At 66.7% G+C, this 230,686-nt stretch carries 182 protein-coding genes and 4 pseudogenes (1 of these 186 cut by a window edge); 89 read left to right on the top strand and 97 right to left on the bottom strand.

Annotation, left to right across the window (positions count from 1 at the left end):
- A protein-coding gene (locus HWX31_RS18245; protein WP_244143771.1) for a hypothetical protein crosses the window boundary here: on the top strand, positions 1-1,209 show its 3' portion. It extends 171 nt beyond the left edge of the window; the window shows 1,209 of its 1,380 coding nt (coding positions 172-1,380); the start codon falls outside the window, past its left edge; its stop codon occupies positions 1,207-1,209.
- 63 nt (positions 1,210-1,272) lie between these two features.
- On the opposite strand, the gene HWX31_RS18240 is transcribed toward HWX31_RS18245, so the two are convergent.
- Positions 1,273-2,550: a virulence factor family protein gene (locus tag HWX31_RS18240; protein ID WP_174963079.1), complete on the bottom strand. Its 1,278-nt coding sequence runs from the start codon at positions 2,548-2,550 to the stop codon at positions 1,273-1,275.
- Positions 2,547-5,141, bottom strand: coding sequence for a bifunctional lysylphosphatidylglycerol flippase/synthetase MprF (gene mprF, locus HWX31_RS18235; RefSeq protein WP_174963081.1), 2,595 nt, complete (start codon positions 5,139-5,141; stop codon positions 2,547-2,549). Before mprF ends, HWX31_RS18240 begins: the two co-directional genes overlap by 4 nt.
- Positions 5,142-5,662: 521 nt before the next feature.
- Here mprF and HWX31_RS18230 point away from each other — a divergent pair.
- From HWX31_RS18230 to HWX31_RS18205, 6 genes are all read left to right on the top strand, one after another.
- Positions 5,663-6,169, top strand: coding sequence for a hypothetical protein (locus HWX31_RS18230; RefSeq protein WP_059590155.1), 507 nt, complete (start codon positions 5,663-5,665; stop codon positions 6,167-6,169).
- 243 nt (positions 6,170-6,412) lie between these two features.
- The gene (locus HWX31_RS18225; RefSeq protein WP_174963083.1) at positions 6,413-7,558 is read left to right on the top strand and encodes a cytochrome c oxidase subunit II; all 1,146 of its coding nucleotides are present in this window, start codon (positions 6,413-6,415) and stop codon (positions 7,556-7,558) included.
- A 13-nt stretch (positions 7,559-7,571) separates the two neighbouring features.
- Positions 7,572-9,335 (top strand): cytochrome c oxidase subunit I, encoded by a 1,764-nt coding sequence (ctaD, locus tag HWX31_RS18220; protein WP_174963085.1) that lies wholly within the window; start codon positions 7,572-7,574, stop codon positions 9,333-9,335.
- The gene (locus HWX31_RS18215) at positions 9,332-9,943 is read left to right on the top strand and encodes a cytochrome c oxidase subunit 3 (protein ID WP_174963087.1); all 612 of its coding nucleotides are present in this window, start codon (positions 9,332-9,334) and stop codon (positions 9,941-9,943) included. The genes ctaD and HWX31_RS18215 overlap by 4 nt, the downstream gene beginning before the upstream one ends.
- Positions 9,940-10,656: a heme-copper oxidase subunit III family protein gene (locus tag HWX31_RS18210; protein WP_059637834.1), complete on the top strand. Its 717-nt coding sequence runs from the start codon at positions 9,940-9,942 to the stop codon at positions 10,654-10,656. Before HWX31_RS18215 ends, HWX31_RS18210 begins: the two co-directional genes overlap by 4 nt.
- Before the next feature lie 8 nt (positions 10,657-10,664).
- Complete coding sequence (locus tag HWX31_RS18205; protein ID WP_010098756.1) at positions 10,665-11,006, top strand: cytochrome C oxidase subunit IV family protein; 342 nt, start codon at positions 10,665-10,667, stop codon at positions 11,004-11,006.
- Positions 11,007-11,037: 31 nt separating this feature from the next.
- Here HWX31_RS18205 and HWX31_RS18200 read toward each other — a convergent pair whose 3' ends face one another.
- Genes HWX31_RS18200 through HWX31_RS18185 form a run of 4 tightly spaced genes read right to left on the bottom strand, consistent with a single transcriptional unit; the run spans position 11,038 to position 19,533 of the window.
- Positions 11,038-15,234, bottom strand: coding sequence for a bifunctional nitrate reductase/sulfite reductase flavoprotein subunit alpha (locus tag HWX31_RS18200; RefSeq protein ID WP_175933946.1), 4,197 nt, complete (start codon positions 15,232-15,234; stop codon positions 11,038-11,040).
- A 16-nt stretch (positions 15,235-15,250) separates the two neighbouring features.
- Positions 15,251-15,598 (bottom strand): nitrite reductase small subunit NirD, encoded by a 348-nt coding sequence (nirD, locus tag HWX31_RS18195; protein ID WP_042588849.1) that lies wholly within the window; start codon positions 15,596-15,598, stop codon positions 15,251-15,253.
- Between the two features lie 30 nt (positions 15,599-15,628).
- Entirely contained in the window at positions 15,629-18,181 is a 2,553-nt protein-coding gene (gene nirB / locus HWX31_RS18190) for a nitrite reductase large subunit NirB (RefSeq protein WP_174959605.1), read from the bottom strand.
- 26 nt (positions 18,182-18,207) lie between these two features.
- Positions 18,208-19,533: an MFS transporter gene (locus HWX31_RS18185; RefSeq protein WP_174959607.1), complete on the bottom strand. Its 1,326-nt coding sequence runs from the start codon at positions 19,531-19,533 to the stop codon at positions 18,208-18,210.
- 666 nt (positions 19,534-20,199) lie between these two features.
- On the opposite strand from HWX31_RS18185, the gene cobA reads away from it, so the two are divergent.
- The 7 genes from cobA to HWX31_RS18150 all read left to right on the top strand — a co-directional run bounded on the left by cobA (position 20,200) and on the right by HWX31_RS18150 (position 26,121).
- A complete protein-coding gene (gene cobA / locus HWX31_RS18180; RefSeq protein WP_174959610.1) occupies positions 20,200-20,967 on the top strand; it encodes a uroporphyrinogen-III C-methyltransferase in 768 nt (255 codons plus the stop codon).
- 117 nt (positions 20,968-21,084) lie between these two features.
- Positions 21,085-21,681 carry an ANTAR domain-containing response regulator gene (locus HWX31_RS18175; RefSeq protein WP_174959612.1) on the top strand — a complete coding sequence of 199 codons (597 nt, stop codon included), beginning with the start codon at positions 21,085-21,087 and terminating at the stop codon, positions 21,679-21,681.
- An 11-nt stretch (positions 21,682-21,692) separates the two neighbouring features.
- The gene (locus tag HWX31_RS18170; RefSeq protein ID WP_174959614.1) at positions 21,693-22,742 is read left to right on the top strand and encodes a CmpA/NrtA family ABC transporter substrate-binding protein; all 1,050 of its coding nucleotides are present in this window, start codon (positions 21,693-21,695) and stop codon (positions 22,740-22,742) included.
- Positions 22,743-22,866: 124 nt separating this feature from the next.
- Positions 22,867-23,466 carry a uracil-DNA glycosylase family protein gene (locus HWX31_RS18165; RefSeq protein WP_174959616.1) on the top strand — a complete coding sequence of 200 codons (600 nt, stop codon included), beginning with the start codon at positions 22,867-22,869 and terminating at the stop codon, positions 23,464-23,466.
- Between the two features lie 31 nt (positions 23,467-23,497).
- Positions 23,498-24,289, top strand: a complete 792-nt coding sequence (locus HWX31_RS18160) for a YkgJ family cysteine cluster protein (protein ID WP_174959618.1) — start codon at positions 23,498-23,500, stop codon at positions 24,287-24,289.
- Between the two features lie 88 nt (positions 24,290-24,377).
- Positions 24,378-25,298, top strand: coding sequence for a helix-turn-helix transcriptional regulator (locus HWX31_RS18155; RefSeq protein WP_059637818.1), 921 nt, complete (start codon positions 24,378-24,380; stop codon positions 25,296-25,298).
- Positions 25,299-25,422: 124 nt separating this feature from the next.
- Positions 25,423-26,121, top strand: coding sequence for a fumarylacetoacetate hydrolase family protein (locus tag HWX31_RS18150; RefSeq protein ID WP_060088935.1), 699 nt, complete (start codon positions 25,423-25,425; stop codon positions 26,119-26,121).
- Positions 26,122-26,199: 78 nt separating this feature from the next.
- Here the strand turns inward: HWX31_RS18150 and HWX31_RS18145 are convergent, their stop codons facing one another.
- The 5 genes from HWX31_RS18145 to HWX31_RS18125 form a co-directional block, all read right to left on the bottom strand.
- Positions 26,200-27,399: a multidrug effflux MFS transporter gene (locus HWX31_RS18145; protein WP_174959620.1), complete on the bottom strand. Its 1,200-nt coding sequence runs from the start codon at positions 27,397-27,399 to the stop codon at positions 26,200-26,202.
- A 215-nt stretch (positions 27,400-27,614) separates the two neighbouring features.
- Positions 27,615-28,784, bottom strand: a complete 1,170-nt coding sequence (locus HWX31_RS18140; RefSeq protein WP_174959622.1) for a WD40/YVTN/BNR-like repeat-containing protein — start codon at positions 28,782-28,784, stop codon at positions 27,615-27,617.
- A gap of 38 nt (positions 28,785-28,822) precedes the next feature.
- Positions 28,823-29,092, bottom strand: a complete 270-nt coding sequence (locus HWX31_RS18135) for a ubiquitin family protein (RefSeq protein ID WP_174959624.1) — start codon at positions 29,090-29,092, stop codon at positions 28,823-28,825.
- Positions 29,093-29,434: 342 nt separating this feature from the next.
- Positions 29,435-31,330 (bottom strand): UvrD-helicase domain-containing protein, encoded by a 1,896-nt coding sequence (locus HWX31_RS18130; RefSeq protein WP_174959626.1) that lies wholly within the window; start codon positions 31,328-31,330, stop codon positions 29,435-29,437.
- A complete protein-coding gene (locus HWX31_RS18125; protein ID WP_174959628.1) occupies positions 31,327-33,654 on the bottom strand; it encodes an AAA family ATPase in 2,328 nt (775 codons plus the stop codon). Before HWX31_RS18125 ends, HWX31_RS18130 begins: the two co-directional genes overlap by 4 nt.
- A 574-nt stretch (positions 33,655-34,228) precedes the next feature.
- On the opposite strand from HWX31_RS18125, the gene HWX31_RS18120 reads away from it, so the two are divergent.
- On the top strand, positions 34,229-35,359 hold the full coding sequence (locus tag HWX31_RS18120) for a PIN domain-containing protein (RefSeq protein WP_174959630.1): 1,131 nt from the start codon (positions 34,229-34,231) through the stop codon (positions 35,357-35,359).
- A gap of 65 nt (positions 35,360-35,424) precedes the next feature.
- Here HWX31_RS18120 and HWX31_RS18115 read toward each other — a convergent pair whose 3' ends face one another.
- The 5 genes from HWX31_RS18115 to HWX31_RS18095 form a co-directional block, all read right to left on the bottom strand.
- Positions 35,425-36,021, bottom strand: coding sequence for a hypothetical protein (locus tag HWX31_RS18115; RefSeq protein ID WP_174959631.1), 597 nt, complete (start codon positions 36,019-36,021; stop codon positions 35,425-35,427).
- Positions 36,022-36,470: 449 nt separating this feature from the next.
- Positions 36,471-38,078, bottom strand: a complete 1,608-nt coding sequence (locus tag HWX31_RS18110; protein ID WP_174959634.1) for a flavin monoamine oxidase family protein — start codon at positions 38,076-38,078, stop codon at positions 36,471-36,473.
- Positions 38,079-38,180: 102 nt separating this feature from the next.
- Complete coding sequence (locus HWX31_RS18105; protein WP_174959636.1) at positions 38,181-40,115, bottom strand: thiamine pyrophosphate-binding protein; 1,935 nt, start codon at positions 40,113-40,115, stop codon at positions 38,181-38,183.
- Between the two features lie 673 nt (positions 40,116-40,788).
- Positions 40,789-41,478: an NUDIX hydrolase gene (locus tag HWX31_RS18100; protein ID WP_174959638.1), complete on the bottom strand. Its 690-nt coding sequence runs from the start codon at positions 41,476-41,478 to the stop codon at positions 40,789-40,791.
- 483 nt (positions 41,479-41,961) lie between these two features.
- Entirely contained in the window at positions 41,962-42,861 is a 900-nt protein-coding gene (locus HWX31_RS18095) for a DMT family transporter (protein ID WP_174959640.1), read from the bottom strand.
- Positions 42,862-42,918: 57 nt separating this feature from the next.
- Between HWX31_RS18095 and HWX31_RS18090 the strand changes: the two genes are divergently transcribed.
- The 6 genes from HWX31_RS18090 (at position 42,919) to HWX31_RS18065 (ending at position 50,805) form a co-directional block, all read left to right on the top strand.
- Entirely contained in the window at positions 42,919-43,932 is a 1,014-nt protein-coding gene (locus tag HWX31_RS18090; protein WP_415493712.1) for a LysR substrate-binding domain-containing protein, read from the top strand.
- Positions 43,933-44,140: 208 nt separating this feature from the next.
- Positions 44,141-46,000 carry a dihydroxy-acid dehydratase gene (ilvD, locus tag HWX31_RS18085; protein WP_174959644.1) on the top strand — a complete coding sequence of 620 codons (1,860 nt, stop codon included), beginning with the start codon at positions 44,141-44,143 and terminating at the stop codon, positions 45,998-46,000.
- Between the two features lie 223 nt (positions 46,001-46,223).
- Entirely contained in the window at positions 46,224-47,630 is a 1,407-nt protein-coding gene (locus HWX31_RS18080) for a 3-deoxy-D-arabino-heptulosonate 7-phosphate synthase (RefSeq protein ID WP_174959646.1), read from the top strand.
- Between the two features lie 632 nt (positions 47,631-48,262).
- Entirely contained in the window at positions 48,263-48,916 is a 654-nt protein-coding gene (locus HWX31_RS18075) for a cysteine hydrolase family protein (RefSeq protein WP_174959884.1), read from the top strand.
- Positions 48,904-49,347, top strand: a complete 444-nt coding sequence (locus HWX31_RS18070) for a MarR family winged helix-turn-helix transcriptional regulator (protein WP_174959648.1) — start codon at positions 48,904-48,906, stop codon at positions 49,345-49,347. Before HWX31_RS18075 ends, HWX31_RS18070 begins: the two co-directional genes overlap by 13 nt.
- A 102-nt stretch (positions 49,348-49,449) precedes the next feature.
- Positions 49,450-50,805, top strand: a complete 1,356-nt coding sequence (locus HWX31_RS18065) for a protein kinase (protein ID WP_174959886.1) — start codon at positions 49,450-49,452, stop codon at positions 50,803-50,805.
- A gap of 55 nt (positions 50,806-50,860) precedes the next feature.
- Here the strand turns inward: HWX31_RS18065 and HWX31_RS18060 are convergent, their stop codons facing one another.
- Together HWX31_RS18060 and pdxR are read right to left on the bottom strand one after the other, a co-directional pair.
- The gene (locus tag HWX31_RS18060; protein ID WP_174959650.1) at positions 50,861-52,369 is read right to left on the bottom strand and encodes a trypsin-like peptidase domain-containing protein; all 1,509 of its coding nucleotides are present in this window, start codon (positions 52,367-52,369) and stop codon (positions 50,861-50,863) included.
- Between the two features lie 251 nt (positions 52,370-52,620).
- Positions 52,621-54,093 carry a MocR-like pyridoxine biosynthesis transcription factor PdxR gene (pdxR, locus tag HWX31_RS18055; protein WP_174959652.1) on the bottom strand — a complete coding sequence of 491 codons (1,473 nt, stop codon included), beginning with the start codon at positions 54,091-54,093 and terminating at the stop codon, positions 52,621-52,623.
- 117 nt (positions 54,094-54,210) lie between these two features.
- Between pdxR and HWX31_RS18050 the strand changes: the two genes are divergently transcribed.
- The 3 genes from HWX31_RS18050 to HWX31_RS18040 all read left to right on the top strand — a co-directional run bounded on the left by HWX31_RS18050 (position 54,211) and on the right by HWX31_RS18040 (position 57,223).
- Complete coding sequence (locus HWX31_RS18050; RefSeq protein WP_174959654.1) at positions 54,211-55,407, top strand: GNAT family N-acetyltransferase; 1,197 nt, start codon at positions 54,211-54,213, stop codon at positions 55,405-55,407.
- A 168-nt stretch (positions 55,408-55,575) separates the two neighbouring features.
- Positions 55,576-56,232, top strand: coding sequence for a VC0807 family protein (locus HWX31_RS18045; protein WP_174959656.1), 657 nt, complete (start codon positions 55,576-55,578; stop codon positions 56,230-56,232).
- 124 nt (positions 56,233-56,356) lie between these two features.
- Positions 56,357-57,223, top strand: a complete 867-nt coding sequence (locus tag HWX31_RS18040) for a CPBP family intramembrane glutamic endopeptidase (protein WP_174959658.1) — start codon at positions 56,357-56,359, stop codon at positions 57,221-57,223.
- A 36-nt stretch (positions 57,224-57,259) separates the two neighbouring features.
- Here the strand turns inward: HWX31_RS18040 and HWX31_RS18035 are convergent, their stop codons facing one another.
- The 5 genes from HWX31_RS18035 to HWX31_RS18015 form a co-directional block, all read right to left on the bottom strand.
- Positions 57,260-57,931, bottom strand: a complete 672-nt coding sequence (locus tag HWX31_RS18035; protein ID WP_174959660.1) for a MarC family protein — start codon at positions 57,929-57,931, stop codon at positions 57,260-57,262.
- Positions 57,932-58,055: 124 nt separating this feature from the next.
- Positions 58,056-58,856 (bottom strand): enoyl-CoA hydratase-related protein, encoded by an 801-nt coding sequence (locus HWX31_RS18030; RefSeq protein ID WP_174959662.1) that lies wholly within the window; start codon positions 58,854-58,856, stop codon positions 58,056-58,058.
- A 38-nt stretch (positions 58,857-58,894) separates the two neighbouring features.
- The gene (paaK, locus tag HWX31_RS18025; RefSeq protein WP_174959665.1) at positions 58,895-60,217 is read right to left on the bottom strand and encodes a phenylacetate--CoA ligase PaaK; all 1,323 of its coding nucleotides are present in this window, start codon (positions 60,215-60,217) and stop codon (positions 58,895-58,897) included.
- A gap of 56 nt (positions 60,218-60,273) precedes the next feature.
- On the bottom strand, positions 60,274-61,830 hold the full coding sequence (locus HWX31_RS18020) for a 3-hydroxyacyl-CoA dehydrogenase (RefSeq protein ID WP_174959667.1): 1,557 nt from the start codon (positions 61,828-61,830) through the stop codon (positions 60,274-60,276).
- A gap of 160 nt (positions 61,831-61,990) precedes the next feature.
- Positions 61,991-62,302 (bottom strand): hypothetical protein, encoded by a 312-nt coding sequence (locus HWX31_RS18015; protein ID WP_155122961.1) that lies wholly within the window; start codon positions 62,300-62,302, stop codon positions 61,991-61,993.
- 87 nt (positions 62,303-62,389) lie between these two features.
- On the opposite strand from HWX31_RS18015, the gene HWX31_RS18010 reads away from it, so the two are divergent.
- Both HWX31_RS18010 and HWX31_RS18005 read left to right on the top strand, forming a co-directional pair.
- Positions 62,390-63,478, top strand: coding sequence for a calcium:cation antiporter (locus HWX31_RS18010; RefSeq protein ID WP_059615054.1), 1,089 nt, complete (start codon positions 62,390-62,392; stop codon positions 63,476-63,478).
- Positions 63,479-63,487: 9 nt separating this feature from the next.
- Entirely contained in the window at positions 63,488-63,967 is a 480-nt protein-coding gene (locus HWX31_RS18005) for a hypothetical protein (RefSeq protein ID WP_174959669.1), read from the top strand.
- A gap of 19 nt (positions 63,968-63,986) precedes the next feature.
- Here the strand turns inward: HWX31_RS18005 and HWX31_RS18000 are convergent, their stop codons facing one another.
- The 7 genes from HWX31_RS18000 to HWX31_RS17970 all read right to left on the bottom strand — a co-directional run bounded on the left by HWX31_RS18000 (position 63,987) and on the right by HWX31_RS17970 (position 70,693).
- Positions 63,987-65,273 carry a hypothetical protein gene (locus HWX31_RS18000; protein WP_174959671.1) on the bottom strand — a complete coding sequence of 429 codons (1,287 nt, stop codon included), beginning with the start codon at positions 65,271-65,273 and terminating at the stop codon, positions 63,987-63,989.
- Positions 65,254-65,922 carry a hypothetical protein gene (locus HWX31_RS17995; protein ID WP_174959673.1) on the bottom strand — a complete coding sequence of 223 codons (669 nt, stop codon included), beginning with the start codon at positions 65,920-65,922 and terminating at the stop codon, positions 65,254-65,256. The genes HWX31_RS18000 and HWX31_RS17995 overlap by 20 nt, the downstream gene beginning before the upstream one ends.
- Before the next feature lie 155 nt (positions 65,923-66,077).
- Positions 66,078-67,613: a WG repeat-containing protein gene (locus tag HWX31_RS17990; RefSeq protein WP_174959675.1), complete on the bottom strand. Its 1,536-nt coding sequence runs from the start codon at positions 67,611-67,613 to the stop codon at positions 66,078-66,080.
- 41 nt (positions 67,614-67,654) lie between these two features.
- Entirely contained in the window at positions 67,655-68,311 is a 657-nt protein-coding gene (locus HWX31_RS17985) for a hypothetical protein (RefSeq protein WP_174959677.1), read from the bottom strand.
- Positions 68,312-68,332: 21 nt separating this feature from the next.
- On the bottom strand, positions 68,333-68,680 hold the full coding sequence (locus HWX31_RS17980) for a hypothetical protein (RefSeq protein WP_174959679.1): 348 nt from the start codon (positions 68,678-68,680) through the stop codon (positions 68,333-68,335).
- Between the two features lie 66 nt (positions 68,681-68,746).
- Positions 68,747-69,655 carry a LysR family transcriptional regulator gene (locus HWX31_RS17975; protein ID WP_174959681.1) on the bottom strand — a complete coding sequence of 303 codons (909 nt, stop codon included), beginning with the start codon at positions 69,653-69,655 and terminating at the stop codon, positions 68,747-68,749.
- 69 nt (positions 69,656-69,724) lie between these two features.
- Entirely contained in the window at positions 69,725-70,693 is a 969-nt protein-coding gene (locus tag HWX31_RS17970; RefSeq protein WP_059610353.1) for a LysR family transcriptional regulator, read from the bottom strand.
- Between the two features lie 366 nt (positions 70,694-71,059).
- Here HWX31_RS17970 and HWX31_RS17965 point away from each other — a divergent pair, with 366 nt between their 5' ends.
- The 4 genes from HWX31_RS17965 to HWX31_RS17950 all read left to right on the top strand — a co-directional run bounded on the left by HWX31_RS17965 (position 71,060) and on the right by HWX31_RS17950 (position 75,234).
- Positions 71,060-72,247, top strand: a complete 1,188-nt coding sequence (locus tag HWX31_RS17965; protein ID WP_174959682.1) for an HPP family protein — start codon at positions 71,060-71,062, stop codon at positions 72,245-72,247.
- 112 nt (positions 72,248-72,359) lie between these two features.
- Positions 72,360-72,773, top strand: coding sequence for a MarR family winged helix-turn-helix transcriptional regulator (locus tag HWX31_RS17960; protein WP_059730414.1), 414 nt, complete (start codon positions 72,360-72,362; stop codon positions 72,771-72,773).
- A 25-nt stretch (positions 72,774-72,798) separates the two neighbouring features.
- Positions 72,799-74,571, top strand: a complete 1,773-nt coding sequence (locus HWX31_RS17955) for a chloride channel protein (RefSeq protein ID WP_174959684.1) — start codon at positions 72,799-72,801, stop codon at positions 74,569-74,571.
- A 318-nt stretch (positions 74,572-74,889) separates the two neighbouring features.
- Entirely contained in the window at positions 74,890-75,234 is a 345-nt protein-coding gene (locus tag HWX31_RS17950) for a hypothetical protein (RefSeq protein WP_029226202.1), read from the top strand.
- 108 nt (positions 75,235-75,342) lie between these two features.
- Here HWX31_RS17950 and ppnP read toward each other — a convergent pair whose 3' ends face one another.
- Positions 75,343-75,663, bottom strand: coding sequence for a pyrimidine/purine nucleoside phosphorylase (gene ppnP / locus HWX31_RS17945; protein WP_010089719.1), 321 nt, complete (start codon positions 75,661-75,663; stop codon positions 75,343-75,345).
- A gap of 177 nt (positions 75,664-75,840) precedes the next feature.
- On the bottom strand, positions 75,841-76,743 hold the full coding sequence (locus HWX31_RS17940; protein WP_010089720.1) for a LysR substrate-binding domain-containing protein: 903 nt from the start codon (positions 76,741-76,743) through the stop codon (positions 75,841-75,843).
- A gap of 171 nt (positions 76,744-76,914) precedes the next feature.
- Here HWX31_RS17940 and HWX31_RS17935 point away from each other — a divergent pair, with 171 nt between their 5' ends.
- From HWX31_RS17935 to HWX31_RS17925, 3 genes are all read left to right on the top strand, one after another.
- The gene (locus HWX31_RS17935) at positions 76,915-78,096 is read left to right on the top strand and encodes a M20 aminoacylase family protein (RefSeq protein ID WP_174959686.1); all 1,182 of its coding nucleotides are present in this window, start codon (positions 76,915-76,917) and stop codon (positions 78,094-78,096) included.
- A gap of 41 nt (positions 78,097-78,137) precedes the next feature.
- Positions 78,138-79,451, top strand: coding sequence for an MFS transporter (locus tag HWX31_RS17930; RefSeq protein ID WP_174959688.1), 1,314 nt, complete (start codon positions 78,138-78,140; stop codon positions 79,449-79,451).
- A 681-nt stretch (positions 79,452-80,132) separates the two neighbouring features.
- Positions 80,133-81,512, top strand: a complete 1,380-nt coding sequence (locus HWX31_RS17925) for an MFS transporter (RefSeq protein ID WP_174959690.1) — start codon at positions 80,133-80,135, stop codon at positions 81,510-81,512.
- A 65-nt stretch (positions 81,513-81,577) separates the two neighbouring features.
- Here the strand turns inward: HWX31_RS17925 and HWX31_RS17920 are convergent, their stop codons facing one another.
- Both HWX31_RS17920 and HWX31_RS17915 read right to left on the bottom strand, forming a co-directional pair.
- Entirely contained in the window at positions 81,578-82,654 is a 1,077-nt protein-coding gene (locus HWX31_RS17920) for a porin (protein WP_415493717.1), read from the bottom strand.
- Between the two features lie 83 nt (positions 82,655-82,737).
- A complete protein-coding gene (locus HWX31_RS17915; RefSeq protein WP_174959695.1) occupies positions 82,738-83,157 on the bottom strand; it encodes a DoxX family protein in 420 nt (139 codons plus the stop codon).
- On the opposite strand from HWX31_RS17915, the gene HWX31_RS17910 reads away from it, so the two are divergent.
- A complete protein-coding gene (locus HWX31_RS17910; RefSeq protein WP_174959697.1) occupies positions 83,156-83,314 on the top strand; it encodes a hypothetical protein in 159 nt (52 codons plus the stop codon). The genes HWX31_RS17915 and HWX31_RS17910 overlap by 2 nt on opposite strands.
- Positions 83,315-83,339: 25 nt before the next feature.
- Here the strand turns inward: HWX31_RS17910 and HWX31_RS17905 are convergent, their stop codons facing one another.
- From HWX31_RS17905 to HWX31_RS17895, 3 genes are read right to left on the bottom strand one after another with little or no spacing between them, the layout of a single operon-like run.
- Complete coding sequence (locus tag HWX31_RS17905; protein WP_174959699.1) at positions 83,340-84,617, bottom strand: c-type cytochrome; 1,278 nt, start codon at positions 84,615-84,617, stop codon at positions 83,340-83,342.
- Between the two features lie 2 nt (positions 84,618-84,619).
- Complete coding sequence (locus tag HWX31_RS17900) at positions 84,620-86,233, bottom strand: GMC family oxidoreductase (protein ID WP_174959702.1); 1,614 nt, start codon at positions 86,231-86,233, stop codon at positions 84,620-84,622.
- On the bottom strand, positions 86,233-86,736 hold the full coding sequence (locus tag HWX31_RS17895; RefSeq protein ID WP_174959704.1) for a sugar dehydrogenase complex small subunit: 504 nt from the start codon (positions 86,734-86,736) through the stop codon (positions 86,233-86,235). Before HWX31_RS17895 ends, HWX31_RS17900 begins: the two co-directional genes overlap by 1 nt.
- A gap of 303 nt (positions 86,737-87,039) precedes the next feature.
- On the opposite strand from HWX31_RS17895, the gene HWX31_RS17890 reads away from it, so the two are divergent.
- Positions 87,040-93,093, top strand: a complete 6,054-nt coding sequence (locus HWX31_RS17890; RefSeq protein WP_174959706.1) for an alpha-2-macroglobulin family protein — start codon at positions 87,040-87,042, stop codon at positions 93,091-93,093.
- A 7-nt stretch (positions 93,094-93,100) separates the two neighbouring features.
- Positions 93,101-95,347 carry a penicillin-binding protein 1C gene (pbpC, locus tag HWX31_RS17885; protein WP_174959708.1) on the top strand — a complete coding sequence of 749 codons (2,247 nt, stop codon included), beginning with the start codon at positions 93,101-93,103 and terminating at the stop codon, positions 95,345-95,347.
- 21 nt (positions 95,348-95,368) lie between these two features.
- Here pbpC and HWX31_RS17880 read toward each other — a convergent pair whose 3' ends face one another.
- The 3 genes from HWX31_RS17880 to HWX31_RS17870 form a co-directional block, all read right to left on the bottom strand.
- Positions 95,369-95,950 (bottom strand): hemerythrin domain-containing protein, encoded by a 582-nt coding sequence (locus HWX31_RS17880; RefSeq protein WP_174959712.1) that lies wholly within the window; start codon positions 95,948-95,950, stop codon positions 95,369-95,371.
- Between the two features lie 174 nt (positions 95,951-96,124).
- On the bottom strand, positions 96,125-97,987 hold the full coding sequence (locus HWX31_RS17875) for a methyl-accepting chemotaxis protein (RefSeq protein WP_174959713.1): 1,863 nt from the start codon (positions 97,985-97,987) through the stop codon (positions 96,125-96,127).
- A gap of 169 nt (positions 97,988-98,156) precedes the next feature.
- Entirely contained in the window at positions 98,157-99,053 is an 897-nt protein-coding gene (locus HWX31_RS17870) for a glutamate/aspartate ABC transporter substrate-binding protein (protein WP_174959715.1), read from the bottom strand.
- Between the two features lie 506 nt (positions 99,054-99,559).
- On the opposite strand from HWX31_RS17870, the gene HWX31_RS17865 reads away from it, so the two are divergent.
- The 5 genes from HWX31_RS17865 to HWX31_RS17845 all read left to right on the top strand — a co-directional run bounded on the left by HWX31_RS17865 (position 99,560) and on the right by HWX31_RS17845 (position 105,969).
- Positions 99,560-101,179, top strand: a complete 1,620-nt coding sequence (locus HWX31_RS17865) for a S8 family peptidase (protein WP_174959718.1) — start codon at positions 99,560-99,562, stop codon at positions 101,177-101,179.
- Positions 101,180-101,362: 183 nt separating this feature from the next.
- Positions 101,363-101,779 carry a cupin domain-containing protein gene (locus HWX31_RS17860; protein WP_174959720.1) on the top strand — a complete coding sequence of 139 codons (417 nt, stop codon included), beginning with the start codon at positions 101,363-101,365 and terminating at the stop codon, positions 101,777-101,779.
- Between the two features lie 406 nt (positions 101,780-102,185).
- Complete coding sequence (locus HWX31_RS17855; RefSeq protein WP_174959722.1) at positions 102,186-102,344, top strand: hypothetical protein; 159 nt, start codon at positions 102,186-102,188, stop codon at positions 102,342-102,344.
- A gap of 42 nt (positions 102,345-102,386) precedes the next feature.
- Positions 102,387-105,149 carry a magnesium-translocating P-type ATPase gene (mgtA, locus tag HWX31_RS17850; RefSeq protein ID WP_174959724.1) on the top strand — a complete coding sequence of 921 codons (2,763 nt, stop codon included), beginning with the start codon at positions 102,387-102,389 and terminating at the stop codon, positions 105,147-105,149.
- A gap of 76 nt (positions 105,150-105,225) precedes the next feature.
- Positions 105,226-105,969 carry a transporter gene (locus HWX31_RS17845; protein WP_174959726.1) on the top strand — a complete coding sequence of 248 codons (744 nt, stop codon included), beginning with the start codon at positions 105,226-105,228 and terminating at the stop codon, positions 105,967-105,969.
- Between the two features lie 54 nt (positions 105,970-106,023).
- Here the strand turns inward: HWX31_RS17845 and HWX31_RS17840 are convergent, their stop codons facing one another.
- Both HWX31_RS17840 and HWX31_RS17835 read right to left on the bottom strand, forming a co-directional pair.
- A complete protein-coding gene (locus HWX31_RS17840; protein WP_174959728.1) occupies positions 106,024-106,299 on the bottom strand; it encodes a helix-turn-helix domain-containing protein in 276 nt (91 codons plus the stop codon).
- 152 nt (positions 106,300-106,451) lie between these two features.
- The gene (locus HWX31_RS17835; RefSeq protein WP_174959730.1) at positions 106,452-106,715 is read right to left on the bottom strand and encodes a hypothetical protein; all 264 of its coding nucleotides are present in this window, start codon (positions 106,713-106,715) and stop codon (positions 106,452-106,454) included.
- 69 nt (positions 106,716-106,784) lie between these two features.
- On the opposite strand from HWX31_RS17835, the gene HWX31_RS17830 reads away from it, so the two are divergent.
- The 5 genes from HWX31_RS17830 (at position 106,785) to HWX31_RS17810 (ending at position 111,507) form a co-directional block, all read left to right on the top strand.
- Positions 106,785-107,660 (top strand): LysR family transcriptional regulator, encoded by an 876-nt coding sequence (locus tag HWX31_RS17830; protein ID WP_174959732.1) that lies wholly within the window; start codon positions 106,785-106,787, stop codon positions 107,658-107,660.
- Positions 107,661-107,789: 129 nt separating this feature from the next.
- Positions 107,790-108,860 carry a serine hydrolase gene (locus HWX31_RS17825; RefSeq protein WP_174959734.1) on the top strand — a complete coding sequence of 357 codons (1,071 nt, stop codon included), beginning with the start codon at positions 107,790-107,792 and terminating at the stop codon, positions 108,858-108,860.
- A 118-nt stretch (positions 108,861-108,978) separates the two neighbouring features.
- Positions 108,979-109,422 (top strand): MarR family winged helix-turn-helix transcriptional regulator, encoded by a 444-nt coding sequence (locus HWX31_RS17820; protein ID WP_244143770.1) that lies wholly within the window; start codon positions 108,979-108,981, stop codon positions 109,420-109,422.
- A 68-nt stretch (positions 109,423-109,490) separates the two neighbouring features.
- On the top strand, positions 109,491-110,054 hold the full coding sequence (locus HWX31_RS17815; protein WP_174959736.1) for an isochorismatase family protein: 564 nt from the start codon (positions 109,491-109,493) through the stop codon (positions 110,052-110,054).
- Positions 110,047-111,507, top strand: coding sequence for a DHA2 family efflux MFS transporter permease subunit (locus HWX31_RS17810; RefSeq protein WP_174959738.1), 1,461 nt, complete (start codon positions 110,047-110,049; stop codon positions 111,505-111,507). The genes HWX31_RS17815 and HWX31_RS17810 overlap by 8 nt, the downstream gene beginning before the upstream one ends.
- Positions 111,508-111,552: 45 nt before the next feature.
- On the opposite strand, the gene HWX31_RS17805 is transcribed toward HWX31_RS17810, so the two are convergent.
- Together HWX31_RS17805 and HWX31_RS17800 are read right to left on the bottom strand one after the other, a co-directional pair.
- Complete coding sequence (locus HWX31_RS17805; protein ID WP_059483886.1) at positions 111,553-111,858, bottom strand: hypothetical protein; 306 nt, start codon at positions 111,856-111,858, stop codon at positions 111,553-111,555.
- An 81-nt stretch (positions 111,859-111,939) separates the two neighbouring features.
- A complete protein-coding gene (locus HWX31_RS17800; RefSeq protein WP_174959740.1) occupies positions 111,940-113,310 on the bottom strand; it encodes an MFS transporter in 1,371 nt (456 codons plus the stop codon).
- Between the two features lie 639 nt (positions 113,311-113,949).
- Here HWX31_RS17800 and HWX31_RS17795 point away from each other — a divergent pair.
- On the top strand, positions 113,950-114,273 hold the full coding sequence (locus HWX31_RS17795) for a hypothetical protein (protein ID WP_059637732.1): 324 nt from the start codon (positions 113,950-113,952) through the stop codon (positions 114,271-114,273).
- Between the two features lie 15 nt (positions 114,274-114,288).
- On the opposite strand, the gene HWX31_RS17790 is transcribed toward HWX31_RS17795, so the two are convergent.
- On the bottom strand, positions 114,289-116,007 hold the full coding sequence (locus tag HWX31_RS17790) for a SulP family inorganic anion transporter (RefSeq protein WP_174959742.1): 1,719 nt from the start codon (positions 116,005-116,007) through the stop codon (positions 114,289-114,291).
- A 201-nt stretch (positions 116,008-116,208) separates the two neighbouring features.
- Here HWX31_RS17790 and HWX31_RS17785 point away from each other — a divergent pair, with 201 nt between their 5' ends.
- Positions 116,209-117,468 carry a mechanosensitive ion channel family protein gene (locus HWX31_RS17785; RefSeq protein ID WP_174959744.1) on the top strand — a complete coding sequence of 420 codons (1,260 nt, stop codon included), beginning with the start codon at positions 116,209-116,211 and terminating at the stop codon, positions 117,466-117,468.
- A 38-nt stretch (positions 117,469-117,506) separates the two neighbouring features.
- Here HWX31_RS17785 and HWX31_RS17780 read toward each other — a convergent pair whose 3' ends face one another.
- Complete coding sequence (locus HWX31_RS17780; RefSeq protein ID WP_174959746.1) at positions 117,507-118,928, bottom strand: aminotransferase-like domain-containing protein; 1,422 nt, start codon at positions 118,926-118,928, stop codon at positions 117,507-117,509.
- A gap of 159 nt (positions 118,929-119,087) precedes the next feature.
- Between HWX31_RS17780 and HWX31_RS17775 the strand changes: the two genes are divergently transcribed.
- From HWX31_RS17775 to HWX31_RS17755, 5 genes are all read left to right on the top strand, one after another.
- The gene (locus tag HWX31_RS17775; protein ID WP_174959748.1) at positions 119,088-121,412 is read left to right on the top strand and encodes an FdhF/YdeP family oxidoreductase; all 2,325 of its coding nucleotides are present in this window, start codon (positions 119,088-119,090) and stop codon (positions 121,410-121,412) included.
- Positions 121,413-121,425: 13 nt separating this feature from the next.
- Positions 121,426-122,343 (top strand): bestrophin family protein, encoded by a 918-nt coding sequence (locus HWX31_RS17770; RefSeq protein ID WP_059650990.1) that lies wholly within the window; start codon positions 121,426-121,428, stop codon positions 122,341-122,343.
- A 117-nt stretch (positions 122,344-122,460) separates the two neighbouring features.
- Complete coding sequence (locus tag HWX31_RS17765) at positions 122,461-122,790, top strand: hypothetical protein (RefSeq protein ID WP_174959749.1); 330 nt, start codon at positions 122,461-122,463, stop codon at positions 122,788-122,790.
- Positions 122,791-123,024: 234 nt separating this feature from the next.
- Complete coding sequence (locus HWX31_RS17760; RefSeq protein WP_059637721.1) at positions 123,025-123,369, top strand: hypothetical protein; 345 nt, start codon at positions 123,025-123,027, stop codon at positions 123,367-123,369.
- 109 nt (positions 123,370-123,478) lie between these two features.
- Positions 123,479-125,077 carry an ABC transporter substrate-binding protein gene (locus HWX31_RS17755; RefSeq protein ID WP_059650987.1) on the top strand — a complete coding sequence of 533 codons (1,599 nt, stop codon included), beginning with the start codon at positions 123,479-123,481 and terminating at the stop codon, positions 125,075-125,077.
- A 44-nt stretch (positions 125,078-125,121) separates the two neighbouring features.
- On the opposite strand, the gene HWX31_RS17750 is transcribed toward HWX31_RS17755, so the two are convergent.
- The 6 genes from HWX31_RS17750 to HWX31_RS17725 form a co-directional block, all read right to left on the bottom strand.
- Positions 125,122-126,429 (bottom strand): Nramp family divalent metal transporter, encoded by a 1,308-nt coding sequence (locus HWX31_RS17750; RefSeq protein WP_174959751.1) that lies wholly within the window; start codon positions 126,427-126,429, stop codon positions 125,122-125,124.
- A gap of 75 nt (positions 126,430-126,504) precedes the next feature.
- On the bottom strand, positions 126,505-127,761 hold the full coding sequence (locus HWX31_RS17745; protein ID WP_174959753.1) for an oxalate decarboxylase family bicupin: 1,257 nt from the start codon (positions 127,759-127,761) through the stop codon (positions 126,505-126,507).
- Between the two features lie 307 nt (positions 127,762-128,068).
- Positions 128,069-129,403, bottom strand: coding sequence for a type II toxin-antitoxin system HipA family toxin (locus HWX31_RS17740; protein ID WP_174959755.1), 1,335 nt, complete (start codon positions 129,401-129,403; stop codon positions 128,069-128,071).
- A 2-nt stretch (positions 129,404-129,405) separates the two neighbouring features.
- Positions 129,406-129,654 carry a helix-turn-helix transcriptional regulator gene (locus HWX31_RS17735; RefSeq protein ID WP_174959761.1) on the bottom strand — a complete coding sequence of 83 codons (249 nt, stop codon included), beginning with the start codon at positions 129,652-129,654 and terminating at the stop codon, positions 129,406-129,408.
- A 230-nt stretch (positions 129,655-129,884) separates the two neighbouring features.
- Positions 129,885-131,246 carry a lytic polysaccharide monooxygenase gene (locus HWX31_RS17730; protein WP_174959763.1) on the bottom strand — a complete coding sequence of 454 codons (1,362 nt, stop codon included), beginning with the start codon at positions 131,244-131,246 and terminating at the stop codon, positions 129,885-129,887.
- Between the two features lie 47 nt (positions 131,247-131,293).
- The gene (locus HWX31_RS17725) at positions 131,294-132,739 is read right to left on the bottom strand and encodes a glycosyl hydrolase family 18 protein (protein ID WP_174959766.1); all 1,446 of its coding nucleotides are present in this window, start codon (positions 132,737-132,739) and stop codon (positions 131,294-131,296) included.
- Positions 132,740-133,169: 430 nt separating this feature from the next.
- Between HWX31_RS17725 and HWX31_RS17720 the strand changes: the two genes are divergently transcribed.
- Positions 133,170-134,780: an ABC transporter substrate-binding protein gene (locus tag HWX31_RS17720; protein WP_174959768.1), complete on the top strand. Its 1,611-nt coding sequence runs from the start codon at positions 133,170-133,172 to the stop codon at positions 134,778-134,780.
- Between the two features lie 87 nt (positions 134,781-134,867).
- Here HWX31_RS17720 and tssJ read toward each other — a convergent pair whose 3' ends face one another.
- From tssJ to HWX31_RS17670, 10 genes are all read right to left on the bottom strand, one after another.
- Entirely contained in the window at positions 134,868-135,380 is a 513-nt protein-coding gene (gene tssJ / locus HWX31_RS17715; protein WP_059776028.1) for a type VI secretion system lipoprotein TssJ, read from the bottom strand.
- Positions 135,380-137,242, bottom strand: coding sequence for a type VI secretion system baseplate subunit TssF (gene tssF, locus HWX31_RS17710; protein WP_174959770.1), 1,863 nt, complete (start codon positions 137,240-137,242; stop codon positions 135,380-135,382). The genes tssJ and tssF overlap by 1 nt, the downstream gene beginning before the upstream one ends.
- Complete coding sequence (locus tag HWX31_RS17705; protein WP_244143769.1) at positions 137,239-140,847, bottom strand: ImcF-related family protein; 3,609 nt, start codon at positions 140,845-140,847, stop codon at positions 137,239-137,241. The genes tssF and HWX31_RS17705 overlap by 4 nt, the downstream gene beginning before the upstream one ends.
- Entirely contained in the window at positions 140,795-142,072 is a 1,278-nt protein-coding gene (locus HWX31_RS17700) for a hypothetical protein (RefSeq protein ID WP_174959773.1), read from the bottom strand. Before HWX31_RS17700 ends, HWX31_RS17705 begins: the two co-directional genes overlap by 53 nt.
- A complete protein-coding gene (locus HWX31_RS17695) occupies positions 142,072-142,332 on the bottom strand; it encodes a PAAR domain-containing protein (protein ID WP_059615136.1) in 261 nt (86 codons plus the stop codon). Before HWX31_RS17695 ends, HWX31_RS17700 begins: the two co-directional genes overlap by 1 nt.
- 144 nt (positions 142,333-142,476) lie before the next feature.
- Positions 142,477-143,859 carry an XAC2610-related protein gene (locus HWX31_RS17690; RefSeq protein ID WP_174959775.1) on the bottom strand — a complete coding sequence of 461 codons (1,383 nt, stop codon included), beginning with the start codon at positions 143,857-143,859 and terminating at the stop codon, positions 142,477-142,479.
- Positions 143,860-144,071: 212 nt separating this feature from the next.
- A complete protein-coding gene (locus tag HWX31_RS17685; RefSeq protein ID WP_174959776.1) occupies positions 144,072-144,806 on the bottom strand; it encodes a hypothetical protein in 735 nt (244 codons plus the stop codon).
- A complete protein-coding gene (locus HWX31_RS17680; protein WP_244143768.1) occupies positions 144,803-147,199 on the bottom strand; it encodes a M23 family metallopeptidase in 2,397 nt (798 codons plus the stop codon). Before HWX31_RS17680 ends, HWX31_RS17685 begins: the two co-directional genes overlap by 4 nt.
- A 76-nt stretch (positions 147,200-147,275) precedes the next feature.
- A complete protein-coding gene (locus HWX31_RS17675; protein WP_174959780.1) occupies positions 147,276-149,648 on the bottom strand; it encodes a type VI secretion system Vgr family protein in 2,373 nt (790 codons plus the stop codon).
- Positions 149,649-149,716: 68 nt separating this feature from the next.
- Complete coding sequence (locus tag HWX31_RS17670; protein ID WP_157378069.1) at positions 149,717-149,926, bottom strand: hypothetical protein; 210 nt, start codon at positions 149,924-149,926, stop codon at positions 149,717-149,719.
- Between the two features lie 105 nt (positions 149,927-150,031).
- On the opposite strand from HWX31_RS17670, the gene HWX31_RS17665 reads away from it, so the two are divergent.
- From HWX31_RS17665 to HWX31_RS17640, 6 genes are all read left to right on the top strand, one after another.
- Complete coding sequence (locus HWX31_RS17665) at positions 150,032-151,102, top strand: ABC transporter permease (protein WP_174959782.1); 1,071 nt, start codon at positions 150,032-150,034, stop codon at positions 151,100-151,102.
- 87 nt (positions 151,103-151,189) lie between these two features.
- A complete protein-coding gene (nikC, locus tag HWX31_RS17660) occupies positions 151,190-152,104 on the top strand; it encodes a nickel transporter permease (protein ID WP_174959784.1) in 915 nt (304 codons plus the stop codon).
- The gene (locus HWX31_RS17655; RefSeq protein ID WP_174959786.1) at positions 152,094-152,978 is read left to right on the top strand and encodes an ABC transporter ATP-binding protein; all 885 of its coding nucleotides are present in this window, start codon (positions 152,094-152,096) and stop codon (positions 152,976-152,978) included. The genes nikC and HWX31_RS17655 overlap by 11 nt, the downstream gene beginning before the upstream one ends.
- Positions 152,975-153,751 carry an ABC transporter ATP-binding protein gene (locus tag HWX31_RS17650; RefSeq protein ID WP_059615149.1) on the top strand — a complete coding sequence of 259 codons (777 nt, stop codon included), beginning with the start codon at positions 152,975-152,977 and terminating at the stop codon, positions 153,749-153,751. Before HWX31_RS17655 ends, HWX31_RS17650 begins: the two co-directional genes overlap by 4 nt.
- Positions 153,752-153,842: 91 nt before the next feature.
- Positions 153,843-154,097 carry a GlsB/YeaQ/YmgE family stress response membrane protein gene (locus tag HWX31_RS17645; RefSeq protein WP_059610395.1) on the top strand — a complete coding sequence of 85 codons (255 nt, stop codon included), beginning with the start codon at positions 153,843-153,845 and terminating at the stop codon, positions 154,095-154,097.
- 322 nt (positions 154,098-154,419) lie between these two features.
- Entirely contained in the window at positions 154,420-154,755 is a 336-nt protein-coding gene (locus tag HWX31_RS17640; protein WP_174959788.1) for a type 1 fimbrial protein, read from the top strand.
- 57 nt (positions 154,756-154,812) lie between these two features.
- Here HWX31_RS17640 and HWX31_RS17635 read toward each other — a convergent pair whose 3' ends face one another.
- The 3 genes from HWX31_RS17635 to HWX31_RS17625 all read right to left on the bottom strand — a co-directional run bounded on the left by HWX31_RS17635 (position 154,813) and on the right by HWX31_RS17625 (position 157,718).
- Complete coding sequence (locus HWX31_RS17635) at positions 154,813-155,685, bottom strand: LysR substrate-binding domain-containing protein (protein ID WP_010089606.1); 873 nt, start codon at positions 155,683-155,685, stop codon at positions 154,813-154,815.
- Between the two features lie 144 nt (positions 155,686-155,829).
- Positions 155,830-156,726: a class A beta-lactamase gene (gene bla / locus HWX31_RS17630; RefSeq protein WP_174959790.1), complete on the bottom strand. Its 897-nt coding sequence runs from the start codon at positions 156,724-156,726 to the stop codon at positions 155,830-155,832.
- Between the two features lie 146 nt (positions 156,727-156,872).
- Positions 156,873-157,718 (bottom strand): peptidoglycan DD-metalloendopeptidase family protein, encoded by an 846-nt coding sequence (locus tag HWX31_RS17625; protein WP_174959792.1) that lies wholly within the window; start codon positions 157,716-157,718, stop codon positions 156,873-156,875.
- 454 nt (positions 157,719-158,172) lie between these two features.
- Between HWX31_RS17625 and HWX31_RS17620 the strand changes: the two genes are divergently transcribed.
- The 3 genes from HWX31_RS17620 to HWX31_RS17610 all read left to right on the top strand — a co-directional run bounded on the left by HWX31_RS17620 (position 158,173) and on the right by HWX31_RS17610 (position 160,077).
- On the top strand, positions 158,173-159,069 hold the full coding sequence (locus HWX31_RS17620; RefSeq protein ID WP_174959794.1) for a LysR substrate-binding domain-containing protein: 897 nt from the start codon (positions 158,173-158,175) through the stop codon (positions 159,067-159,069).
- A 151-nt stretch (positions 159,070-159,220) separates the two neighbouring features.
- A complete protein-coding gene (locus tag HWX31_RS17615; RefSeq protein ID WP_174959796.1) occupies positions 159,221-159,664 on the top strand; it encodes a hypothetical protein in 444 nt (147 codons plus the stop codon).
- Between the two features lie 71 nt (positions 159,665-159,735).
- Positions 159,736-160,077, top strand: a complete 342-nt coding sequence (locus HWX31_RS17610; protein ID WP_059750455.1) for a DHCW motif cupin fold protein — start codon at positions 159,736-159,738, stop codon at positions 160,075-160,077.
- 94 nt (positions 160,078-160,171) lie between these two features.
- Here HWX31_RS17610 and HWX31_RS34980 read toward each other — a convergent pair whose 3' ends face one another.
- Both HWX31_RS34980 and HWX31_RS17600 read right to left on the bottom strand, forming a co-directional pair.
- Positions 160,172-160,339, bottom strand: coding sequence for a hypothetical protein (locus HWX31_RS34980; protein ID WP_244143766.1), 168 nt, complete (start codon positions 160,337-160,339; stop codon positions 160,172-160,174).
- A gap of 73 nt (positions 160,340-160,412) precedes the next feature.
- The gene (locus HWX31_RS17600; protein WP_174959798.1) at positions 160,413-161,429 is read right to left on the bottom strand and encodes an aldo/keto reductase; all 1,017 of its coding nucleotides are present in this window, start codon (positions 161,427-161,429) and stop codon (positions 160,413-160,415) included.
- A 141-nt stretch (positions 161,430-161,570) separates the two neighbouring features.
- Here HWX31_RS17600 and HWX31_RS17595 point away from each other — a divergent pair, with 141 nt between their 5' ends.
- A complete protein-coding gene (locus HWX31_RS17595) occupies positions 161,571-162,482 on the top strand; it encodes a LysR family transcriptional regulator (protein ID WP_174959800.1) in 912 nt (303 codons plus the stop codon).
- 62 nt (positions 162,483-162,544) lie between these two features.
- Here HWX31_RS17595 and HWX31_RS17590 read toward each other — a convergent pair whose 3' ends face one another.
- A complete protein-coding gene (locus tag HWX31_RS17590; RefSeq protein ID WP_174959802.1) occupies positions 162,545-163,708 on the bottom strand; it encodes a porin in 1,164 nt (387 codons plus the stop codon).
- 381 nt (positions 163,709-164,089) lie between these two features.
- Here HWX31_RS17590 and HWX31_RS17585 point away from each other — a divergent pair, with 381 nt between their 5' ends.
- Complete coding sequence (locus HWX31_RS17585; protein WP_174959804.1) at positions 164,090-165,187, top strand: OpgC domain-containing protein; 1,098 nt, start codon at positions 164,090-164,092, stop codon at positions 165,185-165,187.
- A 136-nt stretch (positions 165,188-165,323) separates the two neighbouring features.
- The gene (locus tag HWX31_RS17580; RefSeq protein ID WP_174959806.1) at positions 165,324-166,205 is read left to right on the top strand and encodes an alpha/beta hydrolase; all 882 of its coding nucleotides are present in this window, start codon (positions 165,324-165,326) and stop codon (positions 166,203-166,205) included.
- A 117-nt stretch (positions 166,206-166,322) separates the two neighbouring features.
- Here HWX31_RS17580 and HWX31_RS17575 read toward each other — a convergent pair whose 3' ends face one another.
- Positions 166,323-166,856, bottom strand: a complete 534-nt coding sequence (locus tag HWX31_RS17575; protein ID WP_060969578.1) for a gamma carbonic anhydrase family protein — start codon at positions 166,854-166,856, stop codon at positions 166,323-166,325.
- Positions 166,857-166,871: 15 nt separating this feature from the next.
- On the bottom strand, positions 166,872-168,482 hold the full coding sequence (locus tag HWX31_RS17570; RefSeq protein WP_174959808.1) for a 3-keto-5-aminohexanoate cleavage protein: 1,611 nt from the start codon (positions 168,480-168,482) through the stop codon (positions 166,872-166,874).
- 415 nt (positions 168,483-168,897) lie between these two features.
- Here HWX31_RS17570 and HWX31_RS17565 point away from each other — a divergent pair, with 415 nt between their 5' ends.
- Entirely contained in the window at positions 168,898-170,376 is a 1,479-nt protein-coding gene (locus HWX31_RS17565; protein ID WP_174959810.1) for an aminotransferase class V-fold PLP-dependent enzyme, read from the top strand.
- Between the two features lie 332 nt (positions 170,377-170,708).
- Complete coding sequence (rpoD, locus tag HWX31_RS17560) at positions 170,709-172,700, top strand: RNA polymerase sigma factor RpoD (RefSeq protein WP_415493678.1); 1,992 nt, start codon at positions 170,709-170,711, stop codon at positions 172,698-172,700.
- 108 nt (positions 172,701-172,808) lie between these two features.
- Here the strand turns inward: rpoD and HWX31_RS17555 are convergent, their stop codons facing one another.
- From HWX31_RS17555 to HWX31_RS17545, 3 genes are all read right to left on the bottom strand, one after another.
- On the bottom strand, positions 172,809-173,012 hold the full coding sequence (locus HWX31_RS17555) for a cold-shock protein (RefSeq protein WP_059610410.1): 204 nt from the start codon (positions 173,010-173,012) through the stop codon (positions 172,809-172,811).
- A 4-nt stretch (positions 173,013-173,016) separates the two neighbouring features.
- Positions 173,017-173,823: a hypothetical protein gene (locus HWX31_RS17550; RefSeq protein ID WP_174959812.1), complete on the bottom strand. Its 807-nt coding sequence runs from the start codon at positions 173,821-173,823 to the stop codon at positions 173,017-173,019.
- A gap of 257 nt (positions 173,824-174,080) precedes the next feature.
- Positions 174,081-174,659 (bottom strand): DUF4337 domain-containing protein, encoded by a 579-nt coding sequence (locus tag HWX31_RS17545; RefSeq protein WP_174959814.1) that lies wholly within the window; start codon positions 174,657-174,659, stop codon positions 174,081-174,083.
- Between the two features lie 532 nt (positions 174,660-175,191).
- Between HWX31_RS17545 and HWX31_RS17540 the strand changes: the two genes are divergently transcribed.
- Positions 175,192-175,464: a hypothetical protein gene (locus HWX31_RS17540; protein ID WP_174959816.1), complete on the top strand. Its 273-nt coding sequence runs from the start codon at positions 175,192-175,194 to the stop codon at positions 175,462-175,464.
- Between the two features lie 177 nt (positions 175,465-175,641).
- Here the strand turns inward: HWX31_RS17540 and HWX31_RS17535 are convergent, their stop codons facing one another.
- The 8 genes and pseudogenes from HWX31_RS17535 to HWX31_RS17500 all read right to left on the bottom strand — a co-directional run bounded on the left by HWX31_RS17535 (position 175,642) and on the right by HWX31_RS17500 (position 186,028).
- Complete coding sequence (locus HWX31_RS17535) at positions 175,642-175,893, bottom strand: PAAR domain-containing protein (RefSeq protein ID WP_174959818.1); 252 nt, start codon at positions 175,891-175,893, stop codon at positions 175,642-175,644.
- Positions 175,894-175,926: 33 nt separating this feature from the next.
- Complete coding sequence (locus tag HWX31_RS17530; RefSeq protein WP_174959820.1) at positions 175,927-176,502, bottom strand: lysozyme inhibitor LprI family protein; 576 nt, start codon at positions 176,500-176,502, stop codon at positions 175,927-175,929.
- A gap of 3 nt (positions 176,503-176,505) precedes the next feature.
- The gene (locus HWX31_RS35195) at positions 176,506-179,469 is read right to left on the bottom strand and encodes a lysozyme family protein (protein WP_174959822.1); all 2,964 of its coding nucleotides are present in this window, start codon (positions 179,467-179,469) and stop codon (positions 176,506-176,508) included.
- Between the two features lie 53 nt (positions 179,470-179,522).
- Positions 179,523-182,029: pseudogene (locus HWX31_RS17520) on the bottom strand (type VI secretion system Vgr family protein).
- Between the two features lie 291 nt (positions 182,030-182,320).
- Positions 182,321-183,038: pseudogene (locus HWX31_RS17515) on the bottom strand (phage integrase family protein); the annotation flags it as partial.
- Positions 183,039-183,153: 115 nt separating this feature from the next.
- Complete coding sequence (locus HWX31_RS17510) at positions 183,154-184,248, bottom strand: potassium channel family protein (RefSeq protein WP_174959824.1); 1,095 nt, start codon at positions 184,246-184,248, stop codon at positions 183,154-183,156.
- A gap of 80 nt (positions 184,249-184,328) precedes the next feature.
- A complete protein-coding gene (locus tag HWX31_RS17505) occupies positions 184,329-185,657 on the bottom strand; it encodes an NAD(P)/FAD-dependent oxidoreductase (RefSeq protein WP_174959826.1) in 1,329 nt (442 codons plus the stop codon).
- A 125-nt stretch (positions 185,658-185,782) separates the two neighbouring features.
- The gene (locus tag HWX31_RS17500) at positions 185,783-186,028 is read right to left on the bottom strand and encodes a hypothetical protein (protein WP_063800927.1); all 246 of its coding nucleotides are present in this window, start codon (positions 186,026-186,028) and stop codon (positions 185,783-185,785) included.
- Positions 186,029-186,392: 364 nt separating this feature from the next.
- Here HWX31_RS17500 and HWX31_RS17495 point away from each other — a divergent pair, with 364 nt between their 5' ends.
- Positions 186,393-187,247 (top strand): helix-turn-helix domain-containing protein, encoded by an 855-nt coding sequence (locus HWX31_RS17495; RefSeq protein WP_010096915.1) that lies wholly within the window; start codon positions 186,393-186,395, stop codon positions 187,245-187,247.
- Positions 187,248-187,372: 125 nt separating this feature from the next.
- Positions 187,373-189,040: an ATP-binding domain-containing protein gene (locus tag HWX31_RS17490; RefSeq protein ID WP_174959828.1), complete on the top strand. Its 1,668-nt coding sequence runs from the start codon at positions 187,373-187,375 to the stop codon at positions 189,038-189,040.
- A gap of 34 nt (positions 189,041-189,074) precedes the next feature.
- Here the strand turns inward: HWX31_RS17490 and HWX31_RS17485 are convergent, their stop codons facing one another.
- Positions 189,075-190,634, bottom strand: a complete 1,560-nt coding sequence (locus tag HWX31_RS17485) for a methyl-accepting chemotaxis protein (protein ID WP_174959830.1) — start codon at positions 190,632-190,634, stop codon at positions 189,075-189,077.
- Between the two features lie 238 nt (positions 190,635-190,872).
- On the opposite strand from HWX31_RS17485, the gene HWX31_RS17480 reads away from it, so the two are divergent.
- Positions 190,873-192,387 (top strand): MDR family MFS transporter, encoded by a 1,515-nt coding sequence (locus HWX31_RS17480; protein WP_174959832.1) that lies wholly within the window; start codon positions 190,873-190,875, stop codon positions 192,385-192,387.
- A 36-nt stretch (positions 192,388-192,423) separates the two neighbouring features.
- On the opposite strand, the gene HWX31_RS17475 is transcribed toward HWX31_RS17480, so the two are convergent.
- The gene (locus tag HWX31_RS17475; protein WP_244143765.1) at positions 192,424-193,425 is read right to left on the bottom strand and encodes a quinone oxidoreductase family protein; all 1,002 of its coding nucleotides are present in this window, start codon (positions 193,423-193,425) and stop codon (positions 192,424-192,426) included.
- 125 nt (positions 193,426-193,550) lie between these two features.
- Between HWX31_RS17475 and HWX31_RS17470 the strand changes: the two genes are divergently transcribed.
- A complete protein-coding gene (locus tag HWX31_RS17470) occupies positions 193,551-194,426 on the top strand; it encodes a LysR family transcriptional regulator (protein WP_174959836.1) in 876 nt (291 codons plus the stop codon).
- 13 nt (positions 194,427-194,439) lie between these two features.
- On the opposite strand, the gene HWX31_RS17465 is transcribed toward HWX31_RS17470, so the two are convergent.
- Positions 194,440-195,531: a porin gene (locus HWX31_RS17465; RefSeq protein WP_174959894.1), complete on the bottom strand. Its 1,092-nt coding sequence runs from the start codon at positions 195,529-195,531 to the stop codon at positions 194,440-194,442.
- Between the two features lie 124 nt (positions 195,532-195,655).
- Entirely contained in the window at positions 195,656-197,014 is a 1,359-nt protein-coding gene (locus HWX31_RS17460; protein ID WP_174959838.1) for an MFS transporter, read from the bottom strand.
- Between the two features lie 414 nt (positions 197,015-197,428).
- Between HWX31_RS17460 and HWX31_RS17455 the strand changes: the two genes are divergently transcribed.
- The 5 genes and pseudogenes from HWX31_RS17455 (at position 197,429) to HWX31_RS17435 (ending at position 202,074) form a co-directional block, all read left to right on the top strand.
- A complete protein-coding gene (locus HWX31_RS17455) occupies positions 197,429-198,448 on the top strand; it encodes an AraC family transcriptional regulator (RefSeq protein ID WP_174959840.1) in 1,020 nt (339 codons plus the stop codon).
- Between the two features lie 98 nt (positions 198,449-198,546).
- A pseudogene (locus HWX31_RS17450) lies at positions 198,547-198,893 on the top strand (N-acetyltransferase family protein).
- A gap of 9 nt (positions 198,894-198,902) precedes the next feature.
- Positions 198,903-199,742: a MerR family transcriptional regulator gene (locus HWX31_RS17445; RefSeq protein ID WP_059612418.1), complete on the top strand. Its 840-nt coding sequence runs from the start codon at positions 198,903-198,905 to the stop codon at positions 199,740-199,742.
- A 126-nt stretch (positions 199,743-199,868) separates the two neighbouring features.
- Positions 199,869-200,849: a sulfonate ABC transporter substrate-binding protein gene (locus HWX31_RS17440; RefSeq protein WP_059615188.1), complete on the top strand. Its 981-nt coding sequence runs from the start codon at positions 199,869-199,871 to the stop codon at positions 200,847-200,849.
- 202 nt (positions 200,850-201,051) lie between these two features.
- Positions 201,052-202,074, top strand: coding sequence for a hypothetical protein (locus tag HWX31_RS17435; protein WP_174959842.1), 1,023 nt, complete (start codon positions 201,052-201,054; stop codon positions 202,072-202,074).
- 84 nt (positions 202,075-202,158) lie between these two features.
- Here HWX31_RS17435 and HWX31_RS17430 read toward each other — a convergent pair whose 3' ends face one another.
- Entirely contained in the window at positions 202,159-203,004 is an 846-nt protein-coding gene (locus tag HWX31_RS17430) for a GNAT family N-acetyltransferase (protein ID WP_174959844.1), read from the bottom strand.
- Positions 203,005-203,288: 284 nt separating this feature from the next.
- Between HWX31_RS17430 and HWX31_RS17425 the strand changes: the two genes are divergently transcribed.
- From HWX31_RS17425 to HWX31_RS17405, 5 genes are all read left to right on the top strand, one after another.
- Positions 203,289-203,960 carry a lysoplasmalogenase gene (locus HWX31_RS17425; protein ID WP_174959846.1) on the top strand — a complete coding sequence of 224 codons (672 nt, stop codon included), beginning with the start codon at positions 203,289-203,291 and terminating at the stop codon, positions 203,958-203,960.
- A gap of 247 nt (positions 203,961-204,207) precedes the next feature.
- On the top strand, positions 204,208-205,791 hold the full coding sequence (locus tag HWX31_RS17420; protein ID WP_174959849.1) for a flavin-containing monooxygenase: 1,584 nt from the start codon (positions 204,208-204,210) through the stop codon (positions 205,789-205,791).
- A gap of 23 nt (positions 205,792-205,814) precedes the next feature.
- On the top strand, positions 205,815-206,744 hold the full coding sequence (locus tag HWX31_RS17415) for an SDR family NAD(P)-dependent oxidoreductase (protein WP_174959851.1): 930 nt from the start codon (positions 205,815-205,817) through the stop codon (positions 206,742-206,744).
- A complete protein-coding gene (locus HWX31_RS17410; protein WP_095401851.1) occupies positions 206,741-207,646 on the top strand; it encodes a metal-dependent hydrolase in 906 nt (301 codons plus the stop codon). The genes HWX31_RS17415 and HWX31_RS17410 overlap by 4 nt, the downstream gene beginning before the upstream one ends.
- A 4-nt stretch (positions 207,647-207,650) precedes the next feature.
- Entirely contained in the window at positions 207,651-208,550 is a 900-nt protein-coding gene (locus HWX31_RS17405; RefSeq protein ID WP_174959853.1) for an alpha/beta fold hydrolase, read from the top strand.
- On the opposite strand, the gene HWX31_RS17400 is transcribed toward HWX31_RS17405, so the two are convergent.
- Positions 208,511-209,065, bottom strand: coding sequence for a putative glycolipid-binding domain-containing protein (locus tag HWX31_RS17400; RefSeq protein WP_059615203.1), 555 nt, complete (start codon positions 209,063-209,065; stop codon positions 208,511-208,513). The two genes, HWX31_RS17405 and HWX31_RS17400, sit on opposite strands and share 40 nt — an antisense overlap.
- 261 nt (positions 209,066-209,326) lie before the next feature.
- Positions 209,327-210,544 (bottom strand): MDR family MFS transporter, encoded by a 1,218-nt coding sequence (locus tag HWX31_RS17395; RefSeq protein WP_174959855.1) that lies wholly within the window; start codon positions 210,542-210,544, stop codon positions 209,327-209,329.
- 327 nt (positions 210,545-210,871) lie between these two features.
- On the opposite strand from HWX31_RS17395, the gene HWX31_RS17390 reads away from it, so the two are divergent.
- The 5 genes from HWX31_RS17390 to HWX31_RS17370 all read left to right on the top strand — a co-directional run bounded on the left by HWX31_RS17390 (position 210,872) and on the right by HWX31_RS17370 (position 219,267).
- Entirely contained in the window at positions 210,872-211,765 is an 894-nt protein-coding gene (locus HWX31_RS17390; protein ID WP_174959857.1) for an urea transporter, read from the top strand.
- A complete protein-coding gene (locus HWX31_RS17385) occupies positions 211,740-212,516 on the top strand; it encodes a class II aldolase/adducin family protein (RefSeq protein WP_174959859.1) in 777 nt (258 codons plus the stop codon). Before HWX31_RS17390 ends, HWX31_RS17385 begins: the two co-directional genes overlap by 26 nt.
- 45 nt (positions 212,517-212,561) lie before the next feature.
- Positions 212,562-212,750 carry a 4-oxalocrotonate tautomerase gene (locus tag HWX31_RS17380; RefSeq protein ID WP_059637632.1) on the top strand — a complete coding sequence of 63 codons (189 nt, stop codon included), beginning with the start codon at positions 212,562-212,564 and terminating at the stop codon, positions 212,748-212,750.
- A 181-nt stretch (positions 212,751-212,931) separates the two neighbouring features.
- Positions 212,932-217,773, top strand: coding sequence for an NAD-glutamate dehydrogenase (locus HWX31_RS17375; RefSeq protein ID WP_174959861.1), 4,842 nt, complete (start codon positions 212,932-212,934; stop codon positions 217,771-217,773).
- A gap of 231 nt (positions 217,774-218,004) precedes the next feature.
- Positions 218,005-219,267, top strand: coding sequence for a multidrug effflux MFS transporter (locus tag HWX31_RS17370; RefSeq protein ID WP_174959863.1), 1,263 nt, complete (start codon positions 218,005-218,007; stop codon positions 219,265-219,267).
- Positions 219,268-219,282: 15 nt separating this feature from the next.
- Here HWX31_RS17370 and HWX31_RS17365 read toward each other — a convergent pair whose 3' ends face one another.
- The 9 genes from HWX31_RS17365 to HWX31_RS17325 form a co-directional block, all read right to left on the bottom strand.
- A complete protein-coding gene (locus HWX31_RS17365; RefSeq protein WP_174959865.1) occupies positions 219,283-220,317 on the bottom strand; it encodes a GlxA family transcriptional regulator in 1,035 nt (344 codons plus the stop codon).
- A 27-nt stretch (positions 220,318-220,344) separates the two neighbouring features.
- Positions 220,345-221,367 (bottom strand): LysR substrate-binding domain-containing protein, encoded by a 1,023-nt coding sequence (locus HWX31_RS17360; protein WP_174959867.1) that lies wholly within the window; start codon positions 221,365-221,367, stop codon positions 220,345-220,347.
- Positions 221,368-221,495: 128 nt separating this feature from the next.
- Entirely contained in the window at positions 221,496-222,989 is a 1,494-nt protein-coding gene (locus tag HWX31_RS17355) for an aldehyde dehydrogenase (RefSeq protein WP_174959869.1), read from the bottom strand.
- A gap of 16 nt (positions 222,990-223,005) precedes the next feature.
- Complete coding sequence (locus HWX31_RS17350) at positions 223,006-224,337, bottom strand: NAD(P)/FAD-dependent oxidoreductase (protein ID WP_174959872.1); 1,332 nt, start codon at positions 224,335-224,337, stop codon at positions 223,006-223,008.
- A gap of 14 nt (positions 224,338-224,351) precedes the next feature.
- Positions 224,352-225,239, bottom strand: coding sequence for a dihydrodipicolinate synthase family protein (locus tag HWX31_RS17345; protein ID WP_174959874.1), 888 nt, complete (start codon positions 225,237-225,239; stop codon positions 224,352-224,354).
- Between the two features lie 136 nt (positions 225,240-225,375).
- A complete protein-coding gene (gene glyA, locus HWX31_RS17340) occupies positions 225,376-226,671 on the bottom strand; it encodes a serine hydroxymethyltransferase (protein WP_174959876.1) in 1,296 nt (431 codons plus the stop codon).
- A 62-nt stretch (positions 226,672-226,733) separates the two neighbouring features.
- On the bottom strand, positions 226,734-227,615 hold the full coding sequence (locus tag HWX31_RS17335) for a glycine betaine ABC transporter substrate-binding protein (protein ID WP_174959878.1): 882 nt from the start codon (positions 227,613-227,615) through the stop codon (positions 226,734-226,736).
- A gap of 63 nt (positions 227,616-227,678) precedes the next feature.
- Positions 227,679-228,560 (bottom strand): ABC transporter permease, encoded by an 882-nt coding sequence (locus tag HWX31_RS17330; protein ID WP_174959880.1) that lies wholly within the window; start codon positions 228,558-228,560, stop codon positions 227,679-227,681.
- Entirely contained in the window at positions 228,557-229,846 is a 1,290-nt protein-coding gene (locus HWX31_RS17325) for a quaternary amine ABC transporter ATP-binding protein (protein ID WP_174959882.1), read from the bottom strand. The genes HWX31_RS17330 and HWX31_RS17325 overlap by 4 nt, the downstream gene beginning before the upstream one ends.
- A gap of 555 nt (positions 229,847-230,401) precedes the next feature.
- Here HWX31_RS17325 and glyA (HWX31_RS17320) point away from each other — a divergent pair.
- A pseudogene (gene glyA / locus HWX31_RS17320) lies at positions 230,402-230,686 on the top strand (serine hydroxymethyltransferase); the annotation flags it as partial.

The following is a 230,686-nucleotide window of genomic DNA, read 5'->3' as shown; positions in this document are numbered from 1 at the left end:
AGCGGAATCGCCACCGTGCTCGCGGGCGCACCGCTCATCGCCTTCCTGTGCCTCGGCTGGTATGCGCGATACGACGAGTTCCAGAACAGCCTCAAGAACGACGCGCTCGACAACTACCTGAAGCGTTTCTGGTCGAAATGGCTGCTGCAGACCATCCAGTTCGCCGAACATCACGGCGGCCCGATGTTGGACAGCGACGCGAAGCGTCTGGACACGTTCTCGGAACATTGGCCGACACTGGGCGATCGCCTGTTCGCGAACATCTATCACGAGCAATACGGTCTGCGGGCGTTCGTGCCGCCGTTCCTCATTCTGCTCGTGGTGACGTATGCGATCACGGCGATCGCGACGTGGCTCTGTACGAAGAGCGCTTGCGCTTCGTCGAACACGGCGACATGCGTTTTCGGGCTCAGCTGCCCGCTGATCGTCTCGGTGGTTGCCGGCGCGATGATGTACGTCGTCAGCGATGCTGTGCTGGGCATCCGGCGGCGTGCACTCAACGTGTCCGACGTGCACTGGTATTCGCTCCGTCTTTTCCTCGCGATACCGCTCGCGCTCGTCGCGGCCAATGCGCCGGCGTCCGGCAGCACACCGCACGTCGTGATCGCGTTCACGCTGGCGATCCTGCCGGTCGATGAAATCATCAAGGTGATTCGCCGGATCGGGGCGCTCAACCTGACCCAATTCGAAGCGAAGCAGGACGCGCCGGACGAACTGCTCAACCTGAACGGCGTCACGAAGTCCGTGACCGCGTCGCTGCATGCGGAAGGCATCACGTCGATCGAGCAGATGGCCGCGGCCGATCCCGTCACGCTGTCGATCCGCACCGGATTTCCGTTTCGCTTCACGCTGCGGCTGGGCTCGCAAGCGATCGTGCGCCGGCATTTCGGCCCCAAAGCGTCGAACTTGCTGCCGATCGGCCTGGCGGACGTCGTGCCGATCTATCTGCTCGTGCTGGTGCTCGACGGCAAATCGCAGTCCGGAAAACAGCCCATACCGCCGCCGAACGTGCCCGCCAAAACGCCACGGCTCGATGACCCCGATAAGGTCGTGTCAGCGGCCGCCGCCCTCCTGTTCGCCAATGCGAAAGCCGATCCTGCGTTGCCGCAGGACCAGGCGGAAGCCGTCGTAAAAATGAAATTCCGCCAGATCGCGGCGGAAGAATATACGTTGATGCTGGCCCAGATCACGCCGCTCGAGGCGCTCTAGCGTGCCCCGATCCCGAACGACGTCCGGCGAGACGCGCACGCGTCCCGCCGGCATCGCAAGCGCTTAGTTGCCCGCCACCTGCTTCTTGAACGCCGCGAGAATCTGCTTCTCGAGCGCGACATAATCGCGGCCGAAATGATGCTCGCCCTGCGTCTTGATCACCTGGATGCCGGTGTTCGCGAGCACCGGGCACATCGTCTCCTTCTCCTGCTCGCCGTAGAAGCACTGCACGATGCCCGGCGGCACTTTCGCGATCTCCGGCGCGACCTTCAACGCCTTGTCGCTCGCCGGCATCCCGAGCCAGCCCGTCACGCGAATCTGGAAATCGGCGGCCGGCGCGAAGCCGAGCAGCGACATCACCGACACCTTGTCACGCAGCGCGGCCGGCAGCCGGTTGTACGCGAACGGCATCACGTCCGCGCCGAACGAGTAGCCGACCAGCGCGACGCTCGTCGCGTTCCAGCGCGCCATGTAGGTGCGCATCACGCGCGCGAGATCGCGGCTCGTCTGCGCGGGCGGCTTCTCGCTCCAGAAATAGCGCAGCGCGTCGATGCCGACGACCGACACGCCGTCGCGCTGCAGCGCCTCGGCGATCGTCTTGTCGAGATCGCGCCAGCCGCCGTCGCCGGAAATCACGATCGCGAGCCGGTTGCTGCCGCCCTTGGCCGGCAGCTCGATCAGCGGCAGGTCCGACACGTCGAGCTCGTCGGCCGTGCCGTCGCGCAGATGCGGCTTCACGAGCGCGACGAGCTTCGCGGCATCGCCCGCCGCCGCGGTTTCGACGAAGCCCGGCATCGCGCGGCGCACGATCGTCGGATCGGGCGGGCACGGCTTGAAGCGCGGATCGAGCTTCGGCGCCGGCTCGACCGACACCATGCCGGCGATCGTGTTCTCCGGCGCCATCGACAGGATCTGCTTCGCGATCGCGCCGCCCTGCCCGACACCCGCGACGATCGGCGCGTAATACCGCGACGACTGCGCGAGCCGTTCAAGCTGGTGGCTGACGGCCTCGGCGTCGCCGTCGAGATGGTGGCAAGTCTCCTGCGTCGCGGCCAGGTTCGCCGCGTACCGCTCGGCATCCACGCCGACCGTCATCGCGCCGGCCTTCGCGAGCGCGTCGGCGGCCTGCTGGTCGGCCGCGCTCCAGCCGCTGCCTTGCGAGAACATCACGACGAAGCCGCGCATCGCGCCATTCGGCTTCGTCACCGTGACGGGGCCATAGCGTCCGCCGGACACGGTCTGCACTTTCACCGCCGCCGGCTGCGTGGCGAACGCGCCGCCGGCCAGCATCATTCCCGCGCAGGCGACCACCGCCCGCGCGATTCCCTTCTTCAGCATCATGAACGCCGACCTCCAGCCAGCAAAGACAGATCCGCCAGCGTGACGAACACGCCGACCGAGCCCGAAGCCGCGAGATAACGCGGCTCCCAATGCGGCTCGAACTTGCTCTTGAACGCGCGCAAGCCGCGGAAATTGTAGAAACGGCCGCCGAAGCGCCACACCATCAGCCCGACCCGGTGCCACGGCGACGGCATCTTCGCCGCGCCCATTCCCGAGAACGGCGCGATGCCAAGGCTCAGCTTGCGGAAGCCCGCTTCCTTCAGGTGCAGCGCGAGCTGCGTGAACAGGTATTCCATCGCGTACGGCGACGCTTCCGGCAGATGGCGCATCACGCCGACCGTCGCCTCGGTGTTGAGGTCGGTCGTCATGAACGTGACGAACGCGATCGGCTTGTCGGCCTGGCGCACCAGCATCACCGACTGCGTCGCGAGATAGCCGTCGTGGAACGCCGCGACCGAGAAGCTCTTCTCGCGCGCGTCGCGGCTGTCGAGCCAGCCGTCGGAAATCCCGCGCAGCGCGGGCAGCGCGGCCGGCACCTCGTTCGGCGCGATCACTTCGACGGTGAGCGCATCCTTGTCGCCGCGGCGCAGCGCATAGCGCAGGTGCGAGCGGTGCGAACCCTTCAGGTCGAATTCGTCGAGCGCGACGTGCGCTTCCTCGCCGAGCTTCATCAGCGTGAGCCCCGCGTCGAGATACAGCGGCAGCGCGTTCGCGCGCACCTGGTAGAACGCCGCGCGGCCGCCGTGCTTGTGCGCGAGCGCGATGAACTTGCCGATCAGCGCCGGCCATTCGCTGCGCGGGCCGACCGGGTCGTGCAGCGCGGCCCACGTGCGGCCGTGCTTCGCGTACATCAGGAACGCCTCGCGCGACTCCGAGAACAGGAAGCTCTTGTCGCCCATCAGCGCAAGGCCGGCATCGCTGCATTCCTGCGCGCGGATGATCCGCTCGGCGTCGAGCAGGTCCTGCGGCGCCGGCTTCACGAAACGGCCCGCCGCCGGCCGCAGCATCTGCCACAGCGCGAACATCGCGACGAACACGCCCGCGGCGAGCGTCGCGCGCAGCGCCCGCGGCGCGCGCGCGTCGAACGAGAAATGCGACCACAGCTCGCGCGTGTACGGCACGTCGCGGAACGCGAAGCACAGCACCCACACCGCGAGCATCAGCACCATCGCGACCGACACGAACCAGCCGATCGTGAAGCGCTCCGCGAACAGCGACGAATGGCGCTTGAAGCGCCGGCGGCTGACGAGCAGCAGCACCAGCAGCGTGCCGAGCACGCCGGCCTCGACGAACGCGAGCCCCTTCGCGAGCGACAGCGCGAGGCTCGCGAGCGTCAGCGCGAAGGTCATCCACCATGCGGCGTCGAGCCGGCGCAGCAGCCCGCGCGCGACGAACAGCAGCGCGACGCCGAGCACGCTGCAGATCACCTGCGAGCCTTCGAGCACCCACAGCGGCACGATGCCGCGCAGGATCGCGATCCGGTGCCAGAACGCCGGCGTCGCGCCCGAGATCACGAGCATCGTGCCGGTGGCGAACGTCACGAGGCTGAGGAACAGCGGCGCGAGCTGCGACACGCGCGCGGCCTGCCGCGTCACGAGGCGCCGGCGCAGCGCGCGGCCCTCGAAGCCGGCGAGCAGGCCGGCCGACAGCACGAACGGCACGCCGAAGTAGATTGCGCGATACGCGATCAGCGCGGCCACCATCTCGTGTGCGGGCACGTCGTGGCCGAGCGTGAAGACCATCGCCGCCTCGAACACGCCGATCCCGCCCGGCGTATGGCCGATCATGCCGAGCAGCAGCGCGGCCGCGTAAATCGTGATGAAGCTCGCGAAGCCGACCGGCGCGGCGGGCAGCAGCACCCACAGCGTCAGGCCGGCCGCGACCACGTCGAGCACTGCGTAGACGACCTGCGCGACGAGATCGCGCCGCGCCGGGACGTCGAACGCGAGCCACTTGAAGCGGGTCTGGACCGGACGCGCGACGCGCCCGCACGCGGCGACCATTGCCGCCATCACCGCGAGCAGCGCGGCGCCGCCCCAGGTGAGCACGCCGGGTGCGACGTGCAGCATCGCGGCCAGCGTCTGCGGCTCGCAGACCATGCCGACCGCGGTCATCAGCACCAGCGCGAGCGCGAGCGTGCCGCTCGTGAACACCGTCATGCGGCCGATCTGGGCGGGCGTGACGCCGGACGCGCCATAGACGCGCGCGCGCACCGCGCCGCCCGTCAGCGCGCCGAAGCCGGTCGCGTTGCCGAGCGCCGAGCCGGCGATCGCGGCGGTCCACAGCGCCGCGCGCGGCACCTTGGCCGCGATGTAGCGCAGGCCGACCGCGTCGCGGGCGACGAGCGCGAGATAGCTGAGGGCCGTCGCGCCGAGCGACGCGCCCCATTCGGCGGCCGACATGTGGCGCAGCTGGCGGATCACCGACCGGTAATCGACGGACGCCGACAGGTGCTGGAAGACCACGATCAACAGCAGCCCGATGCCGAGCGCAAGCAGCGGCGACAGCACGCGCTCGTTGCGCAGCAGTGCCGAGACGCGGCCGAACATTGCCGCGGCACGGCTGGGTGAGCCAGGGTGGCGGGAAGACATAAGTTATTGGCGGTGGTGCGTAGCGTGCCGCGGCGCCGGGTGGACCGGACGGCGGCGAATCTGGTTGTTCTGCGTGGGCGGCCCGACGATGTGCCGATCGGCGGCGCCTGATTCAGAAATTACAAGTATACAGAATCATTATTACAAATTCTTTCGCATCGGATGGAGCCGCGCCGGACAGGCCGTTCGTCGGAACGCGATATCAAAATCAGGCGACCGGCAGGTGCGAGATGCGCATCATACCGGGAACCGGCGCGATTTTTTCGTCGGATGAATGACCGGCGATGCAATTGGGGGAAATCTTCCGGGCCGGCCCGCTTCCCTGAAGCATTTCGCCTTTTCGCCCAATGAGGAAACGCGATGGCGCCATGCAGTGCGCAGGGTTTTTGTTCCTTGCGTTGGCACGCATATCTGCCATTCTGAATCGGACAACGGACACAATTTTGACGCGGTCGGCTAGACGCGGTCGGCTAGACGCGAGCACTTGGGTGTTGAAGTTGAACCGCCAGCAAGGAGGTCGTATGGAACTGCACATTCAATCACACCATTGGGAACGGCGCGTGCCCGACTGGCTCGCCGCCGCCGTGGCCGGTCTTGCCGGCGGCGCCCTGGTGATCGTGCTGGAATTCTTCTGGTCGACCATGGTGCTGTATGAAAGCCCGTGGCAACCGACCCACAAGATCGCTGCGATGGTGATGGGCCGGAGTGCGCTCGAACAGATGTCCACCTTCAGCTTTGGCATCGTGGCGACGGCGCTGGTGCTGCACTACGTGCTCGGTGCCGTGATGGGGATGATTCTCGCGGCGATCATCGCGCCGTTCCGCTTCGATTCGAGTGTGGGCATGGAGGCCGTCGTCGGCGTGGCCTTCGGGATCGTCGCGTATGTGTGGAACTTCTATGTGATGACGGCGGTGTTCCCGTGGTTCGTCTCGGAGCGAGGTTCCGGCCCCTTGCTGGCGAACCTGCTGTTCGGCGTGGTCACCGCCATCGTCTACGGCATGCTGGAGCGGCGCAGGTCGCGCACGTGAACCGACCCTGAACACCCGGTTCCCTCGGGGCATGGCGGCCACGGCAACCGTGCCGGAGGCTGCCGTCCTGCATTGCGTCGCAGCAAGCAGCGGCTCCTGCGCGCGATCCGTATATGGGGCGCGCATCCCCCGTGGGCTTCCTTGCACGATGCGGGGGAGCAGACTACCTTTCCTCTAGAGCCGCTTACAACACGCAACACGCAGCGAAGCGGCTCCAGCGAATGACTCGCAGCGAGGCGACCTATGGCGCTTGCGATTGTCCTGTTCCTGATCATCGTATTGGCGGTGGGGTTCCACTTTGCCAGTCCGTGGTGGATCACGCCGATCGCGTCGAACTGGGTGCGCATGGACGACATGCTGACGATCACGCTCGTCATTACCGGCGCGTTCTTCATCGCGATCAACCTGTTCATCGTGATCGCACTGGTGCGCTACCGCCACCGCGGCGGGCATCGCGCAGCCTACGAGCCGCACAACAGGCGGCTGGAATGGTGGCTGATCGGCCTGACCGCCGTCGGCGTGGCGGCGTTGCTGGCGCCGGGGCTGTTCGTCTACGCCGACTACATCCGGCCGCCGCGCAACGTGCTGCAGATGGAGGTGCTCGGCCAGCAATGGCAATGGCGCTTCCGCTTTGCCGGCCCCGGCGGCAAGCTGGGCACGACGGACGTGCGCTACATCAGCGACGACAACCCCTTCGGCCTGAACCCCGGCGACCCGAACGGCCGCGACAACTACCTGATCGAGACGCCCGAGGTGCACCTGCCGCTCAACCGGCCGATCCAGGTCCTGACGCGCTCGCGCGACGTGCTGCACGACTTCTACGTGCCGCCGTTCCGCGCGCGCATGAACATGGTGCCGGGCATGGTGACGACCTTCTGGTTCACGCCGACCAAGGCCGGGCGCTACGACATCCTGTGCGCGCAGCTTTGCGGCATCGGGCACTCCAACATGCGCGGGGTGGTGGTGGTGGAAGACGAGGCATCGTTCTCGCGGTGGCTCGCGCAGCAGACCACGTTCGCGCAGCGGCAGCAGGCCAAGGTGCAGGCCGCGGCAGGCACCGCAGGCGGCAGCGCGCAGGCGCTTGCCGACCAGGGCAGGACGCTCGCAACGGCCAAGGGCTGCGTCGCCTGCCATACCGTGGACGGCAGTCCGCGCGTGGGTCCCACCTGGAAGGGCCTGTACGGCAAGACCGAAACGATGGCCGACGGCAGCACCGCGAAGGTGGACGAAGCCTATCTGCGCGCATTCATTCGCGACCCGACGGCCCGCGTCGTGAAGGGCTTCGCGCCCATCATGCCGCACTTCGACCTGAGCGAGCAGGAGCTGACCGCGCTGGTGGCCTACATCGAATCGCAAGGCGGCCCGGCCGCCGGCAGCGCAGCCAACTAGCGGAGCAGACGCAATGCCCTACGCACACACCGACCACGTCCCGCAAAGCTTCTGGACCCGCTACGTCTGGAGCCAGGACCACAAGGTCATCGCGGTGCAGTATGCGCTGACGGCCATCGCCATCGGCCTGGTCGGCCTGGTGCTGTCGGACCTGATGCGCTTGCAGCTCGGCTTTCCGGGCAAGTTCAGCTTCATCGACGCGAACCACTACTACCAGTTCGTCACGATGCACGGGATGATCATGGTGATCTACCTGCTGACGGCGCTGTTCCTGGGCGGCTTCGGCAACTACCTGATCCCGCTGATGCTGGGCGCGCGCGACATGGTGTTCCCGTTCCTCAACATGCTGAGCTACTGGGTCTACCTGCTGGCCGTGCTGGTGCTGACGGCAAGCTTCTTCGTGCCGGGCGGGCCGACCGGCGCGGGCTGGACGCTGTATCCGCCGCAGGCTATCCTGCCGGGCACGCCGGGCGTGCAATGGGGCATCGTGCTGATGCTGGTGTCGCTCGCGATCTTCATCATCGCGGCGACGATGGGCGGCCTGAACTACGTCACCACCACGCTGCAGGCGCGCACGCGCGGCATGACGCTCATGCGCATGCCGCTCACGGTGTGGGGCATCTTCATCGCGACCATCATGGCGCTGCTGGCGTTCCCGGCGCTGTTCGTGTCGGCGGTGATGATGCTGCTCGACAAGACGCTCGGCACCAGCTTCTTCATGCCGGCCGTGGTGTCGATGGGGCAGACGCTCAAGCAGGCCGGCGGCAGCCCGCTGCTGTTTCAGCACCTGTTCTGGTTCTTCGGGCATCCGGAGGTTTACATCGTCGCGCTGCCGGCCTTCGGCATCGTGTCGGACCTCATCAGCACGCACGCGCGCAAGAACATCTTCGGCTACCGGATGATGGTGTGGGCCATCATCATCATCGGCGTGCTGAGCTTCGTGGTCTGGGCGCACCACATGTTCATCGCCGGCATGAATCCGTACTTCGGCTTCTTCTTTGCCACCACCACGCTCGTCATCGCCGTCCCGACCGCCCTCAAGGTCTACAACTGGGTGCTGACGCTGTGGCGCGGCGACATCCACCTGACCGTGCCGATGCTGTTCGCCATCGGCTTCGTCAGCACCTTCGTGCTGGGCGGGCTGACCGGGCTCTACCTCGGCAACGTGAGCGTGGACATTCCGCTGTCGAACACGTACTTCGTGGTCGCGCACTTCCATATGGTGATGGCCGTGTCGCCGATCCTGGTGGTGTTCGGCGGCATCTACCACTGGTATCCGAAGGTGACGGGCCGCATGCTCAATGACACGCTCGGGCGCGCGCACTTCTGGATCACCTTCGTCGGCACTTACGCAATCTACTTCCCGATGCACTATCTCGGCATCCTGGGCATGCCGCGGCGGTATTACGCGTACGAGGGCTACAGCTTCATTCCGGCTTCGGCGCAGACGCTCAACACGTTCATCACCATCGTCGCGCTGATCGTCGGGGTGGCGCAGTTGCTGTTCCTGTACAACCTGGCGTGGAGCCTGGTACGCGGCAAGCGCGCCGACGGCAACCCGTGGCGGGCCACCACGCTGGAATGGCAGACGCCGCAAACGCCGCCCGTGCACGGCAACTGGGGCGCCGCGCCGCCCGTCGTCTACCGCTGGGCGTACGAATACAGCCCGCCGGGGCACGACGAAGACTTCGTCCCGCAAAACCAGCCGCCTGCGACGGCGCCCGAACCCGCGCACCCGGCGCACCCGACGCTTCAACCCGGCGAGGCACGCGAATGACCACCCTGCCCCGCCCCTTCGCCCCTGACGCGCCGCCGGTCCTGCCGAATGCGAGCCGGGTCGGCCTGATCGTCTTCATGGCGGTCGCCGCGACCTTGTTTTCACTGCTGCTGCTCGCCTATGGCATGCGCATGCGCGAGCCCGACTGGCAGCCGATCCCGCATCCGGCGCTGCTGTGGTGGAACACCGGCGCGCTGGCGCTGGCAAGCGTTGCGATGCAGCGCGCGCGGCAGTTGACCTTGCACCGCGCGGCGTGGCTGGTGTGCGGCGGCATGCTGGCGGCCGTGTTCGTGATCGGGCAGCTGGCCGCCTGGCGCATGCTGTCGGCGGCCGGCCAGACCGTCGCCGTCAATCCTTCCAACAGCTTCCTCTACCTGCTCACCGGCCTGCACGGCTTGCACGTGCTGGGCGGGCTGGCGGCCTGGGCCTTGACGATCGCGCACCTGCGGCGCGCGGACCCGTTCCGGTCCCAGCGCGCGATCGCACTGTGCGCGATCTACTGGCATTTCCTGCTGGCTGTCTGGCTCGTGCTGCTGGCGGCGATGTGGTGGATCACCCCCGAGATCGTCGCCGCCATCTGCGGGCCGCTGTATGGAGCCGCGCCATGACCTCGCCCACGCTCCCCACCGAACCTGCTGCCGCCACGCCCGCCACACCCGCCGACGCCGGCCCTGACGGCTGGCGCGGCATCGTCACGGACTGGTCCGCCGACCGCGAAGCCTTCAAGGTGCCGTGGGGCAAGGCGATGATGTGGATCTTCCTGCTGTCGGACACCTTCATCTTCAGCAGCTTCCTGATCGGCTACATGACGGTGCGCATCTCGACCACGGTGCCGTGGCCCGACCCTTCCAAGGTGTTCGGGCTCACGGTGGGCGGCGTGGACGTGCCGTTGCTGCTGATCGCCATCATGACGTTCATCCTGATCACCAGCAGCGGCACCATGGCGATGGCCGTCAACTTCGGCTACCGGCGCAACGCACGGCGCGCCGCCGCGCTGTTGCTGGCGACCGCGCTGCTGGGCGCGAGCTTCGTGTCGATGCAGGCCCTCGAATGGACCAAGCTGATCGTCCATGAAGGCATCCGCCCGTGGGGCAACCCCTTGGGCGCGGCGCAGTTCGGCGCGAGCTTCTTCATGATCACCGGGTTCCACGGCTTTCACGTGACCTGCGGCGTGATCTACCTGCTGCTGATCGCACGCAAGATCCTGCGCCCGGGGTTCACCGAGCACGGCAACTTCCAGATCGTCGAGATCGCCGGCCTGTACTGGCACTTCGTCGACCTGGTGTGGGTGTTCATCTTTGCGCTGTTCTACTTGTGGTGAGGCACGCCATGGACCACACCGATCCCGCCGATCGCCCGGACGCCGCGCACGGCCAGCAGCATCCGATCGGCATCTACCTGAAGATCTGGGGCCTGCTGTTCGTACTGAGCACGATGTCGTACCTGGTGGACTACTTCCGCGTGCAGGGCCTGATGCGCTGGACGCTGATCGTCGTGCTCATGCTCGCCAAGGCCGGGCTGATCGTGTCGATCTTCATGCACATGATGTGGGAGCGGCTGGCGCTGGTGTACGCGATCCTGATACCGCCCCTGTGCCTGCTGGTGCTGATGGTGCTGATGGCCGCCGAAGCGCATCACACCTTCGGCATGCGGGAACTCTTCTTCCATTGACCCGTTCGGCGCAGTCCGGCGCAATCCGCAATCAGTACACGTCCCGCACGTAGCGCCGCTCCTTCGCGAGCCGCGCGACATACTCGCCCGCCTTGTCGTCCGACATCCCGCCGTGCGCGGCGACCACCGCCTTCAGCTCTGCGTCGACGTCCTTCGCCATCCGCGCGGCGTCGCCGCACACGTAGAAGTGCGCGCCCTCCTCCAGCCACGCGAACAGTTCGGCGCCGTGTTCGCGCATCCGGTCCTGCACGTAAACCTTCTCCGCCTGGTCGCGCGAGAACGCGAGATCGAGCCGCGTCAGGAAGCCGCTGTCGCGCATCGCGATCAGCTCGTCGCGGTAATAGAAATCGGTCTGCGCGTGCTGCTCGCCGAAGAACAGCCAGTTGCGGCCGCGCGCGCCGCGCGCCTGGCGCTCGTGCAGGAAGCCGCGGAACGGCGCGATGCCGGTGCCGGGGCCGACCATCACGATCGGCGCGTCGCCGCTCGCCGGCGGCCGGAAATGCGCGGACTTCTGCACGAACACCGGCACGCGGCCGTCGTCCGCGCGATCCGCGAGGAACGTCGACGCGACGCCCTTGCGCGCGCGCCGGCCGTTGTGGAAGCGCACCGCGGACACCGTCAGGTGGATCTCGTCGCGATGCGCCTTCGGGCTCGACGCGATCGAGTACAGGCGCGGCTGCATGCGCTTGAGCATGCCGACGAGCTCCGCGCCCGACAGCTCGACCGGGTATTCGTGCAGCACGTCGGCAAGCTGCTGCCCCCACAGCCAGTGCTTCAGGTCGGCCTTGCGCTCGTCGGCGAGCAGCGCGTTGAGCGCACCGTTCGCGCTGCGCGCGGCGATGAACGCGAGCGTGTCCGGATGCGGGCGCGTAATGTCGAAGTGACGCGCGAGCGCGTCGCCGAGCCGCACTTCGCCGACGCCGCCGACCGTTACCGGCGTGTCGGCCTTCAGCGCGGTGAGGTCGAGCAGCTCGTCCACCAGCGCCGGGCAGTTGGTCGGCCACACGCCGAGCGCGTCGCCCGCTTCGTATTCGAGGTTCGCGCCCCCGGTCGACAGCGACACGTAGCGCGTGTCCTTCGCCGCGCCCGCGTGATTCAGCCGCAGGTTCGCGACGAGCCGCGACGACGCCGGATGCGCCTTGGTCGGCAGCGCGCCCGACGGAATCATGCCTTCCGCCGGCACCGCGTGCAGCACCGCGTCCTCCTCCTTGATGCGCGCGACGACGCGCTCGAGCCAGCGGTCGGCGTCGGCCTGGAATTCGACGTCGCAGTCGACGCGCGGCGACAGCCGCTTCGCGCCCAGCTCGGCGAACCGAGCGTCGAGCCGGCGGCCGTGGCCGCAGAACCGGTCGTAGTTGCGGTCGCCGAACGCGAGCACCGCGAAGTGCACGCCGTCGAGGCGCGCAGCTCCCTCGGCGCGCAGCGCGTCCCAGAACTCGCTGCCGTTGTCGGGCGGATCGCCGTCGCCGAAGGTGCTCGTCATCAGCAGCACGTATTGCGCCTTCGCCAGCGACGCGAGCGGGTAGTCGGACATGCAGGTCGTGCGGATCTCGAAGCCCGCGTTCATCAGCTGCGTCGCGTAATCCTCGGTCAGCGATTCGATGTTGCCGGTCTGCGACGCCCACAGCAGCACGACCTTCGGCCGCGTGCGCACGATCCGCACGCCGCCCTGCGCGGCCGCATCGGCGTCGGCGCGTGCGCCCGCGAGCGCCGCGGCCGGCTCGCCCTGTGCGGGCAGCGCGCGGCTGAACAACCCGGCGAGCATCCCGTCGAGCCAGCGGCGCGTCGGCGCGGCGAGCGGCGCGCTCGCCGGCAGCACGGGCACGCCGCCCGCGCGGCGGCCCGCGTCGCTGCGCATGCCGCTGACGAAGCCCGCGACGTACTGGCGCTCCGCATCGGAGAGCGCCGGCGGCGCCGTGTCGGCAATGCCGAGCGCGGCGGCGAAAGTATCGATGTCAGCCATGTCGAGTTCCTCGAACGCAGGGGCGCCGTGCGCGTCGGCCGGCTCGGGCCGGGCGGGCGCATCGGCCGTGCCGCGCTGCGGGGTGTCGTCGTCCGCGTGCGCGGCGCTCGCCGCGGCGACCCGGCTCAGCGCGACCGCGCAGTATTTCAGTTCGGGTTGCTGCGAAACCGGGTCGATCGCGTCGCTCGTGACCGCATTGATGCACAGGTCGTCGCCGTACACGTCGTTCCAGTGCATCGGCGCGAAGCAGTTGCCGGGCTGCACGCGGTCCGTGACGACCGCCGGCAGCACCGCGCGACCGCGCCGGGAGCGGATCTCGACGCTGTCTTGCGCGGCAATCCCGAGGGTGCGCGCATCGTCCGGATGAATCTCGACGAACGGGCGCGGGTTCAGCTTGTTGAGCATCGCGACCTTGCCCGTCTTCGTCATCGTGTGCCACTGGTGCTGCAGCCGCCCGGTGTTCAGCACGATCGGGAATTCGCGGCCGGGCAGCTCGGCCGGCGCGGCGTGCGGCCGCGCGAAGAACTGCGCCTTGCCCGACGCGGTCGGAAACGCGAGGCGCGGCACGCCGCCGTCCGCCGCCGTGCGCAGCGTCTGGCTCACGCCGTCGTTCAGGTAGCGCACCGGATTGCGGTCCTGCGCCGCTCCGGGCGCGCACGGCCACTGCAGCGGCGCATCGGCGAGCGCCGCGTGGCTCGCGCCGCGCAGGTCGTAGCCGGTCGCCGGATTCGAGAAGCCGACGATCTCGTCGAACACGTTGGCGGCCGATGCGTAGTCGAACGCGTCGCCGAAACCCATCGCGCGCGCGACCCCGGCGACGATCCGCCAGTCCGGCAGCGCCTCGCCGGGCGGCTCGATCGCCTGCCGCATCAGCGTCAGGCTGCGCTCGGAGTTGACCATCACCCCTTCGCCCTCGGCCCACAGCGCGCCCGGCAGCAGGATGTCCGCGTAGCGGTTGGTTTCGGTGTCGAGGAACGCGTCCTGCGCGATCACGAGCTCGGCCGCCTGCAGGCCGGCGATCGCGTTGCGCCGGTTCGGCACCGTCGCGACGGGGTTCGTGCAGATGATCCAGCACGCCTTGACGTCGCCGGCCGCCATCCGCTCGAACAGGTCGACGGTGCCGTGGCCGGTCTCGGTGCGCAGCGTGCCGCGCGGCACCTGCCACCGGTCCTCGACGAACTGCCGGTCCGCGTCCGACAGCACCGAGCGCTGACCCGGCAGCCCCGGGCCCATGTAGCCCATCTCGCGCCCGCCCATCGCGTTCGGCTGGCCGGTCAGCGAGAACGGCCCGCTGCCGGGCCGGCACAGCTTGCCGGTCGCGAGGTGCAGGTTGCAGATCGCATTGGTGTTCCACACGCCGTGGGTGCTCTGGTTGAGCCCCATCGTCCAGCAGCTCATCCACTCCGGCGCGTCGCCGATCCACTGCGCGGCGAGCCGGATGTCGGCTTCGGCCAGCCCGGTGATCTCCGCGACCTTCTCCGGCGTGTAGTCGGCGAGAAACGCCGGCATCGCGTCCCATCCTTCGGTGAACTCGGCGATGAACGCGGCGTCGGTCTTGCCGTTCGCGTGCAGCAGATGCAGCAGGCCGTTCATCAGCGCGAGATCGGTGCCGGCGCGGATCGGCAGGTACAGGTCCGCCTTGTCGGCGGTGCCGGTGCGGCGCGGATCGACGACGATCAGCTTCGCGCCGGCCTTCACGCGGTCCATCATCCGCAGGAACAGGATCGGATGGCAATCCGCCATGTTCGCGCCGATCACGAAGAACAGGTTCGCGCGATCGAAATCGTCGTACGACCCGGGCGGGCCGTCCGCGCCGAGCGACAGCTTGTAGCCGCTGCTCGCGCTCGCCATGCACAGCCGCGAGTTCGACTCGATCTGGTTGGTGCCGACGAAGCCCTTCGCGAGCTTGTTGATCAGGTACTGCGCCTCGATCGACATCTGGCCGGACACGTAGAACGACAGCGCGTCCGGGCCGTGCGCATCGAGCACCGCGCGCAGGCGGCGCCCGGTTTCGCCGATCGCGTCGCGCGCCGGCAGCGGCACGAGGTCGTCCCCGCGCGCGCGGCGCACGAACGCGCCTTCGAGCCGCCCGGACTGGCGCAGCGCGACGTGCGCCGACGAACCCTTCGTGCAGAGCCGCCCGAAGTTGGTCGGGTGGTCGGGGTCGCCGGACACCTTGACGACCTCGCCGTCCTCGACGTGCAGCACCATCCCGCAGCCGACGCCGCAGTACGGGCACACGCTTTTCACGTTCGTGGCGGTCATGTTCGCTCCGGGTCCGTCAGCCCGCGACCCACACGAAGCCGTCCTCGACGCGCGACGGATAGGTGCTGACCGACTGCTCCGGCACTTCGAGGCACTCGCCGGTGCGCAGGTCGAAGTGATGCTTGTACAGCGGCGACGCGACGACGATCCGCTCGCCGAGATTGCCGATCAGCCCGCGCGACATCACCGCCGCGTGCGACGCCGGATCGACGTTGCCGATCGCGAACACGCCGCCGTCCGCATGCGCGACGTGGAACACGGCAACCTGTTCGCCGTTGACGAGAGCGCACACGCCGGTGTTCGGCACGATCTCGTCGAGCGCGCACACGGGGGTCCAGGACACGGGAATACGATCGTTGCTCATGGCGTTCTCCTTGCTGACGATGAACACGGCTCAAACGGTTTCGGTATCGACCACCACCGGAATCTCGACGGGCTTGCCGCGCATGCGCTCGTCGGGCGTCGCGGGGCGGATCTGGCCGCGCGTCTCGACGAAGGCGATGTTCGCGTCCGGCGCGTCGCTGTTCACGAAGTGACGGAAGCGCCTGCGCGTATCCGGATCGGTGACGGCCTTCTTCCATTCGCATTCGTAGGTGTCGACCACGTGCTGCATGTCGGCCTCGAGTTCGGCCGCGAGCCCGAGCTTGTCGTTGACGACGACGTCGATCAAGTAGTCGAGCCCGCCTTCGAGGTTGTCGCGCCACACGCTCGTGCGCTGCAGCCGGTCCGCGGTGCGGATGTAGAACATCAGGAAGCGGTCGACGTAGCGCACCAGCGTCGCGCGGTCGAGGTCGGCCGCGAGCAGTTCCGCGTGGCGCGGCTTCATCCCGCCGTTGCCGCACACGTACAGGTTCCAGCCCTTCTCGGTCGCGATGATGCCGACGTCCTTGCCCTGCGCCTCCGCGCATTCGCGGGTGCAGCCCGACACGCCGAACTTCAGCTTGTGCGGCGCGCGCAGGCCCTTGTAGCGGTTCTCGATCTCGATCGCGAGGCCGACCGAATCGTCGACGCCGTAGCGGCACCACGTCGAGCCGACGCACGACTTCACGGTGCGCAGCGACTTGCCGTACGCATGCCCCGACTCGAAGCCCGCGGCGATCAGCTCCTCCCAGATCGGCGGCAGCTGCTCGACGCGCGCGCCGAACAGGTCGACCCGCTGGCCGCCCGTGATCTTCGTGTAGAGGCCGTATTTCTTCGCGACCTGGCCGACCGCGATCAGCCCTTCCGGCGTCACCTCGCCGCCCGGCATGCGCGGCACGACGGAGTACGTGCCGTCGCGCTGGATGTTCGCGAGGTAGTAGTCGTTCGAATCCTGCAGCGCCGCGTGCTCCTTCTTCAGCACGAACTCGTTGAAGCACGACGCGAGGATGCCCGCGACCGCCGGCTTGCAGATGTCGCAGCCGAGGCCGTGGCCGTGCTTCGCGAGCAGTTCGCCGAAGGTCTGGATGCGCTCGACGCGGATCAGGTGGAACAGCTCCTGGCGCGAATACGGGAAGTGCTCGCAGATGTGGTTGTTGACCGCGAGGCCGTTCTTCTTCATCTCGGCCTTCATGATCTGCGTGACGAGCGGCACGCAGCCGCCGCACGACGTGCCCGCGCCGGTGCACGACTTCATCGCGGCGATGCTCGTCGCGCCGTCGCCGACCGCCGCGCAGATCTGCGACTTCGACACGTTGTTGCACGAGCAGATCTGCGCGAGCGCCGGCAGCGCGTCGACGCCGAGCGCCGGCTTCGCCGCGCCGTCCGACGACGGCAGGATCAGGAATTCGGGCGACTCGGGCAGCTCGATGCGGTTCAGCATCATCTGCAGCAGCGTGCCGTATTCGGCCGCGTCGCCCACCATCACCGCGCCTTGCAGGAACTTGCCGCAGTCGGACACGACGAGCTTCTTGTACACCTGCTTGCGCTCGTCGGCGTACTGGTAGGTGCGGCTGCCGGCCGTCGCGCCGTGCGCGTCGCCGATGCTCGCGACGTCGACGCCCATCAGCTTCAGCTTCGTGCTCATGTCCGCGCCGGCGAACGCCGCGGCTTCACCGCTCAATTGCTTCGCGACCACGCGCGCCATGTCGTAGCCCGGCGCGACGAGGCCGTACACCATGCCGTTCCACGCCGCGCATTCGCCGATCGCGTAGATGTCCGGGTCGCTCGTGCGGCAGCCGTCGTCGATCGCGACGCCGCCACGGGGGCCGAGGTCGAGCCCGCACGCGCGCGCCAGCTCGTCGCGCGCACGGATGCCGGCCGAGAACACGATCATGTCGGTGTCGAGGTGCGAGCCGTCGGCGAACTTCATCCGGTGCGCGCCGTCTTCGCCGTCGACGATCTCGAGCGTGTTCTTGCCGGTGTGCACCGTCACGCCGAGCGCCTCGATCTTCGCGCGCAGCATCCGGCCGCCGCCGTCGTCGACCTGCACGGCCATCAGGCGCGGCGCGAATTCGACGACGTGCGTATCGAGCCCCAGGTCGCGCAGCGCCTTCGCGCATTCGAGGCCGAGCAGCCCGCCGCCGACCACCACGCCGCGCTTCGCGTGCGCGCCGCAGGCCTGCATCGCTTCGAGGTCCTCGATCGTGCGGTACACGAAGCAGTCCGCGCGCTCGCGCCCCGGCACCGGCGGCACGAACGGCCGCGAGCCGGTCGCCAGCACGAGCTTGTCGTAGGCGAGCGTTTCGCCCGACGCCAGCGTGACCGTATGCGCGTCGCGGTCGATCGACGCGACCTGCGCGTTCAGGCGCAGGTCGAACTGCGGGTGCTGCTCGAAGAAGCCCGGCGCGACGAGCGACAGGTCGTCCGCCGACTTGCCCGCGAAGAATTCCGACAGGTGCACGCGATCGTACGCGGGGCGCGGCTCCTCGCCGAGCACGGTCACCTGCAGCGCGCCGGCGGATTGCGCCGCGACGCACTCGAGCAGCTTGTGACCGACCATGCCGTGACCGATGACGATGAGTTTCATGATGGTTTTCCTCCTCGGACGATCAATCAGTTCGCGACGCCGCTCGCGGCCAGCGCGCGTTCGCGCAGCGCCGCCTCGCGGGCCTTGTGTTCTTCGCTGAAGCGCACCGCCATCGCGCATAGCGCCGACGCGGTGACGACGAGCCCGAGCAGGCTCAGCGTGTGCTGCACGTCGCCGACGCCCTTCAGCAGGAAGCCCGCCGCGACCGCGCCCACGTTGCCGCCCGCGCCGACGATGCCCGCGACGCCGCCGAGCGCCTTGCGGTCGATGAACGGCACGAGCGCGTAGGTCGCGCCGCACGCCATGTGCGTGAAGAGGCCGAAGGTCAGCATCGCGACCAGCGCGATGCCGACGCCGTCCGCATGCGAGAACCAGACCAGGCCGAGCCCTTCGCCGACGATCAGCGCGCACAGCAGCGTCGCGCGCACGTCGAGGCTGCGGCGCGCGGCGACCTTGTCCGACAGCCAGCCGCCGAGCGCGCGGGCGAACAGCGCGAGCAGGCCGAACAGCCCGGCGGCGAGCCCCGCGTCCTTCAGCGACAGGTGGAAGTGATCGACGTAGTACAGCGCGGCGATGTTGTGGATGAACACCTCGACGCCGAAGCACGCGCCGTACGTGACGAACAGCATCCACACGCGATAGTTCGCGCACGCCGCGATGAAACTCGCCCAGCCGCCCTTCTTGCCGCTGTCGATCGTCACGCCTTCCTTGCGCAGTGCGATGAAGTCGCCTTGCGGGCAGTCCTGCGTGTAGCGCCCGTACACCCACGCCATCACGAGCATCGCGAGGCCCGGCACGACGAGCGCGGCGCGCCATGCGGATGCGTCGCCGAAGCCGAGCAGCATCGCGGCCGCGACGAGCAGCGGCAGGCACGCCTGCGCCGCGCCCGCGCCGGCGTTGCCCCAGCCGGCCGACGTCGCGTTCGCGGTGCCGACGACGTTCGGCGCGAACATCACCGACGTGTGGTACTGCGTAATGACGAAGCTCGCGCCCACCGCGCCGATGCCGAGCCGGCAGATCAGGAACGTCAGGTAGTCATGGCTGAACGCGACCGCGATCACCGGAAGCGCGCCGATCGCGAGCAGCCCCGCATAGACGCGGCGCGGGCCGAAGCGGTCGCACAACGGGCCGACGACCAGCCGCACGACGATCGTCGCGGCGACCGCGGCGATGTTGATGTTCGCGACCTGCGTGGCGCTCAGGTGGAATTCGCGCGCGATCAGCGGCATCAGCGGCGCACACGCGAACCATGCGAAGAAGCAGACGAAAAACGCCATCCACGTCAGATGGAACGCGCGCATCGGCGCGCTGCCGAAACTGAAGAGATCGATGCGGGTAGCCTTGTCGGACATATCTCATTCACCAAACGAAAACGGCGTCCTGCGAACCCGGTCTCGTGTCGAGACCCGATGCGAAGGACGCCGTTGCCCAGGGAGCCCGTTGCCGGGCATGTCGGTAATCGGTGCTGCAAGCCAATCGTCGTTGATCGACTCGATCGAGATAACGCAAGGCCCGTGCCATGTCGGGCTGAATCCCATCGTATGGCGCTTTGCGGCGTGTTCAAGCGGATCGACGCCCCGCTTTGCGCCAGATCAGCGACGCGTCACGATGCAGCGAGGCACAGTTGTGGTGCGATGCAGCACTGTCGCCGTGCGGCGACACGGTGCACGCTTCTGGTGAATGGCGCACACGCTTGCGGCATCGCACCGGCGCGCATCCGTGCGGCCGGCATGCGCGTCCGGCGGCCATGCGCGGCGGGGTGCGATGCGCCACACGCCGCGCTCAAAAGCTGGCCCGGATATTGCTGAAAGCTCAGGAGACATCGGCAACGGCGCCGATGTGCGGTACTCGCAATACGCGCGCCCGCCGTCACTGACGGGGACGCACCGGACAACGGCGTCCCTCCGTGCCGAACGCACGGGCGGATGCCGTTGTCGCTTCGGCGCGCGCCTGCGGCCAACCGCACCGGGACCCGCATCGCAATCGACCGCCACGCACGCGTGGCAATGGAATTCATCATGACGACTGGCAAGGTCACCCTGCTCGGCGCCGGCCCCGGCGATCTCGATTTGCTCACACTGAAGGCCGTGAAGGCGCTCGCCGCCGCCGACGTGCTACTGCTCGACGATCTCGTCAACCCGGAAATCGTCACGCTCGCGCCCCGGGCGCGCGTCGTGCGCGTCGGCAAGCGCGGCGGCTGCCGCTCGACGCCGCAGGCGTTCATCGAGCGGCTGATGCGCCGCTACGCGCTGCGCGGCGCGCACGTCGTGCGCGTCAAGGGCGGCGAGGCGCTGCTGTTCGGCCGCGCCGGCGAGGAGCTGAAGACGCTGCGCGACGCGGCGATTCCGGTCGAGATCGTCAACGGCATCTCGTCCGGCTTCGCGGCGGCCGCGAGCCTCGGCGTGTCACTCACGCATCGCGATCACTGCCAGGGCGTCACGTTCGTCACCGCGCACCTGCAGGACCACGGCGAACCCGACTGGCCGCGCCTTGCGGCAACCGGCACCACGCTCGCGATCTATATGGGCATGACGCGCATCGAGCGCATCGCCGCCGGCCTGCTCACCGCGCTGCCCGCTTCGACGCCGGCCGCTGCCGTGCAATGGGCCGGCACGCCCGCCGAGCGCCGCTGGACCGGCACGCTCGGCGCGCTGGCCCAAGGCGTCGCGCAGGCCGGGCTCGGCAGCCCGGCGGTGATCCTGGTCGGCGCAGCGATCGGCGAAGCCGCGGCATTGACCGGCGCGAGCGACGTCGATGCCGACCCCGCCACCCGGCGCGCGGCGTAGGATGCGGCGCGCAATGCGGCGCATGCCGCCGATCTATATTGAAAGCGTCGGCCGCCTGCACGGCGGCCGGCGGAAGTCCCGCCGGGACGCCGCTCACCTGTTTCATCGGCTTGCATCATGAGTGCGTCCGCTACACCCGTCAGGCTGCGCGTGCTGCTCGTCACCGATACGCAGAAACCGATCGGCGACCTGCGCGACGCGCTCGCGCGCCTCGGCTACGAGATGCTGAACGAAGTCGCGACGCCCGCGCGGCTGCCGGCCGCCGTCGAGGCGCAGCGGCCCGACGTCGTGATCATCGACACCGAATCGCCGTCGCGCGACACGCTCGAACAGCTCGCGGTAATGAACGCGACCGCGCCCCGCCCGGTGCTGATGTTCAGCCACGACGCCAACCAGACGCTGATCCGCGCGGCGGTCGGCGCGGGGGTCAGCGCGTATCTCGTCGAAGGGCTGTCCGCCGAGCGGCTCGCGCCGATCCTCGAAGTCGCGCTCGCCCGCTTCTCGCACGACGAAGCGCTGCGCCAGCGGCTCGCCGACGTCGAGCGCGAACTCGCCGACCGCAAAGTGATCGATCGCGCGAAACGCCTGCTGATGGACCGCCGCCAGCTGTCCGAGCACGATGCGTACGCGATGCTGCGCAAGCGCGCGATGGACCAGGGCATCCGCATCGTCGACGCCGCGCGCCAGGTGCTCGCGGCCGATCCGCAACCATGACCGTCACCGCCATGAACTCTTCGACCGCCGCCGCGCCGGAACGCGCGCATCTCCGTCTCGGCTTCGTCGCGCTGAGCGACGCCGCCCCGCTGATCGTCGCGCAGCGCCTCGGCCTCGGCGCGCGCCACGGCCTCACGCTCGAACTGAGCCGCCAGCCGTCGTGGGCCGCGGTGCGCGACAAGCTGCTGTCCGGCGAGCTCGACGCCGCGCATGCGCTGTACGGCCTCGTCTGCGGGATGCAGCTCGGCATCGGCAGCCCGCAGGCCGACATGGCCGTGCTGATGGTGCTGAACCGCAACGGCCAGGCGATCACGTTCTCCCGGCCGCTCGCCGACGCGTTCCGCGCGCGCGGCAACCTGCGCGACGCGCTCGCGACGCTCGGCCGCCCGCCCGTGTTCGCGCAGACCTTCCCGACCGGCACGCACGCGATGTGGCTCTACCACTGGCTCGCGTCGCACGGCGTCGATCCGCTGCGCGAGATCCGCAGCGTCGTGATTCCGCCGCCCGAGATGGTCGCCGCGCTCGCGCAAGGCGAGCTCGACGGCTTTTGCGCGGGCGAGCCGTGGCATGCGGTTGCCGAGGCGTGCCGCGCGGGCCGCACCGTCGCCGTAACGAGCGAGGTCTGGCCCGATCATCCGGAAAAGGCGCTCGCGTGCCGGCGCGATTTCACCGAGCTGTATCCGAATACCGCGCGCGCGCTGATCCGCACGCTCGTCGACGCGTGCGCGTGGCTCGACAGCCCCGCGCACCGCCGCGAGGCCGCGGACTGGCTCGCGTCGCCGGACGCGATCGGCGTGCCGGCCGCGCTGATCGCGCCGCGCCTGCTCGGCGACTACGGCGCGGGGCCGTTCGCCGCGCCGCCGCTGCCGGTCGCGTTTCATGCAAACGGCGCGGTGAACCGGCCTTGCGCCGACGACGGCCTGTGGTTCCTGTCGCAGTACCGGCGCTGGGGCATGCGCGACGACTCGCAGGACGACGACCGCGCGCGCATTGCTGCGGTCGCGCAAACCGCGATGTATGATGCTGCCGTCGCCGAAATGGGCGCGACGCGCGCCGACTGAGCCATGCGTTCGGGGTAGGTCCCCCGAATGGGTTCCATGAACGGCGTGCGTGCCCCGGCTCCCCATTGAAATCCGATCCGCGCGCGACTCGCCGCGAAACCGCACCCCGCAACGCATACCCCCGATGCCCAACCGACCGCACGCGCCGCTCGACGCGCTGCTTGCCGAAATCCGCGCGTGCCGCGTGTGCGAAGCCGAGCTGCCGCTCGGCCCGCGCCCCGTGCTGCGCGCGCACCGCGACGCCCGCATCCTGATCGTCGGGCAGGCGCCCGGCGCGCGCGTGCACGCGAGCGGCATCCCGTGGGACGACGCGAGCGGCAAGCGATTGCGCGACTGGCTCGGCGTCGACGCCGACACGTTCTACGACGCATCGCGCTTCGCGATCGTGCCGATGGGCTTCTGCTATCCGGGCCGCGGCGCGAGCGGCGACAACCCGCCGCGCCCCGAATGCGCGCCGCTGTGGCTCGACCGCCTGCTCGCGGAACTGCCGGCGATCCGCCTGACGCTGCTGGTCGGCCAGTACGCGCAGCGGCATTTCCTGCGCGACACCCGCAAGGCGACGCTGACGGACACCGTGCACGCGTGGCGCGACTACGGCCCGGCGGTGCTGCCGCTGCCGCATCCGTCGCCGCGCAACACGGGATGGTTCAAGCACCATCCGTGGTTCGACGCCGACGTCGTGCCGGAACTGCGCCGCCGGGTTGCCGCGCTCGTCGAGCCTTGACCCCAACCCCGAATCCGACCAGGAACCCTGAGTGAACGACATCGATTTCGCGTGCACGGCCTGCGGCAAGTGCTGCCATGACCTGCGGCTCCCGCTGACGGTCGACGAAGCGATCGCGTGGCTGCATCGCGGCGGCCGCGTGGAGCTGCTGTGCGACGCGATCCCGTGGCCCGTCGAACCCGAACCGGACAACGCGTTCGCCGCACACAAGCGGGCCCGCTCGACGCCCGCGCTCAGCGGCGCGCTGCCGGTGCGCGTGACGACCGTGCTCACCGCGTCCTACGCGGGACCCTGCCCGAACCTGCGCGCCGACATGCGCTGCGGGATCTACGACGAACGGCCGCTCGTGTGCCGGATCTATCCGGCGGAAATCAATCCGTTCGTCGAGTTGTCGCCCGAAGGCAAAGCCTGTCCGCCCGACGCGTGGCACACGACGCCGCTGCTGCGCGGCGGCGCGATCGTCGACGACGACACGCGCCGCAACATCGAGCGCTCGCGCGCGGCGAACGTGGCCGAGGCGCCGCTGCGCGCGCAGGTGTGCGCGGCGCTCGGCGTCGCTACGGCGGCGGTGGCCAACGAAGGCTTCGTGATCCATGCGCCGCCGCCGGACGCACTGCTCGCCGCGCTGAACGGCGTGCGCGCCGCGCCGGCCATGGTCGAGGCGGACGACGGGGGCGCGCAATGGACGCTGCTGTCCAATCGCGCGGCGACGGTGGACGCGCTCGCATCGACGGGCGCCGCGGCCGGGCTGACGGCAAGCGCGGCCGACGACGCCCGGACGTTCCGCTACCTCGGGTTCTTCCCGGACGCGGCCGCGGCGTGACGGGCCACGCCGGCGCGGCCCGTTCCGGCCGCGCCGTGTTCGCTGTACCATCGCGGCTTCATTTGCGTCACGAATCGCCGAATCCGTCATGTCCTCCTCCGCCCCGCCGCGCCTGTACGGGATGCCCGAACGCAGCGACCGGCTCGATTTCTACATCCGCGACCAGGCGTCGCGCCAGGCGATCACCGAGCCGCACCGGCACGCGTACTTCCAGATCCAGTTCAACCTCGGCGGCGACACCGAGCAGCGCATCGGCGGCGTCACGCGGCCGTTTCCGCGCGGCGCGCTCGCGTTCGTGCTGCCGTACCGCGAGCACCTGATTCCGCATCCGGAAGGCGCGCACTTCATCGTGATCAATTTCAGCCAGGCGTTCCTGCGCGCCGATCTCGACGTCGATCCGCTCGACCTCGAGGACGTGCCCGCGCACCGTTTTCCCGAGCTGACGCCGTTCCGCTTCCAGGAGCATCTGGATTTCATCCTCACCGGCGACGCGTTCGACGAGGCGCGCCGTCTCGCGCTGTGCATGATCGACGCCGATCGCGCCCGCACGTTCGGCTCGACGACGCTCTTGCGCGGCTACCTGCTGCAGCTGATCGGGATCGTCTGCACGCAGTACGCCGGCGCGCTCGACAAGCTCGCGCAGCGCGGCGCGCACCGCGCGGGCCGGCGCGACGCGCTCGCCCGCGTGCTGCGCCACGTGCGCGCGAACCTGACCCGCGAAGACCTGACACTCGCCGCCACCGCCGAGGCCGCGTTCCTGTCGCCGAACTATCTCGCGCACCTGATCCGCAAGGAGACCGGCAGCACGTTCACCGATCTCGTGACCGAGCGCCGCATCGCGCTCGCGCAGTCGCTGCTCGCGCATACCAGCCGGCGCATCGCCGAGATCGCGCGCGCGGTCGGTTTTCGCGACGAGGGGTATTTCGCGCGGCGGTTCCGCGCGCGGGTCGGCGTGTCGCCGAAGGCGTATCGCGACGCGAACGCCGCGCTGCCGGACGCCGACGCGTAGTTTTGTCCCGGAAAAACGCAGTTGCGTCGCATCCGGCGTGGTGCGCGTCGGGTATCGTTCACGCATGCCGGACGCCGCGCGACGCGCGCGCCGGCTCCGTCTTCAACCCGAACGAGGCCATCCGATGTCCGAATACGTCATCGACGCTCCCGAGCGTCCTTCCGTCGCAGTCGACCAGTCGTCCGCACGCTTTCCGGTGCGCCGCGTGTTCTGCGTCGGCCGCAACTACGCCGAGCATGCGCGCGAGATGGGCGCCGATCCGACCCGCGAGCCGCCGTTCTTCTTCACGAAGCCCGCCGATGCGATCGTGCCCGCGGCCGGCGCCGTCCCGTATCCGCCGCTGACGAACGACCTGCACCATGAAATCGAGCTCGTGGTCGCGATCGGCCGCGGCGGACGCGCGATCGCCCCCGCCGACGCGCTGTCGCACGTGTGGGGCTACGGCGTCGGCGTCGACCTGACGCGCCGCGACCTGCAGGCCGAAGCGAAGAAGCTGAGCCGGCCGTGGGACTGGGCGAAGGGCTTCGACGCGTCGGGGCCGGTGACCGCGCTGCGGCCGGCCGCCGCCACCGGCCATCCGGCGGCGGGCCGCATCTGGCTCGCGGTCAACGGCGAAACCCGGCAGCAAGGCGACCTCGCCGACATGATCTGGCCGGTGCCGGACATCATCGCGGCGGTGTCGCGCTCGGTCGAGCTGAAGGCTGGCGACCTGATCTTCACCGGCACGCCGGCGGGCGTCGGCGCGCTGCAGCCGGGGGACCGCGTGACCGGCGGGGTCGATGGGGTTGCGCAGTTCGAGTTCGTGGTGGGGGCGAAGGCGTAGGCGCAATGGGCGCCGATGCGCCCGCTCGAATCCGGGCCGAAACCGGCCGACCCGAGCGGGCGCGCGAATCGGCATGAATCACCGAGGGCCATCGCGCGCGTCCAGTGAACGCGCATACGCCGCCGCCAGCAACGCGAGCGAGGACGACGCCAGCATCATGCCGAGCGACGCACCAGCCGCATTGCCGTCGGTCAGCACCGCGCCCGTCATCGACGACAGCGCGGCGCCGCCCGCGATGGTCATCGCGCCGGCGAGGCCGGAAGCACTTCCCGCGAGGTCGGACCGCACCGACAGCACGCCGGCATGCGCGCACGGATTCGACAGACCGTTGCCCACGCCGACCAGCATGCACGGTCCGAACAACGCGAAGACGTGCCGGACGCCGCAGAAGTACAGCGCGAGACCAATCAGCGGGCCGGCGCACGCGATGATGCGCCCCGTGAAGATGATCGTCGCGCTCGAGTAGCGCCCCGCGTACCGGCCGGATACAAAACTGCCGAACATGAATCCGGCCGTGACGCTCCCCATGTAGAAGCCGATCGTTGCCGGCGGGATGCCGAATACCGCTTTCGCGGCCAGCGGCGCACCGGCCAGGAACGCATAGAAGGTGCCCGTCGAGAACGCCATGCACGACGCATAGGCCCAGAAGCGACGTGCGCGGAGCAGCGCCGGATACGCACGGATTTGCCGCCTCAACGTGTCCGACGGATTCAGGTTGGTCTCACGGAGGTCGCGCCGGCACCACGCGAACAGCGCGGCGCCGGCCACCGCGAGAAACCAGAAGCTCGCGCGCCAGCCGCACGCTTCGTCCAGCGCGCCGCCCACCATCGGACCGAGCATCGGCGCGATCGCCGCCGCCATCGCCGCATAGCCGATCCGGCTCGCCGCCCGCGCCTTGCCCGCCGTATCCCGGATCACGGCCATCGAGATCGGATAGCCCGACGTAATGCCCGCCTGAAGCACCCGGCAAGCCAGGAAGATCCGGATGTCGGAGGCCAGCGCGCAGCCGACCGAACCGACGACGAAGACCGCGAGGCCGGCCAGCACGATCGGCCGCCGTCCGAAGCGGTCCGACAGCGGCCCCATGATTAGCTCGAGCGTGGCGGCAACAACCGCGTATCCCGCGAGCGACAGGCTGACGAGTGCGTAGTCGGTCGCGAACGTGCGCGCGATGTTCGGCAGCGACGGCAGGAACAGGCTCACGGGCAGCACCGATACCGCGCACAGCAGGATCAGGGTGGCGAGCTTCGGTGGCGAGGATTCGGGAGTCGTCGGCATCGTCGATCGTAAGCAAGGTTGCTTCGGGCAAAAAAAACCCCCGACCGAGTCGGGGGCGCACGGGGTACCGGCCTGGTGCCGCTACCGGACCATGCGCCGACTGCCTACTACGATGACAAGGGCCGCTCTCATGTTCGTATGCTCCTGATCGTTTCGTGTGATGTTAGGTGGGGGACGGCAACGGCGTCAACGCGCTCATCCGCCCTCACCCGCCCTCATCCGAACCGGACGCAATAAACCGGCGGCAAATGCGCGGAAATCAACTGCCAGCTTTCGCCGCCGTCGCCGGATGTCCAAAGCGCGCCGGTCGTCGATCCCATCGCGAGTCGCGTGCCCGAGTCGTCCACCGCGAGCCCGTGCCGATACACGAGGTCATACGCTGGCGCCGGAGGCAATCCGTTCGAGAAACGCTCGAACGTGCGACCGCCGTCGCGCGTGCGCGTGACGACGAGCTGGCCGTTCACCGGAATCCGGCACGCGTCTTTCACGGCGGGCACGAACCATGCGGTGTCCGGCTCGCGCGGGTGCACGGCGACCGCGAAGCCGAAGCTCGACGGCTGCGCCTCGATGCGCTGCCAGTGCGCTGCGCCGTCGGTCGAGCGGAAGATCGCGCAATGATGCTGCGTCCATAGCACGTCGGGGTTGGCCGCGCATTGCACGACGCGGTGCGGGTCCTGCACGTTGGCGTCGCCGCGCCGTTCCGGCGGCATGTAGTCGGCTTCCATGCCATCGGCACTCACGCGCCAGGTTGCGCCGCCGTCTTCGGTCTGCCAGACGCCGCCGCACGACACGCCGATCGACACGTGCCGGCTGTCGCGCGGATCGACCATCACGGAATGGATGCCCGGCGCGTCGTAGCCGCCGCCGAACCATTCGCGGCGTTCCGGGCGATCCCAGAGCGCGCGGTTGAGCGTCCACGTGTCGCCGCCGTCGTCGGAACGGAACAGCCCGCCGGGGATCGTGCCGGCCCATAGAACGCCCGGTTCGTCCGAGCCGCCGGGTTCGAGCGACCAGATTTGCTGGAGCGTCCATGGGGGGGATGGGGGGACGGGGGCAGGGTCGCCTGTTGCGTTGTCCGGGTCCGCATTTGCGCTCGTGCTTACGTTCGCATTGCCATCGGTGCGCGTTTCGTCGGGAGGCTGTGGCGGGTATACGGGGACTGCGCACTCCTCCCAATCTGCATCGCCCGCGCGCCGGCGATGCAGCTTCACGCCGAAGTGGCCGAGGTTGAGCGCGGCGTACAGCGTTCCGTCGCGCGGATCAGCCAGCACCATGCTCACCGGCTCGCCGACGAAATGCGGCTCGCCGAGCGTCCAGCCGCCCTTGCCGTCAGCCTGTAGAACGAACAGCCCCTTGCGGGTCGCGACTAGCAATCGATCGTTCATTTGTGCGCCTCTTCGTCTTCGGGTAACGATGGCTCCCCTTATCCGCCTGACAGAGCCTGTACGACGTAGATCCGGCTTTCCTGGCCGAGCGCGTCGGATAAACGTTGTCGATCATGGATCCGCTGGCCGTCGACAAACACGGCGAGATGCGCGCGCAACGCGCCCTGGTCGTCGAGGATGTAGCCGCGCAGTCGAGGTTGTTCGGCGAAGACGGCTTCGAACGCTGCGCCGAGCGTGCGCGCGTCGATCTCGCGCTCGGGCGTTGCGATGTGTCGTTGGATCGAGGCAGCGAAGAAGATGTGCGCCATGATGGGGGAGCTGACGGGGTGGCCGTTTGGGCGTGGCCGGGCCGTTGGTTCTGTAGTTTAGGTGATTCGGTGGGGCTGCACCGTACAAGCAATGCTGCGGGAGCATCTGTCCGAGTTCGGTCAAAAGTCGACATCCGCAGTCAAGAAGCCCTTGCGCCGACAGCCGCTTTGCCTCGAAAGCGGTCATTACGACCCCGTGCAACAACGGCAGCAACAGTTGCCGACCTGAGGGTGCTAGATGCGACCATTTGGAAAAGACACCTATCGACGTGGATCTCTTTCGATAGAAATAATCGCCAGCGGAGAACGCACGGGATTATGCCCAGCTTAGTCAGGGGGCCATCAAGGCAACTCGGATAGAACCTCGTCAGCTGCGAACCACTCATTTTCGATGACGTGCGCCCGCACTGCAGCGGGTTCGGGAGAATAGACCACGAGCGCTAAACTCGATCGAGCGCGACTGCAGGTTACATAGAACAGGCGTCGTGTGCGATCGACAGAGGTTTCCTTGCCCTCTTGGGCATTCTTGAGGTCGACGGCCGTGGGTGCTTTGGCGCCTAGTAGCTTGTCATAACCGAACAGGAAGCCTCGGGCCTCTCCGTCGTCCATGAGGACCATGACACGCTCGAACTCCAACCCTTTCACCCCCTGATGAGTATCGAATGGAGCCTCGTGCGCGACATAGGCGGCATACGGTGCGATTTCCGAAAACGCGCAGTCGAGAAACGTAACGAGCGCCGCTATATGATCGCCTAGAGGGTCTGCCTCCTCATCGTCGGGCGTTTCCGCTGGCCTGGTTTGCTCGGCCGCCAAAGCGGCTTTGAGACCGTCAGGGATCACGAAGAGATTGGTTTCGGCAATGTTTGCGACGATCGCAGCACAGGTGGGTTCGCCATTGCCCCAGAGGGCCATCAGGCTGTCAATGGCTGCCTGGGCGGCGCGGAGTTGTGCTATCGGCTTATCGTTCCCCTTCAACGTTTCCTTACTTAGCAATGGGGAGCTTTCCCGTACTAGCTTGGTCGCCGCGAATTTATCCCCTTTCTGCTGTGCCGTGACAAGCGGCAGGACGTAGTGCGTGAAGAACCGCGTCGGCGCAAAGCTACCATCGAGAAAGCTTGTCCGATAATCGTCCACGGACGCCAGCGCCTCGAACATCTGCAGGAAACCCATTCGCCGGGCTGCCATATGATGCTCCAAGGTCAATATTTTGCATTTGCTGGCGTCGGCCCAATCCTGGTCACCCGTGAGCGCCGCCATATAGTCTTGGACTCTCCGCTCCAAGGCGGGTTTTTCCGGCGTACCGACCGGAAAAACAAAGAGCCGCACCCAGCCCTCCGGCCGGTCATCACGTGGCTCCTGTTTGTGATTGTCGGCGCCCCCGCGAATATGATTTATGAGCCGCACAATGCGCTGGGGGCAGCGGTGGTTTAGTTTCTTCTCCGGCGTCGCCCAGTTCTGGGGTATCTCGCTTTCAATCCGCTCTTTGCCGTCCGGGTAGATGCGTTGCATCGTGTCACCGATGAGGCCTAGGCAAAAACGATCGGCATGCGCTTTCTGCACTACGAGCAGGGCGTCAATGAGCGCGCGGCTAGTGTCCTGACTCTCATCGATCAACAAAAACGGGAACTTCTCGACGAAGATGCGCTGCATGAGCGGCTTCTCGAGTAGGAACGTTGAGAATATCTTGACGACCTCGCTGTGATTCAGCGCGTTGCGCTCCCGATTGTCTCCATTGGGGTTGTAGGTGAAGGTTTTAATGTCGGCAAGCCGGTCTAACCGGCGCTGCTTGGACTCGATCTGGGTCTGGCGCGCGGCCGACGCCTTAGTGCCTGCCCGGCCCTTCTTTTCTTCCGCTTGAAGATCGGCGATCTCGCGCCGTAGATTGTCTTTCAGCCACGCGCGGATGTCATTGTTTAATCCCTGTATGCGCGACCACGCAAAGCTGTGAATGGTACTCACGACGAATAGCGGATCGTACTCGGTGCGCCGCGTTATCTCGTCGCATGCTGCATTTGTGTACGTGATAACTGCGACCTGCCGTCCGCGCAGACGGAGTGTATCGCGGTAGGTCTTAGCCAAATAGTTCAGCGCGTTCACAAGTGAGCGAGTTTTGCCCGAACCGGCACCGGCAAACAGGAAGAAGCTCGTGGGTTTTTCTAGGCTCAGGAACCTAGCCAACTCATCTTCTACATGATCGTCAAGCGTAACGTTCGACGGTGCAGTGGCGACGTTGCTCATGCCGCTATCTCCTGAGGTGCGGTGGGCGCCTCGATACCTTCTTCGCCTGCCACCTGAGTAAGCCCCAACTCGATCTGTTTGTGCTCAAGTCGGGTTGTCAACCACAGCAAGCCATCGCGGATGTAAGCGGGAGGTTTCAGCGAAAGCGGGTCTTCGATCTCAAGCAGGTCCAGTGCGAATTCAGCCTTTCCGCCTCCTTCAAGCGCGATCTTGAGTGCCTCACTCAGAGCATTTAGGTCGGCGCTGCCAGTGATGGCAGTGCGGAATTTGGCGATGAGTCCGGTTCCCGGCAATGTCTCAAACAGGTCGAGATTCGCCATCACTATCGCGTCTTCAAGAGTGTAGGAAAGTGCCTCGGCGGTGGTGCCTTTAAACGTCGCTTGGATGGGCGACTGATAGGCAACTCGTACCGAGAAGTTCTCCTCTACATAGACTTTCACCTTCTCATTCTCGGGCTTGTCGAGCAGCGGGTCCAGTTCATTGATGACGGGCCACCACGTCCGCAGAGTTGTGTTGCGGGTCGTGCAACCCGCGCCACGTACCGGCGGCGCACTGGCGCCCGCCGCATTGCAGGAATCGATGTCGGTGATGACCAGTGTGGTAAGACCGATTTTCTCGATCAGGCTGCGTAGCTTGTGGGCATGGCTGCCACCGATTTCAAGCCAGGTGATGTAGCTCTCCGAAAGCTTCTCGAACTCCGGGAGGCAATTTACAAAATTGGGCACGAGGATACGTTCGGCAGGCCCCTCGATCAAAACCGCCGCATCGGCAAAGAACAGGTCGCAATGAGTAACACGCAGGTAACGGGTCACGAAGCGCTTCGTGTCCGAATCCGCACCGAACGCGTTTTCCAGGTTGACGACACACGAGGTCGGAATCGCCTTTTCGCCGCCCGGTAAGCGGCGGAAATAGCGCAGGGAGTCAAACTCACACTCGTGGGCTATATGACTCGAATGAGTGCTGACCACCATCTGTGTCACGAAATTCTGGCTCTCACCGAGATCGGCATGGTTGCGCAAAATCTTGTGCGCCTGGCGGATGAAAACCTGCTGGACCTGGGTGTGAAGATGCACCTCGGGCTCTTCAATCAGCACTAAATGCAAAGGCGGAATAATAGTGTCGTCGGCAGCCTTGTGCTTGGCCTTACCGACACGCATCCAACTGTCTCGGAAAGACATAAGACGGAAGACCATGGAGATGAGGTTCTGGTAGCCCAGCCCGTTGGAGTCCTCTGGCAAATATAAGTCGATGGCGTTTACACCGTCATGGATCGGCACGACGAACTGTACGGCAGCGTCGTGGTTCAGACCCTCAACGGGACGCAATCGCGTCGAAATGTTCAGCTTAGGATCCGTGACACCCGGGTAACCAAGCTTGTGCATTTCCCTGAGCGGGCTCTTGAAGCCGTCGCTAAGTCGCAGGTTAAAGGCTCTCTGAGCTTCCTCGATCGCCTTGAGTGCAAGGAGGTCTTGCGCATCCGGATTCTCATAAGGATCGAGATGGCGGGTATAGTACTGGCGAAGCTGGGTTGACAGTTTCCGCGACCCACTGATGGTGACGGCTGCCTCATCATCATTATTTTCGCCTGCCACACCGAAGCCGCGCTGGGCACTGATCTCGTCGATACGAATGAGACCGCGAAACGGATCACCGTCGATTGGCTCGCTTCCATTGAGCGCCTGCGGCTTAGCTACGCCGTACTCCGGATCGACACAACCGGTCGGATCAAGCACGTAGGCCCTGACCGTGAAAAACATAGCCAGCCGGCGCTGCAGGAACTCGACAAGGTTTTGCGGCCAAATTGCGACCTGAAAATCGGCTGCCGCCGTGCCTTCCGTCTCGGCCAAGGCGGCGCCGGCTGCCCGTAGCGCCAACGCCTGGGACCGTGCAGTTATATATTCGTGCTGCAGTTGCGCGGCATCCTTCGGTTCGAGGCGCATGCGCACACCTAACCGCCCACCATCCCAATCGAGGGTGGGCAGTATCTTCTGGACGTAGTGAACTTCGTTGTCGGCAACTTGAAGCCAAACATCGAGGAACGGCAACACCCGACCCCATTCAGGCTCTGGCAACGGCTGGTTCGCGATATGCTCCGCCTCCCAAGCAGCGCCCATCGCGTTGATCGCCGGCCAATGGGAGAGCGTGAAGTCGTTAAAGCAAAAGTTTGATCGCTCTCGATCGACGAGGAAATAACGGAGTGCCGTAATGGCGGACGTCTTTCCGCTATTGTTGGCCCCAACGAAAACGGTCCTTTCGGAGGATAATCCTACTCGGGTTGATAATAGTTTTCTAAAGTTGGCGATCTCAATGAATTCAATGCGCATAGCTCGTTCTCCGGCCCCGGTTAGCTACGTCGCTCATGGTAACCGATAGCGAACATCGCCACGTGTCAACCACCGACATGACAGCGTACGTCCGTTTGTAGCTGAAAGCCGCCGTGAGGGCAGTCTTTGGGCGAACGGCGGCTCAGCGTCGAGTACGGCCGACCACGGCGGCAACAGTCGGCCATGAAGGGACGTACGTTCGATACATTGCTAGGACATTCAGTCGGCAGCTCGACTTCGTGAACGGTCACATGAACGCCGAGACTCCCCGTCGCGTCGGCGGCCATCGCCGGCGGTAATGGATCGTCACCTGCAATGGGACCAGAACCATTCCTTCGGTCTTACCGGGTGGCAGAATCGATCCTCGATCGTCAGGTCGAGCTAGGCTGCTCATGCGAACAACATCACTGTGAATTGAACAATATCTCAGTTCCCCCCTGACCGGTTTAGTCGACTCAGCTAGCTGCACTGCATAAAAGCGTTCAAAGATATCGCGCTCGATGCCAAGACATCTTAGAATTCCACTTCCCTTTCACTATATCGCACAAGGCCAACGCTGCCGCAAGAGGACAAAGTGATCCACGTAATTCTCGACACCAATATTTACCGCGACGATCCAAAACGCCAAAAGCTGCCTTTCAAAGCCTTGGAACGTCTTCTTGTCGAGAAAGTCGTCACGTTGCATGTGCCGTACATCATCGAGCGGGAATTCCAGACGCAGCAGAGAAAGAAATACGGCGATGCTTTGCGTGACGTTCTCGCGGGATTCAAGGAACTATCCAATTTCCCGACCGGCGCAATCCCCGTAGTGCTGCAAAAAATTCCGGCTTGGGCCAAGGAGCTCGATGATGCACAGGCAGCGGTATTGGCTGATGCCGAAGGAGAAATTGTTGAGTGGTTTAAGAAAGTCGGGGCGCAACGCCTTTCTCTATCCGCCGACCAGGCGATCTCGGCATTCGAAGCCTATTTCAAAGGTACGGCACCATTCAAGGATGCGAAGGTTCGGAACGACATTCCTGACAGCTTCATCGCGCGCGCCGTCGAACGAGTGGCTGCAATAGCCAAAGAGGTACATTTCGTCGCGCATGACAAGAAGCTCCGGGAGGCGTTCAAACAGAAATCTATCGTCACATACGAAGACCTCAGCCAGTTCATCGAATCCCCGCTGATCCAGGCAAAACTACTCGATCTCGACGTGCTGGATAATTCGGCACAAATTCAGACGGCCATCCAAAAATTCGAAGAAGAGACGGGCGTTATAAGCCATGTGGTCGAAAGCACGGTCGGCGAGAACATCATGTGGAAGAAGATCGACCGGGCGGCACCACTCGATGATGAAGGCCATGCAACCATCAATGGCTATGGCGATGTTACAGATCTTGAGCTGGAGTGGTCTGATTTCGCCTTTTTCGGCGACGGCGAATTTGGGATTCCGTTCACACTCGAAATGACCGTACAGGCCTACTACTACATCTTTAAGGCCGATTATTACGCACACTTCGGCAATAGAAGGGGTCCGTCGATTACCGATCACAACGATCACTATTACGAGGCCGAGGATGAGTTCTTGATCGTCGTAAAGGGGACCGTTGGAATCTCGGTTATCAAAAACAAACTGAAGGATCTCGAAAACTTCGATTTCATCGACGAGGCATCGATAGATATCGTCGATATTGACAGTGTCGAACTAAAAGATCACGACTGAAGGATTCATTGCGGCAACGATTGGGGACCAGTGCGCGCCCGGACTGGGCGCCGCGCATATTCGCTTCAGAGTGTGAGGTCGGCCCTGTTCTGCCAGGCGACCTGGGTGACAAGCGTGCCGGCTCGGCGCTGGCTCAGGTAGGCGTCGACGTCGAGCTTGCTAGCACCGATCGGCAACCCCACCCACGTCCGCACACGCATGCCGGGTGGGACGATCACCGCAGTCGCCTCCTTGGTCCAGTCGTTGTTGCGAAAGCCTTTTGGCCCTTCCACCTGCCAGACATGCTCCGATGTGGTGCTTACATGAAGGTCCGCGTTCTTCCAAGTTGTCTCCGGACCAATGACCAACGCCTGCGCCGCGGAGTTCAGGAACGTCAGGTAGACCTTGCGCTTGTAATGGATCTGCTCACGATCATCCACCACAAATTCATGGCTCACTAGAGTCAGCGCACTCTGCGGTGTCGGTGCCGCAGATGCCACCGATGGTGAACGGGTGCCGAGCAACGCCCAGACGGCACCGACGCCCAAGCCGACCAGCCCACCTGTCAGCCAGCCCGGTGCCTTGGCCAAGGCCGTACCGATCGAAGCTACGAGCGATACGCCTGCCGAGGCCGTCTGAATGATCTGGCCTTTATTTGCAAACCACAGAGCTGGTAGTGCCATCCTGTATGCCTTCCCGTGTTAGATCGGGCCAAAGTGTACAACGCGATGATTAGTGGACGGGGATTGCACACAGGATTCCGTCGGCTCGCATAATTTTGTTCCAATGGACGGCCGTCCCTATATGTAGATGTCTGGATTCAGTTGGTGAGCGACGGTTCACTACCCGCCTAAAAGAAGGGGCGTTGTACCTTGCAAGCGGTCACCGCTACTGCACAACGATGACCGGCAGTGGGTCGGTTTGAGCCGCCCGGAAATCATCAGAGAGACTCCTCTCCGTCTCCGGCCAACGCGGATCGCCCCATCGCAACCACTCGCCTGCTGGCTTGCGCAAGGCTACTCCCGCGCCGGTCACGCGGCGCTGTGGCTCATCCATCCACGGCGAGCGTCGATCCAAACGCGGCATACACGCGACGGGGCGCGTCCGCCCCGCCGCACCGCTCACCCAGCCCTCACAGCCCCCCAACCCCCAACCTCTCCAACACAAAATCCGCAGTCTGCAACGCCCCCTCCACCCACCCCTGCGCATCCGAATACGCTTCCCCGCAGATGAACAGCGGCCTGCCGTCGATCGGCTGGACGATCTTGTGCTTCACCTCCCAGCTCTTCACGCCGATATTCCAGCTGTTCCATCCACCGCCGTACGGATCATCGCCCCAGTCCCGGAACGCCGCGTTCCTGACTTCCGGCGTATGCGCCAGCCCGTGAACCGTCGCGAGTTGCCGGGCCACCTCGGCCACCATCCGCCGCGGCGCGTGATACCGGAACCACGGCAATTCGTCGGCCTGGTCGGCATCCGCGCCGATGAACGGATCCGTCACCTCCGCCACTTCGCGGCCGCCTTGCCGTGCTTGCCGGCGCTGCGGCCGCAAGCCGTCCCAGAACCCGACGTTGGTGCCGTCGTCATAGCTAGCGAGCAGCATCGACGGCCCGCCGGTCGCGGCCGTTCCATCCGATTTCGGCCAGTAGTACACCTGCCGCACCGGCAAATCCGTCACCGACCTGCCCAGCTCCACGGGCACGAACTCCGACTCGCCGGTCGCCGTCGTCCGCGTATAACCCGACGCGCGCCACCACGGATTCGCATACGTCGTGAACAGCTTGAACAGCGGGCGCGGCGTGACGCTCGACGTCAATCCGCTGATTTCCCCGAGCATCGCGCTGCTTTGCGCGAGCAGGTCGATCGCCCGCCGCGGCATCGCCAGAATCACCTGGCGGGCGCGGATCCGCTTGCCCTGCGCGTGGAACTCGAACGCGCCGTCGACCCATTCGAGGCCGGCTACCGTCGCCCCGAACCGCACGTCCCCACCGGCTTGCATGAAGAGCCCCGCGACCGACTTCGGCACCTCCTGGAAACCCTTCTTGAAGCCCATGTACGACGCACCGACACCGAAGTCCGACAGGAACCACGGAATCGCGTCTGCCGCGTTCCAGTTGGTCAGGGTCGTGTTGTAGCCGCCGGCGTCGACGCCGAGCTGGTACGCCTCGCCGTCGATCACGCGCAACAGCACGTTCCAGAAGCCCTGCTTGTAAAGCGGTACGCCGCCGAAGCTGGCCTGCTGGGCCATCTGCCGGCGCTGGTCCTCGTTCAGCCCCTTCGCGGTGATGCCGGGCACGATCTGCTCGATCGCATTGATGATGATGGCGCCCGCCGTCTCCCCGCGCTCGAGGAACGACAACTTGTACGGCACCTTCGCCGGCTCCTGCGTGAAATCCGACAGCCGCAAATGGACGCCGCGCAGATACGCGAGGTTGACCGGCTCGTCGACCGGAAACTTGTAGAGATCGATATGCTGGCTCGGCGGCAGGATCGGATTGATCGTGTCGATCAGCTTCGCGATAAGCGGCTGCACCTTCGGCAGGATGCGCATCCCCCCGAGCTCCGCCACCATATTGTCGATGCCCGGCGGCTTGACCGACAGCAGCCGGCCGCCGATGCGATCGCTGCCTTCGAATACGACGATCTTGCGCCGCGAATCGGCCTGCTGAAGGCGCCATGCGCTATATACGCCCGATATCCCTGCGCCCACGATCGCAATGTCGATCAGTTCGTCAGCCATGATCTCCTTCCTCCTGTTGTCTGATACGGGTGGATGGTTCTCCGCGCGGAATGCGCTTGCTTCGATGCAAATCCGGCCGCCGTCGGACGGCGGCCGCGTCGGTCAGAAGATCACGCGCAGGTTCGGCGTCGGCGCGCCCTCGCCGTTCGCGCCGAGCGCGCTCACCGCCTCCTCGTGGAACACGTCGAGCGGCGGCTGTTCGAGGTAGCGCTGCATCGCTTTCGCGCGGGCCGCTGCGGCAGTGGGCGGCGTCGGCGGCGGGTCGCCGGCGGTGCGCACGTCGAGGACGTACGGCTGGCGCTTCAGCAGCACATGGTCGATGCCGCGCTTCACGGCGGCGCGCACGTTCTCCGGCAGCCGCACGATTTCGCCCTCGGCGCCGCCCAGCGCCTTCGCGATCGACACGAAATCGGGCGCGGGCCGGTGAATGCGCAGGTAGTCGGGATCGTCCGTCTTCGGCTTCCAGCCGTAGCCGGGCGACGAACCGTACGCCTGGATCACCTGCTGCAGCCCCAGCTGCAGCGTGTGGTACTCGTGGTTGTTGGTGACGATGTAGAGCACCCCGAGGTCGTGATGGCCGGCGGTCCACCAGGTCTGCGGATAGAACAGCGACGAGCCGTCGCCGACCGCGTTGACGACGAGGCTCGTCTCGACGCTCTGCCAGCCGTCCCGCTCGAGCTTGATGCCGAGCGAGGCCGGCATCGACCAGCCGAGCGAGCCGCCGCCGACGCAGTAGTAGCTGATCGGCGCCGCGCTCTCGGTGCCGAGCGGCAGCAGGTACTGGAACGGCGCGGAATCGGACACGGCCTCGTGCACGTAGACGAACTTCCTGCCGAGGCCGCGCGCCTGGATTTCGCGGCGCAGCGCGTCGGCGACGACCACCGCCCAGATCTCGTCCTGCGTCATCGCCTTCGCGAGATACTGATCCCACGCGACGCGCCGGCTGGCGTCGAGCACGCGCAGCCGGTCGTTGCGCGCGTCCGCGCCGGCGGGACGGTGCTGGCGCACGATGTCGCTGACGAGCGGCAAGGTCGCCTTGATGTCGCCGAACAGGGCCGACTCGCCATAGAAATTCTTGCCGATGTCCCAGGTGTTGTTGCTCAGGTAGACCTGCCTGACGCCCGGCGGAATCAGCGGACCGTCCGAATACTTGAAGACGGCGACCTGCGCCTGGTTGCTGAAGCCGACCAGAAACGCGACGTCGTGCGCGCCGAAGGTCCGCTGGACGTCCTGCTGCTTGCCCGGCAACTCGCCCTGCCAGTGATAGTCGTCGTTCGGGAAATTGGCGAGGCTGCTGAACGATTGCAGCAGCACCGGCGCGCCGATCAGCTCCGCCAGTTGCTGCAGCTCGTGCCACGCGCCGGCGTAGCCGACCGCGTCGCCGCCGACGATGATCGGATTCCGTGCCTGGGCCAGCAGCATCGCCGCTTCGCGAATCGCATCGGCGTCGGCGGTGAAGTGCGGCGAGATCCGCGTGATGCCGGGCAGGCGGTCCTCGTCGCCGATGCGGCGCATCGTGAATTCCCACGGAATCGACACGAACACGGGCCCGTTGGGCGGCGACATCGCCTCCTTGAACGCGCGCTGCAGCACGAGCGGCAGCTCTTCGGCCGTGCGCACCTCATGCGCCCACTTCGTGAATTGCCGCGCGATCTCGACCAGGTTGGACGCGAGCAGCGGCTCCTGGGTCACCAGCTCGTTCTGCTGCTGGCAGCACAGGATCACGAGCGGCACTTGCGAGCGCGCAGCATTGAACAGGTTGCCGACCGCATGCGCGATGCCCGGCGTCACATGCACCACCGCGACGCCCGGCTTGTTGGTCATCCGCGCCGCGCCCATCGCGGCGCCGATCGCGATGTTCTCGTGCAGGCACTCGATGTACTCGACCTGGTTCTCCGGGTAGGACGTCCCGTCGATGATCGGAATCTCGTTGGTGCCCGGCACGCCGAAGATGTAATGGATGCCGATGTCGCGCATCGCGTCGAATACGTAATCGCGCGCCCAGCGCTGCTGGACAGCTTGGGTTCCGGTGGTCATGGTTTCTCCTGGAAAGAAAATCCCGCTTCGCGCGGGCGACGAATGCGCTTCAACCGTCGTGCGGCGCCCGGCTGCCGCCTTCGACGTCTGGATCTTCCCGAGCGTGGCCACCGAGACATGCGGCCATCTCAGCCTGCCATTCGCTTCGTTAACCTAATTATTTCAATGGCTTGTCCCTTACGCCCTCGCCACGCCCCGGCACCGGCCGCAGTCGCTGCGAAGCAACCGGCCCGCCGCTGATGCGGCTGATGCGGCTGATGCGGCTGATGCGGCTGATGCGGCTGATGCGGCTGATGCGGCTGATGCGGCTGATGCGGCTGATGCGGCTGAACAGGATGCTGAATGGCTAGCTGGAATCGGCTGTGCTCGACATGCGTCCCCCGTGACCCTTCCGGATTGGCGCGAGAAGCGGAACAATGCGTTCCGGCGCCGACTAAATCATTCTTTTCAAGCCGAGCGAATGGTTATTTTTCTATCCTCGATCATTCGCGTCATCCAGGAATAATTCGCTCGCGAGCGCTTATTCTGATTCGTCATTTTTTATAAAATTAGACCACGGATCATCCGGCGTCACCCTGATTTTTCATACAGGTCGAACGCCCAAAACGGGCATGCGGCATCGTTGCGCGATGATTTTTAAATACACATTTATTTACGCATCAAATGCGTGAATCTAGCCGTGACGTAAACGCTCGCTGCGCGTAGAGTCAAGCGCCAAACCAGCCAGCGACTTCAGGATGACCGCTGTGACTCCCCAGATGTCATGCCTTTGATCGGCCCAGTACCAGGAGCCAGCGCGCTCTCCGTTGATGTACTGCCGTGGCAGATCCGGATTCAGCAGCGAGGCAAACGGAAACTCGAATATCTCGTCAACTTCGGCAGGCGCCGCCTCCCAGTCGGCCGTATCCGACACGATGCCGACAACCGGGAAAATGGCATGATTGCGCTTTCTTGTTTTGTGAAGCGGCAAGCACCCGACAAGTTGGACCGCGCCGGGCTCGAGGCGGATTTCTTCGAAAGCTTCGCGCAGTGCGGTCGCCCCGACATCGTGGTCGGACTCCGCCGGACGTCCGCCCGGGAAACTGACGTGCGACGAATATTCACTTAGCCCCGACGAACGCTTGGTAAGCAAGATCGTCGGCTCGCTCCGCGCCACGATCGCCACCAGGACGGCAGAGAATTTCCACTGCCCATTGTTGTCCGCAAGGGATAGCTTCGCCGTGGGCCAATCCGTCGAGGCGGGGATCTGAATGCCCTCCACGCCGCGCACTATCGTTTCCAGGGCGACTTGCCACGAGCCAGTCTCCGGGGGCATGTTCGCGAGTCCGCCATTCGTATCCGAGACACTTCTTTCGGTTTCCATGTCTTCTTCCGTATGCGATCCGTTAACGACGCCTCGCGCAGGCCGTCAGTGACGTATATTTCCGAGGCCGGTCCTGCTGCTGAACAGATGCACAGCATATGCGCATATACGCGGTCCGAGTAAATTGGACGGCCCCTTCATCAATTTCCCATTAACTGCCTGCGAGCCCCGCCAGACAGGATCGAATACCGACCGCGAAATAATGACGACGACCATTCAATTTCATAATCCAGACGGCATCGCCGCGCCGTTCTCCCGTTACAGTCACGGCGTCTCGGCTTCGACTGCGGCGCGCTGGCTATACATTCCGGCCATGCCCCCGCGTCGACCCTGGTGATCGTTGCCGGCCTGGTGGCACCAAATCTTCAGGTCGAGATTCAGGCTATCGCGGCCAGGTAGCCCGGAAGACGGAAAGAAGCGCGCTCGCACCGATCCATTGACGATCGGCGCGAGTCGAAATGCATCGCGAGTTTCGAATCGACCTTACGTGCGCCCCCGCAACGCCACGACCACCACACCGGCAATCGCCATCAGGCCGCCGCACAACGTCGCGATGCCAGGACGCTCCCCGGTCAGCACCGCCGACAATACGGTCGCCACCGCGGGCGTCAGATAGAGGAAATTCGACGCGCGCGCCGCACCGAAGTAACCGAGCGCGAAGGTCCACGTCGCGTAACCGAGAGCCGCGGGAAACACGCCGAGCACCACCACCGCCGTCAACGTCGCGCTCGACGCGCTGCCGAGTGATCCCAGCGCGCCGGGCAACCATGGACTGAGCCACAGCGCGCCCGCCAGCAGCGTGTACGCGGTACATGTCAGCGCGCCGTACAACGGAATCAGCCGCCGCTGCAACACGAAGTAGCTCGCCGAACACCACGCTGCGCCGAGTATCAGCGTGCTGCCCGCGCCAAGCGTCAGGCCGCCCGGCTGACCACGCGCAATCACGGCAATGCCGGCAAGACTGATCAGCGAACCGAACCATCCCCAGCGGCTGAAGCGCTCTCCGAGAAACACGGACGCCAGCAGCGCCGTAAAAATCGGCAACGTATTGACGATGAAACTGGCCGCGCCCGGCGCCACGGTTGTCTCGCCGGTGTTGAGCAGCGCGTTGTAAAGCGCAATGCCCAGAAAACCGCACAGCAGGAACCGCAGCGCATCGCGCCATGCCGGCAAGCGTGGCCGGCGCCAGGCGAGCCAGACGATCACCAGCACGGCAGCGGTGGCAAAACGTGCCGCCGCGAGCTGTATCGGCGGCAAGCCCTGCAGGCCGATCCGGATGAACGGGAAAGCGGATGCCCACGACAGAATCGTGAACGCAACCGCGCCTGCGGCGACGAGCGGCAGCCGGGCGTCGCGCGATGGGGTCGATGACAGTGTGTTCATGCAGCGATGGTGCCGTGTCGCGAGATGCTAAGCTAGCGCATAGATGAACGTCGTGATGTGAAAATGGCTCACACCTCCGCCCGCCGGCCGACACGCGGGCCGCGCGAACCCGCGGCGGCCGGGTCGTCTTCCGGCACCGCGTCCGCCCCGCCCCCTGCTTCTTTGCCTGCGCCCGGCGCGCGGCCGCCGCTCGCCAGCCTCGAGACGGTTTGCACGGTCGCGCGTGAAGGCTCCTTCCTGGCGGCCGCCGAGGTCGCCGGACTCACGCACGGCGCGATCAGCCGGCGCGTTGCGGCGGTGGAAAACTGGCTCGGCATGACATTGTTCGAACGCCATGCGCGAGGCGTGCGGCTGACGCCCGACGGGCAACGCTTCGTCGGCCGGATCGAGCAGGCGTTCGCGATCATCGACGGCGCCGCGGATCAGTGGCGCTCGCCGCGCAGCCCGCAACTGGTCAAGCTGAGCGTGGTGCCCGCATTCGCCAAGCTGTGGTTCTTCGAGCGCCAGACCGCTTTCGAGCGCGAAGCGCCGCCCCTGCGCATCGAGCTGGATATCGGGCATCGCAACGCGGATATCGCCCGCGGCGACGCGGATCTGGGGATTCGCTACGGACGCGGCAGCTGGCGCGAACTCGACGTCAGGCCGTTCATGCAGGAGACGCTGTATCCGGTCGCGAATCGCGCGCTCGCCGCGCAGTTGACGAAGCAGCGCCAGCGACGCGGCGACGCCGCGCTACTCGACGTGCCGCTGCTGCACGACGGCGATGCGACCGGCTGGCGCGCGTGGTTCGGTGCGCTGGACATCCCGCTCAAGCCGCGCGCCCAGGATCGCCGTTTCGAGGACTATACGGTGGTGCTGGCCGCCGCGGAGGCCGGGCTCGGCGTGGCGCTGGCGCGCAGGCCGCTCGCCGCGGCCTATCTCGAGCGTAGCGGCCTCGTCCGCGTAAGCCGCCACGAGGTCGCCTCGCCGCTCAGCTATTACTTCGTGCATGCGAAGGGAGAGAGCCGGCCGCACGTGCTGGCGTTGATCGAACGGATGCAGAGGGTTCCGGCGGCGGCGCCGTCGACGTAGATCGCGCCGCACCGGGTGGCCGCACTTGCTCGTGCGGCCTGCCGACAATCACCGGAATGCCCCGCGCCGCCCCCACTCGACCGGCTATGGGATAATCTCCCGGTTTGCCCACAGCGCAGCTCAAGAGGTTGTTCGCACGGGCGCGAGTGGCCCTTACCCGCAAGGCCCGCTTCCTTTCTGCGATCGATTTTTCTCTACAGCAACCACAATGCCCGCATACCGTTCCAAAACCTCCACCGCCGGCCGCAACATGGCGGGCGCGCGTTCCCTGTGGCGCGCCACCGGCATGAAAGACGACGATTTCTCGAAGCCGATCATCGCGGTGGTCAACTCGTTCACCCAGTTCGTGCCCGGGCACGTGCACCTGAAGGACCTCGGCCAGCTCGTCGCGCGCGAGATCGAGGCCGCGGGCGGCGTCGCCAAGGAATTCAACACCATCGCAGTCGACGACGGCATCGCGATGGGCCACGACGGCATGCTGTATTCGCTGCCCAGCCGCGACATCATCGCGGATTCGGTCGAATACATGGTCAACGCGCACTGCGCCGACGCGATGGTGTGCATCTCCAACTGCGACAAGATCACCCCCGGCATGCTGATGGCCGCGATGCGCCTCAACATCCCGGTGATCTTCGTGTCCGGCGGCCCGATGGAAGCCGGCAAGACGCGCCTCGCCAATCCCGTCACCAAGACCGTCGAGCTCAAGAAGCTCGACCTGGTCGACGCGATGGTGATCGCGGCCGACCAGGCCTATTCCGACGCCGACGTCGCCGAGGTCGAGCGCTCCGCCTGCCCCACCTGCGGCTCGTGCTCGGGCATGTTCACGGCCAACTCGATGAACTGCCTGACCGAGGCGCTCGGCCTGTCGCTGCCGGGCAACGGCACGGTCGTAGCCACGCACGCGGACCGCGAGCAGCTGTTCAAGCGCGCCGGCCGCCGCATCGTCGAGCTGACCCGCGAATACTACGAACAGGAAAACGAACGCATCCTGCCACGCTCGGTGGGCTTCAAGGCGTTCGAGAACGCGATGACGCTCGACATCGCGATGGGCGGCTCGACCAACACGATCCTGCACCTGCTGGCGATCGCGCGCGAAGCGGGCATCGAATTCACGATGACCGACATCGACCGCCTGTCGCGCGTCGTGCCGCAGCTGTGCAAGGTCGCGCCCAACACCAACAAGTACCACATCGAGGACGTGCACCGCGCGGGCGGCATCATGGCGATCCTCGGCGAGCTCGATCGCGCCGGCAAGCTGCACACCGACGTGCCCACGGTGCACGCCGCGTCGCTCAAGGACGCGCTGGATCAGTGGGACATCACCCGCACCCGGGACGAAGCCGTCAAGACCTTCTACCTGGCCGGCCCGGCCGGCATTCCGACGCAGGTCGCGTTCAGCCAGGACACGCGCTGGCCGAGCCTGGACCTGGACCGCGCCGAAGGCTGCATCCGCTCGTACGAGCACGCGTTCTCGAAGGAAGGCGGCCTCGCGGTGCTGACGGGCAACATCGCGCTCGACGGCTGCGTGGTGAAGACCGCCGGCGTCGACGAGAGCATTCTCGTGTTCGAGGGCACGGCCCACGTCACCGAGTCGCAGGACGAGGCGGTCGAGAACATCCTCAACGACAAGGTCAAGGCCGGCGACGTGGTGATCGTGCGCTACGAAGGCCCGAAGGGCGGCCCCGGCATGCAGGAAATGCTCTACCCGACCAGCTACATCAAGTCCAAGGGCCTCGGCAAAGCCTGCGCGCTGCTGACGGACGGCCGTTTCTCGGGCGGCACGTCGGGCCTGTCGATCGGCCACTGCTCGCCCGAAGCGGCGGCCGGCGGCGCGATCGGCCTCGTGCGCGACGGCGACCGGATCCGCATCGACATCCCGAACCGCACGATCGACGTGCTGCTGTCCGACGAGGAACTGGCGCGCCGTCGCGAGGAACAGAACGCCAGCGGGTGGAAGCCGGCCAAGCCGCGTCCGCGCAAGGTGTCCGCGGCGCTCAAGGCGTACGCGAAGCTGGTGATGTCGGCCGACAAGGGCGCGGTGCGCGATCTGTCGCTGCTGGACGATTAAGCTCGGGGCGGGCCTCGGGCCCGTCCGTCCGTTCGCCAAGCCGCTCTCCGGAGCGGCTTTTTAGTTTATGCGGCGGCAGGACGGGATGGGTGATTGACGCATCAGCATGCGGACAGGTTAGTCCGGGCCTGCATGATAACGTTGCACCTCGCACCGATCCAATGCACTCAGCGCAGCCTCGCATGGCTCGAGTGCGTGAAACGTTTTCACTCCAATACGTTCCATGTCGCCGACACCGTTTCCTGCATTGCTCGACGAAGTACTGCGCACCGTCGATCGCCGTTACCGGCTGCCGCCGCTCGTTCCCGCATCGTCGCTGTCCGACGCCACGGGTCCGGCCACCACACTTGCGATCGTGATCGAAGAGGCCCGCAAGACGCTGGTCGGCGGCCAGTCTCCCGGCGCGGAGCTGCGATGCCGCTTCATCGACGCACTCGCACGCATGATCCGCGACGCGATGAGCCCTCAATCCGGAGATCCCGCGTTTCAGGCCGTGGTGCTTCGGCACAATGCGGCGAGCGTGCGCGAATACGCATCGTTGTCCGCGCGCGCCGAACAGGACCGACGGACGCTGCGTTCAGCCGTCAACGCGATCGCCCATCCGGCCAAGCGCGAACGTCACGCGCACGCGTGGCGACGCGAGGCGCTCGCCCAGTTGCATGCTGCTGCGGACACCGCCTCGTGGGCCGAGCTTCACGCCACGTTGCAGCGCCTGCTCGTGCTGCCGGAGACGGCGACCGACGCCGCCTTCGAGTGCGACATCGCCAAATTGACGGACAACCCCGCGCTCGAACGCTTGCTGCGTCTCGACGCACTGGCATCGGATGAGCACGTATGTCAGTACCAGGCGCTCTGGAAACGCCACGGTCCGCACTCGGGCAGCTCGCTCGCCGCGGCGCAGGGCGTCAGTTCGCAACAACGGGGCGCGGCCGTCGAAGCATCGGCCGCGCATGCGCTCGAAGCACTGGCCGCGCGGCTCAATGCCGCGGATGAGCAGCGCATGTACCGCGTGGTCACCTCCATGCGTGTGCCGTCGTCGATACCCGGCCGGCACGACCGCGCGAAAACCGAATGGGATGCGGTCCTGCTCGAACGCGTGCGGGGCGATGAGCCCGCGCCTGCCTGGAACGTTCGCTTCCTCGTGGAAGCGAAGGCCTCCGCGGACGCCGCGACCACCGATTTGCCGAGGTTGCTGCGTGGCTTGAGTCTGCTCGCCCAAAGCGACAGGAACACGATTTATTCGTTCGAGACGCGCCAGGGCGCGGTGCGCCTGCACGGCGCGTCGCTCTGCGCGCTGACGACCGACGACGCGACCTTGCAACGAGAAGTGCTCTACTGCTGCGATGCGTCCGCGGACGCGACACCCCGTCTGTTGAGCGCTGCGAGCCGGATGCAGTTGCTCTCCGCGCAGGCCAGCATCGACTATGCGAGTGAGTTGGAACAACGGACGGATGCCGACCCGCGCGGCCTCGGCGCGATATGGGATGCGCTACTGGAGCAATCGCAATGGCGCGCCATGCTGCATCAGTACCCTATGCTGCGGCAGGTCCGCGAGTTGATGGTTCGGAACGACGATCTGCTGGCTGCGATCGACGGTGCGACGGGCAGCGGTACTGCAATCGGCGCGTGACGCGTGGTATCGCGCCGGCAGTCAACGCCTGTGCGACAAGCGAGTGGCCTCGTTCGAAGCACTTCTTGTTGGTTGCATGTACAACACGCTTTGCCCCTGGCCGCGTTCGGCCAGAAACCGACGTTAATGGGAAAATACGATGGAGTATCAATTTCACGTGGCTTCGGATGTCCTCCGTGATGGTTTGGGGGTCGAGTTGACGGACACAGATGGGAATGTGCTCGCCGAGGTGTTTAGATGTGACGCTGACAACTCGCTAACGGTTTCATTGTTTTCTGACGGGTTGCCGTTTCCACTGGTAGAAAAGTTAGTGCAACTCGCGCGGGAAGAGCTGGGTTCGTTTGAAGACGGAACACCGTTACCAAGTCGCATTTCACGTAACGGCGGATAGTCCAACCATCCTCTTCAGGTCTCAAACAACCGATTTGAGAGCCTTCGCGATCGAAGAGACAGAAACACGGATAGTCGAGTCCGACGCCGCCCGGTCGTTCGTCGCGACCACTTGGCAGCAGTAGCACCACTCGATCTCGTCCAGGAACACATCCCGCCTTCGCTTTCCGTCCGCCGATATGCCTTGCATTAATTCATCGGCATCCATATAGTTACCATGGCAATCATATTGAGAGAAACGTATCGTAGCGAATCCGGTTTCCATCGACAAACATCGGGCAGCACTCGTCTTTATCGAATTCCAGAACGAATGGCTCGGCGAGGATGGCGTCCTCTTTCAGCATCTGGTCCAGGACAAGGCGCCGTTCCGGAAAGCCGTCTCGAACGCGGAGCAAATCCTGACGACCGCGCGCGAGGAAGGCTGGACCATTGCCCATGCCGGGCTGGATCTTCGGCATGACCCGCACTATCGTCTGTTCGCCGGCGGCAGCAACGTACTCGGGCTGCGCTCGGCGATTCCTCGCGCCGGCACCTGGATCGGGCAAGGTGCCGAGTTTTCGCCGCCCTTCGTGCCCCGGCAAGATGAATTCGTCACGCAGGGCCGATCCGGCGCGAGCGTGCTGAAGCATTCGACGCTGGATCCGTTCCTGCGAAACAATCGCATCGACACCCTCGTGCTGATGGGTTTCGCGACGCATATCTGCGTGGAATCCACACTTCGTGAGGCTCATGACCTGGGCGTCGACTGCTGGATCGTGACAGATGCGTGTGCCGCGTTCACCGAAGCGCTGCACGATCATGTCGTGGAGCACGTGCTCCATCATTTCGGCGCCGGAATCGACACCGCGACGCTGACGCGCCATCTGAAAGGAGAAATTCCCGCGTGTTCTTCCTGAAGGAATTGCCCAGCCTGAAAGTACTGGAGACCTACCGCGAGCGGTTTCCAGCCATGAACGTGGACAAGGTCCACGCCGCACTGCATATGCTGCGCCGTGCGAGCCAGCTGATGCGGGAACTCGACAACTACTTCGCGGAGCACGAACTCTCGACCCTCCGATATCTGATTCTCGTCGTGCTCGATCGCGAAGACGGTCCGGATGGTTTGAAAGCAAGCGAACTGGCCGATCGCATCGACGTATCGCGCCCGCTCATGACGCGCACGATTCAGGGCATGGTGGACGACGGCATGCTTGCCTATCAGTCATGTGAAGAAGACGCTCGCGCGAAACTCGTCAGCCTGACCCGCTCTGGGCGAAACAAGTTGAACCGCGTATTGCCGGGATACTATCAACTGATCGATCGGTTCATGTCGAACAGCGAGGAATAGCCGGTAGGATTGCACGTTCCGCTGGGGAACCGAACTCGATCCAGCCAGACCCAACGCGGTTCCCCGTACAATCCCCGGCAAGCAAATTGCCCCTCGACCCGCGTGACGACCACCCTCGCCCAACTGCGCGCCGGCCAACTCGCCGGCGCCCGCCACCTCAAGCTCGCCTGCGGCCTGACCGAATTCCCCCGCGAGATATTCGATCTGGCCGACACGCTGGAAACCCTCGACCTGACCGGCAATGCGCTGTCGACGCTGCCGGACGACCTGCCGCGCCTGAGCAGACTGCGCATCCTGTTCGCGTCGGAAAACCGCTTCACCGAATTGCCCGAAGTACTCGGTGCGTGCCCGCAGTTGAGCATGATCGGCTTCAAGGCGAACCGCATCCGCACGGTCAGCGGCAAATCGCTTCCGCCGCTGCTTCGCTGGCTGATCCTGACCGACAACGAAGTCGACGCGCTGCCGCCGGAAATCGGCAACTGCGCCCATCTGCAGAAACTGATGCTCGCGGGCAACCGCCTGCGCACGCTGCCGGAATCGATGTCCGCGTGCTCGCGGCTCGAACTCGTGCGCTTGTCCGCGAATCAGTTGCGCGCGTTGCCCGATTGGCTGCTGCGCTTGCCGCGGCTGGCATGGCTCGCCTATGCCGGCAACCCGCTCGGCGCGGCGCTGGAAGCAGCGGCATCGGCCGATTCGACCCTCCCCGAGGTGCCGTGGGAAATGCTGGCGCTGGAGCAAAAGCTCGGCGAAGGCGCGTCCGGCGTCATCCATCGGGCACGCCACCTTCCCGATGCAGCCGACGCGTCGCGGCACGTCGCCGTCAAGCTGTTCAAGGGCGCGATGACGAGCGACGGGCTGCCGGACTGCGAGATGGCGGCCTGCATCCACGCCGGACAGCACCCGAACCTGATCCCGGTGATCGGCAAGGTTAAAGACCATCCGGCAGACGCGCACGGTCTCGTGATGGAACTGATCGACCCCGCATTCGTGAACCTCGCCGCGCCGCCCAGCCTCGCGTCCTGCACTCGCGACGTCTATGCGGACGACGCGCGATTCGATCCCGCATCGGCATTGCGTATCGCGCACGGCATCGCTTCGGCGGCGCATCATCTGCATGAGCGCGGCATCCTGCATGGCGATCTGTACGCGCACAACATCCTGCATCGCGGCGCGGGGCAAGCGCTATTGGGCGATTTCGGCGCGGCGTCCTTTTACGACGCCAACGACACGGCACTCGGCGCGGCGCTGCAGCGGCTCGAAGTCCGCGCATTCGGTTGCCTGCTCGACGAACTGATCGAGCGCTGCGACGCCGCCAGGCTGCCCGCCCGTCGCGAGCTCGAAGCGCTCGCGGCGGCCTGCCTGAATGACGACGTCGAGAGCCGGCCTTCGTTCGAGACGATCGCGTCCGGCCTGCAGGCTTGGGCGAACCTCGCGTCGACGGACCCGCGATCGTCCTGAAACGGTCCGGCTCGCGACGACGCATCCGCCGCCTCGCATCCCTTCGCAACAACCGCTACCGCATTCGCACCGATACGAACTTGCGCGCGTTGTTGCGCTGGATCAGCACCGCGATCACCTTGCCGCCCTTCGCTTCGAGCGCCACGACATCGTCCGGCGTTTCGAGCAGCGTGTCGTTGAGCTCCAGCACGACGTCGCCCGGCTGGATGCCGGCGGCGGCCGCCGGGCCGCGCACGCCGTCCACCATCATCCCGACCGCGAGCCCTGTCGACCGGCGCTCTTCGTCGGACAGCGGGTGCATCGTCAGGCCGAGACGATCGCCGCCGCCTTCGGCCGATCGCGCGCCGCCGCCCATGTCGGCGCCCGCTTCGGCCGCGCCGGCGGCCCCCGCCGAGCCGCCCGCGCCGGCCGTCACCGTCAGCGTGATCGCCTTGCGGTTGCGGATCAGCCTGAGCGGCGCCTTCGCACCCTGCGGCAGCGCGGCCGCATAGTCGCTCAGTTCGGCCGAGTGACCGATCGGCCGGTTGCCGATCTGCACGATCACGTCGCCGGGCTTCACGCCGACCGCGGCGGCCGGCGACCCGGGCTCGACCGCGTTGACAAGCGCGCCTGCCGGCCGCGGCAGGCCGAACGCGGCCGCGAGCCCCGCGCCGACGTCCTGCACGTCGACGCCGAGCGCATTCTCCGACGGATTGCGCTGCGCCTGCATCTGCGTCTGCAGTTGCGCGCGCACCTTGGCCGCCAGGCCGATCGGAATCGCGAAGGTCAGGCTCGAATAGCGGTCCGCACCCGTATAGACCTGCACCGCGATGCCGATCACCTCGCCGGCGCGATTGAACACCGGCCCGCCCGAGTTGTCGGGATTGACCGCGATGTCGGTCTGGAAGAACGGGAAGGCGCTGCCGTCCGGCAGCGTATGCGCGGTCGCGCTGACGATGCCGGCGGTGACCGTGTTCCCCGTGCCGTCGGGCGAGCCGACCGCGATCACCGTCTCGCCGACGCGCACCTTCGACGAATCGCCGAGCCGCACCATCGGCAGCTTGGTCGCGTCGATCCGCAGCACCGCGACGTCGCTCTGCGCGTCGACGGTCAGGACCGTCGCCTTGAACTCGCGATGGTCGGTCAGCCGCACCGTCACGTCGGTGGCCTGGTCGACGACGTGCGCGGAGGTCAGGATCATGCCGTCGGCGCTGACGATGAACCCGGAGCCGCTGCCGGACAGCGTGCGCGGCGCGGTCTCCGGCGTCGGCGGCGGCTGCGGCACGCCGCGCCGGAAGAAGGCGGCGAGCGGATCGTCGAGATCGAGCGCCGCGACGCCCGGCGCGGCAGGCGCAGACGCAGGCGCTTGCGGCTCCGCCGAAGCCGCACTGATGTACACGACGGCCGGGCCGTAGCGTTCGACGATCGCAGGAAGATCGGCGGGCGACGCGGCGGGCGGCGCCGCGCGTCGTTCCTTCGCGGGGCTCGCCGCGTCGGCCACGGGCTGCAGGCCCAGGCAGACGGCAAACACGCCCCCGATCAGCGCGGCGCGAAGCACGGCGCGGACAAGCGTCAGGCGAACCACGGTGCACCTCCCCCGGCCAATCGCCGCGCCGCGCGATGCGCGAAACGCGCAGGCGGCCGGCAAGCACCAGTACACGACTCCATTTATAGTCCACGCCGCGCACCAGAGCATACGAATCGACGACGGCTCGAACGGCCCCGCATCGGCCGCGAAACGGCGGCGGCATTCGTTCCGGTCAAACCGGCCGCTTCGTCAATCCGCACAACTCCGACGGTCCGCAAACACCGCCAGCGCCGCCGGCGGCGGCCGGATCAGCGCCCGCCGATCCGTTTCGCCAGCGCGGACAGCGTGCGCAACAGCGGCTCGAACGCATCCGCCGACGTGTTGCCGAAGCCGAGCACGAGCCCGTTGAGCGCCGTCTCCGCGCGCATCGAGAAACCCGACAGCGGATACGGCACGATGCCGTGCGCGCGCGCCGCATCGACGAGCGCGCGATCCGGGTAGCGCGTCGGCAGGCGCAGCGTCAGATGCAGGCCGCACGGCCCGCCCTCGACGTGATGCGGGATGCTCAGCGCGCTGTCGAGCGCGGCCAGCAGCGCGAGGCGGCGATCGCGGTACAGCCGGCGCATGCGCCCAAGGTGCCGCCCGTACTCGCCGCTCTCGATGAAGTCGGCCAGCGCGAGCTGCACATGGCGCGCCCCGCCGCGCAGCAGCTCCGGCAGCACGGCCCGCACCGCGGGCAGCAGCGCTTCCGGCAGCACCAGGAAGCCGATGCGCAGCGCCGGAAACATCGTCTTGCTGAACGAGCCGACATACAGGACCGGCGAATCCTGCGCGAGCCCCTGCATCGCGCCGATCGGCTCGCCGGTGTGGCGGAATTCGCTGTCGTAGTCGTCCTCGATGATCCACGCGCGATGCCGGCGCGCGGCGTCGAGCAACGCGAGCCGGCGCGAGATCGACAGCACCGCGCCGGTCGGAAACTGGTTCGACGGCGTCGTGTAGACGAGGCGCGGCGTCCGGTCGCGCCAGTCGTCGGCCTCCCCGCGCAAGCCTTCCGCGTCGACCGGCATCGGCGCCACGTCGAGGTCGCCCGCCGTCATCGCGGTGCGCGCGCCGCGGTAGCCGGGCTCCTCGACCCACACGGTGTCGCCGGGGTTGGTCAGCAGTTGCACGCACAGCGCGATCGCGGCTTGCGCGCCCTCGGTCATCACGATCTGCCCGGGATCGCAGCGCACGCCCCGCGTCACCGCCAGATGCCGCGAGATCGCTTCGCGCAGCGCGGGCTCGCCGAGCGGATCGCCGTAGCCGAGCTGCTCGCGCCCCGCGCGGCGCAGCGCGCGGTCGATCGCGTGGCGCCACGCATCGACCGGAAAATGCGACAGCGCGGGCACGCCCGGACGGAAGCCGTCGAATTCGCCGCCCCCGTCGATGCGGGTCGGGCGGATGCGGCCGAGCCGCTGCGCGACGGCCGGCGGCGCCGTGCGCCGGCGCGGCTCGGCCCGGCGCGCCAGGCCGACGACGCGCGTGCCGCGACGGTCCGATTGCAGGAAGCCTTCGGCGACGAGCTGCTCGTAGACGGCCGTCACCGTGTTGCGCGAGATGCCGAGCGTGTCGGCCAGCGCGCGTGTGCCGGGCAGCCGCGCGCCGGCCGGCATCGCGCCGTCGAGGATCGCGTCGCGCAAGCGGCGCAGCAGTTGCCGCTGCAACGAAGGCGCGCCCGGCGCACGCGACAGCGGCGCATCGAGCTGCGGGAGGACGTCGTCGGAAGGCAAGGCGAGAGTCATGAAAGGCGTGGCACCATAAATTGTGGAGTCGCTGGCGCTTTTCATGGTACCTCGCCAGCACTACGATCGTCTTCAGGCCGGTACGTCGCCGGCCGTGTCCACGAAGCGAGATCGACCTTGTCCACGACCAACGCCTACCAACAGCCAGTCGGGCAGCCGCTGCCCGACTGGTCCGCCCGCCCCCGCCCGCAGCCCGTCACGCTCCACGGGCGTCATTGCCGCATCGAGCCGCTCGACGCCGAGCGTCACGCGGCGGATCTGTACGCCGCGTACGCCTCTGCCCCCGACGGCCGCAACTGGACCTATCTGGCGCACGGGCCGTATGCGGACGAAGCCAGCTATCGCGCGTATGCGCACACCGCCGCCGCCAGCACCGACCCGATGCATTTCGCGGTGATCGACGTCGCGAGCGGCCGCGCGGTCGGCACGCTCGCGCTGATGCGGATCGATCCGGCCAACGGCGTGATCGAGGTCGGCTCGGTCACGTTCTCGCCGGCCCTGCAGCGCACGCCGATTTCGACCGAGGCGCAGTACCTGCTGATGCGGCACGTGTTCGACACGCTCGGCTACCGGCGCTACGAATGGAAATGCGACAGCCTGAACGCGCCGTCCCGCAAGGCGGCCGAGCGGCTCGGCTTCCGCTACGAAGGCACTTTCCGGCAGGCGCTCGTCTACAAGGGCCGCAATCGCGACACCGCGTGGTACTCGATCGTCGACGGCGAATGGCCCGCGCTCGCGGCGGCGTTCGACGCGTGGCTGTCGCCCGCCAACTTCGACGGGGAAGGCGCGCAGCGCGCGTCGCTCGCCGCGATCCGCCATGCGCAGGCGAACGCGCGCGACGCCGCCCGCCGCGCGGACAGCGCGACGCGCATCGCGGTCCGGCCGCTCGAAGCCGCCGACGAAGCCGCATGGCGGCCGCTGTGGTGCGCGTATCGGCGGTTCTACGACACCGCGTCGAGCAACGCCGTGCTCGCGATGACCTGGGCGCGCCTGATGGATCCCGCCGAACCGATGTTCGTGCTCGGCGCGTTCGACGACGCGGGCGCGCTGGTCGGCATCGTGCACGCGCTGTTCCACCGCTCGTGCTGGACGGAGGGGCCGTACTGCTATCTGCAGGACCTCTACACGGCCGCCGACGCGCGCGGGCGCGGCGCGGGCGGCGCGCTGATCGAGGCCGTGTATGCGCGGGCGCGCGACGCCGGCGCGAGCCGTGTGTACTGGCTCACGCACGAGACCAATACGACGGCGCGCGCGCTGTACGACCGGCTCGCGACCAACGCGGGCTTCATCCAGTACCGGAAGGACCTGGCGTAACGCGAGCGCGGCGGCCGCCCGGCGAAACGCGCACCCGGGCGGCAACGCGTCGCGCACCGGGAGGAACCTCCCTATCCGGTCCCGCCCCACCTGCAGACGGCGCGTGAATCTCGATATACTGGATTCCATCCGGTTCGGGCATCCGAACCCATCATCTGGAATCCCACCGTGAAAGCGCGCGCCGGCCTGGCCCTCGAACTCGTCGTCAACTTGTTGTTGCCTTGGGTCGCCTACCACTTCGCACATCCCCATTTCGGCGAAACCGGCGCGCTTTATGCGTCGGCCATCCCGCCCGTCGTCTGGTCGATCGTCGAATTCGTCCGCGCGCGCCGCGTCGACGCAGTCAGCGCCGTCGTGCTGTTCGGCATCGCGCTGTCGATCGTCGCGATGGCGCTCGGCGGCAGCCCGCGCGCGCTGCTGATGCGCGAATCGTTCGCGTCGGGGGCGATCGGCATCATCTTCCTGCTGTCGCTCGCGCGCGAGCGGCCGCTGATCTTCTATCTCACGCGCGCCACCGTAGCCCGCCAGATGGCGGGCGGCGCCGCGCGCTTCGAGGCGGTCTGGGACGAGCAGCCGGTGCTGCGGCAAACGCTGCGCCTGATGACCTTCGCGTGGGGCGCCGGGCTCAGCATCGAGATGCTGCTGCGCTGCTGGATGGTCGTGAACTGGCCGGTCGAGCGCGTGCTGGTCGTGTCGCCGATCGCCGGCTATTCGATCTTCGGCGGCCTGCTGATGTGGACCTTCTGGTACCGGCGGCGCATGCGCACGCGCAGCAGCGTCGACATCCCGACCCGCGAAGGCTTCACCGAACCCGCCGGCCGCTGACGGCCGGCCGGCGCACCTGCTGCGGGTGCACTTGGGCGGACGCGCTTTTGTAGACGCGCTTTTGTAGACGCAATACGCACTCCTGTATGATGCGCGGCATTTCATCGGAGGAATGCCGCCGCTCATGTCCGTATCGACCGTCCCGTTCATCGCAACCTGGATCGCCATCTTCGCCGCCGCGGCGCTCGCGTGGTGCCGCCCGCTGCGCGTCCCCAGCCTGATCCTCGGCGTCGCCGGCTACGCCGGTGCGTTCGCGCTCGGCCAGCTCGCGCCGCTCGCGCTGGCGCCGCTGGCGTTGCTCGCGCTCGCCGCGTGGGGCGTCGCGCCCGCGCGTCCGGCCGCGGTGCGCTTCGCCGCACATGCCGTCTTCGTCGCGCTCGCGATCGCGCTGAGCCTGCACCTGGTGCCCGGCTTCCACAATCCGCGCGTGATCGACCCGACCCGCTTCACACCGGACGCGGTGCCGTTCACGATGTACCTGAATCTCGACAAGCCGCTCGCCGGCCTGTGGCTGCTGTGGGTGCTGCCGTGGGTCCATCCGGCCGTGCCGCCGGCCCGCGCGCTGCGCGTGGGCGTCGTCGCCGCGCTCGCGACGGCCGCCGCGTGCCTCGCCGGCGCGACCGCGTTCGGCATGGTCGGCTGGGCGCCCAAATGGCCGGCGGCCGGCTGGCTCTGGCTCGCGAACAACGTGCTGCTCGTGACGCTCGCCGAGGAAGCGCTGTTCCGCGGCTACCTGCAAGGCGGCCTGACCCGCGCGCTCGGCGCGTTCTCGTGGGGACCGTGGGCCGCGCTGGCCGCGGGCGCCGCGCTGTTCGGCGCGGCCCACGCGGCGGCCGGCTGGCAATGGATCGTGCTCGGCACGGTGGCCGGCGTCGGCTACGGCATCGCATACCGCCGGGGCGGCCTGTTCGCCGCCGCGCTCGCGCACGCGGGGCTGAACGTCGTCCACTTCGGGCTGTTCACGTATCCGATGCTGGCCGCCGCGCGTTAAGCGCCTCGCGCGCTTGATTGCCTACGCCAAGGATGCTTACTTGACCTGGTCGGCGATCGGCCGCAGAAACTCGGAGAAGCCGGTCAGCATGATCTGCACGCCGATGCACAGCAGCAGGAACGCCGACACGCGCATCGCGACCTTGGTGCCTTCGGTGCCGAGGTAGCGCGCGAGGAACGCGGCGCGGCTGTAGGTCTGCCAGATCACCAGCGCGACGAGCGCGGACACCGCGATCGACACGAGGCTCGACAGCGCGAACTCCGACAGCTTGTGGGTCCGGTTCGCGTTGAGCGCGATCGCAGTGGCGATCGAGCCGGGGCCGGTGGTCAGCGGCACGGTGAGCGGGAAGAACGCGCGCTTCATCACGGTGGACACGTCGATCGGCCTGACCGGCGTGTCGCCGCCGCCCGGCACGTCCGGCTCGTTGAGCATCCGCCAGCCCGCCACCGCGACCGCGAAGCCGCCGCCGATGCGCAGCGCTTCCATCGAGATCCCGAAGAAATGCAGCACCGGCGTGCCGGCGAAGAACGCGACGAGCAGCACGACGAACGAATTGAACGCGACCTTCTTCGCGAGCATGTCGCGCTCCTGCTCGGTCAGCGACTCGGTGCGTTCGAGAAACAGGAAGGCGATGCCGATCGGATTGATGATGCCCATCAGGCCGGTGAAGCCGAACAGGATCTCGGAGATAAGACGGTTGACGATCATCGGACGGGGGAATCGGTCAGGTCGGATTCGGCGGCGCGCCGCGGGTCACGCATTGTAGAGCAACCGTCCCCGATTGCGGCGCGGCGGATGAGCGTCGGCAGCCCGCCGCGCCGGGCGTCCAAGCTTACGCGCCGCCCGCCTCCCAGGCCGGCGCCCGCTTCGCGAAGAACGCGGCGAAACCTTCCTTCGCCTCGTCCGTCGCGCGCACGCGCGAGATCGTCTGCGCGGTGAACGCCGCGCGTTCGTCGGACGGCGGATACTCGCCGATCGCATCGAAGAAGCGCTTGATCTCCATCAGCGCGTGCGGGCCGTTGCGGCTCAGCTCGGCGAGGGTCTTGCCAAGCGCATCGTCGAGCGCGTCGGCCGGCACGGCCTGATGGATCAGGCCGATCGCGACCGCCTCGCCCGCGCTCAACTGCGTCGCGGTCAGCGCGAGCCGGCGCGCCTGGCGCTGGCCGACCGCCTCGACGAGATACGGGCCGATCACGGCCGGCAGGATGCCGAAGCGCGCCTCGCTGACCGCGAAGCGCGCATGGTCGCTCGCGATCACGATGTCGCACGCGGCGCACAGGCCGACGCCGCCGCCGAACGCGTGCCCCTGCACGCGCGCGACGGTCGGCTTCGGGCACTGCCGGATCGCGCGCATCATCGCCGCGAAGCGCTCCGCGTCGCGCAGGTTCGCCGCCGCGTCGTTCGCGCTCGCGCGCTGCATCCACTGCAGGTCGGCGCCCGCGCAGAACGCGCGGCCGTCCGAGCGCAGCACGATCGCGCGCACGTCGTCGCGCGCGCCGAGCGCGGTGAATGCATCGGTCAGCTCGGCGATCATCGTCTCGTCGAACGCGTTGAGCACGTCGCCGCGCGCGAGCGCGACGGTCGCGATGCCGCGCGCATCGACGCTGACGGCCAGGGTCTTCATTCCATCCATCGAACAGGTTTCCTCGGGTAATCGGTCAGGCAGTGGGGTCAGGCGGCATGCCGCCGGTCGATCACGCGCTTGGCCTTGCCGGTCGCGGTCGCCGGAATGCCGCCCGCCGGCAGTACCGTGACGCCCGCGGACACGCCGACCATCGTCTTGATCCGGTGCTGCAGCTCGCGCGCGATCGCGGCGCGCTCGCCGTCCGGCACGCCGGCGCCCGCCTCCGAACGCAGCTCGACCGCGAGATCGAGCCGGTCCATGTGGCCGTCGCGCGAGATCGTCAGCTGATACTGGCCGGACAGCTTCGGCTGCGCGACCACCAGTTCCTCGATCTGGCTCGGGAACACGTTCACGCCGCGGATGATCATCATGTCGTCCGAACGGCCGGTGATCTTCGCGAGGCGGCGCATCGTGCGCGCGGTCGGCGGCAGCAGCGCGGTCAGGTCGCGGGTGCGGTAGCGGATCACCGGCATCGCTTCCTTCGTCAGCGACGTGAACACGAGCTCGCCCTCGCTGCCGTCCGGCAGCACCTCGCCCGTCACCGGGTCGATAATCTCGGGATAGAAATGGTCTTCCCAGACCACCGGGCCGTCCTTGGTCTCGATGCATTCGCACGCGACGCCCGGCCCCATCACTTCGGACAGCCCGTAGATGTCGAGCGCGTCGATGCCGGCGCGCGCCTGCACTTCCTCGCGCAGCGCCTGCGTCCACGGCTCCGCGCCGAAGATGCCGATCTTCAGCGACGACTCGGCCGGGTCCATCCCCTGCCGCACCATCTCGTCGATCAGGTTCAGCATGTACGACGGCGTGACGAGGATGATCCTCGGCTCGAAATCGCGGATCAACTGCACCTGCTTCTCGGTCTGCCCGCCCGACATCGGCACGACCATGCAGCCGAGCCGCTCCGCGCCGTAATGGATGCCGAGGCCGCCCGTGAACAGCCCGTAGCCGAACGCGTTGTGCAGCGTGTCGCCGGGGCGGCCGCCTGCCGCGCGGATCGAGCGCGCGATCACGTTCGCCCAGGTGTCGATGTCGCGCGCCGTGTAGCCGACCACGGTCGGCTTGCCGGTCGTGCCGCTCGACGCGTGCACGCGCACCACCTGCTGGCGCGGCACCGCGAACAGCCCGAACGGGTAGTTGTCGCGGAAGTCGGTTTTCGTCGTGAACGGGAATTTCGCGAGATCGGCGAGCGTCGCCAGGTCGTCCGGATGCACGCCCGCCGCGTCGAACGAGCGGCGGTAGTGCGGGACGTTGTCGTACGCGTGGCGCAGCGACCACTTGAGCCGCTGCAGCTGCAGCGCCTGGAGTTCGTCACGGCTCGCGGTCTCGATCGGGTCGAGCGCGGCCATCGGGTGCGTCGGGGCAGTCATCGGGGAGCTCCTCCAGTGGAGTGATGTCGTTATCGTGATCGGGGGGAAAGCGGCGGTCAGGACCGGAACGCGCGACCGGCCGCGCGCAGTGCGGCGAGGCGCGGCGACACGCGGTAGCGGTCCTCGCCGTAGCTCGCGGCCAGATGCGACAGCACGCGATGCACGCGTGCGATGCCGATCGCGTCGGCCCACGCGAGCGGGCCGCATGGATAGTTGACGCCCTTTTCCATCGCGAGATCGAGATCGGCGGGCGAGCACACGCCCTGGTTCACCGTGTCGGCCGCTTCGTTCGCGAGCATCGCGACGGTGCGCATCACGATCATGCCCGGCACGTCGGCCAGGCCGACCACGCGAAAGCCCGCCTGCTGGAACAGGCCGACCGCATCCGCATAGGCCGCGTCGCTGCACTGGAGCGCACGGGTCAGCGCGACGAGCCCGGCCTGCGCGTAGTCGCGTGCGAGGTCGACGAGCACGAGGTCGGCCACGCCCGTCTGCGCGGCGCGCTCGGTCGCGGTGCGGCCGTCGGTCAGCGCGATCGACGCACGGCCGGCCGTCGCGAGCAGGTCGTCGGAATGGGCGTGCGCGTGCCGCGCGCCGGCCACGCGCTCGGCGATGCGCGCGCGCAGCGCATCGGCCGGGCCGTCCTGCGCGAACAGCGTGACGGCCGCGGGCGCGTCGCACGGCGGCTCGACGTCCGGCGCCGGCGGCGTCGCGCCGTCCGCATACGAATAGAAGCCGCGGCCGGACTTGCGGCCGAGGAAGCCCGCGTTGACGAGTTCCTGCTGGATCAGCGACGGCGTGAAGCGCGGATCGTTGAAGTACGCGCGGAACACCGATTCGGTCACCGCGAAGTTCACGTCGTGGCCGATCAGGTCCATCAGCTCGAACGGCCCCATCCGGAATCCGCCCGCTTCGCGCATCACCGCGTCGATCGACGCGGGCGCGCCGCCCTGCTCGTTCAGCACGCGCAGCGCCTCCGCGTAGTACGGCCGCGCGACGCGGTTGACGATGAAGCCCGGCGTCGACTTCGCCAGCACCGGCCGCTTGCCCCACGCGGCGGCGGTGTCGTATAGCACCTGCGCGACCTCGGGCGCGGTCGCGAGCCCGCTGACCACCTCGACGAGCGCCATCAGCGGCGCGGGATTGAAGAAATGCAGGCCGGCGACGCGCTGCGGCGCGCGCAGGCCGGCCGCGATCGCCGTGATCGAGATCGACGACGTGTTGGTCGCGAGCAGGCACGCGTCGTCGACATGGCGCTCGAGCGTCGCGAAGATCTCGCGCTTCACGTCGAGCCGCTCGGCCGCCGCCTCGACGACGAGCGCGGCGGGCGCGAAGTCGGCCAGCGCGCGCACCGCGCTCACGCGGTTCGCCGCGGCTTGCGCCTGCGCCGGGTCGAGCCGGCCCTTCTCCGCGAGACGCGCGAACTGCGCGCGAATCCCGGCGAGCGCCTTGTCGCAGGCCGCTTCGTTCAGGTCGTACAGCCGTACCGGATGGCCGGCCGCCGCTGCGACCTGCGCGATGCCCGCGCCCATCGCGCCCGCGCCGATCACGCCGACGACCGCCGCCGGCGCCAGCGCGCCCGGGCTCACCGAATGTGCAGAGAAAACAGCCATCGCTTGCGATCCGTCAAGAAGTGGGAATGCCGGCGATTATAAACCGACCGGTCGGTAGATTTATGTCAGGGCGAGCCCGGATTCGTCACGTAAAAGACCGTTACCGAATCCGCAAAGACAAAAAATGAAAATTGCCCGGCACTTTTTTTGCACCGAAAGGTCAACGTAAGGGTTCGATTTTCGGATAGCGGTGCGCATCCGCCTGATAAAATCCCGCAACCCGCAGGATTTCAGGGAGAAATCGCGTGCCACGCCGCCATTGCCGCGCATCGCCGGCCACCCTTTCGGGGCCGGACCAGAGCCGCCGGCCTTGCCGGGCGGCGATCCGGCCCTGCTTCCAGCGGCCCGCCGCATCGAACCGGTTCGATGCGACCGGCGCCGGCGCGACGGGCTCCGGCCCCCTCGCTACCTGCCGCGTCGCAACGGCGAACCCGGGCCGGCGCGTGTCCGCGCCGCCGTCTTTCAGTTCCATCGCTCTCGTTCGGCGGTTGTCCGGCCGGGCTTCGTCCAACCCGTGACGGCGCGTCGTGCGCCGCCACTCGAATAAGGAAAACCCTCCATGCCGATGTCGTCCAACCCGCTCCCGCGCTGGACCCTCTGGGCCCCGCTTGCCGCCTGGCTGGTACTCGCGCTGTCGCGCGTCGTGCCGGCCGATGGTCTCGTCATCGCACTGTTCGCGGCCGCGCTCGCCGGCTCCGTGTTCGCTGCGGTCCACCATGCCGAAGTCGTCGCGCACCGCGTCGGCGAACCGTTCGGCACGCTCGTGCTCGCCGTCGCCGTGACCGTCATCGAAGTCGCGCTGATCGTATCGGTGATGCTCGGCGCGGGCCCCGAGAAATCCGGCCTCGCGCGCGACACCGTGTTCGCCGCGGTGATGATCATCTGCAACGGCATCGTCGGCCTGTGCCTGCTCGTCGGCGCCTGGCGGCACGGCGAGCAGGACTTCCAGGGGCGCGGCGCGAGCAAGGCGCTCGCGGTGCTCGCGTCGCTGTCGGTGCTGTCGCTCGTGATGCCGAACTACCTGAGCGCCGCGCCGGGCCCGCTGTTTTCACGGTCGCAGCTCGCGTTCGCGGGCGTGTCGTCGCTGGTGCTGTACGGCGTGTTCGTGTTCGTGCAGACCGTGCGCCACCGCGACTACTTCCTCGCCGACCACGACAGCGCGAACGAATCCGTCCACGCGGCGCCACCGAGCAGCCGCACCGCGCTGGTCAGCCTGCTGATGCTGTTCGTCAGCCTCGTCGCGGTCGTGCTGCTCGCCAAGCTGCTGTCGCCGGCCGTCGAGCACGCGGTGCTGCGGCTCGGCCTGCCGGAAGCCGCGGTCGGCATCGTGATCGCCGCGCTCGTGCTGCTGCCCGAAGGGCTCGCGGCCGTCACCGCGGCGCGCGCGAATCGCCTGCAGACCAGCATGAACCTCGCGCTCGGCTCGGCGCTCGCGAGCATCGGGCTCACGATTCCGACGGTCGCCGCGGTGTTCATCTGGGTCGGCCAGCCGCTCACGCTCGGCATCGGCGCGATGGAAACCGTGCTGCTGTCGCTGACGCTGCTCGTCAGCACGCTGACGCTCAGCGCCGGACGCACGACCGTGCTGCACGGCGTCGTGCACCTGTCGCTGTTCGCGGCCTATCTGTTCCTGTCGGTCACGCACTGATCAAGCGTGATGCGAAACCTTCCCGTCCGGCTGATCGGCATCCTGCTGGCGCTGCACCTGCCGGTGGCGCACGCGCAGCCGGTCAGCGCGCCGGACGATGTCATCGGACGCTGGCATTTCGACAATCCGTTGCTGTATTACGGCGACATGGACACCGACGGCAACCCGCTCTACGTGATCTGCGAAGCCGGGCGGCTTCGGGCCTCGGTGCTGGTAGACGGCACCGATCGGCATGACGGCCAGCGCGTGCGCGCGACATTCGCGTCGAACAGCGCACGCGTTTCAAGCCGCGGCACTTTCGCCCTGTCCGATCTCGACATGTACGCCGTCACGGAAATCACGGACCGCGCGCGGTTCTATCGCCTGTTCGACGACGACCGGGAACTCCGGATCGACGTCGAAGGCTATGTCGTTCGCCTGCTGTTGCGCGGCGCGCGCGATCAGGTCGCTGGACTGAAAGCCGCCTGCCCGGTCAGGCGAGGACGCTGAAGGCCGCGTCCCGCCCACGTCACGGGTTGCGCGCGGCGGCGCCCGCTTTCCCGCATGCATCCGGCGTCCGGTCGGACGCCCCCGCGCACTGCCGCCACACCGCGTCCGGCATCGCCGCGACCACGACGAGATCCTGTCCCGGCGCGTAGTTCCAGATCACACGCCCCGGCCGGTCGCGCGCGGCTTCCCAGATCCTGCGCTTCTGCGCCGCGCTCAGGCGGATCGCGCCGTTCCGGCCGCTCTTGCCGGCCGCGAGCAGCTGCAGCTCGTCGTCCCGGAACGCAATGATGCCGCCGGCCGACTCGTCGCCCGGCAACAGCAGGAAACGCCAGTCGTAATTCCCGTAGTCGACGGGCGGAATCGTCCAGTTCGGGCCTTCGAGCACCAGCGTGCGCTGCTCGCGATCGGACAGGTCGTACGCGTCGCGGATCTCCGGCAACCGATGCGGCAGCGCCTTCTGCCCGGACGACGCGAGGTAAAGCGCGCCCGGCTTGCCCTGCGCATCGAAAGTTTGCACCCGCACGGCACGGTCTTCGCGCCGGATCACGCGCAGCAGACGGCCGTCGGCGTCATGCACGTAGACGAGCCCGGCCTGATCGCCGGCGCGGCCGTCGCACACGTCGGCGCCCGACGCCGCGAGCCAGCCGTGCGCGTCGTAGCGCAGGCACACGCGGCCGGTCTGCGCCGGCGGCGTGCGTTCGCCGGCGTCGCGGTCGCGGCCGAAGGTGTCGAAGCCGGCCAGCCGCCCGGCGCCGTCGTAATGCAGCACGAGCTTGCGTTCGAGCCGGTAATCGCCCGGCTCCGCCGCGCGCGCGTCGGCGGCGCGATTGCCGGCCCCGCCACGCCGCCGCTCGTACGCGTAGCGATCGCTTTCCTCGCGGGTCAGCAGCGCTTCGCGCTTGTCCTCGAACGCGTTGGTGAACCCGTTTTGCTCGACGCGGCACAGATGGCGCGTGCCGTCCGCCGCCTGGTCGAAAAACAGCGTGGTCGGGCCGACGCGCTTGCCCGGCAGGCGGTAGACGGACCAGTCGACCTGCTCCGCCCACAGCGTCGGGCGCGCGCGCCCGTCGAGCGTGACGCGCAGCGGATCGTCGAGGTCCGACGACTTGACGCGCGAACCATTCAGCCCGAGCAGCACGCCGGCGTCGTCCAGCGGAAAATCCACCGCTACCGGCGTCATCGCGGCCAGCGCGGCGTCGGACGGATCGCACACCGCGTGGGCGAACGGCGCGGCCGCGAGGCCGGCTGCGAGCGCGAACGCATGGACGCGCAGGCGCCGGCGAACGTTATTGGAATTGTGTGCCATGAAGCGTCGCGATCAGGTTCCAGAATTCGGCGCTGACGCCGCCGAGCCGCAGCGCGCCGTGCCGGTCGTCCATCAGCAGGAACGGATAGGCGTTCCGTTCGAGCGTCCCCGGCGGCGGCAGATGGTATGGCCTGAATCGCTTCGGATCGCTGAAGTAGCGCTCCGCGGTCTCGCCGCCGGTGCCGATGTGCATGTACCACACGGTCAGGTCGCGCGCCGCGATCTTCGAATCGGTCTCCGGATAGATTCCGCCTTCGCCCGCCGGCACCGATTCGCGCAACACGTCGAAGAAGATGCGGCCGGTGCCCGCGACCGCGAAGCCCGCGCCCGCGCTGATGCCCGCATGCTCGGCAACGGTTTTCAGCAGCGGCACCGCGCGCGACTTCGGCACGACCGATTTCGCGAAGATCCGCTCGAACTCGTCGTCGGTAATCGGCTCGTCGGACGCTTGGCGTTGCTGCAGCGTCGCGAAATCAGCCTCGAATTGCGCGAGCCACGCGCGGTAGCGCTGCGCTTCGGCGGCGCGGTCGAAGGCGTCGGCGAAGGCCGGTTGCGCGGCCAGCAGGACGGCGATCCAGGCAAGCGCAGCGACGGCCAGCACGCGCAAGCCCTGCCGCAGTGCCCGCAGATGGCGCGGACGTTCTCTCATGATGTTGTCTTTCTTCGAGTGATGGCTGCGCCGGTTCGTCACGGCGCACGCAGCGACACGTTCCGGGCCACCGGCCGATGTCCCGTTATCGCAAAAAGGGGCAGTGTACTGAATCCCGGCGCGCGTGACATCTCCTCTACGCGGGTTCGCGACACTCAACGGCCGCAGTCAGACGCCGTGCGCGCCAATGCGCGTCTCTGCGCGTCGTCGAACAGGCTCGCGTCCTCATACCCGGCCAGCTCGCTCGCGATGTCAGGCGGCAGCGGCACCTCGCCGCCGTCGTCGCGCACCGCCCACGCGCCGCCGTCGCGAAAGCCGATCGCCAGCCATCCGTCCCGCACGCCCGTCCGGCTCAGGCTCTCGTAACGCGCAGCGCATTGCTCCACGCCGTCGACATCGACGATGCCCCAGTACCCGCCGCGCCGAACGCGCAGCAGCACCCCGATCGAGAACGTCGCGATCTCGTCGGCCGCCCCGGGCGCGATCAGCGCGTGGCCGTTCTCGTCGACGAGCGCACTGCGCGCCGCGCCGTCTTCGCCGGCTTGCGGCAGCAGGTAGCGAAACGTCTTGCCGCCGTTTTCGTCGCTCGCCTCGACGACCTCGACCTGCTCCTGCGGCGCACTCCCCAGCCGCACCAGGCGACGGGTATAGACGTCCGGCACGGTCCTGCCGGCGGGCGTCGCGAAGATCACGCCGGTCGAATGGTCGATCGCGTCGAATCCGGCCGGCAGCCGCCATTGCCCGCGGGGGTCGACGACACCCCACAGCGCCTGCTCGCGCGCCGCCCAGCAGCATTCGCCGAAATGGAGCAAGACCGTCAACTCCGCGTAACGGCACGGCACGACCTCCACGCCGTGACGATCGACGACGCCGAACTTGCCGTCCCGCTTGACCCGCGCGAACTCGCCATGCCAGAACGCCCACACCTGCTCGTACTGCAACGGCGTGATCTCCCGCCCCGTCGTGTCGACGTGGCCGTACCGGTCGCCCTGCCTGACGATCGCGACGTCCGTCCAGGCATCGAACTCGCCGATCTCGTCATAGCGCGCCGGCGCGAGCACCTCGCCGGTCACCGCCATCACGCCGTGCCGCCCGTCCTGCTCGAACACCAGCGCTTCGTCGTAGATGATCGACGTCAGCGGCTCCCAGCCGTAGTCGTAGTGCGGCTGATTGATCAGTTCGCGAAAGCTCGTCACGTCCTCGCATGTCAGCCCTTCGCAAGCGTCGAGCAGCGCGGGATCGTCCGCGTCGATCGCGGCGCGAATCCGCGCGTTGTCGCGCTCGATGCGCGCCAGCAGCGCCTGCGCCTGGTCCGCGTGCGTCTCTTCGGACAGGTTGAACACGTCCCATGCGTCGAGATGGAAGTAGCGATGCACGGCACGGTTGCCGAGGAACGCGAGACTCTTCCGCTTCGCTTCGCGGAACGCGTCGGGATCGTCGATCAAGCGCTCGGCGTGGCGCTCCAGGAACGCATAGAGCCGCGCCATCAGCGCCTTGCCGCCCGCCGCGTCGGCATAAAGGCCGTCGGCCTCGCCGGTGTCGTTGCAGCGGTTGCGCGCCAGGAACGGCGACGACGACAGCAACGGGCTCAGCACGGTCGGAAAGTCGTAGTTCCATTCGACCATGCCCAGGCACGGCGCGCTGGTCCGGCCGACGTCGTCGAGGTTGTACAGATACAGGCGATGCGCCATCGGATGTCCTCCTGAAAAACGGCATGACTGCCCGCGGGTCGTCAAACGTCCGAATGAACGACGACGTCGAACTTCGCGCCGAGCATCGTCGCGATTTCCTCGAGCACGGGCGCCCATGCGCGCATCGGCTCGAGGCTGTCGCGGCAGTCCGGACCGAGCGCGAAGAACGCGCGCTTCATGTAGGGATCGTTGACCTCGGGGGGCTGGTTGCGCGGCTTCACGTCGAACCACAGCAGCCCCTGGCATGAGCCGGTGCCGGGCTTTCGAATCGAATCGATCGCGAAGATTCCGAGGGTGGTGATCGCGCCGTGGCGAAACCGGAAGCTGTCGCCGCCGCAACGCAATCCGGACCATGCGCGATCGGGCGAGCGAAACACGACGAGCGCGTCGTCATCGCCCGTCGCCGTCGCGGTCGAGCCGTCGGTTCCCGCGTCGACGTGCACGTATTGTTCGATCACGTGCCGGAGTTCATCGAACAGATGACGGGCGTCGCCTGGTACAGCCAGTCTTTTGAACTGCGCCGCGTCGCGATCGACGAGGGGTTCGGCCGACGCGTCGCGTTTCGCGAGCCTCAACAGGATGGCGGTCTGCGCGACCAGCACGGCGACCGCCGTCGCGCCGCCGGCCAGCAAGCCGTAGCGCGGCACCACCAGCCACGCCGCGATCGCGGCGGGAATCAGGTAAAGCAACCAGATCAATCCGTGCCCTCGTTTTTGGTCTTATTTCGACGACGCATCGTTCGCCGGTTTGTCGACGACGGCGTCGACGATATCCCCGATCCAGTCCAGATCATGGTTTTCCCGGCGCGCGTTCTTCATGTCCATCTGCGCGCCTATCAAGTCGAAACCCTCGCGCGCGTCGTCACGCCGTTGCGGCACGACGACGCCCTTCGCCATCTGCCGCCGTGCGAGATCCGCCGCCGCCTTTTGATGCCGGGTCAGCTTCTTCTTGCCGGCTCGTCGTGGCTTCGGCGTCGCCGGCGGCGCATCGCCTTGTCGCGGTGTCGCGGCCGCCGCGATCTCCCGCTTCAAGCGGGCACAGAAATTCCGGATGGCGTCGATCAGCATCGTCTGATTCCGTCTTCGGTGGTTCGAAATGCTTCGGACCGAAGTGTGCCATGCAACCACGCTGCGTCACACCATCCCGTCTTCCGCACTCTCCGCGAGAAACGCGTCGACCATCGCGTTGAAGCGCGGCAACGCGGGGTTGTCGTTGTCCGTGCGCCACGCGAGATACAGCTCGGCCGCGACGTCGACGTTCGCGAGCGGCCGGAACACGACGCCGCCGACGTGCAGCGCGCGCGCCGACGCCGGCACCAGCGCCGCGCCGAGCCCCGCGCGCACGAGCCCGAGCATCGTGTGCGTCTGTCCGACGTAGTGCAGATAGTTCGGCAGCCGCCCGGCGCTCGCGAACATGCCCGAGATCACGTCGTGGAAGTACTTGCCCTCGTTCGGCGAATACGCGATGAACGGCTGCCGGTCGAGATCGTCGGGGCCGATCGATTCGCGCGCGGCGAGCGCCGAGCCTTCCGCGACCGCGACCAGCAGCGGCTCGCGCAGCGCCAGCCGGTACTCGAGCGGCTGCCGGGCCGCGCGCTGCCGCACGAAGCCCGCATCGAGCATCCGCGACACGAGCGCGTCGATCTGCACCGTCGACACCATCTCGCGCAACTCGACGTCGACATCCGGCAGCGCATGCGCGGCGTGCGCGAGCAGCATCGGGATCATCCGGTACGCGCTGACCGCGGTGAACCCGAGCGTGATGCGCCCCGCGTCGCCGCGCGCGACGCGCTGCGCGGCCTGCTCGGCCCGCGCGGAAAACTCGAGGATGTGCCGCGCGTCGCGCAGGAAGCGCTCGCCGGCGGCGGTCAGGCTCACCTGCCGGCTGCTGCGCTCGAGCAGCGCGATGCCGAGCGCGTGCTCGAGCAGCTGGATCTGCCGGCTGAGCGGCGGCTGCGTCATGAACAGCCGCTTCGCCGCGCGACCGAAATGCAGTTCCTCGGCGACCGCGACGAAGCAGCGGAGCTGGTGCAATTCAATCATTCAGATGCCGGATCGATCGATTGGCTCGTGATGCGCGGGCATCGCCGCACCGCGCCGACGGCGCCACGCTCACGCGCGCTTGAGGCCGTCCGGCGCGTGCTCGACGGTCAGCCGGTCCAGCTCGCGCAGGTCTTCTTCCAGCGCGGGCGTGAGCGTCGTGCGCAGGTGTTCGAGGAAGGTGCGGATCTTCGCGTCGAGATAGCGGCGCGTCGCGTACACCGCGTAGACGCTCAGCGTCTGCAGCCGGTATTCCGGCAGCACGCGGATCAGCCGCCCCTGGCGGATATCGTCGAGCACCGTATACAGCGCGACGCACGCGATCCCGCGCCCGGCGCGCACGGCGACGCACAGCGCGTCCGGCACGTTGACCTGGAACGGCGCGGGCGGCAGCTCGAACACCTGCTCGTCGCCGTCCTTGTGCTCGAGCCGCCATTCGCTGGCCGGCGACGCCGGCGTGTCGAGCCGCAGGCAGATGTGCTTCGGCAGGTCTTCCGGCGTTTGCGGCGTGCCGTGCCGCGCGAGGTATTCGCGCGACGCGACGAGCACGCTGCAGCTCGTGCCGCAGGTCTGCGCGACATAACCCGAATCCGGCAGCTGCGACGCGGTGACGATCGACACGTCGTAGCCTTCCTCGACCAGGTTCGGCATCCGCTGCGCGAGCGTCAGCTCGACCGACACGTCCGGGTTGTCCTCCTGGTAGCGGACGATCGACGACACGACGTGGCTCTGCCCGAGCCCCGTCATCGCGTGGATGCGCATCTTGCCGGTCGGCCGCAGCAGCGCGTTGCGCGCCTCCGCGTTCGCATAGTCGATTTCCTCGAGGATCGATTTCGCGCGCTCGAAATAGCGCTGGCCGCTCTCGGTGAGGCCGAGGTGGCGCGTCGTGCGATGCAGGAGGCGCGTCTGCACGTGCGCCTCGAGGTTCGAGACGGCGCGCGACACCTGCGCGGTGGTCGCGTCGATCTCCTTCGCGACCGCGGTGAAACTGCCGGCTTCGACGACGCGCACGAACAGGCGCATGTTTTCGAGCATGTCCATTGAATTGGCTTGGGGGAAAGTAAGTGGGAAGGCGTCGGCCGCGCTCGCGTCAGGTGGGGAACGGAACACGGACGGGAACCACGGCGACGCGATTCCCCATGCCGGAGAAGAGGCGGGAGAGCGGGCATCGCATGCGTGGTCGGGACGTTCGGGGGGGAATTGGTGGCCCGAATTGTACGCCGCTGCGGACGAACGTGCGCTGCAGCGCCCGAAGTTTTCATCCGGCGAAAGCTTCCCGAAAGCCACGCCGGTCGCGTGCCTGCAACACCGTGATGCGGCGCGGCAATTTATATCACAACGCGATATAATGCCGCACCCCCGCACCCCGAAACGCGCGCACCGTCCGCTTCTTTCTTCACAGGTTCCATGTCGTCCGGCTCCTCCACGTCCCGTCGCACGCTGCGGCAATGGCTGCACAGCTTCACCCCTCTTCCGATGACCCTCGGCTGGCGCGAGCGCCTGCGCTCGTGCGCCGGCGCGCTGGTCGGCATCGCGACGGTCGGCTTCACGATGAAGGTCGTGCCCGGCGTGCCCGGGCTCGTGCCGCTGCTGGTCGCGCCGATGGGCGCGTCGGCGGTGCTGCTGTTCGCGGTGCCCGCGAGCCCGCTCGCGCAGCCGTGGTCGATCATCGGCGGCAACCTGGTCGCGGCGACGGTCGGCGTCGCGTGCGCGCAGTGGATCGCCGATCCGATCACGGCCGCCGCGGTGGCGGTCGCGTGCGCGATCGGCGGGATGTTCGCGCTGCGCTGCGTGCACCCGCCGTCGGGCGCGGTCGCGCTGACGGCCGTGCTCGGCGGGTCGGCGATCCACCGGCTCGGCTTCGGCTTCGTGCTCGAGCCGATCGCGCTGCAATCGGCGATCCTGCTGTCGGCGGCGCTCGTCTACCACGCGCTGACGGGCCACCGCTATCCGCACGGCGCCGTGCGGCCCGATGCGAAGCCGCAGGCGGGCGGCGTGCCGGCGCGCGCACGCGGTGGCCGAGGTGGCTTTACGCGCGAGGATCTCGACGCGGTGCTCAAGCGCCGCGGCGAATGGCTCGACGTCGATCCGAACGACCTCGAGGCGCTGCTGCGCGAAACCGAACTTCAAGCCTACGCGCGCACGTTCGGCCAGCTCACCTGCGCCGACCTGATGACGAAGGATGCGATCAGCATCGCGCCGTCGACGTCGGTGACGGCCGCGCTCACGCTGCTCGACCGCCATCGCGTGAAGGCGCTGCCCGTCGTCGATGCGGACCGCCGACTGGTCGGCATCGTCACCCGCGCCGACCTGACGCGCTACCTGCGCCGCCCGACCGCGCTGTGGCAGCGCCTGTCCGCGCGCCTGCCGGAATCGTTCGGCGGCCAGCCGGCGAGCGTCGACACGGTGATGAGCCGCGACGTCGCGTCGGTGCCGCAGACGCTGCCGCTCACGGCGCTCGTGCCGCTGTTCACGCACTCGGGCCACCACCACATTCCGGTCGTCGACGCATCGCGCCGGCTCGCCGGCATCATTACCCAGACCGACCTCGTCACGGGCCTGTACCAGCAGACGCAGATGCTCGAAGCCGCATAACCCGGCGACGCCGCAGCGCGGCACGTTTCGCACTGCCGCTGCTGGCACAATTCGCACGTTTATATCATATTGTGATATATATTCGCGCTACCGTTTTTCCTTCTCCATCACGATGACCGACACCCGACGCGCGCTGCACAAATCCGATTTCGAGCAGCTCTCCGAATTCCGCTACCAGATGCGCCGCTTCGAGCGCTTCTCCGAGCGCGCCGCGCAAAGCGAAGGCGTGACGCCGCTGCAATACCTGCTGCTGCTGCACATCAAGGGCTATCCGCAGCGCGAATGGGCGACCGTCGGCGAGCTCGCGGAACGCCTGCAGGCGCAGCATCACGGCGTCGTCGCGCTCGTGTCGCGCTGCGAAGCGCTCGGGCTCGTGAAGCGCAAGCCGAGCGACACCGACCGCCGCCAGGTCGAGGTCCATCTCGAAGCCGCCGGCGAAACCCTGCTCGCGCGCCTCGCGGCGATGCACCGCACCGAGCTGAAATCGCTCAAGGGCGCATTCCAGGTTCCCCAACTCGATTACTGACTTACTGACTTCGACGCCCGACACGATGAACGCCCCGCACAAACGCGATTTCGCGACCAACGACCGCCTGCCCAGGATAGCGCTGCTCGCCGCCGTGATCGGCGTGCTCAGCACGCTCGCGGCGTTCGTGCTGTTGAGCCTGATCCACCTGTTCACGAACCTGTTCTTCTTCCAGCGGTTCTCGTTCGCCGACCATTCGCCGGCCGGCAACACGCTCGGCGCGTGGGTGATCGCGGTGCCGGTGATCGGCGGGCTGATCGTCGGGATGATGGCGCGCTTCGGTTCGGAAAAGATCCGCGGCCACGGCATCCCCGAGGCGATCGAGGCGATCCTGTTCGGCAAGAGCCGCATGTCGCCGAAGGTCGCGGTGCTCAAGCCGCTGTCGTCCGGCGTCGTGATCGGCAGCGGCGGCCCGTTCGGCGCCGAGGGGCCGATCATCATGACGGGCGGCGCGCTCGGCTCGCTGATCGCGCAGTGCGTGAAGGTCACCGCCGCGGAGCGCAAGACGCTGCTCGTCGCAGGCGCGGCGGCCGGCATGACCGCCGTGTTCGGCACGCCGGTCGCCGCGGTGCTGCTCGCGGTCGAGCTGCTGCTGTTCGAATGGCGCCCGCGCAGCTTCCTGCCGGTCGCGCTCGCGTGCGCGGTCGCCGGCTTCGCGCGCGCGGTGTTGTTCGGCGTCGAGCCGCTGTTTCCGCTGACGACCGCCGCGCCGTCGCCGGTCGCGCTGCTGTCGTGCGTGGTCGCGGGCCTGCTGTCCGGGATGCTCGCGTGCGGGCTGTCGGCCGCGCTCTACCGCGTCGAGGACGCGTTCGCGAAGCTGCCCGTGCACTGGATGTGGTGGCCCGCGCTCGGCGCGATCGTGACCGGCGTCGGCGGCTGGCTGCAGCCGCGCGCGCTCGGCGTCGGCTACGACGTGATCGGCGACCTGCTGCATCAGCACATCGCGCTGCAGGTCGCGCTCGCGCTGCTGGTCGTCAAGGCGGTGATGTGGGTGATCGCGCTCGGCTCCGGCACGTCGGGCGGCGTGCTCGCGCCGCTGCTGATGCTCGGCGCGGGGCTCGGCGCCGTGCTCGCGCCGATGCTGCCGGGCGGCGACCCGGCGCTGTGGCCGCTCGTCTGCATGGCCGCGACGCTCGGCGCCACGCTCGGCGCGCCGCTGACGGCGATCGTGTTCGCGTTCGGCCTCACGCACGACGCCAACGCGCTGCTGCCGCTGCTCGCGGCGACGCTCGTCGCGCACGGCTTCGCGACCGTGGTAATGAAGCGTTCGATCATGACCGAGAAGATCGCGCGCCGCGGCTATCACATCTATCGCGAATACGGCGTCGATCCGCTCGAGCGGCACGACGTCGCCGAAGTGATGACGCGCGCCGATGCGATCGTCGCGATCGATGCTGCGACGCCGCTCGCGGAGGTCGATGCAACGTTCTTCGGTACGCGGCAGACGCACCGCGCGTATCCGGTCGTGCAGGACGGCCGCCTGCTCGGCGTCGTCGATCGCGCGCTGCTCGACGCGCAGCGCGCGAGCCGCGCGCCCGGCACGCCGATCGCGGACGTGCTGGCCGATCGCGCGCCCGTGGTCGCACTCGCGCATGAAACGTGCCGCCTCGTCGCGACGCGTCTCGCGGTGCACGGCCTCGAGCGGCTGCCGGTCGTCGACGACGCGCAATCGCTGCGCATGACCGGCATCGTGTCGCGCAGCGACCTGATCAAGCCGGCGCTCCAGCACTTCGACGACGAACACAAGCGCGAGCGCTTCCGCCCGATCGTGCCGGCCAACGCGCGCAAGGCCGGTTGAGCCGTTGCATTTGAACTTGCTTGACAGTTCGATCTGCGAAAGTTTGTCATCATGGGCTCCATGCGACGGGGCCTACCACCATCCATCCCACGATAACGAGTCGACGCGCGGCATTCGCACGAATGCCGCACGCGGCGACCCTTCACCCATCCCACGCTCGGGCAGCGAGACGACCACGCGGCGCACCGGATCATCCGTTTGGCAAGCGCGTTAACAACTTGTTGCGGAATTGCTTGAACCCGATCCGCGCGGCGCGATCTCACTTATGCAGTTCTGCTGCGCATCCCACTCAATCAATCACGACCCGAGGGAGATAACGTGAAATACTTACCGCTCATCGCACTGACTATCGCAATTTCCGCTCACGCGGCCGATCCGTCGCCTGCCGTGCAAAACGTGGGACAAAGCCAGAAACCCGCTCAGGAAGTCTCGGCGTGCATCGCGAAGACCTGGGCAGACAAATCCCAGCAACAGGTCGTCTCGCAGTACGTGCTCGCGAACGGCCTCGCGACCGACGTCTACGCGCCGGGCCAGCAGCCGCCGAACGGCGCCGCCGCGCTGGTGCGACCGGCCCAGACCGCAGGCGCGAAGACGTGGGTCGGCTTCCGTGCCGGCAGCGGTGCGGGCGCCGATGCCGCAGGCGACATCAACGCCTGCCTGTAACGCGTCCGGCGAACGGCCTCGCACGGCCCGGCCCGCCAAACGACGAGCCCCGCAATCGCGGGGCTTTTTCGTTGAACGGCCGGCGGCGCGCCATGCGCGCCGACGTCGTCAGAGATAGCTGCAGACGTAGTCGAGCGTTTCGAGCACTTCGATGTCGAAACGGCTCTTGCCCGGCACCGAGAACGACTCGCCCGCGCCGTAGGTCTGCCATGCGTCGCTGCCGTCGAGCTTCACGCGGCACTTGCCGGCCTGCACTTCCATCAATTCGGGCGCGTCCGTGCCGAAGTTGAGCGCGCACGGCAGGATCACGCCGAGCGTCTTGCGCGTGCCGTCCGGAAACAGCACGGTGTGCGATACGCACTTGCCGTCGAAGTAGACATTGGCACGCTTGACGACCGACACGTTGTCGAATTGGGTTGCACTGGTCATGTAACGCCTCTGGTTGCTGAATCTGAAAGTTGGCGATGGATTGGAGATCGGCCGGCTGCGCCGGCCGGCCGCTATGATACCGGCTCGCCGGCCGCGCACGGAAATTGCGCCGTTCATCACGCGGCCCCAATGCTCAGGACAGCTTGCAAAAACGCGTTCGACCCGTGAACGTCCCGATCACCGCAGCCCTTGCCTGCGCGCCGAATCGCGCAGGCAATCGAGCAGCATCGATGCGGCCGGCGTGAGCGGGCTGTCGCGGCGCGTCACCACCTGCACCGACACGGCAGGCAGCCGGTCGCGGATCGGCAGCACCACGAGCCGGTCGCGCGCCCAGTCGGCATCGAGCAGTTGCTCCGGCATCGACGCGAGCAGGTCGGAGCCCGTCATCAGGCTGTGCGCGAGCCCGAAGCTCGGGCACTCGACGATGCGCGACGGCACCGGCAAGCCGTGCGCGACGAAGCAGTTGAACAGCGCCTGCGTGGAGCTTTCCGGCGACGGGTTCATCAGCCAGTCGGCGTCGACGAGCTCGGCGAGCGACGTCGCCGACGCGAGCGGATGCCCGTTGCGCGCGACGATCAGCGAGCGGCTCGCATACAGCTCCGCGTGATCGAACTCCGCCGCCAGCAGCTCGGGCACGACCACCGCCACCGCAAAATCGAGCGAGCCGTCGTGCAGGCGCGGCAGCGCGACGCCCGGGAAACCTTCGATGAAACTCACGCGCGCGACCGGAAAACGCCGCCGGAACGCGCGGAACGCGTCGGGCAGGATCGTCACCGCCGCGGCCGGCGTGATGGCCGCCGCCACCGAGCCCGTCGTCGCGCCCTGCGCCTGCTCGATGTCGTCGCGCGCCCGCTGCATCTCGGCGACGATCAGCCGCGCACGCACCTGGAGCTGCTGGCCGAAGCCGGTCAACTGCACGCCGCGCGCGGTGCGCACCACGAGCGACACGCCGAGCGCATGCTCCAGCTCCTTGACCGCCTTGGTCAGCGCGGCCGGCGACACGTTGAGGCGGCGCGCCGCCGCGCGGATGCTGCCCTCGTCCGCGACGGTGACGAACGCTTTCAACTGGTGATATTTCATGGTGATGCGTGATCCGTGGAAACCCGGACACCGGGCCCGGCACCCGATCTCAGGGTGTTCCCTAGCGGCAACCTGCGGTGAGCACCGAAGCAATTTATCAGCTTCTGGTAAGCGACAGAAATTTATATGCTTCGACGTCATATGTACGTCAAACGCCCCTTCGGAGACACCATGCAGCCTGCGAACCCCGTCATCCCCGGCATCGCCGCGATCGCGCCCGACCTGATCGACGTGCGCCGCCGCATCCACGCCCATCCCGAGCTGGCGTTCGAGGAAACGCTGACGAGCGATCTCGTCGCCGAGCTGCTCGCCGGCTGGGGCTACGAGGTTCATCGCGGCCTCGGCAAGACGGGCGTCGTCGGCGTGCTGCGCGAAGGGCAAGGCACGCGCACGATCGGCCTGCGCGCCGACATGGACGCGCTGCCGATCGCCGAGACGACGGGCCTGCCGTACGCGAGCCGCCACGCGAACAAGATGCATGCGTGCGGCCACGACGGCCACACCGCGATGCTGCTGTGCGCGGCGCGGCACCTCGCGGCGACGCGCCGGTTTTCCGGCACGCTGAACCTGATCTTCCAGCCGGCCGAGGAGAACTTCGGCGGCGCGCAGGCGATGATGGACGACGGCCTGTTCGACCGCTTCCCGTGCGACGCGATCTTCGCGATCCACAACATGCCGGGCCGCCCTGCAGGCGACATGGCGTTCCGCACGGGCGCGGCGATGGCGTCCGCCGACCGCGTGACGATCACGCTGCGCGGCGTCGGCGGCCACGGCGCGATGCCGCACTTCGCGCGCGACCCGATGTCGGCGGCGGGCAGCATCATGGTCGCGCTGCAGACGATCGTCGCGCGCGAGATCGACGCGCAGCAGGCGGCCGTGATCACGGTCGGCAGCGTGCAGGCCGGCGAGACGTTCAACGTCATTCCCGAGACGGTCGTGATGAAACTGTCGGTGCGCGCGCTGGACGCGGACGTGCGCGCGCTGCTCGCGCGCCGCATCAACGCACTCGCGAAGGGCCAGGCCGAGAGTTTCGGCGTGACGGCCGAGGTCGACTACAGCTACGGCTACCCGGTGCTCGTCAATCATCCGGAACCGACCGCGTTCGCGACCGACGTCGCGCGCCGGATGCTCGGCGCGGAACGCGTCGACGCCGACACGGCGCCGCTGATGGGCAGCGAGGATTTCGCGTACATGCTCGAAGCGCGCCCCGGCTGCTACGCGTTCATCGGCAACGGCACCGGCAGCAAGGGCGGCTGCATGGTGCACAACCCCGGCTACGACTTCAACGACGACATCCTCGCGATCGGCGCGAGCTACTGGGTCCACCTGGCCGAAGCCTGGCTCGCGGCCTGACTGCCCTTCATCACGCGCTCTCGCTCACATCGGGGAATTGCATGGAAACGTCCGCTCTTTCTCTCGCCGGCGCGCCGGCCGACGCGCGCGCCGCCGCGCAAAAGCGCCGCCTGATCGCCGCCGCCGCGGTCGGCAATGCGCTCGAGTTCTACGACTTCACCGTCTACAGCTTCTTCGCGATCCTGATCGGCAAGCTGTTCTTTCCGGTGCAATCGTCGTTCGGCCAGCTGATGCTCGCGGTGGCGAGCTTCGGCGTCGGCTTCGTCACGCGCCCGCTCGGCGGCCTCGTGATCGGCATGTACGCGGATCGCGTCGGCCGCAAGAAGGCGATGATCGCGACGCTGCTGCTGATGGCGCTCGGCACCGCGACGATCGCGGTCGCGCCGACCTACGCGCAGATCGGCATCGCCGCGCCCTTGCTGCTCGTGGCCGCACGCCTGCTGCAGGGTTTCGCGTCGGGCGGCGAGGTCGGCGCGTCGACGACGCTGCTGCTCGAACAGGCGCCGCAGCACCGCCGCGGGTTCTACGCGTCGTTCCAGTTCTCGAGCCAGGGCCTCGCCGCGCTCGCGGGTGCGCTGACCGGCGTCGCGCTGACGTCGATGCTCTCCGCCGCGCAGCTCGAAAGCTGGGGCTGGCGCGTGCCGTTCGTGATCGGCACGCTGTTCGTGCCGATCGGCTACTGGCTGCGCCGCACCGTCGAGGAAGTGCCGGCAGCGGCGAGCGCGCCGAAGGAAAAAATCGCGTCGCTGCCGCTCGCGGACGTGCTGCGCCATCACGGCAAGGCCGTGTTCGCGGGGCTCGGCGTGACGATCGGCGGCACGTCGATCCACTACATCATCGTGTTCTACATGGCGATCTACGGCGTACGGGTGCTGCACCTGCCGAGCTGGCTGTCGATGACGGCCGGCTGCGTCGCGGGCGCGATCATGATGGTCGTGACGCCGCTCGGCGGCTATCTGTCGGACGTGTTCGGGCGCAACCGGATCACCTGGTGGACCCGCATCGCGTTGATGCTCGCGATCTATCCCGCGTTCGTCGCGCTGAACCGCTGGCCGGGCGCCGCATCGCTGCTGTCGATCATCGCGGCGCTGTCCGTCGTGCATTCGATCAACGTCGGCGCGACCGCCGCGATGCTCGGCGAACTGTTCCCGCGCGCGGTGCGGGCGACCGGCGGCGCGCTCGTGTACAGCGTCGGCGTCGCGATCTTCGGCGGCTTCGCGCAGTTCTTCGCCACGTGGCTGATCGCGGCGACCGGCGATCCGAACGCGCCTGCGTGGTATGCGATCGGCTGCGGGGTGCTGACGCTGCTCGCACTGCGGTGCATGGATGAGAAGGCCGGGAAGTCGCTTGATTGATTGTCGTGTAGAAATCAAGCATCCCGCCTGCATACAAACTCTCTACCCAACGGCGCTCTGATCGGGGAGCATGGGTGTCCACCTGTTTTTGAGATGGGCGCCTATGCGACGCGCTTCATCAACCAGATTCCCCCCTCCCTCTGCTGAAGCGCGCGTCGCCCAAGTCCAGCCCCCGAATTCCTGCTCCCGCCGCTGCTGCACCACCTTCGCACCGCTTCGACCCAAATCACAAAAATAAATGCGACCTGGCGTTATGCCGGCGTCACGGCCGAAGGTACGAAATGCGACGCGCACTTGCATCCTGCCGACAGGAAATGGAACGTTCGCGCCCGGGGGTCGTTTACGGCCAATTTCCGCGCGCATGACGAATGATGCGGCTTCGATCCCATCCATAGACTCGACGTAATGCCGCGCGGCCGGTCTCGATCATCGCCTGCGACATGCGCAGCACTACCGCGCCCCCGTGCCTGCTGGTGTCCCGCGCCGGGGCGGCGCGCGTCTGCATCAATTCGCTTTTCCATCTGCCGTTACAACGCGCAATTTCAGGAGGTGTCAATTGAGACATTGGCAGCACAACGTCGCGACAAAGCGGCCTGCGAACCCGCACGTTTCCGTGGCCGACGTCACGATCAACCGAAACTGCACTCGACGACCTATCGTCGCGGCGAAAAGGAGATCCACATGACCTCGTTAGAAAACGAAGCTGCCGTTTCCGCCGTAGCGATTGGCGATAAGAAATCCTCATCGTTCAAACGTCGCTTCATGCTTCGAATGATCCTCGTTCTTACCGGCGGTACGTTTCTGGACGGTTACATCCTCGGAATCGTCGGCCCGGTGTCCGGCAAGATGACCGCCGAGCTCGGCATATCGCCGGTCTGGGAAGGCCTGATCGCGGCCGGCGCGCTGTTCGGAATCCTGGTCGGCTCGCCGTTGGGCGGATGGGCTGGCGACAAGTTCGGCCGCAAACCGCTGTTCATGCTCGACATGGGGCTGTTCGTGATCGCATCGGCCATGCAGTTCTTCGTCGGCTCCATGCAGCTCTTCATCACGGCACCGCTGCAACTGTTCGTGGTACGGCTGCTGATGGGCATCGCGATCGGCGCGGAATACTCCGTCGGTTGGCCGCTGCTGTCGGAATTCTCTCCATCCCGGATCCGTGGGCGGCTGATGGGCCTTACCCTCATCGCGTGGTATGCGGGCTTCATGGTCGCCTTCGTCGTGGGCTACCTGCTGGATCGGTATACGGACCTCGGCTGGCGGAACATCCTCGGCACCAGCACCTTCCTCGCGGTGGCGTTGTTCCTCGGCCGGCTTGGCATGCCTGAATCGCCTCGCTGGCTGTGGAGCAAACGCCGCACCGATCAGGCGCGCGCCATCGCGCATCAGTATATGGAAAGCGCCTCCGACATGGCCGACGTGGAGCAGGAAGGCGCCCATTCGGGCGCCGGCTTCGCGATGCTGTTCTCCCGTCAGTACTGGCGAGCCACGCTGTTCGTGTCACTGTTCTTTTTCTGTGTCGTCACGCCGTACTTCGCGATCGCCACGTTCGCCGATAGTGTGCTGCAGAAATTCGGTCTCGGCGGCGGCCTCGCCGGAGGCGTCGGACTGTCCGCCGTTGCTTTGGCCGGAAGTGTGGCCACGGTCCTGCTGATCGACAAGGCCGGCCGCCGTGTGCTGACGGTGCCGCCGCAGTGGATCATCACCGTGATCCTCGCGATTCTGGGCATATGGGCGGATGCGCCCGGAATGGTCGTGCTGGGCCTGTTCCTCGCGTTCTCGTTCTTCAACGCAGGCTGCGGCACGCTGACCTGCATCTACCCGGGCGAGGTATTTCCGACCGAGATCCGCGGGATCGGGACGGGTTTCGCCGCCGCCTTCAGCCGGATCGGGGCCGGCCTCGGTACGTTCCTGATGCCGTGGTCCATGGTCAATCTCGGCCCCTCGGTGACCATACTGATAGCCGCAGGCATCGCCGCTGTCGGTGCCGGCGTGTCGCAATGGCTCGCCCCCGAAACCAAGGGCAAGCGCCTCAGCGAAACGGCCTCCGGGTTTTCGCACTAGTTCTTTCGCATGCAACGGGAACGACACCCTGCATCAGACGGGCGTCGTTCGTCGGATTGTGCCGCTCAGAACGTATGCATCATCCCGACATACGCGCCCGTCTGCGACTCGCCCGCCATCGGGCTCGTGTTCGGCGTCGCGTCGCGCGGCGTCGCCAGCAGCGAGAAGTTCGAATTGCCGCCGTTGCGCACATAGGCGACGGTGCCGTACAGGAACGTGCGCTTCGACAGGTTGTACGTCGTGCCGAGCACGTACATCATCGCGTGGCCCGACGGATCGTGCGACGCATCGCTATTGCCGTCGCCGACCTTCACGTAGTAGCCGCCGCCCGTCACCGCCCATTGCGGATTCGCGGTCCAGGTCGCGCCGAGCCAGTAGTGATCGGCGCGATCGGGGACGCCCGCGGGGCTGTCCGGCGCCTGGTAATGCGTATACGCGCCCTGGATCTTGAACTGCGACACCTTCACGTTCGCGCCGACGAAATATTCGCGCGAGCTCGAGAAGATGTTGCTGAACTTGCCGTTGCTGTCGCGCAGTTCGTCATACATCCCGCGCACGTCGAGCAGCGGCGAGTGGTACGAGATCATGATCCCGTCGGAGCGGCCGAAGTCGCCCGGCGCACCGTAGTTGAAGCCGCGCGACTGGTTGCCGAACGCGTACTGCGCCTGCACGTCGAAACCGCCGATCACCGGGCTGTGATATTCGATGTTGTTGCTGGTCTGCTGCCAGTTGCGGCCGCGCACGAGCGATGCCGACGAAAACGCCTGCTGGACGAACGGATCGAATTCCCACACGCCGTCGCTGTCGATGAACAGGTTGCGGCCGGCCTGCAGCTGGCCCCACGTATTGCTCTTCAGGCCGACGTACGCGCGCCGCGACCACATCCGCCCGCCGCCCGTCGTGCCGTTCATCACCTGGAATGCGGTCTCCAGGTTGAAGACCGTCGACAGCCCGCCGCCGAGATCCTCGACGCCCTTCAGGCCGAACATGCTGGTGCCCCAGTCGCCGCCCTCGGCGCTGAAGCGCGACTTGCTGCCGTTCGGCGTCGCGATGTGGTTCAGGTATTCGACGCCGCCGTCGACGCGGCCGTACAGCGTCACGCTCGTCTGCGCGCTCACGGCGGCGGGCACGGCCGCCGCCATCAGCAATGCGATGTGTTTGAATTGCAAGATATTGCCCCCTCGGAATCTCGACCCGACGACGCGCGCCCCATGCGCGCACCCGGTCAGCCGCGATCGATCGAAAAACGCCCGGGGCCGGCCGCGCAAAGCGCGAGCAAACCGCCGGTGATCGCGATGTTCTTGTAGAAATGAATCATGTTGTCCATCTGTTCGCCGCCCGTCATCGTCCAGTAGTGATGGCCGATGAACGCGGTGCCGACCGTATAGAGCGCCAGCAGCAGCGCGAGCGGACGCGTGTAGAAGCCGACGAGCAGCGCGATGCCGACGAGCAGCTCCATCACGACGGCAATCGCCGCCGAGATGATCGGCGCCGGGGCGCCCGCGCTGCCCATGTACGCGATCGTGCCGGAAAAATGCACGAGCTTCGGCCAGCCGAACAGGATGAACAGGATAACGATCAGGATGCGGGCAAGCAACAGCAGCGCATCGCGCTGGGACGCGAGAAAGGATTGTCTCGATGTCATGGTGTCGATCAACGAATTCAACGAATGCGATGCGCGGCGCGCGCATCGGCGTGTCAATGAACCAGGACGGGCGGCGACGCGCACCGCCCGTCCCGATCTGCAACCACCTTGCATCGAGCCGCCGCCCGATGCGCTGCGCGCCCTCCTCTCGAGATAGTGCTGGTGCGGCCGTCGCGCGCCGCTCAGCGCGCCTTCGCGACGTCCTGCTCGGTCACTTTCGCGGCCGGATTGCCGAACTGCCCGGTCAGGTAGTTCGCGAGCGCGGCGATCTGCGCATCCGACAGCTCGTGGCGGAACGCGGGCATCCCGACGTCCTCGCTGCCGGCCTTGCGCTGCACGCCGTCCAGGATCACCTGCACGAGGTTGGTCGGATTCGGCGCGCCCACCGTCGAGTTGTGGAACAGCGACGGATAGTAGCCGTCCGGCGTGCCCTTGCCCTGCATCTGGTGGCAACTCGCGCAGTTGCCGAGATACAGGCGCGCCGGGTCGATGCCCGACGACGCGAGCGCGACGCCGCGCAGGCGCAGGCCGTCCTCGGCGGGCTTGCCCCACGTGTAACGCGGCTGCTTGGCGCCGCTGTCGGCCACCGCCGGCACGGTGCGGATGTACGTCGCGATCGCACCGACGTCCGCGTCGGTCATCTTCGAGAAGCTGTGCTCGACCGCCTCGGCCATCGGGCCGGCCGCCTGCGCGACGCCCGGCACGCTGCCGGTGCGCAGGTACCGGACGAGCTGCTCCTGCGTCCAGCCGCCGATCCCCGCGTTCTGGTCCGACGTGATGTTGTAGCCGTCCCAGCCCGCCAGCACCGAGCCCGACAGGAAGCTGCCGCCCGTCTCGTCGAGCGACTTCTCCTGCATCGCGATGCCGCGCGGCGTGTGGCACGTGCTGCAGTGCGCGAGGCCCTGCACGAGATACGCGCCGCGGTTCCATTCGACGCTCTGCGACGGCTTCGGCTGGTACGCGCCGTCCTTCAGGAACAGCCAGTTCCAGATCTTCAGCGGCCAGCGCATGCTGAGCAGCGCGGGGATCTCGTTCTTCGGCGGCGCCTGCTTGACGGGTTCCACGCCGTGCATGAAGTACGCGTACAGCGCCTTCACGTCGTCGTCGCTGACCTTCGCGTACGACACGTACGGCATCGCCGGATACAGGTTGTCGCCGTTCTTCGACACGCCGCGGCGCACCGCGCGCTCGAAGTCGTCGTAGCTCCAGCTGCCGATGCCGGTGTCCGCGTCGGGCGTGATGTTGCTCGTGTAGATCTTGCCGAGCAGCGGCACCGGCATCCCGAGGCCGCCCGCGAACGGCTTGCCGCCCTTCGTGGTATGGCAGGCCATGCAGTCGCCCGCGACCGCGAGGTATTCGCCGCGCTTGACGAGCGCCGCGTCGGCGGCGTCGGCCGCGCGGGCCAGGCCGGGCAACGCGAGGCAGCCGGCCAGGAGGAAGGAGAGAGATTGTTTCAGCACGGTCAGACTTCCTTCTTCAGCTGGTCGGACATCCGCAGCGCGAGCGCCGCGATCGTCAGCGTCACGTTCACCGTGCCGACGGTCGGCATCGTTGCACTGCTCGAAATGAACAGGTTCGGATGGTCGAACGTGCGGCAGTCCTTGTCGACGACCGAGTCGCGCGCATCCGCGCCCATGATCGTCGCGCCGGTGATGTGGTTGTTCGGCGCGAATTCGTCGTTGAACACGACGTCCGTACCGCCCAGCACCTGCGCGGCGGTCGCGTAGACCTCGCGCGTATGCACGGCGCCGCGCTTCACGTAGTCGTCGATCGCATAGGTGATCTCGGGGCGCGGGATGCCGATCGCGTCGGTGGCCGTCTTGCTCGGCACGATGCGGTTCTCCGGCTGCGGCAGGATCTCGTGGAAGCAGTCGAACTGCACGTAGCGCGCGGAGCGGTCGCGGATCTGCGCATCGAGCTCGTCGTGCTTCAGCAGCTTGCCGGCCTTGAAGATCTTCTGCGTTTCCTGGTCGACCCGCGAAATGTTCGACAGGTGGATCTTCTTCGCCGCCTCGGTCGCGCGGAACGGGCCGTCGCGGAAGCCGATCAGCGACGTCATTTCCTGCGGGCCGCGGCCCGGCCACAGCTTCTCGCTCGCATAGAACGACACGCCCGTGCCCGGGTGGTCCATCAGGTTGCGGCCGACCATGTCGGAGCTGTTCGCGACGCCGTTCGGGAAATCGCGGTTCGCGGACATCAGCAGGATCTTCGGCGTCTCGATGCCGTTCGCCGCGATCACGAAGTATTTGCCTTCGACGCGGTGGTCGGCGCCCGTCTTGTCCTTGTAGATCGCCGCCGTGATGCGCTTGTTCGCGCCGGTTTCCAGCTTGTAGACGACCGCGTTCTCGATCAGCTTCGCGCCGGCCTGCTCGGCCTTCTCGACGTGCACGATGCCGTTGTACATCGCGCCGATCGGGCAGATCGGCATGCAGTTGTTGTTGCCGCAACAGGTCGGCCGGCCGTCGTACGGGCGGCTGTTGCGCGCGACCGGCTCGGTCACCACGTGGAATTTCGGATCGTGGTTGTTGAGCGCGGTCTTGATCGTCTTCTCGTTGTACGACAGCGGCAGCGGCGGCATCGGATACGGCGCCTTGCGCGGCGAGTACAGGTCTTCCTCGGGGCCCGGGCCCCACACGCCGAGCTCTTCCTCGGCGCGCTGGTAGTAGTGCTCGAGATCGTCGTACTGGATCGGCCAGTCGCGGCCGACGCCGTACACGGTCTTCATCTTGAAGTCGTTCGGGATGAAGCGCCACGCGGACGCGGCCCAGTGCCACGTCGTGCCGCCCACCGCGCGGATGTACTGCGAGTTGAACTTGTGCTCGCCCTTCAGGATCAGGTAGTCGTTCGGCGGGCCGTATTCCGGATGCGGCGCCCACGAGCTCGACGGGTACGGCGCCATGAAGTCCATCTTGTCCGCCTGGTTGCGGAAGCGCTCGACGATTTCCCAGCGCGGCATGCGCGGGCCGGCTTCCAGCAGGATCACCGACTTGCCCGCCATCGCGAGCTGGTGCGCGACGATCGCGCCCGCGACGCCCGACCCGACGACCACGACGTCGGCTTGTTGTGTATCGGCCATCAGGCTTGCCTCTCGATCGGTTTGTCGGCCCAGAAGCCGGGTTTGTTGGGGCAATACGAGCGGATCACGAGCGTATCCGACACAACGCCGAACATTAGTGCTTCTTCGTAAGTAATCACGACGTTGTCGACGACGCCGAGATACCACGCTTCGAGAATCGCGAGCGCGAGCTTCTCCTGCTCGGGGCTCAGCGTGCCCGCGGACAGCGCGCCGGCAAGTTGCGGCAGGCTGTCGGCCGTCTTGAACGAGCCCTTCTGCAGCGCCTGCAGCAGGCGCTCGCCGATCACGCGATTCAGGCGTGGCTTGCCGGTCAGCGATTCGGACAGCGTCATGAAGGTGTCGAGCGGCGCGGCGGCCGGGTTGTCGGCCAGCGCCTTCAGCGCGAGCGAGCCGGCGAGGCCCGCGGCAGTCAGCGCGAGCGCGCCCTGCAGCCATTGGCGCCGCGTAAGGCCGGCGGCGGCGTCGCCTGCGCGACGCGAGTGGGGGGTGTTGTCGTTGTGCATGCTTTCTTCTCTCTGACGCCAGATTCGGGAAAACCAGTCTTGATATTTCTCAAACTTTGGCGCGGGCCTGAAATGTACGCGCACAAATCGGATCGGACAATCTTTTTATAGTCCATTAAATATTCCGCATTCCGACGCAATCGAAATTTCGCTGGATTTTTGTGTCGACGGCGCGACAAATCCGCGATGCCCTCGCCTCGCGTCGCGCGACGGCGACATCCGTCGGACGGAGGGATGGTCATGCCGGTCGGTTAGAATCGCGTCCGATCAAACAGAAAGCTTCCCTCCGAGGGCAATCGAGCGATGAAGCAGCGCGACGACAACAAGCACAAACCAACCTTTCAAACCATCACGCGATGGCTCTGGCGCACCGGCGCCGTCGCGGCACTCGGGGCCGCCGCGGCGCTGTCACTGCAGGCCGGCGCCGCGCGCACGGTGAGCGTGTCGCCGCAAGGCACCGTCGCCGAGGTGCGGCAGGCCGTCGTCAAGTTCGACGAACCGATGGTCGCGTTCGGCTCGGCGTCCGCGCCGAATCCCGCGCGCATGACCTGCAACGATTCCGTCGCGGGGCGCGGCACGGGCCGCTGGCTCGACGACAAGACCTGGGTCTACGACTTCGAGAACGACCTGCCGCCCGGCGTGCGCTGCGCGGTCGCGCTCAACGACGGGCTGCGCTCGGTCGCCGGCAACGCGGCCAGCGGCCCGCGCCGCTTCACGTTCCAGACGGGCGGCCCGTTCCCGGTGTCGGTGCGGCCCGGCTCGCGCGAGATCGAGGAGCGGCAGGTGTTCGTGATCAAGCTGAACGGCCCCGCCGAAGCGCGCTCGGCGCTCGCGAATATCTGGTGCGAGGCGGCCGGCATCGGCAACCGCATCCCCGTCGCGAACGCCGATGCGGACACGCGCCGCGCGCTGCTCGATCACTTCGACCTGAAGCAGGACGCCGCGCGGGTGCTCACGCTGTCGTGCGCGCAGGCGCTGCCGTCGAGCGCGAAGATGCAGCTCGTCTACGGCAAGGGCGTCGCCAGCCCGAGCGGCATCGCGAACGACACCGAGCGGCGCTTCGATTTCACCGTGCGCGCGCCGTTCGCCGCGAGCTTCTCGTGCGAACGCGAAAACGCGAAGGCGCCGTGCACGCCGCTGCGGCCGCTCACCCTGTCGTTCAATGCACCGATCTCGCGCAAGCACGCCGAGGCGATCCGGCTGCGCGGCCCCGACGGCTCGCAGGCGCCGAACTTCGCGGCGGACGACAAGAGCGAGGAAGTGACGACCGTCACGTTCAACCCGCCGCTGCCCGAGCAAGCCGCGCTGACGATCGAGCTGCCGTCGGGCCTGCGCGACGTCACCGCGCGCACGCTGAGCAACGCCGACCTGTTCCCGCTCGCGACGCGCACCGCGCCGATGCCGCCGCTCGCGAAATTCTCGTCGGGCACCTTCGGCATCGTCGAGCGCTTCGCCGAGCCCGGCATGCCGGCGCTCGTGCCGGTCACGCTGCGCAACGTCGAAGCCGACCTGCACATCGCGGGGCTCAACGCCGGCGGCGCGCAGTTCGCGAACCTGAAGGTCGAGAACGACACGTCGATCCGCCAGTGGATTCGGCTCGTCGAGCGTTTCGACAACTGGTCGATGAGCGTCGAGGGGATCGACGAGCAGGTTCCCGGCCTGCTCCGGCGCCGCGGGCAGCATCCCGTCTACGTGCCGCTCGCGGCCGGCGAGCGCCAGCCCGCGCCGAAGGACCGCCGCATCGACGTGCGTTCGCTGTCGCTGCTCAAGGGCGAGTCCGGCGTCCAGACGATGACGCTGCCGAAGGCCGATCCGAAGACGCTGCGCCCGTTCGAGACCGTCGGCGTGCCGATCGACAAGCCCGGCTTCTACGTGCTCGAACTCGCGTCGCCGGCGCTCGGCCGCTCGCTGCTCGCGAAGCCGTCGAGCATGTACGTGCGCACCGCGGTGCTCGTCACCAATCTCGGCGTGCACCTGAAGCAGGGCCGCGAGAACAGCCTCGTGTGGGTCACCACGCTCGACAAGGGCAAGCCGGTGCCGAACGCGCAGGTGCGCGTGTCCGACTGCAACGGCGACGAGATCGCCGCCGGCAAGACCGACGCGCAGGGCCTGCTGAAGATCGACGGGCAGTTCGAGCCGAAGCACGAATGCCGGACGTCGGAGCGCTTCGACGACTACTTCGTGTCGGCCCGCGTCGACGATCCGAAGACCGGCCCCGACATGGCGTTCGTCAGCTCGAACTGGAACCGCGGCATCGAGGCGTGGCGCTTCAACGTGCCGACCGACACGGGCAGCGAGCCGACCCTGCGCGCGCACACCGTGTTCGACCGCACGCTGCTGCGCGCGGGCGAAACCGTGTCGATGAAGCACTTCCTGCGCCGGGAGACGCTGCAGAGCCTCGCGTTCCCGTCGCAATACCCGACCCGCGTGACGATCCGCCATCTCGGCTCCGGGCAGACGTACAAGCTGCCGCTCACCTGGGCCGCCGACCATAGCGCCGACACCCGCTTCACGCTGCCGGCCGCCGCGAAGCTCGGCGAATACAGCGTCGCGCTCGAAGGCGGCCCCGAGGATGAGCCGACCGCCAGCTACTACAGCGGCAGCTTCCGGGTCGAGGCGTTCCGCCTGCCCGTCCTCAAGGGCACGATCGGCGCGCGCGACGCGCAGAAGAGCCCGCTCATCGCCGCGAAGGAAGCGCCGCTCGCGGTGCAGATCGACTACGTGTCGGGCGGCGGCGCGTCGAACCTGCCGGTGCAGGTGTCGGCGCTGATGAAATGGGCGTCGCCGCCGTTCGCCGAGACCTATTCCGAGTTCAGCTTCTCGCCGTACCGCCCCGAGACCGGCGGCGAAACGGCCGCCGACGACGAGCAGGACGGCGACAACGCATCGGGCAGCGCGAGCAGCGACCCCGACGCGAGCAAGCTGATCGCCGACAAGCTGCCGCTGACGCTCGACCACAACGGCGCGGGCTCGGTCACGCTCAAGGGGCTGCCGGCCGTCGATGCGCCGAAGCGCATCGCGCTCGAGGCGACCTTCGCCGATCCGAACGGCGAGGTCCAGACGATCCGCGGCGACGCGATGCTGTGGCCGGCCGCGGTGGTCGCCGGCATCAAGGCGGGCCGCTGGGTGTCGGTCGGCCAGCGGGTGCCCGTGCAGGCGCTCGCGGTCGACCTGCAGGGCAAGCCGCGCGCGTCGGTGCCGATCGAGATCAAGGGCGTCGCGCGCATCACGACCACGTCGCGCAAGCGCATGGTCGGCGGCTTCTACGCGTACGACAACCAGAGCGACACGCGCGACCTCGGCGTGCTGTGCTCGGGCAAGACCGACGACAAGGGCCGCATGTCGTGCGACGCGACGCTCGAACAGGCCGGCAACGTGCAGCTGATCGCGGTCGCGAAGGACGGCGACGGCCGCACGTCGAACGCGTCGACGTCGGTGTGGGTCACGCGCGAGGACGAGCTCTGGTTCGGCGGCGACAACACCGACCGGATCGACGTGATTCCGGAGAAGACTTCGTACGAACCGGGCGAAACCGCCCGCTTTCAGGTGCGCATGCCGTTCCGCTATGCGACCGCGCTCGTCGCGGTCGAGCGCGGCGGCGTGATGGAGACGCACATCGTCGAGCTGAACGGCAAGAACCCGACCGTCGACCTGAAGGTCGGCGACACGTGGGGGCCGAACGTCTATGTGTCGGTGCTCGCGCTGCGCGGCCGGATCCGCGAGGTACCGTGGTACTCGTTCTTCACGTGGGGCTGGAAGGCGCCGCTCGAATGGGCGCGCGCATTCTGGCGCGAAGGCCGTCACTATGAAGCGCCGACCGCGTTCGTCGACCTGTCGAAACCCGCGTTCCGCTACGGCCTCGGCGAGATCAAGGTCGGCACGGGCGCGCACCGGCTCGGCGTGACGGTCACGACCGACGCGACCCGCTACACCGTGCGCGGCAAGGCGCAGGCGCACGTGAAGGTCACGCTGCCGGGCGGCCGGCCCGCGCCGGCCGGCACGCAGGTCGCGATCGCGGCCGTCGACGAGGCGCTGCTGGAACTGATGCCCAACAACAGCTGGGACCTGCTCGACGCGATGCTGCGGCGGCGCGCGTACGGCGTCGAGACCGCCACCGCGCAGATGGAGATCGTCGGCCGCCGCCACTTCGGCCGCAAGGCCGTGCCGGCGGGCGGCGGCGGCGGCAGCGCGCCGACCCGCGAGCTGTTCGACACGCTGCTGCTGTGGAACCCGCGCGTGACGCTCGACGCGAACGGCAGCGCGAGCGTCGAGGTGCCGCTCAACGATGCGCTGACCCGCTTCCGGATCGTCGCGATCGCGGCGGTCGGCCCCGACCGCTTCGGCACCGGCAGCACGTCGATCCGCAGCACGCAGGACCTGCAGCTCATCTCCGGCCTGCCGCCGCTGGTGCGCGAAGGCGATGCGTTCCGCGCGCAGGTCACGCTGCGCAATACGACCGAGCGCACGATGCGGGTCGTCGTCACGCCTCGCGTAACGGGCCTCGACGTTGCGCCGCAAACCCTTTCCCTCGCACCGAACAGCGCCGGCGAAGCTGCGTGGACGATCACCGTGCCCGAGCAGGCGCTCGACGCGGCCGGCGCGCTGAACTGGCGCATCGAGGCCACCGAGCAAGGCGGCGCACGCGCGGCCGACGCGCTCGCGGTCGTGCAGAAGGTCGTGCCCGCGCTGCCGGTCACCGTGCAGCAGGCGACGCTCGCGCAGGTCGACGGCACGCTCGCGCTGCCCGTCGCCGCGCCGGCCGGCGCGGCGACGAATGCGCAAGGCGCGCCGCGCGGCGGCATCGCCGTGTCGCTGCAGTCGAAGCTGGCCGACGGCCTGCCGGGCGTGCGGCGCTGGTTCGAGCGCTACCCGTACCGCTGCCTCGAACAGCAGGCGTCGCGCGCGATCGGGCTGCGCGACGCCGCGCAATGGCAGGCGCTGACCGCGCGCATGCCGGTTTATCTGGACAGCGACGGGCTCGCGAGCTATTTCCCGCCGCGATCCGACGATTCGCACTACGGCAGCCCGACGCTCACGTCGTACCTGCTCGTACTGTCGGATGAAGCGAGCCGTCTCGACCCGCGCTTCGCGCTGCCCGAAGACGTGCGCGCGCAGCTCGAAGCCGGGCTCGGGCGCTTCGTCGAAGGCCGCATCCAGCGCGACACGTGGGCGCCCCGCCAGGACCGCGACCTGCGCAAGCTCGCCGCGATCGAGGCGCTGTCGCGCTACGGCGCGGCGCAGGGCCGGATGCTCGGCTCGATCGAAATCGCGCCGAACCAGTGGCCGACGTCGGCGGTGATCGACTATCACGCGATCCTGACGCGCGTGAAGGACATCCCGCAGCGCGACGAGAAACGTGCGCAGGTCGAGCAGATCCTGCGCGCGCGGCTCACCTACCAGGGCACGCAGCTCGTGTTCTCGACCGCGCGCGACGACGACCTGTGGTGGCTGATGACGAGCAACGAGACCAACGCCGCGCGGCTCGCGCTGGAATTCGCGGGCGACCCGGCCTGGAAGGACGAGATGCCGCGCGTGACGTCCGGCCTGCTCGCGCTGCAGCAGCGCGGCGCATGGCAGACGACGACGTCGAACGCGCTCGGCCTGCTCGCGGTCGAGCGTTTCTCGCGCGTCTACGAAAGCACGCCCGTCAGCGGCACGACGAAGGTGACGCTCGGCGGCGACGAGCGGTCGATCGCGTGGTCGTCGTCGCCGGCTGCATCGGCAGCTCCGGCCGCATCGACCGCGCCGGCGTCGGCGACCCCGGCGACGCGTGCCGCCGCCGCGCGCAGCGTGATGCTGCCGTGGCCGCGCGCGGCCCAGCCGGGCACGCTCAGCGTCGTGCAGAACGGCACGGGCCGCCCGTGGGCGACGATCGAAAGCCTCGCCGCGGTGCCGCTGCGCGCGCCGTTCGCGGCCGGCTACCGGATCACGAAGACGGTCACGCCCGTGTCCCCTGCGGTCAAGGGCGTGCTGACGCGCGGCGACGTGGTGCGGGTGCACCTCGACATCGACGCGCAGAGCGACATGACGTGGGTGGTCGTCAACGATCCGGTTCCGGCCGGCGCGACGATCCTCGGCTCCGGCCTCGGCCGCGACTCCGAAGCGGCGACGCAGGGCGAGAAGACGGCCGACGGCGCGTGGCCCGCCTTCATCGAACGCGACTTCGACGGCTATCGCGCGTATTACGACTATCTGCCGAAGGGCAAGCTGTCGGTCGAATACACGGTGCGGCTGAACAACGTCGGCACGTTCGGGCTGCCGCCGACGCGCGTCGAGGCGCTGTACGCGCCGTCGGTGTACGGGCTGTGGCCGAATCCGCCGATGACGGTCAAGCCGGCCGACGCCGGCAAGCCGTGAACGCGCGATGAAGGGATTCGCTTCACCGCGGCCGTCGCAGATTACCGGTGCTGCCGGCCGCCTCTTCATCGCCGCGCTGCTCGCGGCCCCGCTCGTCGCGCACGCGCTGCCGTCCTACGACGACGTGCGCCACCGCTGGCGCAGTTCCGACTGGGTGCTGCTCGCGCGCGACGGCACGCCGCTGCAGCGCACCCGCGTCGACCTCGCCGAACGGCGCGGCGACTGGGTCGCGCTCGGCGACGTGTCGCCCGCGTTCCGCGAGGCGATCGTCGTGTCCGAGGACCGGCGCTTCTACGAACATAGCGGCGTCGACTGGCGCGGCATCGCGGGCGCCGCCTGGGGCAACCTGTGGAACGAGCGCACGCGCGGCGCGTCGACCGTGACGATGCAGCTCGCCGGCCTGCTCGGCGATTCGCCGCGCCGCTCGGGCCAGCGCTCGCTGCCGCAGAAGGCCACCCAGGCGATGAACGCGCTGCTGCTCGAACGCGGCTGGCGCAAGGACCAGATCCTCGAGGCCTACCTGAACCTCGTGCCGTTCCGCGGCGAGACGATCGGGCTCGACGCGATGTCGCGCGTGCTGTTCGGCAAGGCGCCGTCCGGGCTCGACGTGCGCGAGTCCGCGGTCGCCGCCGCACTGGTGCGCGCGCCCAACGCGAACGCCGCGAGGGTCGCCGAGCGCGCGTGCCGCATCCTGCGCGACATGCGCGCCGCGCAGCAGTGCGCGTCGCTCGACGGCTACGTGCAGCTCGTGACCGCGCGCCCGGCGAGCACCGCGCGCGACGACGGCGCGGCGCTCGCGCCGCATTTCGCGCGGCGCATCGCGGCCGAGGTGAAGCCGGGCGCGGGCGCGCAGGTCCGCTCGACGCTCGACGCACCGCTGCAGCGCTTCGCGCGCGACACGCTGACCCGCGCGCTGACCGAGCTCAACGCCCCTGCCCACCGACGCAACGTGCAGGACGGCGCGGTGGTCGTGATCGACAACGCGAGCGGCGAGATCCGCGCGTGGGTCGGCTCGTCCGGCGCGCTGTCGGGCGCGCGCGACGTCGACGCCGTGCTCGCGCCGCGCCAGGCCGGCTCGACGCTCAAGCCGTTCCTGTATGCGCAGGCGATCGACGAGAAGCGGCTGACCGCCGCGTCGCTGCTCGACGACGCGCCGATCAACCTCGCCACGGGCGGCGGCCTGTACATCCCGCAGAACTACGACAAGGATTTCAAGGGCTGGGTGAGCGTGCGCAGCGCGCTCGGCGGCTCGCTCAACGTGCCGGCCGTGCGCACGCTCGTGCTCGTGACGCCGCACCGCTTCGCGCGCACGCTGACCGCGCTCGGGCTGCCGCTCGCGCAGGAAGGCGACTACTACGGCTTCAGCCTCGCGCTCGGCAGCGCGGACGTCACGCTGCTGTCGCTGACCAACGCGTATCGCGCGCTCGCGAACGGCGGCGTCGCGCGCAAGGCCGTCGACCTGACGGCGCCGGCCTCGTCGGCTTCGGCGTCGACGCCGGCGCGCGCACCCGACGGCACGCGCGTGTTCAGCGAAGCGGCGAGCTTCGTCGTCACCGACATCCTCGCCGACAACAACGCGCGCGTGCGCACGTTCGGCTTCGACAACCCGCTCGCGACGCGCTTCTTCTCGGCGGTCAAGACCGGCACCAGCAAGGACATGCGCGACAACTGGGCGGTCGGGTATACGTCGCGCTACACGGTCGGCGTCTGGGTCGGCAACGCGGACGGCTCGCCGATGTGGGACATCTCGGGCGTGACCGGCGCGGCCCCGGTCTGGTCGGCGGTCGTCGGCTACCTGCATCGCGATCTCGCGAGCCGCGCGCCGCGCCCGCCCGCCGGCGTCGAGCAGCGCCGCATCACGTTCGAACGCGATCTCGAGCCGGCGCGCGGCGAATGGTTTCTCGCCGGCACCGCGGTCGATGCGATCCGGCTCGCCGCGCCCGTCATGGCCGGCAAGGACGGGCCGCGCGCGCCGCTGACGATCGGCGCGCCGACCGACGGGACGATCTTCGCGATCGATCCGGACATTCCGCCGAAGAACCAGCGGATCTGGTTCGAGCGCACCGCGGGCCACGCGGCGAAGTTTTCGTGGCGGCTCGACGACAAGGTGATCGGGCGCGCGGACCGCGTCGCGTGGATGCCGTGGCCGGGACGGCATCGGCTCGAACTCGTCGATGCGCGCGGCAACGTCGCCGATGCGATCGGGTTCGAGGTGCGGGGCGCGTTCGCGAAGCCGGGGGCGCGCCGGCCGTGAGCGGGCGGCGCGCGCCGCCGCTCACGCCTGCGCTTCCGGGATCACCTGCACGATCAGCGCATACAGGCGCTCGAAATCCTCGTCGAACTTTTCGCCTTCGAACGGATCCCGGTTCGCGCCGAATGCGTCGTCGAGCTCGATCCAGTCCTCCACCGTCAGCCATTGCCGTGCCGCGGGCAGGATGACCTCTTCTTCGACGTGCATGTGCTTCAGGTAGAACGCGGCATATTCGTCGACCGCCGCGCGCAATTGCGGATAGGCCGATTCGCCGACCTGTTCGCAACGCGTCAGCTCATGCTCGATGTTCCGCAGCAGCGCTTCGCCCTGCACGTGTTGCGCCTCGAGTTCGTCGATGACTTCGTCCAGCGCCTGGGTGCGGCGGCGCAGGCGTGCAAACAGATACCGATCCTCGTTCGGGTGATGGATCTGCTCCGGGTACTCGCGGATGTAATACAGCATGGCCCGGAACACCATCAGCCCCGGCATCGTCCCGCCGGCGGCGAGCCGCTCGACGAAGTGCTGCATGCCCGCGATGACGGTCGACAGCTGCCGATGCTCCCTGAGAATGACCTGTACCGCGCTCCTTGGCTGTGGGGCTGGCATTTCACTCACCTCCCGCCGTGCGTTCGGCACGGCAACGTACCGGTGTCGGTCAGACGCCGCCTGCGCCGCGCGTGAAGCGCCGCGGCCGGGGCGTTCGGACCCGTCAATTCAAATGGTCGCGCCAACCCGGCCGGCGTGCTTGACCTCGATCAACGCCCCGCGTCGGCCGTCGGGTCAGCCGTCGACCTTGAACGCCGCCATCAGCCGCGACAGCTCCGCGGCCTGCTGGTTGAGGCTCTCCGCCGCCGCCGCGCTCTGTTCGACCAGCGCCGCGTTCTGCTGCGTCATCTGGTCGAGCGACTGCACCGCGTCCCCGATCTGGTCGATGCCCGCGCTTTGCTCGAGGCTCGCCTCGGCGATCTCGTTCATCAGCGCACTGACGCCCTGCACCTGCGAAACGACGTCGCGGATCACCTCGCCGGCCTCGCCGACGAGCCGCGAGCCGACGCTCACCGTCCCGGCGCTGTGCTCGATCAGCACCTTGATCTCCTTCGCCGCCTGCGCGCTGCGCTGCGCGAGGCTGCGCACTTCCGAGGCCACCACCGCGAACCCGCGGCCCTGCTCGCCCGCCCGCGCCGCTTCCACGGCCGCATTGAGCGCGAGGATGTTGGTCTGGAACGAAATGCTGTCGATCAGCCCGATGATCTCGGAGATCCGGATCGACGCGTTGCTGATCTGCTCCATCGTGCTCACCACTTCCCCGACCACCTGTCCGCCGCGCACGGCGGTTTCGGACGCGCCGTTGACCATCCGCGCCGCGGTGCGGGCGGTTTCCGTGTTGTTCTTCACGACGGCGGTGATCTCCTCCATCGACGACGCGGTCCGCTCCAGGTTGCTCGACTGCCCTTCGGTGCGCGCGCTGAGATCCGCGTTGCCCGTCGCGATCTGCGAGGAGCCCGTCGCGATCGACGCGGACGCCGCCCGCACGCGATGGACCAGCGTCGAGAGCGACGACACGAAGCGGTTGAACGCGTCCGACAGCTGCCCGATCTCGTCCTGGCTCTCGACCGTCATGCGGCGGGTGAGGTCGCCCTGCCCGCTGGCGATCTCGGCCAGCAGGGTTGCCGCGCGCCGCAGCGGCGCGGCGATCGCCCGGCCCACCAGCAGGATGACCGCCAGCGCGACGCCCAGCCCGGCGACGGTCGCCACCAGCGTCGCGTTGCGGATCGCACGGGTCACGGGCCCGAGCAGCTCCGCCTCCGGGACCTGGACCACGACATAGGCGTTCACCTCCGGAATGAACGACGTCGCGATGAAGCGCGCGCCGTCCTGCCCCGCATAGCTGACGTAAGCGTAGGGCTTGCCGGCCAGCAGCACGGCCGATGCGTCGCCGGGCAGCCCGGGTTCGTCCTTCATGAAGTGCTTGCCGTCGATCAGCGCCGTATCGCGATGCATCATGATCGCGCCGTCCGGGCGCACGAGGTACGCAAAGCCGGTCTCGCCGATCCGGTAGGCCGCGATGTTCCGGGCCAGCGCGTCCACCGACAGGCTCATGCCGGCCGCGCCGATCGGGTTGCCGTCGCGCTCCACGCGCGCATTGATGAACATCATGTAGCCGCCCAGCGTCACGTCGCGGTCCATGTTGACCTCGAACGGCTTGCCGGAGGAAAGGAACGCCGTCAGCCACCGATCGTTGTCGCCGAGCTTGCGCTGCAGCCCCGCCTCGGTGAAGTAGTTGCCGCTCGTCGTCGACACCCACTGCACGGACGCCGCCTTCTGCGCCGCCTTCACGTTCTCCGCGAGGCGCACCCAGTTGCGCGTGCCGGCGTCGGGCTCGCCTTCGGCCTCCCATTGCAGCAGGAACGCGTCGCCGGCCAGCAGCCGCGACGCCGCGACCGGTCCGGCGAGCTGGCGCTGCACGTCGGCGCGGATGCTGTTCAACGCCGTCGGCAGTTCGTCGTGCACGACGCGCTCGCGCACCGCGCTGCCGATCAGGCGGACGCTCAGCACGCTCGAGATCGCCACGAAGACCAGCAGACAGCTCGTCATGCTGAGAACCAGCTTGCGCTGAATGGAAAGCTTGCGCCAGAAGTGCATGGGGGAATTCCTCGATATGTGCTCGTTTGTTGCCAGCACGGGTTATCGGCACGGCGGAGCCGAACAACATGGCTGGCGGCAAATAGCCGGTATCAGGAATTGAAGATGCCGGGCGTGATCTGGCGCACGCCAGGTTGCGCGCACAACGATCCCGCCCGCCCCGCTCAAGTCAATACTGAGCCTGGTCCGTCGGATTCCTGAACAGCTGCCGCATCTCGGCCGACAGCGGATAGTTCAGGTTCATCCCCTTCGGCGGAATCGGCTGCGTGAACCAGCGGTCGTAGAGCTTCTCCGCGTCGCCGGAGGTCTGCATCTTCGCGATCACGCCGTCGACGACGCGCTTGAACGCCGGATCGTCCCTGCGCATCATGCACGCGTAGTTCTCGTGGACGAGCGGCGTGCCCGTGACCGTATACGCGCCCGGATTCCGGTCCTTCGCGAGCTCGCCGTAGAGCAGCGGCTCGTCCATCACGAACGCGACCGCGCGCCCGGTCGTGACGTTCATGAACGCTTCCGCGTGATCCTTCGCGCTGATGATCGTCATGCTCATGCCCTTCTCTTCGTTCAGCTTGCGCAGCAGGCGCTCGTCCGACGTGCCGGCCGTCGTCGCGACCGTCTTGCCCGCCAGGTCCGGAAAGTCCTTCACACCCGAATCCTTGCGCGTGCTGAAGCGGATGCCGTAGAGAAAGATGCTGTTGGAGAACGCCGCCTGCTTCTGCCGTTCGAGCGTGTTCGTCGTCGATCCGCATTCGAAATCGATCGTGCCGTTCTGCAAGAGCGGAATCCGGTTCTGCGACGTGATCGGAATCTCCTTCACCGCGAGGCCGGACAGGTTCAGCTCCGTCTTCAACTGCTCGACGATGCGCGACGCGATGTCCCGCGAATAGCCGATGTTCTTCTGCTGGTTGTCCGAGTACGAAAACGGCACCGACGATTCGCGGATGCCGAGCGACACGACGCCCGTGTCCTTGATCTTCTTCAGCGTGCCCGTGAGCGCCTGCGCGTGCGCGGCGCCCGCCAGCGTGTACGACAGCGCGACAGCCAACCAGCGGTAGCGACGGTCCATGCCTGTTCTCCTGACGGATCGTTGAACGAACTGCGATCGTACGCCCGACAAAATCGCGCCGCATCAGGGAAAGCGTAAGGTGGCCGGCCATCGCGCACAGCGCGGCCCGGCCCCTTTTCCGGACCGTCGCAGCGGCCATGCGTCCGGCTTGCTGCAGCGCCGCACCACCGCGCCGGCATGCCGGGTGCCGACCCCGCTGCGCGCAGCCTGACACCGCCGCCGGCCGTCGCGCACGATCACCCGTTCGAAACGCCCGTTCGTGCGGGTGCGCAGCAACGCTATCGTTTGCGCGACCGTCATGTTTTCTTTTGAAACCGCTCAAGAAGCGCCCACGCCGGCCGTTACCCAATGCGTGGCGCGCCGCAGCAACCCTCGCTGGCCGCCCCAAGAACAACGAGAAAGGCCGGCTGTTTGCCGAACGCCGCCGCGAAAACGCGGCGGCGACCGGGCAGCCACCGGCCGACCGCCACTGTCGGCACACCGGCTACCAAAGAGGAACAACCAACATGAGAGCCAAACGTTTCACTCCCGCCGTGGCCCGATTCACGCACGCACGCGCCCTCGCCGGCATGCTGTCCGCGGCGGCCCTGCTGCCGCTCGCCGGTTGCGGCGGCGGCGGCGACAGCAGCCCGGCGCCTTCCGCGGCCGCGCCGGCTCCCGCCCCGGCGCCCGCGCCGTCGTCGCCCAACAACGCCGCATGCGCCGCGCAGCAGGCGTCCACGCAGATGGTGCAACAGGCAATCGCGGCGAACGCGCCGCCGGTCGACCACCTGATCGTCAAGCTGAAAGCGTCGACCGCCACACGCGCGATGGCGGCCACCAACGCCGCGTCGCGGTTCGACGCCGTGATCCAGCGGGCGATGACCCAATGGGTCGCGCCGACCGGCAGCGCGCGCGCGTTCGCGAGCACGACCGGCCACTCGCAGCTGAACGTGCAGGTCGAGCGGGCGATGGCGAGCGGCGCGGCCGTGCTGTCGCTCGGTCAGTCCGTCAGCGCCGCCGACGCGGCGGCGCTCGCGCAGGTCTTCGCCGCCGATGCCGACGTCGACTACGCGGAGCCGGACAGCCGGATGGGCGTGCGCGACACGCCGACCGATCCGCTATTCAGCCAGCAGTGGTATGCCACCGATCCGACGGCCGGCATCAACCTGCCCGCCGCCTGGACCCGCACCAAGGGCTCGCCGACCGTCGTGACCGCCGTGCTCGACACCGGCTACCGTCCGCACGGGGATCTCGCGTCCAACCTGGTGGGGGGCTACAACTTCATCACCAACGTCAACACGAGCAACAACGGCCAGGGGCGCAGCCCGGACGCGACCGATCCGGGCGACTGGGTCACGCAGCAGGAGCTCGACAACGCAAGCGGCCCGTTCTATCACTGCGCGAGCAGCCCGAGCGACAGCAGTTGGCACGGCACCCGCGTCGCGGGCCTGATCGGCGCCGTCGCAAACAACAGCACGGGCATCGCCGGCGTGTCGTGGCTCGGCAAGGTCCTGCCGGTGCGCGTGCTCGGCAAGTGCGGCGGCGTGACGAGCGACATCGCGGACGCGATGCGCTGGGCGGCCGGCATTTCGGTCAGCGGCGTACCGACGAACACGAACCCGGCGAAGGTCATCAACCTGAGCCTCGGCGGCACCGGCGCGTGCAGCCAGACGTTCCAGCAGGCGATCGACGACGTGACCGCGCGGGGCGTGACCGTCGTCGTCGCGGCCGGCAACGACGGGCTCTCGACGGCGTTCGACCAGCCCGCGAACTGCCGCGGCGTGATCGCCGTCGCCGCGACCGACGCGACCGGCCGGCGGGCGTCCTTCAGCAACTTCGGCAGCGACGTCGCGCTGAGCGCGCCCGGCGTCAACATCCTGTCGACGTCGAACAGCGGCAAGACCACGCCCGACACGGACACCTACGGCCTCGCGGACGGCACGAGCCTCGCGGCGCCGCAGGTGGCGGGCGTCGCAGCGCTGATGCTCTCCGTGAACGGCAACCTCACGCCGGCCCAGATCCAGCAGAAGCTGCAAGGCGGCGCGCGTGCGGCGAAATTCGCGGCCGGCACGTCGTGCTCGGCGATGCCCGCCGGTTCGGGCATCCTCGATGCGGGCGCCGCGGTAGCGGCGGCGGCGCTGTAACGCGCTTCGTCGGCGACGCGGCCGTGGGCGGGCCTTCGGCGGCATGCCGAAGGCCCGTTTCGTTTCCGGCGCGCGCCGCGTGACCTAGAATCGATCTGACGCGCCGCGTAACGCCGTGCGCGCCGCCAGGCGCGTCGCGGTTTCGTCGCCGGCGCAGCGTTCGGGCCATTCGAAGGAGCGCCCATGTCCCCAGCCAGCCATCACGCGGATGCGCCGCTCGTCGCGGTCCGCCCCGACCGGAAGATCGACACGGCCCAGCGCCTGCCCTATTTCGTCGGCATTTCCGCGCAAACCGCGGGCGCGACCGGGCTGTCGATGCACATCGTCGTGATCCCGCCCGGCGGACACGCGACCGCGCATACGCACGTCGGCTTCGAGACCGCCGTCTACGTGCTCGAAGGACGCGTCGAAACACGCTATGGCCCGGGGCTGCGCCGCTCGATCGTCACCGGGGCCGGCGAGTTCCTGTTCATACCGCCTGGCGTCCCGCATCAGGCGTTCAACCTGAGCGACACGACCGCCGTGCGCGCGGTCATCGCGCGCAACGCGCCCGGCGAGCAGGAAACGGTGCAGCCTTACGATCCGGCCGCCGACGCATGACGCGAAGCCGACGCGGGCGGAAAAAAAGTCCTACGAAAGGGTTGACGCTTCGCACTGCGGCCCTTTACCATCGCCCCCGTCTAAACACATGGAGTGTTCTGTGAACACCGATGCGAGTTGTAGTTGGTCCTTGACCAACATGACTGCCGCCTGAGGAAACTGCGCAGAGCCTCGTCTTCTGCCGCATCCCGGGAAGCAGGATGCGGCGTCCTTCCGGCCTGACCGGCCAGATTCCCGCCGAATTTTTTTGAACGATACGTGACCGCTCGCGTGGTCGCGCACGCTCGTCCCGCGCGCAGCGCTGCTGCGTGCGCATTCCGTTCGCGCGCCGTCCGGCGTGCGTGCCGTCACGCACGCACCGCCATCGACCGCCCGCGCCGCCGACCGCCAACCGACAGGAGTGCAGATGAATTCCGACGACAGTAGTCGATTACCGCTCGCCGGTGCGGCCATGCGCGCGGCAGGTCCGATCGCGCATCGCGCGCCGGCGAGCGGCTCCCTCATCACCGATCAACAGCCGATCGCGCCTGACGCGACGCGGCGGGGAGCGTTCGTTCGTCGATAACGTGCGCTCCCCGCCCGCCGCCTCGTGCGCAAGGAGCGACACATGACGCAACGCAACCCATCACACAAGAAACAACGCGGTTTCATCAAGACCGGCGGCGCCGGCCGGACGGCCGAACCGCGAATCATGCGCGCCGCGCAGGAAGCGGCCCGCCCGCTCGAGGACACGCTGAAGGCACTGCGCACCAGCACACGCGGCCTCACCTACGACCAGGCCGCCGACCGCCTGCAACTCGACGGCGCGAACGAGATCGCGCACGACAAGCCGCCGCACTGGACCCGCCAGCTGCTGATGTCCTTCCACAATCCCTTCGTCTACGTGCTGCTGGTGCTCGCCGCGATCAGCTTCTGCACCGACGTCTGGTTCGCGGCGCCCGACGATCGCGACTACGTCGGCATGACGATCCTGCTGACGATGGTGACGATCAGCGCGCTGCTGCGCTTCGTGCAGGAATTCCGCTCGCTGCGCGCCGCCGAGAAGCTGAAGGCGATGGTGCGCACGACCGCGACCGTGCAGCGCGCGGTGACCGACACCAGCGAGCCTGCGCGGCGCGACATTCCGATGCGCGAGGTCGTAGTCGGCGACATCGTGCACCTGTCGGCCGGCGACATGATCCCGGCCGACGTGCGCCTGATCACGTCCCGCGACCTGTTCATCAGCCAGGCCGTGCTGACCGGCGAAGCGCTGCCCGTCGAGAAATACGACACGCTCGGCGCGGTCGCCGGCAAGTCGGCCGAAGCGGGCCACGCCGCCGCGAACGACGCATCGCAGTCGCTGCTCGACCTTGGCAACGTCTGCTTCATGGGCACCAACGTCGTGAGCGGCACCGCGACGGCGGTCGTCGTCGCGACCGGCGAGGACACCTACTTCGGGTCGCTCGCGCGCAACGTCGTCAGCCACAAGCGCATCGAAACCAGCTTCGACCGCGGCGTCGCGAGCGTGAGCTGGCTGCTGATCAAGTTCATGTTCGTGATGGTGCCGATCGTGTTCATGATCAACGGGCTCACCAAGGGCGACTGGCTGAGCGCCCTCACCTTCGCGCTCGCGGTGGCCGTCGGCCTGACGCCCGAAATGCTGCCGATGATCGTCAGCGCGAACCTCGCGCGCGGCGCGGTCGCGATGGCGCGCCGCAAGGTCGTCGTCAAGCGCCTGAACTCCGTGCAGAACTTCGGCGCGATGGACGTGCTCTGCACCGACAAGACCGGCACGCTCACGCAGGACAAGATCATCCTCGAGCACCATCTCGACCTGTCCGGCCACAAGAACGAGGAGATCCTGCGGCTCGGCTGGCTGAACAGCTTCCACCAGAGCGGCCAGAAGAACCTGATCGACATCGCCGTCGTCAATCGCGCGAACGAGATCGGCGAGCGCGTGAAGCCGCAGGGCTACAAGAAGATCGACGAGCTGCCGTTCGATTTCGTGCGGCGCCGCCTGTCGGTCGTCGTCGAGGACACGCGCGGCACGCACACGCTGATCTGCAAGGGCGCCGTCGAGGAAATGCTCGCCGTGTCGACCCACGTGCAGGATGAGGACGGCGTGCGGCCGCTCGACTTCGTCGCCCGCAAGCGGCTGCTCGAACAGGCGAACGCGTACAACGAGGACGGTTTCCGCGTGCTGGTGCTGGCCACCCGCGCGATCCCGCGCGGCGACGAGCGCGAGCAATACCGCACCGCCGACGAGCGCGACCTCGTCGTGCGCGGCTTCCTGACCTTCCTCGATCCGCCGAAGGAATCGGCCGCGCCCGCGCTCGCCGCGCTGCGCGAGAACGGCGTTGCCGTGAAGGTGCTGACCGGCGACAACCCGACCGTCACGATGAAGGTCTGCCGCCAGGTCGGCCTCGAACCCGGCAAGCCGGTGCTCGGCACCGAGGTCGACGCGCTCGACGACGCGACGCTCGCGCAGGTCGTCGAACGCACGACCGTGTTCGCGAAGCTCACGCCGCTGCAGAAGGCGCGCATCGTCACGGCGCTGCAGGCGAACGGCCACACCGTCGGCTTCCTCGGCGACGGCATCAACGACGCGCCCGCGCTGCGAGATGCCGACGTCGGCATCTCGGTCGACAGCGGCGCGGACATCGCGAAGGAAACCGCCGACATCATCCTGCTCGAGAAGAGCCTGATGGTGCTCGAGGAAGGCGTGATCAAGGGCCGCGAAACGTTCGGCAACATTCTCAAGTACCTGAACATGACGGCCAGCTCGAACTTCGGCAACGTGTTCTCGGTGCTCGTCGCCAGCGCGTTCCTGCCATGGGAGCCGATGCTCGCGACCCAGCTGCTGGTGCTGAACCTCGTCTACGACACGTCGCAGATGCTGCTGCCGTGGGACAGGATGGACCCCGAGTTCCTGAAGAAGCCGCGCAAGTGGGAAGCCGGCAACATCAAGCGCTTCATGCTGTGGGTCGGGCCGACGTCGTCGGTGTTCGACATCACCACGTACCTGCTGATGTGGACCGTGTTCGGCGCGGGCGCGCTGTATCACCTGCATGGCGGCACGAGCGGCCAGATCGTGATGAATTCCGGCTGGTTCATCGAGAGCCTCGTGTCGCAGACGCTCGTCGTGCACCTGCTGCGCACGCAGAAGATTCCGTTCCTGCAGAGCACGGCCGCGCTGCCGGTGCTGCTGTCGACGATCACCGCGATCGCGATCGGCTGCTGGCTGCCGTTCTCGCCGTTCGCGGACGCGCTCGGCTTCATGCATCTGCCCGGCAGCTACTGGCTGTGGCTCGCGGCCACGATGGTCGGCTACATCCTGCTCGCGCAGACGGTCAAGACGATCTACGTGCGCCGCTACAAGCAGTGGTTCTGATTCCTTGCGCTTGAACATCGGCGGACCCGCACGCTATGCGCGGGTCCGCCGCGCGCAACGCATTCCAGGAGATGTGATGAAAAGAATGCTTCCGCTCGCGGTCGCGAGCGCCCTCTTCGCGCCGTCCGGCGCATACGCGACCCATCCGCTCGTCAGCGACGATACGGGCACGCAGGGCGACGCGAACTGGCAACTGGAACTGAACGCCGAGGAAACGTCGAAACAGGAAGAGACCGGGCGGCACGGGCTGTGGAACGCGACGCTGACGCGCGGCTTCGGCGAGCACGTCGACCTGTACGTCAACGCGCCCTATACGCACGTGCAGACGCGGTCGGACGAGAACGGGGCGGGGTTCGGCGACGTCGAGATCGGGATGAAATGGCGGTTTGTCGAGCACGGACCGTTCAGTGTCGCGCTCAAGCCCAGGGTGACGATGCCGACCGGCAACGACCGGCGCGGGCTCGGGACCGGACGCGTCGGCGCCGGCGCGACGCTGCTCGCGCAGGCCGACGTCGCGAAGGTGTCGTTCCTGGCGAATGCGGGGATCGCGTACCAGCCGAACCGGCAGGACCAGCTGACGTCGATCTGGCAGGTTTCCGGCGCGGCGATCTACCGCGCGACGGACAAGCTGCAGCTGGTCGCCGACGTCGGGATGTCACGCAATGCCGAGGCCGGCGCCGGCGCGAATCCGGCGTTCGTGATCGCGGGCGCGATCTATTCGCCGAAACGCTGGCTCGATCTCGACGTCGGGTATCGCCGCGGCTTGAACGACCAGACTTACGACCATTCGGTGATGGGCGGGATCACGGCACGGTGGTAAGGCGCCGCGGATTCGCGGCAACCGAAGGCGGGCTGCTTGGGCGGCCCGCCTTTTTTACGTCGCATCGAAGAGCTGCGCGCACAGCGCGCGCCCTTCGTCGGTCAGCGCCGCGCTGCCCGTGCCGTCTTCACGCAAGGTGGTCGTGGTCAGGCCACCGGCATCGAGCTGCGTCAGCATGCGGCGCAGCGTGCTCATCGGCAACTGCGCGCGCTTCGCGAGCTTCGGCAGCGACCACGGCTTGCCGGCCGGATCGTTGGCGGCTTCGTGCAGCGTCGCGAGGGTCGCGACAAGGGCGGGATCGAGGTCGTCTTCGTGTGATGCGGTGGTCATCGGTTTCGTGCGGCAGAGGTCGTAAACGAGGCTCGCGTCAGGAGCACAGTGCTGCCTCCTGCCGGCCATCACAATGCGTTTGCTCTGGAGCAAACGGCGACGGCCGACACACTATACCGCTTCCGTCACGAACGGATGCGACGCGCCGGCGCTCAGCGGGGCCAATGCTTGCGCGACACGACGGCGAAGCTGATCGCGATCGCGCCTGTCGCTGCGCGGGCGGGTGCGTCGGGTATCGCGTCGCCGAAGCGGACGCGGCGGCCGCGCCCGCCGCGTGGGTCGGGAGCACGAACCGGCGCCGCGTCACGCTTGTCATCGGCGGCACAGGCGTTCACGGCGGCAGGTTCAACGGCCTCGGCAATCGGGCGCTGCATCGAGGGGCCAACAGGCATGGAGGACGATTTCGGAAAAGACATGCCCGTATTGAACGCGCTGCCGATCGATCAGTAAAATGAATGTTTTGACCGATATGATTCTTTTCCGGAATGGAACTGAAACTCCTCAGGACGTTCCTGACGGTGACCGACCTGCGTCACTTCAGCCGCGCGGCGGACGCGCTGCACATGAGCCAGCCGGCACTCAGCAAGCAGATCGGCGCGCTGGAAGCGAGCCTCGGCGGCAGGCTGTTCGAACGGGGGCGGCACGGCGCGGCGCTCACGCCGTTCGGCGAGCGCTTCCTGTCGGATGCGCAAGCGCTCGTGCGCGACGCGGACGAGATCCTGTCGCGCGCGCGGGAAGCCAGCAGCGGCCGGCGCGGGCACCTGCGCATCGGCATCTGCCTGTCGGTGCTGACGATCGTGCCGCGGCTCATCGCCGAGTTTCGCCGTCAGCATCCGGACGTCGCCGTCACGCTGAGCGACCTGTCTTCCGCCGAGCAGGCGCGCCGCATGCTGGCCGGCAAGCTGGATGCGGGCTTCATGCGCCTGCCGCCCGGGGACGGGCTGTCGTCGTTCAAGGTGGTCGACGAAGCGCTCGCGCTGGCCCTGCCGCCGCAGCTTCGGCATACGCGCGTGCCGGCCGATCTCGACGCGCTCAATGAAATCGGCTTCATCGCGTTGCAGCGTGCGCGCGGCGCCGGCCTCGCCGCGCAGGTCGACCGGTGGTGCATCGAACGCGGCTTCGTGCCGAACGTGACGCAGCAGGCCGAAGACGTCCAGTCGGTGCTCACGTCGGTCGCCGCGGGCGTGGGAGTCGCATTCATTCCTTCGCGCGCGCAGCACCTGCTGCGGGACGCGACGGTGCTGCCGCTGCCCGGCAAGCACGCGAAGTGGCGCGTCGGGCTCGCGTGGCCGTCGACGCGCGACGATCCCGTGACGTCGCGCTTCGTGTCGTTCGTGCGGGCGGCGATGAAAGGCGCATGACGCGCTGCACGCGCCGCCACGGCGGGTTCCCGGCTCGTCGCGCGCCGTGATCGCCCTTATAATCTCCCGCACCTCTTTGCCGCTCGCGCATTGCGCCGGCCCATCCCGCGTGAAAAAGGAGATTGCCGCTTGACTGGCATCATCGTGCGCGCCCCCCGCGCCCGGACCTTTCTGTTGATCATCGCGTCGCTTCTGTTGTGCGCGTTCATGTCGAACGCGTCCGCCCATCGCGCGACGCACCGTCCCGCGCAGGGGCATGCGACACCCGCCAAGCTCAAGAAACCGCCGACGCACCGCAAGCTTGGCCGACACCCCCGCCCCCGCGCGCGACATCACGCGGTCAAGCACCACGCCGCGCCGGCCCCGCAACATCGTCGCGCGAAACGCGCCGCCTCGGCACGCCCTCGCCCGACATCAAAACCCCGCCTGCTGGCGAGCTGCGGCTACAGCCCGCGCGCGGCCAACGCGCTGCATTCACGCGCCGCCTACGTGCTCGACGTCCGCACCGGCACACCGCTGCTGGCCCGCAACGCGCGCACCGTGCGGCCGATCGCATCGATCTCGAAGCTGATGACGGCGGTCGTCGCCCGCGACGCGGACCGCCCGCTGGACGGCATGCTGCGCGTGAGCTCGCACGATCGCGACGCGATCAAGTTCACGCATTCACGGCTGTCGGTCGGCTCGACGCTGTCGCGCCGCGACATGGTTCGCATCGCGCTGATGTCGTCGGAGAACCGCGCGGCGGCCGCATTGAGCCGCGACTATCCGGGCGGGCGCCCCGCGTTCGTGGCCGCGATGAATCGCGAAGCGCGGCGGCTCGGCATGCGCCACACCCGCTTCCGGGAGCCGACGGGCCTGTCGCCGCGCAACGTGTCGACGGCCGAGGAGCTCGCGCTGCTCGTCGATGCCGCGGCGCGCGACCCGCTGATCCGACGCTTCTCGACCACCAGGTCGGGCACCGTCCATCCCGGCGACGGCAAGCTGCACTACGTGAACTCCGATCCGCTGGTGCGCTACGGCCAGTGGCCGATCCAGCTGCAGAAAACCGGCTTCATCAATGAAGCGGGCCACGGCGTCGTGATGCGCGCGCTCGTGCGTGGCCGGCCGCAAACCATCGTGCTGCTCGGCTCGCCGACGCGCGACGGCGTGACGAGCGACGCGCTCAAAATCCGCCGCTGGCTGGCCTGCTCGCTGATGTGATCGCACCGCGCTTTCCCGGCCGGCGCGGGCTCGCGTCGCCGCTCACTCCGGCATTTCGCCCGATTCAATTAGACAGTTTAACTTGCAAGTTAAACTGTCTTCTTCTATGATCCGCTCCATGACAAGCTCACGCAAACCCGGCGCCGCCGCCGAAACCGTCGTCGCCGACCTGACGCTGGCCGTCGGCCAACTCATCCGCCGGCTGCGTTCGGAAGTCGATTCGAGCGGGCTCAATCTGTCGCAGATCAGCGCGCTCGCGCGACTCGAGCAGAACGGGCCGATGACGACCGCCGAGCTTGCCCGCACCGAATCGATGAAGCCGCAGTCGATGAAGGCCATCCTCGCGAGCCTCGAAGAAGAACGGCTCGTGTCGCGCAAGCCGCATCCGACCGACGGACGCCAGATCCTGTTCCAGCTGACCCGCGCCGGCGTCGATACGCGACGGCAGCGCACCGTCGCCAAACACGCGTGGCTCCAGGCCGCGCTCGCGAAACTCGATCCGGAAGACATGCAGACGCTCGTCGCCGCGATCCCGCTCATCAGGCGGCTCGGCGACGCGTGAATCCGGCATCCGGCGCGCCCGTTGCCTGCGCGTTCCGCGATGTTTCCTTCGAACCAATGGGAGTCCTCATGAGCGCCACCGTCCTCGATCCGAAATCCGCACTGATCGTCATCGACCTGCAGAAAGGGATCGCCGCCCTCCCCACCGCACACCCGAGCGCCGGCGTGATCCGGCGCGCCGCCGATCTGGCCGACGCGTTTCGCCGGCGCGGCCTGCCGGTCGTGCTCGTGAACGTGGCCGGCGGCGCGCCGGGCCGCACCGCGCAGCCCGGCCCCAAGGGGCCGCTGCCGCCGGACTGGACCGAGCTCGTGCCTGAGCTGCAACCGCAGCCGCACGATCACGTCGTGACGAAGCGGACCTGGGGCGCGTTTACCGGCACCGGTCTCGACGCGCACCTGAAGGCCGCCGGCGTGACGCAGGTCGTGGTGGCCGGCATCGCGACGAGCATCGGCGTCGAATCCACCGCACGCCAGGCGTTCGAGCTCGGCTACAACGTGACGCTCGCCGTCGATGCGATGACGGACCTGAACGCCGATGCGCATGCCAACAGCATCACACGGATTTTTCCGCGGCTCGGCGAGACCGCGTCCACGCAGGAAGTCATCGCCCTGCTCGGCGTGCTCGATGCGTGAACGCGGCACGGGGTTGAACGGCGGCGGCGCGCGCGCCGCCGACCGGCTCGATCCGTCGGTCTGGAAGGTCAGCGCGGTCGCGGTGCTGGGCTCGCTCCTCGCGCAGCTCGACGCGACGATCGTCAACGTCTCGCTGTCCAGTCTCGCGACGGACCTGCATGCGCCGCTATCCGTGATCCAGTGGGTAACGAGCGGCTATCTGCTCGCCCTCACGCTGGTCCTGCCGCTGAACGGCTGGCTGGTCGACCGCATCGGCGCGAAGGCGCTTTATCTGTGGTGCTTTTCCGCGTTCACGCTGTCGTCGGCACTATGCGCATTCGCGTGGTCGGCGCCGTCGCTGATCGCGTTTCGCGTGCTGCAGGGCGTGAGCGGCGGATTGCTCGCGCCGATGGCGCAGATGATGATCGCGCGCGTCGCGGGCAAGCAGATGGCGCGCGTCGTCGGCTACGCCGCCGTGCCGGTGCTGATCGCGCCGATCCTCGGGCCGGTCATCGCCGGCGCGCTCCTGCAGCATGCGTCGTGGCGCTGGCTCTTTCTCGTGAACCTGCCGGTCGGTGCGCTGGCGCTCGTGCTCGCCGCGCGTTTCCTGCCGAGCGATCGGGACGACACGCTGCGGCGCGAGCTGGACTGGCTCGGTCTCGCGCTGCTGTCGCCGGGGCTCGTGCTGTTCCTGTACGGCGCCGAGCGGATCGGCGTTGGCGTTGGCGTCGGCGTCGCGGCGATCGCCGCGTCGGTCGCGCTGCTCGCGGCGTTTCTCCGCGTGCAGCGGCGCAAGGGCGCGCATGCGCTGATCGACCTGCAGCTGTTTCGCGGCAAGGTGTTCAGCGCCGCCGCCGGCACGCAGTTCGTGTCGAACGGCGCGCTGTACGCCGGCCAGATGCTGATTCCCGTGTTCCTGATCGACGCATGCGGACGTTCGCCGGGCGAGATGGGCTGGCTGCTCGCGCCGCTCGGCCTCGGCATGCTGGTCACGTATCCGTCGATGGGCGCGTTGACGAGCCGGTTCGGCGTGCGCCGCGTGTCCGCCGGCGGTGCGTTGCTGGCGCTGCTCGCCACGCTGCCGTTCGTGTGGCTCGCCGTTCGCGGGCTCGACCCGGCCGTGCTGATACCCGCGCTGTTCCTGCGCGGCATGGGCCAGAGCGCGGTCGGCACGCCTTCGCTGACCGCGGCGTACGCGTCGATCGACCGGCGCGACCTGCCGATGGCGACGACGTCGCTCAACATCGTCCAGCGTCTCGGCGGCCCGGTGTTCACGACGCTGTGCTCGCTGTTTCTCGCATGGCGGCTGCAGTCGACGCCTGCCGGCGACGCCGGCGCGCTTGCGTATGCATCGGCGTTCGCGCTGTTGTGCGCGCTGCACGCACTGACCTTCGTGATGTCGCTCCGCTTGCCGCTATGGTCCGACGCTGCCGGCCGGCACGCGGCCGCAAGCGCGCCGGCCGAATCGCGCTGAACGTTCGGCCGCGATCGTGCGGGCCGGCGCGACCCGCACCGTTCGTTACTTCCACTTCGAGCCGAGGCTCGCGAGCCCTGCCCGGTCGAGGTCGGCCGGGAGCATCACCACGCGAAACTCGCAATCCGCGTTGAACATCAGGAACCACGGCTCCGCGAGCGCCGGAATCCGTGACGGGTCGTCGAGATCGACGATCAGCACGGCGCCGCGCGTGCCGTCCTGCTCGGTGAAGTAAGCAGCCTCCGGTTTGGTCTCCTCGAGGATTCGCGCAATCACTTCGCCGACGCTGCCGTTTCGCACCAGACCATTGAACGGCTCGTGGGGAATTCGTATGTTGAGAAGCATGCGCATGGTCACCTCCGTGATTGAAACCCCGCATGGGGTGTTCAAAGCATAGGAGCTTTCCTGCGCCGCGCCGGGCGACAAGCAGCGTCACGTCACCGGCGGCGCGTGCCCATGGTCGCCGATGCCGCCCGCGTCGTCGTATTCCCGCGAGATGTCCTTGTTCGTGTAATCCCCGAGCCGCGACGCCGCGATCACGCTGATCACCGCGCACGCCAGCACATACGCCGCGATCGCATAGCCCGAGTGGTAATAGGCGAACAGCGCGGTCGCGATCAGCGGCGCCGGTCCGCCGGCGATGACCGATGCGAGCTGGTAGCCCATCGACGCGCCGCTGTAGCGCAGCCGCCCGGTGAACGACTCGGCGATCAGCGCGGCCTGCGGACCGTACATCATCGAATGCGGCACCAGCGACAGCACGATGGCCGCAAAGATCAGCACGGAGTTCTTCGTATCGACCATCGCGAAGTAAACGAAGCCGAACACACCGGCGACCGCGGCCCCGATCACGTACATCTTCCGCCGGCCGATCAGGTCGGACACGTGCCCGAACAGCGGGATCGTGACGAACTCCAGCACGGACGCCGCCAGCACCGCGATCAGCAGCAGGTTGCGCGACGCGCCGAGCGTCGACACGCCGTAGGTGAACACGAAGGCCGTGAAGATGTAGAACGGCGCCTGTTCGGCCATGCGGGCGAACGCCGACAGCAGGATGTCCTTCGGCTGCCGGCGCAGCACCTCGAGCATCGGCGCCTTCTCGATGCGGTTCTCGGACAGGAGCCGCGCGAAGATCGGCGTCTCGAGAATGTTCAGGCGGATGTAGAGGCCGATCGCGACCAGCACGATGCTGAGGAGGAACGGCACGCGCCAGCCCCACGTGAGGAACGCGCTGCCGGAAATCCAGCTCATCGCCAGCACGGCGAGATTCGCGAGGAACAGCCCCGCCGGCACGCCGAACTGCGGCCACGCGGCGACGAAGCCGCGATGCGCGTTGGTGCGCGCCCATTCCATCGACATCAGCACCGAGCCGCCCCACTCGCCGCCGACGCCCACGCCTTGAATGAAACGCAGCACCGTGAGCGCGATGGCGCCCCAGATGCCGATCACCGCATAGGTCGGCACGAAGGCCACGGCGAAGGTGGCGAGCCCCATCAGCAGCAGCGTGACGATCAGCGTGGCCTTGCGTCCGATGCGGTCGCCGTAGTGGCCGAAGATCGCCGCGCCGACCGGCCGTGCGACGAAGCCGACCGCGTAGATCAGGAACGCCTGCAGCGTGCCGACGAGCGGGTGCGATTGGGGGAAGTACAGCTTCGCGAAGACCAGGCCGGTCACCGTGCTGTAGAGGAAGAAGTCATACCATTCGATCGTCGTGCCGACCGTGCTGGCGATGACCGCGCGGCGCAATTGGCGCCGGGACTCCTCGTCGGAGAGGGGCGTTGCCCCGGATTGCATGGCAGCCATTTTGCATCCCCTCGGACCAAGGGCAATAAGATTGATAGACAGTTTTTGCCGCGCGTCGTTCCGGACGGTGCGGCGCCGCCGTTGCCGGCATCGCGCCGGAAAAGCGTTCAGGACTGAAACCTTTTGCTCGTCCGGTCACGGCTCAGCGCTTGCGGCCGCCCCGTTTTCCTGCACCGCCCCGACAGGCGCGAACACCCTGCTCCCGACGCGCGCGCAGCCGGAAAGCGCCGCCCGTGTTCGGTCCGGTCCGGATGAGAAAAGAGACTGGGCGCGGCGAATGGTCCGGCAAAGAGGCGTGCGCAAGCTCACCTCACCGGAAGCCGCGCGCGATGTTCCCGCCGTTACGTTACATCCATGAACGATTTCGCCGTCGCCCCGGCATGCGGGCCGCGGCGGCACGATGCCGGCGCGCGCCGGGGTGCGCGCCGCATCGCCGCCCGATCCACCGGCCGGCAAGCTTCGGCGGCCGTCGCCGATGCTCGGCCGCGACGCTTCGCATGCGCTCCTTTCGGCGCTGGTACGGATTCTGCATCCCGTCCGACACGAGAACGAGCACCGCGCCGCCGATCGGCGCGGATAAGTGAAAACCGCCGGGCCTGTCCAGGGACACGCTCGCCGAACCGCAAAACGGGGTCAATCATGGATGCGTTGCCGAACCAGTCAGACGCTCAATTCCAGGCGTTCCTGAACCGGTTGCTCGAGCAACCGAAACCCGGCTGGACCGAAAAGCAGTGGATGGAGCTCGACATGGCGCTCGCGCTGTCGACCCAGATGCTGCAGATCGCCGAGCGCATGCGCGACGGCCAGGCCAATCTCGAGAACAGTCTCGTGCTGCTCAGGTATGCGAAGGTGCTGGACTTCATCCTGTCGTCGCTCGCGGCGCGCCGGGACATCCATCCGCAGACGCTGCGCACGATCTTCCGGCTCGCGAACATCAGGATCGTCGACGAATATCCGGAGTAAGCCGGCGCCGCGCGGCTACAGACTCCCCGGCTCGTGCGCTTCCGGCTGCACGCCCGCGGCCGCGAGCGCCTCGTGCAGCGTCGCGAAGATGCATGACGCGCCGACGATCGCCGCGATCCCGTGCCGCTCCATGTCCGCGCGCAGATAGCGGTTCACCCGGCCGAAGATCACGCCGATCCCGCGCGCGCGCAGGCTCCGGACCAGGTCGCTCACCGTGCGCGCCGCCGAATAGTCGACATCGGTAATCGCCCCCGCATCGATGATGAACCAGCGCGGCGCGACCGGCGCCGCGTCGACGAGCGCGGCCACTTCCTCGGCAAACCGGTGATCGTTCGCGTAGAACAGGTCCGAGCCGAAGCGGTAGACGATCAGCCCCGGCGCCGTCATCGCGCCCGGCCGGGCCGGCACGGGCAGCCACCGCCCGTCGCCGGCCGCCGGCTCCAGCACCATCGTATGTGGCCGGTAGCTGTGCCGCACGTGCCGCATCAGCGACAGCGCAACGGCCAGCAGGATGCCCTGCTCGACGCCGATCATCACGACCGCCGCGGCCGTCACGAGCGCGAGCGCGAATTCGCCCGGGCTCTCGCGGCGGATCGCGCGCAGGCTCTGCACGTTGATCAGCCCGAGCGCGATCGTAAACACGATGGCCGCCAGCACGCCGTGCGGCAGGTACTGCAGCAGCGGGCTCAGGAACAGCAGCACCACGACCACCACCGCGGCGAACGCGAGCTGCCCGACCTGGCTGCGCGTGCCCGCGCCGTCGGCCATCGCCGTCTGCGTCGGGCTGCCGTTCACCACGAACGCGCCGCTGAACGCGGCGGCCGCATTCGCCGCGGCGAGGCCGAGGATGTCGGCGTCGGTGTCGACCGCCTCGCGATACTGCTGCGCGAACACGCGCGCCGCCGCCGCGCTTTGCGCGATGATCATCACGAAGCACGAGGCCGCCACCGGCACGAGATCGAGCAGCTGCTGCCACGTGACGGCCGGAACGCGCAGCGCCGGCAAGCCGCCCGCGACCGGCCCGAGCACCGCCACGCCGTGCGCGGAGAAGTCGAACGCGCGGCTCGCCGCGATGCTGCCCGCCACCGTGATCATCGGCATCGGTACGCGCGGCAGCACCCGCTTGCAGCCGAGTATCGCGCCGGCCACCAGCGCCGCGAGCGCGAGCGTCGGCAAATGCGTGCGCGCAAGATGCGTGACGACGTACTCCAGCTGGGCGACGCTGCGCGACGACGGCGCCGGCACGGCCATGCCGAGCATGTCGCCGAGCATCGCGATCGACAACTGCACGCCGACGCCGGCCAGGAAGCCGACCAGCACGGTGCGCGACAGGAAATCGGCGAGAAACCCGAGCCTGAAGATGCGCGCGAGCAGCAGCATCGCGGCGGTCAGCAGCGCGACCATCGCCGCCAGCGTCACGTATTCGGCGCTGCCGAGCGGCGCCATCGCCGACACGCGGCTCGCGAAAATGGTCGCGGTGGCGGAATCGGCGGCGACCACCAGGTGACGCGACGCGCCGAAGATCGCGAACGCGACGAGCGGCAGGAACACCGTATACAGGCCCGTCACCGCGGGCATCCCGGCGATGCGCGCATAGCCGAGCACCTGCGGGATATCCATGAATGCCAGCGAGATGCCGCCGAGCACGTCACGGATCGCCGCGCCGCGCTTGATCGGGAGAATGCCTTTGAGCAGGCTTACGCCTGACGACGAACTGCCGTTTGAATCGCTCATGCGTTGAATCGTGTCCGTGCCGGGTCTTCAGCGCATCGTGCCCCGGGCGGGCAGCCGCTGGCAAGTGCGCGCGCAACCAACGGCGCGCCCCCGTTCAGGAACCCCGCCGCACGAAAGCTGTCCCTTACAGGTGCCCTACAATCCGGGCGCACGCCGCGACGCGGCGTCGAATCAACGCTTGAAAGGAACCTGCCCCACCCCATGACCGTGAATGACCTCTGGTATGCGCCGCTCGTCGGCTCCCTCGTCCTGCTGACCGTATCCTGCGCGGCTGCGGCCGCCGTCCATTTCCTGCTGTTCCGCGTGGTCGCGCGGCTCGCCCGGCTCTCCGCCACCCGCGTCGACGACGCGCTGTTCGAGTTCGGCGCGTTCAAATGGCTCGCCCGCATCGTCCCGTTCGTCGTGATCAAGTTCGGCCTCGGCATGGTGCCCGGCGTGCCGGCGACGGTCACGCTGATCGTCGACAAGGTGCTGTTCGCGCTGATCGCGTTCCTCGTCACGATGACGATCAGCGCGACGCTGTCCGCGCTCGAGCACACGTATCGGTCGAGCCGGCGCGACCAGCCGCGCCTGTCGCTGAAGGGCGCGATGCAGCTCGTCAAGCTCGTGATGTTCATCACCGCCGCGCTCGTCGTGATCGGCGAAGCGACCGGCAAGCAGATCGGCCTGCTGCTGTCGGGGATCGGCGCGATGTCGGCCGTGCTGATGCTGATCTTCAAGGACACGCTGCTCGGCCTCGTCGCGGGCGTGCAGCTGTCGTCGAACGACATGCTGCGGATCGGCGACTGGATCACGATGCCGTCCGCCGGCGCGGACGGCACGGTGATCGACATCACGCTCAACACCGTCAAGATCGCGAACTTCGATCACACGATCATCACGGTGCCGACCTGGAAGCTGATCAACGAGAGCTACCAGAACTGGCGCGGGATGACCGAGGCCGGCGGGCGCCGCGTCAAGCGCGCGCTGTTCATCGACGCGACGAGCGTGCGCTTCCTCGACGCCGGCGAGATCGCGCGGCTCGAACGCCTGACGCTGCTGAAGGACTATCTCGGGGAAAAGGCCGACACGCTCGCGCAATGGAACGGCGCGCTCGGCGCGGACGGCGCATGCGCGGCGAACCGCCGCCAGCTGACGAACCTCGGCACGTTCCGCGCGTATGTGGCGAGCTATCTCGCGCGGCATCCGCGCATCCGTCGCGACATGACCTGCATGGCGCGGCAGCTGCCGCTGACCGCCGAAGGCATTCCGCTCGAGCTGTACTGCTTCACCGACACGACGACTTGGGTCGATTACGAGTCGATCCAGTCAGACCTGTTCGATCACCTGATCGCGGTGCTGCCGGAGTTCGGGCTGCGCGTGTACCAGCACCCGTCGGGGTTCGACATGCGGCAGATGACGGCGGCCTCGCCGCGCGCGGCCGGCGCGCAGATGCAGCGGGACGCCGCGCCGGCCGCCTGACGCCCGCGCCGCGCCGGCCGAACCCGGCCGGCGCGCGCTCACGCTTTCGCGCACTCCCCGGCCAGCCGCCCGAGCACCTTCAGCGCCTGCTCGATCTGCGCCGACCACGGATAGCTGTAGTTCAGGCGGATGAAGTGCCGGTAGTCGCCGCTGGTCGAGAACATGTGCCCGGGCCCGACGGTGATCCGCTGCGCGAGCGCCAGCTGGTACAGGCGCATCGCGTCGACCTGCGGCGGCAGCTCGACCCACAGCACGTAGCCGCCCTGCGGCTGCGACAGCCGCGTGCCCTCCGGAAAGAAGCGCCGCACCATCGCGCTCATCAGGTTCGCCTGCTGCGCGTACTGCTTGCGGATCCGCCTCAGGTGGAAGTCGTATCCGTCGTGCTTCAGGTATTCGGCGATCGCCAGCTGCTCGGTCACCGGCGTCGCGAGCGTGTTCAGGAATTTCAGCTTCTCGACCTGATCGCGATACCGGCCCGGCATCGCCCAGCCGATCCGGTAGCCGGGCGACAGGCTCTTCGAGAACGACGCGCAGTGCAGCACGAGCCCGTCCTGGTCGAACGACTTCAGCGCGCTCGGCCGCGCGTCGCCGTAGTACAGCTCCTGATAGACGTCGTTCTCGATCACCGGCACCCGGTGCTTCGCGAGCAGCTCGACGAGCGCGCGCTTGCGCGCATCCGGCATCAGGAAGCCGAGCGGATTCTGGAAATTCGGCATCACCATGCACGCGGCGATCGGCTCGCGTTCGAGTATCCGCGCCAGCGCATCGATATCGATCCCGTCGCCCGGATGCGTCGCCACCTCGATCGCGCGCATGCCCATCCGCTCGATCGCGTGCAGCATCGCGTAGAACGTCGGCGATTCCACCGCGATCGTATCGCCCGGCTTCGCGACCGCCTGCAGGCACAGGTTGATCGCTTCCGTCGCGCCGATCGTCACGATGATCTCGTCGCGCTCAACCGCGATCCCGCTCTCCAGGTAGCGCCGCGCGATCTGCCGGATCAGCTCCTGGTTGCCGGGCGGCAGGTCGTCGATCACGCCCCAGCGCGTGCGCCGGCGCGCGATCGTCTGCGCGTGCCGCGCGAGCCGCTGCACCGGAAACTGCGCCGCGTCCGGATACGGCGAGCCGAGCGGCACCGCGTCGTCGCGCGAGATCGAGCGCAGCGTCGACAGCACGAGCCGGCTCACGTCCACCGACGACGGCGCGGCCGTCGGCGTGGACGCATGCAGCTCCGCGACGGCCGCCTGCGCCATGCGCGCCTTCACGAAATAGCCGGACTGCGGGCGGCTCTCGATCAGCCCGCGGCTTTCGAGCACCAGGTACGCGCGCAGCACGGTCGTGATGCTGAGCCGGTGCTGACGGCTCGCCTGGCGCACCGACGGAATCCGCTCGCCCGGCCGGTAGACGCCGTTGTCGATCTGCGCCTCGAGATCGTCGGCCAGTTTGTCGTAGCGCTTCACGCGGGTTTCTTTCAAATTGCCTTCACACGTACAGTTCTGTACCGCATTGCGTCAGATTGCCGCAACTGTACTCTTTTTTGGAATGAAAAGGTGTACACGCAGCAGGCGGCGGGCCGCGCGTAACCTGCGTCCATCGCTTCCCCCCCGACACACCGCATCATGAAAAAGAAGCCCGCCAACCCACGCATCGAGCCGTACACCCATCCCGCCGCCGGCTGGGGTGCGCTGAAGGCCGTCACGATCAACCTGATCAAGGAAAAGGTCGCCGGCGGCAACTACCGCACGCTGTTCCGCCAGAACCAGCCGGACGGCTTCGACTGCCCCGGGTGCGCGTGGCCGGACCGCAAGCATGCGTCGACCTTCGAGTTCTGCGAGAACGGCGTGAAAGCCGTCGCGGCCGAGGCGACCGGCAAGCGCGTGACGCGGGCGTTCTTCGCCGCGCACACGGTCACCGCGCTGCTCGAGCAGACCGACTACGAGCTCGAACAGCACGGGCGGCTCACCGAGCCGATGATCTACGACGCGCGCACCGACCGCTACGTGCCGGTCGCGTGGGACGACGCGTTCGAGCTGATCGCCCGTCATCTGCGCGCGCTGCCCGACCCGAACCAGGCCGCGTTCTACACGTCCGGCCGCGCGAGCAACGAGGCGGCGTTCCTGTATCAGCTGCTGGTGCGCCGGTACGGCACGAACAACTTCCCCGACTGCTCGAACATGTGCCACGAGGCGACGAGCCGGGGGCTGCCGCCGTCGGTCGGCGTCGGCAAGGGCACGGTCACGCTCGACGACTTCGAGCTGGCCGACACGCTGCTGATCTTCGGGCAGAACCCGGCGACGAACCATCCGCGGATGATGGGCGAGCTGCGCGAATGCGCGAAGCGCGGCGCGACGATCGTGTCGATCAACCCGCTGAAGGAGCGCGGCCTGGAGCGCTTCGCGGACCCGCAAAGCCCGCTCGAGATGCTGACGATGTCGGGCACCGACATCGCGTCGACGTTCATCCAGCCGACGATCGGCGGCGATTTCGCGCTGATCAAGGGCATCGCGAAGCGCGTGCTCGAACTCGACGACGCAGCGCGCAAGAACGGCGCGGCGCGCGTGCTCGACACCGCGTTCATCGCGGAGCACGCGGCCGGCTTCGACGCGTTCGCCGCCGACCTACGCGCGGAAAGCTGGTCGGCGCTCACCGCCGAGAGCGGCGTGCCGTACGAGCAGATCGACGGCCTCGCGCAGCTCTATGCACGCAGCGAACGCGTGATCGCGACGTGGGGGATGGGCCTCACGCAGCACAAGCATTCGGTCGCGACCGTGCAGATGCTGACGAACCTGATGCTGATGCGCGGCAACATCGGCCGCCCCGGCGCGGGCCTGTGCCCGGTGCGCGGCCATTCGAACGTGCAGGGCAACCGCACGGTCGGCATCGAGGAAAAGCCGTCGCAGGCGTTCCTCGACCGGCTCGGTGAGGTGTTCGATTTCGAGCCGCCGCGCCGGCACGGCTACGACGTCGTCGAGACGATCGAGGCGATGCTCGAAGGCCACCTGAAGGTGTTCATCGGCCTCGGCGGCAACTTCGCGATGGCGACGCCCGACACGCCGCGCACGTGGGAGGGGCTGCGCCGCTGCGACCTGACCGTGCACATCACGACGAAGCTGAACCGCAGCCATCTGGTCCACGGCCGCGACGCGCTGATCCTGCCGACGCTCGGCCGCACCGAGATCGACCTGCAGGACAACGTGCCGCAAGGCGTGACCGTCGAGGATTCGATGAGCATGGTGCACGTGTCGTACGGGATGAACAAGCCGGCGTCGCCGCTCCTGATGTCGGAGACGGCGATCGTCGCGCACATCGGCCATGCGCTGTTCGGCAGCGGCAAGATCGACTGGCTCGCCTACAAGGATGACTACGCGAAGGTGCGCGACGCGATCGAGGCAACCCTCGACGGCTTCTACGACTACAACGCGCGCATCGCGAAGCCGGGCGGCTTCCATCTGCGCGTCGCGTCGCGCGACCGCGAGTGGCTGACGCCGACGGCCAAGGCGAACTTCATCGCGCACGCGCTGCCGTCCGACACGCCGATCCAGCGCGCCCGCGCGCTGCACGGCGAGCGCCTGATGACGCTGATGACGACCCGCTCCCACGACCAGTACAACACCACCGTGTACGGGCTCGACGACCGCTATCGCGGCGTGTTCGGCCAGCGCCGCGTCGTGTTCGTCAACCCGGACGATCTCGCGATGCTCGGCCTGAAGGCCGGCGAATGGGTCGACATGGAGACGGTGTGGCACGACGGCATCGAGCGGCGTGCCGACGGCTTCCTGCTCGTCGCCTACGATATTCCGCGCGGCTGCATCGGCGCGTATTATCCGGAGACGAACCCGCTCGTGCCGCTCGACAGCGTCGGCGACGTCTGCAACACGCCGACGTCGAAATCGCTGCCGGTGCTGCTGCACCGCGCCGCCGCGCCGGCCGTGCAGGCCGCCTGAAGGAGAACGCGCGATGATCGTCCGTCCCCGCGAGCACTGGCTGCGGATGCTGTTCGTCTGGAACGGCTCGGTGCTGCAGACGATCCTGCCGCAGCTCGCGCTGACGCTGGCGATCAGCATCGTCGCACTGTGGACCGGCGGTCGCGTGATGGGCGAGAAGGTGCCGCTGAACCCGACGCCGTTCACGCTGATCGGCCTCACGCTGGCGATCTTCGCCGCGTTCCGCAACAACGCGAGCTACGACCGCTATCGCGAGGCGCGGCATCTGTGGGGCGGCGTGCTGACCGCCGCACGCACGCTCGCGTCGCAGACGCTCGCCTACCGCGTGTTCGACACCGATGGCGAACGCCGCGCGTTCATGCTCGCGCTGGTCGCGTTCGTGTACGCGCTCAAGCATCAGCTGCGCGGCACCGACGCCGCGGCCGACCTGCGCTCGCGCCTCGACGACGCGACCTACGCGCAAGTCGAGCCGCTGAAGTTCCGCCCGATCGCGATCCTGCATGGGCTGCGCACGACGCTCGCCGCGCGCGCCGACGCCGGCCGCCTCGCGGACACCCGCCTGTGGATGCTCGACGCGCGGCTCGACGAGCTGGTCGCGATGGTGAGCGGCTGCGAGCGCATCGCGTCGACGCCGATCCCGTTCTCGTACGACGTGCTGCTGCACCGGACCATCTACGCGTATTGCATGCTGCTGCCGTTCGGGCTCGTCGATTCGATCGGCGCCGCCACGCCGTTCGTCACGGTGTTCGTCGCGTACACGCTGATTGCGCTCGACGCGATCGCCCATGCGATCGCCGAGCCGTTCGGCGCCGGCCCGAACCATCTCGCGCTCGACGCGATCACGCGGCAGATCGAGCGCACGCTGCTGGAGCTGAACGGCGAACCGCTGCCGGACGAAGTGACGCCGGGCAAGTACTACCGTCTCCCCTGACGCGCGCGTAATAAACCCTCACAAAGGATACAAACTGGCCGTCAACATGCATGGTGCACGGCCCGTTCTTGGGTCAAGCGCCGGAAATTCCTCCGCGCAACGACAGGAGAACACACCATGCGAGCCCTCACCCGCCACCTCGCGATCGCCGCCACCCTGATGTCGGTCCTGACCGGCAGCGCGTTCGCCGACACGCCGTGGCAGAAAGCGCACCCGCGCCGTGAAGAGGTGAACCAGCGCCTCGCGAACCAGAACCGCCGCATCCACCACGAAGTCAAGGAAGGCGAGATGTCGCACGCGCAGGCCACGCGCCTGCACCGCGACGACCACAAGATCCGCCAGGAAGAGCGGGACATGGCGGCCCAGAACGGCGGTCACCTCACCAAGCCGGAACAGCGCGTGCTGAACCAGCAGGAAAACGCGGTCAGCAACAAGATCGGCCAATAAGCGCCCGGCCTCGGTGAACTTCGGACGCCCGCTGCCGCGCTGCGGCAGCGGGCGCTTGTTGTTTCGAATCGTTTCAGCGCGTCATGCGCGTCGCGCCCTGCGGGTATACTTCGCCGTCAACCGCCTCCCGCATCCGCTGCCCCCGCAGCGCGATGCCGGGCGGTTTCGTTGCGAAGCTTCGCGTTTCGCCTGCCCCGCGTTCCAGCCTCGACACGAGAGACCCGACGACCCGCCATGAAACGATTCCTGCTACTCCTCCCCGCCGCCGCCGTGCTCGCCGCCTGCGGTTCCGCGCCGACGTCCGATTCGTCCGGCTCGGCCGATTCCGGCGCCGGGGCGATGATCTACGTGTCGTCGCAGCGCCCCGCCGACGCGATCGCCAACTGCCTCGACAGCCGGCTGTCGGACGTGCAGCGCTCGCACCACGGCGGCGTGACCGACATCACGGTCGGCTCGCGCTCGTACTTCGTCACGCTCACGCCGTCCGGCTCCGGCTCGGTCATCAAGGTCGTGCGCGGCACCGCGAGCGAGCCGCCCGAGGAAGCGATGCGCTTCGCGATCGCACGCTGCGCGATCTGATCCACCGCACCCGCGCGCGATCGCCCGATCCGCGCGCGCACCGAATATTTTTACCCGGGCGTCCGTCGATGAGAGAATCGCACCACGATCTCTTTCCGATGGAGCCCGCATGAAGCATCTGCTGTCCAGGCTGTTCGTCAGCGCCACGCTCACCGCATTCATCACGCTCGCGCCGACGGCGCCGGCCCATGCGGCGACGCCGCCCGGCATCTTCGTCGTCGCGACGCAGCTCGCCGAGTTCACGTCGCTCGACCCGAGCGTGATCTACGAGCTCGTGCCGTCCGAGTATGCGGCGAACACCTACGAACGGCTCGTGCGCGTCGACCTGAAGGACCCGACGCGCTTCGACGGGCAGATCGCGCAGTCGTGGAGCGTCGGCGCGGACGGCGTCACCTACACGTTCAAGCTGCGCCCCGGCCTCACGTTCCATTCCGGCAATCCGCTGACCGCCGACGACGTCGCGTGGTCGCTGCAGCGCACCGTGCTGCTCGACAAGGGCCCGGCGGGCGTGCTCGGCGATCTCGGCCTCACGAAGGCGAACGTCGCGCAGAAGGTCCGCGCGCTCGATCCGCAGACCGTCGTGCTCGAAACCGACCGCAAGTACGCGCCGAGCTTCGTGCTCAACGTGCTGAGCGCGTGCCCGGCATCCGTGTTCGACAAGAAACTGCTGCTGTCGCACCAGCAGGGCAACGATCTCGGCAGCGGCTGGCTGCGCACCAACGACGCCGGCTCCGGCCCGTACAAGCTCGTCAAGTGGACGCCGAACGAGAGCATCGTGCTGCAGCGCTTCGACGCGTACCGCACGCCGTATCCGATGCAGCGCGTCGTGCTGCGCCATGTGCCCGAGGCGTCCGCGCAGCGCCTGCTGCTCGAGAACGGCGACGCCGACGCGGCGCGCAACCTGAGCCCCGACAGCCTCGCCGCGCTGTCGAAGGCCGGCAAGATCAAGGTCGCCGCGTGGCCGGTGTCCGCGCTGCTGTACCTGAGCCTGAACACGAAGAACCCGAACCTCGCGAAGCCCGAGGTGCAGGAGGCGATGAAGTGGCTCGTCGACTACGACGGCATCCAGCGCAACATCGTCAGCGCCAGCTACAAGGTTCACCAGACCTTCCTGCCGGAAGGCTTTCTCGGCGCGTCGAACGCGCGCCCGTACAGGCAGGACGTCGCGAAGGCGAAGGCGCTGCTCGCGAAGGCCGGGCTGCCGAACGGCTTCACGGTGTCGATGGACATGCCGAACGACTACCCGTTCCTCGAGATCGCGCAGGCGCTGCAGGCGAACTTCGCGCAGGCCGGCATCCAGGTGAAGCTGATCCCGGGCGACGCGAAGCAGGCGATCGGCAAGTATCGCGCGCGCCAGCACGACATCTTCATCGGCGAATGGTCGCCGGACTACATGGACCCGAACAGCAACGCGCGCGGCTTCGCGTGGAATCCTGACAATTCGGACCAGTCGACGACCAAGATGCTCGCGTGGCGCAACAGCTGGGACATCCCGCAGCTGACGAAGGACACCGAGGCCGCGCTGGCCGAGCCGTCGCCGCCCAAGCGCGCGCAGCGCTACGAGGCGCTGCAGAAGGCGGTGCTCGCGCGCTCGCCGTTCATCATCATGTTCGAGAAGGTCGTGCAGGTCGCGACGCGGCCGGGCGTCACCGGCCCGGAAATCGGGCCGATCAACGATCTCGTGTCGTACCGGACGCTGAAGAAGTAAGCCCCATCGCCGCGCGCCCGGCGACGCCGGCGCGCGCGGCGCGCTCAATTGAGCGCCGCCCACACCAGATACGCGTTCAGCGCGACGATCACGACCGTCGCCGCGCCCGCCGTCACCCGCAGCGGCGCACGCATCGCGTGCGCGCCCATCACGTCGCCGCGCGCGGACAGCATCAGCAGCGCGATCATCGGCATCGGCAGCACGAAGCTCAGCACGACCTGGCTCAGCACCATCGCGTGCGTGACGTCGCACCCCAGCGCGACCACGACGAACGCCGGCGCGACCGTCACCGCACGCCGCACCCACACCGGCATCCGGCGCCGGATGAAGCCCTGCATCACGACCTGCCCCGCCATTGTCCCGACGACCGAGCTCGACACGCCCGACGTCAGCAGCGCGACGAGGAACAGCGCGCCCGCCGCCGGCCCGAGCACCGGAACCAGCGTGTGATACGCATCGCCGATGTCGGTCATGCCCGGTGCGCTCCGGTGGAACGCCGACGCCGCCATCATCACCATCGCGAGGTTCACGACGCCCGCCAGGCCGAGCGCGACGACCACCTCGCGATTCGAGAAGCGCACGAGCCGGCGGCGCTCGGCGTCGTTGCGCGGCGCGGTGCGGCCCTGCGTCAGCCCGGAATGCAGGTACAGCGTGTGCGGCATGATCGTCGCGCCGATGATGCCGACCGCGATCGTCAGCGCCGCGTGATCCGGAAGCTGCGGCACGACGAGATGGAACGCCGCCGCCGGCCAGTCCTGCGGCGCGATCAGCAGCTCGCCCAGATAGCAGGCGCCGATCACGCCGACGAGCGTCGCGATCGCGGCTTCCAGCGGCCGGAACCCGCGCTTCTCCAGCGCGAGGATCGCGCCCGTCGCGAACCCGGTCGCGACCATCCCCGCGAGCAGCGACAGATGGCACAGCAGCCCGAACGCAAGCGCGCCGCCGAGGAATTCGGCGAGATCGGTCGCCATCGCGGCGATCTCCGACGCGATCCACATCCCCCATACGACCGGCGCCGGAAAGTGTTCGCGGCACAGCTCGGCGAGATTGCGCCCGGTCACGATGCCGAGCTTCGCCGACATCGCCTGGAACAGCATCGCGATCGCGTTCGCGGCGAGCACGACCCACAGCAGCCGGTAGCCGTACGCGGCGCCAGCCTGGATGTTGGTCGCGAAGTTGCCGGGGTCCATGTAGCCGATCGACGCGATCACGGCGGGACCGACGAACGGCAGCAGCGCGGCGGCGCCGGTGCGGCGCCCTTCCAGGGCGGCGCGCGCCGCGTGCTCGATCCGTTCGGTGGACGGGCCCGGCAGTGCGAGGCTGCCGGCGGGTTTGCTCGAAATGGGAAGCATGGTCGGGTTCGATTCGAAAGAAGGAGGCTGACGATGGCGAAGGCGACCGGCGCGCCGCTTGCCGGCCGCGCCGGCTCACACGGGCACGACGTCCGGGCGGTTGCGCGGAATCTGCGCGATCACGTCGGGCGCGAGATTCAGGTGCGCCTCGACGAGCTGCGGCGGCGTATGCGCGAGCCAGTCGGACAGCGACACTTCCGCATAGCGCTCGGACTTGAAGATCTCCAGGAACACGAGATCGGTGCTACCCGTGTTCTGCACGTAGTGCCCGAGGCTCTTCTTCACGTAGCCGACGTCGCCCGCGCGGAAATCGGCGGTCTGCGCCTTCGGGCCCGTGTCGAACACCGTCATGCGCGCGTCGCCCTGGATGTAGTACTGCCACTCGTCCGCGTTCGGGTGCCAGTGCAGCTCGCGCATCCCGCCCGGATGCACGGTGACGAGCGCCGCCGAGACGGTCTTCGATACGTTGAAGTTGCTGCTGTCCGCGATCCGCACTTCGCCGCCGCGCGTCTTCACGACGGGCTTCAGGTCGCCGAGCGAGAAGATGAACGGCTGCGGCGGCGCGCCGCGCGACGACGCGGCCGCGCGCTGCGCCTGCGCGAGCGGGCCGGGATCGTCGCCCTGGAAGATCCACAGGTTGTCGAGCGGAATGTTCCGGAATGCGTCGGCCGGCACGCCGAAGTTGCGCGCGAGCACGTCGGGCGGCGTATGCGCGATCCAGTCGGTCAGCAGCAGCGTGTTGAATTCGGACGCGCGGCCGTTATCGAATGCGAGCAGGAATTCCGCGCCGTCGCTGCCGAGCCCCTGCAGCGAATGCGGCAGGCCGGGCGGGAAATACCACAGGTCGCCCGTCTTCACGTCCTGCACCGACGGCCGCCCCTGTTCGTCGAGCACGGTGATCCGGCAGCGGCCGTCGAGCATGAATGCCCATTCGGCCTGCTGATGCCAGTGCATCTCGCGAATGCCGCCGCGCGTCAGCCGCATATTGACGCCTGAAATGGTTTCCGAAATCGCGAAATCGTCCTGCGTGACTTCGCGCGCCCAGCCGCCGTTCTGAATGCGCTTGTGCGCATTATTGAACGACGCCCAGAATAACGGCATGCCGTTGATATCGGTCGCGGGCGGATCCTGAAACGACGGAAACTGATTCGCCAATGCCGGATTTTTCGGCCCCGGATCGGTCAGGCTCTGGCGATTGCGCGCATTGACCGCGCCTTCCGGCGGGCTGTCCGGATTGCCGAACGAGGCGGCCTTCGCGGTCACGGCCAGGCCGGCCGCGGCAACCGCGCCGGCCGTATTCGCAAGCATCTTGCGTCGGGACAGATTCGTCATGATTTCCTCTTCATTTCTGCAATTAATCGAATTGCCGGCACGGGGCGATCATTCGTTTTTAGATTAACGAATGAATTGATCAGCCAGCGACACAAGTTAAATGCAAATCGAGGAAAAAATTAAATGAATAATTAAGATTGATTCATGATTTAAAATAATACCTTTAAGTTTGTAATGAATACATCGGCGCGGCAAATGTGCGCCCAGTCGCCCGGCCGATTTCTCGGACGGGCGCAGGGAATGACGAGAATGGAGAGATCGGAGAGCGTGGAGTCACGCGTGCGTGAATTCGGATGATGCGCAAGCGTCATTCGGACGGCATCGCGTCGAGCCGCTCCGCTGCTTGCCGCACTCCATCGAGAATGCGGTCCGCGATCTTCGCCGGAAACCTGCGCGGCAGCGTCGCGCCCACCGTATCGATCACACTTGGCGTCGCGGCGATCAGCCGCTCGACGATCGGCGTCGCAAGATCGCCGAGCAGGCAATGCTCGGCCATCGCGCTGAAATGGCGTCGCGTGATGTCCCGCATCGCGTAATGCTTGCGCTTGCCGTGCACCGCCATCGCGAGCTTCGCCTTGTGCCACGACCACTGGTTCGCGCCATCGCCCTCAACCGGCCAGATCGACATCACATCGTAGAGCGGCGTGAGCCGGAAGCGGCCCGCCGGCAAGAGCCGCAGGCTGAAATTCTTCGCATGGCCGTCCGGCGCGGCCAGCATCCAGAACAAGATCAATGCGGCGAACAGCGTGTCGAGATCCTCGCGCGCCGTTTCGGATCGCCGCAGGATGCCGACCAGGTCCGGCACGCCGGGGCCGCCATGTGCCTCGTATTTCAGGTGCGGCGGCACGCCGAGCGCCTGGCAGAAATCCTCCTGCGGCAAGCGCAGCAGCCAGTGCCCGTCGCGATGCAGCGCCCGGTCGAAGCGCGTGACCGATAGCACCTTGTGCCGGCCGAACGTCAGGATCTCCGCGTCCGGCACCGGCAGCCCGAACGCGCGCAGGATCGCAAGGCACAGCCATTCGTTCTCGACCGATGTCGTCAGGTCGGCGCGCTTGTTGCCGACGAGACCAAGCGGCAACTTCAGGATGTGTGTGGTCGGCGTCGCGCCGTGCGGGCGCATCCATTTGCCGTCATGACGAAGCAGCGCGGTCTTTTCCTGCACGCCGGCGAGCGACAGACGAAAATCGTCGTCATTCCACACGCCGACCGCCGCGCCGCTCGCCTGATCGAGCAGTCGCGCGACGTCGTCGTCCGACAATGCGGCGCCGTCGATGCGCTCGACGCCGTTCGGCGTCTCGTCTTCGCCGAGCAGTTGCACCGCGCCGACACAATCGCGCCCGAGCGCCGCGAGCAGGTCGAACGGCTCGAGCGTCGGCACGCCGAAATGCGTCGCGAGCCGGCGGCGGATCGCCTCGCTGTCGGGCAGCAGGTTGTCGAAGTAGTGATTGACGCGCTCGCCGCGCAGCGGCGCATCGCCGATGCCGAACGGCAGCGACAGTGACAACGGCCGCCCCGCCGCCGATTGCTTCCAGCCTGCGTCATACAGCAGCTCCATGTCACCGCGCGCGGGAATGCGCCAGACGCCGACTCGCAGTCCGTTGGCCCAGATCGACAGCGCGCGTGCGTGCGACTTGCGGCCCATCGCTACCACTCGGTGTCGGCCGCGCGACACTCACCCTTTGCGCGAATGTCGAGCTCGAGGTCGTATAGCGCGGTCAGCGCGAGGAGCTGGCTCAGCGACAAGCTGGCCGTGCGTGTGGTTTCGAGCAGCGACAGGCGCGGTTGGCCGATGCCGATGCGGGCGGCTGCTTCGGCTTGCGTCATGCCCTTGGCCTGGCGCGCGGACGACAGGATCTCGCCCAACTGGGCGGGGGTATTGACGATGATGTTCACAGCGAATTCCCGAGGCAAATAAATCCAGTATATTCCCCTCAGGCATAAAGGTAAATTATTCCCAAGAGAAATATAACGAAAATATTACTCTCAGGAATATGTGTGGTCGCACCATTTTCGGGAGGTCAGACGGAGATCGCCGCCTTTCGTTACCGGACCGACAGAAAAGCCGGTCGAGCGACGCCCGCGCCCGATGCCGCCGGCCGTGGGCGTCGCCTTTCAACGAAGCGTCAACGCGCCGAATTCACGGCAGCACGACGCGCAGGAATCTCGACCCAAAGCACGTTGATCGTCTCGACCGGCGTCCACGCGGGGTTCGACGTGTGCGCCTGCAGGCACCGGTACGCGCTGGCCTGATAGCTGACCTCGTCGCCGACCTCGTAGCGCACCCCGTTCTCCCATGCGGGCCTCGCACCGGAGTCGTCCGTCGTGCGCGCGATCAGCACGTTGCTCGGCAGCGAAAGCCAGTCGCGCGAATCCACCGCCGCGACGAAGTAGCGATACTCGGTGTTCGCCGTCAGGCCCGTATCGACGAGTTCGAGCCGCGACGGCGCCGTCTCCCCGACCGGCACGCCGTTGCGGTAGACGCGATACAGCTTGATCGGATGGCTGCCCGTCGATTCGCCCCACATCAGGTGCACCGAATGCGCGGTCTCGCCCATCGAATGCAGATGCGTCGGCGCCTTCGGCGGGCGTTCCACGCCGTCGCCCAGCGTGCGAACGGCAAGCGTCTCGCTTCGGCCCGATTGCCCGCCCTCGATGTCGGTCGCGCGCACGTGGTACGCGTATTCGGTATCGGGATCGAGCGAGCGATCGACGAAGCGTGTGAACTCCGCATCGACCTTGGCGAGCAGCCGGTCACCGCGATAGATCGAATAGAAATCGATCGGCAGCGTACCGCTCGATGGCTGCCAGCTCAATTCGATCGACGACGTCGTGATTTCGCTGGCGTGCAGGCCGGTCGGCGGCGTCGGGCGCTGCCCGCCGCCGGCGCCGAATTCGAAGTCGACGACCTGATAGAACGCATTGCCCGTATTGGCGACCTCCCACACCGCCAGCACGACGTGATATCCCTCGCGCTCGGGCAGCACCACTTCGTGCGTCGTGGGCGCCGGAGGCCACAGGCCGTCTTCGTGCTCCCAATACGGTTGAAGCAGATACTCGGCCCGGTGGAACGGCTCCGCTTCGAACTGGTCGCGGCTGAGCTTGCGCTGCGGATCCCAGTCACGCTTCGTGATGAAGTAGTTCCAGCGCCGCGCCGCATGGCGGGCCGAATAGTTCCACGAGAACTCGATCACGTCGCCGGCGCTGACCGGATGCTTCTGCCAGTGCGTGCCGGGCTCGTCGAGAAACAGCGCGGCGGGAAAGCCGCCGCTTGCGAGCTGACCGTCGGCGGGCGGCGTGTTGTTGACGATGTCGGTGAGCGCGACCGGGTCGGTCAGATTGGCTGCCGAAGCGGGAAAGAACTTGCCCGCTTCGAGGCTGTTCACGTCGTAATACCCCAGCTTGCCGTCGAGATAGGCGAACGTCGCGCGCGATTCCGGGGAAAAGACGTGTCCATGACGCACTTGCCTGCTGCGAAACTTGGCCATATCGGAATGCTCCATTGGGTTGGCATGGGCGAGCGGAATCGCGCTCGTCATCGCGTAGCCGGTTGCGCCAGCCACAGCATGTCAGCGAGTGGCGGCAGCCAGAACCGGTTCGACGTGTGCTCCTGGATGCAGACGTACCGAGCGCCGTCGTAGGTCACGCCGTCGCCGCGCTCGTACCAGGACGCTTCGCGCCACGACGGAAAATCGCCGGGTCCTTCACCCGATTCGGTCGTGACCGCCAGCACGGCGCTGCGCTCCGACGTCTCGCCCCGCGCATCGGTCGCGCTGACCTGGTAGCGATAGGTGGCACCGGCGTGCAGCCCGGTATCGACGTAGTTTCTCGTCGCCGTCTCGCCGATCCGGTCGTCGTTCCGATAGACCGTGTAGCGCACGATCGGCTGCGGGCCCGACGCGGCATTCCACGCGAGCGACACGCTGTTTTGCGTCTGCTCCGGCGAGCGCAGCCCGGTCGGCGCGGACGGCCGTTCGCCGGGGTCGCCGCCTTCCGTCAGGAAACCGTAGCGACGGGCGAATTGCCAGTTGTAGCGCCGGCCGTCCCGGTCAACGCCGTCGTCCCAGTTCGCGGACCAGGTCATCAGCCCGCGAATCGCGAGTCCGGCCGCGTCCAGCCGCTTCAACGCGCCGATCGCCGCCTGCGCGTCGATCACGTAGCCGGTCGCCGCGGCGTCCGGGTTCGCGGGCAGGCCGATCGCGAACCGGTCGTGAGGGATTCGCGCAAATCCGCGCGTGCCCGACACGATGCTTTCGGTGAGGTAGTAGAGAAAATCCTCTTTGCGCGCGTCGTTGTTCTGGGCGAGCCAGCCAACGCCCTCGACATCGACGCCGTCGCCGCCCTGATTGTAAAACTGGGGCGCAACAAAATCGTAATAGCCGTCGAGCGCATCCAGGTAGGCGATATATTCGCGGTTTTGCCGCAAATACGGGAATTCCGGCGCCATCGAAATGATGAAATGCTTGCCCTCCTTCGCGTAATGATCCCGGACCATTCGCAATGCCGCCGGAATGACCTTCTGGTTATCCGCAAAGGTGATCGCCGATTGCTCGAGGTCGATGTCGAGCCCGTCGAAGCCGTACACCTCGACGAGGCGGATGATCTCGGCGGCGAGTGCGTCTTCCTGGCCGGCATGCAACTCGATGTGCGCGTCCGCGCCGCCCAGCGAAATCAGCACCGCGCGCTGCTGCGCGTTCAGTACGCCGACCTGGCGGCGAAACTCCTCGTCCGACACGTTGTACGGCCGGAACGTCGGAATCCCGTGGCCCTTCATGAACGCGACCGCGACGACGTTGTAGGCCTCGGGAATGTCGGTCAACGCAATCTCCGCAAACCGGCCGCCCTGGTATCCCTGGCCCGCGTCGGATGGCCAGTTGTGCCAGAACCCCATCAGAATCTTCCGGCCCGACAGGTCGGGCATCGCGGACGCGTCGTCGACCGACGTCCGCCGCAGTTGTCGAATCACTTCCGGATTCAGCATGAGCGCTTGCTCCTTCTTGTGAGTCACACGATCGACGTGCGCCCCGCGCGAATCCCGATCGTACCGATGCGCACGCCCCAGGCGGCGGGCCGCGCACCGGCGATCCGCCGCTTCGTTCACCTGCCGACCCGGTCGAAAATCACCGATCGATCGGCGCATTCGATTATCCACGTATAAATCGAATTAAAAACCATTAATTTGTAAATTCCATAACTCTAAAATAAATACATCAGAATTTAAATTATTTGAATAGAACAACATGAATATCAATTTGGATACCAAATAAACAATCGCCGAGGCACGGCAAAATCACTTACGGCTTCCCGCCTATCATTCATGTGCATCCCATAGCTTTTACCATCTGGCGCGATTTTTTTGGATTCGTTAGATGAATGTCCATACCCCCTGAACACCAACCGATGGAGCCCGCATGAAACCGCTGACATCCCGGCTCACTGCCACCCTGGCAACCCTGGCCGCCGCATCCGTCCTCACCGCCGCCCCGCTGTCCGCCGCATGCGCGGCAACGCCGAAGGACCTGTTCGTGATGGCCACGCTGCTGGACGAATTCACGACGCTCGATCCGGGCGAGATCTACGAACTGGTGCCGGAGGAATACGTCGCGAACACCTACGACCGCCTGGTGCGCGTCGACCTGCGCGACCCGTCGAAATTCAACGGCGACGTCGCGCAATCGTGGACCGTGAGCCCGGACGGGCTGACCTTCACGTTCCGGCTGCGCCCCGGCCTCGGGTTCCATTCGGGCAACCCGCTGACGGCCGACGACGTCGCGTGGTCGATCCAGCGCACGGTGCTGCTCGACAAGGGCGCGGCCGCGGTGCTGGCCGGCATCGGCCTCACGAAGGCGAACGTGGTCGCGAACGTGAAGAAGCTCGACGACCTGACCGTGTCGGTCACGACCGACCGCAAATACGCGCCGACCTTCGTGCTGAACGTGCTCGGCGCATGGCCCGCGTCGGTGGTCGACAAGAAGCTGCTGCTGTCGCACCAGCAAGGCAGCGACTTCGGCAACGGCTGGCTGAAGACCAACGAAGCCGGTTCCGGCGCCTACAGGCTCGTCAAGTGGACGGCCGGCGACAGCCTCGTGCTGCAGCGCTTCGACGGCTACCGGCTGCCGCTCGCGATGAAGCGCATCGTGCTGCGCCACGTGCCCGAAGCGGCCAGCCAGCGCCTGCTGCTCGAAAACGGCGACGTCGACGCGGCGCGCGACCTGAGCCCCGACGACCTCGCGGCGGTCGCGAAATCCGGCAGCGCGAAAGTCGCGCCGTCGCCGCAGGCGACGCTGCTGTATCTCGGCCTGAACACGAAGAACCCGACGCTCGCGAAGCCCGACGTGCAGGAAGCGCTGAAATGGCTCGTCGACTATGCGGGCATCCAGGGCCATGTCGTGAAGACGACCTACAAGGTCCACCAGACCTTCATGCCGGACGGCTTCATCGGCACGCTCGATGCGAACCCGTACCGGCTCGACGTCGCTAAGGCGAAGGCGCTGCTCGCGAAGGCCGGCGTGCCGAACGGCTTTGCGATCACGATGGACGTGCGCAACGACTATCCGTACACCGAGATCGCGCAGGCGATCCAGGCGAATTTCGCGCAGGCGGGCGTCAAGGTGCAGCTGATTCCGGACGACAACAAGCAGACGCTCGCGAAATACCGCGCGCGCCAGCACGACATCTACATCGGCGAATGGTCGGCCGACTACATCGATCCGCACAGCAACGCGCAGGGTTTCGCGTGGAATCCCGACAATTCCGACAGGTCGAGCTATAAAATGCTGGCCTGGCGCAACGGCTGGGACATTCCGCAGCTCACGAAGGACACCGACGCCGCGCTGGCCGAGCCGTCCGCCGCGAAACGCGCGCAGCGCTACCAGGCGATGCAGAAGGACCTGCTCGCGCGCGCGCCGTTCGTGATCCTGTTCGAGAAGGTCGCGCAGGTCGCGACGCGGCCGGGCGTCAGCGGGCTCGAGGTCGGGCCGATCAACGATCTCGTGTCGTACCGCAACCTGAAGAAGCAATGAACATTGGGAGAATGTGCGCCGCGGCGAACGCCGGCCCTGCGCGCATTCCCACTCGAGATGCGTCTTCGTGTCACCGGTCCATATGGCTCAGCGGCCCCCATCCAATTCAAGCCGGTTTCCATTCACGACGAGCCTCACCGGATCGGTCTTCTTCCATTGCGCCTTCGGGATGACCAACTGCCACTCGGCACCGCTCTGATCCCGAAAAAAACCAACCACCCCGACGGATTGCGCGTCATCCGGCATCGGTGCCGATAGCTTGACCGTTGCGCCCGGCGCGAGCGTCGCTTCCATACTGTCTAGCAGATCGGCCTTCAGCAGCGCGCGGTCGTCGTTGAGCAACTGCGCGTAGCTCGCCTCCGCAAAGGCTTTTGCATCCTTCAACTGGTATATCCTGATCACGACCGGCAACGACTGTCCCTGACCGTTCTGGTTGAGCATCGCGCGGCTTTCAAGCATCAAGTTCATCTGCTTCACTTTCGCGACGAATACCGCCCGCGTCGCGCCCACTGTCGTGTCTTTCACCGACTGCCACGTCCCGCACGCAGAAACGGCCAGTGCGACGCCAGCCGCCGTGCATCGAATGATCCATGCTGCCATCAGAAGGGCGCCCCCTCGTGTTTCATGCGTGGATAGAGAATTTCCCTACCGTCCATGGACAGCACCAGCCGCATCGAATAGTGGAAGCTCGCGTAGTGGCCCACGAACCGGCTCAATACCTCGCCGAAAAGCGCTGCGTCGCCAGGCCCGTCGAATGCCTTCGCATCGAACCGGACATGCATGCGGATTTCGCGATGTATATATGCCCGTTCCAGCTCCTGATGTTCGGTAAGCCGTACATCCTCGATCGCTTCGATGCGCCGCATGATCCCGTCGTCGTCCGACCAGTCGTAGAGCATCAGCACCGCGCGCAGGGCCGGTGCGCCGCCCTCTCGGATCGTGACCAACTCGTTTGCCCCGCCGGCCGTAAAGTGCCCGAGTACACGTACGTCGTACTCGGGATGGTGGCGCGGCGGATAGAGCGGCAAGGTCGGTGCCGTCAGGTTGCGCACCGATGCGATACCGGTAAAACCCGATACCGCCTCGGTAATCGTCGCCTCGGTCAGTGCCATGCGCGGCAGATGTCCGTTATTCGCGAGCGCACGCACCGTCAGATACCGATCCGGCTCGCCCCACCGTTCCTCCATAGCATCGTCATCCCGTCCGCACCGATTCCACAACTGGCCCGAGAGCGTTACCCAGAGCTCCCGCCCCGTTGCGCCGAAGCGGGTCGCGGTATGGAAATATCGTTCGGGCTTCTCGTAGCGCAACATCCAGCCGCGATGCCGGAAAGTCGTGAACGCGCGGTACGCATGGCGGACGCTGTCTTCCGGATCGGCGGCGGTCACCGCAAGCACGTCATACGGCTCGACATGACCGGCTGCGTCGGGCGGCACGCAGATGCAGTGCTCCCGGTCATGCCAGTCCGCGGGCTGAAGCGGCAGCGCGTCCGCCTCGAACAGATTGATTACGGGCGTGCAGAACAGGCGGAAGCTCTCGCGGCTGACCGGAATATCCCCTTGCACCCGTCCGTCCAGTTCGATCTCGAAGGTCATCCGTGACTCACCTGCCGGCAGCGTGGCCGCATCGAAGCCGCACAGGTCGACGAAGTGGAATTTCTGTGGAAACACGAAATACTCCAACAGCGTCTGCTCACGGTCCAGACCCCGGTCACGCTCGGGATCGGCGACCGGCCACAGCCGCGTCGACGGTCCGAAGCCTGCCGCTTCGAAGCGCACGTCATCGAGCGGTTGCAGCTCGCCATTGCGCACCGACGGCAGGCGCAGGCCGATCGATGCGACTTGATGCGTCAACGCCGCGTACAGCGCGGCGGCGACTGGCCGGTCGCCGTGCAGGTACAGTCGGATACGCGACAGGTCCACGCGTTCCCGCTGCTCGGCCAGCCCGAGCCTGAATGCAAGACGGATGACCGTGCGGCCGTCGGCACGTACCGCAGCAACCGCATCCTCCACCGCGAGCGGAAGCAATTGAACCGCTTGCGTCGTCCGGTAGAGGCACCGCACCTGATCCGGGCCGACGGGTGCCGAGCGCACCACCGCCCCAGCGGGAACCTGTGCGCCTGTTGAGGCCGCACTGCCGACTGGTGTGCATTCGATGATCGACAGTGATGGAATTGGTCGTGCCGCATGTTCGTACAGGTTGTCGATCAGCGGCTCGGTGATTTCGGGCATGCCGTCGTCGAGCTTCATGCGCAGACGTCCCGCGAGCAGCGCGAACCCTTCGAAGGTCGCGCGAACACGCTCATCCACTTCACCGTAGCGCATGCCGAGGCGGCGCGCGACTTCGGGATGAGCTCGGGCAAATTCATCAGCCGCCGCACGCAGGTAACGCATTTCCGCATCGAAATACTTGAGGAACGGATTCTCGTGCTCATGGGGGGATCGTTTCCACGGAGCATTCATGGTTGTATCTCCGGCGGCAAAGGTGGCGGGGACAGGAATGCCGGCTGGATGCCGGCCTTGCCGACGACGAAGATCCGCTCCGGCATCCGGAAGCCCCGCAGCTTCAGCAGATCCAGCGGTCCGGCACCGACCTGTGCTCGCAGCACATAGCGCAGCGGTTCGTCGTTTGGCGCGTTCCACGTGAGTTGATAGCGAGTGCTGTCGAGCGGCTTCACTTCGGCCTTGCCCAACAAGCGCAGGAATGCCCAGTCGCCTGTCGAATCGAATGCCTGCCGCAATCCCGCATCAACCGTCTGCCACGTCAGTCCCGCGTGCCCGTTCAGGCCATTGCCGGGCCATGTGAGCGGCGTCCAGCTTTCCTGCTGGTTGAAGTAGACGATCTGCTTGCCGTCCACCGACAGTTCCGAGCGCGTCACGTTTGGCGTCGGCAGCGCCATCATCTCGAAGCGCTCGCCCGCATCGCCTTGCAGATACAAATGGGCACCCACGGTCGACAACTGGCGCAGGCCGGAGAGGAACTTCGGATCGAACTGCAGCGCCTGCGGCGCCAGTTCGTTCGGCACCCAGTGGTCGCCCTCCATCGTCAGCACGCCAGCCAGTTGCGTCGAGACGAAGCGTGCGATCAGGCCGGTGTCGGGCCGTACGTAGCGCCCGAGTTCGGCAAACGACGCATCGGCGTTCGTATCGAAGAACGGATACCGGCCGTTCATGGCCGCGTTGAACGGTACGGCGACGCCTGCGCGCCACGCCCCGTTCAGGCTCGCTGCGGCCGGCTGCAGGATGGTCTGCCACGCTCCCTCGAGCGGCTGAGCGAATACAGCGCTGCCGAAGCCCGACCATGCAGCGCCGAGGCTTGCAGCCGTGAGCGCCGCATCGTCGCGTGCCTGCGAGAGGTCTGACAGCTTGCCCTGGAATACCGCCTGCGCGAGCGAGCGGGCCATCGTTTGCGCGTCGGCGCTGCCCGCAATCTGCTGCAGCTTCAGGCGCATCGTCGTCACGGCCGTCAGATAGCGCGACAGACTCACGCCGTTCAGCGCGATATTGGCGGGCGCGTTTCCCTTGCCGTTGCCGCCGGCTGGTGCGGTGCCGACGTCCCCCATCAGCGCAAGCAGCGGGCCGAATGGCTTGTCGAGAGGATTGACGGCCGGCGTGTCCGACTGCTCGTCGCTGCCGATCAGGCTTTGCGCCTTGCGCACCAACGTGTCGGTCAACGCCTGCGACGGGCGGCCCGCCTGCGCCTGATCTTGCACCGCCTTCATCAGCGCGATCAGCGGCGAGGTCTGCGCATCCGCGAGTCGGGACAACTGCTCGATCGCGCCATTCAGATTCGCCGCCGGTTGCCACTGGATGCTGTTGAGCATGTGCTGCCACGCAGCCGCGTACTCGGCGAAATAGCGCGCAGTCAGGCGTTGCTTCAACTCCTCGGCCACGCGCTTCTCATCGATTGCCGCTGCCGTCTTGATGGTGCCCACCGAAAGCGCGTTGCCGATAGTCTGCGCCGACTGTGCACCGGTCAACACCCAATCACCGCTCACGCGACGTTCGCTCGACGCCTTGTCGATCGACGCTGCGATCATGCCGTCCCACGCAGCACGCGTATAGATGCCCGGCACCGTCTGCGCGGTCGTAAAAAGAGCATGTGCATCCGCACCGGCGAGCAGCGTCGCCAGCGACGCATCCGCGTACTTGCCGCGCGCCGCATCGAGGATGCCCTGATATAGCACGTCGTCGCTGCCTGCCAGCCCGATCTGGTTGACGAGCGTCGAGCGCATCTGCGTGATAAGTGGCATCGATGCGTTGATCCGCCAAGCCGGGTGTGCCTTGATGTGTATGGCCCAAAACCCAGCCAACTGCTGCGACGTATCGAGCCACTCTCCCGCGAGCATGCCGGCGGGCGCGGGCCATACGTCGAGCAGTTGGGTCTTGAGGAAAGGCGCGTCGGTGCGCGACGGATCGGCCAGCATCAGATAGGCCTTGAGGCGGTTATACGCGCGCGTCTGCGCGTCGCGGCTCTGCTGTTCGTCGTCGCGAACCTGCGAGAGCTGGGCAAGCTGGCCTTCCAGCGCCTGCACAACCTGTTGCCGCAGGTTGCGTGCGGCGATCGTCCGATACGGCGACCACAGCGCGTCGAGCAATTCATCGTTGCGCGACAAGCCCGCGCGCAGGTACCACGGCACCCCATGCTGCTGGCGGTATTCGAGCAGGTTGATCTGCTTCTGCAGCGCGAGTTGCGCGCGCAACGCCTGCGGCGTGCCGGGCGGAGCGGCCAGCGCCACGTCGGCCGCCGTTTGCCCTTCGCGAACCAGTACACGGTTGCCGATGCCGGATATCACCAGCATCGCCGACCACGCGATCGCCCCGAACAGCGCGCACGCCGCCAACACGTTCGGCCAGTAAAGCTTCGTGCGGCGGCCCCGATAACGGGGCACACCAGCGGCAATCTCCCGCCAGACCGGCAGCAGTGCAACCGGCTGTTCGCGTGTGACCACTTCCACCGGTATCGCCGGGGTGGACGAATCTTGTGCCGCGTCGACTTCAGGGATCGGCACCGGGGTGGTGGATACCCCGGGAAAGACCGGTACGAACATGATCCCCGTCAGCGGCGCGCGCAGCCACTTCGATGCGGCGAGTGCTTGCCAGCCTTCGATCATCCGCTCGCGTTGGTCACCGATGTATTCCGAGATCTCCAGCAGCCACGTGTACCAGTGCGGCTGGCCGCCCCTGCGTACGCCAGCGTCCGCAGTCGTGTATTCGAGGTCATGCAATCTGCTCAGCAGCAAGGCTCCGGCGGCTTGCCTCTCCTTGCGCGAACTGCTTGGCACGTATGTTCCAACCGGCGCGAACCGTTCGGGTAAGTTGCCGCTTTTAGCCTCGACCGGATGTAGAAAGGTGATCGGAGCGGCCCAGCCCAAAGCGATGGAAATTGCCGAAAGCGTGCGAGGCAGATCGGGATCGGAATCGTTTGCGCAGACCGCCTGTACCAAGCCGTCGACCGGGCAGCGGCGGCGCAACTGTCGAATCTGACCGAGCCACTTCGCTGACTCGATCCCGTCCGGCGACGCATGAACCAGCACCGTTTCGTCCACGTGCATGACGCCCGCCTGCTTGAGACCGGGCGCGACCTGATCGACACGCTCATCCGTGCCGTTCACCAATAGCCAGCGCAGGCGACGGCGCCAGAACCAGCCGTGCGCGACGCGTAGTTCCTCGTAAAGACGCTGCAGCCGTGCGTCGCGCTTGGGCAGCTTGGGCGTCGTGGATGTTGTCCCCGTCTCACCCGTTTCAAGACGAAACAATCGGGCAGCGTTCGCATAGGCGCCCGTCGAGATCGAATACAGATGAGCGATCACGACAGCGACGAGTAACACCGGAATGCCGATCATTATCTGCATACGATGCGTGCCGTCTGCAATGCCGAGATGATCGCCATAAAACCAGACCAGCCAGAGCGCAACGACGGCAAGCACCAACGCGGCGAGAGGCAAGCCCCAGATCGCCACGCGGCTCGGCGTCGCGTTGTCGGCGGCAACGTGGCGCTCGATGTGCTGCAGGTTATTTTTGGATATCGACATGCGCGGAAACCGTTTGATCTTCGGATATGACATGGAGAATGGCCGACTGCAGACCATCGATGACAAGTTGCGGTCCGTCATCGGCACGAGCTTCGATGGCAGCGGCAATCGCCAACAAGCCATTGGCCGCGCAGGCATCGCCGACAATACGATCCAGCCGGCGCTGCGCGGCATCTTTTGCGGCAGCCAGGAATCCGGCGGCACGCAAAGCCTCGTCGCACTTTTCAATCGGACGGGTGATCCACGCCCTCTTCACCACCGCCGCATCAGTCTTGCCGCAGATTGCGGCATCGGCGAAACCGTATTCGGGTTCAACGGCATCGCCGGCGATGGGCCGGCACAGCTTCGCTTTCCGGCTGACTTCCGACGGAAGCTTGAAATAACCGGCATCGAGCAATACGGCGGCACATCCCTCGGCGAAGCCTTCGTCGATGCCATCGTCGTACCACGCTGCCGCAATGACGAGAAGCGGACGGCGCTCGTGTGCATCAAGCCATGCATCGGCCACCAGCAATCCGTCGCTAGCTGACGCCGGCTGAACCGCCAGCGGGGGAAGCCCTGCCAGACGCATCGCGTCGCAAACCTGAGCGAGATGCTGGTCCGCCACTTTCGGTTCGACCAGTACGCGCACTTGGGGCCAATAGGTCGCTTCGTATCGGGTCAACGCGCGGATACTCTCGATCAACGGTTCGAGCGCCAAACGGATCATTTGAACGGCGGGTGCGATCTTTACCGATACAGGTGGATCATCTGTCTGATCGTCCTCTTCATTCGTCGCGAATACGGCAACCAGTAACGGATCGTCGTCCGCAAAGCGATTGCACAAAACCTTTCCCGAGCCGTGCCGAGGGGCCTGCTTCTTCAGGATCGGCTTTTTCGCTTCCAGAATTTCGGACAAGGATTTGCCCGCCAGCGGCAAGCAATAGCCTGCGCCGAGTACGTGCAGCGGGCGCTGTGCGAATCTGATTTTCTCCGCGAGCCAGCGATCACGATGGTGGTTGCGCCAGTATGCGCGATACCACAGCACTTCGTAGCCAGCGCGACTAAAGCCGAGCAGCACCAGGAACAGTCCGTTCGGCCCCCCAACAATCCAGCTCCAGAACTTGAGGCCGCTCGCTGGCTCGCCTTTCGGCCATGCAAGCAACACAATCACCGGGCCGAATACGTTGCAGACGAGCCACGTACATGCCCATGGCCAGAAACGCATTCGACGAGGGTACGCGCTGGGGCGCCCGGCGGGAGAAAGGTCGACCGGCATCAGGCAATATTGACGTTCTGCAGCGACGAAATCAGCCGGCACCCGCAGGCACAGCGGTGGTGATGCATGGCGACGAATTTGCCGTCACGATCGGGAAACCGCTCGTAGCCTTCGTCAATGGTGGTCGGTCCGTGCTGGTCGCAAATTGCGTCGTCGCCCTTGCGGGCAAGCGGCCTGCTCATGAATACGGTCCACGGGGAGCCGCTGGTGACTTCGCCACCGTTTTCGAGTTTGTCGCCTTTGCGGATGGGAGATTTCATTTTGGGAACGCCATTTCCGGGTTATTTAGCAAGACCGCACGTGTGTCATACGTCGTCGCGACACGTCGATTGCCCTGAATTCCACACCCTTGGACAGGCTCTACACGTGCAATCTATTTGCCCTTCGGGCGTGTCGTGCGATATTCATTCAATGGAGGTGTCGCTGCACTGATCCGGGGCCTTCAAAAGGTGCCGCTTGATTGCGCCATGATTGAAGACGGGGATATCCGGGCAATACATTGTCTTGCCGCCCGCGACTGGGGTTTTCTTCCAGCGCAATCGCTCCGTTCGGACTAGCTTCGCCGGCGACGACTCGCCGCTCCAGACTTGAATCTCAACCCTGCCTTGAAGGCCTGATAGGTCATTGGGTGACACGTCGCTGCAGTCCGAGAGCTTTCGCGGCGTCGTACGCAGGGTCGCGCCATGCTGATAAACGGCATCCGGATACTCGATTCGGCCATTGCGCAGGTAGGCCGGCATGATGTAACAGATTGCCAGCTTGCCATCAATTATTTCTGGCTGGAAATAGCTGGATGCCGTATCAATCTCGACGAGATGCTTGCCCTTCCATCGGTACGTGGTGACCCCATGTTCGCAGCAACTGGCACGCCATGAAACGGAAATGATTTTGTTCACGGGATCGAAATTAGGCGACGTGACGCTGACCATCTCATCGGAAACCGAGACCATTTTTCCTTGGACCGGATCGTAAGCCCAGTAGTCGTAGGGAATGTTCGGCCCGGCGGGCAGGAACTGCGCCAACATCAGATCCGGGTACCCATCAAAATTGATATCGACGATCTCTGGCAGGAACATGCTGCATGTACCTTGCGAGGACGTAGGCAGGGTTTGAACGAGCCGGCTATTCTTGTAGAGCCGGATTTCGGAGATTAGCGGAGGATCCGAACAGCGGCTGTCTCCGTATGTCGGTTCAGCACTGGCCAGTAGGCGGATCTCAAAGGGAAATGGATATTTGCCGCTGTTTGTTTCAATGAGCGTGATCGACCAGCTTTTCTTGCCATCCGGCGATGACCAGATGCCTTGGCCGCTGGTACGCTGCAAGACCAGCGCCCATTTGCCACTGACTATCTGTTCCGATTTTTTGTTGTATGCCGTTTCCGACAGATCGACGTGATCCATCTGCTGTCGGCCCTCAAGCTGTATTCGGGACAGGCCACTTTTGCCGCAGGGTTCGTAGCAATAACTACCGCTGACGTGACCTCCCACGGCTTCCAGATCAGCCCTAACGCGTTTACCAGCAATCGTACCGCTGAATGATCGGCTCCAGTAGGTGAGCTCGACACCTGCATTTTCCTCGGCCATGCATAACGCAGAATGAAATGAGGTGAAGCAAAACCAAAGGACAAGCAGAGCTTTGCGAACTGGAAGAGACAGGAACGATTGCGTGAATATTTGTCTAATGTCATCGCGGTCAAACGGTTCACCCATGAAAATGGCCCATTTGGAACCACCAGTAACTTCGCCACCAGGTTCCAGTTTGCCACCTTTGCGGACAGGAGATTGCATATATTGGCTATCTATTTGAGTATGACTTTAGTTGATTCACCAGCACATCACCAGGCCTAAATTCACCGACACATCAACGGCAAACTTAAACTTACTGTTGCCATTGGATTTTTCAGGAGTTTCCTGCCACAAATCAATGATTTAAATTCCATCAAGAACCCCGAGAACTCGATCACCCCTCAATCAGTCAAGATTTTCAATTATGCTTTGTATTATCTACCCCCACCCATAGATGGAAATTTAAATGTCTTTAAAATCTCCAAAATTGAATTGATCGAAACATCACCCCTTTTCGGCAACATCAAACCATCTCCAGAAACGCCAACCAATACACTATCGCCGCTAACAAAACAAAATCTCGATCCACCTAAACTCCGATTGTGGCGTTCAAATGGCTCATCAACAACAAACCCCTGAGCGCCATCAACATCTAGCGTTGTAAAATGACCGTCAAATTCCTTTGACGCGGGAATCCATTTTCCACCGTCAAAATCCGCCGGACATCTTAAGGAATTTGAATCCATAACATCCTGCAACGCTTGAGTAATGTCGGCGATCTCAGGATTAGACGACCACTTGAAGTCGGAAGTGTTTTCGCACATAAAGCCAATCCACGGTATATGTGCAGCACCATTCTTCTCAAACCACCAGTCATACCCAGCATACATCTCAGCCTGCTTAAGATATGGAAGGTCATAATCAGACACGGAATCAAATGCGCGATAAAATACAAGATCCGGATCGTTGTATTTAACGTGCTCACCGTCTTTTAGGCTGATAGAAAAATTGCAATCGCCCATCCTTACTTGCACTGACGCCGGTCCATCGACCTTGAATATGCTGGCACCAGATCCAAGCGTTTTCGCACTTTCATCGGCCAATACATCATTGACGACCGATATGATCATGAGCCAGCTCGTGAAAATTACCATCGCGTAATGCTTCATGATTCCTCCACTCGCCCAAAATCGACGGGATAGGTAGACACACTTTCGTTAGGCTGCGGAAAGCTGGTAATGTCAAGCAAAATTACTTGAGCGTTAGCAAATGCGAGAAATCGAGATTGTATGTCCCACACCGAAGTGAAGTTGCCATTTGGCTTGCCAGTGTTTATTGTGGCAGCAACTTTCCCAAATGCCCTATTTTCATAGTAGTACTTGGTTCCATGATCCGTGAAGAGCGGCTTATATTCACTAGTTTGATGACTCCAATACTCGTCCGCGCAACCTGCCGCTCCGGACCAAATCCAATAGCAACCGGCGCTATCTGCCGCCTCAAATGGATTCACTGTCGCATCTCTTCTTTGTATAATTTCAGAAGGAATTTGCGTTGACGCATCGCTTAGCGAACGAGTTGGATCATACATTCCCTTTTTTCCATTTGGCAGCTTTCTCTTGCCATCAGCCATCTTGGTATGCTTATCCAAGGCAACTTCTACGTCCGCACCCACATAAATTCCCTTGAATTTCCAATACTTTATGTAGTTTTTAGAATGTGTAAGCTGAAGCATCCCGCGTCCGTCCCACGGCGCGTACCAAAATGGTGACCTCTCATGGTATTTTTGAAACCATTGGGTCTCCTCTGCTGCATTTCCAAAGAAGCACGCCATACGTACGGATGATTGAATCCCGTACTTACGGATCGCATTGTTAAGCTCCAGTCGCCGACGAATAGCATTTTGACTATCCACTGCAAGCATGGAAGCTGCTCCATGAAGACTCACCTTTTGCCACTTCCATGGAGTCGCCTTTTGCACGACATTTCTTGGAAGCATCTGCTGGAGCTCTTTTTGACTCAACCAACCACACTTCCTGAATTGCCGAATAAATTCTAACGGATGAAAAAACCAGACCTTTTGTCCAGCAAGCGGCGTCTTATCCAGAAACTGGAACTTGCCCAAGAATTCAATGAACTTGGCGTACCCATCCGGGTTGGTATCTTTCTGTTTGCCGAAGAAGCCATCCGGGTCGTTCAATCCCTGATACCGCTCGTCGTTGTCGGACGGGTCCCACTCGCTGCGTGCCTTGCACACCAATCCCCTAAGCTTTTCGCGCGCGCCCTCTGCGTTCCGCACGTAGCCTGCGAGTTGCAGGTTGGCACTATCGTCGTTGTTCTTGTCGTATTCGAGCGGCGAGATCGTGCCTGACGTGGCTTGCGGGTCCGCGACGCCAGTCAGACGGCAGAGCTCATCGTACCCGCAGAGTCCATCGTGATTGAACGGCGTATTGTCCTCATCGACCTTTTGCCAATCCTTGAAGAACGGAAAGTCCGCGTCAGACAGCTTGATGATCGCCTCCGAGGCGATGTTGACATACCCCTGATTTCCGTTCTCGTCGACTGGCACCGCGACCCAAGTATCACAAGCCGCACCTGAGAGCGTTGGATTGTCCGAGAGAATGCGCCCAAACCGGAGCATCTCGTAGCCATCGCTCGGGCAATCGGAATAGAGCGCCATCGAACGCTGATACAGGTCGTACTCGTATTGCTTCGTGTCGTTGTCGTACGGATCAGCGACCGGGTCAGGCGTGAGCAAGGTGACGCTGCCACTGTTGCCGCGATCGATCCACGCCCGCGTATAGCGCCGCCCCTTGTTGAACCAGGCCTCGACATAGAGCGTGTCGTTTTCATCAATCGAACCGCCCGGCACTCGAGGAAACCAGGCGTCACTCATGCCCGCCGGCTGCGGCACGAAATCCTTCGGGCCGGGAATGACAAAATACGTATGCCCCCAATAGTCGCCCGACGTAGGCTGAACGGGGTTCTTTTCACCTAGCTGAACCTTGTGGCCGTCCTGCTCGAACCAGGCCGTGAAATCATCGTCTGCCATGAAAATTTCAAAGTGCAGATGCCGGACGCCCTGATGCCGGCCGACATAACCAAGCATGTCCTTGCGGTACACCTTTTTCGTGCCGCCCGGCTGAACCACGCCATCCTTGCCCTCTGCCGTATCGAGCAGCCATTTGGGCAGGGCGTTCGCTGATCCGGTCGCTGCCGGATCGTTCGGTTGGGGCGCGATATCTTCCTGCTCGGTCATGTCCAGCAGGTGCATGTAGAGCGAGTAATACGTGATCGTGCGCCCGTCACCCGTGTCGGTCGTGTGCCTGAGCAAGACGAAGCCGGCATTCGAGTTCAGTTCCGGCTGCCCGGTCGTCGAATCGAACCTGCCATCGGACAGGGCGTTCTTGCAGACCCGATAGGCCACCACATCACCGTCGGCAACCGCGCGCACGGGTTCGTTCTGCTCGTTCGGCGCCAAATGAATGCCACCGTGAAAACGCCGATCGAAAGCGACCGGGTAGACCCCGTGATGGCCGATCTCTAACTGATCGACGGCGTCCATCATGGAGTCCGGCCTCGACGCATCGTTGGACGTCAGGCCGGATGCGGGCAGAAAGGGAGGGCTGATGATCATGGCTTCAATGAGACGACGAGTACTGGTCGGAAATTTTCAGACCGCTTTTCGGCAGGACCGGCAACGGCACGGCAACGTTGTCCGGCCCTTCGAAGGTGAACGACGCCGCCTTGATAACGAATGCGCCGGGGCAGTGGAACGTCATGTTGCCGTTTTCGATGACCAGCGACGCCCCGCCGCTGTTGAGCGTGATTTTCGACTTCGCCGCCAACTGGACATCCGCACTCTCGCTCGCGACACGCAACTGTTTCTGCGCGAACAGGTCCATCCCGTCCGTCAGCGCCGCAGCCGTCAATTTTCCCTTTGCGGCGGTCAGATTGATGCCGAGCTTGTGCGCGCACAGCGAGATCAACTCGCCGGCCATCATCCGCAACCGCTTGGTGATGCTGACGTCCATGTGATTGCCCGCCGTGACGATCACGTTCTCGCCCGCCGAGTGCTGGGCCGATTTCGGCGTCACGAACGCCATGCCGCCGGGAGCGCTCGCGAGCAGCCCCGCGTCACGAAGCTGGTTCAATCCGTCCATCAGCGCCGCCTGCGTGGCCCGGTCGGCAGGTTCGGCCTTCGCCTGCCGCGTGGCATCGGCCAGCTCTGTCACGCGCTGCAGCGCTGCCTTCAGTAGCTGGATGGCGGCTGGCATGTCGAGGTGCGGCGTGTCGGCGCCCCCCGCCGAGTCCGCGGAAAAATACAGCCCCTTCTCCGCGCGCATCGTGCCCCACGCGCGAGTCGTGATGTCGATCCCCTCTCCGCGCTTCAATTTCTTGCTGTCGAGCAGATGGCCCAGATTCATCGCCGACTTGCCGTAGACCGTGGCGATGCGCGCGCTTTCCTTCTCTCGCAGGTCGTTGAACACGATCTCTGCGCCGCGCAGCGGCGAGCGCCAGATCGCGTAGCTGAACATCGCCTGCGCGCCATGCACCAGGTCCGGGTGCGAATAGTCGTGCAATGCGCCCGATATATGCAAACGATCGACGTCGTTGTGCTCCCCTTGCAGCAGCACTTCCGTCTGCGGCAGCAACGGTGAATGGAAACCGCCCTGATACGACGATGACGGACGCACAAGGCGCAGATTCAGCAATTGCTTGTCGGCGCTATCCGATCCCTGCAGGAACTTGGGTAGGACGGGATAGCGCCCGTGCTCGTCGAGACACGCATAGGGCGCGCTGTCAAACGTCGTTACAAGGCCGGCGACGGGCCCTTCCAGAAAACGCCAATGCTCTTCGTAGTCGAATTTCGGCCGGTAAGCGAGATGTCCGGGCATCGCCTTGAAGCTGTTGTGCGCCGGCTTGATACGGCTGCCCTTCATCTCCATCGAAGTGGTCACGAACCCGTACTCGGCGCCGGGCATCTTCTTGTTGCCGAGTTTCACCACCACACCTGGCATGAGGCCCTTCACGTTGCTGGTGCCGGACAGAGTGACCTGACGGGCAATCTGCTCGTCGCGCCGCATCTGCACCAACGCCTCGCCCGCTTGCTGCGTCAGATGGAATTCCGCGCTACGGTTGATCCGGCCGAACATCGATCGGTCGCCGTCCTCGCCGGAGACTGTCGCCGTCGCTCGCAGCGGATCGTCCGGCGTACGATAGTTGCGCTCCCATACCTCGATCGTGGCCGGCACCAGCGTACGTTCGCCATTCAGTGAAAGCGCCGCCTCGTGCCAGTTGCCCGTGAGGCCGGAATCCGGCATCAGCGGCACTTCGATCGAACGCACATAGGCGCGCGGATTGTCCGCAAATACGACAGTGTCGAGCTGGCCCTGCTTGCCGCGCCCCTGTTTGTAGAACCAGAAAATGCCTTTGCGGCGGCAATGACGTGCGATGAAGTTCCAGACGGACTCCTCGTACATGACCACCTGCTCAAGCTTCTCCTGCGCCCCTTCCAGGTTGAATTCGATATCGAACGCGTCGAAGTTCTGCCGATCGACGACCAGCTCGGTGATGATCTCCTGCAGGCTCTTGTCGCGAAATACCCGCGAGCCATGCACGCGCTTGAGCAGAGCGGCAAACCTGGGCTCGATGCGCAACTGGTAAGCCGCCTCGTCGCGGCTCGTACGGATACGCTTCCAGCGTGTGACGATGCCATTGAAGGTGGCTGCGGCATGGTCGACGGGATCGATGTAGTTCACGGACGGGACGGCCACCCGCTCGTCAATCTGCAGGCCCGCACGCCGCCCGACGCACCGCTTGCCGTCGATATCGAGATGCGGAGAGGTGACCGTGATATCGACCTTGTAGTCCTTGCAGAACCCCGCGCGCACCCTGAAGTCGAGCACGTCGAGCCCGACGTCGAGCGTGCCGATCCATATTCCAAGATGCTGGCTAAGGCGTGCGCTCGGATGGCGCAGTGCATCCACAAGGGTTTTCGTCACAGCATTCATGCGTCATCCCCATCCTGTTGAACGAAACGATGCAATACCGTTGCACCAGCAACTTTTAGCGCAGTAGCTCAGTAGCAGCAACGTGAAAAATCAATTTCCGACGCAATGCATCTGTATTCCTTGGCAAAATCGTTAACCAAAGTGAACATTTGATTTCCCGGAGTGCGCAACATCAACGTCCGAATGGATACACCAGCTTCAGCACATTCGATCATCGTGCCGACGCGAACACGATGATCTTTTTTCGTACTGCTTTCGCTTTCCGCTTCGGGCTGCATCGGCTGATCCGGTTCAAATGCGGGTTGCACTGCGGGCCCCAGCGGGCTTCGAATATGTGGATGCTGTGTGGCGCCGCTTCATAAAGAAGCGATAAGATTCACCTCATGTCGCCCCCCCTCTCCTCCCTGGAAGCCCTCCGCACGCTCCCCGCGCGGCGCCCCGGCGTGCGCTGGGCGCTGCGCGTGCTGCGCTGGGCGCTCACGCTCGCCGTCACGTTCGCGGGGCTGCTCGCGCTGACTTTCGTGATCGGCCGCAAGGTGCCGATCGACCCCGTGCTCGCGATCCTCGGCGATCGCGCGTCGGCCGAAGCGTACGCGGCCGAACGCATCGCGCTCGGGCTCGACAAGCCGCTCGCGACGCAATTCCTGATCTACGCGCGCGACGTGCTGCACGGCAATCTCGGCATGTCGCTGCTGACGGCGAACCCCGTGCTCGACGACATCAAGCGCGTGTTTCCGGCCACGCTCGAACTCGCGACGCTCGCGACGCTGATCGGCATCGCGATCGGCGTGCCGCTCGGCGTCGCGGCCGCGGTGAAGCACAACCGGCCGATCGATCACGTCGCGCGCTTCGTCGGGCTGATCGGCAGCTCGGTGCCGGTGTTCTGGCTCGGTCTGATGGGCCTGCTGCTGTTCTACGCGCGGCTGCACTGGGTCGCGGGGCCCGGCCGGCTCGACCCGGTGTTCGACGGGATGGTCGACACGCGCACCGGCAGCCTGCTGATCGATGCGGCGCTCGCCGGCGAATGGGACGTGTTCCGCAACGCGCTGTCGCACATCGCGCTGCCGGCGGCGATCCTCGGCTATTACTCGGTCGCCTACCTGAGCCGGATGACGCGCTCGTTCATGCTCGACCAGCTCGGCCAGGAATACATCGTCACCGCGCGCGCGAAAGGGCTGTCGGAAGCCCGCGTGATCTGGCGCCACGCGTTCGGCAACATCGCGGTGCCGCTCCTGACCGTGATCGCGCTCACCTACAGCAACCTGCTCGAAGGCTCGGTGCTGACCGAGATCGTGTTCGCGTGGCCGGGGCTCGGCTCGTACCTGACCGGCGCGCTGCTCAACGCCGACATGAACGCCGTGCTCGGCGCGACGCTCGTGATCGGCGCGATGTTCATCACCGTCAACCTGCTGACCGACGCGCTGTACCGCGTGTTCGATCCGCGCGCGCGTTGAGGACCGTTACCTCATGACCGCTTCACTGCTCGTCGTTCTCATGCTTTCCGCGCCTTTCATGCAATCCGCGCCGACCGGAGGCCGCCGATGAACGCCGCACGCGTCACGCTGCGCGCGTGGCTGCTCTCCGACGCGCCGGCCTCGCGCTCGCAGGCCGCGCTCGGCCTCGCGTACCGCCGCTGGCGCCGCTTCGCCGCGAATCCGCTCAACCTGTTCGGGCTCGCGATCCTCGTCGCGCTGCTCGCCGTCGCAATCGTCGCCCCGCTGATCGCGCCGCACGACCCGCTGCGCCAGGTGCTCGCCGACCGGCTGCTGCCGCCCGGCTCGCCGTCGCACTGGCTCGGCACCGACCAGCTCGGCCGCGACATCCTCTCGCGGCTGATCGGCGGGTCGCGCCTGACGCTCGGCATCGCGCTGCTGGTCGTCGCGATCGTGGTGCCGATCGGCCTCGCGATCGGCACCACGGCCGGCTATGTCGGCGGTTTCGTCGACAGCGTGCTGATGCGCATCACCGACGTCGCGCTCGCGTTCCCGAAGATCGTGCTCGCGCTCGCATTCGCGGCCGCGCTCGGGCCCGGCGTGATCAACGCGGTCGTCGCGATCTCGATCACCGCGTGGCCCGCGTATGCGCGGCTCGCGCGCGCCGAGACGATCCGCATCGCTCAGGCCGACTACATCCATGCCGCGCGGCTGCAGGGCGCGTCCGGCCCGCGCATCCTGCTGCGCTATATCGTGCCGATGTGCATGTCGTCGGTGATCGTGCGCGCGACGCTCGACATGGCGGGCATCATCCTGACCGTCGCGGGCCTCGGCTTCCTCGGCCTCGGCGCGCAGCCGCCGAGCCCGGAATGGGGCTTCATGGTCGCGTCGGGGCGCAACGTGCTGCTCGACGCATGGTGGGTCGCGACGCTGCCCGGCGCGGCGATCCTGCTCGTCAGCCTCGCGTTCAACCTGCTCGGCGACGGGCTGCGCGACGTCTTCGATCCGCGACATGGAGCGTGACATGACGACGAATCTCGACTCCACGCCGCTGTGCGAAATCGACGGGCTGCGGATCGGCTTTCGCGGCCACGACGGCGCCGTCACCGACGCCGTGCGCGACCTGTCGCTGACGCTCGCGCCGGGCGAACGGCTCGGCATCGTCGGCGAATCGGGTTCCGGCAAGTCGCTGACGGGCCGCGCGCTGCTCGGCCTGCTGCCCGAAGCCGCGCGCTGCTCGGCGCGCACGCTGCGCTTCGCGGGCCACGACCTGCTCGCGATGGCGCCGCGCGAACGCCGGCGGCTGTGCGGCAGCCAGATGGGGATGATCCTTCAGGATCCGAAGTATTCGCTGAACCCGGTGATGACGGTCGCGAAGCAGATGGGCGAGGCGTTCCGGCTGCACGAGCCGGGGCTGCGCGGCCGCACGTTGCGCGAACGGATCGTCGATGCGCTCGCGGCCGTGCAGATCCGCGATCCGGCGCGCGTGGCCGATGCGTATCCGCACGAGCTGTCGGGCGGCATGGGGCAGCGCGTGATGATTGCGATGATGGTGTCGACCGGCCCGCGCCTCCTGATCGCCGACGAGCCGACCTCGGCGCTCGACGTCGCCGTGTCGATGCAGGTGCTCGCGGTGCTCGACGCGATGATCGCGCGGCACGGCACCGGCCTGATGTTCATCAGCCACGACCTGCCGCTCGTGATGTCGTTCTGCGATCGCGTCGCGGTGATGTACGCGGGGCGCGTCGTCGAGACCTGCGCGGCGCGCGAGCTGCGCCACGCGACGCATCCGTATACGCGCGGCCTGCTCGCGGCGACCCCGCCGCTCGCGAACCCGCCCGACGAACTGCCGGTGCTGCAGCGCGACCCGGCCTGGCTCACTGAGGCTGCCCGATGATCGACGTCGATCACGCATCAATCCGTTTCCCGACCCGCACGGGTCACGTCGACGCCGTGCGCGACGCGAGCTTCGCGGTGCGCGAAGGCGAGGTGTTCGGGCTCGTCGGAGAATCCGGCTCCGGCAAGTCGACGCTGCTGCGTGCGCTGACGGGCCTCGTGCCGGTGGCGTCCGGCAGCCTGTCGATCGACGGCCGGCCGGTCGGCGGCAAGCTCGACCGCGCATTCCGCCGCCAGGTGCAGATGGTGTTCCAGGACCCGTACGCGTCGCTGCATCCGCGCTTCACGGTCGACCAGACGCTGCGCGAGCCGCTGTCGATCCATGGGATCGGCGACGCCGATGCGCGGATCGCGCGCGCGCTCGCCGAAGTCGGGCTCGGGCCCGCGTTCCGCTTCCGCTACCCGCATCAACTGTCGGGCGGCCAGCGGCAGCGCGTCGCGATCGCCCGTGCGCTGATCGTCGAGCCGCGCGTGCTGCTGCTCGACGAACCGACGTCCGCGCTCGACGTGTCGGTGCAGGCCGAGATCCTGAACCTGCTGCGCCGCCTGCATCGCGAGCGGCGCCTCACGATGATCCTCGTCAGCCACAACCTCGCGGTGGTCGGCTTCCTGTGCCAGCGCGTCGCGGTGATGCAGCACGGCGAGATCGTCGAGCAACTGTCGGTCGAGCACATACGCGCCGGGCAGGTCACGCGCGACTACACGCGCACGCTGCTGCGCGCGACCGAGGGCTATCGCCGGATCGATCCGGCAATCGACGCGAGCGCCGCGTAACACCGGACCGGCGCGGCATGTGCGCGCGGGAACCCCTGCGCGTCGCGCGGGTCCATTCCGCATTCGTCAATGCAAAGATCCGGAGGTACACATGCTGCAATTCGTCGAAACCCTGGTGGTCGGATTCATCATCGGCCTGCTCGCCCGCGCGCTCAAGCCGGGCAACGACAGGATGGGCGTCGTGATGACGACCGTCGTCGGCGTCGTCGGCTCGCTGGTCGCCGGCTACGTCGGCCACCTGGCCGGCTGGTATGCGCCCGGGCAAGGCGCCGGCTGGATCGCGTCGATCATCGGCGCGATCGTGCTGCTGGTGATCGTCGGCGCGGTCCGCAAGCGCGCCGGCTGAACGCACGCCGCGTCGCGTCACCGAACGGCCGCTCGTTTCGAGCGGCCGTTTTGCATTCGGGGTGCGGCAATGCGAAGCGAGTTGCAAGCGCTTCGTCCAACCGACGATCGTAATGCGCCCGGTATTACCCTGACTTGCGCTAACGCAGTTACCGCATATATTCAATCGTACAGATACGAATTCATTTGACTATTTCCGTGGTTTCCCTGACTTCCCCTCAAGAGGTTCGATGAACTTGCCGTTTACACACTCAGCTTCGCAGCGTTGACGGACTGCCATTCGAGCGGCCTCGCTGCGACGCGCTTCTACCCTGGAGCCTGTCATGAAGCCCCGCTTGATTGCCGCCTCGTTGCTGTTGGCTGCCCCGCTTCTGGCCTCGTCCCCGTCCTTTGCCGGCGGGGCGTCCGGCGTCATTCACTTCAGCGGCATGATCGTCGAGCCGCCCTGCTCGTTCTCACTCGATACACCCGACGCCGCACCCGCGCGCGTGCGCCCGGACTGCCCGCGTCCCGCGGCCGGGCAAATCGCGTTCGTCGACGCGGCGAGCCACCAGGCAGTCAAGACCACGATCTTTACTCAGGCTTCGCGCGCAATCGTTTTACCTAAGCGTCCGGACAACAATCGTGCGCCGATGATCGCGGTCGTGACGTACCAGTAACGCCGGCTGCCCGCGTGGTGCGCAGCGGGTTGCGCGTGCCTTCGGCGCGGTCGCGCGTCAGTCGCGATGGCGCGCGATCCAGTCGCTGAACGCGCGGATTTTCTGCTGGCTGCCGGCGCTCTCGGGATAGACGAAGAAGTAACGCGCGCCGGTTTCGAGCACGACGTCGAACGGCCGTTCGAGCCGGCGTGCGCTGACGTCGTCGTCGACGAGCGTCACGTCGCCGATCGCGACGCCGAAGCCCTCCATCGCCGCGTTCGTCGCGAGATCGAGCGTGTCGAAGCTCGGCCCGCGATCGGCGTCGACCGTGCGCACGCCGGCGTGGTCGAGCCACGCGCGCCAGTCGCGATGGTCGCGCGTCGGATGCAGCAGCGTGTGGCGCGCGAGATCGCCGATCTCGGCGAGCGGCGCCGTTTGCCGCAGCCCGGGCGCGCAGACGGGCGTGAGCCGCTCGTCGAACAGCGGCAGCGCGCAAACGTCCGCGCCCGGCGACGTGCCGTAGACGATCGCCGCATCGAACGGCTCGGTCGCAAAGTCGACGTCATGCTGCCACGCGGTCGTGATCTGCACGTGCAGGTCGGGATGCTCGCCCTGGAAGCGCATGATGCGCGGGAGCATCCAGCGCATCACGCAGGTCGGCACCTTCAACGCGAGATCGGTGCGCTGCCGCGTGAGCTTCATCGAGATGTCCTCGATTCGCGCAAAGCTCTCGTTGACGACCGGCAGCAGCTGCTCGCCTTCCGCCGTCAGCGTCAAGCCCTTCGCATGCCGCTTGAACAGCGGAAAGCCGTAATGCGCCTCGAGCGTCTGGATCTGCCGGCTCACCGCGCCCTGCGTGATGCAAAGCTGCTCGGCCGCGCGCGTGAAGCTGCGATGACGAGCGACGGTCGAGAAGATCTGCAGCGCGTGCAAGGGCGGAAGTCGGCGCATGGCGAGGCGAAGTGAGCGGACGGAATGCGCGCCGCCTTCGGCGCGCGCAGACCGACACGATAAGCGAAACGCCGGTTTCGCGCGAGGCGGCGCACCTGGCACGCACTTGACCGTCGGATATCGGTGAATCGGGCGGCGGTGCAATCAGGCGGCGGCAAGCGCGGCGGCGGCGATGCGCGCGGCCTCGGCGATGACGTCCGCGCGCGGCGCCGCATCGGCGCCCGGCTGCGTAAACGATGCCGCGATGACGAGCGGCGCATGCGACGGCGGCCACAGCACGGCGACGTCGGTCATCGTGCCGTAGCCGCCCGTCCCGGCCTTGGCGGCCACGCGCCAGTCGGACGGCACGCCCGCTCGGATGCCCGCGACGCCGTTCGCACTGCCGAGCAGCCACTTCGTCAGTTGCGCGCGCCCCGGTGCGCCGAGCGTATCGCCGAGCAGCAGCCGGCGCATCGTTTCGGCCATCGCCAGCGGCGTCGACGTGTCGCGCTCGTCGTCGGGCCGCGCGGTGTTCAGCTCGGGCTCCCAGCGGTCGAGGCGGAACAGCGTATCGCCGCTGGCGTGTGCGAACTCCGTGACCGTCTGCGGGCCGCCGAGCACGCTCATCAGCAGGTTCGCGGCCGACTTGTCGCCGAACTGCAGCATCGCTTCGCACAGCTGCCCGATCGTCATGCCGGTATCCGCACGTCGCTCCGTGACGGGCGAGCCCGGCACGAGCTCATAACGCCGATACAGGATGCGACGCGGCAGCAGCGATTCGTCGAGCGCGCCGCGCGCGAGCATCGCGGCGGCGGCAACGACCGCGAAGGTGCCGCACAGCGGGAAGCGTTCGCGCGACCGGTGCGCGATCCGCGCGCCGGTCGCGGTGTCCAGCGCGGCAACGCCGAGCCGGCCGTTCGACGCTTGCTCGAGCGCGTCGAGCTGCGACTGCGCGGCACGCAGTCGCTCATGATCGGCGACGGGGGCCGGCGCGCACGCGGCGACGAACGGCGCGGCGACGGCGGCAAGCAGCAGCGAGCGGCGTGACGGAGAGTGATCCATGGATGGCGGGTCGACTGCTTGTCGGTGGCGGCCTGTCGGGGCGAGCATTCACGCTTGCGCGAACGGCCGCGCGCGCGTGCTCGTGCGTTGGCGACAAGCGTAGCAGCGACCGCGCGCGTATTCCAGCGGCAGCCGTGCCGCCGCGCTCAGCCTTGCGTCGACGGCAGGTACGGCAGCGGGTTGACCGGCTTGCCGTCGCGCCGCACCTCGAACAGCAGCGCGACGCGCGAATTGTCGAGATCGCCCATCTCGGCAATCTCGTCGCCCTGGCGAACGACGTCGCCCGTCTTCACGAACAGCTTGCGGTTGTGCGCATAGGCGGTCAGGAAGTCCGCGTTGTGCTGGACGATGATCAGGCTGCCGTAGCCGTTCAGGCCGACGCCGGCATACATCACGCGGCCGGCGGCGGCCGCGCGCACCGGGTCGCCGGGCTGGCCGGCGATCTGAATCCCGCGGTTCTGGCCGGGCCTGAACGATTCGATGACGCTGCCGCGCGCGGGCCACGACAGCGCGACGCCGCTCGCATGCCGTTTCATGTCCTTGACGACCTGGCGATCATTCGCCGACAGCGCGGCCGGCGGGCTCGACGCCGCCCCGCTCGCGGCGCCCGTCGCAGCCGCCTGCGGCGCCGTCGCGGCCGGCGCCTGCGGCGCTTGCTGCTTCACGATGCGCAGCGCCTGCCCTGCCCGCAACCGGCTGTGCGCGCCGAGCCTGTTCCACGTGCGCAGGTCGGCCACGCTGCAGCCGTTCGCCGACGCGATGCGCGACAGTGTGTCGCCGCGTTTGACGATATAGCGATGCGCGACCAGGATCGGGGCTGGCGGCGGCGCGGACGCGGCGGCGGCATCCGCCGGGGCCGCGTCCTGCGCCGACGCGCCCGCGAGCGTATCGCTCGGCGGCACCGGCGGCGTGCTGGCGCAGCCGGCCATGACGAAGACGGCGCCCAGGGCCGACAGCCATGCCGTCCTGACGTTGATCTCGCGCTGTTTCATGGTCGCCACAACTCCGATTCGACAATCTTTCAAGCATCTCAAAAACGGCGCGGCCGACGTGTAACCGGTTGCAAACAATGATGACAAACGATCACGGAGCGAGCGGCGACGCAGACTCGATACCGGTAATACGGTCAAATCGGGAAAAACTTGACGCCTGGCGACAGGATTTGCGCAAAAAATTCCGGTGTCACCTCAGCCATTCGGCCAGGTCGGAACAGGCGAGCGCGACGCCGACGCACAGAAAGAACAGGTGCAGCGCGATCTTGAACGCCATGCCCCACGACGGTTCGACATGCATGACGGGTCTCCTCGGGTTGGTGTGCGGGCATGATCCGGCAATGTTCGCGCCCCGAAAATGCGGAACCGGCGAAGCAGGCCTCAGGCAATGCCTGAGCCCGCGCCCGCGGATCCTGCTACCTTATCGGCGAACCCAACGACATCCGTCCCCATCATGCGCTTCGACCTGACCGACCTGCGGCTTTTTCTGCACATCTGCGAGGCGGGCAGCATCACGGGCGGCGCGGAACGCACGCACATCACGCTGCAGGCCGCGAGCGAGCGCATCCGCGGTATGGAGGACGAGCTCGGCGTGCCGCTGCTGCACCGGACCAAGTCGGGCACGCAGGTCACCGACGCCGGACGCGCGCTCGAGCATCATGCGCGCACCGTGCTGCAGCAGATCGACCACATGCGCGGCGAGCTGCAGCAATACGGCCGGGGGCTGCGCGGCCATATCCGGCTGCTGTGCAACACCGCGTCGCTCAGCGAGTACCTGCCGGACGCGCTGGCCGAGTATCTGCCGCGTCATCCGAAGCTGTCGATCAGCGTCGAGGAGCGGTCGAGCCAGGACATCGTGCACGCGATCCGCAACAGGACGGCGGACGTCGGCATCGTCGCCGATTCGGTCGGCCTCGGCGGGCTCGAGCAGAAGCCGTTTCGCGAGGACTGGCTGATCGCCGTCGTGCCGGCCGGCCATCCGCTCGCCGCGCGCGACAAGGTCGCGTTCGACGAGATCGTCGATGCGGATTTCATCGGCCTCACCGACGGCAGCGCGTTGCAGGTGCATCTCGCCGATCAAGCCAGGGCGCTCGGCAAGCGGATCCGCTACCGCGTGCAGTTGAAGAGCTTCGATGCGATCTGCCGGGTGATCGAGAGCGGCGTGGGGATCGGGATCGTGTCACGGCATGCGGCGTCAAGGACGATGCAGACGATGGATGTGCGGATGGTCGAGCTGTCCGATGCGTGGAGCCATCGGAAGCTCACGCTGTGCGCGCGGTCGTTCGATGCGTTGCCGAAGTACACGCGGGAGTTCGTCGGGTTTCTGGCGGGCGAGCCCGCGTGCAAGTAATACCGCGCGCGATCCCGGCGCCCGCTTCGAACCATTCGCCCGAAGCGGACGCCGGCAGCCGAACGCGAACCGCACACGAGCCGCGCGCGGTCAGTGCCGTCGAGCGCAATGCCCGGCAAGGTCCTCCGCGGACACGCTTTCGCACGCCAGCGTGCGCCGATCCATCCATTCGAAGCGCCCGGATGCGATCGCCTTCCTGCTGACCACCACGCGCTGCCGGCATGCGATCAACTCGGCATCCGCGCGAAAAAACAGGCCTGAAATGAAAAAACGCCCGCAACGGGCGTCCGGAACGTCGAATCTCGTGCTGCGCGCAGGCGTTCAGCCTTTGCGGCGCGCAATTCGAGCACTCGAGCAGACTCCGGCCGCCGTGGCGGGCATCGGAGGTCGTTGCACGAAATGGCTCGAAAAATCCATGATGGATGGTTGTCTGCGTGGTTTCCGTTCGGTAGCGGAGGATCGCATGGCCGCGCTGGCGCGCGTGAACCGGATGACGAGGATCGTCGGGGGATGCCTCGTCAAGTGCCCACTCTGCCCGAAACGCGACGCGGCCGCAATCCGGGTTGCCGGGCGACAGGCGCGCGGGGCGCAGTGATACATTGACGGGCGGCGCCAGGCCGAGCCCCGCCGGGGCTGCATCGCAATTCGAAAAGGAGCGACAACAAGATGAAAATGGACGCCTTTCCATTCAGCACGGTCGACTGGGCGAACGTCGAAAAGACCGAACATCGCGGAGAAACCGGAACGGCTTACTGGCGCACACGATACTTCGGCAAGGAGCCGGATCAGATCCGCGTGCGGATGGTCGAATACACCCCCGGATACCTCGCGGATCACTGGTGCCGGAAAGGACACGTCCTGTTCTGCATCGAAGGCGAACTGGAGACGACGCTCGAAGACGGACGCAAGTTCGTCCTGACGCCCGGCACGAGCTACCAGGTCGGCGACAACGCGGAGCCGCATCAGTCCTACACCAGGACGGGCGCCAAGCTGTTCATCGTCGACTGAATCCACGGGCCGGCCGCAACCGGTCGCGCGCAGCCGATGCCGCCGCGCCGACCTTGGCCGGCGTTCGACGCCGGGCGGCGCATGCGCTCACGGTTCAACGCAGCACCGAAGCCGCCATATATCCGCCAAGCGCCACCGTGCCGACAAAGAAACACCGCCGGAACGCCTGCTCGCTCTGATCGTCATCGTTTCGGGCTGCATGCGCGCGCTCCGTGATGATGGGGAAGGCGCGATGGTGAACCGGCAGCCCGCCGCGCGCCATCTGGTTTTGCCTGAGGCTGCCTCGGGCGCGCGCGGCGGGCGGTTCGACGGTTCGGCGGTTCGGCCGCAGCCCCTCAACCCTTGCGGGAAGCCCCCCGCCCCTGCTCGCTGTCGAGGTGCGCCATCTGCGCGGCCGGATAACGGTCGCCGGCAGCCGCCCCGGCGGGCACCGCCGCTTCGATGCGCGCGAGATCATCGACCGTTAGTTGCATCTTAAGCGCCGTCAGTGCGTCCTGCAGCTGCGTGCGCTTGCGCGCGCCGATCAGCGGCACGATGTCGTCGCCGCGCGTGAGCGCCCACGCGATCGCGACCTGCGCCGGATTGCTGCCCTTCTCGTCCGCGACCGCCCGCAGCGCGTCGACGAGCACGAGATTGCGCGTCAGGTTCTCGCCCTGGAACCGCGGGCTCGCCGCACGGAAATCGCGCCCTACTTCCCGCGCCGCCGACCAGCGCCCGCTCAGCAGCCCGCGCGACAGCACGCCGTACGCGGTCACACCGATCCCGAGTTCGCGGCAGGCGGGCAGGATCTGCGCCTCGATGTCCCGCGACAGCAGCGAATATTCGATCTGCAGGTCGGCGATCGGCGCGACGGCCGCCGCGCGGCGCACCGTGTCCGCGCCGGCTTCCGACAGCCCGATGTGCCGCACGTACCCTGCCTTGACGAGATCGGCGATCGCGCCGACCGTCTCCTCGATCGGCACCGCCGGATCGACGCGCGCCGGCCGGTAGATGTCGATGTAGTCGGTGCCGAGCCGCTTCAGCGAATACGCGACGAAATTCCGGATCGCCTCCGGCCGTGCGTCGTAGCCGACGAACGCGCCCGCCGGATCGCGCAGCGCGCCGAACTTCACGCTGATCACGACCTGCTCGCGCGCGCGGCCGCGCAACGCGTCGCGGATCAGCATCTCGTTGTCGCCCATCCCGTAGAAATCGCCGGTGTCGAGCAGCGTGACGCCGTGGTCGAGCGCCGCGTGCAGCGTCGCGATGCTCTCCGCGCGATCGGCCGGCCCGTACATGTCCGACATGCCCATGCAGCCGAGCCCGATCGCAGACACCCGCGGGCCTGTGCGGCCCAGTTGACGCAGTTTCATGTCCCGTTCCTCGCAATGTTGAGTGGATGGAGCGGATTCTGGCGGGATCCCGGCGCGCGATAAACGCGAAAGAATCCACCAATCTATTCGACGCTGATTAACAATGGAGCCTGTCCTCATCCGCCAGATCTCCCGCCCCGCATGGACCATCTGCACGCTATGCGCATCTTTGCGCGCGTCGCCCATCTCGGCAGCTTCACCAAAGCGGCCGAACAAATGCAGCTACCGCGCCCGACGGTCAGCAATGCCGTCCAGTACCTCGAGAAACATCTGAAGATCCGCCTGCTGCAGCGCACGACCCGGCGCGTCGCGCTGACCGCCGAAGGCGCGACCTACTACGAACGCTGCGCGCGGCTGCTCGCCGATCTCGACGACGTCGAAACGCAGTTCGAGGACGCAGGCGCGTCGCCGCGCGGCGTGATCCGCGTCGACCTGCCCGAGCGTTTCGCGCTGGACAAGGTGATTCCGGCGATTCCGTCGTTTCACGCGCGGTATCCGGACCTGCGCATCGTGATGAGCACCACCGACCGCTTCGTCGACCTGATCGCCGACGGGATCGATTGCGCGGTGCGGGTCGGCGCGCTTTCCGACACGTCGCTCGTCGCGCGGCGCATCGGCGAGCTGGCGCAGGTCAACTGCGCGTCACCGGCCTATCTCGCGCGCCACGGCATGCCCCGCTCGCCCGACGACCTGCCGGAGCACGTCGCGGTCGGCTATTTCTCGAGCCGCACGGGCCGCGAGCTGGACTGGGAATATGCGGACATGGATACCGGCGAGATGCATGCGGTGAAAATGCGCAGCATCGTGTCGGTCAACAGCTCGCAGGCGTACCTGGCCTGCTGCGTGGCGGGGCTCGGGCTGATCCAGGCGCCGCGCGACGGCCTCGACGCGCCGCTCGCGCACGGCACGCTCGTCGAAGTGCTGCCGGAATGGAACGCGGCGCCGCTGCCGGTATCGGTGGTGTTTCCGCACGGCCGGCACCTCGCGCCGCGCGTGCGGATCTTCGTCGACTGGCTCGCGGACGCGCTCAGCCGGCCGGCAGAGGCCGGCTGAACAGCGCCGCAGCGGATTCAGGCCGCGTCAGGCCGGTTGCGCACGCGCACCGGCCACGCCCGTCAGAACTTGTGGCGAATCGCCGCGCGCACGGCGAACTGGTTCGACGACGACGACGGGCCGTCGGTGCCGACCACGTAGCCGCCGTCGGCGGCCGTGCCGGTCCGGTCGCCGGCGACCTTCTGCCACGCGCCCTGCAGATACACGTCGGTGCGCTTCGACAGGCTGTAGTCGGCCATCAGGCCCACGGTGTGGTACTTCGGCTTGATCGAGCCGGTCGCGGCGTCGAACTTGCCGTCCGTGTACACGTACTGCGCGCCCAGGAAGAAATCGGGCGTCAGCTGGTACTTGCCGTTGATCTCGAAGTTCTGGAACTTGGTCGCGCTCAGGCCGAGGCCCGAGAACGTCGCCGTCGGCAGATAGACGGTCGACACCGGGTTCTTCACGTCGGTATTCGTGTAGACGAAGCCGACCGTCGCCGGGCCGAACGTGTAGTTGATGCCGCCGCCGAAGATGCGCAGGCGGTCGGCGACGAAGTTCGCGTCGTCGGCCGCGATCGCGCCCGCATTGCCGTTGCCGGGGCTGTTCGCCTGCAGATAGGCCGCGGCGACCTGCAGGCCGGCCAGCGAATACTGTGCGCCGATGCTGTACTGGCGGTTGGTCGAGAAGCCGGTGCTGTTGCTGAAACTGTAGGTGCCGCCGACCTGCAGGCCGTTCCAGTCCGGGCTCGCGTACTTCACCGTGTTGTTGACGCGGAACGAGTTGTCGGTGTTGTCGTTGTCGAACGGATGCGAGAACAGCGTGCCGCCCCAGTTGCCGTTCGCGGTCAGCGGCGCGAGATAGTCGACGAGCGCATCGTACTGGCGGCCGAACGTCAGCGTGCCGAAGCGCGACTCGGACAGGCCCACGTATGCCTGGCGGCCGAACATGCGGTTGCCCTGGCCGAGCCGGCCGTTGTTCACGTCGAAGCCGCTTTCCAGCACGAAGACCGCCTTCAGCCCGCCGCCCAGGTCTTCCGAGCCGCGCAGCCCCCAGCGGCTGCCCTGCGCATAGCCGCTCGCGAGCTGGTAGTTGGTCTTGCCGACGCCGTTCACTCGCACATTGTTCGTATAGTTGAAGCCCTCGTCGATCAGGCCGTACAGCGTCACGCTGTTCTGCGCGAACGCCGGCGCAGTTGACGCGGCAAAGGCGGCGAGCGCGGCCGCGGAAATGACGTGCTTCTTCATGGCGAATCTCCAGAACCGGATGGCCGGGCACACCCTCGAGGCGCTCCGGCGTGAGTCTTGTATGGCCCGCTCGGCGGGCGGCGCGGGGTGGCACGCCGCGCAATGTCCAAAATGGTGTCACGTCGGAAACCAATCGTCTACCGGGAGCAGCTCCGCTTCGCCAAGCGTTGCGCCCTTCCAACTGACCCCATTGCGCCGATTGCCGGGCAAGCCTTGCCGGGCGCGGGCGGCGAACATGCCATTCGCGTAAACCCGAAAAACGTCGCATCGATGGCACAATGCGCATCTGTTTGTCACATTTCCTCACGAATACATGCTTGACCCCGATTCATGCGCGGCGTGTGCCTGCCGCGCACGCGGCGGGCGCCGGGAGCCGGGCCGATGAGCGCCGCCGCCAAGCCCGGCCGCTACGCCGAACTCGATTTCTTCCGCGGCCTCGTCCTGCTCGTCATCGTCATCGACCACATCGGCGGCAGCATCCTGTCGCGCGTCACGCTGCACGCGTACGCGCTGTGCGATGCCGCCGAGGTCTTCGTGTTCCTCGGCGGCTTCGCGACCGCGATCGCGTACAACTCGCTCGCCGAGCGCCACGACGAGGCCGCCGCGCGCCAGCGCTTCATCCGGCGCGCGTTCGAGATCTATCGCGCGTTCCTCGTCACGGCCGGCCTGATGCTGCTGATCACCGCCGCACTGAGCGCGCTGGCGATCGACGGCCCGAACATGCCGACCAACGATCTCGACGGGCTGATCCAGAAGCCGCTCGCCGCGCTGCGCGACATCCTGCTGTTCCGGCGCCAGCCGTACCTGGCGTCGGTGCTGCCGATGTATGCGTTCTTCGCGCTGCTCGCCCCGCTCGCGCTGCCGCTCGCGCGCACCCAGCCGTGGCTGCTGCTCGCGTTCAGCACGTCGCTGTGGTTCGCCGCGCCGCACGCCGCGGGCTACCTGCCGACCGTCGAAGGCACGCCGTGGGACTTCAATCCGTTCGCGTGGCAGTTCCTGTTCGTGCTCGGCGTGATCTCGCGCTGCCAGCCGGTCTACCAGACGCTCGCGCCGAAACCGCAGGGCTGGCTGCTGACGGCCGCGGCGCTCGCGATCGTTGCCGCAGGCGCCTATTACCGGCTGCGCATCGAGCCGTTCCCGACCGATCCGTCGATCAAGCAGAACCTCGGCGTGCTGCGGCTCGTGAACTTCCTCGCGATCGCGTGGCTCGCGGCCAAGCTCGTGCACCTCGGCTGGATGAAGAAGGTCGCACACGCGATGCCGTGGATCGGCACGATCGGCCGCCAGGGCCTGCTGTGCTTCGTCGCCGGCACCGCCATCTCGCTCGCGGTCGATTCGCTGCTGTACGATGCGACCGACGGCTACCTCGACGTGCCGCTCGGGCTGACCGCCGACGTGGTCGCGATGGGCCTGCTCTATCTCGTCGCCAAGCTCTATGCGCCACTGACGTCGCGGCTGCCGTTCCGCGCGCGGCGTTAGGGTCTGTTTACATACGGAACGCACATGCGATTTCGGGCATTCCCCTGGAATGAATTTTTTAATTTGGGGTTGCCACGAGAACGGCCGTCATCCGCCGCTGCTACGATAGGCGGCGACACTCCTGAACCCGCTCGACATGCGCCGATTTCTCCTTCTGCTTGCCGCCGCGCTGACCATCGGCTTCGCCGACTCCGCCGAAGCCACCCCTTCCGCCCAGGCGGCCCAGGCCGCCACGATCAACGACGACAGCAGTGTCGTGATGCGCACGTTCCGTTCGGCGTCGCTGCAGCGCGACTGGTCGTACACGATCTACCTGCCGCCCCGCTACAACCCGGAAGGCGCGCGCTACCCGGTGCTGTACCTGCTGCACGGCAACGCGGGCAACGCGAACGACTGGATCACGCAGGGCCGGCTGCAGGCCACCGCGGACACACTGATCGAGCGGCACGACATCCCGCCGGTCGTGATCGTGATGCCGCAAGGCGGCACCGACTGGTACGTCGACCGCAAGGAGCGGATGCAGAGCGCGTTCCTCAACGACCTGCTGCCGGACGTCGAGGCGCACTTCGCGGTGTCGAACCAGCGTGCGGGCCGCGCGATCGGCGGCGTGTCGATGGGGGGCTTCGGCGCGCTGCGCTTCACGCTGCTCGAGCCGGGCCTGTTCTGCGGCGCGATGCTGCTGAGCCCGGCCATCTATGCGAACGAACCGCCGCTGAACTCGGCGGCCCGCTATGTGGGCGTGTTCGGCGACAAGCAGTTCGACTCGCGCGTCTGGCACGAGCTGAATTACCCGGCGCTGCTGCGCGGCTATTTCGCGCGGAGCTGGCGCGTGCCGATGTTCATCGCCGCCGGCGACGACGACCTGACGATCCAGGCCGAATCGAGCGTGCTGTATACGCAGTTGCGCCGCGCGCAGAACCCGGCCGAGCTGCGCATCGTCGACGGCGGCCACACATGGGACGTGTGGCGCGGCCTGATCGCGCCGGCGCTCAGGTACACGCTCGAGTGCGTCAAGTAAGAACGGCGGCAGGCACGCACGGCGCGACCTTGCGCGCCTGAGCGGGTTGCGCCGGCCGGCCCGACGACGAGCCGGCCGGCGCTTTTGCTGCCTGACGGAACCGCTTCCCGGATCAGGTCACGCCTGATCCATGCGGTGCAACGCCGCCTTGTACATCGGCCTGCGCACCTCGGCGTAGAAGCCGATATTGGTCCGCAGCCTGGCCACGTCCTCGTCGGTCAGGGTTCGCACGACCTTGGCGGGTGCGCCGAGTATCAGCGAGCGCTCGGGAAACGCCTTGCCCGCCGTGACGACGGCGCCGGCGCCGACCAGGCACTGACGACCGATCACCGCGCCGTCGAGCACCACGGCCTGGATGCCGATCAGCGAGCCCTCGTCGATCGTGCAGCCGTGCAGCACGGCCTGATGGCCGACCGTCACATGCGCGGCGATCGTCAAAGGGCACCCTGCATCGGTGTGCAGCACGGCCCCGTCCTGGATGTTGGTCCCGGCCCCGACGACGATCGGCTCGGTATCGCCACGCAATATCGCACCGAACCAGACGCTCGAATCCGCGCCCAGCCGGACGTCACCGACAATCGTCGCCGTGTCCGCCACGAACGCACTCGCATGGACGGTGGGCACTCGGTCGCCCAATCGATAGAGAGTCATCGAACGTTCGCTCCGTCATGCGCGCTTCAGTTGCGGTTGGCGCGACTTGCCGGCCGGCAGGCCGAGCATGTCCCGCACCTCGGCCGCGGTTTGCACGGCGACGCCCCTGGCGAGCAGGTCCTCGCGCAGCATGCGCACCTGCTCCCATGTGCCGCGCGCCTTGCGAACGCCCCCGGGAACACGGCTGTCCGGCACGTTCAGGCCGTCCTCCAGGCCGATGCGCACCCCGTCCAGCCGCAACGCGTGCGCGAGATCCGCCAATAGCGCCTGCAACGGCCCCGGCAGCAGCAACGACACGAGCGATGACGGAAAGCTGTCGCGCAGCCGTGCGACAACCGGCTTCAGCTGTTCGACCGCGAGATCGATCGCACGCTGTCTGTCCTGTGCGTCGCCGGTCGCCACGCAGCGGGTGATTTCCTGCCTGACGGCAGGCGCGATCAGCGAATCGTCCTCCACTTCCCCGCTGACCGGATCGCGACGATATTGATCGACGGCCGCTACCAGCATGAACAGCACGGGCTGGCCGGTCGCTTCGAGGAACGCCCGGTACAGCGTCGTCGCGTTGTCGATGATCGTGTGATTGAATACCTCCACTTCCGGGCGCGTGCCGACGCGCTGAAAATGCGCGAACTGCTCTGCCAGGAAATCCGGCGCGTTGTCGTAACCGCCGCCGCCCTGGAAAATCACGGCGCCCGGGCTCAGCGACGCGACTTCGGGCACCGCCGCCTCGCCGTAGGATTTCAGATGGGCGCGCCGCAACGTGCTGCGCGAGCCTTGACGGTCGCCCCGCACGCTCGTCGACAGGTTCAGGATCGCCGTCGTATCGGCGCGCCTCACGGCCGGTACGATCGCGTCGTAATGATCGACGACGATCTGGTTGCGCTGCGTCCCGACCGTGACGGCGCCCAGTCCGGGGATCTCGAGCTGCGCACGGTCGCCGAGTTCACGCGTATGCAAATGCACGACCGCCGCCCCTTCCCGGATCGAGCGGACGGTTTCGTCCACGATCGCATCCGGCGTGATCGGCAGAACCGGGGAGCGCCCCTTGCCCGCTTGCCAGTAACCGGCGCCGCACGCTTTCCAGCCGGATTTTTCCAGCTTCGCCAGCAGCGCCGGAGCGTCTTCGCGAATCGAATCGATCAGCGCAGGCGGGAAATAGCTGTGCAGCTTCGCGTGATCCCAGACGAGATCGCCGCGGTCGTCGGCCACCCACCCATAGGTCGTCAATTGCAGCACGATCCGCCTCGCCAGCTCGACCGACGACAGGCCCGCCAGCCATTCACGCGGGATTGCGGCGCTGCCGGAAGCCCGCGCGGGCGGCGCATGCCAGGCTCCATCCCGATGCGTCCATCCCATTTCCTCCAATGCCAGACGAGCGGCAGGCTGGTTGAATAGTTGTGCTAAAAAATCATCGGAAATAGAAAAACCATGTCCCAATTCGATTAACCATCCGCCAGCCGGAACGTTTTCCCAGCCGTCGGATTTCAACCGGCCGACGATTTTCTCGGCTTGCGCGGAATTGAATAGCTGATGAACGAGACAGGACGGAATAAAAGTCGGCTCGAGCGGATTGAGCCATTTCGGCACGGCCCCGGTGGGTGCGGCAGTGATGTACATACGCGTCATGGGAAATCTTCCTGTTGGTTGAGAAGAAATACATGAAGCAACGTTGCTTACGATCAGCTTATATAACCCACCCAGAAATACAAGACTTCTGAAGTAAAAACGATTGGAAAATGAAAGAAATATTTGGGAGACGCCGAAACGATTTGATTGATTATTTGAGAAGCACCGAAATTGTTTAAATCAACTGAAAACTCCGGCGATTTACAGACATGCGTGAGTCGCGATCACGGCAAGAATAATCGTGTGCACGGCCGGGCCTGCCGACGTCACCGGCACAACCGCAAACGGCACCTGGAGCAGCGCCGAACGGTAGAAAAATATTCCCCTAAAGGTGCAATTCCCGACGGAATTTGGATCCTTTTTCCCGGTTGCACCCCGTATCATTTGCTGCATTCCAGCGCAGCAACTGAAAGAAATGAGCGAGAACAACACATTGCATTACCTCGACTACGCGGCGACGACGCCTGCCGATCCGCGCGTGATCGAATCGATGGCCGCCTGTCTCGGCGTCGACGGCGTATTCGGCAACCCGGCGTCGAGTTCACATCGGGCGGGCAGGCTGGCGCGCGCAAAGGTGGAACGGGCGCGCGAGCAGGTTGCCGCGCTCATCGGCGCGGATGCGGACGAAATCGTCTGGACGTCGGGCGCCACCGAATCCAACAACCTGGCGCTCAAAGGCTACGCGGATGCCGCACGCGAAAAACGCCACCTGATCACGAGCCGCATCGAGCACAAGGCCATTCTCGACACGATGGCCAGCCTTTCAAGGCACGGCTTGTCGGTCTCCTACCTCACGCCGACGCGCGACGGCGAAATCACGGCCGACGCCGTGGCGGCGGCGATCGGCCCCGAGACCGGCCTCGTGTCGCTCATGCTCGTGAACAACGAGATCGGCACGCTCACGAACATCGGCGAGATCGCGCGAGTCGTGCACGCCGCCGGCGCCCTGCTCCACGTCGATGCCGCGCAGGCGCTCGGCAAGACCCCGATTGACGTCCGCGCGCTCGGAATCGACCTGATGTCGATGTCGGCGCACAAGGTCTATGGGCCCAAAGGGATCGGTGCGCTGTTCGTCCGTCGGGACATTGCGGACAGAATCGCGCCTCAAATGCACGGCGGCGGACACGAGCGGGGCCTGCGCTCGGGTACGCTCGCCACCCATCAGATCGTCGGCATGGGGACCGCGTGCGAGCTGGCGGCCGATGAACTCGAGACCGACAGCGCACGGATTTCCGCGCTCAGCACGCGCTTGAGGGATGCGGTGCTCGCGATCGGAGACGTCGAGCAGAACGCGGCCGCGGCGCGACGCATCCCGCATACCTTGAGCCTGACCGTGAACGCGCCCGGTTTCTTCCCGTTCATGCTGGGCGACGCGCTCGCCGTGTCGTCCACCTCCGCGTGCAATTCGGCTGCCGGCACGCCGTCCCATGTCCTGACGGCCATCGGCCTGGACGCGGATGCGGCCGGCCGCACCGTTCGCATCAGCGTCGGACGCTTCACGACGGAGCAGGACATCGACTTCGCGATCGCCTGTTTCCGGCAAGCCATCGAGCAATGCCGGTCCACCGCGGCAAACGGGTTTGCCGCGTCGCGCCAGATCATGCCGGATGACCTGAAAGCCATTCGCGACGCGGGCTTCCGCTCGGTGATCTGCAACCGGCCCGACGGGGAAAGCGCCGATCAGCCGGCCTTTGACGAGATTGCCGCCGCGGCTCGCGAACTGGGGCTCGACGCGCGATACCTCCCCGTCAGGTCCGATCACATCGGCGACGCGGAAGTCGATGCCTTCGGCGCGATGGTCGACGCATTGCCGAAGCCCGTTCTCGCCTATTGCCGAAGCGGAAATCGCGCCGGATTGCTCTGGAATCGGCTGGCGACTCGGCGGACGGCCTGACTCGCCGGTTCGCAGCTTGAAGCCACCTCTTGTTTCAGGAGGTGGCCTGTGACCCGAGATTCGGTGGCCGGGTCCAATCAGATCCCGATAGAACCCTTCTGCGCTCAACCCCAAGCGGGCGCGTCGCGGCCACCTGCCCATCATGTGTTGCGTCGCACAACATCGTCCGGTATAATTTAGGGTTCCCCATTTAGCGCGCACCAGAATCCGCGAAGAGGCATACCGGCCTCGACTGTCCGCGCGCCATCCCACGATTTCGTTCGCACCTCGACGGGCTCGACCAGCCTGTCATATCCGCAACGATCGTCGGCCAACCTGCGGAGGAGAATGTATTGGCAAATCCAGTTCGCGACGATTCAGCATCCCGCGTGATCCCGGTCACGTCGAAGACCAGCCGCCGCGCCCCGAAGGGAAAGACCCAGGGCGTCGCCACACCGGTGGACATCGCGTCGACCGCGCGCCAGGACGAGGAGCGCCAACGCCAGATGCGTGCGCTGATCGCGCTCGGCCGCGAGCGCGGCTATCTCACCCACGCTGACATCAACGATCACCTGCCCGACAATTTTGCGCAAACTGCTGCGATGGAAACGATCGTCAGCACGTTCAGCGATATGGGCGTGGCCGTATACGAACAGGCACCGGACGCGGAGACGCTCCTGCTGAACGACGCCACGGCTGCCGTTGCATCCGACGATCAGGCGGACGAGGAAGCGGAAGCCGCCCTGTCGACCGTCGATTCCGAATTCGGCCGCACGACCGATCCGGTCCGGATGTACATGCGTGAAATGGGCGCCAGCGAACTGCTGACCCGCGCCGGCGAAATCGAGATCGCAAAGCGCATCGAAGGCGGCCTGCAGGACATGATTCAGGCGATCGCCGCATGCCCGACGGTCGTGTCCACGATTCTTGCCGACGCGGACCGCATCGCCGCCGGCGAACTGCGCATCGACGAACTGGTCGATGGCATCAGCGACGACGCGGATGAAAGCGAAATGACGCTCGAATCCGATGAAGTCGAAGTGGAAGCCGACGCCTCCGACGATGATCCGGACAGCGACGACGACGACGAAGCGGACGCCGGCGATTCGGAGAAAGCGAACGCCGCCCGCCTCGAAGAGCTCACGAGCAACAGCCTCGCGATTTTCGCGCGCGTGCGTGCGCTGTTCGAACAGTTGCCGGACGCGCCCGCTACCGACAAGGCGCGTTCCGCGGCCGCCGTGCAAGTGCGCTCGGAGATCCAGCACGAGCTCGCGCCGATCCGCTTCACCGCCAAAACGATCGATCGCCTGTGCGCCAGCGTGCATGACCAGGTGACCGAGGTTCGTGCGATCGAGCGCAGCATCCTGGAAATCGCCGTCGACCGTTGCGGCATGCCGCGTGACGCGTTCGTCGAGTCGTTCCCGGGCCACGAGACCGACCTTGAATGGACCAGCCGCACGGCGGCGACTTCGAAGCAGTTTGGCGCCGCGCTCGAGCGGCACCTGCCGGCCATCCAGGCCGGGCAGCAGAAACTCATCGACATCGAGTCGCGGGTCTCGCTGCCGCTCCAGCAGCTCAAGCAGATCAACCGCCAGATGAGTGCCGCGGAGTCGAAAATGCGGCAGGCCAAGCGACAGATGATCGAGGCGAACCTTCGCCTCGTCATTTCGATCGCGAAGAAGTACGTGAACCGCGGGATGCAGTTCCTGGATCTGATCCAGGAAGGCAATATCGGCCTGATGAAGGCGGTGGACAAGTTCGAATACCGGCGCGGCTGGAAGTTCTCGACGTACGCCACCTGGTGGGTCCGGCAGGCTGTCACGCGCGCGCTGGCCGATCAGGCGCGGACCATTCGCGTGCCGGTCCACATGATCGAGACGATCAACAAGCTGAACCGGATTTCACGCGAAATCCTGCAGCAGACCGGGCAGGAAGCGCATCCGGCCGTCCTCGCGAAGCGCATGGAGATGTCCGAGGAGAAGGTGCGCAGCATCCTCAAGATCGCCAAGCAGCCGGTCTCCCTCGAGACCCCGGTGGGCGACGATGCGGACGCGACGCTCGGCGACATGATCGAGGATGTCTCCGCGAGTTCGCCGGCCGAGGCCGCGATTCACGCGAATATGCGCGCCGCGATCGATGAGGCGCTCGACGGGCTGTCGCCGCGCGAGGCCAAGGTTCTGCGGATGCGATTCGGGCTCGATACGACCTCCGATCACACGCTCGAAGAGGTCGGCAAGCAGTTCGACGTGACCCGTGAGCGGATCCGTCAGATCGAGAGCAAGGCGATGCGCAAGCTGATGCACCCCAGTCGCGCGGACAAGCTGAGGCCCTTCCTCGAGCGATGAGCAAGAGCAGCGGCGCGTCCGCCCTTGGACGCGCCGCGCTCGATCGCGCAGCGATCACGCTTCGGCCTGATCGCTGCGCCGCCGCGCCGCGGTCGCGGCGCGGAAGTCTTACAGCGGCTTGATGTTCGCTGCCTGCTTCCCTTTCGGGCCCTGCTTGACGTCAAAACTGACCTTCTGACCCTCTTGAAGGGACTTGAAGCCGCTTCCCTGAACCTCGGAGAAGTGCGCGAACAGGTCATCGCCGCCGTCGTCCGGCGTGATGAACCCAAAACCCTTCGTATCGTTAAACCACTTGACGGTACCGGTTGCCATGTTCTTAATGTTCCACGGAAAAGCTGTTTAGATAACGCCGTCGGCGCGCGCCGGACGTGCGGCTACCTTGTATCACAGGTGAGCCGGCGCCGACAATCGAGGTTTTTCGATCGACGATTTCATTCGGGCAGCGGACAATCCGAGCACGACCGCGTGTCCAATCAGGCATGGGCCAATCCACCGACGAAAAGGCAATAAATGACGGCCAGCTGATGGTCGGGATCAAAGACCAACGACGTGCAGGCGTCGTCGTCGAACGCGCCTCCCACACCGAACCTTGAAGCTGCCCGAGAAAGGCGTCGTCAATGCGCTCCCGCCCCAGACTAATCGGAGCGTGCACGTACGTTCCGTCAATCTGCGGAGCGAGCACGAGACGTGCGGCCGGATTGACGGCCCAAAGCCGGACGCCATATAGCCCGCCGGCGGACGGATAGCGGTAATGTCCGTTGCTGCCGCGCGCAGGTTGCGCCCAGGATGCGCGCGATTGCGTCCACCGGCACCGCTTCGGCACGATATTGCCGCAAGCTCTCCCTGAAACGCGCCTCGGCAAATTGCGTGCGCGACTGCACACGGCCTCTTTCCCCTTTGACATTCTTGTCGAAGGTACCGAACGACGTCGCAAGATGAAAGGCGAAGACGGCAACCAGACCCGCTCCATGATCGGATGAACCTCGTTGATGCAAATGCTTGCTCCGGACGACCACGCCGAATAGACACAGACCCCGGCGGCCTCCATATGTGAGGTGCTGAGTTTGACGAATACCGGATTGTGATGGTCGACGAGTTCTGTAAGATTCGCGGTCAGTTCCAACGGTCTGGTTGACTCGACGGGCAAATCGAGCAGCCATATTCCGGAAACATCAGTGTCCGCATTTTGCGGAATTTTAGTCCCGAGCCCTCGGCGGAAATCGTTGGTCGCGCATGCTCCGCGACCTCTAGCTACGATCTACGACAGATACTTCCCAGACCCCTATCGCGTGCAAATGCTCCGCGATCAGCCCTGACGCGCGCGTGACCTCGCGCATACACGGGCGCGATACGACAGGACTGCGACGGCCTCGCCATCAATCAAACTCCAAAGAATGCCAACCCCGCCATCACGATGCCAATCGCGGCCACGCCGATCGACAGACCCTGCATCCATGACCGCCGCGTGAGAATCGTGATCGCCGCAAGTGCGATCGAGATCTGGATGACGGTCGTCGCCTGCGACCATCGATGGTGTCGGTGCATCCGCTCCTCGCTCGCCGCGTTGTTCTTTTCGACTTCCTTTTCGAGCGCCTCGGCACGTGCCCGGATCGGTTCCTTGTCGGCGCGGTATCGCGCGGCGTCCGCCTCGAACCGCTTCCGCTGCGGCGACGTGTCCGGGCTCAACGCTGCACCGAGTTCGGCGAGGTTCTGCTTATTGCCCTTCGCCTGATAGTAGGCCCATTGGTTCGCAGCCTCGGTTTTCCGGATCGCAGCGTCATTCTTGTACAGCAGCGCGAGGCTCTCGTCAGCACCACTCTGATAGGCAGATATCGCGCCGAAGCAGGCAAGCACGGCCGTCAGCACCGCGATGCGCGACGTACCTTGATCACCACCGTGAGCCGCGTGATGTTCCACCGCATGGTCGTGAGGGCCATGAACTTCGAATTCTTCAGACATCCGGGGCATCCGCGTGATAGGCGTCGGGATAATGCGGCGATTATCCGGTACTTGTGCGAGTTCTAGCAATGCCCGAGGGGGCTATCGTCCTTTTCGTGCGGGAAATGGCGGTTGGTGCTGAAAAAAAGACAAAAGATCAAGGGCTTGCGATCGGACCTCTCGCGTGAAATCCCAATGCCGGCAAAGCCTTGCCGCAGGAGGCAAGGCACCCTGAAACTGCCACATTTCCCATGAAAAGTCCGCATACCCCGATACGCGCCGGCCGATCGTACGATCGGCCGCCAGCGCGGCGCGGAGGGATCGGATCCGGGCTCGGTTGATGCCGCTGATGCGATGTCCGGCCGGATCTTGCGTACCGCCCAACCCCTGATATGTACAGTATTTCGGCCGCAATGGCCGCCGGACGGTGCCGAGAACGGAGTGGACACCTGATTCGAGTGGTCGACGTTCGCGATTGCGGTGCCTTCGCGCAGCCGATGTATGAGCACGCCGGCATGCGCGCGCACCTGGCATGTATACCCGGGAATCGAGCATGACTACGGCGCCGATGCTCGAGCTGCGCGAAGCGATGGTTGCGCTTGGCTGGACAGTGGTCAGCGATTTCGGCTATTCGCATCGCAGCGGCTGGACGATCGGTGTCTGCCGCGTGCGCGATAAGTGGACGGTCGAGCTGTGGGATGGAACGTCGCTCCATGCCGTCGTCGACTCGCCCGTGGCGGCCGTCAAGCTACATCGCGAGTTGGTGACGGAATCCGAGCCTAACACCCCTCGTGATCTCGAAGGGCAGCACGAGCTGTCGAGCTGACCAGTTCAAGCGCTGGGTTCGCCGGCCTCCGCCGGCGCCTCGATCCCCATCGTAGGTGAGATCGTGCCGGTGTGGCGACGTCTCACTACCTAACCCGAGCTGGCCGCGCGGCAGTCGCAAGATGACGATCTCGTGCGCGTTCGTCGCACACAAGATCGCCCCAACTACGCGGCTCTTTTAGATAAGGCTAGAGATGAGGTGACAACCGCATGTCGCCCGATGCCCGTGCCGTGCAATCGGTATGCCGTCGTCCGTCATCGAGGAATCGCCCTCCTCGATCACGTTGGGCGATAGATCGGGATGCTGCGGACAAGACACGCGGTCCCCCTTGCGCGCAACGTATCGCCCGTCGAAGCGCATGGTTGTTGAGCCTGTTTCGACCTTACCACCGTGGTCAGTGCCGTCACCGATGCGAATCAAATCGATCATCTGCTCTCCGTTAACGGGAAATGAAGATCAATGTCACCAATTTTTAAAGAAATTGAGCCTGGCCGTGCAGGCGTCGCGCTCTTCTTGTAGCTTCGCGGCCGTCATCTTGCAGTTCAGGGTTACATATTTAACCCAATTCGGATTATCTCCATCGGAGGTATTTTTTATCAACTTCGTTATCACCTTGCCAGTATCTCCATTTTCATACAAATTCGCCATTACAGCAATCGACCGCCTGAATACATCCATTCCGACCGCTGCCCCCAAATAGCGAATTTCATCCGTTCTCGCCTCCGTCACTGACGTCAAACAAGTCAATTTATCAATAGCTGCCTCCGCCCCCGGGGCGGTAGCATCAAAAGCCGCGCCGCAATATTTCTCCTTATACACAACCCACGCCCTCTGAGTTGCAATGAGATTTTGCTTATCCGATGCGGTCATTTTCATCAGAAAATCATTGTAGCTTTTATTTAAAATTTTATCTGCAGCCTCGTAATTTGTTTGCGCACAATTGGTCAATTCCGCGTTGGTTTGGCCATTGCAAGCCACCTTCGAAAAGGCGGCACCGGAAACAAGCATAAGGACACAAAAGACAATATTCTTCGTCACAGTCTATCTCCAGCAGTCACAAGTCATACCTTTCTCGAACAGGACAGCCTCTTTCTCTCGTCGTTTGAGTAGGCCATCGTTCCCGGTTCCTTCCCACAATACTTTCATGGCACGTAACTGCGCCGCAACTTCAGGTAAATTATTATTCTGAATGGCAGACTTAATATTTCTCATGTGAACCCGCGATCTTTGACCGGGCTTATCTTCTAATTGAGATCCACGGTTATAGACCAAGCTGAGCAGCGCTCCTTGACAATGCGGATGCAATTTCGTAATACCAGGAAATGCGTCAACGGTAAACTGAGCGTAGCGGCGCTTAACCTTCTTAGCCATCTCAAGCGCCTTTGGCTCGGATATTTTTATATCACTAAAGGATGAAACAACGGCGCGCGCCCCATCCCCATGTTTTCCGATCGCAGTTAAGAACCGAGTGATCTCTGCCTCCGCAAAAAAACCATTCAAATCGCCGCGAGCCGTCGCTTCGGGTTGTTGCCCCAAATCATAACCGTAGCCAATTGTTACACCGCTAGATTGATCTTTTTTGCTCCCTGGCACGTAAGGAACTTCACCAAATCCTTCCGAGTCGAGGATAAGGTGAAACCCCTCTACTGATGTATAGTACATTCCCTCTGTAGTGGAAAAATCCAGCACGTCAGTTTTGCATTTGTCGCTACAACCAGCCATGAAATTCGCAATCAACCCGATCGGGTGAAAATGCCATGGCTTTGGCTCTTTCGGAAGAATCTTCGCGTCAATCCCCTGAACCTCTTCCCACCACTGCAGCTTCTTGATCCGCTCCATCTCGTTCTGCCATTTCCACGGCACGAGCTTCATATGAGGCGTGATGTCCTCCCACTTCCCCATGTTACCGCCCCACTCGCTCTCGCTCTTCACGACCATGTGCGAGATCGCCTCGGCCAGCCATTGCGTTGTCTGCGCATCCGCCAATTCCGCTGCGGTTACCTTGCCATCGTGGTTAGCGTCAATGGCCATTTCGAGTTTCTGGATGAGGTCGCTGGTGGCCAACGCGTCCGCACTCGGCTTGAAGTTGTCTTGATCGTCTCCCATGGCCAGGCCCGCGACGAACAGATACCGCTTGAACATGTCGACCATTTTGGTCGAACTGTTGTCGACGAGATCGAACCCAGGCCAGTCCCACGGGCTGCACAGCTTCACTTTCGGATGATCCTGCTCGCGCACCCAGCCTTGACGGGTTCCGCCCTCTTTCGTGCCGACTATCACGTTCCACCAGCGTTTCGTATTTCCGCTCGTGTCCTTGTCTTCTCGTGCCAAGCTTTGCGGACCCTTCTTGTCGAGATCGACCACCCGGAACACGTTGCGGAAGTCGGTTCCGGGCCCGTCCGCCTGGCTGACCTTCAGCGGAAAGTTTTTCCAGCCCTTGACTGGTGCCGTCGTCATTTGATTGACCAAGCCCAGGCTGCTGTCGATCCAGAACGGACTGCCGGTCGGCGTCTCGATCGGCGCCTGCTTTTTCGGTGGCTTCTCCTTGTGCTTCTTCCCCTTGCCGGCCGGCCCGGCTGGCTCCGGCTGCGCGGCAGGCATTTTTACGGTCTTGGGCTGCACCTTGACCCATCGCGATTTCGGATCGCCGACAGGTACCAGCTTCAAACCCGTCTGCTCGAGGGTGTAATCCGAATCCGGAACTTTCGTCACGAGTTTTGCGCCCGCCAGAACCTCCAGAAACGGCTTGTCTTTATCCGGCAGTTCTTTCGCGCGTGCCTGACTCTTGGCGATGAACGCCGGAAGATCGGAGCCGGCAAAGACTTCGAGATGCAGCAACGGCCGACTCGGTACCGGAGGAGTGAGCTTTGCTTCCCTATAGCGCTGGTATTGCCCGAAATGTGCGACAACGTCTCCCGCGTTGACGGGGTAGGGCTTCTTGAGCACGACCACCTTATCGACGGGGCCGGACTGAGGAATCGGCTCCAGTTCCGAAAGAAACACGTAGCTGTACTTCAACTGCACATCCGGTGGTTGACCTACAACTGGGCCCACCGGATCGCCTTTAATAATCTTCGTGATCTTTACCCACCCCTTGCGGCCGCCGTTATCGGCCTCGTTCACGGTGAGTTCCGTTCCCTCGGGTAGCAAACCGAGGAGCTTACCGTTCGGGGTAATACGAACCCGAACACCCGATACAGGCTCCGGCAGCGCATCATCCGCACCTTGCTGCTGCGACGGATCGTCGCCGAGCGCGTCGGGATTGATCGGCTTGGGTTTGGGAAGGTCCTGCTTGTTCGGCTTCAACGCTCGATACGAGCGGTCGGCTTCCCAGTACGGAAGAGGTTTGAGCCGCGGCGCCTTGGGATCCGCGTTTTCGGTTTTGGGCTGATCAAGCGCCGCCTTATACGTTTTCCAGTCGAGCGTATGCATGTACAAACTGAAGAACGTCAGCGTTTCATCGGGAGGCGGACTCGACGGCGCCGGGGCCTGCGCCGGGGCTGGCGCAGAGGCCGGTGCCGGCGGTGTCCCATTGGCGCCCGACGCGGGCGATGTGGGTGGCGCATTCGAGGGTGCAGGAGCCGGGTCCGGCTTTTTCGGTACGGGCGGCAATTGCAGAGTATGGCGAATCAGCACAAAGCCCCGCGAATACAACGCGTTGCGCTTGTCCTGGTACGTCAACGTGGGGCACTCGTTGTCGAGCCGGTAAGCGACGATCTCCCCGGTGGCGATCGCGCATACGCCCTCGTCCTGTTTCAGTGCCTCGCCGGTCTTCTGACCGAAGTGAATGCCGCCATGCCAGATGCCGCTGGCGCCCAGCGGATAAAAACCATCCTCAGCGGTCGCAAGCACCTTCATATAGGTCAAGGGATCCGTGGCGTCCGGCGCCGCGCCCTCCTTGGTCGCGGGCGAAAACGGATAGCTCCATGCAAGAGGCGTATACGCGGGCTTTGCTTCGGGCTCAGGTTTCTTCGGTGGTTGTTTGGGAGGGTGCTTGTCCGTCATGGCAATTAGAATCGCAAGTCGTTATCGTGCTTCTCGTACGGGGCGAATCCGGATCAACCGGAAAAATCGTCCGCGTAACCGCCGTGCTTCGACACGGGCGTGCCGTTCAACGGATCGCGCAACGTCATGGTCGACGCACCGGGCTTGTCCCACGATGCGCATTTCTCGAGAATCTGACCTGACGTCCCGTTCTCGATCATGTTCGGCGTGATCTTGATATACGAACCACCGACGTTCAGAATCAGCTCCTTTTCCGCGCGCAGAACCATCCGTCCGGACGCGCTCTCGATCATGATGTCCTGCTGCGCGAGCATCGTCAGCGCATCACTCTGAGCCTGGATCTCGACAGGGCCTTTGGTCGCGAAGATTTTGATCCCGAGGTTTTGAGCGTACAGGCTGATCTTGTCCATGACGCTTGCGAGAAGCGACTTCCCGGCCGCAACGTTGACGTTCCTTCCCGACACCAGGTTGACCTGTTGATTCGCCGCGGCATGAAGCGACTGCTGGCTGGAGATCCCGACACCTGCCGGACTCGACAGCAGCATGGCCGGCTTCGCAAAGCCGTTGGCACTTCCTGTTCCTCCCCCTGCCGTGCGACCACCTTTCGTGACGCCCGGAACGCTGCTCTGCGTCATCTCGGTAAACGCCTTCAGCGCATCGCTGCCGTCCTTCAGGCTCTCGGCCCGGTTCGTTTCGCTCGCCTGCGAGACTGTCTCGAACACGGCTTCCGCAGCCGCGAGCTGTCAGTCGCGGCCGACACGTTCATCGGCTGTACTGCGGCCGGATGGGTCGAGATCGACAGGCCTCGTACCGCCCGAATCGCACCGTGCGCCTCCGACTTGAGATCGAAGCCGCTGCCGACGAACGCGCCGCGCGTGTTGTCGGACTGCTCGATCAAGTAACCCAGATGAAGGTGAGAGCTGTAGCTTGACGAGTAAAGGTGAGCCCGATTCTGACCGCTCGAGTCGTCCATGACGAGCTGGTTGAAACCATCGCCACCGTATTCGCGAGACCGGAAGCCGGACAGCAGGCCGTGCGTATGCCATACGGGCATCGTCGCACCCCCATGCAGTCTCGAGATGATCACCGGCCGGTCGCAATCGCCGTTCACGAATCCCAGGAGCACCTGGTCATCCTTGCGCAGCGGGAAGTAGCCGCCGCGCTTCGCGCCGGCGTCCGGCATTGCGGCGCGAATCCACGTCGTCGACTTTGTATTGCGATCGTTCCGGCTGTTCGATGTGCGGACCCGCACGCGGTTGCCATCGTCGGTAAGGATTTCGTCGTCGCTATCCGTCACGACGATCGCCGTTTGCAGGTGCATCTCCGGCTTCTCGTGCTCGAACGGACTGCGGAACGGCGTCTTGCGGCGTTGCGCCTCGATCTCGACGTGGAAAAATCCGACGCCGCCGTCGCGATGACGCACGGTCGCGCTGGTCCCGGCCGCCTGGACCTGTTCGATTTCACTGCGCAGGCTGCGCGGAAACCGCCTGAGCGCGTCCACGCCCGGCAGGTTGTTTTGAATCAGCCAGTCGCTCGCGATAATCGACAGCTCGCGCTCGTCCTCCGGCTGCGTGTCGAGAACGGGATGCCCCGACACCTTGAACCAGTAGCCGGGAAGCGCGTACCGCGGGCTACCGATTGCGAAATAGCGCTTCGACCGGGACGCCCATTCCTCGGTGCGAATGCGAGCTTGCTGCTCGCCGACGTCGGATGCTTCCCAAGTCTGCGAGCCAGTATAGAGATAGTCCTCACCTTGACCTGGCAAATCCTCGAGGTCGGCCGCCGGCATGCCGACCTGTTTGTCGAGATCCGGCCGCTTGTAGTCGGCTGTGCCGAGCGTCAGCGTCGCGCTTTGTGCGTCTTGCTGTTCACTCAGTTGGGTGAGCCCATCGAAATCCTCGTCGGTGCCCGCATGACTGAACCTCATCTCCGGGTTCGGCAGCGACGGCCCGAAATAGAGGTCGTCCATCATGACGACCTTATGCGACTTGCCGTCCTTCGCGAAATCGAAGCGCGGAAACACACCGATCTCTTCCAGGCTTCGGTGCACGAAGTTCCAGTCGGTTTCCCACTGCACGCGGTGCGAATACGAGGGGATCGCACTGCGCAGCTCGAGCCCGTAGTGGCCATTCGCCTGCGGATGCTTATCGAACACGTCGGTCAGGATCTGCCAGCCTGCGGTTTCCTGCCAATCTCGCCGATCGCTGCTCAGTTTGAGGAAGCTCAACCAGGACGCGAAGCGGAGCTGAAAATATGAGAGCGATCCGTCACTTCCCAGACGCCGAACCTGCTGCACGTAGCCGTGAATCGGCAGATACCCACCGTCCGTCTGGCGAATCCAGAGCGTGACGGGTTGCAGCATCAGCGCGTTGAGCTTGATCTTGTCGCCGACGACCGATGACGCGTCGACGACTACCTCGAAATTCCGCCCGAGCCGCGCTTGAATCTTGACGTACAGCGGCACGAGCCAGTCGTCGCCGAGCGGCGTATCGAGTTTGACGATGCGTTCGAACTGCGCGTGCCCGCCGCGCAGCGCCTTCAGCAAGACTTCGCCGCTCATGCTGACATCCCATGGTAAGCAATCTCGGCCGGTATTGCCCTCTCAGAACCGCGACCGCAATTATTAAACAATGCGACGAATTGGTTACATATTCTTCACCACCTTTGCGCTTCGCGTGCCAATTAAATCGTTGCGCGTGAGTCGTGATTCGAATCGCTTCGTCGGAAAAGACAAACTCAGATCATATGGCAATTCGCGCATGTACGTAGGATGATCTGTCCGGCAGAAGTATCAGCAATAGTTAAACTGCGATCGAGTACCGCGCAATTCCCCTGGTGCTGATGGCCAGTATGGCTCGGTGACGGCGGCCCACGGGTTGCCGGCCAGGCCGCGCATCTTGACCAGCCGCTCGAATGCCGCGCGCGGCGCGCGCACCGCGGACACGCGAACGGGCGCGAGCGGCCCGACGCTCCCGACGCCGGCGGCCCGCAGAATGCGTCGGCCGGCGTGGCCTGGAACGCCTTGTACGCCTCGCAGTCGTCGACCCGCGCTGGCGCGCACCACAACACCAGGCGCTCCAGCTCGAGTGATGCGCCCGCTGTGTGGCCGGCCGATCGTCGTAGCGGTGCAGGTACGCGCGCACCGCCGCGAGGTCGTGCTGTGCGGCGACGTACGGGAACGCCGGCGCGCAGTTCCCGCCCTGCGCGCCGGACAGCGGATGCGGCATAGCGAGCCGCTCAAGCAGCACCAGCTGGCCGCGCAGCGGCCCGATGACCGGGCCCGGCGCCACCAGCGGATCGATCGTGTCGGCGTGTCGGCGCAGCCACGCGACCAGCACGCGCGCCCGGCCGGCGCCGGCGCGCGACACCGAGCGCCACCACTGGCTGCCACGGCGGTACACCAGCGCAACGAGCTCGCCGAGCGTGCGGATTCCCTCCTCCATCAGCCGCTCCGCGACGATCGATCGGAACCAGCGGCCGACCGGGTGCTCGGCCTGCGGCAAAGCGACCGCCCATTGCCCGGCCACCTGCTTGATCAGTTGCAGCGACACGCGCGTCAGGTGCGGCTCGATGCAGACCTGAAACGCCTATATGGCGCCTACACATTGGAAATCGGCCAAAATTCCGGAAAGAAATTTAAAAATATGTTATTGAAATATATAGATTTTATTTCTCACTCCACCATCACACATCCGGATCCGGAATCCGCGCCGACTGAATCACGACGAGCGTGTCGCCGGCCTGGATCCGGCACGGCGGGTCTTCATAGAACGACTGGATCTTGCCGCCGCGGTCGAGCCCGACGACGATCGCGCCCGGCACCACGTTCGTCATGCAGCCGATCTCGTGCTTCATCGCCGGCCGTTCGACCAGCGTCGCGCGGCCGCGGGTCGACAGCATGTCGTTGACGAACGGCACGATATAGCGGCTCTGCACCGCATCCGCGAGCAGCAGCGCACCGATCTTCGTCGACGACACGATCACGTCCGCCCCCGCCTGCCGCAGCTGCCGCTGGTACAGGTTCTCCTGGATGCGCACGACGATCTTCGTGTCGGGCGCGATGCTGCGCACCGACAGCGTCAGCAGGATCGCGGTCGGATCGTCGGTCACCGAGATGATCACCGCCTTCGCGGCGCGCACCTGCGCCTGCTGCAGCAGGTCCTCGTGCGCGGGATCGCCGAGCAGCCCGGCCACACCGAGCGAGGTCGCGGCCTCGAGCGCCTGCTGCTGCGAGTCGATCACGATCACCGTCGCCGGATCGACGCCGCTTTCGAGCAGCTCGCGCACGGCGATCGAGCCGGACAGGCCGTAGCCGCACACGACGATGTGATCGGTCAGTTGCTTTTGCAGGCGTTTCATGCGGAATTCCTCGACGACGCGCTGGATCACGAACTGATAGGCCGTGCCCAGGAAGATGAACCAGATGCCGATGCGGATCGGCACGATGAAGAAGGCATCGATCAGGCGCGCCCGCGCGGTGACGGGCACGATGTCGCCGTAGCCGACCGTCGCGACCGTGACCATCGTGAAATAGACGAGGTCGGCGATGCCCATCGGCGTACTCTTCGTCGAATCGCGCAGGCCGTCGCGATCGAGATACAGCACGAGGAACGCGAGCGCGCACAGGAACACGACGAGGGCGAGACGGAACAGCAGCGTGCGATGCGGCGACGTCGCGGGGCGCGTGAACAGCGTACGCGCGCGCGGCGCCTGCCACGGGTTGCGGGCGCGGCGCAAGCGGGAGCGCAACGACCGGCGCTGGGCGGTGGGCGAAGCCAACGGAGCGATCTCCTGAAAGATAGGGGGTCGATTCTACGATGGGACGAGTACCACGGGCGCGCGTCGCCTGCCCGCCCCCGTCAAAGCACGCTGCGCGGCCGCACCATCGTGCCGTCGGCGAAACGCCGCGCGCGGAACGCGGCGAGATCGAGCGACGGCGCGCCGGTGTCGACCCATTCGGCGAGCAGCCGGCCGACGATCGGCCCCATCGCGAACCCGTGACCGCAGAAGCCGGTCGCGATCGCGAGCCCCGCCGGGTTGCCGGGCGCATCGATCACCGGGATGCCGTCGGGCAGCACGTCGATCAGGCCGGCCCATGCCTCGACGACCTGCGCGTCCTTCAGCGCCGGAAAGATCGCCTTCAGCTTCGCGAGCGCGCGCGGCGCATGCGCGGGATTCGGCTGCGGCTGCGGATCGCGCGGCTCGATCGGCCCGGGTCCGCCGTTGACCCGCGCGGCCAGGTCGCGCCACGCGGCGCCGTTCAGGCGGAGCCGGAATTTCTCCCGCTGCGACCAGAACGCCGGCCAGAACAGGCTCAGCCCGCGCAGGTGGCCGAGCGTCAGGTCGACGTCCGCCTGCATATCGTCGGCGAGATTGATCGCGCCGTTGCTGCGCTGGCGGATGCCGAGGCCGTGCCCCCAGAGCGTCGACGCGGAAACGGGCGGCAGCACGTTGGTGCGCATGCAGGTGCCGCGCACGGCCTGCTGCGGCAGCCGGATGCCGACGCCGTCGAGCAGCCGGAAGCTCATCGCGCCGGCCGCGCAGATCACGCGCGACGTGCGGATCGTGCCGCGCTCGGTCGCGACGCCGACGACCACGCCGCCCGCCGTCTCGATGGCGGTCACGCCGCAGCCTTCGAAGAAGCGCGCACCGGCCTCGGCCGCGCGCGCGGCAAACGCGGCGGCCACGCGCCGCGGCTCGGCCTGGCCGTCGCTCGCGGTATAGAGGCCGCCGAGCGCGGGTACGGCGAGGCCGCTGACGTGCTCGTCGATCTGCGCGCGCGTCAGCGTGCGCGTGTCGAGCCCGTGGTCGCGAGCGACGCCCAGCCACGCCTGGAACGACGCCCAGGCCGTTTCGTTGTCCGCAATATAGAGACAGCCGCCCTGCCGCCATTCGAGATCGAAACCGAGCTCGGCCTCCAGTCCTTCCCAGATCCGCATGCCGGCCATCATCAGCGGCACTTCGGGCGCTTCGCGCCCCTGCTGGCGCACGAAGCCCCATGCGCGCGCGGATTGCTGCCCGGCGAGCCGGGACTTGTCGAGCACGACGGCCTTCAGGCCGCGCAAGCCCAGGTAGTACGCGGCCGCGCAGCCCATGATGCCGGCGCCCGCGATCACCACGTCGGCATCGGTCGGAAATGCCGCGTCGGCGCGGGTCAGGTTGGCGTGAAGCGGATAGGTCGTCGTCATTGTTTCCTGATCGTCGGTAGCGCGCCGGGCGTGTTTGAAAATGCAGCAGTCAGATTGAACACGCAATAACGCCGATATTGCAATCCGACCCGATAGCAGCGACGTCAAACCCCGATTTCTACAGGCTACAGGCCCGTCTCATCCTGAGACGCCTTGTACCTGGCATACGCTTTCGCAGCGCCCATCGCTTCATGATGAGTCGCGAACGTCTCGTCGATTTTGTGCGTCATGCCAGGGATGTGCGCCTGCATCGCGGCGTGGTCACTCTTTCGTTCGAATCGCACCAGTGCACGCCACACGCCCGGAGGCTCCTCATAAGCCTCGCAGAAACACCGATAGCCGTTTTCATCGACAACCGCATGCTCCGACATCTCAACCTCCGCTTTGAATGACAAGCACCCCGCGCATCGCGCGTGGTTCGCACGTCCTGAGCGCAACGGCGGCCCGATTATGCGCCAATCCGAGCGCAATCGAGCCGATGCGAGTCAGGATCGACACCCTGACGTTTTGAATGGATTTAAATCTTCGCTGCCCGGGCAGGACAGACGCACATCCTGTGTAACGTTGGGAAACACCTTTCACACAATCACGTGTTTTACTACGAGGAACCGATGCCATTTTGCGGTAAAGTTATCTTTTCCGCGCGTGGCCGGTCGGCTCGCTACTGAACCTCCCCGAGATTGTCCGACGAGTTCCGCCGCAAGGCGTCGTCTTGAACCGATCCGCTCCCGTAGCATGACCACTGAAGCAATAACCACGGATTCCCTCGCGGTCGCCGAGCGCGTGCGCGAGCTGATGACCCGCAACGGCATCGGCAAGCGGCAGCAGACCACCGAGCTGTGCCGCATCCTCGACCTCAGCTTTTCCCAGGGCCACCGCAAACTGCGCGGCAGCAGCCCGTGGACACTCGCGCAGATCAAGAAAGTCGCCGAAGCCTACGGCGAGCCCGCCGCGCAACTGTTCGGCGCGCAGACGCTCGACCCCGGCATGGTCGGCGCGTATTCGCAGGAAGCCGTGCTGTACGCGGGCGTGGCCGAGATTCCGTGCACCGCGTGGATCGGCGCGCCGCTCGAAGCCGGCGCGCGGCCCGAGTTCGTCGCGTACGAGCAGAACGGCCACTGGCGCGTGCTGCGCCATAGCGGCGTGCTCTATCAGAACGCGTACGACGTGCACAAGATCGAAATCTATCCGCGCCGCGCGGAGAGCGACAAGCTGCTCGTCGCCGTGATCGACCCCGATCGCGTCAGCGCGACCGAACTGTGCCGCTATCTCGAACGGCAAGGCTTCGCGACGGCTACGTTCGACGGCCTCACCGCATTCGTCGATGCGCTGCAGGGCCAGGCGTTCGACGCGGTCGTCACCGAATGGCTGTTCGACGACTGCACGGCGGCGACCGGGATCAAGGCGGTGCGCACGTCCGACAATCCCGGCGCGCCGATTTTCGTGCTGACGGGCGACCTGCTCACCGGCCGAGCGAGCGAGGCGGACATCAGCGAAGTGATCCGCGCATTCGACGTGGTCTGCTACGAAAAACCCGCGCGCATGGCGATCCTCAGCGCGGATCTCGCGAAACGGCTCGCGCGGAGCTGAGCGCCCAGCCCGCCCCCATCGGCCGGATGGCCGGCGCACGCGCCGTACCGCGGCGGCGAGCGGGTTCCTCAGTACAATAGCCGCACCCGTTCACGCCCACGCCGGCAACCGCCGCGTCCGACCTCATGGCCCGCCTGATCCCCGACGACTGGAAAAGCCTCGCCGCGACCGGCGCGGCGGAACGCGAGCGCGAGACGCTCGCCGCACTCGAACACGCGCTGCCGGACAGCTACACCGTGTACCACGGCGTGCACTGGACCCGCGCCGAACAGGGCTTCTCGGTGTTCGGCGAAGCGGCGTTCGTCGTCGTCAGCCCGGCCGGGCGCGTCCTGCTGATCGAGCAGAAGGCGGGCTTTTTGCGCGAGACGCCGAAGGGGCTCGTCAAGGTCTACCTGCAGACCGAGCGCAACGTGCCGATCCAGCTCGCGCGCACGCAGGAGACGCTGCACCGCCGCCTGACCGCCTCGCTCGGCGCGGGCGTCTACGGCGTGGAGGCATTGCTCTACTGCCCGGACTACACGATCCGGCAGGCCGCGATCGCGGGCGTCCCGTCCGAGCGCATCGTCGACTCGACGCGCAAGGCGCAGCTCGCGCAGGTCATTCAGCAGATCCTGCCCGCCGACGAGCCGCGCGTCGCGAACGCACCGAAGATCCATCACTTCCTCGCGGACGAGCTGGCGCTCACGCCCGATACGAGTGCGCTCGTCGGGCAGGCCGGCACGCTCGTCACGCGGCTGTCCGGCGGCCTCGCCTCGTGGGCGCGCCAGCTCGAGTTCACGCCGTTCCGGCTGCGCGTCATCGGCACCGCGGGCTCGGGCAAGACGCAGCTCGCGGTGCAGGCGATGCGCGACTCGATCGCCGCGGGCCGGCGCGTGCTCTACGTCTGCTTCAACCGGCCGCTCGCCGACTACATCGCGCGCATCGCGCCGCCCGGCGCGAAGATCGCGAACTACCACCAGCTGTGCGACTGGGTCGCGCGCGACGGCGGCTACACGCCGGATTTCGACGCGCCCGACGCGTTCGGGCGGCTCGAGGCCCGCTTCGCGGAAACGCCGGTGCCCGAGCGCTGGCGCTTCGACGTGCTGATCGTCGACGAGGGGCAGGATTTCCATCCGTCATGGGCGAGCGCGCTGGAGCGGCTGCTCGCGCCGGACGGCGCGTGGTGGTGGCTCGAGGATCCGTTGCAGAACCTCTACATGCGCGAGCCGGTCGCGCTGCCGGGCTGGGTCTCGCTGAAGGCGCTCACCAACTACCGCAGCCCGCGCGACCTGCTCGATTTCGTGCGCGACGTCGTCGGCCGCGTCGAGCCGCTGGCGGCCGAGCTGCGCTCGGGCAGCCCGTTCGACGGCTCAGATCTCGTCGTGTCCGCCTACGGCGATGCGAACGCGTCACCCGCCGCGCTCGCCGACGCGTGCATCGACGCGACCAAGCGCGCGATCACGCAGGCGCTGTCGCTCGGGTTCCGCAAGCAGGACATCGCAGTGCTGTCGTACCGCGGGCGCGAAGGCTCGGCGCTCGCGGCGCTCGACCAGCTCGGGCCGCACCAGGTCAAGCGCTTCACCGGCAAGTACGATCTGTTCGGCAACCCCGAATACCACGACGGCGACGTGCTGCTCGATTCGATCTATCGTTTCAAGGGACAGTCGGCGCCGTGCGTGATCCTCACCGAGATCGACTTCGACACGCTCGACGCGCGCGCGGCCCGCAAGCTGTTCGTCGGCGCGACCCGCGCGACGATGAAGCTGCTGCTCGTCGCATCGGCGCGCGCGGCTGCGCAGCTCACGGGGGTGTAAGGGTGGTCGCCCGGACTGGGCTGACCAAACCCGCTTACGCGACCCGGAACGCGCCGACCGCGCGTTGCAGGCCATCGGCCTGCTCTTCGAGCGACGCGGCCGCCGCCGCCGCCTCTTCGACGAGCGCCGCGTTCTGCTGCGACACCTGATCCATCTGCGACACCGCGAGGTTCACCTGCTCGATCCCGTCGCGCTGCTCGTTCGACGCCGCCGCGATCTCGGACATGATGCTGGTCACGCGCGCGATCGCCTGCTGGATGTCCTGCATCGTCGTGCCGGCCACACCGACGAGCCGCGAGCCGTTCGCGACACGCTCGACCGATTCGCCGATCAGCGTGCGGATCTCCTTCGCCGCGGTGGCCGAGCGCTGCGCGAGCGTGCGCACCTCGCCCGCGACCACCGCGAAGCCGCGGCCCTGCTCGCCCGCGCGCGCCGCTTCCACGGCGGCATTCAGCGCGAGGATGTTGGTCTGGAACGCAATCCCTTCGATCGTGCCGATGATGTCGGCGACCTTCTGCGAGCTCTGGTCGATCTCGTTCATCGTGCCGATCACCTCGCCGACGACCGTCGCCCCCTTCGACGCGATCTCGGACGCGCTGTCCGCGCACGCCTGCGCCTCGGCCGCGTTGTCGGCGTTCTGCTTCACCGTCGCCGTCAGCTGCTCCATGCTCGCGGCCGTCTCCTCGAGCGCGGCGGCCTGCTCCTCGGTGCGTTGCGACAGGTCGGTGTTGCCGGCGGCAATCTGGTGCGTCGCGGTGACGATCGCCTCGGAACCCCGCGTGACCTGGCGCACGGTGTCGGCCAGGCTGGACTGCATGCCCTGCACGCCCTTGACCAGTTCGGCCATCTCGTCGCGCGACGCCCAGCGCACCTCGGAGGTCAGGTCGCCGTCCGACAGGCGGCGGAAGTGCGCCAGCAGCCGCGCGAGCGGCTGCGAGATCGCGAAATGCAGGCCGATCGCGCAGCCGAGGCATGCCGCGAGGCCGAACGCGATGCCGGCGACCGCGCCGATGCGCAGCCATTCGTAATACGTCTGCGCGGTGTCGAACACCTCCTTGCCGCGCGCCACCTGGAATGCGTCGAGCGCATCGGTCGCCTGCGTGAGCGCGACCGACAGCGGCGGCGCGACCGTCATCAGCAGCCGGTCGGCCTCGTCGCGGCGGCCGGCCCGAATCGCATCGGACATCGGCTTGAGCGCCTGCCCGATCAGCGCCTGGCGCGCGGCGTCCATGCGGCCGGCCAGCGCGCTCTCGTCGCCGTCGTGCGGCATTGCCGCATAGGTGCGCCACGCGGCGTCCGCCTTCGACAGGTAGTTGTCCGCCTTCGACAGCAGATCCGGCACTTCGGGCGCCTCGGGATGCAGCATCGCGCGGTCGAGCGTCGTGCGCACGATCGTCAGGTTCAGGGTCGCCGCGGAAAGCGCCGTCTTCGAGGCCAGCTGGCCGGTATACGCCTCATCGAGCGCGCGGTTCGAGCTTTGCATGCCGGCAAGGCCGATCAGCCCGGAAATGACGAGCAGGCCCGCAACCAGGCCAAGCGTGGAGAAGATCCGGGTCCGGATCGTGAATCGGGAAAACAGGGCGTTCAGGTTCATGACGGAACGTGGGCGGTAAAAAAGTCTCGCGGCGATCGGTGCGCAGCATTTTGTATTACGGATTGCCTGCAGAAAACTTGAGCCCCGGCCCCCTTTCGTTCCGTGATTTACATCAAATTCGGCGTCGCGCAGCGTCTTCCTGTTACACCTGAAACAATTACGGGATAAGCAGAAATTGACCAGGCAACCTTTAGCCCCTATATTTCCGAACAATTCACTGCCATGGCAGATATCCCCCATGCAAACCGAAACCGTCCCGCACTCGCCGACCGCCGACGCAGCCCGCCGCGACGCGCCCGTCGGGCTGATCATCGCCGCGCTGCTGCTCGTGATGCTGCTGTCCGCGCTCGACCAGACCATCGTGTCCACCGCGCTGCCGACGATCGTCGGCGAGCTCGGCGGGCTCGATCAGCTGTCGTGGGTCGTGACCGCGTACCTGCTGTCGTCCACGGTCGTGCTGCCGCTGTACGGCAAGCTCGGCGACCTGTACGGCCGCAAGATCGTGCTGCAGGCGGCGATCGTGCTGTTCCTCGCCGGCTCGGTGCTCTGCGGCGTCGCGCAGGACATGACGCAGCTGATCCTGCTGCGCGCGCTGCAGGGGCTCGGCGGCGGCGGCCTGATGGTCGTCACGATGGCCGCGATCGGCGACCTGATCCCGCCCGACGAGCGCGGCCGCTACCAGGGCATGTTCGGCGGCGTGTACGGCCTCGCGACGATCATCGGGCCGCTGCTCGGCGGCTTCCTCGTCGAGCACCTGTCGTGGCGCTGGATCTTCTACATCAACCTGCCGCTCGGCTTCGTCGCGCTCGCGGTGATCGGCGTCGCGTTCAAGCCGCACGCCGCGCACGTGAAGCACCGGATCGACTACCTGGGCGCCGCGTTCCTCGCGACCGCCCTCACCTGCGTCATCCTGTTTACGAGCGAAGGCGGCTCGCTGCTGCCGTGGTCGTCGCCGCAGCTGTGGATGACGCTCGTGCTCGGCGTCGTCGCGATCGGCGGGTTCGTCTATGAGGAGCGGCTCGCCGCGGAGCCGATCATGCCGCTCGCGCTGTTCCGCCATCGCACCTTCGTGCTGTGCAGCCTGATCGGCTTCGTCGTCGGCATCGCGCTGTTCGGCTCGGTCACGTTCATTCCGCTGTACCTGCAGGTCGTGAAAGGCTCGACGCCGTCGCAGGCCGGGATGCAGCTGCTGCCGATGATGGGCGGGATGCTCGCGATGTCGGTGGCGAGCGGCCGCCTGATCTCGCGGTTCGGCCGGTACCGCGCGTTTCCGATCGCGGGAACGCTGGTCGGCGGCGTCGCGATGGCGCTGCTGTCCACGCTGTCGCTCGCCACGCCGCTGAGCACGATGTACGGCTACATGGCGCTGCTCGGCATCGGGCTCGGGATGGTGATGCCGGTGCTCGTGCTCGCGGTGCAGAACACGATCGATTTCCGCCACATGGGCGTCGCGACGTCGGGCGTCACGCTGTTCCGCTCGATCGGCGGCTCGCTCGGCGTCGCGGCATTCGGCGCGCTGTTCTCGAACGGGCTGCAGACGCGGCTCGCGAACACACTGCCGGCCGGCGCCGAACTGCCGCCGTCGCTCGGCCCGGCCGCCGTGCACCAGCTGCCGGACGCGGTGCGCGACGCGTACCTGCACGCGTTCGCGGGGTCGCTGCACGTCGTGTATCTCGCGGCGGCGGCCGTGATCGCGATCGCGTTCGTGCTCGCGTGGTTCGTCGAGGATGCGCCGCTGCGCAAGCGCGCGTGACCGGGGGGAGCAGGCCGGCGGCCGGCCCATGCCCCGTCACGGCACCAGCACCACCGCCCCCGTCGTCGCCCGCGCCTCCAGCATCCGGTGCGCATCGGCCGCCTGCCCGAGCGGCAGCCGCGCGCCGATCTCGACGTGCATCCCGCCCGCCAGCCGCTCGAGCGTCACGCGCGCGGCGTCCCGGTAGCCGTCGACGTCGCGCGCGATGAAGCCGAGCACGCTCGGCCGTGCCAGCGCAATCGAGCGCGCCGGCCCGAGTTCGTCGAGATCGATCGTCTGGCGCGCGCCGACCGCGGCAACCTGCCCGATGCTCGCGACCATCCCGAACGGCCTGACCGCGCCGAGCGTGCGGGTCAGCACGTCGCCGCCGATCCCGTCGATCGCGTAATCGACGCCGGCGCCGCCGCCGAACGCGCGCGCCGCCGCGACGAAATCGTCGTCGCGATACGCCACCACCGCTTCCGCGCCGCGCGCGCGCACGAGCGCGGCCTTGGCCGCCGATCCGACCGTGCCGATCACGCGCGCGCCGAGCGCGCTCGCCCACTGCGTGACCAGCAGCCCGACGCCGCCGGCCGCCGCATGGACGAGCACGCTGTCGCCGGCGCCCACCGTCCGCACCTTGTGGAGCAGCATGTACGCGGTGATCCCTTTCAGCAGCCCGGCCGCGGCCGCGTCGTCGCTCACGCCGTCCGGAATCGGCAGCACGCGCGCGGCCGGCAGCGTGCGCGCCGTCGCGTAGCTGCCGGTCGGCAAGCCCGCGTATGCGACGCGCTGGCCGGGTTCGAGGCCGGTCACGCCGGGGCCGATGGCATCGATCACGCCCGCCGCCTCGACACCCAGCACGCCCGGCAACGCCGGCAGCGGATGCGCGCCGCTGCGGAAATAGATATCGACGAAATTCACGCCGACCGCGGTCTGGCGAATCCGCACCTCGCCCGCGCCGGGCGGCGCAACCGGCGCCTCCACGCGGCGCAGCACGCCGGCGTCGCCATGGCGGTCGATCCCGATCTGACAAGCGGTGATGACATTCACGTTCATGGTGTTCCTCGCAATCGAATGAAGTGACGCGATGATCCCATCGTGCATAATCGAGCGGAATTCACGAATCGCAAGCAGCTACTGTGCAAAATTCGACAGATGACGCGGCGGCTTCGCCGCCCGGGATGAGCTGGGACGACATCCGCTATTTCCTCGCGGTGATGCGCGGCGGCAGCCTGTCGGCCGCCGCGCGGGCGCTGCGGGTGCAGCATTCGACGGTCGCGCGGCGCATCGACGCGCTGGAGCACGCGCTCGGCATCCGGCTGTTCGATCGGCTGCCGCGCGGCTGGCCGCCGACCGACGAAGGCCTGCATCTGGCCGCGCACGCCGCGCGCCTCGAAGCGGACGCGCATGCGTTCGCGCGCGCGGCGCAGGGCGCGGCGGACCTGGACGGCGTCGTGCGCGTGTCGGCGTCGCCGGTCTTCGCGAGCCACTTCCTCGCGCCGCGGCTCGCGCGGGCGCAGCGCGCGTGGCCCCGGCTGCGGATCGACCTGATCGGCGAGATGCACGCGGCCAACCTGTACGCGCGCGAAGCCGACCTCGCGGTGCGCCTGTCGCGCCCGCAGGAGCCGGGGCTCGCCGCACGCCGGCTCGGCACGATGCGCTTCGCGCTGTGCGCGACGCCCGATTGGGCGGCCGCCCCGCCCGACACGTGGCAGTTCCTCGGCTACGACGACGCGCTCGCGCAGACGCCGCAGCAGCAATGGCTCGAACGGTTCGCGGCCGGACGCCGCTTCGCGTTCGTGTCGAACGATCTGGCGACGCTGCACCGCGCGTGCCTGGCCGGCGCGGGCATTGCGCTGCTGCCGCGGTTTCTGGTCGATGATCCGGCGATCGATTCCGCGCCCGCGCCGCTCGTCGAACTCGCCTCCGCGCCGCGCTGCGACATCGAGCGCGAGATCTGGCTCGTCGTGCATCCCGACGTGCGCCGGTCGCCGCGCGTCCAGCGCGTTGCGGATGCGATCGCGGACGCGGTGAGCACGGCGCACGGGCTGCTCTGACGCCGCGGCCCGGTCAAAACCGCTGCTGCAAACCGGCCATGATCCCGAGCTGGTTCCGCCCCATGTCGACCGTTCCGCCGGCAGCGACCGCCTTGGCCGCCGTCGCGCCGTTCAGCATGTAGCCGACCGACGCATAGACGCGCGTCCGCTTGGACACTTGATGGTTCGCCCTCCCGACCAGCAGGGTCGCGTTCGCGTCCGCATTGCGCGCCGGCCCGCGTTGCAGGTAGCGCGTGCCTTGCGCGTCGAACGACACCGCCGGCGTCAGCGTATAGGTGACGCCGGCGAAGAAGATGTCGGTCTGCAAATGGGTAGCCGCCGCGATGTTGTTCCGTATCCATCCCGCGCCGAGCTTCGCGCGCCCCAGCAGCGCGTATCCGCCGACGACGCTGTGCGTGCTCGTATGGGCGCTGCTGTCGAGCGGCGCCGATGCGCCCGCCCCGCCGCGCTTCACGTCGTAGGACGCCGCGACGCCGAAGCGTGTCTCATCGTATGCGACCAGCACCGTATATTGCCGGCACGCGAGCAGATTGCCCGGCACCTGCCCCGCGCAGCCGGTGGCCGACGGTCCGGCCGGCCCGGCGGCGTCGCGGCCGAAGCTGTAGGTGCCGCCGATCGTGAGCCAGCGGAACTTGCCCAGGTAGCCGATCGCGTTGTCGCTGCGTGCATGCGGCAGATAGGCGTCGAAGTTGCTCGGCGAATGAATGGACGGCCCGATCACGTCGACGTTTGCCAGCGCATAGGCCGTCATGTTCAACTGCCTGCCGAGCGTGAGCGTTCCGATATCGCTGCCCAGTCCCACGTTCGCCTGCCGGCCGAACAGCCGCCCGCCGTAATTGAACCCGCCCGTGCCGGGCTGGAAGCCGTTTTCGAGCACGAAGAACGCCCGGTAGCCGCCGCCCAGGTCTTCAACGCCCCTCATGCCCCACCTCGACGGCATTTCGCCGGTCAGATGCGGCATGCCCATCGCCGATCCGCCCTTCGCCGCATGGTTGTAATACGAAACGCCTGTATCGACGATGCCGTACAGCGTCACACTGCCTTGCGCATGCGCGATGCCCGCTGCCGCCATCAGCGCCCATGCGAGCGCACTTCCCTTCGCCATCGCCTTAAACATCCCCGAATCGATATGCATGACTAAGCTTTTCCATGAGACAAACGACACAGCGTTTCCACGCGCGATCGGTCGCCGGCCTCGCGCCGACGCCCCGCCGATGCGCCACCCAGGATTACCGGGCATGCGACACCTGTTCCTCGCCGCCGGACGCCGGGCGGCCATGATGCGAAGCCGAGCGCCGATGATCGATCAGTCCGACCGCGACGGCCGCCGCCAGCGCAGGCAGCCCGATCGCGATGAAGTTCTGTTCCAGCGGCAGATCGATGCCCACCAGCGCGCCGATGACGATCGGCGCCAGGATCGCGCCGCTGCGGCCGACGCCCAGCGTCCAGCCGACGCCGGTCGAACGGATCGCCATCGGATAGAACTGCCCCGCATACGCGCAGTTGACGATCTGCGTGCCGATGGTCGACGCGCCGGCGAGGCCGACCAGCATGAACAGCAGCGCGGTCGGCATCTTGTAGCCGAGCAGCGTGATCGACACCGCGGCAAGCAGATACATCGACACCAGCACCGTCTTGACCGGAAAGCGATCGGCCATCCAGCCGCCGCCGATTGCGCCAACCATCGCGCCGGCGTTCAACACCAGCACGAACGTCAACGTGGAGCCGAGGCTGTAGCCCGCGCCCGCCATCAGCCGGGTCAGCCACGAGCTGAGCGCATACACCATGAACAGGCACATGAAGCAGGCGATCCAGAACATGACCGTGCTGAATCCGCGACCGTCGTCGAACAGCTGGCGAACCGGCGCGTTGCCCGCCTTGTCCTCGCGCGGAACGACATAACAGTCGCCCGCTCGAGGCCGGTACGTCGGATCGAGCCGGCGCGCGATGCGCGCGAGTTCGTCCGTCCTGCCGCGCCGGATCAGGAACGGCAGCGACTCCGGCATCCATTTCACGAGCAGCGGGACGAGCAGCACCGGCGCGCCCGCGGCGACGAACACGGACTGCCATCCGTACGCCTCGATCATCCCCTTGCCCATCACGGCCGCCAGCATGCCGCCGGCCGAATAGCCGCTGAACATGAGCGTCACCAGCGTGCTGCGCACGCGCCGCGGCGCGTACTCGGTCATCTGGGCGATCACGTTCGGCATCACGCCGCCGATGCCGATGCCCGCCAGAAAGCGGGCGGCGCCGAACAGCGCGGGCGTCGGGGCCAGTCCGGCCGCCGCCGTAAACACGCTGAACAGCGTCAGGCAGGCCGCGATGGCCCAGCGGCGCCCGATCCGCTCGGCGACGGTCCCGAACAAGATGTTGCCGAACATCATGCCGAACAACGCCGAGCTGACCATGAAGCCGGCCTGCGCGGGGTTGACGCCCATCTCCTTCATGATCGCCGGCAGCGCGATGCCGGCCACCGCCAGATCGTAGCCGTCGAACACGATAATCAGTGCGCACCAGAACAGCACGACGCCGTGCAGCGTGCCGAGCCGTGCGTCGTTCGAAAGCGCCTGCAGGTTGATTTGACGCATGGAACTTCCTTCCTTTTTTCAGATGGGACTCAGGTCCGACGGCAACCGTCGCGCGACACTCGGGCAAAGCTATCGCTCAGCCCATCTATTTCGTAGTTGTACGAAATGTTGTCGTGAAATGCACCGGTTTCCGCCCAGCTTCCGGCGCAGTGTAGGAAGCCACAAAGATTCTCACTATCCGGAAATTGCAGGCGGCTCGCGAATTTGATCCGCTTTTCCACACGCCGCGCGCTATCCGAATTTTTACTCGGCAGGAACGGGACTATCCGATTCTTGCAATACTTTAGACAAGCCTGACAAAGATCAATATCATCCTTTCAGGATATCTCGTACACAAGAGAAACCGATGTGGCACGACGCGCATCCGCGGCCAGCCGGATGCGCAGCACGGAAACGCCACACAGGAGACGCCCCATGCCCCTCACCCCAAATGCGGAAGTGCTGTCCGCGCTGTATCGGAATTGCCTGTTCCGGTCCGGAGTGCGCATGGATGCGCACGAGCAGGTCTCCGCGGAGCTGGCCGAGCATGCGCTGCGCTGGCAGCGGGGCGTGCCCGACGCGGCACTTTTCAAGGGGCAACTGAATCACCTGACCGTCTACGCGCTGCAGTACGGCGCCGAAGTCGAGGTCGCGCCGCGCCCGTTCGACGGCTTTTCGCTCGTCCATACGTCGCTCGCGGGCGGCGCCGAAATAGAGTGCGACGGGCACGTGATGGGCGTGTCCGAGGGCCGCACCGCCGTGCTGGCGCCCAGGACGCACGTCCGCCTCCGCTGGCGACCCGGCACCCGGCAGCTGATCGTCAAGGTGCCCGATTCGCTGATGCGCGCGGTCTCCGGCCGGTCGCCCGACGATGCCGCGCCCGGCCTCGCGCCGGGATTCCTGCTGCCGAGGGCGCTTGCGTCGCAATGGGACCTGATTGCGCAGTCGCTGCTCAACGTCCTCGCCGTTGCCGACGACGGCGGCATCCGGGCCGAATGGCGCGACCACTTCGAACGAAGCCTCGCGCTGTTCCTGCTCGTGCATCGCCCGCCGACGCCCGCTACGGCGCGTGCCGGCCCGGCGCCGGAATCGCGCGGCGCGCCGGCGGAATCCGGATCACGAAGCGGCATCAGGCAGATGGACGCGCTGCTCGAATTCATCCACGCGCGGCTCTGCGCGCCGATCTCGCTCGAAGACCTCGCCAGGGCGGCCGGCGTCAGCTTTCGGACGCTGAACGTGCTGTGTCGCCGCTACCACGGCGCGACCCCGATGGAGCTGCTGCGCAACATCCGGCTGGACGCCGCCCGCGTGCAGTTGCTGACCGACCCGATGGCCAGCATCACCGATACGGCGCTGACGTTCGGCTTCGGGCACCTCGGCCGCTTTTCCGCCTACTATTTCGCCCGCTTCAGCGAGTTGCCTCGCGACACGCAGAAGAAGCGGCCGCCAACCTGAACGCCGCGACGCCGCACGCGCGGCCGCCGCTTTACGGGTCCAGCAATCGCCCGCATAGTAGCGGCTTCCCCGAATCGCCACTCCGTCGCCCCCTCACCATGCCCGCCAAGCCAGCCGCCTGCGCCATCCGCGACGCCACCGACGCCGACCTCGACGCCATCCACGCGATCTACGCGCATCACGTCCGCCACAGCGTCGCGTCGTCGCGGCCCTGATCGCGCGCTGCGAGGCCGGCCCGTGGCGGCAGATGGTCGCGGTGATCGCCGACGGCGGCACGGGCGGCTCGACGTCGCTGCATCGCGCGTTCGGCTTCGAGCCGGCCGGCACGCTGAAGGCGGTCGGCTTCAAGCACGGCCGCTGGATCGACACCGCGCTGCTGCAGCGCCCGCTCGGCGACGGCGCGCGCACGCTCCCCGCCTCGCCCGCGCCTGCCCCGTCGCGCTAGAATGGCCGCATGCCAAAACCGACTCACACCACACCTGACGAGGCCGTCGCGGAGACCCGCAACGAGTACACGGTCGACGAGCTCGCGCGCGTGTCCGACACGACCGTGCGCAACGTCCGCGCGTACCAGGATCGCGGCCTGCTCGCGCCGCCCGAGAAGCGCGGCCGCGTCGGCATCTACGACGACACGCACGTCGCCCGCCTGAAGGTCATCAACCATCTGCTGGCGCGCGGCTACACGCTGTCGAACATCCAGGACCTGATCATGGCGATCGACGAGGGCCACGACCTGCGCTCGATCCTCGGCCTGGAAAACGCGATCGGCGGCCGCTGGTCGCACGAGCGGCCGAAGACGTACTCGCTCGCCGCGCTCGCGCAGATGTTCGGCCCGCAAACGCCCGCGCAGCTCGCGCGCGTGACCGAGCTCGGCCTGCTCGAGCGGCACGGCCTGTCGTTCGTCGCGAAGAGCCCCGCGCTGCTCGAGGCGGCGGCCGCGATGGCGAAGGAAGGCATTCCGCCGCGCGAGCTGCTCGACATGATCGGCGTCGCGCGCCCGCACTTCGACGCGATCGCGCGGCTGCTGGTCGACCTCGTCGTGAAGCGGCTCGACCGCTACGACGCCGGCGCGCTGCCGCCGCCGACCGAGGTGCCCGCACTCGTCGACGCGATCTGGCGGCTGCGCCCGCTCGCGGCCGTGTTCGTCGAAGGCGAGATGAATCGCGCGCTCGAAACCGCGGCGAGCGCGTACCTCGGCGGCCGCGTCGCGACCATCCTCGACAGGAAGCTCAGCGACGAGGCCGCGCGGCAGGCCGGCGCACCCGATCTGCAAGGCGACGGCGACAAAGCATAGGCGCGCCGGCGTCATATTGATATCGGCAATGCTTCGTTGGTCGCCGATATCGCCCGTGCGACGATTCTTCCAACCGAGCGGCACGCCCGCCGCTCGCCCGAAGACGTTTCGCATGGAGTCCGCAAGATGATTCGATTCACCCGCTGGATCACCCGCACCGCCGCCGCTACGCTCGTCGCGGTTTGCTCGGCGTCGGCGTTCGCGCAAGGCGGCGCCGATCAGGTCGTGCGCATCGGCTACCAGAAGGCCGGGCTGCTGTCGGTCGTCAAGGCGCAAGGCGCGCTCGAGACGCGGCTCAAGCCGCTCGGCTACCGCGTCCAGTGGTTCGAATTCCCCGCAGGCCCGCAACTGCTCGAAGCACTCAACGCGAACAGCATCGACTTCGGCTACACGGGTGCGCCGCCGCCCGTGTTCGCGCAGGCGGCCGGCGTGCGCTTCGTATACGTCGGCGCGGAGCCGCCGTCGCCGCACAACGAAGCCGTATTCGTGAAGGCCGATTCGCCGGTCCGCTCGCTTGCCGACCTGCGCGGCAAGAAGGTGGCGCTGCAGAAGGGCTCGAGCGCGAACTACCTGTTGCTCGAGGCGCTGAAGAAGGCCGGCGTGCGCTACGACGAGATCCGCCCCGTGTACCTGCCGCCCGCCGACGCGCGCGCCGCCTTCGAGAGCGGCAACGTCGACGCATGGGCCGTCTGGGATCCGTACTACGCGGCCGCGCAGAACGCGCTGAAGGTCCGCACGCTGTCCGACTACACGGGCCTCACGCCCGCGAACAACTTCTACGAGGCGACGCGGGATTTCGCGCAGCAACATCCGGACGTGGTCGGCGCGATCCTGAAGCAGGCGCGCGAGACGGGCCTGTGGGTCAACGGGCATCCGGCCGAGACCGCCGCGCTGCTCGCGCCGAAGGTCGGCCTGCCGCAGCCGCTCGTCGAAGCGTGGATCAAGCGCGTGCCGTTCGGCGCGGTGCCGATCGACGAACGGATCGTCGCGACCCAGCAGGGCGTCGCGGATGCGTTTTACGACGCAAAGCTGATTCCGCAGAAGCTCGTCGTCGGCGACAACGCGTGGACGGACAAGCGCGTGGCGACTGCGCTCGCTGCGAAGTAACGCGCGGCGCAGCGCGCCTGCATTCCCCCAAAGAAGGCCGATGGGCACCCTGCCCGTCGGCCTTTTTTTGCTCTTCTCGAATGTCGCGAAACCCCGGCTGCCGCAATCTGCAGCATTTGGCGAAACTTGTTTATAAAATAAATATTTGATATATTCAAAACAAAATCATTCAATAGTGCCAGCCCAATAACATCAAGATATGATGAAAAATAAATATGCAACCTTCAAATCAAAATATTTACCAATAGCAAAATGGCTTGCACTAGCGCCGATAAGTGCATTACTTGCAGGCTGCCCACCCATGATTTCCCCGCACTTCAAGACGCAAAGATACATCCAAGTTTACAGCTTTCCTGCCGACCCGCATCCGTGGCTGGCACTGGAAAACGACGGCGTCAGCCTTTATATGTATCAGAAATGTGATCACGCTCAGGAAGGGTGTTACCGGCAAAACCTGGTTGCCCTTAAGAGCGGAACACGTCCTGACTGGAAAAACCTTCTTGATGAAGCGCTTGCGGTCAGCGTGAGAGTCCGGTTCGAGAATTCGCCCATGCGTCGCCCGCTCTCCGCCTATGTGCCTGGCACGAAATATCGCTTAATGGGTTCATTTGACCTTTACCCTGAAATCGTTTTCTTAAATCCAGAAATTCTGATCAAAAACACAAACCCCGACGGAGCAGCACATGGAATTCGCAATATAGAGATCGACGACATCAATACTCTCGCCCACCCCCAGAATCTGAATGTAAAGCTGGTGATTTATGACGATGATCATCAGTGGGTTTTTGTCAACCAGCCAAAATACAATTCAGATAGAACGGACAATCCCACCGATCTATTTGTCCCCAGCAAGCTTTTTCGCCTTGAGACTGGCGATGATGCACGACTGAACCAACCAATGGCATTATATTACTCCGGACCCAAGATGCCTTCTCGTGGTTATCGCGTCGTGTCCGGAAAAGCAGCGGAATGGTGGGTTGATTATTACAAGATCAAACATGACGCCCACCAGATCGGGCTGGCCGATGTCATGTTTCCTACGGTGCCAGTCAAACTGGATACCTTGACAGTGGATAGCAAGACCGTGCCTGGCAAGCCAACGCTGCTGTGCCATTACAGCTATACCAATTTCTACGTCGGCTGGCTGGATAGCCCACGCGGCGGGCCATCAGAAACACATCGGGATGATTGCGAGCCGTATCGCGGGCATGCCGAAGCCGAGTGACGATCGAGTCGGCATCATCGAACCGTATCGCTGCCGAACGGCGCTCGCGGGCCGATCCGCGACAAACACTCAGCCCCGCCCCCATCACCCCAGCTCAAACGACGTCACCCCGAACACGTGATCGATCGCGATCGCGGGTGCGTCTTTCGTGTACATCCGCGCGGTTTCGAAGACGCTCGTCATGCCGTGCCTCTCCGCCAGCGCGACGGCCGCAGGATTCGTTTCCGGCACGTCGAGCACGATGACCTCGCCGGGCATGCTCGCCGCCAGCGCGCGAAACAGTCCGGTGGCGACGCCCGCGTCATCGGCGAAGAGCGGGCCGATCTTGCAGCCCGCGTTGCAGCGGCGCACGACGCCGTATCCCGCGACACGGCCGGCGTCGACCGTCGCGAGCGCAACGGCATCCGGCTGCGCGATCCAGGCGGAGACGAAACGCTCGCGCGCCGCGGGAAAACACTGGCGATCGTAGGCAAGCAACTGCTCGAACGGCACATCGGCCGCTGCCGCTACCTGCGCGCACCCGATGCCTTCCACGCGCCCCTGATAGCGGATGTTGCGGTACGCGAGCCGGAACCCGGATTTCCGATAGTTCGCCTGCTGGGCGACGACACCATCGAGACCGACGTTGCGGTCTCCGAGATAACGCATGCCATGCCGCCAGATTCGCATCCCGAAGCCCTTGCCGCGAAACCCGGGTTTCACGATGTATAGCCCGATGAAGCCAAAGCGTTCGTCATAGGCGATGGCGGCGAGGCACGCGACCGGTTCGCCGCGCCAAACGCCGACGAAGAAACCGGCCGGGTCCGCTTCCCTGAAACAGTGCGGGTCATGCCGACCGGGATTCCACCCTTCTGCAGCCGCCCATTCGACCGACATGGCCACCTCGCCGGCCGACATGGTGCGCACGATAAAGTCTCCGCTTTGATCCATGGTTCGTCCCAGTCGCGGCTCCAAGGATTGCCGCCTCGTACTACGGTAAATGCATCGGGAAGCGCCGACAAGCGGGCACCGGCCAACCGACAGGACAGACCGTGCAATCGTGCCCTAAGCCAGGGCTGCCGCGCACGGCGAACCGGATGCGCGGCGGACGGCCCGCACCGCGACTAGAGAGGTTCGCCGGTTTTCGTGCGGCCTTTCTTCTCCATAATGACCGGCGGCCGCCCCCCGCGCGCCCGACCATGACAATGACAACAAGACTCCCGGAGACGCCCGCCGTGACCGCCACACTTCCCGCCGCCTATTGCCGCCTCTGGCCGCTCGCCGTCGCCGCCGCGCTCGCGTACGGCCTGTCGCTCGCCGCCGCGCCCTATCCCGGCCAAGCCGCCGCGAAGGCCGCGATGGGCATGCTGCTGCTCGCGGCGGCCTGTGCGTGCGACGCGCCGCGCGAACGCGCGTGGCTGTGCGCGGCGCTCGCGACCGCCGTGCTCGGTGACGTGCTGCTCGCGCTGCCCGGCTGGCCGCCGTCGTTCGTCGGCGGGCTCGGCGCGTTCCTGCTCACGCATCTGGGCTATTGCGCGATCTTCCTGCGCTGGCGCGCGCGCCCGCACGGCTGGCGCGTCGCCGCGCTGATCGCGCTGTGGGTCGCGGCCCCCGCCTTCTACGCCGCGTTCTTCCCGCATCTCGGCGAGCTGGCCGCGCCGGTCGCCGTCTATATGCTCGTGCTGTGCGCGATGGCGAGCTTCGCGCTCGCCGCGCGCACCCGCGGCCCGCTCGTCGCGCTCGGCAGCCTGATCTTCGTCGGCTCCGACACGCTGATCGGCGTCGGCCGCTTCCTCGGCGGATTCGCCGGCATCGACTACCTGATCTGGGCGCTGTACGCGCTCGCGCAGGTCACGATCGTCGCCGGGGTTTTCCATGAGACGGCCAGCCGTTCGATCCGCCCCTGATTCGATTTCAAACAGACCGCCGCGCGCCGGCGGTCTGAGCAGCCCCCCGCCAACCCGTGTTCCACGGGCCTCGCCGCCCCGCCAACGGCCTCGCCGCCATACCGTTCCAAACCCGTCTCCGCCTTTTCCCACAAGGCTTCCGTCCATTAGAGCCCACCATCTAGCCCCTTGCGGTTTCCAGGTTCACCCACTATCGTTACATCAAACAATGTAACATTCAAAAATGAGCCATAACGGAGACACCCGGATGAATGCTCGCACGTTGCCTTTCGGCCCCCCTGGTCACGACGGCCCCGACGAAACCGTCGACATCGCCATCATCGGCACCGGCTTTGCCGGTCTCGGGATGGCCATTCGCCTGCGGCAGACGGGCGTGACCGATTTCGTCGTGCTCGAGAAGGCGGCGTCGGTCGGCGGCACGTGGCGCGACAACCATTACCCCGGGTGTGCATGCGACGTGCAATCGCACGTCTACTCGTTCTCGTTCGCGCCGAACCCGCGCTGGACGCGCATGTTCGCGCCGCAGCCGGAGATCCGCGCGTATCTCGAAGACTGCGTGCAGCGCTTCGGGATCGGCGCGCACCTGCGCCTGAACCACGAACTGCAGCGCGCCGAGTACGACGAGACCGCGCAGCGCTGGCGCCTCGCGTTCGCGAGCGGCAAGCGGCTGTCAGCGCGCGTGCTGGTGTCGGGGATGGGCGGCCTGTCGCGCGCGGCGCTGCCGGCGATCCCGGGCGTCGAGACCTTCAAGGGCCGCGCGTTCCACTCGCAGCAGTGGGACCACGACTACTCGCTCGACGGCAAGCGCGTCGCGGTGATCGGCACCGGCGCGAGCGCGATCCAGTTCGTCCCGCAGATCGCGCCGCGCGTGAAGGAACTTGCGCTGTTCCAGCGCACGCCGCCGTGGATCATGCCGAAGCCGGATCGCAACGTGACGAAGCTCGAGCAGTGGCTGTTCCGCACGCTGCCGTTCACGCAGAAGGCCGTGAGGAGCGGCATCTACTGGATGCTCGAATCGCGCGTGGTCGGCTTCGCGATCCATCCGTCGCTGATGAGGAACGTGCAGAAGCTCGCGCTGCGCCATATCAGGAAGCAGATTCCCGATCCGGACCTGCGCCGCGCCGTGACGCCGGACTACACGCTCGGCTGCAAGCGCGTGCTGATCTCGAACGACTACTACCCGGCGCTGTCGCGCAAGAACGTCGACGTGATCACGACCGGCATCGAGCGGATCGAGGCAAACGCGGTCGTCACGACCGACGGCAAGCGCCACGAAGTCGACTGCCTGATCTACGGCACCGGCTTCCAGGTCGCCGATCCGTTTCCGCGCGGCGCGATCGTCGGCCGCGGCGGTCTCGACATCGTCGATGCGTGGCGCGACGGCGCGCATGCGTATCTCGGCACGACGCTGCCCGGCTATCCGAACTTGTTCATGATCGTCGGCCCGAACACGGGCCTCGGCCACAACTCGATGGTGTTCATGATCGAGTCGCAGATCGAGTACATCCTCGGCGCGCTGCAGGCGATGCGACGCGAGCGCGCGGACGCGATCGAGGTGCGCCCGCTCGTCGAGGCGCGATTCAACCACGACCTGCAGGGCCGGCTGAAGAAGGCGATCTGGTCGACGGGCGGCTGCAAGAGCTGGTATCTCGATCCGCGCACCGGCAAGAACACGACGCTGTGGCCGGGCTTCACGTGGCGCTTCCGGCAGGCGACCGCGCGCTTCTCGATGGCCGACTACCACGCGTACGGCGTCCCGCAGCACGACACGGCCGCGCGGCCGATCGCCGCGCCCGCTTCCGCCGCTTCCGCTTCCGCCGAAGCGGCCTGAGCCTCGTACAGGAGCCAACAGACATGAGAGATTTCGCCAACAAGGTCGCCGCGATCACCGGCGCGGGCTCGGGCATGGGCCGCGCGCTCGCGGTGCAGCTCGCGCAGGCCGGCTGCCACGTCGCGCTCGCCGACAAGAACGCGGTCGGCCTCGCCGAAACCGAGCGGATCGTCCGCACGGTCGCGCCGGCCGTGCGCGTGACGACGCGCGTGCTGGACGTCGGCGACCGCGCCGCGATGTTCGCTTGGGCCGACGACACCGCGCAGGAACACGGCAAGATCAACCTGATCTTCAACAACGCGGGCGTCGCGCTGTCGAGCACGATCGACGGGATGGAATACAGCGATCTCGAATGGATCGTGAACATCAACTTCTGGGGCGTCGTGCACGGCACGAAGGCGTTCCTGCCGCACTTGAAGGCGTCCGGCGACGGTCACGTGATCAACACGTCGAGCATCTTCGGAATCTTCGCGCAGCCGGGCATGAGCGGCTACAACGCGACCAAGTACGCGGTGCGCGGCTTCACCGAATCGCTGCGCCAGGAGCTCGACATGATGAACTGCGGCGTGTCGGCGACCTGCGTGCACCCGGGCGGCATCCGCACCAATATCGCGCAGTCGAGCCGCGTCGCGAAGAACATGGTCGGCTTCATGGTCGAGAGCGAGCAACAGGGCAAGGACCAGTTCGAGAAATTCTTCATCACGACCGCCGACGACGCCGCGCGCACGATCCTCGCCGGCGTGCGCCGGAACAAGCGCCGCGTGCTGATCGGCCGCGACGCGCGCGGCGCCGACTGGCTCGCGCGCATCCTGCCCGCCGCGTATCAGGCACTGGTTGTGTTCGCAACCAGGCACGAGGCCGCAAAAGCGCGCCGCCGCGCCGCGCGCGCGCCGGCCGCACCGGCCCATGCAACGTACAACAACGCTGGCAATCAGGGAGGAGAACAGTCATGACGACCCCGCAGATGATGCCCGTGCGGCGCGACATCCGTTTCGCGCTGCCTCCGGAGCGCGCGCGCGACTGGCATGTCCAGGGCGTGCCCGTCACCCACTTCATGAACGCGCTGTCGCTGCTGTTTCCGGCGGGCGAACGGTTCTTCATGGACTCGGTGCGCAACTACCGCGACCGGATCGACGACCCGGAACTGAAGAAGCAGGTGATGGGCTTCATCGGCCAGGAGGCGATGCACACGCGCGAGCACATCGAGTACAACGACCTGCTGCAGGCGTCGGGGCTGCCCGCGCACAAGCTCGACAAGCGCCTGTGGGCGATCCTCGGCTGGTTCAAGAAGGTGCTGCCGCATTCGATGCAGCTCGCGATCACGATCGCGCTCGAACACTACACGGCGATTCTCGCGAACCAGCTGCTGTCGGGCCACGAGCACCGGATCGACGGCTCCGTCGAGGGCTACCAGCAGATGTGGATGTGGCACGCGATGGAAGAGACCGAGCACAAGGCCGTGTCGTACGACGTGTGGAACGCCGTGATGAAGCCGGGCCTCGGCAGCTACCTGCTGCGCACCGGCACGATGCTGACGACGACCTTGATGTTCTGGACGATCGTGTTCGACTTCCACGTGCGCCTGATGCTCGCGCATCGGCGCCGTCACGGGAAATTCGGCGGCATGTGGCGGCTCGTGAAGTACCTGTACGGCCCGAAGCATGGCGTGTTCCCGAGCATTGCGCGAGAATGGCTCGACTATTTCCGGCCGGGCTTCCATCCGTGGGACCACGACAACCACCAGTACCTGCAGGGGCTCGACACGCTGCTCGCGAACATCGACGCGACCAACGCGCGCTACGCCGCGCAGGCCGCGCCGCGCCGCGTGCCGCTGCATCCGGTCCCGCAGGCGTGACGCGATGACGCGCGCAAGCGAGATGCTGACCGTCCAGTCCGGCGACGTGAAGCTCGCCGTCTACGCGAGCGGCTCGCGCCGCGCGCCGCCGGTGATCCTCGTGCACGGCTACCCCGATTCGGCGAGGGTGTGGGAGCCGGTCCGCGCGCGGCTCGCGAAACGCTACCGCGTGATCGCGTACGACGTGCGCGGCGCGGGCGCCTCCGACGCGCCGCGCCGCCGCGCCGACTATACGCTCGCGCGGCTCGCCGACGACCTGAAGGCCGTCGCCGACGCCACCTGCGGCGGCCGGCCGTTCCACCTCGTCGGTCACGACTGGGGGTCGATCCAGTGCTGGGAAGCCGTGACCGATCCGGCGTGGCGCGAGCGCATCGCGTCGTACACGTCGATCTCCGGGCCGTGCCTCGACCATGTGTTCCGCGCGAGGATGCGGCTCAGGCAGAGCCTGAAGTCGTGGTACATCGCGTTCTTCCACCTGCCGCTCGTGCCGTCGCTGGTGTGGCGGCTCGGCGGCGCGGCGCTATGGCCGCGCTGGCTGCAGCTCACCGAACGGGTTCGCCCCGAGCGCGACCCCGCGCAATTGAAGAACGCGCTGAACGGCATGCAGATGTATCGCGCGAACTTCATCGCGCGGGCCCGGCGGCCGCGCGAGCGTCACGCGCAGGCGCCGGTGCAGATCCTCGTGCCGGTGCGCGACCGCTACGTGACGCCGGAGATGTCGGCCGACCTCGGCCGCTGGCTCGGCGAGCACGTGCGCGAGGAAATCGACGGCGCGCACTGGATCGTGTTGCGCGACCCCGACCTGATCGCGGCGCGGATCGACCGCTTCGCCGCCGCGCACGAGAAGAAGACGGCCGCGCCCGTTCAGCGGATTGCCGGCAAGCGCCTGAACAACGTCTCGTAGTCGATCACGAGGCCGTCGTCGTCGATGTCCATCTCGGCGGTGAAATCGCGGAAGATGCCTTCGTAGCGGTAGCGCCGGCCCGGCTCGATGCATGCGTATGCCTGCTGGACCCGGGTCGCCTTCAGGTCCGGCGTCGATACGTAGACGACGTCGATCGGCCGCCGCTCGCCGCGCGCAAGCCCGAGGCGGCCGATCGGCAGCGAGTTCGTGTACGGCGTCGCCGCGATGTCGATGTCGATGCAGCCGTCCAGTTCCGGCAGCGCCCGCCCGGAGCCGTCGCGCCAATGGCCGAGGCCGTCGCCGTGAAGCTCGAGCGTGCCGCCGCCCATCACCTTGAGCACCGCGTAGGTCGCGCGCCATTGCGCGTCGCAGACCACCCGGTACGCGAGCCCGTAGGACTTGCCGTACCGCTGGCCGACCACCACGCTTTCCACGATGATCCCGCCGTTGCTGCGGTCGAACGCCAGATGTTCGATCCCGTCGCCTTCGAGCGACGCCCAACGCACTTCACGCATCGTCCTGCCTCCTTGCTCGTTGTCGAATGCCGGGCATCGTCGCACAAATTCATCACGCGGGAGTATTGACCGGCAACCAGGATCTCGACAAAAAACTCGTGCGCCAGACCCGCCGATACGACAGGCAGGCAGCCCCTTGCAACGAAAGCACGTCGATCCACCTAGCCGCATCCGGGGCGACTCATCCGACTCGATACCGCCGAGGAGCGTGCGAAGCCGCGGACATGCGCTCGAGGCGCGACGCGCCGGCGGATGGGACCGTCAGCGGTTCTGGACTTCGAGCCGGCCCGCCGGCGCGGGCTCGATCTGCGAGCCGACGGCGAACGTGAGCAGGCTGAGCAGCGCGACGAAGCCCATGCCGTAGAACATCGCGGCGCCGCCGTAGTGCAGCAGCACGAGGCCGCCAAGCCAGGGTCCGAGCAGGTTGCCGACGTTGCTGAGCGAATGCGCGCCGTAATAGATGCCGCGCAGCGGCTCGGGCGTGATGCTGTCGAGGACCGCGTATTCCGACGGGATGAGCAGCACTTCGCCCCACGTGAAGACGACCATCGACGCAACGAGCGCGGTCATGTTCGGCGAATTCGCGAAACCGGCCGCGCCGATCGCGAGCAGGATCGCGCCGAGCGTGAGCGACGCGAACGGTCCGCGCCGCTCGCCGATGCGGTTCAGCAACGGCTGGCTCAAGACGACCGTGATCGCGTTCGTGCTCATCAGCCAGGCGAACATCCTGAGCCCGTCGTCGAACGCGCCGATCAGGTACTGCGAGAACGTGACCGACATTTCGCCGTGCACGGCGATCGCGAGCATGCTGCCCGCGGTGAAGAGGACGAGGCGCCGGTCGGTGCCGATGATGCGAAGTTTCGCGAAGAGCGGCAGGTCGGACGCGGCCGCTTCGTGCTGCGCGCGGCCGAACGCGAGCCGTGCCGTGATCGCGTAGATCGCGATCGAGAACAGCAGGTAGACGGCGCCCGTGATGAGGAACACGGGGGATTTGTCGAGCAGGCCGAGCGAAGCGCCGAGGAGCGGCCCGATCGAGAAGCCGATGTTGATTGCCACGTAGCGCCGCGCGAATGCGCGCAGCCGCTGTTCGGGCGGGAGATTGTCGCTGATGGCGGCCTTCGACACCGGATCGTAGAACGAGCTCGCGAGATTGATGAAGAGGTTGACGATGAAGACCTGCCACGCGCTGGCCGCGAAATGAAGCGCGGCGAACGACAGGCTCGATACGAGCAGGCAGCCGGTCAGCACCTTGCGCCGGCCGAGCACGTCGGACAGATGACCGCCGAAGAAGCCGCCGAACGTGCCGGCGAGCGCGCCCGTCCCCAGCAGCAGGCCGATCGTCGCTGCGTCGAGCCCCATCCGTTCGTGCAGGTAGATCGCAAGAAACGGCAAGCTCATCGCGCGCGCCATCACGACGAAGCCGGTGCCGACGATCAGCAGCCAGACGAGGAATGGGTGCCTTGCCTTTTCTTGACTCATGTATGACCCATCGAGAACCGTTGAGGACCGGTCGTGCCGCACCGATGCGCGCAGGTCGCGCGGTGCGCCGCAGGTGTCTTCGCGCGCGCGAGCGCCGCCGCCATGTTGCGTGGTCCGGTATTGTACTCAGCGCTTCATGGTCGCGTAAGCTTGACCTAGGAAAAACGTCAGGTTGCTTTCGACAAGATTTCGCACATGCTCGCGATTGCGTTGCGGTCGAACCCGACGATCGAACGCATGACGGCAAATTCCCACTATCCAGTTGCGCCTATGCCGCACCCGGCCGATCTGCCCTATCCTCGCGGCTCATCCTGCACTGCCGCCGTCATGTCTACCGCCCAGCCTGCCACACCGTCGATCGACCTGCGCATCCTGCTGCGCAGCCTCGGGCAGATCGTGCTGCAGGCGAATGCGCTGACGGGCGCACTGCTGCTCGCCGCGCTGGCGCTGACCGACGCGCGGCTCGCGTGCGCGGCGCTGCTCGGCGCAGCGGCGGCCAGCATGGTCGCCGTGCTGACCGGCGCCGCGCGCCGCGACGTCGAAGCGGGGCTGGCCGGCTTCAACGGCGCGCTCGCCGCGCTGGCCGCCGTCACGTTCGCGCCGCAGCCGCTCGCGGCCGTCGCACTCGCGCCGCTCGCCGCGGCAGGTGCGGCGCTCGTGCAGCGCGCGCTGCGCCGGCCGCTCGAGAAATGGCGCCAGTGCCCGTATTCGAGCCCGTGCCTCGCCGTCACCGCGCTGTGGCTGCCGTTTGTCGCGACGCAGCATGCGGGCGCAAGCGCGGCCGGCGTATCGTTGACACTGCCGGCGTTCGCACCGGCGCTGCTCGCCGGCGTCGCGCAGACCACCTTCGCGCAAGGCGCATGGGCCGGTGCGCTGATCGTCGCCGGGCTCGCGGCCGCGTCGCGCCGCGCGGCTGCGTTCGCGCTCGGCGGCGCGGCCGTGTCGTCCGCGCTGCTGATCGCGCTCGGCGCCGAAGCCGCGACGCTCGCGGACGGCCTGCTGGGCTTCAACGGCGCGCTGGCCGCACTTGCGCTGATGCCGCGCGGCGCGCGCGCCGCGTTGGCGGCCGCGGTGCTCGCCGCGCTGCTGCAGGCGCTCGCGATGCGCGCGGGCGTCACCGCCCTCACCGCGCCGTTCGTGCTGGCGTCGTGGCTCACCGTACGGGTCATGCGCCGCTTCACCCTGGGAGACGCCGATGTCGTCATTCGCTCACCGTCCTGACGCCGTCGCGCCCGGCGGCCCGATCTCGGACGCCGAACGCCGGCTGCGCGTCGATCTCGCCGCCGCGTACCGGCTCGTCGCGCTGAACGGCTGGGACGACCTGATCTACACGCATCTTTCCGCGACCGTGCCGGGCGAGCCCGGCCGCTTCCTGATCAATCCGTTCGGGCTGACGTTCGACGAGGTGTGCGCGTCGAACCTCGTGAAGATCGACCTCGCCGGCAACCGGATCGGCGGCGGCGAGCACCCGGTCAACGTGACCGGCTTCGCGCTGCACGCGGCCGTGCATGCGGCGCGGCCGGACGCGGTATGCGTGATGCACCTGCACAATACGGCCGGCATCGCGGTGTCGATCCAGCGCGACGGGCTGCTGCCCGCATCGCAGCATGCGCTGCGCTTTTACGGCGATCTCGCGTATCACGACTACGAGGCGCTGGCGTTCTCGCCGGCCGAGGGCGCGCGGCTGACCGCGAGCCTCGGCGCGAAATCCGCGATGCTGCTGCGCAACCACGGCACGCTGACGGTCGGCCGCACGGTCGCCGAGGCCTACGTGCTGATGGACACGCTGATCAAGGCGTGCGACATCCAGGTGCGCGCGCAGGCAGGCGGCGGGCCGCTCGTGCTGCCCGAGCCGGCCGTTGCCGCGCGCACCGCCGCGCAGCTGCGCGACGGCGGCGCGATCGAAGGTGAACTGGAGTGGCCCGCGCTGCTGCGCCGCGTCGACCGGATCGATCCGTCGTATCGCGATTGAATTGTTCAGAACTTTCCGACCTTCCCGACCTGACAGGAGAAACCCATGCCGACATTCAACATCCAGCTGTTCGAAGGCCGCACCGTCGAGCAGAAGCGCCGGTTCGTCGAGGCGATCACGCGCGTCACCTGCGAGACGCTCGGCTGCGAGCCGGGCTCGGTCGACATCATCCTGACCGACGTGAAGAAGGAGAACTGGGCGACGGGCGGCAGGCTTTGGAGCGACGAGGGCTGAGCGCTCCGCGACGGCCGCGCGCCGCGGCCTTTCCGCTGACTTAAGCATGTCTTACCGTTGCTCCGGCGCCGCCTTCCGTGTCTTCCCGATGATGTGCACCCGCACATGGCGCTGTCACGCATTCGGCGCATAATGGCCCACTGACGAAGCAGTCGATGGCCACCCGAGAGGAGAACGCGCCATGGAAGCGAAGAACGAAGAAGTCGTCGCACACCTGCTCTCCGACGTCGTCGAATTCGCGCGCGAGCGCTTGCCCGAGGCGACGTTCCGGATCGTCGAACCCTTCCTCCGCCATTACTACGACTTCGTCGACGCCGACGACCTGCAAAGCCGCGGCATCGCCGATCTATACGGCGCCGCGATGGCGCACTGGCAAACCGCCCAGAAATTCGTGCCCGGCAGCGAGCGGCTGCGCGTGTACAACCCGATCCTCGAACAGCACGGCTGGCACTCCGACCACACGGTGATCGAGATCGTCAACGACGACATGCCGTTCCTCGTCGATTCGGTGTCGATGGCCGTCAACCGCCTCGGCCTCGCGCTGCACTCGGCGATGCACCCCGTGTTCCGGATCTGGCGCGGCAAGAACGGCAATATCGAGCGCGCCGACGTGGGCGGCCTCGCGACCGACGACGGGCACTCGCAGCTCGCATCGTTCATTCATTTCGAGGTCGACCGGTGCGGCGACGCGGCGATGCTCGAATCGCTGCGCAACGACATCGCGCGCGTGCTCGGCGACGTGCGCGCATCGGTCGAGGACTGGCCGAAGATCGTCGACATCGCACGCCACACGATCAAGGAAATGAAGGCGCGCGAGACGAGCGCCGAAGACATCGAGGCGCGCGCGTTCCTCGAATGGATGGTGGCCGACCATTTCACGTTTCTCGGGCAGCGCGACTACGCGCTCGTGTCGCACGGCGCCGGCTTCGCGCTGCGCGGCATCGAAGGCTCGGGCTTCGGCATCCTGCGCGAAGCGCTGCGCGCACCCGGCACGCCGGACCTGACGCCGCTGCCGCCCGCCGCCGCGGAAATCATCCACGGCGCCTGGCCGATCTTCCTGACCAAGGCGAACTCGCGCGCGACCGTGCACCGCCCCGGCTATCTCGACTACGTCGGCGTCAAGCTGGTCGGCCCCGACGGCAAGGTCTGCGGCGAGCGGCGCTTCATCGGGCTCTACACGTCGACCGCGTATTTCGTTTCCTGCTCGGAAATCCCGATCGTGCGCCGCAAGTGCGCGAACATCGTGCGGCGCGCGGGCTTCTTGCCGAAAGGCCATCTCGGCAAGACGCTCGTGACGGTGCTCGAAACCTATCCGCGCGACGAGCTGTTCCAGGCCGACGAAGACCAGCTTTACGACATCGCGCTCGGCGTGCTGCGGCTGCAGGAGCATCAGCGCACGCGCCTGTTCGTGCGGCGCGACCGCTTCGACCGCTTCGTGTCGTGTCTCGCGTACGTGCCGCGCGACAAGTACAACACCGACCTGCGCCGGCGCATCGCGCGGCTGCTCGTCGACGCGTTCAAGGGCATCAACGTCGAATTCACGCCGCTGCTGTCGGAATCCGCGATCGCGCGGATCCATTTCGTCGTGCATGCGGAGCCGGGCACGATGCCCGACGTCGATACGCGCGAGCTCGAGCAGCGCCTCGTGCAGGTCTCGCGCCGCTGGCAGGACGACCTGTCGGACGCGCTGCTCGACGCGTTCGGCGAGGAGCAAGGCAACCGCCTGCTGCAGCGCTATGCCGATTCGTTCCCGGCCGGCTACCGCGACGACTATCCGGCGCGCACCGCGGTGCGCGACATCGAGCTGATCGAGCGCGTGAACGGCACCGAGCGCCTCGCGATGAACCTGTACCGGCCGATCGAGGCCGAAGCGCGCGCGTTCCGCTTCAAGGTCTACCGCTCCGGCGACCCGATCGCGCTGTCGCGCAGCCTGCCGATGCTCGAACACCTCGGCGTGCGCGTCGACGAGGAACGGCCGTACCGGATCCAGGCGCAGGACGGCACGCCCGCGTGGGTGCACGACTTCGGCCTCGAAATGGTGGACGACACCGAGTTCGACATCGAGCGCGTGAAGGGGCTGTTCGAGGACGCGTTCGACCGGATCTGGAGCGGCCGGATCGAGAACGACGATTTCAACCGGCTCGTGCTGCGCGCGCACCTGAGCGCGCGCGAAGTCACGATCCTGCGCGCGTATGCGAAGTACTTGCGGCAGGTCGGCTCGACGTTCAGCGATGCGTACATCGAGCGAGCGCTGACCGGCAATCCGGCGATCGCGCGGCAGCTCGTCGAGCTGTTCGTCGTGCGTTTCGATCCGCGCATCGGCAACCCGCGCGACGCACAGGCCGAGCGGCTGCTGAAGGCGATCGAGACCGCGCTCGACCAGGTGCCGAATCTCGACGAGGACCGGATCCTGCGCCAGTTCCTCGGCGTGATCAACGCGACCGAGCGCACCAACTACTACCGGCACGACGCCGACGGCGAGCCCAAGCCGTACCTGTCGTTCAAGTTCGATCCGGCGAAAGTGCCCGGCCTGCCCGAGCCGAAGCCGATGTTCGAGATCTGGGTGTATTCGCCGCGCGTCGAGGGCGTGCACCTGCGCGGCGGTCGCGTCGCGCGCGGCGGCCTGCGCTGGTCCGACCGCCGCGAGGATTTCCGCACCGAGGTGCTCGGCCTGATGAAGGCGCAGATGGTGAAGAACGTCGTGATCGTGCCGGTCGGCTCGAAAGGCGGCTTCGTCGTGAAGAACCCGCCGCCGCCGAGCGACCGCGAAGCGTGGATGCGCGAAGGCGTCGCGTGCTACCAGACGTTCCTGCGCGGCCTGCTCGACCTGACCGACAACCTCGCCGGCAATGCGGTCGAGCCGCCGCCCGACGTCGTGCGGCACGATCCCGACGATCCGTATCTCGTCGTCGCGGCCGACAAGGGCACGGCCACCTTCTCCGACTACGCGAACGCGATCTCGCACGAATACGGCTTCTGGCTCGACGATGCGTTCGCGTCGGGCGGCTCGGTCGGCTACGACCACAAGAAGATGGCGATCACCGCGCGCGGCGCGTGGGAGTCGGTCAAGCGGCATTTCCGCGAGATGGGCGTCGATACGCAGACGACCGACTTCACGGTGGTCGGCGTCGGCGACATGTCGGGCGACGTGTTCGGCAACGGCATGCTGCTGTCGCCGCACATCCGGCTCGTCGCGGCGTTCGACCACCGGCACGTGTTCCTCGACCCGAACCCCGATCCGGCCGCGAGCTTCGCGGAGCGCGCGCGGCTGTTCGCGCTCGAGCGGTCGAGCTGGGCCGACTACGACGCGGCGGCGATCTCCGCGGGCGGCGGCGTCTATCCGCGCACCGCGAAGACGATCCCGCTGTCTGCCGCGGTGCAGGCCGCGCTCGGCATCGACGCGGCCGCGCTCGCGCCGAACGAGCTGATCCGCGCGATCCTGCAGGCGCCGGTCGACCTGCTGTACAACGGCGGGATCGGCACCTACGTGAAGGCGGCCCGCGAGACCAACGCGCAGGTCGGCGACCGCGCGAACGACGCGGTGCGCGTGAACGGCTCGGACCTGCGCTGCAAAGTCGTCGGCGAAGGCGGCAACCTCGGCTTCACGCAGTTCGGGCGCATCGAGTTCGCGCAGCGCGGCGGACGCGTCAACACCGACGCGATCGACAACTCGGCCGGCGTCGACTGTTCGGACCACGAAGTCAACATCAAGATCCTGCTCGGGCTGGTCGTCACCGACGGCGAGATGACCGAAAAGCAGCGCAACGCGCTGCTCGCCGAAATGACCGACGAGGTCGGGCTGCTCGTGCTGCGCGACAACTACTACCAGACCCAGGCGCTGTCGATCGCGGGCCGCTACACGGTCGAGCTGCTCGACGCCGAGACGCGCCTGATGCGCTGGCTCGAACGCGCGGGCCGCCTGAACCGCGTGATCGAGTTCCTGCCGACCGACGACGACGTCGCCGAGCGCCAGGCCGCGAAGCTCGGCCTCACGTCGCCGGAGCGCGCGGTGCTGCTCGCGTACAGCAAGATGTGGCTGTACGACGCGCTGCTCGAATCCGACGTGCCGGAAGACCCGCTCGTGGCCGGCATGCTGGTCGACTATTTCCCGAAGCCGCTGCAGCAGCGCTTCAGCGAGCCGATGCGCCGCCATCCGCTGCGCCGCGAGATTCTCGCGACCCACCTGACGAACGCGCTCGTCAACCGGGTCGGCTGCGCGTTCGTGCACCGGCTGATGGAGGAAACCGACGCGCAACCCGGCGACATCGTGCGCGCGTGCATCATGGCGCGCGACGTGTTCGATCTCGACGCGGTCTGGCGCGACATCGATGCGCTCGACAACCGCGTCGCCGACGACGTGCAGGCGCGCATGTTCGTCGACGTCGCGCGGCTGCTCGAACGCGCGGCGCTGTGGTTCCTGCGGCACCTGCAGGCGGGTGCGATCGGCGACGGCGGCGTCGGCGAGCTGCTCGCGCGCTGCCGCGACGCCGCCGAGCGGCTCGCGCCGCAACTGCCGGCGCTGCTGCCGGCCGCGGATCTCGACGCGCTGTCCGAGCGGCAGCGCGTGCTGGTCGACGCGGGCGTCGACAGCGCGCTCGCGGCGCGGGTCGCGAGCGGCGACATCTCGGCCGCGCTGCTCGACATCGCCGAGGTGGCCGCAACCTGCAACCGCAGCCTGGAGCTCGTCGCGGGCGTGTACTTCGCGCTCGGCACGCAGCTCAACTACGGCTGGATCAGCGAGCGCGCGGCGGCACTGCCGACGCCCACGCACTGGGACATGATGGCGCGCGCGGCAGCGCTCGCGGACGTCGCGCGCCTCAAGCGCGCACTGACGACGAGCGCGCTCGGCGAAGCCGACGAAACGTCGATGCCCGAGGCGATCGTCGACGCGTGGCGCGCACGGCGCGAGGCCGCGCTCGAACGCTATGCGCATCTGCTCGCCGACCTGCGCGCGACGGGCGGCGCGAGCCTCGCGGTGCTGCTCGTGATCGTGCGGGAGATGGCGGTGCTGGAGCGGGCGTGAACGAAGCGGGCAGGCCCGGCCTTTGTGCCACACGACTCGCGCTCGGAGCGCTTGTCGTCGAGGCGAACCGGCACCATGCCGGCGGCGTTCAACCTTTCCCGCTCCATGGGAATCCCGTCGATGTGCGCGGCAGCAGGCACAATACGGGGCATTAGTGCCGCCTACGCACCAGCGTTCGACGTTCGAACCGCGTGACGGCGCGCTGCCGGAATCCGCTCCTTCCCCGCTGTCATGACCGACTCAAGCCTCGACCGCGCCGCCGCACCCGCGCGCGCAACGAATTCACCGCGTTTCCTGTTGCTGCTGATCTGCCTGTTCGCGTCCGCCGGACAGCTCGCGATCGACATCTACGTGCCCGCGCTGCCCGCGATGGCCCGCTATTTCGCGACGTCGCCGCAGGCGATCCAGTCGAGCGTGTCCGGCTACCTGGCCGCCTACGCGTTCAGCCAGCTCGTGTTCGGGCCGGTCGCCGACGCCTTCGGGCGCAAGCGCGTGCTCGCGTTCGGGCTCGTCGTCTACACGATCGGCTGCCTGCTGTCGCTCGGCGCGACGAACCTGGAAACGTTCATCCTCGCACGCTGCCTGCAGGGCTTCGGCATCGCGACCACCAACCTGCTCGCGAAAACGATCATTACCGATTCGTTCACCGGGCAGGCGCTGATGCATGCGTTCACCTACATGTCGATCGCATGGGGGCTCGCGCCGATCGTCGCGCCGGTGATCGGCGCGCACCTGCAGACGTGGTTCGGCTGGCAGGCTTGCCTGGTGTTCCTGCTCGCGTACTCGCTCGTGATGTGGGCGCTGCTGTGGGGCTATCGCGAGACGCTGCCGCGCCGCGTGCCCCTCGCGCCGCGCACGCTGATGGCGAACGCCGGCAAGGTGCTGTCGAGCCCGGTGTTCCACAGCTGCTTCCTCGCGCAGGGGCTGTGCTACAGCATCCTGCTCGTGTTCAACATCGTCGGGCCGTTCATGGTGCAGACCACGCTTCACAAGCCGCCGACCTTTTTCGGCTATCTCGCGCTCGGCATCGGGATGATGTATTTCCTCGGCGGGCTGTCGAACCGCGTGCACGGCCCGCGTCTGCCGAGCGCCGAGCGGCGGCTGCAGCTCGGCGCGCGCGTGATGGCCGGCGCCGCGATCGCGATGCTCGTGCTGGCGCTGACGGTCGGCCTGCGCGTATGGACGCTCGCGACGCCCGTGCTCGTGATGGGGTTCTGCGCCGGCGCGATGTATCCGACGCTGATGGCGAAGGGCAATTCGCTGTTCCCGCACATCGCGGGCCTGACGAGCGCGATCCTCGGTTGCGCGCTGCTGCTGGTGTCGTCGGCGATGATGGGGCTCGCCGGCTTCGTGTCGGTGCAGGTGCTGACGCCGCTCGCGGTGTTCTTCGTGATCCTCGCGCTCACGGTCGTCGCGATGGTCGCGAAGCTGCTGCGCCATCTCGCGCAGATGCAGCCCGCGGCGGTCGTGCGCGGCGGCGGCGAGGTGGCTTAGGCGCGCGGAGCGAGGCTAGTCGGCAAGCGCCGTTTCCGCATCATGCGGCGGTCGCGCCGCGCGATACGCGTTCGGCGACTCCCCGAATTCCTTCCGGAACTCGCGACCGAGGTGCGACGCATCCGAAAACCCGCAGGACGTCGCGATATCGGCCACCGTGCGATCGGAACTCGTCAGCAGCCACGACGCCATCCGGATTCGAATCTGTCTCGCATACGCACGCGGCGATTGCCCCGTTTCCGTCGCAAACAGACGTTCGAGCTGCCGCACCGACACGTCGAGCCGCCCTGCAAGCTCGGGCTGGCTCAACGGCTGGCCGACGTGCTGCTCCATCAACAGGATGGCGCGCCTGACTTTCGGATGGGTCGCGGGCGCGAGCCCCGGAGGATGCGGCTGCGGCGCATGCCCTTTTTGCGCATCGTCCACCAGCAGGATGCGGAGCGCCTTCCGGACGATCGTGGCTTCCACGTGCCGCAGCAGGATGGCGGCCGCGACGTCGATCGACGCGCGCCCGCCGGAGCAGGTGATGCGCCGCCGGTCCACGACGAACAGCCGGTCGGCGACGAGGTTGCGCTCGTCGATGTTCGGGAAGCGCTCGACGAAGTCCCAGTAATGAAACCAGCTCACGCAGATGCGATAGCCGTCCATCACGCCGGCCCGCGCGAGCGCAAACGCACCCGTGCAGATGCCCACGAGCGTGGCCGACGTGTTGCCCATCGCGCGAATGAACGCCAATGTCGCGTCGCTCGCCGAGGGCCCCGAGTGCAGGAGCCCGCCCACGATGACGACGTAATCGAATGCCTGCGCATCGTCGAACGTCGTCCACGGCGTGATCTGGATGCCGCAGCTGGCGCGCACCGGAACGAGGTTTTCTCCGACGATGGTCCACGCGCATCGAACCGGCCTGCTCAGGTCGCCTTCATCGCTCGCGAGCCTGAGCAGGTCGACGAAGCCCGAGAAGGCCGTCAACGTGAAATTGGGCAGCAGCACGATGCCGAAGCGCAGGGGTCGTGAAGCCGCGGCCTGGGTGGCGATCGGGTGGCTAACCATGTGACTGCCTGCGTCGACGATCCGGCTTCATCGCTCGCTATCGGGCGACTTCGGGGCGACTTCGATGCCGGCGTCGAGCCATTCGCGCATCATCGCGCCGACTTCCTCGTCGAGCCAGTCGCGAAACTGCTGATACTCCGCGCGCAGCCGTGCGTTCTTGTGGGTGATCAGATAGTGATGACGGTCGCGGAACACGAGCACATCCGGCACCGGCCGCAGCAGGCGCCCCTGCTCGACCTGCCGATGCACGAGGTGATGCCAGCCCAGCAGCGTGCCCTCGCCCGCTTCGGCCTGCGCGACGAGCAGCCGGTAGTCGTTGCTCTCCAGATGCTTGTTCTCGACGATCGTGTCGGTGCCGTCGCCCTGCTGAAACCAGTTGCGCCACACGCGCCAGTCCACGTGCTCGCAAACCTGCGCACGCCCGAGCAACGAGAGGTTCAGCGTCGGGGGCGCCAGCAGGTCCAGCGGCTTCAGCGTCCTCCCGCGAAAATGCCGCTCGTGAAACGACGGGCTGCAAACCGGATAGACGATGTCATGGAACAGCGGCTCGACCTCGAACTCCGGTTCGCGCGGCGGGTTCTTGGTGATGATGACGTCGGGTTCCACGAGCTCGTCCAGCTCCATGAAATGCTCCGTCACCATCACGTGCAGGCGGATCTCCGGAAATCGCTCGCGGAACGCCGGGAGCCGGGACGACAGCCACAGCGCGGAAAACGTATGCGACACGCAGAGCGTCAGCGCGTGCTTGTCCGTGCGACGCACGGCCTCCGCCGCCTCGGCGATGTTCATGATCGACAGATACGACGCGTTGTAGAGGATGCGCCCGGCGTCGGTCAGCGCGATATGCCGGCCAGTGCGCTCGAATAGGGCGACGTCGAGGGAATCCTCGAGCTCCTTGATTTGTCTGCTGATCGCCGCCTGGGTCACGCACAGCACTTCGGCGGCCTGAGTGAAGCTCTCGTAGCGCGCCGCCGTCACGAAGCACCTCAGCGCCCGGAGCGACGGCATCTGCGCGAGGAGTCGGTCTGTAAATAATTGCTTCTTCGACATGGCTGTCACTCTCAAAACGGATACTCGCGACGCAGGCCGGAACGCTGTCCGTCGACACGCTCCGGCGCTGCCGGGAAACATCCCGCTATCGTGCCACGAGCCGCACCAGGGCGCATGCACTGCCGCCGTCAATCGAGCTTCAGCCAGGTGGTCTTCAACTCGCAATACTGGTCGTGCGCATAGACGGACTTGTCGCGCCCGCCGAATCCCGACTGCTTGAAACCGCCGAACGGCGTGGTGAGATCCCCCTCGCCGAAGCAGTTCACCGTCACGGTGCCCGCGCGAATGCGGGCCGCGATCTTGTGCGCGCTGTTGACGTTATCCGTCCACAGCGACGCGGCAAGCCCGTAGCACGTGTCGTTGGCAATGCGAACGGCGTCCTCGACGTCCTCGTATTCGATGAAGCAGACGACCGGCCCGAACACCTCGTCGCGCGCGATGCGCATGTCGGGCGTCACCTGGTCGAAGATCGTGGGCTCGACGAACCACCCGCCGGTTTCCGCGAGCGTCGCGCATCCGCCGCATACGACGCGCGCGCCCTCCGCCTTCGCCTGCTCGATATGGGCGAGCACCTTTTCGAAGTGCTTCTGCTCGATCAGCGCGCCGAGCTTCACGTCCGGGTCGAGCGGGTCGCCCGTCTTCCAGCCGGCGAGCACCCCCAGGACCTTTTCCAGCAGTTCCGCCTTCCGGTGCGACGGAACCAGGATCCGCGACCCGGCGCTGCAGTTCTCCCCCATGTTCCAGAACGCGGCCGCCACCGCCTGCTCGGCCACCGCATCGAGATTCGCGACATCGGGAAGAATGACCTGCGGATTCTTGCCGCCGCACTCGAGCACCACGCGCTTCAGGTTCGTGTCGGCCGAATAGTGCAGAAAGCGCTTGCCGGTGGCGGTCGAACCGGTGAACGCGACGAGGTCGACGTCCGGATGGCGCCCCAGCGCCTGCCCCGCGCCGTCGCCGAAGCCGGTGACGACGCTCAGCACGCCCGCGGGCACGCCGGCCTCGACGGCGAGATCGGCGATGCGCAAGGTCGACAGCGACGTCTGCTCGGCCGGCTTCACGATCACGCTGTTGCCGACGGACAGCGCCGGGCCGATCTTCCACGCCAGCATCAGCGCCGGGAAATTCCACGGCAGCACTGCGCCGACGACGCCGATCGGTTCGCGGGTAATCATGCTGACGACGCCCGATCCCGACGGCGACAGCGCGTCGTAGCGCTTGTCGGTCACTTCGGCGTGCCAGCGGATGCAGGCCGCCGACTCGGGAATGTCGAGCCCGAGACATTCGCTGATCGGCTTGCCCGCCTCCAGCGCTTCGAGAAGCGCCAGTTCGTCCGCGTGCGCGTCGATCAGCTGCGCCAGCCGAAGCAGCACCGCTTTCCGATGAGCCGGTGCGGCCTTCGACCACACGCCGGATTCGAATGCGTTCCGGGCAGCCGCGACCGCGCGATCCACGTCCTTTTCGTCGCAGCGGGCCACGTCGGCCAGCACCTTGCCCGACGCCGGGTTGAGGGTGCGGAACGTCTCGTTCGACGCGGCCGCGCACCGCTGCCCGGCGATGAACGCCCTGCCGTCGAGGACCAATGCTTCCGCCTTCTGTTTCCATTCCTGATGAGTCGTCATTTGCTTTCCTTACGATTCAAAGCTCGGCCCCAGCCGAGAATTCCTTCGCCCAGATCGCGGCCGATACCGCCACGTCGACGATCGGCCGGACCGGCAGCGAACGCGGGTGCGGCTGGTTCAGCCGTTGCCGCACGAGTTCGCTCGACTGGCCCAGCGCGTACTCGGCGATGAGCTTGCCGGACGACGATCCCCGGCTCAGGCCGAGGCCGTTGCATCCGACCGCTTCGAAGACGCCGTCGTCCCGGCGCCCGAACAGCGCGCCGTTGTTCGCGGACAGGCACAGCGGCCCGCCCCACGTGTATTCGAGCTCCACCCCTTTCAGCATCGGAAATCGCCGGTCGAACGAGCGCTGATGCAGGCTCTTCGCCTTCGCCAGATCGGCCGGCGACACCTCCAGCCCCGGCCGGAACGCGAAATGGTTGCGCACGCAGATGCGGTCCGTCGCCAGACGACGCACGGTCGTGCCCATCGGGTCCGCGGGGATCAGCGACCACGATCGCGTGCCGCCCAGCCGCCTGACTTCGTCCGCGTTCATCACGCGAGTCATCGACGCGAACGTATAAACGGGCAACAGGCCGTTCGGATGCATTCCGAACGTCGCCGCGTAAGCATTCGTGCAAAGCACCACCTGCTTCGCGACGAGCTTGCCGCGCGCGAAATGCAGCACCTTGGTGTCGCCGCGATGCTCGATTTCCGTCACGGCGCTCAGTTCGAACACCCGCACGTTTTCCGGCAGCGCCGCCGCGAGGCCACGCATCAGCGCGGCCGGCTGTACCGTGCTGCAGCCCGGCGTGAACAGCGCGCCGCGATAGAAATCGGTGCCGGTCACCGCGCGGATCGCCGCACCGTCGAGCCATTCGAATGCTTCGCCGATCCTGGCCAGGCCGTCCGCGAAATGTTCGAGCGTCGCCTCACCCTTGCGGTTGACCGACGCATGAAACTTGCCGTCGTCCCGCCAATCGCAATCGATGCCGTGCCGGCGCACGATCGCGCGCACGTAGTCGATCCCGTGGCGCTGGAACCGCACGTCGGCCTGGTCCTCCTCGACGCTGCGCGAATAGCTTTCGCTGCTGATGTCGTGCGGCAAGTCGACGAAGAATCCGGAATTCCGTCCGGCCGTCGTGCGTCCGATGCGGTCCGCCTCGACGAGTGCGATCGACGCGTCGGGCGCGAGCTCGGCCAGCCGCCGGGCGGCGCACAGTCCGGTAATGCCGCCGCCCACGACGACCCAGTCGTAGCGGCGCTCGGACGACACCGTTTCGGCGGGCATGGGCGGCGGCAGGCTTTCCCACCAGCCGTTGACGCCGTCAGGCGCGGGAAACCGCGCGAATTCCAGATTCGAGGCCATGGTGCGTTGGTGCGTTACTGAACGTGGCGGAACAGCGGCTTCACGAGCTCGGCGAACGCGCGGCGCTCGTCGTCCGACAGCGTGCCGAGCGGCGCGCGCGCCGCGCCGACCGGCATCCCTGCCAGCTCGCAGCCGCATCGCACGTATTGAATGAACTTGCCGCTGCGCTCGAGCAGCTCGAGCACCGGCAGAAGCTGCGCCATCAACTGGCGCCCCGTTTCGAAATCGCCGCGTTTCACGCATGCGTCGTAAAGCGCGGTATGCGCTTCGGGCAGGAAATTCGACGCGCCCGCCACCCAGCTTTTCGCTCCCCATACGAAGAACTCGAGCGCCTGGTCGTCCATCCCGCAGCTGAGCACCAGCTTGTCGCGGAAATGCGTGGCGAGATGGTGCAGGTGGCCGATGTCCCCCGTGCTTTCCTTCATCGCGACGAAGTTGGGCCGCTCGAGCACCGCGGCGAGCACGCCGTCGCCGATTGCCGTTCCCGTGCGAGCCGGGAAGTTGTACAGCATGATCGGCATGTCGAGCGCGTCGTCGACCTTCAGAAGATGGGCCAGCAGCTCGTCCTGGGTCGGCTGCGCGTAATACGGCGCGGCGACCAGCAATGCCGACAGCCCCGCACGCTTGGCCTCCTGGCCCAGGCGGATCACTTCGTTGGTGGTGGTCGCGTTGATGCCGGCCGTCAGGAACGTCTTGCCCCCTGCCGCTTCGGCAACGGTATTGAACGTCCGGACCCGCTCGTCGAAACTCAGCGCATAGTATTCGCCCGTGGTGCCGCCGATGCCGAGACCGGACACGCGGCCCGCGAGGTCGGCCGCGTGGCGGCCGAGCAATTCGTGATCGATCTCGCCGTCCGCCTGAAAAGGTGTGACCAGCGGGGTATGCACGCCCTCGAAGCTCATTTCGATTCCTCTCTTCAATAAGTGCGTCAGCGCCTCTGTTCACCCGCCCGTACCTTGTGCGGCGCGGGGCGGGACGCGAAGGACTGACAGTTCGACTGACAAATGGGATACCTAAAAATCCGCTCGGCACTGTGACTTAAGCATATGCCTCCCCGTGCGCATGGATCGGAAACTGGCTGCACAGGTCGCGCACGCGGCTTCGCACCGCCCGCTCGACTTTCTCGTCGCCGTTCGGATCGCGTTCGACTGACGAAAGGACCTCGAGAATCATCTCGCCGATCTGCTCGAACTGCGCGGCGCCGAACCCGCGCGTCGTGCCGGCCGGCGTTCCGAGCCGGATGCCGGACGTGACGGCCGGGTTTTCTGCGTCGAACGGATTGCCGTTCTTGCTGCACGTGATGCCCGCGCGCTCCAGTGCCTTTTCCGCCAGCGTGCCGGCGACGTGCGTCGCGCGCAGGTCGACCAGCAGCAGGTGGTTGTCGGTGCCGCCCGTAACCAGGCTGAGCCCGCCGTCCTTCAGCACGTTGGCGAGCGTCTGTGCGTTGCGCAGCACCTGATCGATATAGGCGGTGAATTCGGGGCGAAGCGCTTCGCCGAAGGCAACGGCCTTGACCGCGATCACGTGCATCAGCGGCCCGCCCTGCAGGCCGGGAAACACCGCCGCGTCGACTTTCTTCGCCATGTCGCCGCGGTTCGTGAGAATGAAGCCGCCGCGCGGTCCGCGCAGCGTCTTGTGCGTGGTGGACGTCACGATGTCCGCAACCCCGACCGGATTCGGATGCCTGCCGGCCGCGACGATTCCCGCGATGTGCGCCATGTCCACCATCAGCAGCGCACCGACGCTGTCGGCGATGGCGCGGAACGCCGCAAAATCGAGCGCGCGCGGATACGCGGAACAGCCCGCGATGATGAGCTTCGGGCGATGCTGCGCGGCCAGCCGGCGCACCTGGTCGTAATCGATGCGCAGCGTCGCCTCGCTCACGCCGTACTGCACGGCGTTGAACCATTTCCCCGAGAGCGCCGCATGCTCGCCGTGCGTCGGATGCCCGCCCGCGTCGACGGACATCCCCATCACCGTATCGCCGGGATTGAGCAGCGCGAACATGACGGCGCCGTTCGCCTGCGCCCCCGAATGAGGCTGCACATTCACGTATTCCGCTTCGAACAGCGCCCGCGCGCGGTCGATCGCAAGCGCCTCGATCCGGTCGACGTGATCGCAGCCGCCGTCATGGCGCCTCGACGGATATCCGTCCGCGTACTTGTTGGCCAGCACGGTGCCTTGCGCTTCCATGACCGCGGCCGACGCGATGTTTTCGGACGCGATCAGTTCGATCCGGGTTTGCTGGCGACGCAATTCCAGTGCGATCTCCGATGCGATGACGGGATCGCGGCTCTGCAGCGTTTCGGAAAAAAAGCGTGCGTTCTCGTTCACGGGGTCACTCCGCCGGGCGGGTCGTCATGTCGGGCATGTCCTGCAACACTGCCGATGCCGTGTTACTGCTGCAGCCAGGCGTTCACCTTGTCCGGATGCGCATCGACGAACTTCTTCGCCGCGGTTGCATAGTCGTTCGTGCTGTTTCCTTCGAACTCGATCGCCTCGACGTCGGCGAGCGTCAGCTTGAAGTGCTTGAAGAACACGTCGGCGCGCGGAAACTTGCCGGCGAACTGCTTCGACGCGAACGCGTGCACCTGCTCTTCACCGCCCAGCGCGCCCTTCGGGTCCTTGAGATAGCGCATCTGCCACTTCTGGAACAGCCAGTGCGGGCTCCAGACCGTCGCCACGATCCACTGCTTCGACTGATAGGCGCGCGACACCCCCGCCAGCATGCCGGCCTCGCTCGAAGCCTGGAGGTTGTATCCGTCCAGGTTGTAGGCCTTGATGGTCTTTTCGGACGCCTGCATCAGGCCGCCGCCCGGCTCGATGCCCTGCACGGTTCCATTCAGCCTGCTCTTGACTTCCGGCTTGCCGAGGTCGGAAATCGACGCAAGCTCGGATTCGGGAATGTACTTCGGCACCGCCCAGCCGTTCTTGCCTCCCGTATAGATGACGCCGACGTCATCCATGTCGTTCTTGTACTTCGCGTAGTAGGTCGCGTGGGTCACCGGCAGCCAGCCGCCCACCATGATGTCCAGGTCGCCGCGCGCCACGCCCTGATACTGGATGCCGATATCGGCCTGCACGAACTGGACGGGCTGCTTGAGCTTCGTCTCCAGCACGTACTTGGCCACGTTGGCGACTGCCAGCACATCCGCCCAATTCGTCACCGCCACCTTGATCGGCTCGGCCGCCGCGGCCGGCCCGCTGCCGACGCCGAACGCAACGACCGCCGACACCATCAGTTTCGCAACAAGCGACTGGAATGCATTGCTTTTCATACAGTACTCCTTCTTAATCAACCGATTCACCGAGAATGCTCGCGACCTCACCAGCAGGATCGATCAGGTTCGCACCGCGCCGCCTGCGCTCGACTTCTTCACCCGCCCGGCCAGCCGGGACTTTTTCGCCTTCACGCCGAAGCTCTCCGTCAGACGGTCCAGCACGATGGCGAGCAACACGACGCCGAGGCCGCCTTCGAACCCGATCCCGATATCGAGGCGCTGGATGCCGCTCAGCACGTACTCGCCCAGGCCGCCTGCGCCGATCATCGATGCGACCACCACCATCGACAGCGCCATCATGATCGTCTGGTTCACGCCCGCCATGATCGACGGCAACGCGTTCGGCAACTGGATCTTCCACAGCAGTTGCCAATCGGTGCTGCCGAACGAGCGCCCGGCCTCCATCAGTTCCTCGCGCACCTGCCGGATCCCCAGCGTCGTCAGGCGCACGACGGGCGGCATCGCGAACACGATCGTGGCAATCACGGCCGGCACCCGGCCCAGCCCGAACAGAATGACGGCCGGAATCAGGTAGACGAACGCGGGCATCGTCTGCATGAAGTCGAGCAGCGATCGCAGCACCACGCCGACCCGGTTGTTCCGGGCGCCCCAGATGCCCAGCGGCACGCCGATCACCAGGCTGAAGACCGTCGCGGCCGTGACGAGCGCCAGCGTGGAGACGGTCTGCGTCCACAAACCCATGTAATGGATGACGAGAAGCGCCAGACCGACGAACACCGAAAACACGACGCCGCGGCGCCACAATGCGAGCCCGACCAGGATGACGAGCATCGCGGTGAACGGAATCGCCGCGAGCCCGTCTTCGAGCAGCTTCACCACCGTGCCCAGCCCGGCCGAGAACGCATCGAATCCACCACGAAAATGTTGAAACAGGAAGTTGACGACGCTCTCCGCGAACTTCCCGATGACCGACGCGTTCATGCCGCCCTCCGTTCCATCATCTGTTTGAGTATTGCCCGGCACGACACCACGCCGGCGAACCGGTCGGCCGCATCGGTGACGGGCACGTCATGCTGCTGGTTCAGCGCGATGGCCGCCAGCTCATGCAGGTCCGTTTCCATCGACACCCTGTCGACGTCATGAAGGAAGGCCTCCCGGATCGGACGGCTCCCGCATTTGTGCAGCGTCGCCGCCGTGACGCAGCCCAGATACCGGCCGGCTTCGTCGCACACGTAGCCGCATTCCGCGCCGCTATCGATGAGCTGGTCGAGGTAGCGCTCGGACGGCGCGCCGGCATCGCACGAAATCAGCCCGCGCTCGACCCTGGTCAGCAGGCTCGACGCCTTGAGGAAGCGCGACACGTCGACATTGCGGAAGAAGTCCCGCACGTACTCGTCCGCGGGCGACTGGATGAGTTCGGCAGGCGTGCCGACCTGAATCAGGCAACCGTCCTTCATGATGCCGATCCGGCCGCCGATCTTGACGGCCTCTTCGATGTCGTGGGAGATGAAGACGATCGTCCGCTGCTCTTCCTTTTGCAGGCGCAGCAGTTCGTTCTGCATTTCGAAGCGAATCAGCGGGTCCAGCGCCGAAAAAGCTTCGTCCATCAGCAGCACGGACGGATTCACGGCCAGCGCACGGGCCAGGCCCACCCGCTGCTGCATGCCGCCGGACAGCTCGCTCGGCAGCAGCTTCTCGTACGAGCCCAGGCCGACCCGCGTCAACGCGGCGCGCGCGATGTCGTAGCGCTGCGCCTTCTTCACGCCGGCCACCTCGAGCCCGTACGCGATGTTGTCCAGCACGGTGCGGTTCGGCAGCAGTGCGAACGACTGGAACACCATCGCCATCTTCTGCCGGCGAACGTCGCGCAGCTCCGGCGTCGACATCGGCGCGATATCGCGGCCTTCGAGGATGACCTGACCGGACGACGGTTCGATCAGCCGATTGAGCAGACGAACCAGCGTCGATTTCCCCGAGCCCGACAGCCCCATGATGACGAAGATTTCGCCCGCCTTGACGCTCAGGCTCACGTCGTTGACCGCGACCATGTTGCCGGTCTCGGCGAAAATCTCGTTGCGCCCGAGCCCCTGCTTCATCAGCTCGACTGCGCGCTCGGGTTTCGGGCCGAAGATCTTCGACAGGTTCCGGACCGTCAGAATGTCGGTTCCGGACACGGCAACGGGCCGGGCCGACGACGGCGCGGCGTCCGTGTCGATTGCGCGTTGCGGCAATACGTTGCCCGGCGCGTAGGTCAGATTCGGGGTCATTCGGTCATCCCAACTGGCTGTTCAGGAAATTGAAGCGCGCGGCTTCCGCGGTATCGGAGGTTTTCGTGGAAGCTTGCGTCGAAATCAGGCCATGCCGGCCACGAGATCGCACGAATCACCGCCTGTCGCTCGATGATTGGAATATTCGAGCTGATATTCGTCTCCGTCAGGTGGTTAATGCATGGATTGCAGCGTATCAAGCCAAATTGCGGCATCCAGCTACATTTTCTGCGCCCTTTCCCATACCTTTGGTAATGCATGCGATGCGCGCGGCGCTTGCCCCGGCATCTGGCAGCATGGCGTCCGACGCGCAAAGCCAATGCCGGCGCGGCGCTGCGACGAAAGACGCGACGCCGCGCGGCCGTCTGCGGCGCGAACGGTGATATCGGCCGGAAAGCGCGCTTTAGGGGAAAGTCCCGAGGAAGCCGCGCATTTCAACGCGGCCGGACACACAACGTCCCACTGATTTGTCGCAATCGTTCTAGCGGAAGCGTCGCCGGTCTTTTCAAATGATGGCGTCTCGCGATCTCTCTTCACTCGTCATTGGAAAACGACATGTTCAATCGAGCCGCCAGTACCGTCGAAAACATCGATCCCGAAGTCTTTGCAGCGATCGAGCAGGAAAACCGCCGCCAGGAAGATCACATCGAGCTGATCGCGTCGGAAAACTACACGAGCCCGGCCGTGATGGCCGCGCAGGGCTCGCAGCTCACCAACAAGTACGCCGAAGGCTACCCGGGCAAGCGCTACTACGGCGGCTGCGAATACGTCGACGTCGTCGAGCAGCTCGCGATCGACCGCGTGAAGGAACTGTTCGGCGCCGAAGCCGCGAACGTCCAG

The sequence above is a fragment of the Burkholderia ubonensis genome (assembly GCF_902833085.1).
Taxonomy (GTDB): Bacteria; Pseudomonadota; Gammaproteobacteria; order Burkholderiales; family Burkholderiaceae; genus Burkholderia; species Burkholderia ubonensis.
This window is presented reverse-complemented; position numbering and strand designations above follow the sequence as displayed.

What these genes read in the sequence shown, in the direction of transcription:
- HWX31_RS18240 (WP_174963079.1), bottom strand. Translation starts at nt 2,550, where the DNA reads ATGATGCTGAAGAAGGGAATCGCGCGGGCGGTGGTCGCCTGCGCGGGA.
- mprF (WP_174963081.1), bottom strand. Translation starts at nt 5,141, where the DNA reads ATGTCTTCCCGCCACCCTGGCTCACCCAGCCGTGCCGCGGCAATGTTC.
- HWX31_RS18230 (WP_059590155.1), top strand. Translation starts at nt 5,663, where the DNA reads ATGGAACTGCACATTCAATCACACCATTGGGAACGGCGCGTGCCCGAC.
- HWX31_RS18225 (WP_174963083.1), top strand. Translation starts at nt 6,413, where the DNA reads ATGGCGCTTGCGATTGTCCTGTTCCTGATCATCGTATTGGCGGTGGGG.
- ctaD (WP_174963085.1), top strand. Translation starts at nt 7,572, where the DNA reads ATGCCCTACGCACACACCGACCACGTCCCGCAAAGCTTCTGGACCCGC.
- HWX31_RS18215 (WP_174963087.1), top strand. Translation starts at nt 9,332, where the DNA reads ATGACCACCCTGCCCCGCCCCTTCGCCCCTGACGCGCCGCCGGTCCTG.
- HWX31_RS18210 (WP_059637834.1), top strand. Translation starts at nt 9,940, where the DNA reads ATGACCTCGCCCACGCTCCCCACCGAACCTGCTGCCGCCACGCCCGCC.
- HWX31_RS18205 (WP_010098756.1), top strand. Translation starts at nt 10,665, where the DNA reads ATGGACCACACCGATCCCGCCGATCGCCCGGACGCCGCGCACGGCCAG.
- HWX31_RS18200 (WP_175933946.1), bottom strand. Translation starts at nt 15,234, where the DNA reads ATGACCGCCACGAACGTGAAAAGCGTGTGCCCGTACTGCGGCGTCGGC.
- nirD (WP_042588849.1), bottom strand. Translation starts at nt 15,598, where the DNA reads ATGAGCAACGATCGTATTCCCGTGTCCTGGACCCCCGTGTGCGCGCTC.
- nirB (WP_174959605.1), bottom strand. Translation starts at nt 18,181, where the DNA reads ATGAAACTCATCGTCATCGGTCACGGCATGGTCGGTCACAAGCTGCTC.
- HWX31_RS18185 (WP_174959607.1), bottom strand. Translation starts at nt 19,533, where the DNA reads ATGTCCGACAAGGCTACCCGCATCGATCTCTTCAGTTTCGGCAGCGCG.
- cobA (WP_174959610.1), top strand. Translation starts at nt 20,200, where the DNA reads ATGACGACTGGCAAGGTCACCCTGCTCGGCGCCGGCCCCGGCGATCTC.
- HWX31_RS18175 (WP_174959612.1), top strand. Translation starts at nt 21,085, where the DNA reads ATGAGTGCGTCCGCTACACCCGTCAGGCTGCGCGTGCTGCTCGTCACC.
- HWX31_RS18170 (WP_174959614.1), top strand. Translation starts at nt 21,693, where the DNA reads ATGAACTCTTCGACCGCCGCCGCGCCGGAACGCGCGCATCTCCGTCTC.
- HWX31_RS18165 (WP_174959616.1), top strand. Translation starts at nt 22,867, where the DNA reads ATGCCCAACCGACCGCACGCGCCGCTCGACGCGCTGCTTGCCGAAATC.
- HWX31_RS18155 (WP_059637818.1), top strand. Translation starts at nt 24,378, where the DNA reads ATGTCCTCCTCCGCCCCGCCGCGCCTGTACGGGATGCCCGAACGCAGC.
- HWX31_RS18150 (WP_060088935.1), top strand. Translation starts at nt 25,423, where the DNA reads ATGTCCGAATACGTCATCGACGCTCCCGAGCGTCCTTCCGTCGCAGTC.
- HWX31_RS18145 (WP_174959620.1), bottom strand. Translation starts at nt 27,399, where the DNA reads ATGCCGACGACTCCCGAATCCTCGCCACCGAAGCTCGCCACCCTGATC.
- HWX31_RS18140 (WP_174959622.1), bottom strand. Translation starts at nt 28,784, where the DNA reads ATGAACGATCGATTGCTAGTCGCGACCCGCAAGGGGCTGTTCGTTCTA.
- HWX31_RS18135 (WP_174959624.1), bottom strand. Translation starts at nt 29,092, where the DNA reads ATGGCGCACATCTTCTTCGCTGCCTCGATCCAACGACACATCGCAACG.
- HWX31_RS18130 (WP_174959626.1), bottom strand. Translation starts at nt 31,330, where the DNA reads ATGAGCAACGTCGCCACTGCACCGTCGAACGTTACGCTTGACGATCAT.
- HWX31_RS18125 (WP_174959628.1), bottom strand. Translation starts at nt 33,654, where the DNA reads ATGCGCATTGAATTCATTGAGATCGCCAACTTTAGAAAACTATTATCA.
- HWX31_RS18115 (WP_174959631.1), bottom strand. Translation starts at nt 36,021, where the DNA reads ATGGCACTACCAGCTCTGTGGTTTGCAAATAAAGGCCAGATCATTCAG.
- HWX31_RS18110 (WP_174959634.1), bottom strand. Translation starts at nt 38,078, where the DNA reads ATGGCTGACGAACTGATCGACATTGCGATCGTGGGCGCAGGGATATCG.
- HWX31_RS18105 (WP_174959636.1), bottom strand. Translation starts at nt 40,115, where the DNA reads ATGACCACCGGAACCCAAGCTGTCCAGCAGCGCTGGGCGCGCGATTAC.
- HWX31_RS18100 (WP_174959638.1), bottom strand. Translation starts at nt 41,478, where the DNA reads ATGGAAACCGAAAGAAGTGTCTCGGATACGAATGGCGGACTCGCGAAC.
- HWX31_RS18095 (WP_174959640.1), bottom strand. Translation starts at nt 42,861, where the DNA reads ATGAACACACTGTCATCGACCCCATCGCGCGACGCCCGGCTGCCGCTC.
- ilvD (WP_174959644.1), top strand. Translation starts at nt 44,141, where the DNA reads ATGCCCGCATACCGTTCCAAAACCTCCACCGCCGGCCGCAACATGGCG.
- HWX31_RS18080 (WP_174959646.1), top strand. Translation starts at nt 46,224, where the DNA reads ATGTCGCCGACACCGTTTCCTGCATTGCTCGACGAAGTACTGCGCACC.
- pdxR (WP_174959652.1), bottom strand. Translation starts at nt 54,093, where the DNA reads ATGACTCTCGCCTTGCCTTCCGACGACGTCCTCCCGCAGCTCGATGCG.
- HWX31_RS18040 (WP_174959658.1), top strand. Translation starts at nt 56,357, where the DNA reads ATGTCCGTATCGACCGTCCCGTTCATCGCAACCTGGATCGCCATCTTC.
- HWX31_RS18035 (WP_174959660.1), bottom strand. Translation starts at nt 57,931, where the DNA reads ATGATCGTCAACCGTCTTATCTCCGAGATCCTGTTCGGCTTCACCGGC.
- HWX31_RS18030 (WP_174959662.1), bottom strand. Translation starts at nt 58,856, where the DNA reads ATGGATGGAATGAAGACCCTGGCCGTCAGCGTCGATGCGCGCGGCATC.
- paaK (WP_174959665.1), bottom strand. Translation starts at nt 60,217, where the DNA reads ATGACTGCCCCGACGCACCCGATGGCCGCGCTCGACCCGATCGAGACC.
- HWX31_RS18020 (WP_174959667.1), bottom strand. Translation starts at nt 61,830, where the DNA reads ATGGCTGTTTTCTCTGCACATTCGGTGAGCCCGGGCGCGCTGGCGCCG.
- HWX31_RS18015 (WP_155122961.1), bottom strand. Translation starts at nt 62,302, where the DNA reads ATGGAACTGAAAGACGGCGGCGCGGACACGCGCCGGCCCGGGTTCGCC.
- HWX31_RS18010 (WP_059615054.1), top strand. Translation starts at nt 62,390, where the DNA reads ATGCCGATGTCGTCCAACCCGCTCCCGCGCTGGACCCTCTGGGCCCCG.
- HWX31_RS18005 (WP_174959669.1), top strand. Translation starts at nt 63,488, where the DNA reads ATGCGAAACCTTCCCGTCCGGCTGATCGGCATCCTGCTGGCGCTGCAC.
- HWX31_RS18000 (WP_174959671.1), bottom strand. Translation starts at nt 65,273, where the DNA reads ATGGCACACAATTCCAATAACGTTCGCCGGCGCCTGCGCGTCCATGCG.
- HWX31_RS17995 (WP_174959673.1), bottom strand. Translation starts at nt 65,922, where the DNA reads ATGAGAGAACGTCCGCGCCATCTGCGGGCACTGCGGCAGGGCTTGCGC.
- HWX31_RS17990 (WP_174959675.1), bottom strand. Translation starts at nt 67,613, where the DNA reads ATGGCGCATCGCCTGTATCTGTACAACCTCGACGACGTCGGCCGGACC.
- HWX31_RS17980 (WP_174959679.1), bottom strand. Translation starts at nt 68,680, where the DNA reads ATGCTGATCGACGCCATCCGGAATTTCTGTGCCCGCTTGAAGCGGGAG.
- HWX31_RS17975 (WP_174959681.1), bottom strand. Translation starts at nt 69,655, where the DNA reads ATGATTGAATTGCACCAGCTCCGCTGCTTCGTCGCGGTCGCCGAGGAA.
- HWX31_RS17970 (WP_059610353.1), bottom strand. Translation starts at nt 70,693, where the DNA reads ATGGACATGCTCGAAAACATGCGCCTGTTCGTGCGCGTCGTCGAAGCC.
- HWX31_RS17965 (WP_174959682.1), top strand. Translation starts at nt 71,060, where the DNA reads ATGTCGTCCGGCTCCTCCACGTCCCGTCGCACGCTGCGGCAATGGCTG.
- HWX31_RS17960 (WP_059730414.1), top strand. Translation starts at nt 72,360, where the DNA reads ATGACCGACACCCGACGCGCGCTGCACAAATCCGATTTCGAGCAGCTC.
- HWX31_RS17955 (WP_174959684.1), top strand. Translation starts at nt 72,799, where the DNA reads ATGAACGCCCCGCACAAACGCGATTTCGCGACCAACGACCGCCTGCCC.
- ppnP (WP_010089719.1), bottom strand. Translation starts at nt 75,663, where the DNA reads ATGACCAGTGCAACCCAATTCGACAACGTGTCGGTCGTCAAGCGTGCC.
- HWX31_RS17940 (WP_010089720.1), bottom strand. Translation starts at nt 76,743, where the DNA reads ATGAAATATCACCAGTTGAAAGCGTTCGTCACCGTCGCGGACGAGGGC.
- HWX31_RS17935 (WP_174959686.1), top strand. Translation starts at nt 76,915, where the DNA reads ATGCAGCCTGCGAACCCCGTCATCCCCGGCATCGCCGCGATCGCGCCC.
- HWX31_RS17930 (WP_174959688.1), top strand. Translation starts at nt 78,138, where the DNA reads ATGGAAACGTCCGCTCTTTCTCTCGCCGGCGCGCCGGCCGACGCGCGC.
- HWX31_RS17925 (WP_174959690.1), top strand. Translation starts at nt 80,133, where the DNA reads ATGACCTCGTTAGAAAACGAAGCTGCCGTTTCCGCCGTAGCGATTGGC.
- HWX31_RS17920 (WP_415493717.1), bottom strand. Translation starts at nt 82,654, where the DNA reads ATGGCGGCGGCCGTGCCCGCCGCCGTGAGCGCGCAGACGAGCGTGACG.
- HWX31_RS17910 (WP_174959697.1), top strand. Translation starts at nt 83,156, where the DNA reads ATGGTGTCGATCAACGAATTCAACGAATGCGATGCGCGGCGCGCGCAT.
- HWX31_RS17915 (WP_174959695.1), bottom strand. Translation starts at nt 83,157, where the DNA reads ATGACATCGAGACAATCCTTTCTCGCGTCCCAGCGCGATGCGCTGCTG.
- HWX31_RS17900 (WP_174959702.1), bottom strand. Translation starts at nt 86,233, where the DNA reads ATGGCCGATACACAACAAGCCGACGTCGTGGTCGTCGGGTCGGGCGTC.
- HWX31_RS17895 (WP_174959704.1), bottom strand. Translation starts at nt 86,736, where the DNA reads ATGCACAACGACAACACCCCCCACTCGCGTCGCGCAGGCGACGCCGCC.
- HWX31_RS17890 (WP_174959706.1), top strand. Translation starts at nt 87,040, where the DNA reads ATGAAGCAGCGCGACGACAACAAGCACAAACCAACCTTTCAAACCATC.
- pbpC (WP_174959708.1), top strand. Translation starts at nt 93,101, where the DNA reads ATGAAGGGATTCGCTTCACCGCGGCCGTCGCAGATTACCGGTGCTGCC.
- HWX31_RS17880 (WP_174959712.1), bottom strand. Translation starts at nt 95,950, where the DNA reads ATGCCAGCCCCACAGCCAAGGAGCGCGGTACAGGTCATTCTCAGGGAG.
- HWX31_RS17875 (WP_174959713.1), bottom strand. Translation starts at nt 97,987, where the DNA reads ATGCACTTCTGGCGCAAGCTTTCCATTCAGCGCAAGCTGGTTCTCAGC.
- HWX31_RS17870 (WP_174959715.1), bottom strand. Translation starts at nt 99,053, where the DNA reads ATGGACCGTCGCTACCGCTGGTTGGCTGTCGCGCTGTCGTACACGCTG.
- HWX31_RS17865 (WP_174959718.1), top strand. Translation starts at nt 99,560, where the DNA reads ATGAGAGCCAAACGTTTCACTCCCGCCGTGGCCCGATTCACGCACGCA.
- HWX31_RS17860 (WP_174959720.1), top strand. Translation starts at nt 101,363, where the DNA reads ATGTCCCCAGCCAGCCATCACGCGGATGCGCCGCTCGTCGCGGTCCGC.
- HWX31_RS17855 (WP_174959722.1), top strand. Translation starts at nt 102,186, where the DNA reads ATGAATTCCGACGACAGTAGTCGATTACCGCTCGCCGGTGCGGCCATG.
- mgtA (WP_174959724.1), top strand. Translation starts at nt 102,387, where the DNA reads ATGACGCAACGCAACCCATCACACAAGAAACAACGCGGTTTCATCAAG.
- HWX31_RS17845 (WP_174959726.1), top strand. Translation starts at nt 105,226, where the DNA reads ATGAAAAGAATGCTTCCGCTCGCGGTCGCGAGCGCCCTCTTCGCGCCG.
- HWX31_RS17840 (WP_174959728.1), bottom strand. Translation starts at nt 106,299, where the DNA reads ATGACCACCGCATCACACGAAGACGACCTCGATCCCGCCCTTGTCGCG.
- HWX31_RS17835 (WP_174959730.1), bottom strand. Translation starts at nt 106,715, where the DNA reads ATGTCTTTTCCGAAATCGTCCTCCATGCCTGTTGGCCCCTCGATGCAG.
- HWX31_RS17830 (WP_174959732.1), top strand. Translation starts at nt 106,785, where the DNA reads ATGGAACTGAAACTCCTCAGGACGTTCCTGACGGTGACCGACCTGCGT.
- HWX31_RS17820 (WP_244143770.1), top strand. Translation starts at nt 108,979, where the DNA reads ATGACAAGCTCACGCAAACCCGGCGCCGCCGCCGAAACCGTCGTCGCC.
- HWX31_RS17815 (WP_174959736.1), top strand. Translation starts at nt 109,491, where the DNA reads ATGAGCGCCACCGTCCTCGATCCGAAATCCGCACTGATCGTCATCGAC.
- HWX31_RS17810 (WP_174959738.1), top strand. Translation starts at nt 110,047, where the DNA reads ATGCGTGAACGCGGCACGGGGTTGAACGGCGGCGGCGCGCGCGCCGCC.
- HWX31_RS17805 (WP_059483886.1), bottom strand. Translation starts at nt 111,858, where the DNA reads ATGCGCATGCTTCTCAACATACGAATTCCCCACGAGCCGTTCAATGGT.
- HWX31_RS17800 (WP_174959740.1), bottom strand. Translation starts at nt 113,310, where the DNA reads ATGGCTGCCATGCAATCCGGGGCAACGCCCCTCTCCGACGAGGAGTCC.
- HWX31_RS17795 (WP_059637732.1), top strand. Translation starts at nt 113,950, where the DNA reads ATGGATGCGTTGCCGAACCAGTCAGACGCTCAATTCCAGGCGTTCCTG.
- HWX31_RS17790 (WP_174959742.1), bottom strand. Translation starts at nt 116,007, where the DNA reads ATGAGCGATTCAAACGGCAGTTCGTCGTCAGGCGTAAGCCTGCTCAAA.
- HWX31_RS17785 (WP_174959744.1), top strand. Translation starts at nt 116,209, where the DNA reads ATGACCGTGAATGACCTCTGGTATGCGCCGCTCGTCGGCTCCCTCGTC.
- HWX31_RS17775 (WP_174959748.1), top strand. Translation starts at nt 119,088, where the DNA reads ATGAAAAAGAAGCCCGCCAACCCACGCATCGAGCCGTACACCCATCCC.
- HWX31_RS17770 (WP_059650990.1), top strand. Translation starts at nt 121,426, where the DNA reads ATGATCGTCCGTCCCCGCGAGCACTGGCTGCGGATGCTGTTCGTCTGG.
- HWX31_RS17765 (WP_174959749.1), top strand. Translation starts at nt 122,461, where the DNA reads ATGCGAGCCCTCACCCGCCACCTCGCGATCGCCGCCACCCTGATGTCG.
- HWX31_RS17760 (WP_059637721.1), top strand. Translation starts at nt 123,025, where the DNA reads ATGAAACGATTCCTGCTACTCCTCCCCGCCGCCGCCGTGCTCGCCGCC.
- HWX31_RS17755 (WP_059650987.1), top strand. Translation starts at nt 123,479, where the DNA reads ATGAAGCATCTGCTGTCCAGGCTGTTCGTCAGCGCCACGCTCACCGCA.
- HWX31_RS17750 (WP_174959751.1), bottom strand. Translation starts at nt 126,429, where the DNA reads ATGCTTCCCATTTCGAGCAAACCCGCCGGCAGCCTCGCACTGCCGGGC.
- HWX31_RS17745 (WP_174959753.1), bottom strand. Translation starts at nt 127,761, where the DNA reads ATGACGAATCTGTCCCGACGCAAGATGCTTGCGAATACGGCCGGCGCG.
- HWX31_RS17740 (WP_174959755.1), bottom strand. Translation starts at nt 129,403, where the DNA reads ATGGGCCGCAAGTCGCACGCACGCGCGCTGTCGATCTGGGCCAACGGA.
- HWX31_RS17730 (WP_174959763.1), bottom strand. Translation starts at nt 131,246, where the DNA reads ATGGCCAAGTTTCGCAGCAGGCAAGTGCGTCATGGACACGTCTTTTCC.
- HWX31_RS17725 (WP_174959766.1), bottom strand. Translation starts at nt 132,739, where the DNA reads ATGCTGAATCCGGAAGTGATTCGACAACTGCGGCGGACGTCGGTCGAC.
- HWX31_RS17720 (WP_174959768.1), top strand. Translation starts at nt 133,170, where the DNA reads ATGAAACCGCTGACATCCCGGCTCACTGCCACCCTGGCAACCCTGGCC.
- tssJ (WP_059776028.1), bottom strand. Translation starts at nt 135,380, where the DNA reads ATGGCAGCATGGATCATTCGATGCACGGCGGCTGGCGTCGCACTGGCC.
- tssF (WP_174959770.1), bottom strand. Translation starts at nt 137,242, where the DNA reads ATGAATGCTCCGTGGAAACGATCCCCCCATGAGCACGAGAATCCGTTC.
- HWX31_RS17705 (WP_244143769.1), bottom strand. Translation starts at nt 140,847, where the DNA reads ATGTCATATCCGAAGATCAAACGGTTTCCGCGCATGTCGATATCCAAA.
- HWX31_RS17700 (WP_174959773.1), bottom strand. Translation starts at nt 142,072, where the DNA reads ATGCCGGTCGACCTTTCTCCCGCCGGGCGCCCCAGCGCGTACCCTCGT.
- HWX31_RS17695 (WP_059615136.1), bottom strand. Translation starts at nt 142,332, where the DNA reads ATGAAATCTCCCATCCGCAAAGGCGACAAACTCGAAAACGGTGGCGAA.
- HWX31_RS17690 (WP_174959775.1), bottom strand. Translation starts at nt 143,859, where the DNA reads ATGCAATCTCCTGTCCGCAAAGGTGGCAAACTGGAACCTGGTGGCGAA.
- HWX31_RS17685 (WP_174959776.1), bottom strand. Translation starts at nt 144,806, where the DNA reads ATGAAGCATTACGCGATGGTAATTTTCACGAGCTGGCTCATGATCATA.
- HWX31_RS17680 (WP_244143768.1), bottom strand. Translation starts at nt 147,199, where the DNA reads ATGGACGCCGTCGATCAGTTAGAGATCGGCCATCACGGGGTCTACCCG.
- HWX31_RS17675 (WP_174959780.1), bottom strand. Translation starts at nt 149,648, where the DNA reads ATGAATGCTGTGACGAAAACCCTTGTGGATGCACTGCGCCATCCGAGC.
- HWX31_RS17670 (WP_157378069.1), bottom strand. Translation starts at nt 149,926, where the DNA reads ATGCAGCCCGAAGCGGAAAGCGAAAGCAGTACGAAAAAAGATCATCGT.
- HWX31_RS17665 (WP_174959782.1), top strand. Translation starts at nt 150,032, where the DNA reads ATGTCGCCCCCCCTCTCCTCCCTGGAAGCCCTCCGCACGCTCCCCGCG.
- nikC (WP_174959784.1), top strand. Translation starts at nt 151,190, where the DNA reads ATGAACGCCGCACGCGTCACGCTGCGCGCGTGGCTGCTCTCCGACGCG.
- HWX31_RS17655 (WP_174959786.1), top strand. Translation starts at nt 152,094, where the DNA reads ATGGAGCGTGACATGACGACGAATCTCGACTCCACGCCGCTGTGCGAA.
- HWX31_RS17650 (WP_059615149.1), top strand. Translation starts at nt 152,975, where the DNA reads ATGATCGACGTCGATCACGCATCAATCCGTTTCCCGACCCGCACGGGT.
- HWX31_RS17645 (WP_059610395.1), top strand. Translation starts at nt 153,843, where the DNA reads ATGCTGCAATTCGTCGAAACCCTGGTGGTCGGATTCATCATCGGCCTG.
- HWX31_RS17640 (WP_174959788.1), top strand. Translation starts at nt 154,420, where the DNA reads ATGAAGCCCCGCTTGATTGCCGCCTCGTTGCTGTTGGCTGCCCCGCTT.
- HWX31_RS17635 (WP_010089606.1), bottom strand. Translation starts at nt 155,685, where the DNA reads ATGCGCCGACTTCCGCCCTTGCACGCGCTGCAGATCTTCTCGACCGTC.
- bla (WP_174959790.1), bottom strand. Translation starts at nt 156,726, where the DNA reads ATGGATCACTCTCCGTCACGCCGCTCGCTGCTGCTTGCCGCCGTCGCC.
- HWX31_RS17625 (WP_174959792.1), bottom strand. Translation starts at nt 157,718, where the DNA reads ATGAAACAGCGCGAGATCAACGTCAGGACGGCATGGCTGTCGGCCCTG.
- HWX31_RS17620 (WP_174959794.1), top strand. Translation starts at nt 158,173, where the DNA reads ATGCGCTTCGACCTGACCGACCTGCGGCTTTTTCTGCACATCTGCGAG.
- HWX31_RS17610 (WP_059750455.1), top strand. Translation starts at nt 159,736, where the DNA reads ATGAAAATGGACGCCTTTCCATTCAGCACGGTCGACTGGGCGAACGTC.
- HWX31_RS34980 (WP_244143766.1), bottom strand. Translation starts at nt 160,339, where the DNA reads ATGGCGCGCGGCGGGCTGCCGGTTCACCATCGCGCCTTCCCCATCATC.
- HWX31_RS17600 (WP_174959798.1), bottom strand. Translation starts at nt 161,429, where the DNA reads ATGAAACTGCGTCAACTGGGCCGCACAGGCCCGCGGGTGTCTGCGATC.
- HWX31_RS17595 (WP_174959800.1), top strand. Translation starts at nt 161,571, where the DNA reads ATGGACCATCTGCACGCTATGCGCATCTTTGCGCGCGTCGCCCATCTC.
- HWX31_RS17590 (WP_174959802.1), bottom strand. Translation starts at nt 163,708, where the DNA reads ATGAAGAAGCACGTCATTTCCGCGGCCGCGCTCGCCGCCTTTGCCGCG.
- HWX31_RS17585 (WP_174959804.1), top strand. Translation starts at nt 164,090, where the DNA reads ATGAGCGCCGCCGCCAAGCCCGGCCGCTACGCCGAACTCGATTTCTTC.
- HWX31_RS17580 (WP_174959806.1), top strand. Translation starts at nt 165,324, where the DNA reads ATGCGCCGATTTCTCCTTCTGCTTGCCGCCGCGCTGACCATCGGCTTC.
- HWX31_RS17575 (WP_060969578.1), bottom strand. Translation starts at nt 166,856, where the DNA reads ATGACTCTCTATCGATTGGGCGACCGAGTGCCCACCGTCCATGCGAGT.
- HWX31_RS17570 (WP_174959808.1), bottom strand. Translation starts at nt 168,482, where the DNA reads ATGACGCGTATGTACATCACTGCCGCACCCACCGGGGCCGTGCCGAAA.
- HWX31_RS17565 (WP_174959810.1), top strand. Translation starts at nt 168,898, where the DNA reads ATGAGCGAGAACAACACATTGCATTACCTCGACTACGCGGCGACGACG.
- HWX31_RS17555 (WP_059610410.1), bottom strand. Translation starts at nt 173,012, where the DNA reads ATGGCAACCGGTACCGTCAAGTGGTTTAACGATACGAAGGGTTTTGGG.
- HWX31_RS17545 (WP_174959814.1), bottom strand. Translation starts at nt 174,659, where the DNA reads ATGTCTGAAGAATTCGAAGTTCATGGCCCTCACGACCATGCGGTGGAA.
- HWX31_RS17540 (WP_174959816.1), top strand. Translation starts at nt 175,192, where the DNA reads ATGACTACGGCGCCGATGCTCGAGCTGCGCGAAGCGATGGTTGCGCTT.
- HWX31_RS17535 (WP_174959818.1), bottom strand. Translation starts at nt 175,893, where the DNA reads ATGATCGATTTGATTCGCATCGGTGACGGCACTGACCACGGTGGTAAG.
- HWX31_RS35195 (WP_174959822.1), bottom strand. Translation starts at nt 179,469, where the DNA reads ATGACGGACAAGCACCCTCCCAAACAACCACCGAAGAAACCTGAGCCC.
- HWX31_RS17505 (WP_174959826.1), bottom strand. Translation starts at nt 185,657, where the DNA reads ATGACGACGACCTATCCGCTTCACGCCAACCTGACCCGCGCCGACGCG.
- HWX31_RS17500 (WP_063800927.1), bottom strand. Translation starts at nt 186,028, where the DNA reads ATGTCGGAGCATGCGGTTGTCGATGAAAACGGCTATCGGTGTTTCTGC.
- HWX31_RS17495 (WP_010096915.1), top strand. Translation starts at nt 186,393, where the DNA reads ATGACCACTGAAGCAATAACCACGGATTCCCTCGCGGTCGCCGAGCGC.
- HWX31_RS17490 (WP_174959828.1), top strand. Translation starts at nt 187,373, where the DNA reads ATGGCCCGCCTGATCCCCGACGACTGGAAAAGCCTCGCCGCGACCGGC.
- HWX31_RS17485 (WP_174959830.1), bottom strand. Translation starts at nt 190,634, where the DNA reads ATGAACCTGAACGCCCTGTTTTCCCGATTCACGATCCGGACCCGGATC.
- HWX31_RS17480 (WP_174959832.1), top strand. Translation starts at nt 190,873, where the DNA reads ATGCAAACCGAAACCGTCCCGCACTCGCCGACCGCCGACGCAGCCCGC.
- HWX31_RS17475 (WP_244143765.1), bottom strand. Translation starts at nt 193,425, where the DNA reads ATGAACGTGAATGTCATCACCGCTTGTCAGATCGGGATCGACCGCCAT.
- HWX31_RS17470 (WP_174959836.1), top strand. Translation starts at nt 193,551, where the DNA reads ATGAGCTGGGACGACATCCGCTATTTCCTCGCGGTGATGCGCGGCGGC.
- HWX31_RS17465 (WP_174959894.1), bottom strand. Translation starts at nt 195,531, where the DNA reads ATGGCGAAGGGAAGTGCGCTCGCATGGGCGCTGATGGCGGCAGCGGGC.
- HWX31_RS17460 (WP_174959838.1), bottom strand. Translation starts at nt 197,014, where the DNA reads ATGCGTCAAATCAACCTGCAGGCGCTTTCGAACGACGCACGGCTCGGC.
- HWX31_RS17455 (WP_174959840.1), top strand. Translation starts at nt 197,429, where the DNA reads ATGCCCCTCACCCCAAATGCGGAAGTGCTGTCCGCGCTGTATCGGAAT.
- HWX31_RS17445 (WP_059612418.1), top strand. Translation starts at nt 198,903, where the DNA reads ATGCCAAAACCGACTCACACCACACCTGACGAGGCCGTCGCGGAGACC.
- HWX31_RS17440 (WP_059615188.1), top strand. Translation starts at nt 199,869, where the DNA reads ATGATTCGATTCACCCGCTGGATCACCCGCACCGCCGCCGCTACGCTC.
- HWX31_RS17435 (WP_174959842.1), top strand. Translation starts at nt 201,052, where the DNA reads ATGAAAAATAAATATGCAACCTTCAAATCAAAATATTTACCAATAGCA.
- HWX31_RS17430 (WP_174959844.1), bottom strand. Translation starts at nt 203,004, where the DNA reads ATGGATCAAAGCGGAGACTTTATCGTGCGCACCATGTCGGCCGGCGAG.
- HWX31_RS17420 (WP_174959849.1), top strand. Translation starts at nt 204,208, where the DNA reads ATGAATGCTCGCACGTTGCCTTTCGGCCCCCCTGGTCACGACGGCCCC.
- HWX31_RS17415 (WP_174959851.1), top strand. Translation starts at nt 205,815, where the DNA reads ATGAGAGATTTCGCCAACAAGGTCGCCGCGATCACCGGCGCGGGCTCG.
- HWX31_RS17410 (WP_095401851.1), top strand. Translation starts at nt 206,741, where the DNA reads ATGACGACCCCGCAGATGATGCCCGTGCGGCGCGACATCCGTTTCGCG.
- HWX31_RS17405 (WP_174959853.1), top strand. Translation starts at nt 207,651, where the DNA reads ATGACGCGCGCAAGCGAGATGCTGACCGTCCAGTCCGGCGACGTGAAG.
- HWX31_RS17400 (WP_059615203.1), bottom strand. Translation starts at nt 209,065, where the DNA reads ATGCGTGAAGTGCGTTGGGCGTCGCTCGAAGGCGACGGGATCGAACAT.
- HWX31_RS17395 (WP_174959855.1), bottom strand. Translation starts at nt 210,544, where the DNA reads ATGAGTCAAGAAAAGGCAAGGCACCCATTCCTCGTCTGGCTGCTGATC.
- HWX31_RS17390 (WP_174959857.1), top strand. Translation starts at nt 210,872, where the DNA reads ATGTCTACCGCCCAGCCTGCCACACCGTCGATCGACCTGCGCATCCTG.
- HWX31_RS17385 (WP_174959859.1), top strand. Translation starts at nt 211,740, where the DNA reads ATGTCGTCATTCGCTCACCGTCCTGACGCCGTCGCGCCCGGCGGCCCG.
- HWX31_RS17380 (WP_059637632.1), top strand. Translation starts at nt 212,562, where the DNA reads ATGCCGACATTCAACATCCAGCTGTTCGAAGGCCGCACCGTCGAGCAG.
- HWX31_RS17375 (WP_174959861.1), top strand. Translation starts at nt 212,932, where the DNA reads ATGGAAGCGAAGAACGAAGAAGTCGTCGCACACCTGCTCTCCGACGTC.
- HWX31_RS17370 (WP_174959863.1), top strand. Translation starts at nt 218,005, where the DNA reads ATGACCGACTCAAGCCTCGACCGCGCCGCCGCACCCGCGCGCGCAACG.
- HWX31_RS17365 (WP_174959865.1), bottom strand. Translation starts at nt 220,317, where the DNA reads ATGGTTAGCCACCCGATCGCCACCCAGGCCGCGGCTTCACGACCCCTG.
- HWX31_RS17360 (WP_174959867.1), bottom strand. Translation starts at nt 221,367, where the DNA reads ATGTCGAAGAAGCAATTATTTACAGACCGACTCCTCGCGCAGATGCCG.
- HWX31_RS17355 (WP_174959869.1), bottom strand. Translation starts at nt 222,989, where the DNA reads ATGACGACTCATCAGGAATGGAAACAGAAGGCGGAAGCATTGGTCCTC.
- HWX31_RS17350 (WP_174959872.1), bottom strand. Translation starts at nt 224,337, where the DNA reads ATGGCCTCGAATCTGGAATTCGCGCGGTTTCCCGCGCCTGACGGCGTC.
- HWX31_RS17345 (WP_174959874.1), bottom strand. Translation starts at nt 225,239, where the DNA reads ATGAGCTTCGAGGGCGTGCATACCCCGCTGGTCACACCTTTTCAGGCG.
- HWX31_RS17335 (WP_174959878.1), bottom strand. Translation starts at nt 227,615, where the DNA reads ATGAAAAGCAATGCATTCCAGTCGCTTGTTGCGAAACTGATGGTGTCG.
- HWX31_RS17330 (WP_174959880.1), bottom strand. Translation starts at nt 228,560, where the DNA reads ATGAACGCGTCGGTCATCGGGAAGTTCGCGGAGAGCGTCGTCAACTTC.
- HWX31_RS17325 (WP_174959882.1), bottom strand. Translation starts at nt 229,846, where the DNA reads ATGACCCCGAATCTGACCTACGCGCCGGGCAACGTATTGCCGCAACGC.